Source organism: Bradyrhizobium ferriligni (genome assembly GCF_056837965.1).
Genome location: NZ_JBXEJO010000005.1, coordinates 1 through 172,716, shown reverse-complemented (window position 1 = coordinate 172,716; position 172,716 = coordinate 1). Strand labels below are relative to the sequence as shown.

General features: G+C 61.2%; 170 protein-coding genes and 5 pseudogenes. 70 read left to right on the top strand and 105 right to left on the bottom strand.

The genetic code is table 11. The annotated features are described in order from the left end of the window. Positions 1-1,025 precede the first annotated feature (1,025 nt). The 3 genes and pseudogenes from AC1VNY_RS04680 to AC1VNY_RS04670 all read left to right on the top strand — a co-directional run. Positions 1,026-1,211 (top strand): hypothetical protein, encoded by a 186-nt coding sequence (locus AC1VNY_RS04680; protein WP_482404283.1) that lies wholly within the window; start codon positions 1,026-1,028, stop codon positions 1,209-1,211. 404 nt (positions 1,212-1,615) lie between these two features. Then, on the top strand, positions 1,616-1,972 hold the full coding sequence (locus AC1VNY_RS04675; RefSeq protein ID WP_137482149.1) for a PRC-barrel domain-containing protein: 357 nt from the start codon (positions 1,616-1,618) through the stop codon (positions 1,970-1,972). 81 nt (positions 1,973-2,053) lie between these two features. Beyond that, positions 2,054-2,195: pseudogene (locus AC1VNY_RS04670) on the top strand (DUF892 family protein); the annotation flags it as partial. Positions 2,196-3,625: 1,430 nt separating this feature from the next. On the opposite strand, the gene AC1VNY_RS04665 reads toward AC1VNY_RS04670, so the two are convergent. The 5 genes from AC1VNY_RS04665 to AC1VNY_RS04645 form a co-directional block, all read right to left on the bottom strand. Continuing rightward, the gene (locus AC1VNY_RS04665; RefSeq protein ID WP_482404282.1) at positions 3,626-4,318 is read right to left on the bottom strand and encodes a hypothetical protein; all 693 of its coding nucleotides are present in this window, start codon (positions 4,316-4,318) and stop codon (positions 3,626-3,628) included. Further along, positions 4,315-4,731 carry a phage holin family protein gene (locus tag AC1VNY_RS04660; protein WP_482404281.1) on the bottom strand — a complete coding sequence of 139 codons (417 nt, stop codon included), beginning with the start codon at positions 4,729-4,731 and terminating at the stop codon, positions 4,315-4,317. The genes AC1VNY_RS04665 and AC1VNY_RS04660 overlap by 4 nt, the downstream gene beginning before the upstream one ends. A gap of 64 nt (positions 4,732-4,795) precedes the next feature. Further along, positions 4,796-5,374, bottom strand: coding sequence for a hypothetical protein (locus AC1VNY_RS04655; RefSeq protein WP_482404280.1), 579 nt, complete (start codon positions 5,372-5,374; stop codon positions 4,796-4,798). 24 nt (positions 5,375-5,398) lie between these two features. Beyond that, positions 5,399-6,406, bottom strand: coding sequence for a DUF3618 domain-containing protein (locus tag AC1VNY_RS04650; RefSeq protein WP_482404279.1), 1,008 nt, complete (start codon positions 6,404-6,406; stop codon positions 5,399-5,401). Positions 6,407-6,535: 129 nt separating this feature from the next. Beyond that, entirely contained in the window at positions 6,536-6,877 is a 342-nt protein-coding gene (locus AC1VNY_RS04645) for a low affinity iron permease family protein (RefSeq protein WP_482404278.1), read from the bottom strand. Positions 6,878-7,276: 399 nt separating this feature from the next. On the opposite strand from AC1VNY_RS04645, the gene AC1VNY_RS04640 reads away from it, so the two are divergent. Beyond that, complete coding sequence (locus tag AC1VNY_RS04640; RefSeq protein ID WP_482404277.1) at positions 7,277-7,933, top strand: formate dehydrogenase accessory sulfurtransferase FdhD; 657 nt, start codon at positions 7,277-7,279, stop codon at positions 7,931-7,933. 788 nt (positions 7,934-8,721) lie between these two features. Next, complete coding sequence (locus tag AC1VNY_RS04635; RefSeq protein ID WP_482404276.1) at positions 8,722-9,480, top strand: DUF72 domain-containing protein; 759 nt, start codon at positions 8,722-8,724, stop codon at positions 9,478-9,480. On the opposite strand, the gene AC1VNY_RS04630 is transcribed toward AC1VNY_RS04635, so the two are convergent. Together AC1VNY_RS04630 and AC1VNY_RS04625 are read right to left on the bottom strand one after the other, a co-directional pair. Continuing rightward, complete coding sequence (locus AC1VNY_RS04630) at positions 9,477-9,704, bottom strand: VOC family protein (RefSeq protein WP_482404275.1); 228 nt, start codon at positions 9,702-9,704, stop codon at positions 9,477-9,479. The two genes, AC1VNY_RS04635 and AC1VNY_RS04630, sit on opposite strands and share 4 nt — an antisense overlap. A gap of 205 nt (positions 9,705-9,909) precedes the next feature. Next, positions 9,910-10,695, bottom strand: a complete 786-nt coding sequence (locus AC1VNY_RS04625) for an SDR family NAD(P)-dependent oxidoreductase (protein WP_482404274.1) — start codon at positions 10,693-10,695, stop codon at positions 9,910-9,912. Positions 10,696-10,816: 121 nt separating this feature from the next. Between AC1VNY_RS04625 and AC1VNY_RS04620 the strand changes: the two genes are divergently transcribed. Together AC1VNY_RS04620 and AC1VNY_RS04615 are read left to right on the top strand one after the other, a co-directional pair. Further along, the gene (locus AC1VNY_RS04620) at positions 10,817-11,995 is read left to right on the top strand and encodes a zinc-dependent alcohol dehydrogenase (RefSeq protein ID WP_482404273.1); all 1,179 of its coding nucleotides are present in this window, start codon (positions 10,817-10,819) and stop codon (positions 11,993-11,995) included. A gap of 28 nt (positions 11,996-12,023) precedes the next feature. Beyond that, positions 12,024-13,301: a hypothetical protein gene (locus AC1VNY_RS04615; RefSeq protein ID WP_482404272.1), complete on the top strand. Its 1,278-nt coding sequence runs from the start codon at positions 12,024-12,026 to the stop codon at positions 13,299-13,301. 257 nt (positions 13,302-13,558) lie between these two features. Here AC1VNY_RS04615 and AC1VNY_RS04610 read toward each other — a convergent pair whose 3' ends face one another. The 3 genes from AC1VNY_RS04610 to AC1VNY_RS04600 all read right to left on the bottom strand — a co-directional run bounded on the left by AC1VNY_RS04610 (position 13,559) and on the right by AC1VNY_RS04600 (position 16,034). Further along, positions 13,559-13,855, bottom strand: a complete 297-nt coding sequence (locus AC1VNY_RS04610) for a hypothetical protein (RefSeq protein ID WP_482404271.1) — start codon at positions 13,853-13,855, stop codon at positions 13,559-13,561. Positions 13,856-13,916: 61 nt separating this feature from the next. Further along, a complete protein-coding gene (locus AC1VNY_RS04605; RefSeq protein WP_482404270.1) occupies positions 13,917-15,197 on the bottom strand; it encodes a DUF892 family protein in 1,281 nt (426 codons plus the stop codon). 537 nt (positions 15,198-15,734) lie between these two features. Next, the gene (locus AC1VNY_RS04600; RefSeq protein ID WP_482404269.1) at positions 15,735-16,034 is read right to left on the bottom strand and encodes a hypothetical protein; all 300 of its coding nucleotides are present in this window, start codon (positions 16,032-16,034) and stop codon (positions 15,735-15,737) included. On the opposite strand from AC1VNY_RS04600, the gene AC1VNY_RS04595 reads away from it, so the two are divergent. After that, positions 16,033-16,206 (top strand): hypothetical protein, encoded by a 174-nt coding sequence (locus AC1VNY_RS04595; RefSeq protein WP_482404268.1) that lies wholly within the window; start codon positions 16,033-16,035, stop codon positions 16,204-16,206. The genes AC1VNY_RS04600 and AC1VNY_RS04595 overlap by 2 nt on opposite strands. A gap of 13 nt (positions 16,207-16,219) precedes the next feature. Next, the gene (locus AC1VNY_RS04590; RefSeq protein WP_482404267.1) at positions 16,220-16,426 is read left to right on the top strand and encodes a hypothetical protein; all 207 of its coding nucleotides are present in this window, start codon (positions 16,220-16,222) and stop codon (positions 16,424-16,426) included. Between the two features lie 112 nt (positions 16,427-16,538). Here AC1VNY_RS04590 and AC1VNY_RS04585 read toward each other — a convergent pair whose 3' ends face one another. From AC1VNY_RS04585 to AC1VNY_RS04565, 5 genes are all read right to left on the bottom strand, one after another. Then, on the bottom strand, positions 16,539-18,044 hold the full coding sequence (locus AC1VNY_RS04585; protein WP_482404266.1) for an FAD-dependent oxidoreductase: 1,506 nt from the start codon (positions 18,042-18,044) through the stop codon (positions 16,539-16,541). A gap of 405 nt (positions 18,045-18,449) precedes the next feature. Then, positions 18,450-18,599, bottom strand: coding sequence for a pyridoxamine 5'-phosphate oxidase family protein (locus AC1VNY_RS04580; protein ID WP_482404265.1), 150 nt, complete (start codon positions 18,597-18,599; stop codon positions 18,450-18,452). A 187-nt stretch (positions 18,600-18,786) separates the two neighbouring features. Next, positions 18,787-18,999: a hypothetical protein gene (locus tag AC1VNY_RS04575; protein WP_482404264.1), complete on the bottom strand. Its 213-nt coding sequence runs from the start codon at positions 18,997-18,999 to the stop codon at positions 18,787-18,789. Positions 19,000-19,685: 686 nt separating this feature from the next. Next, on the bottom strand, positions 19,686-20,831 hold the full coding sequence (locus AC1VNY_RS04570; RefSeq protein WP_482404263.1) for an AI-2E family transporter: 1,146 nt from the start codon (positions 20,829-20,831) through the stop codon (positions 19,686-19,688). Positions 20,832-20,854: 23 nt separating this feature from the next. After that, positions 20,855-21,058: a hypothetical protein gene (locus tag AC1VNY_RS04565; RefSeq protein WP_482404262.1), complete on the bottom strand. Its 204-nt coding sequence runs from the start codon at positions 21,056-21,058 to the stop codon at positions 20,855-20,857. A 498-nt stretch (positions 21,059-21,556) separates the two neighbouring features. Here AC1VNY_RS04565 and ligD point away from each other — a divergent pair. Both ligD and AC1VNY_RS04555 read left to right on the top strand, forming a co-directional pair. Then, positions 21,557-22,498, top strand: a pseudogene (gene ligD / locus AC1VNY_RS04560) (non-homologous end-joining DNA ligase). Between the two features lie 94 nt (positions 22,499-22,592). Continuing rightward, positions 22,593-23,699, top strand: coding sequence for a DNA topoisomerase IB (locus tag AC1VNY_RS04555; RefSeq protein WP_482404261.1), 1,107 nt, complete (start codon positions 22,593-22,595; stop codon positions 23,697-23,699). Here AC1VNY_RS04555 and AC1VNY_RS04550 read toward each other — a convergent pair. Genes AC1VNY_RS04550 through AC1VNY_RS04540 form a run of 3 tightly spaced genes read right to left on the bottom strand, consistent with a single transcriptional unit; the run spans position 23,690 to position 25,189 of the window. Beyond that, positions 23,690-24,022 (bottom strand): hypothetical protein, encoded by a 333-nt coding sequence (locus tag AC1VNY_RS04550; RefSeq protein ID WP_482404260.1) that lies wholly within the window; start codon positions 24,020-24,022, stop codon positions 23,690-23,692. The genes AC1VNY_RS04555 and AC1VNY_RS04550 overlap by 10 nt on opposite strands. A gap of 1 nt (position 24,023) precedes the next feature. Then, positions 24,024-24,881: an SDR family oxidoreductase gene (locus AC1VNY_RS04545; RefSeq protein ID WP_482404259.1), complete on the bottom strand. Its 858-nt coding sequence runs from the start codon at positions 24,879-24,881 to the stop codon at positions 24,024-24,026. 11 nt (positions 24,882-24,892) lie between these two features. Beyond that, the gene (locus tag AC1VNY_RS04540) at positions 24,893-25,189 is read right to left on the bottom strand and encodes a hypothetical protein (RefSeq protein WP_482404258.1); all 297 of its coding nucleotides are present in this window, start codon (positions 25,187-25,189) and stop codon (positions 24,893-24,895) included. Between the two features lie 155 nt (positions 25,190-25,344). Here AC1VNY_RS04540 and AC1VNY_RS04535 point away from each other — a divergent pair. The 3 genes and pseudogenes from AC1VNY_RS04535 to AC1VNY_RS04525 all read left to right on the top strand — a co-directional run bounded on the left by AC1VNY_RS04535 (position 25,345) and on the right by AC1VNY_RS04525 (position 26,872). Then, positions 25,345-25,945, top strand: a pseudogene (locus tag AC1VNY_RS04535) (cysteine hydrolase family protein). 75 nt (positions 25,946-26,020) lie between these two features. After that, entirely contained in the window at positions 26,021-26,524 is a 504-nt protein-coding gene (locus AC1VNY_RS04530; RefSeq protein WP_482404257.1) for a YciE/YciF ferroxidase family protein, read from the top strand. Positions 26,525-26,614: 90 nt separating this feature from the next. Further along, positions 26,615-26,872 (top strand): SemiSWEET family sugar transporter, encoded by a 258-nt coding sequence (locus AC1VNY_RS04525; RefSeq protein WP_482404256.1) that lies wholly within the window; start codon positions 26,615-26,617, stop codon positions 26,870-26,872. A 193-nt stretch (positions 26,873-27,065) separates the two neighbouring features. Here the strand turns inward: AC1VNY_RS04525 and AC1VNY_RS04520 are convergent. After that, a pseudogene (locus AC1VNY_RS04520) lies at positions 27,066-27,176 on the bottom strand (hypothetical protein); the annotation flags it as partial. A gap of 65 nt (positions 27,177-27,241) precedes the next feature. Then, the gene (locus tag AC1VNY_RS04515; protein ID WP_482404255.1) at positions 27,242-29,761 is read right to left on the bottom strand and encodes an excinuclease ABC subunit UvrA; all 2,520 of its coding nucleotides are present in this window, start codon (positions 29,759-29,761) and stop codon (positions 27,242-27,244) included. Between the two features lie 321 nt (positions 29,762-30,082). Here AC1VNY_RS04515 and AC1VNY_RS04510 point away from each other — a divergent pair. Together AC1VNY_RS04510 and AC1VNY_RS04505 are read left to right on the top strand one after the other, a co-directional pair. Continuing rightward, positions 30,083-30,280, top strand: a pseudogene (locus tag AC1VNY_RS04510) (DNA polymerase/3'-5' exonuclease PolX); the annotation flags it as partial. Then, complete coding sequence (locus AC1VNY_RS04505; RefSeq protein ID WP_482404254.1) at positions 30,277-30,747, top strand: MOSC domain-containing protein; 471 nt, start codon at positions 30,277-30,279, stop codon at positions 30,745-30,747. The pseudogene AC1VNY_RS04510 and the gene AC1VNY_RS04505, both read left to right, overlap by 4 nt. Positions 30,748-30,847: 100 nt before the next feature. On the opposite strand, the gene AC1VNY_RS04500 is transcribed toward AC1VNY_RS04505, so the two are convergent. Next, positions 30,848-31,273, bottom strand: coding sequence for a metallophosphoesterase family protein (locus AC1VNY_RS04500; RefSeq protein WP_482404293.1), 426 nt, complete (start codon positions 31,271-31,273; stop codon positions 30,848-30,850). Positions 31,274-31,769: 496 nt separating this feature from the next. Here AC1VNY_RS04500 and AC1VNY_RS04495 point away from each other — a divergent pair, with 496 nt between their 5' ends. Further along, complete coding sequence (locus AC1VNY_RS04495; protein ID WP_212061785.1) at positions 31,770-32,285, top strand: YciE/YciF ferroxidase family protein; 516 nt, start codon at positions 31,770-31,772, stop codon at positions 32,283-32,285. Between the two features lie 71 nt (positions 32,286-32,356). Next, positions 32,357-32,872, top strand: coding sequence for an inorganic diphosphatase (locus tag AC1VNY_RS04490; RefSeq protein WP_212061783.1), 516 nt, complete (start codon positions 32,357-32,359; stop codon positions 32,870-32,872). 23 nt (positions 32,873-32,895) lie between these two features. Here AC1VNY_RS04490 and AC1VNY_RS04485 read toward each other — a convergent pair whose 3' ends face one another. Beyond that, positions 32,896-34,251 carry a carbohydrate porin gene (locus AC1VNY_RS04485; RefSeq protein ID WP_482404292.1) on the bottom strand — a complete coding sequence of 452 codons (1,356 nt, stop codon included), beginning with the start codon at positions 34,249-34,251 and terminating at the stop codon, positions 32,896-32,898. Between the two features lie 653 nt (positions 34,252-34,904). Here AC1VNY_RS04485 and AC1VNY_RS04480 point away from each other — a divergent pair. Continuing rightward, positions 34,905-36,200, top strand: a complete 1,296-nt coding sequence (locus AC1VNY_RS04480; protein ID WP_482404253.1) for an Nramp family divalent metal transporter — start codon at positions 34,905-34,907, stop codon at positions 36,198-36,200. A gap of 672 nt (positions 36,201-36,872) precedes the next feature. On the opposite strand, the gene AC1VNY_RS04475 is transcribed toward AC1VNY_RS04480, so the two are convergent. Continuing rightward, on the bottom strand, positions 36,873-37,262 hold the full coding sequence (locus AC1VNY_RS04475; RefSeq protein ID WP_482404252.1) for a PRC-barrel domain-containing protein: 390 nt from the start codon (positions 37,260-37,262) through the stop codon (positions 36,873-36,875). A 378-nt stretch (positions 37,263-37,640) separates the two neighbouring features. Continuing rightward, entirely contained in the window at positions 37,641-38,054 is a 414-nt protein-coding gene (locus tag AC1VNY_RS04470) for a TspO/MBR family protein (RefSeq protein WP_482404291.1), read from the bottom strand. A 612-nt stretch (positions 38,055-38,666) separates the two neighbouring features. Here AC1VNY_RS04470 and AC1VNY_RS04465 point away from each other — a divergent pair. Next, entirely contained in the window at positions 38,667-39,551 is an 885-nt protein-coding gene (locus AC1VNY_RS04465) for an NAD(P)/FAD-dependent oxidoreductase (protein WP_482404251.1), read from the top strand. A 194-nt stretch (positions 39,552-39,745) separates the two neighbouring features. Here AC1VNY_RS04465 and AC1VNY_RS04460 read toward each other — a convergent pair whose 3' ends face one another. From AC1VNY_RS04460 to AC1VNY_RS04445, 4 genes are all read right to left on the bottom strand, one after another. Then, the gene (locus tag AC1VNY_RS04460; protein WP_482404250.1) at positions 39,746-39,916 is read right to left on the bottom strand and encodes a hypothetical protein; all 171 of its coding nucleotides are present in this window, start codon (positions 39,914-39,916) and stop codon (positions 39,746-39,748) included. A gap of 163 nt (positions 39,917-40,079) precedes the next feature. Then, positions 40,080-41,423, bottom strand: a complete 1,344-nt coding sequence (locus AC1VNY_RS04455) for a PQQ-dependent sugar dehydrogenase (RefSeq protein ID WP_482404249.1) — start codon at positions 41,421-41,423, stop codon at positions 40,080-40,082. Next, positions 41,423-41,902 carry a DUF2231 domain-containing protein gene (locus AC1VNY_RS04450; protein ID WP_482404248.1) on the bottom strand — a complete coding sequence of 160 codons (480 nt, stop codon included), beginning with the start codon at positions 41,900-41,902 and terminating at the stop codon, positions 41,423-41,425. Before AC1VNY_RS04450 ends, AC1VNY_RS04455 begins: the two co-directional genes overlap by 1 nt. Before the next feature lie 312 nt (positions 41,903-42,214). Next, positions 42,215-42,805, bottom strand: a complete 591-nt coding sequence (locus AC1VNY_RS04445) for an SLC13 family permease (protein ID WP_482404247.1) — start codon at positions 42,803-42,805, stop codon at positions 42,215-42,217. A gap of 273 nt (positions 42,806-43,078) precedes the next feature. Between AC1VNY_RS04445 and AC1VNY_RS04440 the strand changes: the two genes are divergently transcribed. Next, positions 43,079-43,378, top strand: coding sequence for an MAPEG family protein (locus AC1VNY_RS04440; RefSeq protein WP_482404246.1), 300 nt, complete (start codon positions 43,079-43,081; stop codon positions 43,376-43,378). Positions 43,379-43,689: 311 nt separating this feature from the next. Here the strand turns inward: AC1VNY_RS04440 and AC1VNY_RS04435 are convergent, their stop codons facing one another. Continuing rightward, positions 43,690-44,394, bottom strand: coding sequence for a Crp/Fnr family transcriptional regulator (locus AC1VNY_RS04435; protein ID WP_482404245.1), 705 nt, complete (start codon positions 44,392-44,394; stop codon positions 43,690-43,692). 1,192 nt (positions 44,395-45,586) lie between these two features. Between AC1VNY_RS04435 and AC1VNY_RS04430 the strand changes: the two genes are divergently transcribed. The 13 genes from AC1VNY_RS04430 (at position 45,587) to AC1VNY_RS04370 (ending at position 58,150) form a co-directional block, all read left to right on the top strand. Continuing rightward, the gene (locus tag AC1VNY_RS04430) at positions 45,587-45,811 is read left to right on the top strand and encodes a hypothetical protein (protein ID WP_482404244.1); all 225 of its coding nucleotides are present in this window, start codon (positions 45,587-45,589) and stop codon (positions 45,809-45,811) included. A 284-nt stretch (positions 45,812-46,095) separates the two neighbouring features. Then, entirely contained in the window at positions 46,096-46,281 is a 186-nt protein-coding gene (locus AC1VNY_RS04425) for a hypothetical protein (protein WP_482404243.1), read from the top strand. Positions 46,282-46,846: 565 nt separating this feature from the next. Continuing rightward, positions 46,847-47,047, top strand: a complete 201-nt coding sequence (locus AC1VNY_RS04420) for a hypothetical protein (RefSeq protein ID WP_482404242.1) — start codon at positions 46,847-46,849, stop codon at positions 47,045-47,047. A gap of 2,451 nt (positions 47,048-49,498) precedes the next feature. Next, positions 49,499-49,954, top strand: coding sequence for an Hsp20 family protein (locus AC1VNY_RS04415; RefSeq protein ID WP_482404241.1), 456 nt, complete (start codon positions 49,499-49,501; stop codon positions 49,952-49,954). A 399-nt stretch (positions 49,955-50,353) separates the two neighbouring features. Then, the gene (locus AC1VNY_RS04410; protein ID WP_482404240.1) at positions 50,354-50,668 is read left to right on the top strand and encodes a hypothetical protein; all 315 of its coding nucleotides are present in this window, start codon (positions 50,354-50,356) and stop codon (positions 50,666-50,668) included. Continuing rightward, entirely contained in the window at positions 50,665-50,844 is a 180-nt protein-coding gene (locus tag AC1VNY_RS04405) for a hypothetical protein (RefSeq protein WP_482404239.1), read from the top strand. The genes AC1VNY_RS04410 and AC1VNY_RS04405 overlap by 4 nt, the downstream gene beginning before the upstream one ends. Continuing rightward, entirely contained in the window at positions 50,810-51,151 is a 342-nt protein-coding gene (locus tag AC1VNY_RS04400) for a hypothetical protein (RefSeq protein WP_482404238.1), read from the top strand. The genes AC1VNY_RS04405 and AC1VNY_RS04400 overlap by 35 nt, the downstream gene beginning before the upstream one ends. 1,859 nt (positions 51,152-53,010) lie before the next feature. Then, complete coding sequence (locus tag AC1VNY_RS04395; RefSeq protein ID WP_482404237.1) at positions 53,011-53,526, top strand: hypothetical protein; 516 nt, start codon at positions 53,011-53,013, stop codon at positions 53,524-53,526. A gap of 150 nt (positions 53,527-53,676) precedes the next feature. Further along, positions 53,677-53,853 (top strand): hypothetical protein, encoded by a 177-nt coding sequence (locus AC1VNY_RS04390; RefSeq protein ID WP_482404236.1) that lies wholly within the window; start codon positions 53,677-53,679, stop codon positions 53,851-53,853. Between the two features lie 8 nt (positions 53,854-53,861). Next, complete coding sequence (locus AC1VNY_RS04385) at positions 53,862-54,215, top strand: hypothetical protein (protein ID WP_482404235.1); 354 nt, start codon at positions 53,862-53,864, stop codon at positions 54,213-54,215. A gap of 680 nt (positions 54,216-54,895) precedes the next feature. Beyond that, complete coding sequence (locus AC1VNY_RS04380) at positions 54,896-55,102, top strand: hypothetical protein (protein WP_482404234.1); 207 nt, start codon at positions 54,896-54,898, stop codon at positions 55,100-55,102. 2,160 nt (positions 55,103-57,262) lie between these two features. Continuing rightward, positions 57,263-57,481, top strand: coding sequence for a hypothetical protein (locus tag AC1VNY_RS04375; RefSeq protein ID WP_482404233.1), 219 nt, complete (start codon positions 57,263-57,265; stop codon positions 57,479-57,481). A gap of 240 nt (positions 57,482-57,721) precedes the next feature. Beyond that, on the top strand, positions 57,722-58,150 hold the full coding sequence (locus tag AC1VNY_RS04370) for a hypothetical protein (protein ID WP_482404232.1): 429 nt from the start codon (positions 57,722-57,724) through the stop codon (positions 58,148-58,150). 869 nt (positions 58,151-59,019) lie between these two features. On the opposite strand, the gene AC1VNY_RS04365 is transcribed toward AC1VNY_RS04370, so the two are convergent. Next, a complete protein-coding gene (locus tag AC1VNY_RS04365) occupies positions 59,020-59,433 on the bottom strand; it encodes a hypothetical protein (RefSeq protein ID WP_482404231.1) in 414 nt (137 codons plus the stop codon). A gap of 267 nt (positions 59,434-59,700) precedes the next feature. Here AC1VNY_RS04365 and AC1VNY_RS04360 point away from each other — a divergent pair, with 267 nt between their 5' ends. Both AC1VNY_RS04360 and AC1VNY_RS04355 read left to right on the top strand, forming a co-directional pair. Further along, the gene (locus AC1VNY_RS04360; RefSeq protein ID WP_482404230.1) at positions 59,701-59,901 is read left to right on the top strand and encodes a hypothetical protein; all 201 of its coding nucleotides are present in this window, start codon (positions 59,701-59,703) and stop codon (positions 59,899-59,901) included. A 14-nt stretch (positions 59,902-59,915) separates the two neighbouring features. Beyond that, entirely contained in the window at positions 59,916-60,323 is a 408-nt protein-coding gene (locus tag AC1VNY_RS04355; protein WP_482404229.1) for a hypothetical protein, read from the top strand. A 274-nt stretch (positions 60,324-60,597) separates the two neighbouring features. Here AC1VNY_RS04355 and AC1VNY_RS04350 read toward each other — a convergent pair whose 3' ends face one another. Next, positions 60,598-61,545 (bottom strand): ABC transporter substrate-binding protein, encoded by a 948-nt coding sequence (locus tag AC1VNY_RS04350; RefSeq protein WP_482404228.1) that lies wholly within the window; start codon positions 61,543-61,545, stop codon positions 60,598-60,600. Between the two features lie 22 nt (positions 61,546-61,567). Beyond that, positions 61,568-62,545: a Bug family tripartite tricarboxylate transporter substrate binding protein gene (locus tag AC1VNY_RS04345; protein WP_482404227.1), complete on the bottom strand. Its 978-nt coding sequence runs from the start codon at positions 62,543-62,545 to the stop codon at positions 61,568-61,570. A 95-nt stretch (positions 62,546-62,640) separates the two neighbouring features. Here AC1VNY_RS04345 and AC1VNY_RS04340 point away from each other — a divergent pair, with 95 nt between their 5' ends. Then, positions 62,641-63,573 carry a LysR family transcriptional regulator gene (locus AC1VNY_RS04340; protein ID WP_482404226.1) on the top strand — a complete coding sequence of 311 codons (933 nt, stop codon included), beginning with the start codon at positions 62,641-62,643 and terminating at the stop codon, positions 63,571-63,573. 275 nt (positions 63,574-63,848) lie between these two features. On the opposite strand, the gene AC1VNY_RS04335 is transcribed toward AC1VNY_RS04340, so the two are convergent. From AC1VNY_RS04335 to AC1VNY_RS04325, 3 genes are all read right to left on the bottom strand, one after another. Continuing rightward, complete coding sequence (locus tag AC1VNY_RS04335) at positions 63,849-65,312, bottom strand: multicopper oxidase family protein (RefSeq protein ID WP_482404225.1); 1,464 nt, start codon at positions 65,310-65,312, stop codon at positions 63,849-63,851. A 5-nt stretch (positions 65,313-65,317) separates the two neighbouring features. Beyond that, positions 65,318-66,220 (bottom strand): c-type cytochrome, encoded by a 903-nt coding sequence (locus AC1VNY_RS04330; RefSeq protein ID WP_482404224.1) that lies wholly within the window; start codon positions 66,218-66,220, stop codon positions 65,318-65,320. A 173-nt stretch (positions 66,221-66,393) separates the two neighbouring features. After that, positions 66,394-66,699, bottom strand: a complete 306-nt coding sequence (locus tag AC1VNY_RS04325) for a hypothetical protein (protein ID WP_482404223.1) — start codon at positions 66,697-66,699, stop codon at positions 66,394-66,396. A gap of 324 nt (positions 66,700-67,023) precedes the next feature. Here AC1VNY_RS04325 and AC1VNY_RS04320 point away from each other — a divergent pair, with 324 nt between their 5' ends. Next, on the top strand, positions 67,024-69,081 hold the full coding sequence (locus AC1VNY_RS04320) for an AfsR/SARP family transcriptional regulator (protein WP_482404222.1): 2,058 nt from the start codon (positions 67,024-67,026) through the stop codon (positions 69,079-69,081). A 1,884-nt stretch (positions 69,082-70,965) separates the two neighbouring features. Here the strand turns inward: AC1VNY_RS04320 and AC1VNY_RS04315 are convergent. From AC1VNY_RS04315 to AC1VNY_RS04160, 32 genes are all read right to left on the bottom strand, one after another. Beyond that, on the bottom strand, positions 70,966-73,686 hold the full coding sequence (locus AC1VNY_RS04315; RefSeq protein ID WP_482404290.1) for an excinuclease ABC subunit UvrA: 2,721 nt from the start codon (positions 73,684-73,686) through the stop codon (positions 70,966-70,968). A 458-nt stretch (positions 73,687-74,144) separates the two neighbouring features. Beyond that, entirely contained in the window at positions 74,145-74,969 is an 825-nt protein-coding gene (locus tag AC1VNY_RS04310) for a family 1 encapsulin nanocompartment shell protein (protein WP_482404221.1), read from the bottom strand. Further along, positions 74,966-76,042, bottom strand: coding sequence for a Dyp-type peroxidase (locus tag AC1VNY_RS04305; protein WP_482404220.1), 1,077 nt, complete (start codon positions 76,040-76,042; stop codon positions 74,966-74,968). Before AC1VNY_RS04305 ends, AC1VNY_RS04310 begins: the two co-directional genes overlap by 4 nt. 223 nt (positions 76,043-76,265) lie before the next feature. Beyond that, positions 76,266-76,460 carry a hypothetical protein gene (locus AC1VNY_RS04300; protein ID WP_038387850.1) on the bottom strand — a complete coding sequence of 65 codons (195 nt, stop codon included), beginning with the start codon at positions 76,458-76,460 and terminating at the stop codon, positions 76,266-76,268. Between the two features lie 259 nt (positions 76,461-76,719). After that, positions 76,720-77,001: a DUF2171 domain-containing protein gene (locus AC1VNY_RS04295; RefSeq protein ID WP_482404219.1), complete on the bottom strand. Its 282-nt coding sequence runs from the start codon at positions 76,999-77,001 to the stop codon at positions 76,720-76,722. Between the two features lie 62 nt (positions 77,002-77,063). Next, positions 77,064-77,321 (bottom strand): DUF2171 domain-containing protein, encoded by a 258-nt coding sequence (locus AC1VNY_RS04290; RefSeq protein ID WP_482404218.1) that lies wholly within the window; start codon positions 77,319-77,321, stop codon positions 77,064-77,066. 42 nt (positions 77,322-77,363) lie between these two features. Then, a complete protein-coding gene (gene clpB, locus AC1VNY_RS04285) occupies positions 77,364-79,970 on the bottom strand; it encodes an ATP-dependent chaperone ClpB (protein ID WP_038387851.1) in 2,607 nt (868 codons plus the stop codon). A gap of 51 nt (positions 79,971-80,021) precedes the next feature. Next, positions 80,022-80,540 carry a DUF1269 domain-containing protein gene (locus AC1VNY_RS04280; protein WP_482404217.1) on the bottom strand — a complete coding sequence of 173 codons (519 nt, stop codon included), beginning with the start codon at positions 80,538-80,540 and terminating at the stop codon, positions 80,022-80,024. 65 nt (positions 80,541-80,605) lie between these two features. Then, on the bottom strand, positions 80,606-81,031 hold the full coding sequence (locus AC1VNY_RS04275) for a thioesterase family protein (protein WP_482404216.1): 426 nt from the start codon (positions 81,029-81,031) through the stop codon (positions 80,606-80,608). 3 nt (positions 81,032-81,034) lie between these two features. Next, positions 81,035-81,631, bottom strand: coding sequence for a superoxide dismutase (locus tag AC1VNY_RS04270; protein WP_482404289.1), 597 nt, complete (start codon positions 81,629-81,631; stop codon positions 81,035-81,037). 413 nt (positions 81,632-82,044) lie between these two features. Further along, on the bottom strand, positions 82,045-82,437 hold the full coding sequence (locus AC1VNY_RS04265) for a hypothetical protein (RefSeq protein WP_482404215.1): 393 nt from the start codon (positions 82,435-82,437) through the stop codon (positions 82,045-82,047). 78 nt (positions 82,438-82,515) lie between these two features. Beyond that, the gene (locus tag AC1VNY_RS04260; RefSeq protein ID WP_080583554.1) at positions 82,516-82,713 is read right to left on the bottom strand and encodes a hypothetical protein; all 198 of its coding nucleotides are present in this window, start codon (positions 82,711-82,713) and stop codon (positions 82,516-82,518) included. A gap of 191 nt (positions 82,714-82,904) precedes the next feature. Continuing rightward, positions 82,905-84,935, bottom strand: coding sequence for a sensor histidine kinase (locus AC1VNY_RS04255; RefSeq protein ID WP_482404214.1), 2,031 nt, complete (start codon positions 84,933-84,935; stop codon positions 82,905-82,907). Continuing rightward, positions 84,914-86,302 (bottom strand): sigma-54-dependent transcriptional regulator, encoded by a 1,389-nt coding sequence (locus tag AC1VNY_RS04250; protein WP_482404213.1) that lies wholly within the window; start codon positions 86,300-86,302, stop codon positions 84,914-84,916. Before AC1VNY_RS04250 ends, AC1VNY_RS04255 begins: the two co-directional genes overlap by 22 nt. 51 nt (positions 86,303-86,353) lie before the next feature. Further along, positions 86,354-86,785, bottom strand: coding sequence for a hypothetical protein (locus AC1VNY_RS04245; RefSeq protein ID WP_482404212.1), 432 nt, complete (start codon positions 86,783-86,785; stop codon positions 86,354-86,356). A 42-nt stretch (positions 86,786-86,827) separates the two neighbouring features. Continuing rightward, on the bottom strand, positions 86,828-87,115 hold the full coding sequence (locus AC1VNY_RS04240; protein ID WP_482404211.1) for a chaperone modulator CbpM: 288 nt from the start codon (positions 87,113-87,115) through the stop codon (positions 86,828-86,830). After that, positions 87,112-88,020 (bottom strand): DnaJ C-terminal domain-containing protein, encoded by a 909-nt coding sequence (locus tag AC1VNY_RS04235; protein ID WP_482404210.1) that lies wholly within the window; start codon positions 88,018-88,020, stop codon positions 87,112-87,114. The genes AC1VNY_RS04240 and AC1VNY_RS04235 overlap by 4 nt, the downstream gene beginning before the upstream one ends. Positions 88,021-88,105: 85 nt before the next feature. Beyond that, the gene (locus AC1VNY_RS04230) at positions 88,106-88,288 is read right to left on the bottom strand and encodes a hypothetical protein (RefSeq protein ID WP_482404209.1); all 183 of its coding nucleotides are present in this window, start codon (positions 88,286-88,288) and stop codon (positions 88,106-88,108) included. Between the two features lie 88 nt (positions 88,289-88,376). Then, positions 88,377-88,865 (bottom strand): DUF992 domain-containing protein, encoded by a 489-nt coding sequence (locus AC1VNY_RS04225; RefSeq protein ID WP_482404288.1) that lies wholly within the window; start codon positions 88,863-88,865, stop codon positions 88,377-88,379. 174 nt (positions 88,866-89,039) lie between these two features. Then, complete coding sequence (gene dnaK, locus AC1VNY_RS04220) at positions 89,040-90,965, bottom strand: molecular chaperone DnaK (RefSeq protein ID WP_482404287.1); 1,926 nt, start codon at positions 90,963-90,965, stop codon at positions 89,040-89,042. A gap of 269 nt (positions 90,966-91,234) precedes the next feature. Beyond that, complete coding sequence (locus tag AC1VNY_RS04215; RefSeq protein ID WP_482404208.1) at positions 91,235-92,164, bottom strand: DUF5996 family protein; 930 nt, start codon at positions 92,162-92,164, stop codon at positions 91,235-91,237. Between the two features lie 127 nt (positions 92,165-92,291). After that, the gene (grpE, locus tag AC1VNY_RS04210; protein ID WP_482404207.1) at positions 92,292-92,948 is read right to left on the bottom strand and encodes a nucleotide exchange factor GrpE; all 657 of its coding nucleotides are present in this window, start codon (positions 92,946-92,948) and stop codon (positions 92,292-92,294) included. Positions 92,949-93,030: 82 nt separating this feature from the next. Continuing rightward, positions 93,031-93,558 (bottom strand): HdeD family acid-resistance protein, encoded by a 528-nt coding sequence (locus AC1VNY_RS04205; protein ID WP_482404206.1) that lies wholly within the window; start codon positions 93,556-93,558, stop codon positions 93,031-93,033. Between the two features lie 297 nt (positions 93,559-93,855). Next, complete coding sequence (locus AC1VNY_RS04200) at positions 93,856-93,969, bottom strand: DUF2474 family protein (protein WP_038387860.1); 114 nt, start codon at positions 93,967-93,969, stop codon at positions 93,856-93,858. Next, positions 93,969-94,973 carry a cytochrome d ubiquinol oxidase subunit II gene (gene cydB / locus AC1VNY_RS04195; protein ID WP_482404205.1) on the bottom strand — a complete coding sequence of 335 codons (1,005 nt, stop codon included), beginning with the start codon at positions 94,971-94,973 and terminating at the stop codon, positions 93,969-93,971. Before cydB ends, AC1VNY_RS04200 begins: the two co-directional genes overlap by 1 nt. A gap of 5 nt (positions 94,974-94,978) precedes the next feature. Beyond that, the gene (locus AC1VNY_RS04190) at positions 94,979-96,391 is read right to left on the bottom strand and encodes a cytochrome ubiquinol oxidase subunit I (protein WP_482404204.1); all 1,413 of its coding nucleotides are present in this window, start codon (positions 96,389-96,391) and stop codon (positions 94,979-94,981) included. Between the two features lie 58 nt (positions 96,392-96,449). Beyond that, positions 96,450-98,717, bottom strand: a complete 2,268-nt coding sequence (locus tag AC1VNY_RS04185) for an FdhF/YdeP family oxidoreductase (protein ID WP_482404203.1) — start codon at positions 98,715-98,717, stop codon at positions 96,450-96,452. Positions 98,718-98,814: 97 nt separating this feature from the next. Beyond that, positions 98,815-99,024 (bottom strand): hypothetical protein, encoded by a 210-nt coding sequence (locus AC1VNY_RS04180; protein WP_482404202.1) that lies wholly within the window; start codon positions 99,022-99,024, stop codon positions 98,815-98,817. A 211-nt stretch (positions 99,025-99,235) separates the two neighbouring features. After that, positions 99,236-99,442 (bottom strand): CsbD family protein, encoded by a 207-nt coding sequence (locus AC1VNY_RS04175; RefSeq protein WP_163151966.1) that lies wholly within the window; start codon positions 99,440-99,442, stop codon positions 99,236-99,238. Between the two features lie 615 nt (positions 99,443-100,057). Beyond that, positions 100,058-100,954 carry a bestrophin family protein gene (locus AC1VNY_RS04170; RefSeq protein WP_482404201.1) on the bottom strand — a complete coding sequence of 299 codons (897 nt, stop codon included), beginning with the start codon at positions 100,952-100,954 and terminating at the stop codon, positions 100,058-100,060. Positions 100,955-101,230: 276 nt separating this feature from the next. Next, on the bottom strand, positions 101,231-101,503 hold the full coding sequence (locus AC1VNY_RS04165) for a DUF1488 family protein (protein ID WP_482404200.1): 273 nt from the start codon (positions 101,501-101,503) through the stop codon (positions 101,231-101,233). 286 nt (positions 101,504-101,789) lie between these two features. Then, the gene (locus AC1VNY_RS04160; protein WP_482404199.1) at positions 101,790-102,251 is read right to left on the bottom strand and encodes a GNAT family N-acetyltransferase; all 462 of its coding nucleotides are present in this window, start codon (positions 102,249-102,251) and stop codon (positions 101,790-101,792) included. Between the two features lie 339 nt (positions 102,252-102,590). Here AC1VNY_RS04160 and AC1VNY_RS04155 point away from each other — a divergent pair, with 339 nt between their 5' ends. Then, positions 102,591-102,956, top strand: coding sequence for a Dyp-type peroxidase domain-containing protein (locus tag AC1VNY_RS04155; protein ID WP_482404198.1), 366 nt, complete (start codon positions 102,591-102,593; stop codon positions 102,954-102,956). Continuing rightward, positions 102,940-103,149 (top strand): hypothetical protein, encoded by a 210-nt coding sequence (locus AC1VNY_RS04150; RefSeq protein WP_482404197.1) that lies wholly within the window; start codon positions 102,940-102,942, stop codon positions 103,147-103,149. The genes AC1VNY_RS04155 and AC1VNY_RS04150 overlap by 17 nt, the downstream gene beginning before the upstream one ends. Positions 103,150-103,201: 52 nt before the next feature. Here AC1VNY_RS04150 and AC1VNY_RS04145 read toward each other — a convergent pair whose 3' ends face one another. The 6 genes from AC1VNY_RS04145 to AC1VNY_RS04120 all read right to left on the bottom strand — a co-directional run bounded on the left by AC1VNY_RS04145 (position 103,202) and on the right by AC1VNY_RS04120 (position 107,484). Beyond that, complete coding sequence (locus AC1VNY_RS04145) at positions 103,202-103,366, bottom strand: hypothetical protein (protein WP_162832446.1); 165 nt, start codon at positions 103,364-103,366, stop codon at positions 103,202-103,204. Positions 103,367-104,412: 1,046 nt separating this feature from the next. Continuing rightward, entirely contained in the window at positions 104,413-104,652 is a 240-nt protein-coding gene (locus AC1VNY_RS04140) for a DUF2798 domain-containing protein (protein ID WP_212056057.1), read from the bottom strand. 92 nt (positions 104,653-104,744) lie between these two features. After that, positions 104,745-105,962 (bottom strand): MFS transporter, encoded by a 1,218-nt coding sequence (locus tag AC1VNY_RS04135; protein ID WP_482404196.1) that lies wholly within the window; start codon positions 105,960-105,962, stop codon positions 104,745-104,747. Between the two features lie 110 nt (positions 105,963-106,072). Further along, complete coding sequence (locus tag AC1VNY_RS04130) at positions 106,073-106,564, bottom strand: cupin domain-containing protein (protein WP_482404195.1); 492 nt, start codon at positions 106,562-106,564, stop codon at positions 106,073-106,075. A gap of 126 nt (positions 106,565-106,690) precedes the next feature. Then, a complete protein-coding gene (locus AC1VNY_RS04125; protein ID WP_482404286.1) occupies positions 106,691-106,873 on the bottom strand; it encodes a hypothetical protein in 183 nt (60 codons plus the stop codon). A 56-nt stretch (positions 106,874-106,929) separates the two neighbouring features. Continuing rightward, on the bottom strand, positions 106,930-107,484 hold the full coding sequence (locus tag AC1VNY_RS04120; RefSeq protein ID WP_482404194.1) for a DUF302 domain-containing protein: 555 nt from the start codon (positions 107,482-107,484) through the stop codon (positions 106,930-106,932). A gap of 138 nt (positions 107,485-107,622) precedes the next feature. Here AC1VNY_RS04120 and AC1VNY_RS04115 point away from each other — a divergent pair, with 138 nt between their 5' ends. Beyond that, positions 107,623-108,330, top strand: a complete 708-nt coding sequence (locus AC1VNY_RS04115; RefSeq protein ID WP_482404193.1) for a peroxiredoxin-like family protein — start codon at positions 107,623-107,625, stop codon at positions 108,328-108,330. Positions 108,331-108,363: 33 nt separating this feature from the next. On the opposite strand, the gene AC1VNY_RS04110 is transcribed toward AC1VNY_RS04115, so the two are convergent. Beyond that, positions 108,364-109,263, bottom strand: coding sequence for a LysR family transcriptional regulator (locus AC1VNY_RS04110; protein WP_482404192.1), 900 nt, complete (start codon positions 109,261-109,263; stop codon positions 108,364-108,366). A gap of 167 nt (positions 109,264-109,430) precedes the next feature. Between AC1VNY_RS04110 and AC1VNY_RS04105 the strand changes: the two genes are divergently transcribed. Further along, a complete protein-coding gene (locus tag AC1VNY_RS04105) occupies positions 109,431-110,255 on the top strand; it encodes a 3-hydroxybutyrate dehydrogenase (RefSeq protein ID WP_482404191.1) in 825 nt (274 codons plus the stop codon). Between the two features lie 66 nt (positions 110,256-110,321). After that, the gene (locus tag AC1VNY_RS04100) at positions 110,322-111,476 is read left to right on the top strand and encodes a patatin-like phospholipase family protein (protein WP_482404190.1); all 1,155 of its coding nucleotides are present in this window, start codon (positions 110,322-110,324) and stop codon (positions 111,474-111,476) included. A gap of 190 nt (positions 111,477-111,666) precedes the next feature. Here AC1VNY_RS04100 and AC1VNY_RS04095 read toward each other — a convergent pair whose 3' ends face one another. After that, on the bottom strand, positions 111,667-113,781 hold the full coding sequence (locus AC1VNY_RS04095; RefSeq protein WP_482404189.1) for an adenylate/guanylate cyclase domain-containing protein: 2,115 nt from the start codon (positions 113,779-113,781) through the stop codon (positions 111,667-111,669). Between the two features lie 331 nt (positions 113,782-114,112). Between AC1VNY_RS04095 and AC1VNY_RS04090 the strand changes: the two genes are divergently transcribed. The 4 genes from AC1VNY_RS04090 to AC1VNY_RS04075 are packed head-to-tail and all read left to right on the top strand — an operon-like array spanning position 114,113 to position 116,652. Further along, positions 114,113-114,412: a BufA1 family periplasmic bufferin-type metallophore gene (locus AC1VNY_RS04090; protein ID WP_038377692.1), complete on the top strand. Its 300-nt coding sequence runs from the start codon at positions 114,113-114,115 to the stop codon at positions 114,410-114,412. Positions 114,413-114,462: 50 nt separating this feature from the next. Then, positions 114,463-115,374 carry an MNIO family bufferin maturase gene (bufB, locus tag AC1VNY_RS04085; protein WP_482404188.1) on the top strand — a complete coding sequence of 304 codons (912 nt, stop codon included), beginning with the start codon at positions 114,463-114,465 and terminating at the stop codon, positions 115,372-115,374. Then, complete coding sequence (locus tag AC1VNY_RS04080; protein ID WP_482404187.1) at positions 115,361-116,146, top strand: HvfC/BufC N-terminal domain-containing protein; 786 nt, start codon at positions 115,361-115,363, stop codon at positions 116,144-116,146. The genes bufB and AC1VNY_RS04080 overlap by 14 nt, the downstream gene beginning before the upstream one ends. Further along, positions 116,146-116,652 carry a DoxX family protein gene (locus tag AC1VNY_RS04075; RefSeq protein ID WP_482404285.1) on the top strand — a complete coding sequence of 169 codons (507 nt, stop codon included), beginning with the start codon at positions 116,146-116,148 and terminating at the stop codon, positions 116,650-116,652. The genes AC1VNY_RS04080 and AC1VNY_RS04075 overlap by 1 nt, the downstream gene beginning before the upstream one ends. A 682-nt stretch (positions 116,653-117,334) precedes the next feature. On the opposite strand, the gene AC1VNY_RS04070 is transcribed toward AC1VNY_RS04075, so the two are convergent. Together AC1VNY_RS04070 and AC1VNY_RS04065 are read right to left on the bottom strand one after the other, a co-directional pair. Next, on the bottom strand, positions 117,335-118,708 hold the full coding sequence (locus AC1VNY_RS04070) for a SagB/ThcOx family dehydrogenase (protein ID WP_482404284.1): 1,374 nt from the start codon (positions 118,706-118,708) through the stop codon (positions 117,335-117,337). 92 nt (positions 118,709-118,800) lie between these two features. Then, the gene (locus tag AC1VNY_RS04065; protein ID WP_482404186.1) at positions 118,801-120,891 is read right to left on the bottom strand and encodes a TOMM precursor leader peptide-binding protein; all 2,091 of its coding nucleotides are present in this window, start codon (positions 120,889-120,891) and stop codon (positions 118,801-118,803) included. Between the two features lie 18 nt (positions 120,892-120,909). Here AC1VNY_RS04065 and AC1VNY_RS04060 point away from each other — a divergent pair, with 18 nt between their 5' ends. From AC1VNY_RS04060 to AC1VNY_RS04045, 4 genes are all read left to right on the top strand, one after another. Beyond that, positions 120,910-121,290: a hypothetical protein gene (locus AC1VNY_RS04060; RefSeq protein WP_482404185.1), complete on the top strand. Its 381-nt coding sequence runs from the start codon at positions 120,910-120,912 to the stop codon at positions 121,288-121,290. A gap of 716 nt (positions 121,291-122,006) precedes the next feature. Then, positions 122,007-122,876 carry a VOC family protein gene (locus AC1VNY_RS04055; RefSeq protein WP_482404184.1) on the top strand — a complete coding sequence of 290 codons (870 nt, stop codon included), beginning with the start codon at positions 122,007-122,009 and terminating at the stop codon, positions 122,874-122,876. 521 nt (positions 122,877-123,397) lie between these two features. After that, positions 123,398-123,778 carry a C40 family peptidase gene (locus AC1VNY_RS04050; protein WP_233475590.1) on the top strand — a complete coding sequence of 127 codons (381 nt, stop codon included), beginning with the start codon at positions 123,398-123,400 and terminating at the stop codon, positions 123,776-123,778. 292 nt (positions 123,779-124,070) lie between these two features. Then, the gene (locus AC1VNY_RS04045) at positions 124,071-124,220 is read left to right on the top strand and encodes a hypothetical protein (protein ID WP_411779325.1); all 150 of its coding nucleotides are present in this window, start codon (positions 124,071-124,073) and stop codon (positions 124,218-124,220) included. A gap of 3 nt (positions 124,221-124,223) precedes the next feature. Here the strand turns inward: AC1VNY_RS04045 and AC1VNY_RS04040 are convergent, their stop codons facing one another. After that, on the bottom strand, positions 124,224-124,856 hold the full coding sequence (locus AC1VNY_RS04040; protein ID WP_482404183.1) for a TetR/AcrR family transcriptional regulator: 633 nt from the start codon (positions 124,854-124,856) through the stop codon (positions 124,224-124,226). Positions 124,857-124,949: 93 nt separating this feature from the next. Here AC1VNY_RS04040 and AC1VNY_RS04035 point away from each other — a divergent pair, with 93 nt between their 5' ends. Continuing rightward, positions 124,950-125,615: an O-methyltransferase gene (locus AC1VNY_RS04035; protein WP_482404182.1), complete on the top strand. Its 666-nt coding sequence runs from the start codon at positions 124,950-124,952 to the stop codon at positions 125,613-125,615. A gap of 25 nt (positions 125,616-125,640) precedes the next feature. On the opposite strand, the gene AC1VNY_RS04030 is transcribed toward AC1VNY_RS04035, so the two are convergent. Continuing rightward, entirely contained in the window at positions 125,641-126,981 is a 1,341-nt protein-coding gene (locus AC1VNY_RS04030; protein ID WP_482404181.1) for a TRAFs-binding domain-containing protein, read from the bottom strand. Between the two features lie 12 nt (positions 126,982-126,993). Then, positions 126,994-127,221, bottom strand: a complete 228-nt coding sequence (locus tag AC1VNY_RS04025; protein ID WP_482404180.1) for a hypothetical protein — start codon at positions 127,219-127,221, stop codon at positions 126,994-126,996. Positions 127,222-127,224: 3 nt separating this feature from the next. On the opposite strand from AC1VNY_RS04025, the gene AC1VNY_RS04020 reads away from it, so the two are divergent. Beyond that, entirely contained in the window at positions 127,225-127,632 is a 408-nt protein-coding gene (locus tag AC1VNY_RS04020) for a hypothetical protein (protein ID WP_482404179.1), read from the top strand. 56 nt (positions 127,633-127,688) lie between these two features. Here AC1VNY_RS04020 and AC1VNY_RS04015 read toward each other — a convergent pair whose 3' ends face one another. After that, positions 127,689-128,828, bottom strand: a complete 1,140-nt coding sequence (locus AC1VNY_RS04015) for a patatin-like phospholipase family protein (protein ID WP_482404178.1) — start codon at positions 128,826-128,828, stop codon at positions 127,689-127,691. Between the two features lie 390 nt (positions 128,829-129,218). On the opposite strand from AC1VNY_RS04015, the gene AC1VNY_RS04010 reads away from it, so the two are divergent. Beyond that, the gene (locus AC1VNY_RS04010; protein ID WP_482404177.1) at positions 129,219-130,643 is read left to right on the top strand and encodes a toll/interleukin-1 receptor domain-containing protein; all 1,425 of its coding nucleotides are present in this window, start codon (positions 129,219-129,221) and stop codon (positions 130,641-130,643) included. 142 nt (positions 130,644-130,785) lie between these two features. Here the strand turns inward: AC1VNY_RS04010 and AC1VNY_RS04005 are convergent, their stop codons facing one another. The 3 genes from AC1VNY_RS04005 to AC1VNY_RS03995 form a co-directional block, all read right to left on the bottom strand. Further along, on the bottom strand, positions 130,786-131,517 hold the full coding sequence (locus AC1VNY_RS04005) for a hypothetical protein (protein ID WP_482404176.1): 732 nt from the start codon (positions 131,515-131,517) through the stop codon (positions 130,786-130,788). Positions 131,518-131,625: 108 nt separating this feature from the next. Further along, positions 131,626-131,868 carry a hypothetical protein gene (locus AC1VNY_RS04000; RefSeq protein WP_038386187.1) on the bottom strand — a complete coding sequence of 81 codons (243 nt, stop codon included), beginning with the start codon at positions 131,866-131,868 and terminating at the stop codon, positions 131,626-131,628. 126 nt (positions 131,869-131,994) lie between these two features. Continuing rightward, on the bottom strand, positions 131,995-132,993 hold the full coding sequence (locus AC1VNY_RS03995) for an NAD(P)H-dependent flavin oxidoreductase (protein ID WP_482404175.1): 999 nt from the start codon (positions 132,991-132,993) through the stop codon (positions 131,995-131,997). Between the two features lie 66 nt (positions 132,994-133,059). Here AC1VNY_RS03995 and AC1VNY_RS03990 point away from each other — a divergent pair, with 66 nt between their 5' ends. Then, entirely contained in the window at positions 133,060-134,622 is a 1,563-nt protein-coding gene (locus tag AC1VNY_RS03990) for an AMP-binding protein (RefSeq protein WP_482404174.1), read from the top strand. Positions 134,623-134,801: 179 nt separating this feature from the next. Here AC1VNY_RS03990 and AC1VNY_RS03985 read toward each other — a convergent pair whose 3' ends face one another. The 7 genes from AC1VNY_RS03985 to AC1VNY_RS03955 form a co-directional block, all read right to left on the bottom strand. Next, the gene (locus AC1VNY_RS03985) at positions 134,802-136,928 is read right to left on the bottom strand and encodes an ATP-binding protein (protein ID WP_482404173.1); all 2,127 of its coding nucleotides are present in this window, start codon (positions 136,926-136,928) and stop codon (positions 134,802-134,804) included. 233 nt (positions 136,929-137,161) lie between these two features. Then, a complete protein-coding gene (locus AC1VNY_RS03980) occupies positions 137,162-137,935 on the bottom strand; it encodes a thioesterase family protein (protein ID WP_482404172.1) in 774 nt (257 codons plus the stop codon). Then, the gene (locus tag AC1VNY_RS03975) at positions 137,935-138,906 is read right to left on the bottom strand and encodes an NAD(P)H-dependent flavin oxidoreductase (protein WP_482404171.1); all 972 of its coding nucleotides are present in this window, start codon (positions 138,904-138,906) and stop codon (positions 137,935-137,937) included. The genes AC1VNY_RS03980 and AC1VNY_RS03975 overlap by 1 nt, the downstream gene beginning before the upstream one ends. Before the next feature lie 182 nt (positions 138,907-139,088). Beyond that, complete coding sequence (locus AC1VNY_RS03970; protein WP_482404170.1) at positions 139,089-139,682, bottom strand: hypothetical protein; 594 nt, start codon at positions 139,680-139,682, stop codon at positions 139,089-139,091. Positions 139,683-139,736: 54 nt separating this feature from the next. Beyond that, entirely contained in the window at positions 139,737-140,318 is a 582-nt protein-coding gene (locus tag AC1VNY_RS03965; RefSeq protein WP_038386176.1) for a YqaA family protein, read from the bottom strand. A gap of 69 nt (positions 140,319-140,387) precedes the next feature. After that, complete coding sequence (hisE, locus tag AC1VNY_RS03960) at positions 140,388-140,783, bottom strand: phosphoribosyl-ATP diphosphatase (protein WP_028342591.1); 396 nt, start codon at positions 140,781-140,783, stop codon at positions 140,388-140,390. 118 nt (positions 140,784-140,901) lie between these two features. Then, a complete protein-coding gene (locus AC1VNY_RS03955; protein WP_482404169.1) occupies positions 140,902-141,336 on the bottom strand; it encodes a hypothetical protein in 435 nt (144 codons plus the stop codon). Positions 141,337-141,601: 265 nt separating this feature from the next. Between AC1VNY_RS03955 and AC1VNY_RS03950 the strand changes: the two genes are divergently transcribed. From AC1VNY_RS03950 to AC1VNY_RS03925, 6 genes are all read left to right on the top strand, one after another. Continuing rightward, on the top strand, positions 141,602-142,657 hold the full coding sequence (locus AC1VNY_RS03950) for an ABC transporter substrate-binding protein (protein WP_028342593.1): 1,056 nt from the start codon (positions 141,602-141,604) through the stop codon (positions 142,655-142,657). Between the two features lie 299 nt (positions 142,658-142,956). Next, positions 142,957-144,735: a glucan ABC transporter ATP-binding protein/ permease gene (locus tag AC1VNY_RS03945; protein ID WP_028342594.1), complete on the top strand. Its 1,779-nt coding sequence runs from the start codon at positions 142,957-142,959 to the stop codon at positions 144,733-144,735. Between the two features lie 203 nt (positions 144,736-144,938). Further along, on the top strand, positions 144,939-146,399 hold the full coding sequence (locus AC1VNY_RS03940; protein ID WP_482404168.1) for a D-alanyl-D-alanine carboxypeptidase family protein: 1,461 nt from the start codon (positions 144,939-144,941) through the stop codon (positions 146,397-146,399). Between the two features lie 163 nt (positions 146,400-146,562). Next, a complete protein-coding gene (locus AC1VNY_RS03935; RefSeq protein WP_482404167.1) occupies positions 146,563-148,245 on the top strand; it encodes a long-chain-fatty-acid--CoA ligase in 1,683 nt (560 codons plus the stop codon). Between the two features lie 22 nt (positions 148,246-148,267). Then, on the top strand, positions 148,268-148,825 hold the full coding sequence (locus AC1VNY_RS03930; protein WP_482404166.1) for a DUF924 family protein: 558 nt from the start codon (positions 148,268-148,270) through the stop codon (positions 148,823-148,825). Between the two features lie 108 nt (positions 148,826-148,933). Next, positions 148,934-149,419 carry a peroxiredoxin gene (locus tag AC1VNY_RS03925; protein ID WP_018269652.1) on the top strand — a complete coding sequence of 162 codons (486 nt, stop codon included), beginning with the start codon at positions 148,934-148,936 and terminating at the stop codon, positions 149,417-149,419. A gap of 276 nt (positions 149,420-149,695) precedes the next feature. Here AC1VNY_RS03925 and rnhA read toward each other — a convergent pair whose 3' ends face one another. The 3 genes from rnhA to ispH are packed head-to-tail and all read right to left on the bottom strand — an operon-like array spanning position 149,696 to position 152,105. After that, positions 149,696-150,157, bottom strand: coding sequence for a ribonuclease HI (gene rnhA, locus AC1VNY_RS03920; protein WP_482404165.1), 462 nt, complete (start codon positions 150,155-150,157; stop codon positions 149,696-149,698). Then, on the bottom strand, positions 150,145-151,125 hold the full coding sequence (locus AC1VNY_RS03915) for a homoserine kinase (RefSeq protein ID WP_482404164.1): 981 nt from the start codon (positions 151,123-151,125) through the stop codon (positions 150,145-150,147). The genes rnhA and AC1VNY_RS03915 overlap by 13 nt, the downstream gene beginning before the upstream one ends. Positions 151,126-151,130: 5 nt before the next feature. Next, a complete protein-coding gene (gene ispH / locus AC1VNY_RS03910; protein ID WP_482404163.1) occupies positions 151,131-152,105 on the bottom strand; it encodes a 4-hydroxy-3-methylbut-2-enyl diphosphate reductase in 975 nt (324 codons plus the stop codon). 252 nt (positions 152,106-152,357) lie between these two features. Between ispH and AC1VNY_RS03905 the strand changes: the two genes are divergently transcribed. Continuing rightward, complete coding sequence (locus tag AC1VNY_RS03905) at positions 152,358-153,056, top strand: DUF1013 domain-containing protein (RefSeq protein ID WP_018269648.1); 699 nt, start codon at positions 152,358-152,360, stop codon at positions 153,054-153,056. Positions 153,057-153,165: 109 nt separating this feature from the next. On the opposite strand, the gene AC1VNY_RS03900 is transcribed toward AC1VNY_RS03905, so the two are convergent. The 3 genes from AC1VNY_RS03900 to AC1VNY_RS03890 form a co-directional block, all read right to left on the bottom strand. Beyond that, positions 153,166-153,438: a hypothetical protein gene (locus tag AC1VNY_RS03900; protein WP_075969207.1), complete on the bottom strand. Its 273-nt coding sequence runs from the start codon at positions 153,436-153,438 to the stop codon at positions 153,166-153,168. A 365-nt stretch (positions 153,439-153,803) separates the two neighbouring features. Further along, the gene (locus AC1VNY_RS03895; protein ID WP_482404162.1) at positions 153,804-155,711 is read right to left on the bottom strand and encodes a propionyl-CoA synthetase; all 1,908 of its coding nucleotides are present in this window, start codon (positions 155,709-155,711) and stop codon (positions 153,804-153,806) included. Positions 155,712-155,909: 198 nt separating this feature from the next. Then, entirely contained in the window at positions 155,910-156,680 is a 771-nt protein-coding gene (locus AC1VNY_RS03890) for a tetratricopeptide repeat protein (RefSeq protein ID WP_482404161.1), read from the bottom strand. A 135-nt stretch (positions 156,681-156,815) separates the two neighbouring features. Between AC1VNY_RS03890 and AC1VNY_RS03885 the strand changes: the two genes are divergently transcribed. Both AC1VNY_RS03885 and AC1VNY_RS03880 read left to right on the top strand, forming a co-directional pair. Then, a complete protein-coding gene (locus AC1VNY_RS03885; RefSeq protein ID WP_482404160.1) occupies positions 156,816-158,360 on the top strand; it encodes a cation:proton antiporter in 1,545 nt (514 codons plus the stop codon). 53 nt (positions 158,361-158,413) lie between these two features. Further along, positions 158,414-159,184 carry a hypothetical protein gene (locus AC1VNY_RS03880; protein ID WP_482404159.1) on the top strand — a complete coding sequence of 257 codons (771 nt, stop codon included), beginning with the start codon at positions 158,414-158,416 and terminating at the stop codon, positions 159,182-159,184. Positions 159,185-159,287: 103 nt separating this feature from the next. Here the strand turns inward: AC1VNY_RS03880 and AC1VNY_RS03875 are convergent, their stop codons facing one another. The 4 genes from AC1VNY_RS03875 to AC1VNY_RS03860 form a co-directional block, all read right to left on the bottom strand. Continuing rightward, positions 159,288-160,094, bottom strand: coding sequence for an SDR family NAD(P)-dependent oxidoreductase (locus AC1VNY_RS03875; protein ID WP_482404158.1), 807 nt, complete (start codon positions 160,092-160,094; stop codon positions 159,288-159,290). Between the two features lie 110 nt (positions 160,095-160,204). After that, complete coding sequence (locus tag AC1VNY_RS03870; RefSeq protein ID WP_482404157.1) at positions 160,205-160,618, bottom strand: DUF1850 domain-containing protein; 414 nt, start codon at positions 160,616-160,618, stop codon at positions 160,205-160,207. Continuing rightward, positions 160,579-162,687: a TRAP transporter permease gene (locus AC1VNY_RS03865; protein WP_482404156.1), complete on the bottom strand. Its 2,109-nt coding sequence runs from the start codon at positions 162,685-162,687 to the stop codon at positions 160,579-160,581. The genes AC1VNY_RS03870 and AC1VNY_RS03865 overlap by 40 nt, the downstream gene beginning before the upstream one ends. Before the next feature lie 176 nt (positions 162,688-162,863). Beyond that, positions 162,864-163,811 (bottom strand): TAXI family TRAP transporter solute-binding subunit, encoded by a 948-nt coding sequence (locus tag AC1VNY_RS03860; RefSeq protein WP_482404155.1) that lies wholly within the window; start codon positions 163,809-163,811, stop codon positions 162,864-162,866. A gap of 147 nt (positions 163,812-163,958) precedes the next feature. Here AC1VNY_RS03860 and AC1VNY_RS03855 point away from each other — a divergent pair, with 147 nt between their 5' ends. After that, positions 163,959-165,245 (top strand): MFS transporter, encoded by a 1,287-nt coding sequence (locus AC1VNY_RS03855; RefSeq protein ID WP_482404154.1) that lies wholly within the window; start codon positions 163,959-163,961, stop codon positions 165,243-165,245. A 361-nt stretch (positions 165,246-165,606) separates the two neighbouring features. Continuing rightward, positions 165,607-166,821: an EAL domain-containing protein gene (locus AC1VNY_RS03850; protein WP_461192223.1), complete on the top strand. Its 1,215-nt coding sequence runs from the start codon at positions 165,607-165,609 to the stop codon at positions 166,819-166,821. A 12-nt stretch (positions 166,822-166,833) separates the two neighbouring features. Here the strand turns inward: AC1VNY_RS03850 and AC1VNY_RS03845 are convergent, their stop codons facing one another. Continuing rightward, on the bottom strand, positions 166,834-167,736 hold the full coding sequence (locus AC1VNY_RS03845; RefSeq protein WP_482404153.1) for an HpcH/HpaI aldolase/citrate lyase family protein: 903 nt from the start codon (positions 167,734-167,736) through the stop codon (positions 166,834-166,836). A gap of 19 nt (positions 167,737-167,755) precedes the next feature. Continuing rightward, the gene (locus AC1VNY_RS03840) at positions 167,756-168,235 is read right to left on the bottom strand and encodes a hypothetical protein (RefSeq protein ID WP_283064914.1); all 480 of its coding nucleotides are present in this window, start codon (positions 168,233-168,235) and stop codon (positions 167,756-167,758) included. A gap of 206 nt (positions 168,236-168,441) precedes the next feature. Between AC1VNY_RS03840 and AC1VNY_RS03835 the strand changes: the two genes are divergently transcribed. Further along, the gene (locus AC1VNY_RS03835) at positions 168,442-168,741 is read left to right on the top strand and encodes a hypothetical protein (protein ID WP_482404152.1); all 300 of its coding nucleotides are present in this window, start codon (positions 168,442-168,444) and stop codon (positions 168,739-168,741) included. A 16-nt stretch (positions 168,742-168,757) separates the two neighbouring features. Here AC1VNY_RS03835 and AC1VNY_RS03830 read toward each other — a convergent pair whose 3' ends face one another. Further along, complete coding sequence (locus AC1VNY_RS03830; RefSeq protein ID WP_482404151.1) at positions 168,758-169,954, bottom strand: hypothetical protein; 1,197 nt, start codon at positions 169,952-169,954, stop codon at positions 168,758-168,760. Positions 169,955-170,085: 131 nt separating this feature from the next. Here AC1VNY_RS03830 and AC1VNY_RS03825 point away from each other — a divergent pair, with 131 nt between their 5' ends. Continuing rightward, a complete protein-coding gene (locus AC1VNY_RS03825) occupies positions 170,086-170,307 on the top strand; it encodes a hypothetical protein (protein WP_244435874.1) in 222 nt (73 codons plus the stop codon). Positions 170,308-170,318: 11 nt separating this feature from the next. Here the strand turns inward: AC1VNY_RS03825 and AC1VNY_RS03820 are convergent, their stop codons facing one another. Further along, positions 170,319-170,948 carry an NUDIX hydrolase gene (locus AC1VNY_RS03820; protein WP_482404150.1) on the bottom strand — a complete coding sequence of 210 codons (630 nt, stop codon included), beginning with the start codon at positions 170,946-170,948 and terminating at the stop codon, positions 170,319-170,321. A 92-nt stretch (positions 170,949-171,040) separates the two neighbouring features. On the opposite strand from AC1VNY_RS03820, the gene AC1VNY_RS03815 reads away from it, so the two are divergent. Further along, the gene (locus AC1VNY_RS03815) at positions 171,041-171,466 is read left to right on the top strand and encodes a PaaI family thioesterase (protein WP_016845608.1); all 426 of its coding nucleotides are present in this window, start codon (positions 171,041-171,043) and stop codon (positions 171,464-171,466) included. Positions 171,467-171,568: 102 nt separating this feature from the next. Next, positions 171,569-172,579: an aldo/keto reductase gene (locus AC1VNY_RS03810; RefSeq protein ID WP_482404149.1), complete on the top strand. Its 1,011-nt coding sequence runs from the start codon at positions 171,569-171,571 to the stop codon at positions 172,577-172,579. The last annotated feature ends 137 nt before the right edge of the window (positions 172,580-172,716 follow it).

Genomic DNA, 172,716 nt, shown 5'->3' with positions numbered 1-172,716 from the left:
AGACCGCCAGTTCAACGGCCTGGCGCTTGTAGTCCTCTGTGAACGATCGACGTTGACGTTCTGGCATTCGACACCTCCGGGCTCCTTGAGCCTACTACAGGTGTCCACTCATTCGGAGGAGGTTCAAGGCCCTGCTGAAGAAGGCTCGCCAGGCTGATCTGGCAGGCCACACAAGCGAATGGCTGCGAACGCCCGGGCTCCAACCTCCGACTTAACAACGCTGAGCTACCGGTGTGTGTTGCAACTGCTTTCCGCCCTTCGTAATCGCAAAGAGGCAGTCCTGACGATTGGCTCACGCGCATTGGGGGAAAGTTTCACTCCGGAGATGCGCGCAACGGATCTGCTTCGCGAAGAGCGAAGTGGCGGCGGCGAAACGAAGCAATCGCCCCAGTTGGCGGCCTCCAGGCGAAAACGGCCCAACACCTCTGCCTAAAGCCGAGCCAGTTATTCCCTGCTTCATCGGCGCGCGACCCTCGGCCCTCTTCAGGCAGAGAATCCTACCGTACAATGAGAGGTTACGGAGACGCGCCAACCGGCGCCTCTTCTACGGATTCGCAATCCGGCCTGGATAAATAAGTGTCATCGGGAAAAGCGGCAAAGGATACCAGACTTCAAAAGGCCAGCATCCAAAAATGAGCGCGAGGTATGACTGGGTCAATCTGGCTGGGGGCGTCTGCGTGGCGCCGGTAATTATTGGTAGATCATGCTCCCCTGTAGCCAACCGCTCAAAGGCCAATCAAAAAGCGAATGGCGAAGTAAGCACTGACTCCAACAGCCGCGGTCACCGCAAATGAAAGCAGGACACGCCAAAGGTCACCCTGTTTCGGTTCGAAAGCCGGTTCGTTCGGCACGTTCCCCCTCGAAGGCCATATCGGATTGGAAATGGTACACGACGGAGGCCGCTTCGCGCGTTAACATGGGTGAAGGCGCTCTCTCATAGGAACATCCGACGCGCCAAAGCACTTGCAGATGCAAAAACCACTGGTTTCGGAGGAACGCTCCCGCGGTCGGCCGCATATAATGGAATGAGCGCAAATGATTATTTGGAAATGGCGAAACATTATCGCCACGCCAAGGAAGCAACACGTGACAGTTTCGCGCGACGCTACTTGGAGGACATGGAGCGCAGCTACCGGGTGCTGGCCGCCAGCGAGGCCGCGCTGGAGGCGTCCAAAAAGTCGCAAGCCGCGCTGGACGAAAGCAAGCCATGAAAGTATCGCTCTCAAGGTTGAAGAAGAATGGCCGTGTCAATTGAAGCGGCCCTGATTGCTAGGTCGGGGATTGAAGCGGGGCACGCTGCGATTCGGTCATGCTAGGGTCTGCTTGACCTAGCCGGGCTCGCTTTCGCACCGATACGAAAGAGGGCGCAGTATCCGGGTCGATGCATCGGGCCACGCGACGACCGCTCACAGGATGCTCCTCGTCCGATACCGTTCATGACGCTGCGCTGCATCTCTACGCCCAGCGCTTCGATTCCAGATTGAGCTCGCGGAGCGGGCGAGATGCTGAAATCCTGGCGGCACCAGCAGCCCTTGGGGAGTGAAGCATGACCGCGAGGAACAAGGCTGTTTTGATCGCGTTTGACGTTTTTAATGTCAACCCTCGGAGAACGTCCATGGCAGAACGCGAAACAGGTAACCTCATCGGCAGTGACAAGGTGGAAGGCACGGCCGTCTATGGCGCAGACCAGCAGAAGATCGGCAGCATCGAGCGCGTCATGATCGACAAGGTGTCGGGCAAGGTCGCCTACGCCGTGCTGGGTTATGGCGGCTTCCTTGGCATCGGCGACGACCATTATCCCACGCCTTGGTCGAGCCTGACCTATGACACCAACCTCGGCGGGTACCGCACCAACATCACCAAGGACCAACTGGATAAAGCGCCACGCTACACAAACGACAATGACTGGAGCTGGAATCGCGCAAACGATCAGCGCGTTTACGATTACTATCAGGCCTCGCCCTATTGGTGAGCGAACTCCATCGACGCTCTTCAGAAGCCCGGCGTCGTGCACACCGGGCTTTTGCTCTGAAACCACGCAAGGTTCTCCGGCTTGTCGTGTCGATTTGCCGACTGGAGATACACCAAGACCAAGACCCTGAACGACCTTTTTCACGACACGCTCAAAGACGTCTATTTCGCTGAGAAAAAGGATCCTGAACGCTCCACCTAAATTGGCCGAGGCCACGAGAGCGGCACGCTCGTTCACTTGAACGGAAAAGGATTGCATTGAGAAAGAGCCGTAAGCGCAAGAAGGGAATCCCGAGCCTCAGTGAGCGCGTCGCCCTCGAATCATCGCACCTTCGAGAGCTTGCCAGGGCCTTGGGCCATGCCGAGCCCGCTAAGCGGCGATGCGGAAAGCCCGACAGATGGAAGAGCGCCGCAAGCTAGCTGAATTTTAAGAGCGCCGGCCGCACGTGAGGAACCCGCAGTTTGGTCACTCCGATGCACGCGCCTTCTCTGTCCATTCGCCCTAGAACAGTCGCATCGTTCTGAAACGCACTTCTAGTCGGTAGCGTCATCGCTTTCTCAAGGCTCATGCTTTCTCAAAAAGCAATTGCCCCGATACATCGTTGTTCCTCGCCGCCCTCGGGGCGTTAGGCCGCTTGCGTCGCGCCCCGCGCACGTGAGCGGGCTTGCGAGCAGTTTGCGATACCGCGTGATGTTGCACCGGCGGGCGCGGAGGCACGCAAGCGTGACATCAGACATATCGGGGCCCCTCATGCTGCGGCCGCGTTTGATGCAATCGCCGAAGCATCGAGTGCTTAAGAAGCGCTGGAGCACTTTGCTGGTGACGGTCCGGGCCACCCGTCTCAACTTTCGCCGTGCAGCGCAGCTTATTGCCATCTTATTTGCCGAGGTAGAGAACGGATTTGCCTGCGTTCAACTATGTCGATCTCAGCTCATTCCCATGTGGAAGAGCAGATCAAAAAGCATAGAACGCCATCCGGTCCTGGGGCCCGGCAAGGCCCGCAGCTTGGATGACCATCCGTCCTCGACCACGACAATCTTGGCATCGCGTTCGATGTCAGGTCGTGACAAATAGGAGATAGCAGACTGCTATCACCAACAGCGCCCCCAGCACAGTCGAAGCGTTGGCCTTTCTCATCATCTAACCAACCCTTCCGACCGCCGCTAATGGGGTCATTGTGATTGCTCGCTTACCGGCCTGACCGTCATGTTCGTGTCACGGCCTTGATCACCTGCAGCATCTTGAGCTCCTGACCGCTGCCGCTCGTCGAAATTCGGAGATGCCCATTATCCCGCGAGAACTTTGGAGGCCGTCATCGAGCTAGCCGCTGGATCGCCTGAACAGCGCCTTTGCCACTCAGGTCTCCGTCTGACTGCGCCGACGCGGCAGACATCGTAAGGACCAGGACTGTGGATATGGCAAACAGCAGCTCCATCGATATTCTTGCATTGTTGCGCGGTGACAGTTTTGGCGGCGAGCTGCAAACAGCATCCGTCTGATCCGCGTTGCTATGGACGACCTCGCTCGCAGATGCCACGCTGGCGGTGGCGCCCGCGAAACGGCCGCACTCGAATATGCCAGGCCGCTTGCCACCGATTCAGGGCCGAGTAGTTGAGGAGAAGCGCAGCATCCATCGGCCCTGAGATATATCTCTTATGGTTTGACTGCTTCTCGCGCGGCGTCCACCGCATCCAGACCCACCTGTCTGGCGCGGTCCAGCGCCTCGGTACTGATGTCGGCAAATTCGGCCTTCACGGTGTCCGAGGCTTCGCGGAGGCTCTGTGCTACGGCCTCCGCGCGCCTGCCGAAGTCATTCTTCACATCGTCGCTCAGCTCTCCCATTGTCTCGGATTCAAGCGCTGTCACGCGCAATGCTCCGGCAACCGCAGCGCCGATCGCTACGCCAACGGCTCCAAGCAACAGAGGCTGCCGTTCCAGTGCAGCGGCCAGTGTCGATTCCGCCTTCTCGTAGGCTTGCTTCCCGGCCGATGGATCGACGATTCCACTCAATGTCTCCTTCGCGTAGGCAACGCCGTCGTTCAGACGCCCCTTCACCTTCTTCGCCGTGTCCGACACTACGTCGGATGCGGCGCCGGCGGCCTCGTCGTCCGGATCGGGCGCGGTCGGTGGAGATGTCTCAAAAACCGATGCGGCGGATTGTGCGGCCCTGGCGCCGAGGTCCTTGGCCGGCCCCATCGCGTTAGTGAACGATTTAGCAGCTGTCCGCATCTTCTCGTCACCGGTCATCAGCCAAAGCAAGCCGCCTCCGACCAACGCCGCCGCCACGGGATTATCCTTCGCGGCGGTCAATAGACTATCGACGAAACCGGGCTTTTCGCTCCTCATCGCGCCATTCCCTTCACGGTATCCTTGTCCTTCTCGAGCTGCCGCATCGTTTCACCGGGGATCAGCTTTCTCGAATCGAACCGGCTTATGCCGATCGCGACGAGAAGTCCTGCGATGCCCGCGGCCACCACGGCCGACGTCAAATAGGACAACGGCTGTGACCAGCCGGCGGAAATCAAAGCGGCCGAGAGCGCGAATAGTGCCATTACCAAAGCGGGGATAAGGAGGATGGCGCCGCCGACGAGAAGGCCGATTGCGCCGCCCATCGTCTGGGCCTTTTCGGTCAGTTCCGCCTTGGCAAGATCGACTTCGTTCTGGAAAAGCTTCGCGGCCTGTGAAAGCGCATCGCCGATAAGGGCCGATACCGCTCGCAGATCCTCTCGTCCGGTCTTGACGTCCTCTTGAATGGTCATGTCAACTCACCGCTCTCTTAATTGATTTGCCAGTGCGATGGCCTCGAACCGGCTTGCACGATTACTATTGGCTCGATCCGCCGGAACGCGCCTCGTCATTCCCTGACGCCGGTCGTTCGTCTCCCTGCGATGAAGAACCGCCGTCTGAGGCCCTCAGAAAACGCACAGCGGCAAAGCCGGCGAGAACCGAGAGACCGAGGAAGGCCGCCGGCTGACGCTTGGCAAAACCGGCAGCGTTGTCGACGAGATCTCGAAAGCTGCCGTTGCGGATCTTCTCGCCAGCGCCTTCAACGTAGTCCGCCGCCGAGTTAATCCCCTTTGCCGCGAGAGGTGCATCGTTCTCGAATGCGCGTGCGGCTTCCCGGATATTGCCGGCAAAACGCTCGATGAAAGCGGCGCCAGATTGCTGCTTGTCACGCTTCCGATCCTGGAACTGGTCCACGGCCCCGGACACCACATCTCTTGCTGCGCCCGCCGCTTCCGCGAATTTCTCCCGCGCTGTGTCGGTCGAAGCCCGAAGAGCGTCACCGGCGCGCTCCTTCATTTCGGCTGCCGCGTCGTGCATCTGATCCTTCAGTCGCTCCGACAGAGGGGCATCCGGCTCTTGGGCGGTATTTCGCTGGTTCAAGTCGAGATCGCTCATTGATGTCTCTTCAGGTCTTAGAGTTTAAAAATTGGAGGTCGAGGTATCGGAGTTCGAGGCATTAGAGTTTGAGGTGTTGGAATTGCGGTTCGGGTCGAAGGCGGCCGCAACGATGTCGTCCGCGGCCTCCTTAAGTCTCTCCGCAACGCCTTCCGTCATACGGCTGGCGTGTTCCCCGAAGTCCGCATCGGCGATACTGGAGGCCGCGGCATCTGCCGCCGACAACGCCGCGTCCTTTGCGGCCTCGAAGCCGGACGCAGTAGCGTCGCTCGCGGCCTGTCTGACGTTGCCACTCGTCGGTCCCATGACCTTGGCCTCGGCGTCGGTCGACGGGAGGGCCGCGGCCATGATCGCGCCGATGGCAATACCAAGTCCGCCGATCAATGCGGCGTTGTCTCCGATGACTTCACGTGCCTTGGCCGGGGCCTGTTGGGCGGTGTCCCTGGCCGCATCGGTTGTATCCTTCACGCCGCTGCGCAGTCGTTCGAACGCGTCCTTGGCCGCGTCGACGCCGTCCGATGCCTTGCAGGCGAGAGTGTCGAAGGTTTGGGTGGCCTTATCCCTGAGATCGCCGGCGGCGTCGGTGGCCGTATCGGCCAGTCCCGCGGCTCCGCCACGGACGGATGATGCAGTCTCCTGAGACACTCGCTCCGCCTCATCTTTCAAAGGGTCGACCGCATCCTGGACGCGGGCGCGCACCCTCTTCGAGCTAAGAGCGAGGCCAGCGCCGATCATGAGAAGAGGCAGGGGAACGCGGCGCGCCATCTGCACCAGCGGCAAAGCCACGGCCGCGCCGGCCGCAAGCGCCTGGATGGGGTTCTCAAGCGCCTTGTCCTTGAGATCGCCGACCCAGCTCTGGGTCTTCTGGCCGACGAAGTCGGAGACTTCGGACTTGATGTGCTCCGGGGAAACAACGTGGCGGATGTCTTGCGCCGTCTCGGTGATGCTATCTTTCAAGCGGTCGACCGTCGCCGCCAGCTCGGCACGGCTGCGCTCGGATTCGCGCCGGAGCTCCTCTACGGATCGTGTCATCGCATCGCCTCGCTCGATTTCCTGAATTGCTGCGAGACGAACCCACGCTAAATTGATTCGTTCCTACTTGCTTTCTTCGTACCACTGCGCTTCGGCGTATCAACACGAAGGATGTGGTCCAGTGCTTATTCAAGATGCCTGAACGTGCGCGCGCTCTTGCTCGACTTCCTCAGCATCCTTCTTGTCGACGTCCATGAGGTCGTCATCTGCATTCCCGACTGCCTTCAGAAGTTCGTCAAGCTTGGCATGAATGGCTTGAGTATCGCGATGTTCGGCGCGCTGGATCAGGAGTGTCATTCCCCAGGTCGCGAGGGTAGCGACCGAATGCCATTCTAGCCCGCTTCCCAAGACGAGCCAGCAAGCTCCGTAGGCCAGAAAGACAACGAACGCCGCTGGCCGCGACGTCGCGACGCCGATCTTGGTTAGCCAGCCTCTGAGATCGGCAGGTGACATGTCAGCCAACGTGAGCATGCCCGGCGTGTTCCACAGCCAATGACAGCGAGATTGCCGCGGGCAACCCTCGAATGGCGGATTTGAAGACATTCGTAACAGGGCCTCCCGTCTTTGGAAGCAGGCTGGCGAACCGGCATGAGCGATGGACACCTTCTGGTACAAAGCGGAAGCCGAGTTGTTGGCCGATGAGGTCCCCAAGGGATGACAGACAATCTGCCGGCTTGACGGCCCAGCTCTCGAACCACCTGCCGAGGGCCTAGCGCAATGGCAACCACTGACGGCATGGCGTTGGTTTAGGAACCATCACCTCAGTAGGGTGTCGCTTCCTCTTTCCGGAGGTCGCGCTGACTTGCGGCCCGCACGCTTGCCGAAGATACCCCAGAATCCTGGCGTAAGTGGAACGACCCTTGCGTCGTGATGGCGGCATCCGCCGATCTCACTGATCTTGCCTTCGGGTTCAGCTTGACTGGGGGAATCATTGCTCCGCCGATCCGAGATCGAGGACCTCGACATCGTCCGGCACGGGACAGCGTGCAGCGCGGATGTGGCTCACCTCCGACCGGAGCGACCGCCTTGCGGCACGGCGGCGGCGACCGGTCGGCCCGCTGCGGCCTCCGCGGAACCGAAAGCCTGGCCGACGCCAGTTCGCCCACCCCACATGTTACGAGTGACCTATCGCTCGCCGCCGAAGACATTTCCTCTGCCGTGCACAGGCTGACCGCGGCACAGGATATCAATCGTGCGACCCGGGCGACGCACGCCGCCGGGCTTTGTCGGCCCGGTTCAGGGTTATTGCTCCTACGCGAAGATGTCGGCCGGCAAAATGCCCACGACGAGCTCGCGCCAGCGATGGCCGCAGAGGGGGGTGTCGTCGGCTCTTTAGGCGCGCTGGTTCTCACTAGCCGCGTATCGATCGAGCTAGTGCAGAAGGCCGCGGTCATCGGCGTAGGCATTCTGATCGCGGTCTCTGCTCCGACCGCGCTCGCAGCCCGAGACGCAACCGTCTCGAGGGTCATGCTGGTCGGTATCGCGCGTGGTAGCGAGTTCAGATTCTTACATGGCCTGAGCGCGTAAGAAGAGGAATGAAGCCTCAGGACCTACGCAATTCCCTTGAGCTGACGGTCAGATGGTCGCACTTGCGCTTGCTTTGGCGGGCTGCCAGCGGGAGGAGCGATAATCGCGGCTCGATCCACCGACAGCTGATGCGTTCGAGACAATCGCGTTGATGCCGAACGGCATCGCCGGCGCACCTCCCCAGGTCTGTTTTCGCTAGGTAAGCCTATGAGGCCAACGCCTACAGTCTGAGCCAGGGCAAGCGGCTGCATGCGTGGTTCGGCTGTAAAAGTTGTCATGGCGACGGCCAGGTGGCAGCGGCCAGGGCTTCCTTGGTGGCTGATGGCATTTGGCGCCGAGATGGTCGTCTTTGCCTCGCACGCACACACGACGTTGCTCGTGATCGGGGAGACGCAGGACGATTTCCAAATGGGCGAACGCGGAGCGGAATATGGCGGCCCAGCCGGTCGAAGAGAACACGCGGCTTTGCAGGCTTGGCCTAGGAGCGGCACACACCATGAAGCCGGCAGACTTGTTTTGTTTCAGCAAGATCTCGCTGCCAAGAATTGCCACCTCTTTCCTGCGTGGAGGACGTGAGCCACTGCATTGAGTGCTCCCCAACCGCCGGCCGGGGCCTGTAGTTTTCAATCTTTGCCTTTTGCCGCATGCCGAACTCCTCAACGTCAAGTCGATCAAGAGAAAAACCAGGACTTGAGGATCAGGAACATTGCTCTGCTCAGGGCGTCGATACGTCGTCTTACGCGTCACGCCCGGCATTTTTGGCAATGCGACAAGATTGGACGACGTCGATGGCACGCATTCTTATCGGCACCTCGGGTTGGCACTACGCCTCCTGGCGAGGTCCGTTTTTTCCACGGGAGGTCCGAATAAAGGACCAGCTTAGCTACTATGCCGATCAGTTCGAGACCACGGAGCTGAACGGCGTGTTTTACCGCACGCCGACGCCGGAGGCTGTGATGGCCTGGCGGCAGCAAACTGGCCGCGATTTTGTCTTTGCCTGGAAGGCGTCGAAGTTCATCACGCACTGGAAGCGTCTTTCCGGTCGCTCCGAAAACAGCATCGAGCTGCTGGAGGACCGCATTTCGCTGTTGCGCGGCAAGGCAGGGCCGATCCTGTTTCAGCTTCCACCTCAATTCGAAGCGGACGCCGACCGGCTAGGCTCGTTCTTCAAACTGCTGTCGAGGAAACGCCGCTACAGTTTCGAATTCCGTCACCCGAGTTGGTATCAACCGCGTATCCTCAAAATGCTGTCTGATGAGAACATCTCACTTTGCGTATCCGACCATCACGATGCACCGGCGCCCTGGAAGCGCACGGCTGATTTCGTCTATGTCCGTGGCCATGGCCCAAGCGGCCGCTATCACGGCCATTACTCGCAGACAGCGCTTGCACAATGGGCCGATCGCCTCAAGTCCTGGAAGCGGCAAGGTTGTGACGTTTATGTCTATTTCGACAACGACCAGAAAAGCGCGGCGCCAGCAGACGCGCAGGCTTTGCGTAAGATGCTGAAGCGATTGAGCAGAGACCCCCGGAAGGCTCCGTATTAGTTGGCATTGTATTTTTCACGGATGCCTGGCGCCCCGTCGTCGCTTCCGCCGTTCGACACCGCCGTCGCATGGAAACGGCTCACGATCTTCCGGTGGGCGCCTGTAAGGCAACGTTGACGCCGGGCGCCGATCGTCTTCGACTGTCCGGCTGCCGTCGGCTCGCTTTGCATCTGACGCTGCGCGTCCTGTGACGATGTTGCGATATGCTCGCTGGCCTTGTTCATGGCCGATATCGGCGGATGCTCCGTGGCGGTCGGCGAGGCAGTGCCCGTGGTCTCACTCGCCTTGCCAATCGCGACCGATCCCGATCCGGCGTCCCGATTGGCGGTACCCCAAGGGCGCTGCAAGCGCGGTGGCAGAGCTAGCTGCCAGCAGAGCGCCGACTAGCATTCATTTCATAAGCATGACAATTTGCTCCTGTTTCGCCTGCTAATGCTTGGCGGAGCCGGGTTCCGCCATTTTCCGGTGTTGTTTCGCGAACCTCTCCGCTGGCATCACGTTTGCCACTGCGGACTGGAGCTTATTCTTGAAGCCGGTGACAATATCGCCCTCGCCTTTCATCATGGCGTCAAAGCCGTGGCGCGCGACCATGGCGGGATCGTCTTTTTCCTCTGATCCTATTTTGGTGTCGAGCATCTCGGCGCGCTTGAAAAACTCAGTTTCGGTTGCGCCCGGCATGAGGCAGGTTACGCTAACTTCGGTGCCGCGAAGCTCCTCACGAAGCGCAAATGACAGTGAATTCAGATACGCCTTCGACGCGTTGTAGACCGCCTGGAAGCTGCCGGGCATAAAGCCGACGATCGAGCCTGTGATCAGAATGCGCCCCTGATTGCGCCGACGCATGTCGTTGCCAACCTTATGCAGCAGGCAGGTCGTTCCGGTCACATTCGTGTCGACTACATCGCGAATCCGGGCGAGCTTCTGGTCGAGAAACGCATGGCCGAGTCCACGCCCGGCATTCGCCATCAGCACATCAATCGGACGGCCCTTGGTCGCCGCATGGAGTTGGTCGACGCCTTCTTGCGTTGCGAGGTCGACGTGAAGAGCCTCGACGGCGTCCGCGCCGGCCTCACTTCGCAAATCCGCTGCCGCTTTTTCGATTTCCACCTGATCCACGGCAATCAGCAAGTCAAATCCTTCGCGTGCGCAAATCCGCGCAAATTCGTAACCGATTCCCGTCGATGCGACGGTCACGATTGCAAATCGCCTGTCCATCTCTGCTGTCCGTTATCTCGAACTTGCCTATCAATCGCGCGAGGGATGGGCCGTTCCTAACATGTTAGGAACTTCGAGGCGCAATCCCGCTTAGCCGTCATCCCTCGCTTGGAGTTCCAGAATGAAAGCTCTCACATGGCACGGCAAAGGCGACATTCGGTGCGAGACCGTGGCGGATCCGAAGATCGAGCATGGGCGCGACGCCATCATCAAGGTGACCGCCTGCGCCATCTGCGGATCGGACCTGCATCTGCTCGACGGCGTCATGCCGAGCATGGAAAAAGGCGATGTGGTGGGCCATGAGACGATGGGCGAGGTCGTCGACGTCGGTAAAGACAATACCAAGCTCAAAGTCGGCGACCGGGTCGTGGTGCCCTTCACGATCTCCTGCGGGGAATGCTTCTTCTGTAAGAATGGGTTCTACTCCGGATGCGAGCGGTCAAATCCGAACGCCAAAATGGCGGAGAAGGTGTGGGGACACTCTCCGGCCGGCTTGTTCGGCTACTCGCATATGCTCGGCGGCTTTGCCGGCGGACAGGCGGAGTATTTGCGGGTGCCCTACGCCGATGTCGGACCTTACAAGGTTCTGGAAGGCCTCACTGACGAACGAGTGCTGTTCCTGTCGGACATCTTTCCAACCGGCTACATGGCTGCCGAGTTCTGCAACATTAAGGGCGGCGAGACAGTGGCCGTTTGGGGTTGCGGCCCTGTAGGGCAATTCGCAATCAAGAGCGCGTTTCTGCTGGGGGCGGAGCGCGTGCTGGCGATCGACACTATTCCGGAGCGTCTGGTGCTCGCCGCGCAGTCGGGCGCAACGGTGCTCGATTTCAAAAAGGACGATATCTTCGATCGCATCCAGGAGTTAACCGGCGGGCGCGGCGCCGACGCCTGCATCGATGCCGTTGGCACCGAGCCTGAAACGACGGCCAGCATTAGCTCCGTGATCGACCGGATCAAGGTCGCGACTTTCATGGGAACGGACCGGCCGCACGTCCTTCGTCAGGCGATCGAATGCTGCCGAAATTTCGGTACGGTCTCGATCGTCGGCGTCTATGGCGGTTATCTCGACAAGATTCCCATGGGCAGCGCGATTAATCGCGGCCTCACCTTCCGGATGGCCCAGACCCCAGTCCAGCATTACATGCCGAAGCTGATGGATCGCATTCAGAAGGGTGAGATTGATCCGTCTTTCGTCATCACTCATCGCGCAGCGCTCGAGGAGGGACCGGAGCTTTACAAGACTTTCCGGGACAAGAAGGATGGTTGTATCAAGGTCGTGATGAAGCCCTTCGGAGCCTGACGACGCGCGGCCATTCGAGCAGATTACAATGGAGAGCACAGACGCCTATTTTGATCGAAAATTCGAAGAACTGAAGCTTTTGAATAGCTGTCTGACCACACCATTATCTCTGGATCGTCCGGATTCGGTCGCTAATGTCATTCGCAGCAAGTTCGAGTTGACCGCGGCTCTTAGAGCCGCCCATGAAATCGAGGACTGGAACGCAACGGAGACGGCCTGGGCCGGCGGCGCCCGTGCAACCAGCGGGCCCTTCAAATTTCAATACGACTATCAACGCGCGGACCTCGCCGTAGAGGGACCGTCATTCTATGTGCTCGATGAGCGGCTTATTCGGCAATCGATTTATACGGCGTCCGGCATGGCCGCGATTGCTTCGCTCCTGTTCGCATTCTGCAAATCGATCGGAAGCGCGGAGGTCATTGCGCTAAAAGGATCCTACGGGGAAACGCTCGAGCTGATCGAAGGCTACGCTCGTCAATTGCAACTCGTGGTCGGATCGATCGATAGTTTTTGCACCAAGAGCGACTGCCGAAGGATGCTGCTGCTGGATTCGTGCATCGCATCCCGCGATTTCCGCGATGCCGTCAATTCGAAAACGCCGCTATTCGACCTCATGATCTTCGACACGACCTGCTTTGCCAGCAGTTCAGGGCGCATCGAGCAGGTCGTCCGGTGGTCGCGTCGCTGGGGCATTCCCCTAATTTTGGTCAGAAGTCACAACAAGCTGGATTCGCTGGGTGCGGAGTACGGGCGGCTCGGCTCTGTTACGTTCATCCGCAATGAATTCGCGACGGAGGGGCTTTCCCCGTCTTGCTTCGAAGGGCTCATCAATGAAACAAGCAACGCTATAAGGCTGTTGGGCAACGCGGCCGTGCCGGCACACTTTCCGCCTTATGTTGGTACATTGGCCTACCGCCTTTTGACAAGGAGGCGTACGGCATCAATCCTGTCAAACGGTCGCTTCGCCTCCCGGTATTTCGCGACGAAGCTGCGCGGCTTGGCGTCGCAGTTGCAGCCCGTCCACGGACTATACGTCACCTTGGGATCTCGCGTACCTCTCGATGAGGCAGCAGCACGCCAAGCGGCGGCAGGCATGAGCCAGGAGCTCGGGGAAATCGGATTTCCCATTCGTCATGCCGGAAGCTTCGGTTTCGATTTTGCGGCAACGGAGTGGTTTCGCGACTTAACGGTCGATCGCTATAGCGTCCGCGTAGCCGTTCCAGATCTCCCCTCGAGCCTTTGGAGCGATCTGACCCAAGCGATCGGCGATTGGTGGCTTGCTTCGATCGCCAACAATGCCTATTGAGGTCGGGAGTCGATCTGATCATCCCTTCAAGCGACAAAGAGCGCTATGCAGCGGCTCTCTCGCATCTTTGACCCGCCGCCCTCCCCCTACCGGCACTTCAACCCTCAGGCCATCTCTAACGGCAGCACGCCCGTCGGCTGTCCCAACTCCTAACACTGCCCTTTGTGATCGGGGAGCGTCGAAGGGTGGATGCTTCGAGAACGAGTTCCTCTCTTGCGATCGTCGATAAATCCATGACCCCTCCAGAATGAGCCCCCCTACGCGACCTGTTCGTTGGTCCCGATCCGGGGCGCGTCGTCGGTGGCTACGGAGGCGGAGGCGGTCACCGCTGCGGCGGGAAGCCTGGCGACCTTAGGCGGGAGGTACGCCTTCTGAGCGGCTACTTCCTTGCTAATACCGGCTATCGAATTGCCGATCCTGCCTACGATCTCACTAAGCTCTGCGTCCGAGACGCGGAGCTTCTTCTTGAGTATCCGGACCTGCGTGTGATCCGACAAGTCGAGCTTATTGCGAAAGGCACGCAGTTTTGAGCGGCGCATGGCGGTGACTTTCATGAAAATAGCATTTCGCCTGGTTGCATAGTTCTCCGGCCAAAGCTCTTCGCGGATCTGACGGCTAATCCGCCGGCTCGGCCTGCTCTATCGCAACCGGCATCTTGGCAACCGACATCAGCGAGCGAGCGACCTGGTTCAACAACTGGTCAGCATTCTCTTCCTCGGCCAAAGACTTGGCTAGCAAGCCGACGATCGCACTATAGCGCAGCTGCTGTGCAAGATTGCGAGCCGTGGTGTAACCCGCGATCTCGTAATGTTCCACGCGTTGAGCAGCACCGATGAGGGCCAGATCGGCGGCGGCGTCCTCCTTCTTCTCGCCCTCGGCGATGATGTCCTGGCTTTCCTCCACTAGGCCCATCATTCCCTTGCATGGTTTGGCGCGGCCATCCTTCCCCAGCAGCTCGAAACATTCGTTGATGCGCTCGATCTGACTTTCGGTCTCTGTCAGATGCTGCTCAAACAGTTCGCGCAGCTGGTCAAAGCGAGCCGCTTCTGCCATCTTGGGAAGCGCCTTGGTCAACTGCTTCTCAGCGTGCAAAATATCCCGCAGTTCTTCGATGAGCAGGCCGCCTAGCCCGGCTTCGTCTGTCGGCGGCGAGCTCTCTGTGACGATCGCGCTCGCTGGACCGGCGTCGCCACCTTGAATCGCAGGCGACTCAGTGAAGACCCAGTCCCCGCCCTCATTCCACGGACCGCGTGTATCGATCTCACCGTGGTCGCCAGCCCCGGTGGAATCGTTAAAGAATTGGTCGACGAGGCCAGGTGTCGGTGCGATGCGTCCAATGCTGAGGGAGGGCTTGCCCATACTTTCAAGCGCTAGCCCAAAAGCTTTCATGTGGGTAATCTCGCGGGTCATCAGGAACTGCAAGGCGTCCTTGGTGCCGGCATCATCGCAGAAATTAATCAGACGCTCGTAGACGATCTTGGCGCGAGCTTCGGCGGCGATGTTGCTCCTTAGATCGACATCCAGCTCACCTGTGATCTTCAAATAGTCGGCCGTCCAGGCGTTACCTTGCGAATTGAACAGGTTCACGCCGCCTCCACCCGCGATTGCGATCAAGGGGTCAGCCTCAGCGGCCTCCCGGTCGAACTTGGAGGGCTTGAGGTGCATGCGAGCCAAGGTTCCCACGACCTCGAGGTGGCTCAGCTCTTCCGTCCCGATATCCATCAGGAGATCCTTACGGTCCGGATCCTCGCAATTCAGCCCTTGAATCGAGTACTGCATGGCAGCAGCAAGTTCGCCATTAGCGCCTCCAAACTGTTCGAGGAGCATATTGCCGAACCGGGGATCCGGCTCATCGACGCGAACGGTGAACATCAGCTTCTTGACGTGGTGGTACATGGAGGCCACTCGACCTGAGAGGAAAGATCATCTCGAACCAGCAGACGACGGGAATCGTTCCTAACTGGCATCCCGCGCATGTTTTAGTGATTTGCCGAGGAGGCTAGAATGTCGCCTAAAGATACAGCTGTCTCGGCGCAGACTCGCTGCCCCACAGGACGTCACCTTCAATCAGCGACGGGCGGAGTATCGCCCGTTCAAACAAATTTGTGGTGATTTGAAGTACTAGCCCATGACTGGTTTGCCAGTGGATGTTGATGCTCCCGGTCTTCTTCTCTGCCCCGACTAGCTCTATCGGCACGCTTACAAACCCTCCCTGATGAAGGGGACAACGGCCGACCTTACCGTTTGATACCAGCCATCGTCACCACAAGACATGCGGTGGGGTCGGTCGACGTCCAGCAGTTCGCCGAATTTGCACAGGGCGCCCAAGGATTGAGCGACACGCCCTGATCTATAACCTGAGGCCGTCGCGCCTGAATTGCTTGGCGACTCCAAACCCGCGATCACCCACCTCGTTTTCTCGGCAGAAACTCTTCATCCAAGGAAGACCGAACCGAATACACGGCATTTTGACGCGTTGCTCAGGTATGGAAGAAGATGGTCGACGGCGACTAAAGCGATAGCAGCAAGGCCGAGACTGACAAGCAGCAGGGCAAGAATGCTTGGACCGGGTTCGGCTTGTTGCGCTTCCGTCGGAGTCTCCACGGTCAGCCCCTCGCGGGTAGTAGCCCTGAAATCCGCCATTTCGGAAGCAAATCGGCGCCTGGCTATTTGTTCCTGATGAGGAACGGCCGGATGCCTGACGCGTTCGTCGAACAGGAAGGATTTCACCATGACCGATAGATTCGATCCCGCGCCGATCGACAAGCATGCCGAAGACCCCAAGCGGAGCGTGCAACATGACAAAAGAAAGGATGAAGAGTTGGAGAGGGGCTTGAAAGACAGCTTCCCTGCATCCGATCCGGTAAGCAGCACGCAGGGTTCTAACTCCACGCCGGACGCTTGACCGGAGGAATGACATGGGTTTAGCAACTTACGATATTGTCGGCCGCGACGGCGCCTGGCATGTCGAGCATGATGGCGTCAGCCGAAACACATATGCGACGAAGGAAGCAGCCTTTGAAGCCGCCGTTGCCGCTGCCTCTTTGGCCATACGGCAGGGCCACGCCGTAAGGCTCACTGTTCCTGAGAGCGAGAACGCAGTCGGCGCGGCCAATTCGAGTTGAGCACTGACTTTCTACTCAGTGTTACGGAGATCCCTAATGAGCGATAAGGGCCGATTTGCGCAACCGAACGAGCCTCCATTGCCTCGATGGCGTGCGTCGTTTTTCAAGCAGCTTAGTCTTCGACACGAGCGAGAGGCCCGATGGCTGGAGCGTTGATTGGTTGGCCGTCGACATCGAACATCGACCCATGACACGGGCATTCCCAACACGTCTCAAAGCTATTCCAGTGCAGGTGACATCCCACATGGGTGCAGCTCGCTGATCTTAAGTGCAGGAAGCCTCCCTCGTCTCTAAAGGCAGCGAGCTTTTCCAGCCCACGCCGCACAATCGCGCCTTTGCCGGGCTTCAGATGGTCGAGTGAGCTGACCTCGCCAGGCGCCACATACTGTGCAAAGCTTTTTAGTGCGGTGATGTTCTCTGTGACGAAATTCTTCGCGCCCTTTAGAGGAACCCGGCCGGGCTCGTAGATTTTTTTCCAGGGGTGATCCTTGCCTAAAACAAGACTCGAATTCAGCATCGCGCCGGCTACACCATGTGTTAGGCCTTGCCCGGAATCGCCCATTGCAACGTATATGTTCTTGCCGCCGGGATCCCGTCCGATGAAGCCGGCATAATCGATTGTATCAAGCACCTGCCCGGACCAGCGGTGTGTCTCTTTGCCGAGGTCGGAGATCAGGCTGCGGCCCCAAGCTTCCAGCTTGGAAAAGCGTTCATCAGCATCGTCTGCCTCACCGCTTTTATGATCTTCGCCTCCGACGAGCACGTAGTCGGTATTGGCCGGCCCAGGTTGCAAGCGGACATAATGGTAGGGATCTTCGGTGTCCCAATAGAGAGCGTCAGGCAGCGCGCCGCGCTTGATCTCGAAGGTGATGACATAAGTCCGGTAGGGAGCCGTCTTGGTGTGGATGGCAAAACGGTCGGAGATCGAAGAGTTGGTTGCGACAACGGCATGTTTGGCTCGAATAGTGCCGCGCGTGGCTTTGACCGTAACGAGACCGTCGTCTTCAGTGACTTCCTCTACCGGACTGTCCCGGTAAAAGGTCACGCCCTTTTCGGTGCAGGCCTTTGCTACCCCGTCGAGATATTTGAGGGGATGAAACGTCGCCTGCCGGGGATAGCGCAGAGCATGACGGTTGTCGCACCCTTTGAGAGGCACGCCCATGAGCCGGTGGACGGGAGCGCCGACCTGGCGGACCGCATCCATTTCCTGGTCAATCGTATCTGACGGCATGTCCCGACCTTGAAAAAGATAGCCGTCAAGCCTCCGAAAGTCGCAGTCGATCTTCTCCTTCTTCTGGATTTCCTCGATACGGTCGACGGCAGCGGCTTGGCTGTCGCAGTAGAGCTTCGTCGCTTCATATCCCCTGATCGTCATCATCTCGCTAACGAGATCGTCGCACAACGGAGCTAGGTGAGCCGAGGTCCTCGATGTCATACCACCACAGATGCGGCCGCGGTCAATGACAATGACTGATTTGCCGCCTTGGCAAAGCTCATACGCCGTTGATATTCCTGCGATCCCCGAGCCTATCACGGCGACGTCGCACTCCTGCGCGCCGTCGAGTGCGTTCGCATCGGACGCAACGTCAACGTCCATCCAGAGCGATTTGCTGGTCATAAGACTCTCTCCAAACACGTGGAAACGTTTCCGTGAGCCGCATAGTTCCAAGCTGGAGCGTCGTTTAGAGGTACGTATGCACTCTATCCGCGCGGATCATCGAACGATTGGTCGAGAATTTGCTCGCTCACCAAAGAACCGTGGCGAGCTCGTAGCCATCCACCATCACTCCGAGGCACCGCCGCCATGGATTCACGCTCCGGGTGATTTCATCGACGGCCCACAGGAAGAGGCCTCCTTTGAAGGCGACCGTCAAAGCGCTGCCAGCTTTACCGGTCGGGGACCAGATCCAAAGGCCCCGTTACGACCCACAGGAGAACATTGGGCGGTTGCGCGACCGTGGAAAAGCAGCTCCAAGAGACGGCTCCTCCTCGTGACTTTGTGTTAGGAGCCAAGGTAGTCCGCTCAGAGTACGAGTTCGCTCTCTTCGCTCCCCTTCCAGTACGTTGCGCGCTTCGCCTTGACTTTGATCAGGACGATGCCGGGCGTGTCCACGCCGTTGGCGAACCACTTATCGCCGTGGGTCGAAAGAATGGCTATGTCAATGCCGGCCATTTCTTTGGCGATGTCGGCGAGCGACCTACTGGATATTCACTTCCTGCTGTTAAGGAGGAGCCCCTGGAACCTCGCGCCGTTCCCAACCGGATGGCATTACGAAACCTGCGGTGCTGGGGATTTTTTGCGGCGCGCATCTCGCGCTATCGGCCATGCCCGCGCGGACTGGAGGTGACTGCCGAGGATTTCACGATGTGACGCCGGCCTTTACGATGGACGCTGGGCGAGTTGCCAGGTTTCGGCGATGAAATCCGACGACGCGGATGTCGGCCCGTATCCGATCGCTCACGAATCGCACCGAGCGCTTCTTGCGCCACGAGCCGCGTTCCTTTTCGGGAACGGGGCAGCCCCGCTCTACGATTAAAAGACCGTTTCTTTCGTTCACGTAGACATCAAACATCAAGACTCTCCCGAGCCGCCGAACATAGGGGGACCGGTCGAATCCGTGGTGACCCGAACGTCACAATGATCGGGAATAGATACGCTGCCTGGTTCCGTGTGATTTTATGTATGGCCCGCCGCGCCACGGCTTCAGGCGCCCCAAGGGTTGTCTTCCCGCGCTGCGCTGCGCGAAGCAGCCGCATGGCGACGAACTTGCGGGTCTCGTGATCTCCGCCATTGTTCGGAAGTGCACGACGGCGTCGTCGAGCACAACGTCCAAATTTGCGGACGTCCGTTCGTTGAGGAAAGTCATAACATGGCCCCCCAGCAAAAAATTTACCTAATTCCGCCAGATAGATGATCGGCGAAGGACGAAGGTTTCCTCATTCGCTGCCTATCGCGATAACAAGTGTCGGCTTGGTCCGGAAGTAGCACTTATTTTCCCCGGTATCCCCGTTTTTTACTGGCCTAAAGCCAAGTGCCGCCCTTCCCAGCAGGTAGTCAAATCTGCGCAGCCTAATCGCTGTCGGGCCTCCGCCGAGGTGGCATGGGTGGGCACAATCTATGAAATTTAGAAGTTCGGTGTCCGCTCAACGATGGCTTCGGTCTCGGCCAAGCATCAGCGCCCGGACCTGATTATCGTAAAGCCGGAGTTCACAGCGAAACTGGACTTGCGCAACAGCGCTCGAAACTCGTGGTGGCCCTTCATACCGGTGTCGGTGGCCGGAATATCCATTCGCGCCACATCGCTAGAAACGCCGCCATGATGACCGGCCCAACGAACAATCCGATCAGGCCAAACGCAGCCAGCCCGCCGAAGATTCCGACGAACGCGAGCAGGAACGGAAGTCTTGCCGAACCGCCGACTAGGCTTGGCCAGAAGAAATGATCGCCTGCTAGCATGACGATCGAGCCCCATAGAAATACGGCGGCCGCGGCCATCCCGCTGCCGCCTCCTGATATCGTCACGATCGCCGCGGCTGTGAAGGCCAGCCAGGCACCGAACGGGATCATCGCAAAGGCTGTCGTGAAGATTAGGAATGTCAAAGCGTTGGGCACGCCGGCCAGGAAATAGGCGATGCCAATCGCGAGCCCCTCGCCTACGGCGACGAGCACCGTTCCGTTCACTGTCGCCCGCGTCGCGTCGACCATCTTTTCAACCAAGCCCTCGCCCGGTTCGCCGAATAGACGATCACACGTCTCGAGAACGCGGCCTGCGACCGCGCGACCGCTACGTAGCAAGGCATACAAGGCCAGCAGCGAGAAGAACAACAGGAACAGCCGGTGGATCAATTGGCCGCCGAAAGTCGTAAACAGATCGGATACGTTGTCGGCATTCAGTGTCTTCAGCCACGCCGTGGCAGCCTTCGGATCTGAAAGATTGGCGCGCCACCATTGCTCCATGCTTTCGGCTGCGATGGGCAGGCGCGCGACCCAGTCCGGCACCTCGATCCCGCCCTCGCGCGCTCTTTTCAGCCAATCCATGAGCATGTCGCTCTGCTGGGCGATCGTATAGACGGCTAGCGAGATCGGCGTGACCAGAACTAGCGCGACGAGCACCGTGAAGACGAATGCTGCGGATGCCGATGGGCCGGCCATGAACCCCGTCGCGAATTTCAAGTACAGGGGCCACAGCGCGATGGCCAGGACCGTGGCCCAGATGAGGGGCGGCAGAAAGCTCGCGGCTGTCCACACGGCCAGGGCCATCAGGACAAGCGCAAATACCACCCTGGCATTCATGCGGGCGCCCGGCCCCAATGGCAGCGGCTTTTGTTCGTCCGCGCGATGGGCCACCACACGCGGCCCATCAGCACCCAGTTTTTTGTCCCCTGCTTTCGCCGTATCTGACATTTGCGGCGCTTGCGTTAGCGTCGCTAGGCCGTCGTGACCGGGAGCGCGCGGTCTGCTGGCGGACCGGACAACGACGTCGGCCGCGCACGCCGGCGGATGCGGACGACAAGGATTTTGCCGGCTACGGAAACAGGTCGGCTACGCTTGATCCGCCAAGCCTCGACCTCGGCCTCCAGACTAAAGGATTCAGCCGCTTCTTGACCGGCCCGATCAATGGTTGCGCGCATATCGTCTCCTCTCAAACCTCACGCTTGCTTGAAACCAGCGGAGAGGCCGGATGTTCCTCCTCCGGAACATCCGGCTGTTGGTTAATCGCGACGGAGGCCCTCTAGCATGAGGCTGAGACGAACGATCGAGGGTCTTGGGCCCTATCCATCCCTACTCCTGCTGGCCTTGCCGACCGCCACGGTCGAGCCGCTGAAGCTCGCCGCGGTGGCCGTCGCGGGAAAAGGCCACTGGATCACCGGCACGGCGATGATTGTCGTCTGCTACGCGTTCAGCCTTCTGGTGCTGGAGCGGCTATTCGTGATCGTGAAGCCTAAGCTTATAACGATCCCTTGGTTCGCCAGCCTCTGGGAAGGGTTTGTTTCCGTCCGGTCGCGCGCATGGAGGATCCTCAGAGTTTCGACCGGCCTTCGCAGAGATCGAAAGCCGACCGTATCATCCTCATGGAGGCGCGCACCTCCGGCCGTCGAGCCGTCTCAAGGCCGGCGGTGTCTCCGGCGATGAGCCGCAAGTCCATGCTGCCGAAGCGTCTGCAGCCAATGCTGGCGACGCTGACCGACGCCCCGTTCGACGATTCCAATTAGGTTTTCGAGGATAAGTACGATGGCTTTCGGAGATCCGCAGCGGCAAGGTCGCGCTCTTCAGCCGCAACGGCAAGATCATCAGCCATTCGTACATCGAGGTCGCCAAGGCGCTCGAAGGCGTGAAGGACGACGCGGTGATCGACGGGGAGCTCGTCGCCATCGGAGAGGACGGCGTTTCGCACTTTCAACTTCTGCAGAATGCATTGCGTCATGAAGCGAAGCTCCTGTATTGCGCATTCGACCTGATGTTCATGGGAGGCGAGGACCTGCGCAAAATTGCCGCTGCTCGAACGCAAGAAGCGACTCAAGGCAATCCTTCCGCGCAACAAGCTGATCGCGTTTAGCAACCACCGCAAAGGCAGCGGAAAGAAGTTCTTCGCGGAGGCCGAACGTAAGCGCCTCGAAGGCATCATGGCCAAGCGCGCCGACAGTCCGTACGCATCCGGCAGCCGGACCGCCGATTGGCTGAAGGTGAAGACCGCGCAACGGCAGGAGGTCGTGATCGCAGGCTTCACAGCGCCGCGGCGGACACGGCCGTTCTTCGGCGCTCTCGTCCTTGCGGTGCAGGACGACGGCGGATGGCGGTACATCGGGCACGTCGGCACCGGCTTCAGCCACCAGACCCTGGAAGAGCTCCATGGAAAGCTCGTGAAGCTGAAGGCGGCAAAGTCGCCCTTCCCCGTCAAGGTCAAAGACGAGCACGTCACGACCTGGGTTCGGCCGTCTCTGGTCGCCGAGGTCAAATTTGCCGAGTGGACCAGCAAGGGCGAACTGCGCCAGCCGGTGTACCTCGGCCTTCGCTCCGACAAGAAGGCAACGGAAGTGACGCGCGAACGACCGCGGGCGCGAGCGCGGTGATGATGCGTTTCCGTAGGCGGCTGGGAACCAAAAAGACCGATCGGACCTTTCCTGTCGGAGGCCTCGGATTCTCGGCTAACGGCAAGGACGAACGATGCTGCGGGAAAGTAAGGACGAAGAGTTACTGGCCCGTACGGCCGATGTCGCCGCTGCCATTGCGGAGGAAGGCTTGCGATACGTGAGCGACGCGACGCCGGGATACCGGCGAAGGCGGATTGGGACTTCGTTCACTTACCACGACAAAGACGGCAAGCGAATCATCGACAAGGCGGTCATCCGCCGTATCAAATCGATCGGCATCCCTCCGGCGTATGAGTGCGTATGGATATGCCCGTCTCCCAACGGCCACATCCAGGCGACCGGAGTGGACGCGCGCGGGCGTAAGCAGTACCGGTACCACCCGAAATGGCGGGAGCTTCGGGAGCAGAACAAGTACGAGCACATCATGCAGTTCGCGGAGGCGCTGCCGCCCCTGCGTGCCCGTCTCGTATCGGACATGAAGCTGGACGGCCTTCCCCGCGATAAGATACTGGCGACTATCGTGAGTCTACTCGAAAAGACGCTCATCCGCGTCGGCAACGCCGAATACGCCGAGAAGAACAAATCGTACGGGCTCACCACAATGCGGCGCAAGCACGTGGCGATCGGCCCAGGCGTGCTGCGCTTCGACTTCACCGGCAAGTCGGGCAAGCAATGGAAGCTTCAGGTCGAGGACAGACGCATCGCTGCCATCGTGAAGCGTTGCGCGGATATACCGGGGCACGAACTCTTCAAGTATCTCGATGACGGCGGGACATCCCGAACGGTGGACTCTGGCGACGTCAACGGCTACATTAAGGAGATCACGGGACAGGATTTCAGCGCCAAGGACTTTCGGACCTGGGCCGGCACGGTGCTTGCGGCCCTCGCGCTGTCTGAGTTCAAGAAATACGACAGCCAGGCAGAGGCCAAGCGGAACGTCGTCGCAGCCATCGAGAAGGTGTCAAAGCAACTCGGCAATACGCCGGCCATTTGCCGCAAGAGCTATGTCCATCCGGAGATCCTGAGCGCCTACATGTCCGGCGACCTCGTTAAAATGATCGACGCCAAGATTGCGCAGAAGTTCAAGCGCCAATACAGCAAGCTCACTTCGGACGAGATCATGGTCCTCGCCTTCCTCCACAAGCGGCTTCGGACCCTCAAGTCCGCGGATCAGCCATAACGCTTGGTCCGGGCGTACCACGCGGCGTACGGGGTGTTCTTGACGGCGTATCGGTTGTAGTCGGGGGCGCCGTCGTCCCACCACACCGGCCCGCGCTCGCCCAAGCTGCGCTTCGCTTCGTCGACCCTGAGATGAGCTTCCAGTTCGGCGTCGCGATCTCCCGCGCTTTTCGAAACCTTGACGGCCCGCCGTGCATCCATGAGCGCCTTCACGAGACGCGCCTTCTCGCGCGGCTCGATGTCCGGATCGCTCAGGCGCCAGAGCTTTCCTTTCACGACGAAGTAGCGCCCATCCGGGGTGACGGGATGCTTGATGCCGGCCATCTCAAATGAAAGGCTTGCCCCCTGTGACCGCGACGGTCGTCCCCGACGTGTAGCTTGAGAGCGGGTCAGCCAGCATGACATAGGCCGTGGCAAGCTCCGCCGGTTGACCGGCGCGCTTCAGCGGCACCTGCTTGCCGAAGTTCTTCACCGCGTCGTCCGGCATCGTCGACGGGATGAGCGGCGTCCAGATCGGGCCCGGCGCCACGGCGTTCACGCGTATGCCTCTCTCGGCCAGCATCTGAGCCAGGCCGCCGTTGAAATTCTGAATGGCGCCCTTCGTCGTGGCGTAGGCCAGCAGAATGGGGTTCGGCATGTCGGAGTTGACCGAAGCCGTATTGATGATGGCGCCGCCTGGCTTCATGTGCGGCACAGCCGCCTTCGCAAGGAAGAACATCGCGTGGATGTTGATCTCGAAGGTCATGCGCCATTCCTCATCGCTGATGTCGCCGATGTCGGCGAAAGTCGCCTGGTGCGCGGCGTTGTTGACGAGGATGTCGACGCCGCCGAGGTCCCGTACGGCACGATCGACCACGGCGCGGCAATGGTCGGCCGAGCGCAAGTCGCCATCGACCAGGATGGCTTTGCGGCCCTCCTTCTCGACAAGCGCTGCGACTTCCTTGGCGTCATCGGTCTCGTCGAGGTAAGCGATCAGGACGTCGGCGCCCTCGCGGGCGAACGCGATTGCGATCGCGCGCCCGATGCCGCTATCGCCGCCAGTGATGATGGCACGTTTGCCTTGGAGTCGTCCCGATCCCTTATAGCTGGCTTCTCCGTGATCTGGACGCGGATCCATCTTCGCGGTCGTGCCCGGCATCGGCTGACGCTGATTGGGAAAGGGGGGCTTGGGATAATCTGGCATGGGCTGACGCCTTAGTTCGTCCGGACTAGCTTGGCGCCGGCGCCCTTCAGAGCGTCGGCAACGCGCATCAGGTCGCCCTCGTGAAAGTCGACCGACGCCTCGATCGGACCTTTGAGCATTCCGCCCTGCTTCGGCATCGGGGCCGCCTTCGCGTCGGCGCCGGCCGAACGGTCGCCGGTAGTGTTGGCAGCGCCTGCGGGTTGCACGAAGACATCTCCCCCCGGAACGCGGCACTCCCGCACGACGTGCTCGACCGCGAGCTCCGCCGCTCGCCGGGTATGGAGTTCTGCGATGACGGTGCTTTCCATTCGAACTTCTTTCGGCAGGCGGCTGCCGTCAACCGATCGCAGACGTGACAGTTCCTATATCCCGCCGCGTCCGCCGGCCCAGCAGCCAAGGAACGGCGCAGGGATCCGCTCGTTGCATTCGACAACTCCGCCCGAATGCCGAGACTGACCGAATAATGACGAAAAAAGATGTACTGTGGCTGGGACCGCCCGGGGACAACGCGATCCACCTCTGCGTCGACATGCAGCGAATGTTCGCCGAGGACACGGAGTGGAGGACGCCATGGTTCGAGAGGGTGCTGCCCAACATCGTGGCCGTCACGGCAAGACGGCCCGAGCGGACGGTTTTCACTCGCTTCGTCCCGGCCCGAACGGCCAGCCAACGTGCGGGCATGTGGCGGCGGTATTATGAGCGCTGGAGCTCGATGACGGTCGATCGCCTTGGCTCGGATATGGTGGATCTCGTCCCCGAGCTCGCGCACTTCGTTCCTCCTGCGCGGATCTGCGACAAGCGCGTCTACATTGGACCTCCATCTGCGGCTGCGGGAGAAATCGGTCGACACCATCGTGATCACGGGCGCCGAAACGGAGGTCTGCGTGCTCGCCACCGCACTCGGCGCGATCGACTGGGGTTTCCGCGTCATCCTTGTGACGGACGCCCTATGCAGTTCCGCGGACGAGACCCATGACGCGATGATGGCTGTCTACCTGAACCGGTTCGGCGAGCAGGTCGAGTGCGTGACGACCGAAACGTTGTTGGCTGCGTGGCTCGCTTAGCCATCGCCGGCCAGTTAGGAACGCTTCCTATTTGTCGTCGTTTGCCGTGCGGCAATTCAATAATGGGAGACATCCATGGGTTTCTTCACCAAGGACATCAAGACGCTGAACGACCTCTTCGTGCACACCCTGCAGGACATCTATTACGCCGAACAGCAGATCGCGAAGAATCTGCCGGATATGATCGAGAAGGCGAGCGACCAATCCTTGAAGAAGGGTTTCGAGACTCACCTCGCGGAGACCAAGAAGCAGATCACTCGGCTCGAAAAGGTCTTCAAGATGCACGGCGCCGAGGCCAAGGGCGTGGACTGCCCCGCGATTGACGGCATCCTCGAGGAAGCCAACGACGTAGCCGGCGACGTCGACGACACGACGGTTCTCGACGCCGCCCTCATCGCGGCCGCGCAGGCCGTCGAGCACTACGAGATCACGCGCTACGGCTCGCTAATCGCGTGGGCGAAGAAGCTCGGGCGCGACGACTGCGCCTCCGTTCTCCAGGAAAACCTCGACGAGGAGAAGGCAACGGACAAGAAGCTCAGCGACATGGCCGTCAACAGCGTGAACCAGCGCGCCGCATGATACTCGCTAATGCGAACGCCGGCTGCCGACAGAGGCGGCCGGCAGCCTTAGAGATCCAACGCCGGCGTACCGGAACGCCGGTACACCGTGATGGGTGAACTCGCATCGTACGTCGGCGGCATCGCAGCCGTCCTGGCGTCGCTGTCCTACCTTCCGCAGGTTCGGAAAGCCTGGCCGCGCGGATCGACGCAAGATCTCTCTCGGGGCATGCTCGCGGCGCTTACTCTCGGCCTCTCGCTGTGGGTGGTCTACGGCCTGCTACGCTACGACTGGGTCGTCGTCGGCGCGAATGCCATCGGGGCCACCCTAGCCGCCATCGTGCTGGGTTGCAAAATCCGTGACCTCTAACCTAAATCCGTGACCTCTAACCTAGATGCCTAGGCCGATCGACGGCATCTCCACCTTCGGAGACCGCTTTGCTCAACTTCGTCGCCGCGGAGAGACCGTGAGAGTCTCGGCACAGGCTACGCGCTGCGCAGCCAGTCCGACTGCCGCAATTCCGGGTCGCTCTCTCCGAAGGGCAGGCTTGCAAGAAGCGCTCTCAGATCGCGCGCCACGGCGAAAGAGCCGGCCAAAGCGGTACGGATAGTCCGTCAAGAACATGATGCGGTCGGTGCCGAGCACGTCGATGGCCCAACGCAGGTATCTCTTGCTTCCATGCCGCTCGGCGTCGCCTTGACGTTGCTTTGGAAGTATTCGGCGCTGGTCATCTCGAGGCTAAAGTGCCTTCGCCAAATAGGTCGCCGTGCGGCTTCCGGAGGCGGCAACCTGCTTCGGCGGCCCTGACGCCACGATATGGCCACCCTCATCGCCCGCTCCGGGCCCCACATCGAGGATCCAGTCGCTGTTCGCGGCGACCGACATGTCGTGTTCGACCAGGATCACGGTGTTGCCGGCGTCGACGAGGCCTTGAAGCTGCCTGCTCAACCTCCGAACGTCGGATGGGTGCAGGCCGGTCGTTGGTTCGTCGAGAACGTAGAGCGTCCCGCCGCGCTGCGCCCGCTGCAACTCGGTCGCAAGCTTGACGCGCTGCGCCTCACCTCCAGAGAGCTGGGTCGCCGACTGACCGAGCCTGATGTAGCCCAATCCCACCTCTCGAAGCACGCCCAGCGACCGGGAAAGCATTTCGTCTTCTCCGAAAAACGCGGATGCCGCGTCGACCGTCATCGCCAGTACCTCCGCGATCGATTTGTCGCGAATTTTGATCTCGAGCGTCTTCGCGTTATAGCGAGAGCCCTTGCAAGTCGGGCACGGCGTGTAGACGCTCGGAAGGAAAAGAAGTTCGACGCAAACGTATCCCTCACCCTCGCACGTCTCGCAGCGGCCTTTGGCGACGTTGAACGAGAACCGGCCGGCGTCGTATCGCCTGGCGCGAGCCTGCTTTGTCGCGGCGAATAGCTTGCGCACGTGATCGAGCAACCCGGTGTAGGTCGCCAGATTGGAGCGCGGCGTTCGTCCGATCGGCTTCTGGTCGACGACGACGAGTCGCTTGACCCTATCGAGACCTTCGGCGATCTCGCCGCCCAGCGTGCGCACCCGCGCCTCAAGTTCGCCTTCGTCCGGATCCGCCTCCCGGCGTTGACCAAGCCGCTCGGCAACGGCCTCGACGAGAAACTGGCTGACCAGAGTGGACTTGCCCGAGCCCGAGACGCCGGTCACGCAGGTGAGGACGCCGAGAGGGAGATCGGCATCCAGGCCGCCGAGGTTGTTGCGCGTGACTCCCCGCAGCTTCAGCCAGCCAATCGGGTCGCGAACCTTTCGTGGCGGCTCGGCGGTTTCGCCGAAAAGGAAGTGCCGCGTCTGCGATGATTTCACTTCGGCCAATCCCGCAAGTCGTCCGCTGTAGAGTATCTTACCGCCCTGCTCTCCCGCGGCGGGCCCGACATCAACGATCCAGTCGGCCTTGCGCACCACGTCGAGCTCGTGTTCGACGACGAAGAGCGAGTTGCCCGAGGCTTTCAGACGCTCCAGCGCCCGCAGCAACGCTTCGGTGTCCGTCGGGTGCAGGCCGGCCGATGGCTCGTCCAACACGTAGACGACGCCGAACAGGTTTGATCTGACCTGCGTCGCGAGACGAAGCCGCTGCAGTTCGCCCGGAGACAAGGTCGGCGTGCTTCGCTCGAGCGTGAGATACCCGAGGCCGAGATCCAGCAAAACCTCGAGGCGCCCCGCAAGGTCTTTGACGATCCTTTGCACGACGAGCGCCTTTTCGGGATGGGACTCGTTCGGCTCCGCTCGATCGATATACGGCTTGACAAGCGCGTCCAGCTTCTTCAACGGCAGGCGCGACATCTCAGCGATGTCCAGTCGGGCGAACTTGACGGAGAGAGCTTCCGGCTTGAGCCTCTTGCCCTTGCAGACCGGGCAGTCGTCGCTCGACAGGAATTGCGCCACGCGCCGCTTCATCATCGCACTCTGCGTAGTGGCGTACGTTTGAAGAACGTATTTGCGAGCCCCGGTGAAGGTGCCCATGTAGCTCGGTTCTTCCTTTTTCTTCAGGGCCCTGCGTGTTTCAGCGGGTGTGTATCCGGCGTAAACCGGAACGGTCGGCTGCTCCTCGGTGAAGAGAATCCAGTCGCGATCCTTCTTAGGGAGTTCGCGCCACGGCCTGTCGACGTCGTAACCGAGCGTGACCAAGATGTCTCTGAGGTTCTGCCCCTGCCAGGCCGACGGCCAGGCCGCGACCGCCCGCTCCCGAATGGTCAATGCGTCGTCGGGCACCAGCGTCCGTTCGTCGACCCGATGAACACGCCCGATGCCGTGGCAATTGGGACAGGCGCCCTCCGGCGTGTTGGGCGAGAAGGATTCCGCGTAAAGCAATGGTTGGCCGCGCGGATAGTCGCCGGCGCGTGAGTACAGCATCCTCAGCAAGTTGGACAACGTAGTGACGCTACCCACCGAGGACCTGGTCGTCGGCGATCCACGCTGCTGCTGCAGCGCGACAGCCGGCGGCAATCCTTCGACGACGTCGACGTCGGGCACCTGCATTTGGTGAAACAGCCGACGCGCGTATGGCGACACGGATTCGAGATACCGCCGCTGCGCCTCCGCGTATAAGGTTCCGAACGCCAGCGAGGACTTTCCGGATCCGGAGACCCCGGTGAAGACCACGAGCTCGTTGCGGGGAATGTCGAGCGAGACATCCTTGAGATTGTGCTCGCGCGCCCCTCTGACGCGAACGAAGCCGTCACGCGCCTCGGGCGGCGGTTCTTCTGGTCTTTTTGCTTTGGCATCCATCCGGAAAGAAGCTCTGTCGGGGCGCAGGGTTCCGTGCAGCGCTATCCTGCAATTACGGGCACCTCGGTTGTCGGAAGGCGCGCCATGACGTCCCCCGAGATTTTCAGATGCGCTTCGACAAGCCCACGCGGAGTGGACCCAAGCCACAGTGAGATAGCGCTTACGACAATCGGGCGCCGCTTTCTATAAGCGTTCCATAGGAACGTTTCCTCTCTCCTCGCCGTTGTGTCGCGGACGAGGACCATTCTGGGATCGATGGCCGGCAAACGTGAAACTTCACGACCGACTTCGCCAGACGCGATTGGCGCCTGGCCTCTCGCGGCGGCGGGCGCGTTCGGTTGCACCTTCAGCATCAATCCCGACGCACATTCCGTTCCGGAGCTCGACCGCATGCACTGGGGCGTAGAGATGGCCCGCAAAGGCGGCGTCCTCGCGGACCGCGTCCTGAACGCGATGCCTCTCACCGAAATCATGCGACACCTGAAGCGCAAGCGCCGCTTTGCGGCGCGCGCGGCATGACGCCGGTAGCGATGGCGCTCGAAAGAATAGTCTTCGCCGTCTCGATCGACAGCAAGCATCGGTTCAGCAAGATACTCCGACTGTCGGTGACGCTCGTCGCCGGTCATGGCATCGAGGGCGACGCGCACTATGGTCAATTCGTCAAGCATCGGTACTTGACCCGCCGCTATCCTCGATCACCCAATCTCCGTCAGGTCCACCTTATTTCGAGCGAAACGCTCAACGCTCTGCGCGTCGCAGGCTACGATGTCGGGCCCGGCGAAATCGGCGAGAAGATCACGACGACCGGCCTCGATCTCGAGACCTTTCCGCTCGACACCAGGCTCCGAATTGGCGCCTCGGCATGTATCCTTCTTACCGGCTTGCGGAGCCCATGCGTCCTGATCGATCGATTTCGACCCGGCTTGAAAAGCCGGCTGAGCGACGAGCCCGGGCAGCCTTTAGGGCCGGCGTCATGGCAATGGTGACCAAAAGCGGCGACGTCTCGCCCGGCGACGCTGTCCGGGTCATCCTTCCGGCGACGCCTCACAGGCTGCTTCCGCCGCTTTGACGCGGTGCCGCAGTGCGTCAGGCGGCTTCAAGATCGTGGATGAGAGGCGGGATCCCATCCGGTGTCACATCCAGCATCGCAAGGGTGATCGGCAGCTTAAAGCGGCGCCGGCCAGCGCTTCCTGGATTCACGTACAGAACCCCGCCGACCGTTTGGATTTTCGGCATATGGGAATGGCCCGATACGACGATGTCGATGCCCTTGGCGACGGGATCGATGGACATGGCCTTAAGGTCATGGAGCACGTAGACCGTCTTCCCGGCGAGGCTCGCTGTCTCGATTTCGGCGTAGTGGCGACCCCAGTCAGCGGTGTCCACGTTGCCGCGGATTGCGGAAATAGGCGCGATCCGACGCAACGCCGCGATGATGCCGGGATCGCCGATGTCGCCGGCGTGGATGATGTAGTCGGCGTCGGCCAGCGCCTGCAGCGCCTTTGTTCTCAGATGCCGATCCTAAAGGGCATTTTGCACCATGAGCGAGTTGCAAGAATATTCTAACCTCTGCAGCGCATCTCGTCTCTCCGCATGCGATCTACGGCGGCCTCGGGCTGGCTCTCGAACACCCTTCGCTCACGTGATCGTGCAATTTTCGTTCGGCGATAATTCGATGCAGCAGGAACTCAGTTTAGCTCCTCTACAGCGCAAGGCAGGCGGCGATTCCGAAGCCGACGACGGCCACATCGCAATGGTTCGCCCTAGAGCTGCCCCCCTCCAGCAATATCGCGATATCCACCCATAGCTAGAATGCTGACCATCCTAAACTCCGAGCAACAGCGCAAATGTCCGCAGGTGCCCTGGTTCCTCCTGCCGCGGGAAATGGCCCCCGCATACCGATGACCAAGGCGGCGACCCGATCTATGCGACCGAGCTGCGGCATCGGCGGCGAGGAACAAACTCCGATCGATGCCGTTCCATCGCTTTGAACTCGAGGAGTGACGTCATGGGACTATTCACAAAAGATATCAAAACCATGGATGATCTGCTGCTGCATGGGCTGCAGGACATCTATTATGCCGAGCAGCAGATCCTCAAGGCGTTGCCGAAAATGATCGACAAGGCCACCAACCGGGATCTGGTCACGGGGCTCAGGAACCATCTCGAAGAGACGAACAAGCAGGTCGAGCGCCTCGAAAAGGCCTTTGAGAAACTGGGCCAGTCGCCGAGCGGCACGCAATGCCCCGCCATCGACGGCATCATCAAGGAAGCGGATGAGACGGCCGGCGAAATCGAAGACAAGGCGGTGCTGGATGCGGCGATCGTCGCCAACGCTCAGGCCGTCGAACATTACGAGATCTGCCGATATGGCACGCTGATCGCCTGGGCCGAGGCGCTCGGCCACGACGACATCGTGCGTTTTCTGAACACGAACCTGAACGAAGAAAAGGCAGCGAACACCAAGCTCAACACTGTGGCGTTGCGTAAGGGCGTCAATAAAAAGGCTTCCACCGCCGCCTGATCGCCAACTCTGGCGAATGATTTCGCCAGACCGGCTCCCGCTCGATGCCTAATGAGTAGTTGACTGTCGCTATGACCAACCTGACAAAATTGCCGAGCTGGGCCGACAAAGACAATATCTTTACTGTTGTCGAAACGCCGCGCGGCAGTTCGTGCAAACTCGATTTCGATCCCAAGCTCGGCATTTTTGCCTTGGCAAAGCCCCTTATGGCGGGCCTGACCTATCCGTATGATTGGGGTTTCATTCCGTCAACCAAGGCCGAGGACGGCGATCCGCTGGATGTTCTGATCCTGCACGACGCACAGACTTATCCGGGCGTCGTGCTGCGCTGTCGTCCGGTTGGAATTCTCGAAGTCGAGCAGAAGAAAAAGGGCAAGACGGAACGAAACGACCGCATTTTTGCGGTTCCTGATCGGTCGCCGCTCGAAACGAATCTCAAGGATATCCGCGATCTTCCTTCCCATGCGCGCGACGATCTCGAACAGTTCTTTCGAGCGACCAACGCGCTGGAGGACAAGGAGCTGAAGTTTCTCGGATGGCATGGTCCCAATCGAGCGACTAAGGCCATCAAACGGCTGGCCCGCTGAGCCGAGCTTAATTCCGGACCGAACTAGAACTTCAGCGTCGTTCGTAGACCAAGCACCGTTGCATTATGAAGAACCCTGCCGGGCACATAACTTGACGGGCTGGTGGCACCTCCGCCTGGATGGATGATATATTGAAAATTGGGCTGCAATGTCCACCCATCCCTGATCTGGTATTGATACACGGCGGTCAGAAGTCCTTCGAAACTTCGCATCGGCCAAATCGGATTAACAAGGGCACGATAATCGGCATCCAGCGCTTGTGCGCGTTTCGACACATGCGCGTAGCCGGCCGCAATGCCGAACTTGTCGTCGGGACGCTGGTCGCTGAGCCCAATGAATTCGATGCCGCTGTCCGCATAGAGATCGATGAGATTGCGGTCGGCGGGCGCGCCCGAGACGCGCGTAAAAATCCCGATGCCTCGATCATCGCTCTTCGGGACGCGATAGATCTTCTGCTCGAAGACCATCCAGCCGCCGATATCGCCGGACAGGAGCAAGGGTTCGCCGCTGCTGGTTGGCGACGCGAGCGAAACACCATTGGAGTCTAGTCTCTGATCGGCGAAAAACCCAAAATGCCGCCAGCCGCCCAACTTGATTTGGCCAGCAGGGTTCGGATCGCCCTTCTTGTTGTTCCAGGCATATTGGATCTGCGCGAGCAGTAAGGGCGGATCATTGACGCGAAAGTTGACGCCATAGCGGTTGCGCTCTTGCGGGTCCCCTGGGCCGGGGCCGGCCTGGTCGCCGTCGAATACGCCGCCAAGAACAGATAACCGCTCGGTGACGTTGACAAGAAGCCGGGCGCCCATCGCAGCCAAGGGGGGCGATGGTCCGCCGCTCGGCAGATCAAGTGAGGTGATCGCGGGCCAGCCCATTGAGGCGTTTGTCAGCACGTCAGTGTATCTGGTGTTGAAGAACTCGCTGTCAGCGGCGAGCTGACCGGCCTTCAGCGAGATTTTCTTATCGCCCCACTGTTTTTCGAAATAGGCCTCATAGAGACGCGTGGATGGTAAAGCCTCGATGCCGCTGACCACGAAATAATTCTGCAGACTGCCGCGCGATAATCCGCCGCCATGGATCTGGAACATGTTGGCGTGAAATGTCAGTTGATCGAGACCGGCGAGCTTCTGCAGGTCCAAATCAACGGCGAGATTGAGGCGCCCTTCATAGGCAGATCCTTGTTTCAGTCCGCCAGAGGGATTGCCCAGCACTTCGCCGATATAGGTGGCCGCTAATTTGGCGCCGTATTTTTGTAGGGGATTGGGAAGGAGACCGAGCGTTTTTTCCTCTACGGTGCTTTCGCCCGTGTCGGGATCGGCTGGTTTGTCGTCGTCAGTCTTCTTATCCTCCTGGGCGACCGCTGTCCCGGCCGCAAGCAGCATGGCAGCGAAAAGCAAACGACTAAGGCGCTTTTTGGCATGGCTCACAGTTTTCGATCCCGCTCGGCGTGATGCAAGCATATCGGGCCATGTGATTGCTCGGAATTCAAGCCCGTTGATGGAGTTCGCCTTGCAGAGGCTAACGTGTGTTAATCTAGACTGCGGAACGCGCGTGCGCTCGGTCACCCACCGACTAACTTGCCAGCATAAGGGCAACGGGCGCCACCTCGATCTGCAGGCTGAACCGTTTAGTGTGGAGGTCGATCAAAGCATCAGGACTTTCATCGAACGAACTGCAGAGCGCGTCTTCGGCGAGGATCACGCGGTAACCGATAGAGCCACCCCGTCTCCAATCGATCGCCTCGAAAACCGTTCCCGGTGAGGAACTGCGCGCCGGCCGGACGGGTTGGAAGCCGAGACAGACGATGGAGGAGAAGCGCCATGGGCTTTGGACGAGGTGCCTTGTTGTGGCTGCTGGGCGTGCCGCTGCCGATCATTCTGCTGCTGGCGATTTTCTGGCACCATTAGGGCGGCGAGCCGCGGCTCGCGCGGTGCGGCTGCCGCATCGCGCTTTGAACACTGGCCGTTGAAGCCCTCATGGCATCCTAACGCGGCAAGCGGGACGCTCGGCGGACAGTCCCCATCCCGAGGAGCACATGGCTACGGCCAAAGCCAAAAGGCGAAATCGAGGTACGGGCCCCCTCAAACGCCTTGGACCGGGCCTCATCACCGGCGCGTCGGACGATGATCCTTCCGGTATCGGCACTTATAGCCAGGCGGGCGCTCAGCTTGGTTTTGGCATCGGCTGGACGATGCTCTTGAGCTATCCTCTGATGGTGGCGATCCAGGAGATTTCGGGCCGGATCGGCCGGGTGACCGGCCACGGCATCGCAGGCAATGTCTGTCGCAATTATCCCGGCTGGGTCATCTGGTCGCTGATAAGTCTTCTCTTTATCGCCAACACGATCAATGTCGCGGCCGATCTTGGAGCCATGGCGGATGCGGCAAAACTGGTGATCAGCGGATCGGCAATCGTCTACGTCGTTGCCTTTGCAGTCATCTCGGTCTTGGCGCAGATTTTCATTGCCTACAAACGGTATGTGGCGCTCCTCAAATGGCTCACTTTAGTGCTATTTGCCTATGTCATCGCTCTGGCGGTTGTCAAAGTACCCTGGGCTGAAGCGCTCAAGGGATTGTTCGTACCGAAGATCGAATGGAGCGGCACCTTTCTGACGACGCTTGTTGCCATTCTCGGAACCACCATCTCGCCTTACCTTTTCATCTGGCAATCCTCGCAAGAGGCGGAGGAGCAGCGCATTCATCCTGACAAGAAGCCGCTCAAGGAGGACACGAGTCCCCACGAGCGCGAATTCTGGCGCATTCGCATCGATACGATGATCGGCATGGCCTTTTCGAACCTTTTTGCGATCGCCGTCATCATTACGACGGCGGCCACCTTGCACCAGCAGGGGATGACCGATGTGCAATCATCGGCGCAGGCCGCTGCGGCGTTGAAGCCGATTGCGGGCCCGCTTGCTGAACTTGTTTTTGCGCTCGGCATCATAGGCACGGGCTTGCTCGCCGTTCCGGTACTGGCCGGATCGACGGCTTATGCCATAGGCGAAGGCCGCAAATGGCCGGTCGGTCTTGCCCGCAAGCCGAAGCAGGCGGTCGCCTTCTATGCGGTGCTCGCCCTCTCCGTTGGCCTCGGCGTGGCGCTCAATTTCACGCCGATCGATCCGATCAAGGCGCTTTACTGGAGCGCGGTCATCAACGGGGTTCTGGCGGCACCGGTGATGACCATGCTTATGCTGCTCGTCAAACGGCGCGATGTGATGGGTAGGCTCGTTGTCGAAGGCTGGCTGTACTGGCTCGGCTGGGCATCGACGGCCGCGATGGGCCTCTGCATCGTCGGCATGGCGGTCAGTATGCTGATGCCCGGATCATCCTAGGAATGGCGGGAGGCGTGGTGAATACGCATTGCGCTTTCTGATTGAGGGCTTGGTCTCTCCTTGTTCGCTAACCTCGGTGACATGCTGCGATCCAAGAGTTTAGCTGGAATGTTTGGCGCTACGCCCTCGGTCGCGCTCGCAACGCTCGGCCTCGCTTTCTACAAGCATGGCGGCGACTGCGTTGCAAGCGAGAAGGACGCTCGATGATCCTCGGCTCGATCGCGCTCGCGGCCTACAGTGTTGTTGTCCGCAGTTTCTGATGCGGGCCGACTGGTCGGCGCTGAGGGCCGCCCCCGCCGCTCTTGCAATCTGGCTTTCGATGGCTGCGGGCCTCAAGCAAGTATTGATCGGGCGACCGTCATGGTCGTGCACGTCAAGCTGTTAGCACTCAAGCAGGGACGCGCCTGCGAATATGTCGGGTTTTGCGCTCGGCGGATTGGCGACCGTCGTGGCCGGCCTGGTCGCGGACTGGGGAAGCCTGCGGCCGATGGGCTGATGCGGGCCTTTCCGGCGATCTTCTGCGCCAGTGCGACCTTGATCGTCAAAGGCCCGCTCGGCATCCCGAGCGGGCCTTTTTTGCGGAGCGTTCGCCAAGACGAGGCGCGAATCCGCCCCCGCCTTTCCAGTTTAAGAAATCACAGACTGGTCGGCCGGATGCTAGATTGCTTCTCGTTACTTCTCGGGAACCCAGGTCGTGCTGGCCTTATCGTATTTGAAGCCCGGTGCGGCTTTCAAACCATCCTTCGTTTCGTCCAACGTGAGCCACCACTTGTCGTCCTTCTTTTCGGTCCTGACCGCAGTGAACGGCACGATCACATCCTTCTCGCCGGCCCCCAAGAATCCACCGACGCCGATGACAAGCCCGGTCACCTTGCCGGATTTATCGACCAACACGTCGTCGATCGTGCCGATCTTGGACTCCTTAGGATCGTAAACGCTCTGCTTGTAGTAGTTGGTCACGGTCCAACTTTCAGGCGGGGCAGCCGTCATCGTGTCCGCGGCGAAAGCGGCTGAACAAGATGCGATAATCGCGGATGCTGCCAGGATAGTCGTTAGCTTCATGTTCTCTTCTCCGATAAGCCCTGAGACGGGCTCCGGAAACGACAACCAGCCCTCATTGTTCCAAAACGCACGATAGGCATTTGCAGGACCGGGCTGAGCAAGACTTCGTTCGCTCATCAACGGTGACGAGAGGTCAGCCGGATAGCTTAAACGCAGCCGGGAGCATCCTTATTAAGACGGCTCAGCTTCGGCCTCCGTCACCTTGGATTCAATCTGGAGCATTTTGGGTGCTAACCACCCGACGCTTACCCGCGCTCTGCTCGGTATCATCAATTTCGACCGTCCGATCTGCGGCGGCCTCGGCTGGTCTCAAAAACCATCGCGCCCGGCGTGGTACGTGCACTTTTCGTCTGGCGATGGTCTGACTGCACCAGGAGCTCAGTTAAGGCGGTACAAAGCAAAGTTTAAAAGCGATGCGAACGCCACCCACCCCGCGTACGGGATAAATAAGAGAGCCGCTGGCCGATTGGCTTGCCATTGCAGGCCTATAAAAAAAAGAATCAAACCCAGCATCAGAAGGATGACCGAAAGGCCCATAGCCAAGTTGTGCAATCGGAAAACGATGGGAGACCAAAGAAAATTAAGCACCATCTGTCCGAGCCACACTTGCAAGGCCAGGCCATTGATCTCCTGTAGGTACGTTCGCCATCCAGCGATTGCGATCAGTACATACAGGACCGTCCAGGTTGGCGCGAAAACCCAGTTTGGGGGATTGAATGACGGCTTCTGCAATGCGGCGTACCATTTACCGGGCAAGTTGATTACGCCGATCAGCCAACCAATACCCACCACAGCAATAAGAAAGATTAGCAGACTTCGATTTCTGGTTTTCATGATCTGACATTGGGTGTTAAGCGAGAGCAAGGAAGAAGCAATAAAGGCATCAAGCAATCAACTGACTTGGGTGATGCCACCCGTGGCCTCCTGCCCGATAAGAAATCAAGTTAGGGCCGGGCGCAGATTACACTAGGAACCATCGATTCCGATGTCTGTTTTGCTCCCATGAGCGAGCCGTTGCCGATCCTCGTGGAGAAGTTGATCCATATGTCTTGGTTGGGACTTCCCGAGCGCTTTGGCTAGATCACAGATCCTGGCGATGCGAGCGACTTCCTTCCGAGAAGCATCGACGACATGGCACAGGCCGGTGAACATCGACAACTCATGTTAGCGAACTGTGCCATTGACGCACATCTTCTCCGCCCGCCCGATCTTGCTTTCGCGCTGCTTCTCCCGGCAACCGCTTTCGCTCGCGCCGCTCTTCCGGCGTTAAATCCGTTTTCTTCAGCGTGGGGATTTTTCACTTTCCGGAATCCTTAACGCGGGGACGGCCAGTGAAGGTTCCCTGTTGCCAGAGGTACATTCGGTCATGCTAGAGTTGCACCATGGTTGTTGACGTCCTTGTAAATGGGGGGCGGCCCCGCCGGATTAAACGCTGCTTTGATCTTAGGGAGGTGCCGCCGGCACGTTTTGCTTTGCGACAACCAGCAGCAACGCAACCGCGCCTCGCCAAAGATTCACGGGTTAATCGGATCTAACGGCCGTTCGCCCGCGCAATTCCTGCATGACGCTCGGGGGGAGCTAGCCGGCCATCAGACGGTCTTGATCCGCCGGACCCGTGTAACAGAAATCGATCCGTCCGACAGCGGATTCAGATTTGTCTGCGCCGATGGGATCAGCGGCGTTGCTGCAAAAGTTCTGCTGGCGACAGGGCTTATTGACGAGCTCCCCGAGCTTACCGGGATAGAGGCCTTTTACGGCATCTCGGCCCATCACTGTCTCTATTGCGATGGCTACGAATACGCCGGCAAACGGGTTGTTGCTTACGGCAAAGGTGATAAGGGTGCGGATCTTGCTGTGATGATGAAGCACTGGGTCAACGACATCGTATGCTGCAGCGATGGCACAGAAGTCAGCGAGCAGGCGGTTAACCGGCTCGAGCAGCACGGGATCACGCTGCGCAAGGAGCGCATCCGATCGCTCGAGGGCCCGGGGGCGCTCTTGCAAAGATCAACTTTAAGAGCGGATCCTGCCTTGCGTGCTCGGGCCTGTTTTTCTCGACTGGTTGCCGCCAAGCGTCCCATCTTTCGCAGTATCTCGGCTGCAAGCGGGACGATAAAGGGAGGCGCAATCACCGACCCGATGACGGAGGAGACCAGCGTACCAAGTGTCTATGTCGCGGGCGACGTGTCGCGCGACGTTCTGCTCGTAGCGGTCGCCATTGGCGAAGGCGCGAAGGCCGCGGTCGCCATCAACAAAGCCTTTCTCAGGCGCGACGGGCTCTGCGACTAGGGGGCGCCTCACCGCCCTTTAATCTCTGTTGCAAGCGTTCCCAGTGCTCGCCTTTCAGTGGCGATAGAAAGGTCGTAGAAATCGGGCATGCCGATAAATACCAATCTAATGCGAACTCTGTTGGCTCCGCCAGCCTAGCGCGTCTCCTTCTCGGCCCGGAGCCAGCATCGTCTTTCCGATGCCGCCAGGTCCCCTCACGGCCCACCCGCGACTGAGCCCGCGATCACCATCACCAGCGCATCGAGATCGATGCTGCCGTGCACGGCAAGATCTTCTGCATCATGCACGCGCAGCAACTCCGGACGGTTGGCGGCTTGTCGATTCAACTCGCCGATGATCGCTTCCCTCAGCTTTTCCTCGAGCATATTCGGCACCGTAACCTCCAGGATCGAATCTCGTTGTGGCCATGAACCTGCGCCAGAGGCGCTGTGGATCCAACGGGTGTGAACGGTTCCAGAATGCGACAACTGTGCCCTCCGGCACCAGCCCCTGCGCGCTTGCGCAGTCGCCTCACGACCAAGCGGGACGTCAGAGCCTGCCCGAGGCGGTCACGCGCCACACGGTGTTGCCGACATCGTCGGCAATGAGCAGGCCGCCGGACTTGTCGATCGCCAATCCCACCGGCCGGCCGCGGGATTTTTCATCCTCGCTCAGGAAGCCGGTCACGACATCCTGCGCCGGTCCGCTCGGATGGCCGTCGGCAAACGGCACGTACACAACCTTGTAGCCGTTGAGCTGCGGTCGATTCCAGCTACCGTGCTCGCCGATGAAAGCACCGCCCCGATAGGACGACGGCAAGTTTTCCCCGGAGTAGAATGCGAGCCCCAGCGGCGCGACATGAGAGCTCAGCGCGAAGTCCGGAACGGTGGCCTTCGCGACAAGGTCCGGCCGTTGCGGCTGCACCCGTGGATCGACATTCTGACCGATATAGCTGTACGGCCAGCCGTAGAAGCCGCCCTCCTTCACCGACGTCAGATAGTCGGGCACGAGATTCGGGCCAATCTCGTCGCGTTCATTGACGACGGTCCATAGCGCGCGGGTCTGCGGTTCGAAGGTCAGGCCGTTGGGATTGCGCAGGCCGCTGGCAAAAATCCGCCAGCGGCCGGTTGAACGCTCGACCTCGAGGATTGCCGCCCGATTCTTCTCCGCCTCCATCCCGTTCTCGGTGATGTTGCTGTTGGAGCCGACACCGACATAGAGCAACGCGCCGTCCGGGCTTGCCACAAGGCTCTTGGTCCAGTGATGATCGATCGGCCCGCCCGGAAGCTGTGTCAGGGTCTGACCCGGCTCGGTGATCTTGGTATCGCCTTCGTGATACGGATATCGGACGATCGCATCGGTGTTCGCGACGTACAGGTCGTTGCCGACCAGCGCGACGCCGAATGGCGAATGAAGGTGGTCGAGGAAGACGCTTTGCATCTCCGGCTTGCCATCGGCTTTGGCGCCGCGCAGCAACGTGATGCGATTGCTTTCGCCCGTATTGCCGCCGGAGGTCGCCCACGACTCCACCCATTTCATGATGAAGTCCTTTGGCCGCTTGATCGGCTCGGTCCCCGGCGCCTTGGACTCGACGACCAGGATGTCGCCGTTCGGAAGCACATAAAGCGAGCGCGGGTGCTGCAGTCCGGTCGCGAGCGCATTGATCTGCAAGGTATCCGGCACCTTGGGCTTCTCGCCCTGCTTCCAACCGACAACAGAGGCGACGTGCATTGGCGGCAGCAGATATTGCTCTAGCGCCGGCAAGTCAGGACGTGCACCGATCTGGGTCTTCGGGTCGGGCGCCGTCTCCCTGCTGCAGCCACCAAGGCCCAACCCGGCTATCAGCGCTGCCGTCAGTGCAATTTGAGGAGTGTTTGTCAGATCGAACCGCATCAGCCCGCCACTCCGACCCGATGATGATAGACCATGGCCCAACCGAGCCAAAGCGTGAACAGCATCACGAGGACGGTCAGCGCTGACAGCACCAGCCCGGTCGGCACCACCGAGGTCCAGGCGTCACGGCTGTGGACGAACGCGTTGAACAGCGCGAGCAGCATCACAATCACGTTTCCGATCATGTGAAGCCAGGCATAGGCCAGTCGGCGAATCAAGCGGTTGCCCAGGAAGTCGATCAAGCCGGCGATCGCGGCAAGGCCCCCCATGATAAGCCCCGCGAACAACAGCCAAGCCGAAAAGTTCGCCCACTGCATTTCAGCTGTTTGCCAGTAGGCAATGTCGGTCACCAGCGTGCCCACAAAGCAGACGATCGGATATGGCACCAGCATCGGATGGATTGGGTGCGTGCCTACCCTTGCCGTCGAGGCCGGAATGACCGAACGTGTGGTGATTGGCGTGACCGTGGCCTCTTGCATTTGCGCCGCTCCGAAAGAGGTCCAACGGCACGTTTGGAACGAGGTTCCTAAGTACGCCGCACCGTAGGGCGGTCTTTGGCCGCCGTCGCGATGCCGGCCAGTCGATTTTCCGGTCCGGCCGGCGATCTCGCCTCCCGAATTTTCCCGCGAACCATCGGGTTACCCTGGTAGCGTCTATGGAGACGATTGGCCGTGCCGAGCGATGTCCACGTACCTGCATCTCCAAACGAGTACCATGCCACCGGATGAAGCTAGCTGGATCAAAAAGGCTTATGAGAACGCCTAGTCCGAGGGCAAACATAAGGCTCCGCTCTAAGGGCGGCGTGGTGGACACCTGCTGTGCAGCGAGGGGTACACAAAGGGTCGCCCCATTAGTCCGACCGTGACGATGCAAAGCGGCAGGAGTAGATTGACCACGGATGCCGCGAAGAGCGCCTCCACGATCCCGGTGGCGGTCACCTGCCCCCCGATCCACAGCATGGTGGTCGCGACATCACCATCGGCGACCATGCTCGGCTGGCATTTGCCGCGATCACGATCATCCCTGCGAAGAAGAGCCGGTCCTTTTTTCTTATCGAGCGGCTTCTGGAGCAACGACACCATTGCAATGGTGGTGGTGAGAATATCGAGGATTGCACTTAGAAAGAATGTAATCCAGACAATCAGCCACAGTAGCGTGGCGAACTTCCTGGTCCGGATTTGCGCCGTAACGATCTCAAATCCGTCATGGGCATCGATCACCTCGACGATCGTCATGGCTCCCATCAGGAAAAATACGATTTTGGCCGTCGTTCCAATAGTTTCCGTCACCTCCTCGCCGAGGCGGACTTGTTGATCTTGAGCGGATGTTCCAGCGCGATCGCCGCGTAGCAGATTGCGGCGAGATGCAGCGCGCCGCTCCATAGAAGCTTCGATAGCGAAACCTCAACCGTTGGGTCGCCTATGGTTCGTTAATAGTTGATCTTTTCTGAAGGGACGCTACGGGCTACTTTGCGGCAAGCGTGAAGAACCTCGCATTGGAAGGCTGAGATAAGCTAACTTGATCGCAATCCCCGTACTCACACCAAACTGCTTTCGCCATCTGGATAACAAAAACGGCGTTTGGATGGATCGCTTTGTAGCGAGCGTTCGTCGAAAAGGGGTTAATGTTGATGCGATCATGTTGGGAAGCGATCTATGTCTAGCACTGCCTGCGCACTAACCGGATTTATTGCGTGGACACTCCTTCTTCTAGTTTTGATGGAGACAATTCGGACCTACCTTGTGCTAACGGGATCGATTGCGGCAAACGGCTTTACTCCAGACAACGCCGGGCTATCGCCGTTCATGAGACGTCTCGCGCGAGCGCACGCAAACTGCATTGAAGGTCTCCCGCTATTTGGTGGATTGCTGGCGGTCATGGTCATGACGTCAAGAACGTCAGTCACGACACGATGGCGCTTTGGTTGCTTGGCGCCCGTATCGGACAATCGATAATTCATCTTATCTCGACGAGCCCTATGGCGGTTAGCTTGCGCTTCACCGCTTTCGCCGTCAGGTAGTGATCGCAGTATACTGGTGCTGGCGATTGCTTAGCAGCTTAGCCCGCGGCGGCGCGATCAGAAGGCTAACCGGCGCGGAATGGGATCGGACCGATGATTGGGCGGTAAGGCGCAAGCCGATTTGGGCGGTCTCACCGATAAACCTATGCAACTCGGGCGCAGCGTCGTCGGGGACCGCGCGCTTCCACCATCCGCGTTGAATTATCGTAGACCTGCCCGGTGACGGTCGGCAAAGCACGTGCCTGATTATTTGTCATCAAGACTGTCAAACCCGCCTAGTTCGACAATCTTCTCGATGTCCTTAAGCGTTACGACCTTACGCTTGAGATCAAGGATGCCTTCGGTTCGGAATGATTGGAGCACTCGATTGACGTGGACGATGCTCAGGCCAAGCGCATCGGCCAGCTTAGATTGGGTAATCGGGAACTCAAACTGCTCATTGACGACCAGTCCCATTGCCGCCAACCGCTGCCGCAGTTCACCAATCAAATAAGCCATCCGCCCCGAGGCCGATCGCGTTCCGAGATTCACGATCCACTGGCGAAACAGCATCGCGTCAACGAGCGTTTCGCGCCAGAGTGCTCGCGTCAGGGCCGGCCGCGTTTCTAGGACGCGTTCGAGCGCGTCGTGATTTATGAAGCCCACCCGCGTTTCCGAAAGCGCCGTCAGATCATGGTCCATTCGTTTTAGCGGCAGGCCTTGCAGATCGGGTATGTCGCCCGCTATGTGGAACGAGAGGATCTGCCGCTTGCCGTTTTCCGCAGTCTTGGACCGGTAAGCGAAGCCGCTCAGGATCACGCAGCATTGCGTGCTGAGGTCTCCTTCGCGCACAATGATAGAATCTTCCGGCAAAGTCTTGACGGGCGCCATGATCGACCGCAGCGCCTCGATATTTTCATCAGGCAACTCGGAGTGCAGTCGCAACTTGCGGACCATCATCTCGATCGGCATCTGAAGTTCCTTGAGGTTGCGTACTCAACCTTGGACGGCCCTGACCGGCAACCCGGAGGATAGAGCTGATTCCACCAGCTTAAGCGCAACCTCTGAGTCTCAACGACGCGCATGTCTCGATATTTTTTTTCCATATCCAGCATGGCTTGCCAGTCCGGTGAGACCGGCGTGGACCTTCCCGCAAGGCTTGGGAAAGAGGCCGCTCTTACCGCCGGCCAATCTATTCAAAACCTCGATGGTGCGCTGCAACATGATCAGGAATAGCGATGAAGTGATCAATGAGCGGCACCTCCTGCCCCCTGAACGCTTGAACCACCTCGCCAGTTCCGAGTAGGAACGCGGCGACTGGGCTCCCGTTAAAAAAAGGACGCTGCCTGCCGAGTTAGAATGCTCGGACCATGAGCTTGGTATTCGAAAGAGGAAATTTGCAAGCCCATCGAAAGCATCGGCAACTCTGCGGCAGCGGTCCGAAAAGAGCGGAGACCGAGTTATGACTAGAGAACAGGAAGTCAGCGCAGAATGCGCAAGAGAAGCTCGCAAGCAAGCCGAGCTCCTCCCTCCAGGTCCGGTTCGAGATGCGCTGTTGGAGAAGGCTCGCCAATACGAGTTGCTCCTTCAGGTTCACAATGTGGGTACCCAGGCCGAGTAGGGCGTGGCACATCAAAGCGATGCCAAGCCAGTCTGCTGCTAGAGAGACGCTTTGGCCCGAAGTATTGCTTCCAACACCACGCCCAGCACCAAATTTCTAGCTTCTTCTAGCCCGGCTGCGCTCGATCGACCCGCGGCCCGGCCGCGACGTTCGACGAGGCACGCTCTGGGTTCGAGGCGGCATGGGGCGAGTTGCTGCCGACCCTGACCGAGGCGGACTTCCAGGCCTGGCGCGATCAGCGCGACTGGATCGCTCGCAAACTGGGACCGCGGCGAAAAGGTGCATTCTCAACAGCCGTCGACGCCGATGCGCTGTCCCTGCGGCGACGACACTTGATAGCCGCCGTCCGGCCGAAAGCCCGATTCACACCCCTCACATCTATGCTGCGCAAAGGCGCAATGGAATTCGACGATGAAGACAAAGGAGGACCGCCGCGGTGGCGGCCACGAAGAAACCGCGCCGGGGGATCCTAAGAAGATGCGGCTAAAGGGCGGTTCGGCCGATCTGAGGAACGCTGACCGAGCTTGATTGTTAAGAGGCATTATGGCGCCTCTCGTCACCGTTTATTTCACCTGTATCGGCTGCGGCATCGTCTATTCGGCGATCCAAGAACGCAGCTCAACCCATACGAATACTTCCGGGGCCTTCGATTGCCGGCAATGCGGAAAGCTTGTTCATCACTGGGCCGGGATCTACGACTTTAACGAGTGGAGAATCGCCTACGTGCTGTCCAAGCAACCCAAGGTGAGAAATGAGATACGTACGTGACCGCCCCAACTCCGACCCCGAGAAAGCCGCCCGCAGGCTCGTGGAGCACGCCTGCGCCTTTGAGCCGATCCAGGATGGCAGGATCTACATCGAAACGTTCAACTACCCGATGATTACCAGGACAAGGCGACACCGGCTGAGTATTGGGCCGGCTTGCAGTACGCGATCGGCCATGAGTGGCTCGAGTACCACGAAAGCGGAACCTTCGTGAGGATGCTGCGGCCGGGCAAAGACCTGTTCGCCTAGCCGACATGATCTGGTAGGGTCACCTTAGGGTCCCGCCCATGAGTTCGGACGATTACGCCGCTGAGGCGGCCAGACACCGACACGTAGCAGAAGAATATCGCACGCTATCGTCCTACGCGATGGACGACGGGATACGTCGGGCCTATCTCAAGCTGGCACATGATTATGAGCTGCTGGCGAACAACGAGGATCGGGTGGCCAGCCATCTAAAAATTACGCACTGAGGCACTGCCCTAGCAGGCTAGATCGATTATCATCACCGCGACTGCGATGCTCAGAAACCCGATGATGAGGGTCAATCTCGACGCTCGTCCGTCATACTGCACCTCAGAGAACCGGCCCCAGCAACCCGGAGAGAATGCTGAAGCCGATGGTCGTCCCACTCCTCAACCCGACCGACGTTTGCAACGCCAAGAATTGCCACTTGTTCCCGAAAAGAAACGGCCCCAGCACGAGGAGAGCACCGAGGCCGTGTCGGGTGCTACCGACGTTGAAGCACCAAGACTTGTGCTCAATCGGGCCCCGTGGAGAAACGTTCCTATTTGCCTAATGCTTAAGCCGACGACAAGTCGCAGAGCGTATCGCACCCTGCCGTCATCCGCGAACGGCCGCTGCAGGTGTCCCAATCAGAACATTTTTTTCGAAGAGTTCCTGACATTTAACCGGTGTTATAGAATCACAGCTTCCGCTAGACCAACGTGAATTCGTCACCGCGCGGCCCTCGGTATCTACCGGTGATGAGAACGCTGTCACCGCGCTCCCGCCTAACCTAACTAGGGAGCAGCGCCAATGCAGAAGCGGCGTCGTTTCAAGCAAGTGCACTCACTGGAAGAGCGCTTGGCGGAAGAGGCCAAGAGCCTTCGCGAGGAAGCAAAAACACTCGGTCCAGGTATCGAGAAAGAAATCCTTCTGAAGAAGGCCCGGCAGGCCGATGCGGCTGCTCACATGAGTGAATGGTTGCGTTGTCCCGGCTTGCAGCCTCCAAAATAGACGAGCTGATGAGCCTGCTTCACGCTATCGTGCGACATCACCGGCCAAGGCTCTGTCCGTAGGCGTCGGTGGCTGAGAGACCGATTTGCGCTCCCGCCTGCATGAGCAAGGGAGCGCGGCCCATGGCCGATCAGCGCGACTTTACCCCAGAAGCATGGTTCGAGGAGATTAAGTCCACCCTGCGCAAGTGGCCTTGCATGGTATCCATTCCTACAGTGTGACAATTTCCCGTAGCATCCCGGTGCAAGGACCCCACATCGATTTGCTATCCCCTGGGTATGCCAAGCACCTTCACCCACAGAGGCGTCACGTTCGACGTAAAACGCCTATACGACGATCAGTTCGAGGTCGTCATTGAGATCGGCGGAGAAACTACCCGCCATACCGTGCGCACACGGTTGGCAGAACTAGCAAAGAGCCGGGCCCAGATGTTGATCGATCGTAAGCTGAAAACGAAAATTAGGCCTGTGTAGGCCGCCCCAGTTGGCGGCCTCATAACAGAAATCGGCCCCAGCACCTCTGGGGGGCTAAGGGCCGGAGCCGGGGCCCGTCGTCCTATGCCGAGTCGGGACGTGACCCGAGGCTTTAAAGCTAACACCAGTGTCAGAAATTGCTACTCCTTCCCGATGCGGTCGGATGTCTTAGTTTGTCGCGGCAAGTGTCCTAACTGGACGGCGTAAAAGGGCCCCAGCTGTGAAGCTGGGGCCAGTGTTTAGCTGGGTGTCTCGTGCCGGTAGCGGTGCGGCACCGGGCGACCAATGCCCCTGCCCTGCGCTTCGTTCCTACTCATAAAAAAGACCCCAGCATCCGGATCATGCTGGGGCCAATCTGGATCGAACCGCTGTCACCGAGTAGCAGCGACCGTCGTAACTGGGGCTGAAAAAATTGGAGATGAAAATCACCCGCCCGTTGTTGTTCGGATCATCCCAAACGACGCGCCGATCCGAAAATAACCCGTGTGAATCCTGAAACAATTTCCCCTTTTTCCCCATACGGACGCCGCCGTCGAAGGAAGCTTGAATCCAGTCCTCGGCTCTCTCCAGGCCGAGAACCCCTAACGCATAAGGCTAGGCCCCCCGAACGCGCCACGTCGGGGCCTCTGCTGCGGATTAGCATTCCGGCAACCCGACGAACTGCTTAAGATTGTCAGCGCGGACCGGACACGGAGGATCGATCGGCGCCTAGAAAACCAAAGTTAGTTTGGTGCATTATATCCTCACCACCGGCCAAAGGCTCTGCCCGAGAGCGTCGGTGGCTGAGCGACCAAGAGTGCTCCCGCCTGCATTGAGTGAGGGAGCGCGGCCATAGCCGATCAGCGGCACGTCATCAATCGCATTTATAGCGACCAACGGCGAGGCGGGCACATCATTGATGCGCCCCTCCGGGTCTCGGCTGAATCTGTCCGGTTGCTGAAAGACAACCCGCCGCCGGATACATTCATCGGCCGCAAAACGTACGAACCTTTCCCGCAAGGGGAAAGCGGGTATGGCGAAGAAAAGGACCGTGGGCGAGCGACCGAATACCCCAGCGAAGCGGGCACGAGCCAGGTTGCGCCGATTGAGCGCTAATCTAAGGCTGCTCAAACTGGAGATGATAAAGTCCGACAACTGGCTCGGTCCGCAGAACGACGACACGACAGGGCAAACGCCAAAGAAACGGCCCCAGCGACAGGGTTGCCCGCTGAGGCCAAGTCGTCATGTCATCCCATGAGGGATCAGCTTACTTGAGGAAAAGAAGGCCAACGCCGACGACGAGGGCCACGGATGAAATTGCAGCGAAGCTGAGAAGCCCCCACACCACTCGGTCCATACGGTCGTGTCCGAACATGCTCGGGGGATGGGCGAAAGAAACTCTCTCCGCATTTGGATAGGCAAGTCAGTGAGCGTGTCCAAATTCGGCCCATGCCGCAGCAGCCGGGCTTAACGCATAGGGTTCAATTTCTCGACAGTCCGCCGTCTGATGTGAGCCAGGCGGAGATTGACCGCGGCCTCGGTGCGCCTCGTTTTCTGCGCGATCTCGCGTTGAGTGAGAGCTGTTTCCCGGACCAATTGCAATAGTCGCTGTTCGTCCTCTGCGGACCACGCCGCGGCATTGGAACTCCCAAAATCGTTCCCTTCTGCAATGCCCGCGAGGATTGCAGATATCGTCCAGCCTGTTTGTCCGGTCTCCCCCGGGTTATCCTGGTTCGTCGCAGCCCTAAGCAAGACCGACGCATCCGGCGCTGAACCATGTGACGGACGCACCGTCCCTGAACGGCGCGAAGGCGATTATCCGCTGTGCATTTTTTTTGCTTGGTGTTCTTGACACCGCCAAATCGCGTTCTAATTCCATCTGCGCGCAGGTCATCCGTTAAGGGTGCCGGCGCCCTGGACGCCAAATGGGTCCGGGCAAACGGGCACCGGTCGCGTCCGGTGCTTCTCATACCCATCTTGCTCTCTGGAGGATTTGGCTATGCGCACATACGACTTCTCTCCCCTGTTCCGGTCGACAATTGGATTCGATCGCCTCTTCGACCTGGCCGAAACGGCGCAGCGAGCCACCGAAGACAACTACCCGCCCTACAATATCGAACGACTTTCCGAAGACCGCTACCAGATCGCGCTCGCGGTCGCAGGCTTCTCGCCGGACGAGATCTCGGTTACCGCCGAGCAGAACGTCCTGACGGTCGAAGGCAACAAGGTCGAAAAGGCTGACCGGGATTACCTCTATCAAGGCATCTCGACCCGCCGATTCAGACGGCAATTTAGCCTGGCCGACCATGTTCTTGTGAAGGATGCCGCGTTCGACAACGGTCTGCTCAAGATCGAGCTGGCGCGCGAAATTCCGGAAGCCATGAAGCCTCGGCGGATCGCAATCAACGGGACGCAGCCGAGCCGGCCGCAACAGCTCGAGTCCGCTGCAGCCTGACAGCCGCGAAGCCGCGTCCGGATCTGCCGCACGCGGCTTCAATCATTCAATTCTCGTCTTGGAACGGAGGCAAACATGCGGCCGACGACCGCGAACGTCATTTCCTTGAACACATCTGACCGCAATGAGGCGCGGTTTAATCATCCCCGAGATGTCCTGGCGGATCGATCCCTGACCACGGAAGAAAAACGCGCTCTCCTGGCGTCATGGGCCTCTGATGCTGCCGCGATTCCGTGCCGCCCAGGCTTACGGGCACCTCGGGATCTACGGTCACCGGTCAGGATCGAGGCTATTCTCGACGCCCTATGCCGTCTCGACAGCGATCCTCATCATCCGCCGGGAGGTAGACCCCGTCGTCTTTGCTCAACCGCGCGTCCGCTCGCCGCTTAGGAGGGTGACATGAAAGACATCAACCTTCCGAAACACATCGTGGACAGGATCGAAGCACGCTGGGGCGCCCGCCAGGTATCGACAAAAGAAAAGCGCGAGATCGTCGACCGCCGGCTCGAACAGCTTCGGGCGCATCGCAATAACATCCAGCGGTATCGATGGCTGCTCAGCACACAGCTGAGCGACCTCGAGCGCAACTTTATCGAACGACGTCTGTCCGAGGAATCGTCGGCGATGGAAAATCTGGCGGCTGACTTTCCCCTTCTCGTTCATGAGAGGCCACCATCTGGCACCGCCAGTCGATCGGAAGGTGCCTCACCATGACCACGACGCAATTTCTGATACATGGAGGCCAGAAGGTGATTAGTCACTATCAGTTTTTGTTGGACACGGCCCAATCGGAACAGGAGCGGGACACGTTCGCGAAACGGATCGAAGAAGAGAAGCGCAACCTGGAACGGCTGCTTGCTGATCTCGCTCGGCCAGGCCAAGCGGCCTGATCCAGTTACCGATCAAGGCATGGCGGCAAGGCTTAGATGGCATGAGAACGCCAATATCGATGAAGGACCTGGAGTTGATCGGGCTGCGCGAAACTCGCAGTTTTCCCGGCATGAATATGTGTGCCATGTGGAAGTTATTCCAGCGAACGCGAATTGGACACTTCATGCGACGGTCGGGGACGGCGCCGATCTCAACCGAATCCAGCACGCCGCAAGCCACGACGTTCACATTGAAGCATCGGTATCAACTAAGAACCGATTGGTGACGAAAACAACTGTGGGGGCGACATCCCCTCACTTCACCTGAAGAAGTGGCCCCAGCATGCGGATCATGCTGGGGCCAAGTCGGGTCGCCGAACCGCTGTCCACCGAGTAGCAGCGATCGTCGTTCTAGAGCAGAAAAACACGAAATGAACATTACGCACCCTGTTGCCGGATCATCCCCACGACGTCCGGTTCCGGAAATAACTGCGCCCGCGGTCAAGAACGGAGTGAACTTGTCGTCTGAGTGCGACCGCGATGCGGTTCGCACTAGCCCGAGCGGCGATTATGGCTTTAAGTCGTTCAATTTCTTCGGGGGTCCACCCTTCGATAGGGCATATTCTACCGTGGTTTTTTTGGAACATACGTTCCTCGGTGACAACGGCTCCAAACTGTCGCTGCTCCTTAAGGGAGGTCGCCATGCGTAACAGGCCAATAGGAATCCATTAGATGAGCACTCGAATGCCCCGGTTATTCGACTAGTGACAATGTTGGCGGAAGGCATAGACCTCCGAGACTGAAGATGAAAGTTGGAGAAGTACGCCGACATTTGGTGTCCTGATCCTCGAAGGGGTCAGCTCTTCGTAGAACGGCTTCGGCGCGATCCACTAGGGACAGACGGTCGGCCGGATCAGGCTGGCCGGGGAAACGAAAGCCGGCTCTCTGGACGCACGGCATCACTTGCCGCTTCCGGTCCATCCTTGGTGCAACGGCAGGCGGCCGATCTGGAGGGCGCTAAGGCCCGACTGCTTTGAGCGGTTCGACGCCGGCCTGAGCCCGAAGAGCATCGAGTTCTGGCACCAGACCCAGGACGCTAAAGGGCGCTTTGGACGTCCTGTTTTATACCTCACTTGAGCTACGTGTATCGTGTATCTGCCATAAATTACGCTTTCAGCGAAAGGCGCCCAGATTAAGCTGTGACAGATGCTGCACTGTCGGGGTGTGCCACGAGCCGAAACATTCGTCCGCGTAGGCATCGTCCTCTTCGGAGCTATGCCCTTTCGAAATCTTCGCAATTGCTCTGCTCGCAGCGACCGCCTCTTGGCCCCCAAATGTCGCTGGGGCCGTTTCTAATTCTCTAGAGTGATGAGCAGTAAAATACGTGGGTGAGCGCCCCTATTTCGACTCTGAGAAAGCCGCGCGCCGGATCATGGAGTACGCCCGCGCTCCAGAAAATGCGGCGCTTCATATATGCCTCCTATGAAATTTGCAGCCAATGACAGCGATCAGATGCTGATTTTCGTGTCGAGCTATCGGACGACGTAAACGTAGTGCTAGCAACGCACTTACCACTCGCTGGCGTCGAGTATGAGAAAGGGGGCCGCTTGTGGAAAGCTATAGATGTCAGTTCAGCGTCAAAAGGCGTCAATGGCGGCCAGAACAGGCAAGGTCCGCTTCGCACAATTGAGCCATGGTCATACGGACCGTCAGCGAAGGCCACAAGGCGACATTCTGTCCGGGCCCAACTTCAAAAGCATTTTAAGAGATGGGCCGCGTCTCCGAAAACACATCAACAATCTTGTTGGTCATGCCGTTCACGATCAGCACTCGGTCCTTCATCTTCACGTACATGTAGTCGCGCAATTGCGGCATTTGCGACAGAACCGATGTTGGAGCGATTGAGCCTTGATGCCTTTCGGAAGGGTCTCGCCAATGGCAGGAGTAAAGTCTTTTGCCGACCTGGCGGCCTTTAGCTGGAACTGGACCTCATTGTGTTCAGGCAGCGCAGTCTTGCGAATCTGTTCGCGCTGCGCGTTAGTGCGGTTGAGTTTCGGCAGCGACGGGTTCTGCGGCACCCCTGTGCCACAGCTCAGTTCAACCGCGCCTCGGGCATTCGGTTGCGCCTTCGAAAATTGCTGACATGCCGAGCATGACCGCGAACACGGTTGCGTGGTGGAGGCCTTCATGGCCTTTGTCTTCTCCGGACATCTTACCCTAAAGGCCAACGAACGGTTTGTTGGTCTGTTCCGCAAAGCAAATCGAACTCCGTTGCGGGGTCTTGGCCGTGTAAAAACGGCCTTGCAGTGCAGTCTTGAAGCCAAAACTCGGCCAGCGTCAGGCCGCAATCGCGGCGATCGGCCTGATCCCCAGGATATTCATTGCTCGGGTCAGATTATCGGCAAGGACCAAGAGGGTCATCTCGACGGCTACCTTTGGGAAAATTTTGGTCAGGAAGTGCGCGCTCCCATGCGTGCCTTCATCGTGCCGGACGGATGCTCGACAGTCTCGCGAGGAAGGCGCATAGCAAGCGGGTTCGCATCGAGCCGCTGCCGCAAAGTGTCGAGCAGACTTTCCCATCGCGTGATCCGTCGCTCTGCCCCGGGCGCGCACTGGGGTTTGATCGCGCTGCAGCGCATTGTCGGCTTCTTCGTTTGTGTAGCGATACGCCAATCGCAGTGCCTTGCGCGGGAGCAGCGGTGAGGCGATACCCAAAGTGCAATCCTCAGACAGAAGCGCTGACCTTTCCCTCTCGGTTGAAATAAAATTTGATGGGATAAGTCTAACAGACGACTTGATCCTTCGCCTTTCTATGACCTCGCGATCCTCCACCAGTCGAATGGGTAAGAAGTGATGACCGATCAACAACTTGCTCTTCAGGCCGTCAGCGAGGCCCAACGCATACTGAACGAATACCTTCAGCCCCGTCCCCACGATAATGAGCGCATTCTCGACAAGTTGGTCGAGCTTTTTGAGCGGCCCGATCTGGTCGTTGCTGTGAGCCGATTGCAGCAACGAAGTAGTCTCTGAGTGCTCAGATGACGAAACAATTTCCATTAGTTCTTTCGGCTTCCATCACGTCGTTTTTATTAATTGGACTGCCAAGCGCGCAGGCGAAACAACAATGCAATGCCGCTATGCCACCAAATCCGCGCGAGCATTGGTCTTGGCGCCTCATCGACGGACGAAAATGCTGGTACGAAGGCAGGCCCACGCTCTCAAAATCACTACTGGAATGGCCCGTGCGGGTTTCGACGCAGCCTCGTCCTATCGAAGAGCTTGCAAGCGCACTCATAGAGAAGCCCAGCAATCCGACCGGTTCAGAAGAATGGACGCTGTCTCGTCAGAATACTTTCGATGCTCTGTGGCGAATTAGGGTTGAACAGCGGTAGGCTTTAACATTCAAATTAAGCGAGGCTGAGTTTCTCGTCATCGCTAACAAGGGCCGTCAAACCCAAAGGCGGAGCGCTGTCTTAGGGAACATCTAGGCCAATACTGTAAGGCCGGTTCAAAAAGAACTCCCGATTACCCAGTGCGGCTTCAGCGTATTGATCGATAGCGACCTAGATCGCCTGAACATGGTGATAGCGCCAGCCCTTCACTTTGTGACCCGAAGAGGACGTTTGATCTTCTCGTCCCGGTAGCTACGATCACCTTCAGCGGCCAGCTCCCGACGAAGGCAAGACAGAATGACGGAAAGCGAAAAGACGTGTTGGTTGCTCTGGCCCGTATAATCGATCAATACCTCGATAGAAGGCTCCGTTGACCCGCAGGCGATGTCTGCCGCAGAACATGCGGTATCTATAAATGTTCAGGATTGGCTTGCACGCAGGCTTGCATCTTCTTCCTGGTGAGATTGTAGGTCATTTGACCGATACAAAGCTCGTTTCGGAGAATATGGTTGATGGTCGTAACTGCGCTGTCCCTGCGGCGCGAATTTGATAGCCACCGACCGGCCGAAAGCCAGATTCACACCCCTCACATCTACGCTGCGCAAAGGCGCGATGGATTTCGACGATGAAAATGACGGAAGACCGCCGCTGGGCGACCCAGAGAAGCCGCACGCCGGATCATGGAGCATGCCCGCGAGTTTGAGTCGACCCAGGATGGCCGGATCTACATCGAAAAGATCAACTATCCGATGATCTACCCGGACAAGGCGACGCCGGCCGAATACTGGGCCGGTCTGGAATACGCCAAGGATCAAGGCTGGCTCGAGTGCCACGAGAGCGGGACGTTCGTGAGGATGCTGCAGCCGGGAAAAGACCTGTTCGCGTAGCCCGTTCGACCTACTCCTCCATTGATGTGCTCGACTTACATAGTGAAATGCCCGGCGGCCACATCCCCACGAGGATGCTCAATGAGCCAGCAGGCCGGGAAAATGTCGATGAACGATGTATTTCTACGAGAGCAGAGATTTGAACGTCGCCACATCGAGCGATCCCGAATCAACCGGTATGCACTGCTTTCCTTCTGGGCGCGAATGAAGCCAATGTCATGCGTAGTCCGCGATGCTACAAATAGCGGCGCAAGTCTTCGCATACCGGGGCTTACCGTCATCCCGACGAGCTTTCGTATCTCCTTCGATGATTTCATCACGTCCCGAGCGTGTCAGCTCGTCTGGCGACTGGGCGACTTCCTAGGAATTCGGCTTCTTCCCTCTGGGGACTGACTGGCGCCAATTTGTGGACATCCCAGCGTGGTCAGCATAGACGAGGCGGGACACGCCTCCGTTCTCATGGCGGGCTACCCCTTCAGGGATATTAAACTTTTTAATCCTTTGTGCAGACTTAGCTTAGCCAGGATTTTGCAGGTCCTTCCTGGGGCTAGAACCGACGCCGTCCGCATGCATTTTAAGCGGGCGGCGTTCGTACATTCTGAGCCTGCACAAGCAGCAAGAAGTCCCGACGGGGGCTAGCGGCGTCAGGGCTTCTTTCCGGATGCGGTCCTCTCCCGGACCGCATCCTCAGCGCGCGACCGGCTAAGCGCGCCGTCAAGTCTACCGGGAAGCCTCAGCAATTAAGACCGCTCTACCGGATTACCTCGACTTGACAGGTGTCTAATATGGCCGGGGGGCCGCGCGACGCAGGACATGCGCCTCGGACGGTACCATTTCGCGATTTTGAGCAGGTTGTCACGGCGGCCTGCGGTGTGTGCCACCATCGCTAGCTGCTCGGCCTCATCAGCCAGGGCACACTTTCGCCGTCGATTTTTTCGAAGAACTGCGGAAGAGGCCAAAAGCGTTCGCGAGGAAGCAAAGCACTCGCCCCAGGTATCGAGAAAGAAATCCTTCTGAAGAAGGCCCGGCACGCCGATGCGGCTGCTCACATGAGTGAATGGTTGCGCTCTCCCGGCTTGCAGCCTCCAAAATAGACATGCTGGGGGCTTCGCGCTACCGCGCCGACATCACCGTTCAAGGCTCTGCCATTTGCAAAGGCAAGTCAGCGAGCGTGTCCTAAATTCGCCCCGGCGCGGGGGAACTGCTTGCGTTTTTGCATCGTTGAGCGTCCACGGAAAACGACCACCTTCTCCAGCTCGCCGACCATGCACGCGAAACCGCGAGACAGCTTGTCAAAGAGTCGCGTGAGCAAATAGCGCGCTCGCAACTCAATCGATCGCCGCGACGCTTAGATCAACCGCTTTTGTGGTTCAGCACCGAGCCTGAGAAAGAGTAAGCCGCCTGCTGGCGGCCTCTTCGCGAAAAGGCCCCAGCGCGGTGGACGCGCCGAGGCCGAGTTGCCATGATTTCCTTCCCGCAAAAACCAGCGCTCCGCCGTTTGGTTCCTATTTCCCGGTCGTCCTTCGAGAGGACGAATTGCCTCCTTGAGCAGCCACGCCGCGGGTGCGTCTTGCTTTGGCGCCGGCAACCGGCTCCCGCTTTCTGATGATCGTAAGCCGACTGCTTACCGCAGCCTCCGTGCGTCCCAGCTTCCAGGCGATCTCCAACTGCGTCAAGATTGTCTCTCGCATCAACTTTAGCAACTGCTGTTCGTCCTCTTCGGAGCATGGCTTGGCGGGCAAAACTCTCTCCGGCATCAACTCAACGATCACGGCGCGTGATTGCAGCGCTATGCATCGGATGGAAATATCCTAGGTTAATTAGGCCAGTCGTCAAAGATTGGCCGGGTGCGATCCGACGGCGCCGTTGCTAGTACGCAACTGTTCAATTGCCACCTTTTCCCGAATATGCGCGTGAGGCATCATCGAGAGGAGATCAGCGTCTAATCGGCGCTTCTGGTCAGCCAAGGTGCCCTCGACTGCCAGAGGAAAACCCGTATCGTTCGGGTTGGCGGCCCCCGGCTGGGGCCGTTTTCAGTTCGCCGCGAAAGCCAAGTGGTGCTCTTCCAAAGTTGATCGTCACGATTCACATAGTTCAATGCCGAGCGCTCCATCCTTCGAGCTAATCGACGAGCTCGTATTTCGCAGATGGTGGTTGCAGATGGAATTTATTGGACGCCCGATGCGGGGACGTTTCCTCGTTCGGCAGGGTGGCAACGGATGGATGGTCTACGATAGCGAACTGAAAGGACCGGCCCAGATAGAAAAGAACGGCGCGTTCGCCGAGAAGCTGACAAAAGAGCAGGCTGAGATTTTGGCGAAGCTGTTTACGACTCGCGAAAACCGGCCCCTGACAAAGAAGGCCCCAGCTCCCCGCTAGAGTGCTGAGGCTGGCAAGTAGTCCCACGTGACGACCCAACGCCGTGGACTGCTGCTCGTTCTGCGAAGCGAAACGGCCCCAGCGAGAGGATATGCTGAGGCCGATTCGGTGCTCCAGCGACGTGCCAGCCAGGGCCGCTTGCCACTTCCGCTCTGCCGCGAGCGGCGCGTTGCTAACGACACTTCGAAGGTGCTTCTAGAAACGCTCTAACCTCACCTCTTTACGGCCCGTAGGTGAGGAATGGGCATATTCAACTCACAGTGCAACCCTGTTCCGATCCATCCAGACAACGCAAAGACGAGAGATTGGCTTATTTTATTGGAAGCGGCGACAATCGTTGGTCAGCAGCGGGAAAGGCTCAGAATTGCGCTTACTACGCAGGAGCGCAAGCTCGTCAAGAGGCGAAGGCCTGTTGGCAAGACGGAGTACTATCTCGTCGTCGATGGCTATGATCCGCGAATCCACGCGCTCTATTTCTTCCCCCAGCTTTATAGGAACGAAGGTGGCACCCTCGTTCCTCTAACTGGAGCGGAGATTGGGCAGTTAATGGCGCAAGCCCTTGAAGGAGGAGCAATAGAAAAATCGCCTTGGTATGAGCCGGCCGATGGCCTACCAAACGAGCCGATTATAAAAGGACGCGCGAAATGGAATTTGACAGCTTGGTTATAGATAATCCTGTCGCGCAAACCAAGCCTATGCGACGGTCTGTGCCTCTCGCCGAGAGCGAGCGCGAATGAAAATCAATTGCTTTAACTGTGGTGATAGCGGGCTATGCCTTAAGTCGATTTGGCCGGCACGACGGCGTACGCCTTAGTCGGTCCAAGTGCGGTCCCCGCACCGCTCGCATTCAAACGTATGAACGACAACTCCACTTTCAGATTCCATGATCGTTCTGACCAGGGTGAGCCTCTTTCCGCAAAAGCGGCAATCATGATGTGATCGATCCGCGACCGTGGCGATCTTCTCAGCTCGAAATAGATCCACAGCAGCCGCGCCTTCGGTTTTGGAAGTGGTAACTGCTCGCGCATTCGCGATACCGGCATGCATTGCATTTGCAATTGTCCGGCGGAGCTCGATCCGCACCCGGCCGCCTATTTAAGCCATTGCATGAAAGCCCGTCATTCGCGACGCGCTCGAAGGCAAAGAGTAACTTGACTGAAGATTACGGCGATTCACGGTCGCGCGGTGTGGCGCAATCCACACTGTGGAAAACAATGCGGTATCCTCGGAACGCGCGCTTAGTCGTGGTGAGCAAAGCAATTTCATGCGCCGCCTCGTTGATGGGCAATTCAACGACCGCCGCTCGCGAACAGGGTGACGTCGTGTCCGAGTTAGATCAGGCGATCCACCAGCGAGGCGCACCTCTCCGCTGCATCCCGTCCTCAGCCGAAGGCGCTCAGCAAAGCTGTCGAAGAGAGCACTTGAGCGGCAGCTCGCCTTCGAGCGGCACGACTCATCCACCAGTGGATTGTGGCGAGCGGTAAGGAAAAGGCCGCGCCCTGCACAGCGCGGCCACGGTCGCGTCCGGTCGGCCGGTCTCACCAGTGGTGGTGACGATGCCAGCGATGCCGCACGACCGGATAGGATCCGCCGTAATAGGCGTAGGCGGGACGCACGACCCGGCGATAGCGATAGCCGTAAGAGACGGGCGCCGTGTAGTATGTCGTGGTGTAGCCGTACGGCTCGTCGTAGCCGTAGTCGTGGGCATAAGGACCACCATAATAACCCGCACCGTAGTAGCCGGGACCGTCGTAGTAGCCGTTGCCTGGTCCCCAGCCGTACGCCGAGGAGGCAAGCCCGCCGATCACGGCACCTGCCACCAGGCCGCCGGCGATGCCCGGCCCCCAGCCTCCCCGGCCACCTCTCCAGTGAGCTTCGGCAGGAGACGTCGTGGCCACCGATGCCAGGCCGAGGGCGCCGACCATCAGCGCCGACATTGCAATTTTCTTCATAAAAACTCCTTTCATATTGCGCATGCCCCTGCCGATAACGGGAAAAATAGGCAATGGTTGCTGACCTGGCGACGAGGGGCAACGGGAGCTCGGCCGTCGGACCCGCGTAGAGCGTCGAGCTGGAGCAGCGACACCCATCACGCAGCGAATTCGGACCGGAATGCTGCGGCGCGAGAAAAGCTGTGTGACGTGGCGACGTTAACAATGTTGAATTCGCCAGTGCACGTGTGTGCGCTAGGCTTCCCCTCTCGTTTTTCGGGGGGTCCGATGTTCGATCCGGCTACGACCGCGCTTTTGCGCGCCGTACTTGACGATGTCTGCGCAGACGTCTCGCGCTTCGAAACCGGTGCTCGTGCGCACGTCGCTTCGAGAATTCTGGAAGCTGCAGCCAAGGGAGACGTCGCGCCGGAAAACCTCAAGAAGGTCGATCGCGAGGCGCTTAACGACGCGCCGACGATGTGGCGATAGCAGAAATAGGGAACGTGAACTTCCAGGTCACGGTGCTCAAGATCCTGGTGGGCTATCCCGATGGCTTCGCCGTCATGGCGGACCTCAAGCGCGACATTGCCATCCTGGCCACCAGCGGGCGCGACTGGGCCGAGCGGACCAAACGCCTCGCCGCACGCGCCCCCTATCTCGACCTCTTCTCGCAAGCGCTCATCGAGCGCCTGAACGGCGGATGGCGGATCACCGAGAGGGGCCGGAAGGTGCTCGACTTCATGGAAGCCAAGCCTTCCGAGCCGCAAGCAGAGCGGGAGGACGCTCCCGTCGAGCGCCTCGCGGCCACAGGGCCCGCGCCGAGACTTCTCGCCTCCACTAGAGCTGCCCGAAGCCAGCGCTTGCAACGCCGCCGGGCGGCCCGTGGACGAGCACGGGCAAGGGCGTCGTGATACGTCCTTCGCCTAGGATCGGGAAAAATCGACCGTCGTATGAGCCCGGTTCGTACCTAGCCTTTCTTGAACCGCTGACGGCCAGCAAAGGCCCGAAGACGCCGGCATACAATGACGGCGAGGCCTGTGAGCGAGTGTCTCCGGCGAGCGACACATGATCTTGCACGAGCTGGGGTAATCCGATCCCCAGCCTTCGCTACCCTGGTCTGGGACTGATTCGGCTCAGCGGGGCCCAATGTACGTCTCTTTCTGGCTCAGAAGCAGACATTGGCCACTAAGCCGCAGATGGCCGCGATGGGCCATGAGCAGACCGCACGGTCCCTCCAAGCCACTGAATAACTCGGCCCGCGCACCGCAACAGTTCAGGCGGGATCGTTAGGCCCAGGCGGCCCGCAGCGCGCATGTCCACGACAAGGTCCGGGCAACGTAGTGTCTCGATCGGTAACTCGGTTGCGGCACGGCCCTCAAGGAGCTGGCTGGCTTGCCGCGCCATGCGGTGAGCGGCTTGCCCAAGCGCGGTTCCGTAGCTCAGAAGGCCGCCGGTGCCGGCCTGCTCCAGCGCAAGTAGGGCCGGTAGATTCTGCAACAGGGCACGCTCGGCAATCTGGGCGGCATGAACGCCGATGATCGGGTTTCCCAGCGCCACAAGCGCCTGCGTGCCATCTTCCCGCATTCTGGCGAAGGCCATCTGCAGATCGGGCTCAGGCCCGGCGACACGCACGTCGATTGCGTGCAGACCGGCTTCTAGCGCGGCGCGCATGCTGGCGTTGCGAAGGCAATCGGAGACAGCTGCGTCGGATAGATAGGCGACCCTCGCAAGGTCAGGCTTGATCGCGCGGAGTAGCGCGATCTGGGCCGCTGCCTGGCCATCGTCAAAGGTCGTAACGCCAGTCATGTTCGGGAAAGGATCGCCCGAAGAACCAGCAAGCTCGTCACCGGCCGGCTGTACGACCACCGAATAGACAATCGGAATCGCGGTCGTGGCAGCTCTCGCTGCGCGGGCGGTCACTGCGCCGACCGCTGCAATCAGATCGACACGGAGCCGAACCATGTCCTGCGCGTATCCAACGAGTCTCGTCGAGTCACCATGAGTGATCCGTTCGTGGAATGCGACATTTTCGTCCTCGACCAGGCCGTGCTCGCGCATGCCATCCTTGAACCGCGGCACCGATGAGGCCCCACCGGCTGCGATGATGCCGACAACAGGCACACGATCACGCATGACGATATCCTCCGCTGAGCAGTCAGTTTGCCTTGATGCCAGCCTCGCGGATAACCTTGGACCATTTGGCACTTTCGGCGCGAAACAGCGCCGCGGAGTCCTCCGGAGTGGAACCGACGACTGTGAACCCAAGCGCTGCCATTTTCTCCTTGATGTCGGGGAGAGCCATGGCGCGAATGATCTCGCGGTTGAGCAGCGCGATGACCTCCCTGGGCGTTCCGGCCGGAACGACGAACGCAAACCAACCCTCGCATTGAATCTCCGGATATCCGGCTTCGGCGGTGTCCGGCACCTCGGACAGCGCTGGCGATCGCGTCTTGCTGGTGACGGCAAGCGCACGGAGCTTTCCTTCTTGGATTTGCGGCACTGCGGGCGGTAACGACGTGAACGCGATCGGAGTGTGACCCGCCAACGTCGAGGCGACTGCCTGGCCCGCGCTGTTGAAAGGGACATGCACGAGGTCGAGCCCCAACGACAGGCGAAACAGTTCGCCGATAAGATGTGGCGGCGTGCCGGTGCCGGGTGAGGCGAAGCTGTATTTCGCGCCGCCCGCCTTGATAACCGCGACCAGCTCGCTCAGATTCGTGGCCGCCAGCGAAGGGTGAACTGTCACCACCGTGGGCGCACTCACCGCCACCGTCACCGGCTCAAAATCCGTGTAGGGATCGTACGGCACCTTGTCGTACATCGCCGGGTTGACGACGATGTTCGGCGGCACGACGAGGACGGTGTAACCATCGGCCACGGCTCTCGCGCCTTGACCCATTCCGATATTGCCCCCGGCGCCGCCGACATTGTCGACATAGAACTGGTTTCCGAGTTGCTCGGAGAGCTTCTGAGCGGCAAGGCGGGCGAGGATGTCAGCTGGGCCGGCGGGCGCGTATGGCACCAGCAGGCGCACTGGCCGGGCTGGGTAACCCTGCGCCGAAGCTGATAACGGCAGAGCTGCTGCAACCGAAGCTGCCGCCAGCATCAGTAATTCGCGTCGCAAAAGCACCATGTGAGACCTCCGTCAAGAGGGATAGGAGATATCATCCGGCGCGACCGTGCGGTATTATATGCATTCGATAGAATTGATATCGCTGGAGATATGTCGTGGAATTGCGCCACCTCCGTCACTTCGTGGCTGTCGCAGAGGAAGGACACATCACGCGCGCCGCCGAGCGGCTCGGCATGCAGCAGCCGCCGCTCAGCCAGCGGATCAAGGCGATCGAGGACGAGCTCAATGTGCAGCTGTTTCGCCGCAAACCGCGCGGCGTCGAGCTAACCGAGGCCGGACGCATCTTTCTCGATCGCGCACGTGCGACGCTCGCGCACTATGATGGCGCATTCGAAGCGACACGCAGCGCGGCGCGGGGCGAGCAAGGACGCCTCTGTATTGGCGTCCTGCCCACAACACTCTTTCATCCCTTCGTACCGTTTGTCATCCGAGCGTTCCGGACGGCTTACCCGCAGGTGTCAGTGACCCTGGACGAATGTCTCCGCACAGAAGCAATCACTGGCCTGCGGAATCAGCAGCTGGACATTGCCTTTCTCCGTAGTGCGATGGATGAGGAGAAGGACTTCCTCGCTTATCCGCTGCTTAACGAGCCGATGGTCGCGGCATTGCCGAGCGATCACCCCCTCGCGCGGAGCGGGCGCCGCGCCATGTCGCTTTCTCTGAAGGACTTAGCTGACGAGCAATTCATTATCTATGCGCGTCAGCTCGGACCCGCATTCTACGAGGCGACAATGGCAGCCTGCCTAAGGGCGGGGTTCACTCCGCGCCTTGGTCAGGAAGCCCCGCGCATCACTTCGGCCCTCAGCCTGGTGGCAGTAGGGCTCGGTGTGTCGCTTGTGCCGGCGTGCCTGCAGAACATGACAATGAATGGTGTCGTTTACCGCAGGCTCAAAGGTGCAGTTCAGCCAAAGGCCGTGCTGATGATCGGCTTGCGGCGGGGGGATACATCCCCCGTTGTTCGCAACTACGTGAGCCTTGTTCGGAAGACTGCGAAGACATTTCGCCCGCCCGAGGAAGAGGCAACGTAGTGCAAATGTCTGCTTAGGGTCAAAGCGAGACCTAGGCCTTTGACGGCTAAGTGGTCGTTCTACCCCAAGAGGAGACATGGAGAGCCCGAAAAGGCTTCGAAGCCGCACGGCCGAGACGCTACGCGGCTTGGTTCATATGTGGACGGCCCCCGATTTATAAGGAATGGATCGGTCAGCATTCTCGGATCGCTTGCGCTCATATGTCCGGTCTATTTTCCGATCTTACGACCATGGCCAAGATGGGCTTCGCGGAAAGTGAAGTGGAAACGTATGACTTACACAACGCAAAAATAACCCATCATGCCGCTCTCCTGATGTTCGATGACGTGGCAGTGGAGCATCCAAACGCCGGGATTGTCGGCAACGAAGGCAACTTCCGCTTTTTCCTGGGGCAGCAGAAGCAGCGTATCGGTGTGATGTGCCGGTCTGCAATGCTTGTTTGATCGAATAAAGCTGAACGTATGGCCGTGGATGTGAATGGGATGCACGAACGAGGATTTGTTTTCCAATTCGAAAACATAGGAGTGGCCTCGCTTGAGCACCGCGAGCGGAGGGGGCAGCCGGGAATGGTCGCGCTCTGGCCAAGCCCGGCCGTTGATGGTCCAGAAGATTTTTTGGCTGAGGCAAAGCGAACCTAGCGTGGCGCCGGTTGCGTCATCGAGCGCGGCTGCAAGCAACTGTGCCGCTTCGCCTGCGTTGAAGACAAAACGCAATCTTACCGCGTTGTTAAGATCTGGCTCTGGGATGCAGGATGCACGCAACGGAGCGGGATCGAATGGACCGGTACGTCGAGTGCTTCCGGAGGCCACGAAATGCGCGAGCTCCACGGGCGTGTCACTCGCTCGATCGATGAGGCGTGCCACGCGACCTTCGCCCGGCGCTCGCACCGCCAGATCGATGCGCGTCGCCGGCCCCATGTACGCCACGGATAATGCAAAGGGCTGAACTGCGATTCCGTCGATCGCAATGACAGCTGCGTCGGCTCCGTCGAGCGCGATCTGCATGATACGCGTCGGATCGGAGTTGATCAGGCGCAGGCGACAATCTCCCGCCGACGGGAGCGGGATTTCGGGATTGATCGCGCCGTTGACGCTGCGAATTCGCCCATAGGTGCCGGCGCGTCCGGCTCCGCGCAGCGTATAGAAGGGCATGAACTCGCCGGCGTCGAGATCGATCATCCAGTCGCGGAGCAGAAGGATCGTGTCCGCGTCGTAAGGCTCCGTCGTATCGCCATCGATGATCAGGATGCCTTCCAACCCTCGCCCCAGTTGTTCCACGGTGTTGCAATGCGTGTGGAAGAAGTAGGTGCCGGCGTCGGGGGGCGTGAAGACATAGCAGAAGCGTTCGCCGGGTTGCACGGGCGGCTGAACCAGATAAGGGACGCCGTCCTGGTCGTTTGGTAGCCTTATCCCGTGCCAATGAATCGAGGTCGATTGGCCGCCGGGCAGCAGATTATCGAGCGTCGCCTCCAACCGGTCGCCCACTTTGAGTCGGATGACGGACGGCCACGCGCCATCGGCAAACGTCCACAGCGGCAGAGCCTGGCCCGCAAAGCAGGGCAGTGACGTTGGCCGTTGCGCCGCGATTAACGGAACGGCGATCGTCTTGTCACCGGCCATGCTGACGGCGGGCCCGAGCCGGCGGACATAGGCCGGCGACTCGCTTGCACCTGTAAATGCGAGCGCCGCGGTGGAGCTCGCGGCGGCCGCGACGAATTGCCTGCGTGTAAGCACGTTCATGGCGCCTATTTCAAGTAGGACTCCAGGGAAGCATTGGGAACGACTTCGTTGCTGATCGCCGGCAGGGTGCGGATATAGGCGACCACGGCGTCAAGATCCTCGGGTGTCATGTTCTTGAAATAGGGGTACGGCATCAGCGGGATCAGCCGCCTGCCATCCCTGTCGATACCCTCGGTGATCGCTCGTTTGACCTCGGCATCGGACCAGCTGCCAATGCCCGTCTCCTTGTCCGACGTGATATTGGCGCTGCGAACCAGTTTATCGGCGATCGGGTGGAAAGACCGGCCGCCCGCACCCTTGAGATGGTCGTAATTCGGCGCGCCGTTCGCTCCCGGCGGCGTATGACACCCGAGGCAATGCGCGAGGCCCGCCACGTAGGCGCCGTATGCGACCTTGTCGGTCGTCGGCGGGGCCGGAAGGCCTTTCGCGGGTGGTTCTGCGTGGAGCTGAATCTCGTACTTCGATTCCCTCACCTCGTTACGGATCGGTTTGACCGTCCGCAGATAGGCCACAATGGCCTTCACGTCGTCATCCGACATCTTGTTGAAGTAGCTGATCGGCATGGGCGGGCCGAGGAGATTGCCTTCGCGCGTGACGCCCTCGCGGATGGCGCGGATGATCTGCTCGTCCGTCCACGACCCGATGCCGGTGTCGTTGTCGGGCGTGATGTTCTTGGAAAATGCGAGGCCAGGCACGTCTTCGATTCTATTGCCGCCTGCCAGGTACTTGCTCTGATCAGCGAAGAAATCTGCAGCGCGCTGCGTATGGCAGTTGCCGCATGCGGCGGGGCCGTTCACCAAATATTCGCCGCGAGCCCTCAAGGCTTGCTGATCCTGAGCGCTGGCCGACTGGGACGAATGACCTAGGAATGCGACGCTCACGATGAAAGTCACGACGAAGGTTTTCATGTTTCCTCCATTCAGACGCGTCGCGCGGCCCGCTCAGCTTCGTTTGACGATCCGAACGTCGGCTTGTCGAGCAATAGCGGAAGTCCCTTAGCTCGACCGCTACTGATCGCCGTCGGATCAACAACGGTCGATGACGTCGGACTATTCGACGCCCGCGCAATCTCAGGGAATTGTCAGAGGATACCCGCTTCCGCGGCGCGGTCCCGGTCAGCTTGCTTGTGCCGGATAATTGCCAACTGCTCGCTGCACGCACGAAACTCGCCGGTCCCACCGCGCATTCCGAAGATCTCGCAAAATACGCGGTTCTCGTCAGCAATCTCTTGAGCGAGTTGCTGTTGAGCCACCGCGCGCTCCGCCGGTGCGACTGTCAACGCAGCATACAGTCCGAACCCTGTCAGGACCGCGATCAGCGCCAAATATCCGAAGGTAAAAGCGCTACCGGAATTGCTAGTGAGAGAAGTCGTATCGGCTTTAACCATCGTATCATCCTCCTTTAAATCGATAGCTAAAATTCGTATTTCGCTTCTGTTTACAATCGTGCACAGGGTATTCTCGAGAAGTTGGGGTGCCCCCGCCGACTACATCGTTGGAAGGAAGAGGCTCGGCACGCCATTCCTAAGCGAAACATACTAGAAACCTCCGCCGGGCCCGCGTGAAATCAGCGTTAAAACTGACCGGCTGGGCTGCGAGCCGTCCGCCGCGAATGGTGAGGTTAAACAATCACCCTTGGCAGCCAGCACGTGGTATTCTTGCGAGGACGGTCTTGAGACCGCTTAGATTGACGTTTGAGCCGGGGTCCGCTGATGGTCGTTCGTTTGAACCTGCTGGGTGATTTTCGGATCGTCGGCTCCGACGGTGAGCCAGTCTTACTCAGCAGCGTCAAAGGACGAATACTTCTTGCCTTTCTTGCTCTCGACGAACAAGCGGCATCGCCTCGCGACGAGCTAACAGAGCTCCTTTGGGAAGACAGGCGGATAGAGCAGGCCCAACTTAGTCTCAGGCAGGAGCTTGCCAGGCTGAGATCGGTCCTGAAAATACCCGATGTTTCCGAGTGGAATGAGAAGCAGCTGGTGCGGTTACCTCGCTGTATAAGCACGGATATCGCGGACTTTCTAGCATCTGTTAGAGCGGGCGATTGTGCAGCAGCGTCTCTCTCCTATGGAGGAGAGCTGCTTGCGAATGTCGCGGTGAAGGCACCGAAGCTATCAGCTTGGCTGGGTCAGAAACGCAACGAATTGCGCAACTACGCACTGTCGAGCTGCCTGTCGGTGCTCCTGAACGCGAATGAAGATGCGCCAGGCGAACTGCTCGAAAAGACCGCAGGCCTCGCCGTCCAACTCGACCCATTCTGTGAACTCGCACATCAATGGCTGATCCGCATCTACGCACTTCGCGGAAATACCATTTTGGGTCTGGAACAGTTCCGGACCCTCAACGCCGCGCTGGAGAGAGATGGTGGCAGACAGCCCGCTGAGGAAACGATGTCGATCGTGCGGTGCATGCTGAGGCGCTCTCGAAGCGCTACCTCCGCAAAGCAGCAGGAACAGACGGCAACTGGCGTTGACTGGATAAGCGAAATAAACCGCCAGCATGGTATGGCCGCAGCCCCAGATCCTATTCCTATCATCCCGGCGTCAAGCGAGCCTTCGCTAGTCGTGCTGCCGTTTGTCGATCTTGCGGCGGATGGGAGGCCGAACTGGGCGATCTCGGATGGTTTGACCGAGGAGGTAACCACCGCGCTCTCGCGAATGCCGGGCCTATTCGTGACGGCTCGGCAGTCAAGCATGGTCTACAAGGGAGTGCTTAGCGACGCACGAAGAATCGCGATCGAGCTTGGTGTTCGTTATCTGGTCGAGGGAAGCGTCGAATTGTCTGGCCGCGATATGCGCGTGAACGCTCGCCTGATAGCCGGAGCAACGGGCTTGAGCATCTGGGCCGACGCGTTCGAGGGAAAGTTGTCCGATTTTCGCTTGATCAGAAACTCGATCGTATCTGAAATCGTTGGCAGGCTCATGCCGACGTTGATGAGAAGTGAAGTTGAGAGAGCTTTTGGCACCCCCCTGGCTCAAGTCGATGCGTGGACGCGTCTACAGAAGGCCAGTGGCCATGTCTTGTTCATGCGCAGCCGCGAATGGCTCGACAAGGCGGCATCCGAATTGAAGGCGGCGCTCAAGTTGGACCCACAATATGCCATGGCCCGATCGCTGCTTGCGGCCATTTACACCTGGAAATCGTTGTGGAGTCAGTCGCGACAGGCCAAGATGGAGCGCGCCGCCGCGCTAAGGCACCTCGAACGGGCGTTGCAAGACGGGCCCGATAATTCTTTCGTTCAAATCAATTGCGCGGATGTCATGCTTTATTCCGCGGGCGATATTGACCGCTCTCTGTTGCTGCTGCAAGCGGCAACAGACCAGATTGGAGCAGACCCGCACGGTTTGGCGCTCCTTGCCAACGTAAAGCGCTGCTCCGGGGGAGATCCGGGTCAAAGCATTGAGCTGATATCCCAGGCAATGAGAAGGAGCCCCCGCGATCCGCGAACTCACCGCTGGAGTCACTATGCAGCCTGGTCACACTGGAAGACGGGTGATTTGAAGCGAATGGAGCAGGCTGCCAAGAACGCCATTTCGCTTTACAGCGATGCACCCCAGCAGTGGATTGCCCTGATTTGTGCGCTGGGTTTGCAATCCCGACAGAGCGAAGCCAGGGAAGCGGCTCGTATACTACATGGGCTTCTTCCGACGTTCACGGCCGTCGGCTTTTTTAACACCGCGAGAATATTTTATGGCCGGAGATTCGAAGGACAAGTCGTAGACGACTACACAGGCCTGTGCGAAGTTCTTGAAAGAAGCCTGCCACCGTAATGATAGCACCATGCAGATGCAATTGTTGAACAGCGGGAACGGCTCTGAGAACGTCATAGCCGCGGAAAACCGACGTTGACCGAGCTCCAACGCCTTCGGCATCAACGCCCGCTGATGCGGCGTAACTCATAAGCCCAGTCTCCTACAGGGGCCGGCCGCGAAAACGCATTGAAAGCGGTTTATCGCCCGCATAAACGGCTTGCCGGGCCGAGGCTTGGTCCGGGTGCGCAAAACGTCAGCTTCTTGCGGCCATGCGGAGACGATCTGCGAGGGCACTTCTCCTCGTCAAGGATGCAGGGATGGATGTCGGCTGCAGCAAGAATATTTCCCTACGACGCCGAGGAGGCGGCGAGGGCATTGCGTGTCTCGGTCAAAACGTCAGTTCCTCGTCTGAGTCACGAGACGCACAAGCCACCGTCCATCAATAGGGCTTGAGCCGACTGGGAGTGGATTAGTCCCGACGGCCACTCACGGACCGATAGGAGACAACCCCTTCGAGATCGGATAGATGCTCAAAGAAACTCACGATCTTTTTCGCGCGGTTTGCTTACCCATGACGTCTTTGGCTCGCTGCCCATTGCGCATCGCGAGCCGGCCGAACCCTGGCCTTACCGCAGCCGCGACCAGCCGGCACGACAGTGAAGGGAATTCGCTTGCCTCTGTCGCCGGGACTTACTTATCACATCGCCAATCGCGCAACCTGGGAGCAATTCATTAGGTTGAGTGATGTTGCAAATAGCACTCGAATCCTCCCTACGAACGACTGCTTTTAGAATCAGACCGCGTTTCCGTCGCCGTGGTAGCTATTTGGTAGCTAACGGCCATTTGCAGCGCGCGAAGGTTAGAATAAGCCATGGATTTCGTTGATACAGTTGGGTGGGCTCGAACCACAGACCTCCTGTTCCACAGTCTGCAGGTCAGCTTCTCAGGCCAAAAGCACTAGCTGGCAAAAGGACGTCCGCGCCCCGGACGTCAGCTCCCGTGCCTGTCCGATTTGCACGCTACAGCACTCTGAACTTGGCGGCGGCATTAGGGCACCTTTATTTGGCCCTCGTAGGCAATTTAGGTCAATGCATCGCGCAATTGGGTTGTGCGAAAATAGCGTAGCAACGGGTCAGCAGGAACCTTGTCAGCCACACCAACGGCAGCACCTTCTGACGAACCCTAATCGGTATCATCGCGCCATAGACATGCGCATCTCACTCAACGGGCTTGATCCGATCGTGAGGAGATCATCGAAATGCAGGAGCTCATGGTTGACAATGATAGCAACAATCGGCGCCGACTCGTCGAGTTTAAGGACGGTTGCCGATATGGCAAATTCGGAAAGACTAAGGCTTATGAGCTGATCGCCCACGACATGATCAGGGCATCCAAGATGGGGGGAAGACCATGATCGACCTGGACAGCGTGGACGAATATCACGCTTCGCTGCCAAGGGTCGAAACGAGAGCCAGCTAGGCCGCCGATCTGTGCAGCGAGACGGCCGACCCACATTGCGTTGGCTGTCGAACCGGCCGGACTAACTCTACATTAGACGCACGCGTTCGGCCCAATAGCCGCATGTTTGATAAGGCTACAAATCCTGTTCTTGTCGCCGTCGCCAAGCTGGCACCGCGCCACCTCGTCGCGCCGCCTCCAGCAATCATATGCGCAATGATGAGGGACACCCATAATGCGCCCGGGTCAGGCCGCCATTCTCGATGACCTAGTCAATTTTGCCGACGATCCTTGATTTTGGGAGCCGGGTTTCGGGGTCTGGCAGACCGAGATCTGCGAAGACGTTGTCCGATGGCGGTTTGGCGAAGCTTATTTCGGTTTGAGTCCATCTTTCGATGCAGCTCTTGGCCTTCAACGCCGAGGTGTTCCGCCCGCAAGTCGTCGTCAATGCTTATGTCTGTCACTTCCGTTAGGCCGCGCACGGGCCACCTCTCGCTTCCGCCCCCTCTCTAACAACGGCCTCAGGTAAGCCGCCGTCCGACTATCTGCCACGTTGACAACCTCCTGAGGCGTACCATTTGCGATGACGCGACCACCGTCGTCCCCTGCCCCGGGGCCAAGATCGATGACCCAATCCACCTGCACGATGACCCGCATGTCATGCTCGACGACGACGACGGTGTTGCCGGCATCGACAAGCCCCTGCAGTTGGCGCATCAACCGGTCAACGTCGGCCGGATGGAGGCCGGCGGTCGGCTCATCGAGCACATAGAGCGTATTGCCGTGCTGCGCACGCTGTAGTTCGGTCGCCAGCTTGATGCGCTGCGCCTCACCGCCCGAGAGTTCCGTCGCCGGTTGCCCGAGCCGCAGGTAGCCAAGCCCAATCTCGCGCAACACGTTGAGCGGTCGCAACACTTGCGCTTCGTCGGCGAAGAACTGGCAAGCTTCGTCGACGGTCATCCGCAGCACTTGCGCGATGTTGCGGCCACGCCATTCGATCTCGAGCGTCTGTGGATTGTACCGGCTGCCGTTGCAGGTCGAGCATGGCGCATACACGCTGGGCAGAAACAGCAACTCGACCATGACAAAGCCTTCGCCCTCACAGGTCGGACAACGACCCTGTGCGACGTTGAACGAGAATCTGCTTGCGCTGTAGTGGCGCCTTCTCGCCATGGGCGTGTCGGCGAAAAGTTGGCGTACTTGATCGAAGAGACCACTATAGGTCGCCAAATTCGAACGCGGCGTACGCCCGATTGGCTTCTGATCAACCTGAACAAGACGGCGGATGAGATCCATGCCGCTCACGATGCGTCCTGCAGCGGCTTGCTGTGCCACCGCGAGCAACGGGTCGACCTCGTCCTCCTCCGAGACGGCAAGCGGCCGCCCAAGGTGCTCGCTCACGAGTTCGGGAAGCGCCTGGCTGACAAGACTGGATTTACCCGAGCCTGAGAGTCCCGTGACCGCCGTAAAAACGCCTAGCGGAAACGCGGCATCGAGACCATGGAGGTTATTGCGCGTGATACCTTCCAGCCGTAACCATCCCTTGGGATTTCGTGACACCCGGTCAGCCGCAGCTGGTCTATCGAACAGATAGCGGCGAGTGATCGAAGCCTCGACATCGGCCAGTCCTGCGAGCGGCCCGCTGTAAATCACCTGGCCGCCCTGCTCGCCGGCACCCGGCCCCACATCCACTAGCCACTCGCCATGGCGTATCAGATCCAGATCGTGTTCGACGACGAACAGGGAATTTCCGGCGGACTTAAGGCGCTGCAGGATCGTAAGCAACGCCTCTCCGTCCGCAGGATGCAACCCCGCGGACGGCTCGTCCAGCACGTAAACCACACCGAATAGGTGCGAAGACAATTGCGTTGCGAGCCGTAAGCGCTGCAGTTCGCCTGATGACAGCGTTGGCGTGCTACGATCAAGGGAGATGTATCCGAGCCCAAGATCGATGAGCGGTAGAAGCCGTTCTAGCAATTCGGATGCGAGACGTTGTGCGGCGACACGCTTCTCTTCGGAAAGGTTGGGCGTGCGGCGCACATCCGGGGCGCTCTTGTGTGCCGATCCGCCGGCCGCCACCCGTCTCTCGACCGCCGCGACGCGAGCCCTTTTGTCGAGTACGCCGCCTCTTGAAGCGAATTCGGTACCACCGAACTCACCATGCGCAACGGACGTTAGCAAATCTCTGAGCTTAAGGAATGACAGATCGCCGAACTCGGCTATGTCGAGTTGCGCGAATTTCACCGACAGCGCTTCCCGCTTCAACCGCTTGCCATGACAGGTCGGGCAGTCGCGGCCGATGATGAATCGTGAAACGCGCTTCTTCATCAGCGCACTCTTCGTATTGGCGAACGTGTCCAGTACATAACGGCGAGCGCCCGTGAACGTGCCCTGATAGCTTGGCTCCATTCCGCGCTTGAGCGCCGTATGGGTTTGCTGTGGGGTAAAGCCCGCATATACGGGCACGGTTGGCTGTTCGTCGGTGAAAAGAATCCAGTCACGATCCTTTTTCGACAATTCTCGCCAGGGCGTATCGATGTCATAGCCGAGCGAAACGAGAATATCGCGAAGATTTTGGCCGTGCCAAGCTGGCGGCCAGGCGGCGATCGCGCGCTCGCGAATTGTCAGCGATGGGTCCGGTACCATCGTTTTCTCGGTGGCGTCATAAACGCGCCCGAGCCCATGACATGTCGGGCAGGCGCCCTCCACGGTGTTGGGCGAAAAATCCTCAGCATAGAGCATATGTTGATTGCGCGGGTAATCGCCGGCGCGTGAATAGAGCATGCGCACCAAGCTGGACAGCGTAGTCAAACTACCGACGGAGGAACGAGCGTTTGGTGAGCTCCGCTGCTGCTGGAGAGCAACTGCCGGCGGCAATCCGTCGATCGAGTCAACCTCTGGAACCCCCGCCTGGTTGATTAACCGGCGTGCATAGGGAGCTACCGATTCCAGGTAACGACGCTGCGCCTCGGCATAGAGGGTGCCGAAGGCGAGCGACGACTTACCGGATCCGGATATGCCCGTGAACACCACGAAGGCGTCGCGCGGGATATCGACATCAACATTCTTCAGATTGTTTTCACGCGCGCCGCGCACCCGCACACAGCCGGATCGTTCCGCTGGGCCGTCACTAGCGAAGGGCGATGTCGAGCGTGGATTTCTCATCATCATACCAATCTTGCCAGCAGTGGACAAATTGTCGAATCACAGCGCTTGGTCAACACAATATGAAGCCGGTGGTGTTCGTGGTCGAAGGAAATTTCTCGGCAACTTACCAGAAGCGCCGGTCGCAATAATGCGAGATCCATCGACGACCCCGGACAGATGCTAAGCCAGGACACCAAATCGCGTCGTAAGCTCGATCGTCTGATCACGATGCACCGTGTCGGCAGGGACCAGCACTTGCCACGAACGTCCACAAGCAGACCATCCGTCGAAACACCAACGATAGCGACTACGACCACTGAAGCGAACAAGCCGGCCCTTCGGGCAGCAATTGAAGCGACGATCCTTTGGTGGCGAAGAACCAGAATTTGCATACCCTCCGCGGCCATTTTGGATAGGTCGTCGTACCTTGTACGCAGGAGGTCGGAATTACGTTCGACACCGGAAATGGGGTTGATTTACGATTTCTTCGTCTCGAGGACGTCGGCCCGACGCAGCACAACGGATGCTTCCGCCGTCAAAACACGGAAGGTGAATGTCTCCTGAAAATAGAGTTCGACGGTCGTGCTGGTATGGCTGAGATATCCGATCGAGAGATCCTGACCGATATCGAGCTCGAAGTCGCCGCCGCGCGTCGTTAGGACAAAAGCGCCGCTGATGGCAGGCGCCCAGACAACGCCGCCGTCGACAATCCGTTCGAGGTGGTGAAAAACGGGGTATCCTTCATCGCTTCCGCCGCTCGCGGCCGTGTACGCCTCCGCCCCAAGGACGAGGGCATATGGCCCATTGCAGCCGGCAAGTCTGAGTTCACTGACTGCTTGCGCGACGGCACCTGGATAGGCTTTCGCATTTGTCGGAAGAATGAGCCCTGCATTGCTGCTGGCCTGGCGAATGCCCTCGATCCCCGCAGCCGCGTATCCATCAAAAATCGCACCGTCCTCAGCAAAAGCAATTCTGCGGGCGGCGTCCTTGATCGGCGTCCAGTCGGCATCCAGGGCACCACGCTCGACATCATCGATCTGTTGGCGCGAGAGTTGGAATGGAACGCGCAGTTCGACGAGCGCCTTCACCTCGCGCTGTTGGGCCGTCATTCCCTCGCCTGGATCCGGGAGCTGTTTGACATGGCCAGTGCCCACCGCCGAGAAGCCACTCCCCTTGGCTTCGGGGACGTCGACGACGCGCCGGCCGGCAAGGTGTCGCTTCAGGGTACGGGAAGCTTCCTCCTCGATTTGAGCCCAGGCCGCGTCGGATATGGGCGCGAGTTGGCGGTGAAGATTATTCATGATTTGCCTTCTTGTTTTAAAGACCCAATTCCAAGCGACCCGTCGTTGACGGGCGGATGTTTACGAGCGGTATCTGGCGAGCCTGCGCCACGCTGCTCAGCGTCGACCGGTGCTTCCCCGCCGGATGCCGTGGCGCCATCGTCTTCAGGCGAAACGTTGTCGAGAAATGTCGCTGACGGCACGAAGAACAGCGATCCCGTAACGGCGCGGCTGACATCCAATAGCCGGTCGTAGTTGCCGGGCGGCCGACCAACAAACATGTTCTCGAGCATCTGCTCGATCCGGTGCGGCGAGCGCGCGTAGCCTATGAAGTACGTGCCAAATTCACCCTTGCCGATCTCACCGAAAGGCATGTTGTCGCGCACGATCTCAAGCTGCTCGCCGTCTTCGATGATCGTCGTCAGAACATTGTGCGCGTAGGGCGCCTTGGCCGCATCGTCCTGCTCGATGTCCGACAGTTTGTGGCGACCGATGATATTCTCCTGCTCCGAGGTGGATATCGCGTTCCAGCGCTGCAGATCGTGCAGATACTTCTGGGTGATGACGTAGCTTCCGCCGGCGAATGCAGGATCCTCTTGTCCGATGGTCGTCGCGTCAACCGCGTCCTGATCAGACGGGTTCTCGGTTCCATCAACAAATCCAAGCAGATCGCGATCGTCAAAGTATTTGAACCCATGAATCTCGTCGATCGTCGTCACGGCTTTGCCCAGTCGGGACATGATCTGTGAGGCGAGCTCGAAGCATAGGTCCATGCGGACTGACCGAATATGAAAAAGGATGTCGCCCGGGGTGGAGACTGCGTGATGCACCCCATGGATCTCCCTGAAGGGATGAAGATCCTTGGGCCGCGGATCACCGAACAGTCGGTCCCAGGCATCGGAGCCGAGGGCCATCACGCATGATAGCCGCGCTTCCAGATCGCGAAATCCGACGGCTCGCAGCAGTGCCGACAGACCGGCACATAGACGGCGCACCACAACTTCGCTGTCCTTTCCGGGATTGATTCGGACGACGAGAAATATCGCGGCTCGCGTCAGTTTTGCGACGACGGGTTGTGGAACGACAGCTGGCACAATCACTCCTTGGCGGCCTGTTCGGCGTCCTTGATGCTGCGGGCTGGCCGGCCCGGCTGAACACCGGCCGCGCGGTCGGTGCAGCCCGCGGTCGTTGGCATCGACGAGCTTCCCGAACCAGGCGGCGTGCGGAAATCACCGGCAGTGCGATCGGGATAACGAACACACAAGGCCGCTGCCATCCCTTGAGATGTTCACCCCGACCAATCAGACCGAGACCTGGTCAATCCATATCCCGAAAGGCATGGCCATCGGCCTTGACACCTTCGATCACGCTCGGCGGCAAAAGATCTTGAGCGGAGGTCCCGTCAAAAACCCAGTCGCCCTTGTCCGCGAGGTCCGGGAGCTGCGCGCCCTTGCGGACGTAGATCCCGATCGCCGGCTTCTTCACATTGATGTAGAGATCGTATTCTTCCATCGCGTCTGTGCTTTCCCTCTTGCTCTATCGAGCCATTCATCGGCTACGGAGCAACCGCCATGCCAATTTGAGTGCATCGAGATATCAAGAGCTTACGCCGACCTGACGGACCGGATCTGACAAACTGTCCGATCGAGCACGGACAAATTGTCCACGCTGCGGGCGTGGCTCGCGCGGCGTCGAGCCCGATGTCGCTGCCGAAATCGAAACGTCTTGCCCCAGACAACAGCGGGCGCAGGGATCCCGCCGCACTTCCCGGTTATCCAAGAAAGACAGGACGTCCTGATGGCTCTTCTTCCAGTGTCACCGCAATATCTGCGTTGGCGGACAAGCGCACCTTGTTGCCCTCGACGCCGGCGACGAATCCCAGCTCGATATAGTGCTGATGTCCTTTGTGGTGCGCGAAACTGTTGCTCTTCTTGAGCTTGATACGATTACCTTCGATCTGATCGACCGTGCCGACATGCACTCCGTCAGCGCCGATTACTTCCATACCGCCGGTGATCTTGTTCATGGCCGTACCTTTTTCCTTGGAATCCATTGCAGCACATCACAGGAGCGATGATCCACATCGACTGCGTGACCGCGAACCACTCACACCAATCACTTGACCGGGCGGCCCGACTTTTCTTCCTCAAAGAGTTCGACGATATCGGCCTCAGAGCAGAGCCGCACCTTGTGATCCGTGACGCTGTCGACGAAATCCATGCCGATATAGTGGTGATGTCGTTTGTGCCCTCTGCCGCCAGTTTCGCTTTTCTTTAGCCTGATACGGTCGGCCTCGATGCTATCGACGACACCGATCTGCACACCGTCAAACCCGACGACCTCCATGCCTTCCTTGATCTGATGCTTCTTCATGAATTGCACCTGCTCGTTCCATGTCTTTCTCAAGCCTGACGCTCAGATCGCTTCGTCCTCATCCGGAGGCTTCACTGTCTTCCCGTTGAACGTCAGACCGTCTTTCCCGGAGGAGATCTGCACGGTCGAGCCGTCGCGGACATCGCCCGCGAGCAGCATTTCGGCCAGCGGATCCTGTACATATCGCTGGATGACCCGCTTTAATGGCCTGGCGCCATAGGCGGGGTCCCAGCCCTTCTCGGCGAGCCAGGCCTGGGCCTTGGCGTCGAGCGACAGTGTAATTTTGCGATCGTCGAGGAGTTTGCGGAGACGCGCAAACTGAATGTCGACGATTCGGCCCATATCGTTCTTCTGCAGCCGCTGGAACAGGATAATCGCGTCGACGCGGTTGAGAAATTCCGGCCGGAAATGCGCGCGGACCATCTCCATGACCTTGTCGCGAACGGCACTCGTCTTTTCGCCTTCCCCCTGATTGACGAGGTATTCCGCCCCGAGGTTTGAGGTCATGATGATAAGCGTGTTGCGGAAGTCCACCGTCCGCCCCTGACCGTCGGTCAGGCGCCCGTCATCCAGCACCTGCAGCAGCACGTTGAAGACGTCCGGATGCGCCTTCTCGATCTCGTCGAACAGTACGACCTGATACGGCCGTCGCCGCACTGCTTCCGTGATCACGCCACCCTCGTCATAACCGACATAGCCTGGAGGCGCGCCGATGAGCCGCGCGACCGAGTGCTTCTCCATGAACTCCGACATGTCGATGCGAAGGATGGCGTGTTCATCGTCGAACAGGAATTCCGCAAGGGCCTTGGCCAGTTCCGTCTTGCCGACGCCGGTCGGACCAAGGAACATGAACGAGCCCATCGGGCGGTTCGGGTCCTGCAGTCCCGCGCGAGCCCGTCGCACGGCCGTCGACACCGCGCGAACGGCTTGTGTCTGCCCGACCACGCGTTTGGCGATCATCTCCTCCATCTGAAGCAGCTTTTCCCGCTCGCCCTCCAGCATCTTGTCGACCGGGACGCCGGTCCAGCGCGAAACAACCTGAGCTATGTTGTCGGCCGTGACCGTCTCGCTGATCGAGCTGCTCTCGCTGGCCTCGACGGCAGCCAGTTTTTTCTCGAGTTCGGGAATCGTGCTGTAAGACAGCTCGCCTGCCCGCTGATATTCGCCCTTGCGTTGCGCGTTCGCCAACTCGGTGCGCAGCTGCTCGAGTTGCGCCTTCATCTTCTGGGCGTCCGAGAGCTTGCTCTTCTCGGCCTGCCATTTCGTCGTCATGTCGGCGGAGCGCTTCTCGAGATCGACCAGATCGCCGTCGAGCGTCTTCAGACGGCTCTTCGACCCGGCATCACTTTCCTTCTTGAGCGCCTCCTGCTCGATCTTGAGACGCACGATTTCGCGGTCAAGCGAATCCAACTCCTCCGGCTTGGAGTCGACCTGCATCTTGAGCCGTGCAGCAGCCTCGTCGACGAGATCTATCGCCTTGTCGGGAAGAAACCGGTCGGTGATGTAGCGGTTGGATAACATTGCGGCAGCGACCAGCGCTGCGTCCGAGATCCGCACGCCATGATGCTGCTCATACTTGTCCTTGAGGCCGCGCAGGATCGAGATCGTGTCCTCCACCGTGGGCTGCGACACGAATACCGGCTGGAAGCGGCGGGCAAGTGCGGCATCTTTCTCGACATGCTTGCGGTATTCGTCGAGCGTAGTCGCACCCACACAGTGCAACTCGCCGCGAGCCAGCGCGGGTTTGAGGAGATTGGAAGCATCCATCGCGCCATCGGTCTTGCCCGCACCAATAAGTGTATGCATCTCATCGATGAAGAGGATGATTCCGCCGTCCGCCGACGTCACCTCGGAAAGCACCGCCTTCAGTCGTTCCTCGAACTCGCCGCGGTACTTGGCGCCCGCGATCAGAGCGCCCATGTCGAGCGCGAGCAGCTTCTTGTCTTGCAAACTCTCGGGTACGTCACCGTTGACGATCCGCAGAGCGAGGCCTTCGACGATGGCGGTCTTGCCGACACCCGGTTCGCCGATCAGGACCGGATTGTTCTTGGTCCGGCGTGAGAGAACCTGGATTGTACGACGGATCTCCTCGTCGCGACCGATCACCGGGTCGAGTTTGCCTTCGCGCGCGGCCTGCGTCAGATCGCGGGCGTACTTCTTCAGTGCGTCGTATGCATTCTCGGCCGACGCGCTGTCTGCGGTGCGGCCCTTGCGGAGCAAATCGATCGCGGTGCCGAGAGCCTGGGCATTGACGCCGCCCTGCGCCAGGATCTTCGACGCTTCGCTGCTCTTGTCCGTGGACAAGGCCTGCAGCAGGCGTTCGACGGTGACGAAGCTGTCACCCGCCTTTTCCGCCAGCTCCTCGGCAGCGGTAAACAGGCGCGCAGTATCGGACGCCATATAGACCTGCCCTGCACCCGAGCCAGACACCTTCGGCAGTTTTGCCAAAGCCGCTTCCGTGGCGTGCAGGATCGCCCGCGAGTTTCCACCCGCCCGATCAATCAGACCGGCGGCCAGCCCCTCGTTGTCGTCGAGCAACACCTTGAGCACATGGAGAGGCGTGAACTGCTGGTTACCCTCTCTTGTTGCCAGAGACTGCGCCGACTGGATAAAGCCCCTCGCGCGGTCGGTGAATTGTTCAGCATTCATAACGCCACCTTTCAGACTCGCGGTCTGTCGTCAGAATTTTTCGAAGCGGAGTTACGAGCGGACTTCGCCCGGCGCAGCAGGCGGTGGCGTCGCCGCCAAGGCGTCCCGCAGAGCTTGCTCCTTGGTGTGGTCGAGCGAGGTCTTGAGCACCGTGCCGCCCGTGCCTTTAAGTGCATCAAGTACCTTGTCCGTGGTCATTCGACGAATGAGCACGAAAAGAGCGGCGTTGCCGGGCTTCAGATTTACCGACAAGTGCTTCATGAACTCGTCGTTGACGCCAACGTCGGTCAATGCACCCATGAGCGCACCGGAGGCCGCCCCGAGAGAAGCCCCGAGAAGCGGCGAGAGAAAGATCGCGCCGATCAGCAGGCCCCAGAAACCGCCGGAAACGGCGCCAGCAGCCGTGGTGTTCATAAGCTGAATGAGCTTGACCCTACCGTTGTCCTGCTTGACGGCGATCACGGCGTCGGAAAGCTCGATCAGGTATTCCTGCTGCATACCCAGAAGCTTCTGTCTGATCTCTTCAGCCTTGGCTTCGGTGGGATAGACGATGACAACGAGATCGGACATGGCGATTACTCCCTGCTTGATTCTCGATCCTTATTCCAACACGTGACGAGCGAATTGACGCCGTTTCAGCGCCGCGCCGTTCGGATCGCCTCCGATCGTGCAATCTTTGCATCGAGGCGCTGCTGTAGCCTAGTGAGGCTGACAACCATCCGTTCGTGGGTCCCTTTGCCGATTTCCTCGATCTCATCGGAGGCGCTGATGGCAAACACGATCCGGCGCCCCTCAACTGCGGTGACCTCGGCCGTGGCGGTGACCGTCTGCCCGATTGCGGTCGCAGCAAGATGCCGCACATTGACCATGGTGCCGACCACACTCTCGCCTGGCTCGAGATAGCTGCGAACGGCATTCAAGGCAGCATTCTCCATCGCCATGATCATGACCGGTGTCGCCAACACCGGCGGCAGGATGCTGTCTTTGAACCGGTTGGCCAGATGTTCGGGTTTCACGACAAGCGTGAAGCGTCCGGTTGTGCCGGTCGATATGAGCTTCATCGGTCACGCCGCCTTCTTGAAGAGATCCTCGACATATTCCCAGTTCACCAGGAATTCGAGAAACGCCTTGATGTAGTCGGCCCTTCGATTGCGATAATCGATGTAGTAGGAATGTTCCCAAACGTCGCAACCCAGTATTGGCTTTGCGCCATGGACGAGCGGGTTCTCGCCGTTCGGCGTTTTCATGACGATTGTCTTGCCGTTCTTGACCGCCAGCCAACACCAGCCAGAGCCAAACTGTCCGACCCCGGCGGCAACGAACTCTTCTTTCATCTTCTCGATCGAGCCGAAGTCGGCCTTGATTTGCCGCTCCAGGATTCCGGGCAGCGTGCTTCCGGCGTGCGGCTTCATCCATTTCCAGAAGTAGGTGTGGTTCAGGTCCTGGCTCGCATTGTTGAAAACAGGAACGTTCTTCCCGAACGAGCCGATCACGACCTCTTCCAGGCTCCTTCCCTCCCATTCGGTGCCTTTGATCAGGGCATTGAGGGCATTCACGTAGGCGGCGTGGTGCTTGTCGTGGTGATATTCCAGCGTCTCCGTGGACATGTACGGAGCGAGCGCATCATGCGCGTACGGCAGGTCGGGAAGTTTGAACGACATGGACATCTCCTCTGGAGGTGCGTCGCCGCGGATGGCGTGGTTCAGATGCCGCCGTTACACACCCGCGGCTGGCGGCCCCGGCGACCATCGCTTCAGTTCGCACAACTCATCACTCCCTCAGGGCCACAACGCTCTGGCTAAACTTCTGAGCAACTCATGTGCCACACGGGAAACATTGCGATATCAATCAGTTGGATCGCGAGAAGGAGCCGGCTTTGGACAATTTGTCGAAAGCAACGCGGACAAAATGTCCCACGCGACTCCTGAGTGTCGCCAGGTCGAGAACGAACGGATCGCTTGCAACACTCGGAGCCAGGTCGAAGCCGCATGAGGGCGACCGACGGAGATGATGCTCACCGTCAAAGTCGGCTTTCGCAGGTAGCGCTTCTGCAAGCAGTTCGCCTTTTGCGGCCCTAATTCTCCTGATCATACATGACCGCAAGGGCGGCAAGGGCGAGCAGGATGTAGCCGCCATCGTAGTCTGCGTCGTCATCAGTCGAAAGATCGAATTGCTGCCACACCCCGTCCAGCTTTCCCGCATCACGTTCGGCGATGACTTTGACGGCGACCTCGCGGATGGCATCGAACTGGGAAAAGTCGAAGTGCAGCCCTTCGTCGTCCATGAAAAGCCCGTGGCTTTTCAGGAAGGCCGCCATCGGCATCGTCGTCTCACTGATGTAGAAGAGCAGGTCCTCGGCTTGCAATGGCCGATCCTGCGCCTGCGGCACGAGACCGACCTGATTGATGAGCAGATGCCCCTTGGCCTGCATATCCTTCGAGAGCTGCTGCGTGGACACAACGGTCATCTCTGAAGCTCCTCGCCCTCACACATCCGTTGATGCCCGGCCGTCAGAACCGGCCGAGACCTATCGCTCGACCTGGCGTCACTTAGCGCGGCGCCCCTGAAAGTAACCCGCGTTGGTCGTGTTCTCGCGAATGTTTGCTGTATCGCCTTGCTCCGCGTAGTTTTCTTCGCGCTTCTTCGACGACGTATCCTTGCTAACCTCGGGGTCGCCGCCGGTGCCCTTGGGGCTACGATTGGCAGGCGGAACAGGAGGCATCTTCCCATGATGACGTGGCATTGCTGCGGCTCCTATGTCTGAGGCTCAACGTTTCCACTCGGTTGAAGCTCCAACCGCTGTTCGCGATTCCAGCAACGGTCGTGCCAAGCCGAGCATAGCACGATATCAATCGCTTAGCGGGCGCGACGAAGAGCCGGCGGACAATTTGTCCTTCTGGCAAGACGAAATGTCGCCGGCTCTTCGGGCCGCCATCAGTCCTCAGCGGGTAACCAGATCGTAAACGTCGTGCCCTTGCCGGGTTCACTTTCGACGGAAATCTTGCCACCTTGGCGCGTCACAAGCATCTGGCTAATGGACAGCCCCAGACCTGTGCCTTCCCGCCTCTTGGTGGTGAAGAATGGATCGAAAATCCGCTGCATCACGTCCGTTGTCATCCCGCCACCTGTGTCCGTCACATCGATCACAACACCAGGTCGCCGTCCCTCGTCTCGATCGAAGGTTCGAAGCGTCAAACGTCCACCTCCGGTCGTTGCATGGATCGCGTTGACGAGGAGATTGACAAGCACCTGCTGCAATTCGGTGCGATTCATCGAGATGAGACGTGAGGCGTGATATTCCGTCTCGACACTTATCGTTGTCTTGTTCAGCAGATGTTGAACCAGCGGCAGCGTATCTGTGACGACGGCGGCGGCATTGTACTGATCGGTAAAGCCGGCATACTCCTGCGGCTTGGCAAATTGCAGGAGCCTCGTCACAATCTCGTTCACTCGATGCAACTGTTCGTCGATGAGTCTAAACTCCGTTTTTGCTTCATCGGCCCTGGAGCCCATCACGTCCTTGATGATCTCCAGATTGCCTTGCATCACCGCGATGGGGTTATTGATCTCGTGAGCTACGCCGGCGGTGATCTCGCCGATAGCGGCGAGCTTTTCGGACATGATGAGTTGCTTTGTGGCTGCCTCCAGCTGCTCGTTCGCGTGTACGAGCTTGCTCGTTCGTTCCTCGACGCGCTGGTTGAGCTCCTCGTTCCATTGTCGCAGCTGAGCGTCGCGCTCGTGAATCTGATCCAGCAGTCGATCCAGGTGAGTTGCGACCTGTTCGATCTCGTCACGACCATCAACGGGTCCGGTGCGTGCTTCCAATTCGCCCCTTTCAACTTTCGCAATCGTGGTCGTCATCCGCTCGAGTGGCTTGAAAATGCCCGCAGCCCACCTCAGAAAGAGCGGCACGGTGGCTGCGACCGCGATGAGAAAGGCCAGCGCGATTTGTAGAAGCGTATCCCGCTTGGCTTCGGTGAACGGCTTCTGCAGATAGCCGGCATAGAGCATGCCGACGCGGCGGTCATAGCTGTCATTGAGCGGCTCGTAGGCCGAAATATACCAATCGTCGACGACGAACGCGCTATCCAGCCAAGTCCGGCCACGATCGAGAACCGCATTGCGAACGTCCGCTGAGACGCGCGTGCCGATCGCTCGCTGTCCTTCGAACATCCGCACGTTGGTACTGATGCGGACATCATCGAGGAAAAGCGTAACGGTCCCACGACTGCCTTCCGGCAAGCCCGACCCATGGAAAATCAGATCGTTGATCGTGTCGACAAAGGCAAGATTCTGGTTGAGCAGTATCCCCCCCACCAGAGCCGCGCGGTGCCCATTCGGCAATGAAACCGGCGTCGCTGAGTGCAGCACCAACCCTCGATTCTCTTGCCTTCGCGTGGTGGGCGTGCTTCCGGGCGTCGCGATGATGTCGATTTGCGCGCGTTTCGGAAGGTCCGCGGAAATCGCAGCAAGTTCCGCGGATTCAAACACATCAATCGCCGTTCGCGCGCGCCCCTCAAGCGCGGCGCTGATGACCGGCCAATTTCGGCGTGGAGTGGACGCCATTTGGGATTCGCTCGCGACGACCGCGCCGTCGTCGGCGACAATATAGAGAAAATCGAAGCCCCGCGCCTGCGCGATATCCCTGAGGTAGACATTCAGCGCCCCGACCTCAACGCCTCGCGTTTGCACAATCGACTGAAAGCGCGCGGAGCTGACTGACGATGCCAGCTCTCCCTCTGTGTTCTCCAGAATGCGTGCGAGGTATTGTCGGGCGATCGTCAGGTCATCATGCACCTTGGACGTCAACGCCGCGTCGAACTTCGCGTTCCAGCGATAGATGGTGATCCCGAGAAGCAGCGGGAGGATGACGAGCATTGGCAGGAGCGCCATCGCCAGCAGCCGATAGCGCACCGAGATCTTATCGAGAGCAAGAGCCGATATCAGAGGTGCCAGCTTGCGCATTTGCGGTCGATGGTTTTACGCGAGATGCCGAGCCGGCGCGCCGCCTCCTCGCGGTCGCCGCCCGTCTCGCGCAGCACAAAAAGGATATGTCGTCGTTCCACATCCTCGAGCGTGACATCACCCGTCGAGCTATCAATACGTGGCGGCAGATAGTCCTCGCGAAATTCGCCGAGGATTACGGTTCGCTCGATCAGGTTGCGCAGCTCTCGAATGTTACCCGGCCAGTCGTACCGCGCCAGAAACGTACGCATCCTGGCATCGATCGGTACACGTGGCATGCCAAGCTGCTCGGAAATCTCGTTCATGAAGACCTCGGCGAGCTCGAGCACATCCTGATCCCGATCCCGAAGAGCCGGAAGATTGATCTGCATGATGTTGATGCGGAAGTAGAGGTCCGCCCGAAAGGTACCCGCCGCAACCCGCTTCTGCAAATCGGCGTTGGTCGCGAAGACAAAGCGAGCGTCGACCGGCACTTCTCGTTCTGAGCCGACGGGGCGCACCCGTTTGTCCTCCAGCACGCGCAGCAGCTTACTCTGCAGGTGATGCGGGAGTTCACCGATCTCGTCCAGGAAGAGTGTGCCGCCCTGGGCGAACATGAATAGCCCCTCTCGCGCTTTCCCTGCGCCGGTAAACGCACCCTTCACATGACCAAAGAGTTCGCTTTCGATCATCTCCGCAGGAATTGCTCCGCAGTTAACCGGCACAAAAAGCTTGTCCGCCCGACTTGACAGCGAATGGAGCGATCGGGCGGCAACCTCCTTGCCGGTTCCGGATTCGCCGGTAAACAGAATTGGCGTCGGCAAGGGCGCCACCCGGGCGATGGTGTCGCGCGCTTTTTGAACCGCCGCCGATGCCCCAAGCAGTTTGCTACGCAGATACAAGGGACGCGACGACGACTTCAGCTCATGGTGCAGCACAAAATTCTCACGCTGCAGGCGCGCCCGATCAAGGCAACGTGCCACGGCGTTTAGCAGTTGATTGGATCGGAAGGGCTTGATGACAAAGTCGATGACGCCGATGCGCAATGCACCGATGGCTGTGTCGAGATCGGCATAGGCGGTCATAAGGATGACGTCGGTAAAGAAGCCGATCGCCCGCTGTTCCGCAAGCCAGTCGAGGCCGCTCCTGCCGGGCATGACATTGTCGAGAATCACGACATCGAAATGTTGCCCGTCGAGTTTGCGCGACGCATCCTTGGTGTCCGCGGATTCTTCAATCAGTTTGCAGCGCGGTCGCAGTAGCTTTACGAGGAAGTTGCGTATCCCCGGTTCGTCGTCGACGACAAGGATCGAGGCTTGCGCAAGCCAGGGGCCAAATTCCGGGTCGATCACCGGCTCGGCGACTTCAGGGCGGGTCTCCTCGGACATACAGGTCTCTCCCGACTCCGGCTCTGGCGGCGATTATCTCAAAGCAGAGCGCTAACTTTCTCCAGCGCGATGCAAAGACCGAGGCTGACCGGAATGTCTGCCGTGAGCCAACCCAGACCCGTGATCCCGGCAACCGCCCAGGCGCTGTTCAGGGCGCCATCGGTGACGCCTGCCGTCTGTGTCCCGATCATATTTGCAAGATAGGCCGGAACGGCCGCAATCGTCCAGAATATCGCGCAGCACACATTCTGAAGGGGCCGGATGACTACCGGGAAAGGCCGGGTGCCGATCTTCGTCGACGATGATTTTCGCCACCTGCGGCGTTTGCGGGCCGCCTTCTATGTCGAGCCTTGTCGCCGCATCGAATAGAATCGCTTTTACGTCATCGACCGTCTGAACGTTCCTTGCGACGAGCTTGCGGACCGGGGCCTGCAGGATAAGCGCATTGATCGATCCATCTCCGGGCGATGTCGTACCTGCCATCAAAGTGCTCCTTATGGCCCATTCCAAACGACGTAGGTTCGATCAGACGTTCCCCGACATGTCGTTGAACGTGGCACGCAGCAGCGCAAAAGCCTGCCGAACGCCGTGGAGCTGATCGATCAGATGCAAGATCACGTCGATTCCCTCGTCGTTGACTCCGAAGTCGCCTTTGAGGTCCTGTATCAAGCGCGCACGCGCCACGTCTCCATCAGAGAACAGAGCACCCGAAGCGGACTCAGTCGGAACGAGCCACCGTTGCTCCAGCCATAGCTCGAGCGTCCGCACGCGCAGTCCGGCCGAGGTCAGGAACTCCTGCTTGTTTAAGGTCATTTCGAACTACCTTCGCGCGGATTGAAATCCTTGCCCTTGCTCCAGCTCTCGACAAATGCCTGCAACTCCGGATCCGGCGATTGCGGCAACGTCACCTTCAGTTTCACAAATTCATCACCGCTGCCGCCACCGGCGCGCGGCGCCCCCTTGCCCTTGAGGCGCAGCGTGGTGCCCGTGTTCGATCCCTTCGGCACGGCCATTGTCACGTCACCGGTTGGCGTCGGAACGCGGATGTGACCTCCCAGCACGGCTTCGGTCAGCGAGATCGGAAGTTCGAGAAGAATGTTGTCGCCGTCGCGCGTGAACCGCCGATCCGGCGTCACCTCGACCTCGATGAGAGCGTCGCCCGCGGCGCCCTTGCCAGCCCCGGGTGCTCCCTTTCCCTTCAAGCGCAGGACCTGTCCGTCAACCATTCCCGGAGGAAACTTCACGTCGAGCGTGCCACCGCCGGGCAGAGTGATTCGCTTGCTCGCGCCATTAATCGATTCGACGAATTCGATCGGGAGACGGAAATGCAGATCTTCCCCGCGTCGGTTCGCGCGCGCGCGCTGGCTGCGTCTCAGCAGGTCCGCGAACGCGCCGTCCGAATCCATGAAGTCGGCAAAGCCGGCGCCGCTGGTGTAGACATCAGGATCGCCGGCATCGGCGTAGTCGCGATAGAAATGATGTTGCGGACGCTCGGTACCCGTCGCATCGATCTCGCCGCTATCGAAGCGCTTGCGCTTGTCGGCATCGCCGAGGAGGTCGTAGGCGGCGGCAACCTCCTTGAATTTTTCCTCGGCCGCCCTGTCCCCGGGATTGAGGTCGGGATGCAGCTTCTTCGCGAGCTTCCGGTAGGCCTTCTGTATGTCGCCTGCCGAAGCCGAGGACGCCACTCCCAATATGTCATACGGATTCCTGGCCACTCACCGCTCCCGACGACGAACATGCTTGCACATCGCAGAAACCGCGCCTGTCATTGGCAAGCAACAACCAAGCTGCAACTCCGAATTATTCAACATGCCCGGGATCCACATATTTTGGGTAGTTCTTCAGTTGTTGAGGCGTCATTCGTGCGGGATCCGGCGCTCCCGGAACACCGCGCGGACCGAGTTTGGCCCGCGTAATGTCGTCTTCCGTCAATCTCGGCTTGCCGTCGTCGAGTTGCCCATCGCCACCGAGACTTGCTGTCATGGTCTTCCGATCTCCACATGCCGTTCTGAACGAAGCAGCAAGAGCCACTTGCCGAACAAGGATGCGAACGATTGTCAGTTCGGCGTCTCTATCGACCCGGCTGAAGGGTCATACTCTCCAATCCTGCGGCGACGATCAGGCCGGTTTCCGCTTGTACGCTCAGGGGTTGCAGCGCGATGCTGTTGTTTGAACCACCCAGAAGTACATTGCCGCCGACACCGACGATGGCCGCAGCCATGGCATCGACGCCGACATAGGTCCCTGCGATATCGCCACGGCCGGGCTGGGCGATCGGCGCGAACACCGACCAGGCAAGCGCGGTGCTCTCGGTGATGCCGATGTCGAGACCGATCTTTTGGATCGTCGCGATGTAGTAGTCTTCGGGCAGCCCGTTGACCCGCAGGACACACGCCAGATTGGTTACCGCGCCCACGATAAAGCCGATGCTCGGGCCGCCCTTGCATTCAAGGACGCCTACCTGCACCTTTTGGACCGGCTGCTGGGCTTGCGTGGTGGATACCAGGGCGGCCAGCATTGCTCCGGCAAAGGCAGTGAGCACCGTCGAACGTCGTCGCATAAGAAAGCTCCTACAAAATGAAAGCGGAATGCCTTCAAGACTTCTGACTGATGTTTGTGCAAAAAGAAGCAGTCGGGATTTCATTCCAGCACGTGAGAGCCGGCGTTTCGTCCCGACAGCGGTGCAAAGCCAGATCGGCAGTCGCAGGCTCGCGCCTGCGCTGGCGGATGCGCGCTATTTCGAGTTCTTCTTGTCGTCGTCGATTTCGGTGAATTCGGCGTCAACCACATTGTCGCCACCCGAACTCGGCGCAGAACCAGGAGCGGCCTGCGCCGCGCTCTGCATGGCTTCCGCAAGCTTCATTGTATGCTGCTGCAAGGCGTTCACTTTCGTGTTGATCGCAGCGGCATCGTCGCCCTTCAACGCCTCGCGCAAGTCAGACATTGCGCTTTCGATCGCGCTGCGATCTGGTGCCGCAAGCTTCGATCCGTGTTCTGCGACAGTCTTCTCCGTCGCGTGCAGAAGTGCCTCCGCGGCGTTCTTCGCCTCGACTGCTTCCTTTCGCTTCTTGTCCTCAGCGGCATGAGCCTCCGCATCCTTGACCATGCGCTCGATATCGGCCTCCGAAAGGCCGCCCGAAGCCTGGATCTGAATGTTCTGTTCCTTGCCCGTGCCCTTGTCCTTGGCCGAGACGTTGACGATACCGTTTGCGTCGATGTCGAAGGTCACCTCGATCTGCGGCATGCCGCGCGGTGCCGGGGCGATGCCGACGAGATCGAACTGACCGAGAAACTTGTTGTCGGCTGCCATCTCGCGCTCACCCTGGAAGACCCGGATCGTCACGGCATTCTGGTTGTCCTCTGCGGTCGAGAAGACCTGGCTCTTCTTCGCCGGAACCGTCGTGTTCCGCTCGATCAGCCTCGTGAAGACGCCGCCCAACGTCTCAAGTCCGAGCGAAAGCGGCGTCACGTCGAGCAGCAGCACGTCCTTGACGTCACCCTGCAGCACCCCGGCCTGGATGGCCGCACCGACGGCGACGACTTCGTCGGGATTGACGCCCTTGTGCGGCTCCTTGCCGAAGATCTTCTGAACAACCTCCTGGATCTTCGGCATGCGGGTCTGGCCGCCGACGAGTACGACTTCGTCAATGTCCTTGGCTGTGAGCCCGGCGTCCTTGAGGGCGTTGAGGCACGGCTCGATCGTCCGCTGAACGAGGTCCTCGACCAGCGACTCGAATTTGGCGCGCGTGATCTTGACCTGAAGATGCTTTGGGCCGGAGGCGTCCGCCGTGATGAACGGCAGGTTGACTTCCGTCTGAGTGACCGTGGAAAGCTCGATCTTCGCCTTCTCGGCCGCTTCCTTCAGGCGCTGCAGGGCGAGCTTATCCTTGCGCAGATCAATACCCTGCTGCTTCTGAAACTCGTCGGCGAGGTAGTTGACCAGCCGCATGTCGAAGTCTTCGCCGCCGAGGAAGGTATCGCCGTTGGTCGCCTTCACCTCGAACACACCGTCGCCGATATCGAGAATGGAGATGTCAAAGGTGCCGCCGCCGAGATCGTAGACGGCGATCTTGGCCTGCTTCTTCTTGTCGAGACCATAGGCAAGCGCAGCGGCAGTCGGCTCGTTGATAATCCGCAGAACTTCGAGCCCGGCGATTTTGCCGGCGTCTTTGGTGGCTTGGCGCTGTGCGTCGTTGAAATAGGCGGGAACGGTGATGACGGCCTGGCTGATCTTCTCACCGAGATTGGCTTCGGCCGTTTCCTTCATCTTCTGCAGGATGAAAGCCGAGATCTGCGAGGGCGAATACGGCTTGCCCTCGGCCTCGACCCAGGCGTCGCCATTGGACGCCTTGATGATCTTGTAGGGAACGAGCGCCTTGTCCTTCTCGACCGTGGGATCATCGTAGCGGCGACCGATCAGGCGTTTCACCGCAAAGATGGTGTTGGTCGGGTTTGTCACCGCCTGCCGCCGGGCCGGCTGCCCGACCAGACGTTCGCCATCGGACGTGAACGCCACGACGGAAGGTGTCGTGCGCGCACCTTCTGCATTCTCGATGATGCGCGTGTTCTTGCCGTCCATGACAGCGACGCATGAATTGGTCGTCCCGAGGTCGATTCCGATCACTTTTGCCACGTCGCGCTCCTCTGCTTCTTCGTTGATCGACGATGTTCGGTTTGCGTCCCTGCGCCACTCCTGTTGAGCAACACATGTGCCAAATCACGACCCGCGGGATTTCAACGACTTAAGCTGCGCTGTCACGACTGGTCGGACATTTTGTCCGAAGCACTCCGGACAAAGTGTCTATTGGTTTGAGCGCGTATGATGCGTCAGCCTGTCCGGCCATTGCCGGCGACTGCGGAAGGCTTGTCCATTGTCGCCGGACAGCTGTCCGTCGCAGGTCGGGCCAGGTTGGAGCGGCACGCCGGAAGTTACCCCGGACGTCCGCCACCCAGCAAGGCGGAATCCCAGCCCGCTGCGGTCGCGCCAGCAACGTAGGCTGATTCCAGGAAGGCGAGCAGGTCACCGTCAGGATTGCCGGACTGGCGCAGGTCGTCGTAGTCGAGAAGGAACTCGCCCATGCCGGCGTCCCATCGTGCGGCGCTCGGGCCGATCTTCGCCTGTTCGATACCCGGCGGTTGGGGATAGGTGAAGGAGTAGAATGCGGGCCTGGGATACGAGGGATCGCCCGACCACCACCCCACCTCCACCAACTCCGCATTCATCGCATTGCGCCGGACGTAACCGACATTCGGCGCCGGCGAAGCAGGCTTGCCGTTGTAGAAGGGCACGCGAATATCGAACGTCCCCCACATCAGGCCGATCGGTTGCGTCTTGCCCGTGAACCGTCCCTGGAAGACCCGCAGGACGCGTTGAGTACTAAGGAGAATGCGCCACCAGGCGTTGACCATGTCGCGGTCGTACGGGCGCAGTTGCTTGTCCTCGTCGAACAGGATCGGGTTGGACACTTCCTGCGGCATGAGGGTGATCGAAGCGTTTATCCCCGCACGGCCAAGCTGGCCGAGGAACGTCTCGACCAAGGTCGCGACGGATGTCGGGCCCAGGGGCAATTGTCCCGATCCGCCCGAACTCGTGAGCCACTGCAACTCGTGCGAGACGAAGTCGGTGCGGACCTCGTAGGCTCCGCCGGCGTAGGGGATCGGGCCAGTGGTCAAGCCTCTCGCGCCGAGCCAAAGCGGGACCCCGGCCCATTGCGCCTGGAAAGGCTCCGCCAGCTTGAGCTTGCCGACGGCCTGCAACGCCATGTGGAGAAGATACCGCGTCGGCTCGAAGGCCTGGCAGGACAGAGCCGGCCAAAGATCGCCAGACGAGGGATTGGAAGATGACTTGCCGGTACTCATGGCCTGTCCTCGTACAAACATCGCATAAGAAGAACTCGCACCGCTATTCCAAGAGAGAATCTGGTCATGGCGAGCCCGATTCGGACAATTGAGATTCCAGAACGGGGCTCCTGTCGACTATAGCAGTTCAGCTTGCGACGCCGACCTTCGCCGGCCTCAACGAGCGCGAGCCGATCGAATAGCCGGGCTGCACCACAGTCGTAACCGTACCGCTTCGCACTGACGGATCCTGAACTTGGAACATCGCCTCGTGAAAGCGAGGATCAAACGGGCTTCCCGTCGGGTCAAGCTTCTTGACGCCATGCGCTTCCAGCGATCGGAGCAACTCCTTTTCGGTCAGCTCCACACCTTCCACAAAGGTCTTGAACGGTCCGGCGTCGTTGCGCAACTCGGCGGGCAGGCTGGACATGGCACGCTCCAGATTATCCGCGACATTGACCATATCGCCCGCGAACCTGGTCACGGCGTACTGCCGCACATCGTTCAGATCACGCTCCGCGCGGCGGCGTACATTCTCGGCATCCGCGAGTGCACGCAGGAGCCGGTCCTTGAGATCGGCATTTTCCGCGACGAGCCGCGCAATCGCGTCGTGCGTCTCTTGCGCGGATACGTTTGACGTCGGTTCAGCGCTCACAGCGGCCGGCGATCCGGAACCACACTCCCTTGAAGGATCCTCGGGCGTCGCCTTCTCTACGTCCTTCCCCTGATGCGGCTCTTCCTGAGACTGCTGAAGGTAACCCTGCCTGTTGGCGTAAGGATTCCTGGGTGGGACGTTGTTGGACATGGCAGCTCTCTTATGTCTCGCTATGGTATGTCGCTCGAACCGCATCGGGTCGAGCCGTTTTCCAGGCCACGAAGCCGGCCATCTACCGTGTACTGCGAAGCTGCAAGCCGAGGCCAATCAGCGCACAGCCCTGGAAGACGAGGTCGACCGACAACAGCAAGCCAAGCAGCCAAAGACTGTTGAGTGGCCATCCCAAAAGAAACGCCAATCCCGCGACCGCTGTGAGCAAGCCGGAAGCAAATAGCCAGCCCCAGCCACGGTCGTCCCTCGCTCTGAAGCCGAGCAGCAGGCGCATCAGACCGGATGCGATCGTGAAAACGGCCAGCATCAGAGTCAGAACAAGCGAGGCGATCACTGGATCCAGAATGATTGTCGTGCCGGCCACGGCGTAAAATAAGCCACCCAAGCCCCAGAGGAAGCGCCCGCGCCAACTCTCGACGCCAAACGCATGGATGATCTGGAAAACGCCCGCGACGATCATCAGAGCGCCGATGTAGAAGATCGTCGCGACGGTCGCCAACAGCAGATTGCTGACAGCACCGAAGCCCAGCAGGACAAAGAGAATGCCGGGGGCGACGAACCAGCCCCACTTCGCGCGCGCCTCGCTCAATATCCCCGTGAACGCTCCCCGCGGCTCTGACGGTGCAGTTGTGTGCGTCATAAGTGAAATGCCCAGAGATTGTTGGTGGCCGTACATCCTGTTACTGCCGAGCCCAGGCTGGCCCTGCGTTGCAGACGACGACGTTCCTGCAACCGACGACAACGCAATCGACGTGCCAGACTGCAAATGTCGCGATTTCAACGAGTTAATGACGGCCCACGTTGCTTGAAGGTCATTTTGTCCGGAATCGTTCGGACAAAATGACCTCAGCGCTGTGGGGCCGGCTCACCGGATACGAGAGATGAATTAACGTAGCCACAGTCTGATCACGCCCGCGACGAAGCCAAGCGCCGCAACGCTTGCGATCCAGATCGCAGCCATCCACATGAGCCGGCGCCATAGCGGAAGCCGCGCCTGCATCAATGATAGCCCACGATGCCTGCCTTGCCGCGAAACACCCAATAGGCCCAACCGGTGTAGGCAAGGATCAGTGGAATGATGACGCAGGCGCCCACCAGCATGAACAGTTGGCTTTCGACTGGTGCCGCGGCATCCCAGATCGTAATCGCGCGTGGAACAGCGTAAGGATAGATGCTGATTCCGAGCCCGATGAAGCTTAGCAGGAAGAGTGCCAGCGCCATGAGGAACGGCAGCCGCTCGAACTCTCGCTTCAGACTCCAGAAGAAAGTTACCGCGCTGATCAGCACCAACAGCGGCACCTGGGCCGTCAACAAGACGCCGGGCATTGCGAACCATCGCCGCCAGTAGTCATAATCGAGAAACGGCGTCACCGCGCTGATGGCCCCCAGCGCCAGAAGCGTACCGGCGCCGAGCCAGAAGGCGGCACGGCGCGCGTGACGTTGGCTCGTCCCCTCCGTCTTCCAGATCAGCCAGGTTGCGCCGAGCAGCGCATAGCCGATCACAACCGCGACGCCGGTCAGGATGCTGAATGGGCTTAGCCAGTCGAGCGAGCCGCCGGCATAGGCATCGTTGACAACGTGGATACCCTGCAGAATTGCCCCGAGAGTCACGCCTTGCGCAAAGGCGGCCACCAGGGAGCCCAACCAGAACGCAATGTCCCATAATGGTCGATGCCCTGGATCGCGCCAGCGGAACTCAAAGGCGACGCCACGGAAGACGAGCCCAAGCAGCATGGCGATCATCAACGGATAGGTGGCCGGAAGGATGATCGCATAGGCGAGCGGAAACGCCGCCAGTAGACCGCCGCCACCCATCACCAGCCACGTCTCGTTGCCATCCCAGACCGGCGCGATCGAATTCATGGCCTGGTCGCGCTCGTCGCCGACCGCAAAGCTCGGGAACAGAATTCCGATGCCGAGGTCGAACCCGTCCATGACGACGTAAGCCATCACCGCAAAGCCGATAATGGCAGCCCAGAAGGTGGTAAGGTCGATGCTGTACATAGGCCTCACTCCGCCGCGGTCAGAGGCACGCCGACGCTGCCCGCCGGGGTAATACCTGCGGCGCGCTGCGGTACCTTGGGCGGCTCTTTCTCGCCCGGAGCGGGCGGCTTCGCCATCAGGCGCAGGAGATAATAGGTGCCGGCGCCGAAGGCTGCGAAGTACACCAGCACGAAAGCGACAAGCGAGGCTGCCACAGCCGGCGCCGCCAGCGGCGAGTGCGATTCCGCCGTTCGCAACAGCCCGTAGACGGTGAACGGCTGCCGACCGACCTCCGTCGTCACCCATCCAGCGATCACAGCGACAAAGCCGGCCGGTCCGAGCGCGACACAGGCGCGATGCAACCAGGCCCAGTCGTAGAGCATTCCCCGGAAGCGCGCGAGCAGGCTCCAGAGACCGACAGCGAGCATCGCAAATCCAAGGCCGACCATGATCCGGAACGACCAGAACACGATCGGCACCGGCGGCCATTGATCCCTGGGGAAGTCGCTGAGCCCCGGCAGGGGTGCATCCGGATCGTGCTTGAGGATCAGCGATCCCAGGCGCGGCACCGCGAGCTTGTAACGGACCTGCGCTGCCTCGTTGCTGGGGAAGCCGAAGAGGATCAGCGACGCGCCATCGGGGCTGGGTTCGTAGTGCCCTTCCATAGCAAGAACCTTGGCGGGCTGGTGTTCCAGCGTGTTGAGGCCATGGGCATCACCCGCGAGAATTTGGATCGGGGTCACGATCGCGGCCATCCACATCGCCATCGAAAACATCTTGCGCGCGCCTGCATTGGCGCGGTCTCGCAGCAGATGCCAGGCGCCCACACCGCCAACCACGAACGCCGTCGTCAGATAGGCCGCGATCACGGTGTGGACGAGGCGATACGGAAAACTGGCGGTGAAGATGATCGGGATCCAGGATCCGGCGGGCACGAACTGGTCCTTCGCATTGATCGCGAATCCCGCCGGCGTCTGCATCCAGCTGTTCACGGCAATGATCCAGGTCGCCGAGATCAGTGTGCCAAGCGCGACCATGCACGTTGCGAAGAAATGAAGGCCTTTCCCGACCTTGCTCATGCCGAACAGCATGACGCCGAGGAAGCCCGCCTCCAGAAAGAAGGCCGTCATCACCTCATAAGCCATGAGCGGCCCGATGATCGGTCCCGCCCGCGTGGAGAATACCGACCAATTCGTACCGAACTGATATGAGAGCACCACCCCCGAGACGACGCCCATGCCGAACACAACGGCGAAGATCTTGAGCCAGTAGCGGAACAAGTTGGCATAGACGCCTTGCCCCGTCCTCAGCCACAACGCCTCGAGCACCATCAGATAGCTCGCAAGCCCGATCGAGAAAGATGGAAATATGAAATGGAACGAGACGGTGAACGCAAACTGGGCACGCGCCAGAATCACCGCATTGAGATTGTCCAGCAATGTCCCCTCCTTGCTTCAGGATATGAGTCCCGGCACTTCGTCACCGGCATCCGGCCGATTAAGCGGCAACAACACGTACCGGAATGGACTTGGCTGCGGGCGTCCCGCTGATCTTGTCGTAGTAGTCGAGAGGCAGCAGCGGATTGAGCTCGGGGTAATATCCCGCAACCGATCCGCGCGGCATCGGATAATCCAGCACCTTCAATCCGCTCACGCGCCGCTGTATGCCATCATCGCTGATCGTCTCGAGCGCAATGCTGGAGCCGTCCTCGAGCCCTCGCGCCGCTCGATCCTCGGCGTTCATGAAGAGAACCATTCGATCATTGTAGACACCGCGGTAGCGGTCGTTGTTGCTGTAGATCGTCGTGTTGAATTGATCGTGCGAGCGAATGGTTGCCAGTCGCAGCATGTCGGGATCCGAAACGGATGCGTTCACTTCCAGCCCCGGCAGAAGCAGAAAGTTCGCCTTGCCATTCGGCGTCGGCCACACCAGTTCGCGCGGCGGCACGTCGAGGTGAAAACCTCTCGGGCTTTCGATGCGCTCGGAGAAGTCGCTGTAGATCTCCGGATAGACCTCCGCGATCTTGTCGCGGATCAAGCCGTAATCCTCGCTATACCTCTTCCAGTCGACCTTGCTGTTCGGCAACGTCGCCTGCGCGATGCGGCAGACGATTTCCACCTCGGGCAGAAGATGCGGGCTCGCCGGCGACAACACGCCGCGAGACGCCGTGACATTCGACATCGAGTCCTCGATCGTCACGAACTGCTCGCCGGCTGCCGTCTGGATGATTTCCGAGCGCGCGATGACAGGCAGCATCAAGGCGTCACGACCGTGAACCAGATGGCCACGATTCAGCTTGGTCGTGATTGCGACCGTCAGCGCAAGCTTTCGCATCGCTGCGTATGATCGTTCGGTATCGGGTACCGCGCGCACAAAATTGCCACCGAGACCGATGAAAACCTTCGCTGTCCCCGCCTGCATCGCGGCGACCGATTCAATGGTATGATGACCATGTTCGCGCGGAGGTTCGAACCCAAAAACGTCGCGAACACGATCGAGATAGTCCTGGCTCGGCTGTTCGTCGATACCGACAGTGCGATCTCCCTGCACGTTGGAATGACCCCGAATGGGTGAAATTCCGGCGCCCGGCTTGCCGAAATTGCCTTTGAGCAGGAGCAGATTGACCAACTGCTGCACCAGCCGCGATCCCTCCTGATGCTGTGTAATGCCCATCCCGTAGCAAATGATCGTCGCGCGCGAGCGAATATAGATTTCGGCGCAGCGGCGGATTTGCGATTGCTCAAGTCCTGAGACTCGCTCCAATTCCGACCATGTCTGCGCCAGCGCGTCGCCCCGGACCGCATCCAGACCGACGGTATGCTCACGAATGAACTCCCAGTCGATGATCTTTTCGCCACGTTCCTCTCGTTCGAACATGACTTTCATGATGCCCTTCAGGAGGGCAAGATCGCCTCCGATGCGGACATGAACGAACTCGCTGGCAATCTTGGTCGAGCCAAAGGTCGCCATCTGGATGATATCTTGCGGATCAGCGAAGCGCACCAACGCACGTTCGGGCATCGGATTGACGGCGACGATCGGAACCCCGCGCTTGCTCGCTTCGACCAGATTGCTCATCATCCGAGGCGAGTTCGTGCCCGTGTTCTGCCCGATGACGAATATCGCTTCAGCGTGCTCGAAATCATCCAGGACAACGGTGCCCTTTCCGACACCGATGGAGGGTGGCAAGCCCCGGCTCGTCGGCTCATGGCACATGTTCGAGCAGTCGGGAAAATTGTTCGTCCCGAACTCCCGGACGAATATCGAATAGAGAAACGCCGCTTCGTTGGGCGTACGGCCGGACGTGTAGAATTCCGCTTCGTGGGGAGTGTCGAGAGACCGCAGATGCTGACCGATCAGCGCGAACGCGTCGTCCCAGTTGCACGGCACATAGCGATCCGACGATGAGTCATAGCGCATCGGCTCCGTCAAGCGTCCTTGCATCTCGAGCCAATAGTCGGACCGCTCCATGAGTTCGGAGACGGTGTGCCGTTCAAAGAACTCCCGTGTGACTCGAAACTTTGTTGCCTCAAACGCCAGTGCCTTGGCGCCGTTCTCGCAGAAGTCGAGCGTCTTCTTGCATTCCGCGTCGGGAAACGCACAACTTGAGCACTTGAACCCGCCGGGTTGATTCATTGACAAAAGCGCGCGGGATCCCTTCGTCACCACACTCTGCTCGAGAAGAATCTTTGCGGTCGCTGCGGCGGCACCCCAACCGCCAGCGGGATGATGATACGTCTTAAAGCGCGGCTTACCGTCCAACATAAATCAACTCCGCAATTGTCAGATCTTCCGTAGGGTCTTCAGCGGGGTGACCTGAATAAGATCACCCGCAACACGCTGGACCGTGCTACCAGCTGCTTTATCGATCCTGGTCGAGGCTAGCGACGATCACCTTGTCGATCATGCCTTCGTTGTGCCGGATGAAGTCATCACGCGTCATGCCGGATGCGCGCCACGCATCCTTGAGGCCGGCGTCTCTGTGAAGCCACTCGTTGCGCGTTTGATGATCGATCTTGTGACGTCGCGCGTCCTGCGATCCGTGTGACGCCTTGTCGTGATCCTTGGACATTGTATCTCCTTGTGTATCCTGTCCTGGCTGGTGCTCTCGCCGGGGCGCAAATCGCAGCAGTCCAGGAGACTCTTGAGGCCGGGCTTCGCCGACCCAGGCTCTGCGCAGCTTTGCGATCCGCTGTGATCGTCCGGCGCAGACGATGAATGTAAATCGGGAGTCGATGCTGCCTCGCAGCAGCCGTCGATCCGCCGGGATCACTCAATCAGGATCAATCCCAATTTGCTTCCCTGGCCCACTTGTCGACCTCTTTGCGGACCTGGTTCTTGTCAATGCCGTAGAGATCTTGCAGCTTGCCCTCCAGCCGCTCCCTGTCGCCATTGATGATGTCAATGTCGTTGTCGGTCAGCTTGCCCCATGTTGCCTTGAGTGCGCCCTTTGCAGCCTTCCAGTTTCCTTCGATGCGATCCCAGTTCATTTCTATCTCCTTCTTTTGCCTAACCGTGAAACGTGCATCGAGGAGAGGTTAGCAACAGGCGTGCCAGCCTGAGTGCATCGTCATATCAATGAGTTAGGCGGCGCGGGCCATCGGCGATGGACAATTTGTCACGACAGATTTGGCCAAGTTGTCCGCCGCGGCAGATTGCGGCATGCGCTTCCGGCCGCGGCTTGATCTCCATGATGCAACGCCTGGGGCGGCGGCCTCGACACCATTGCCGCATCGACTCGCCGTCGACGTCGGAATGCATTCGACGGCACGGACGTTTGGTTGGCACAAGGGACGGCGTGACGAACGCGATGGCGAATGACTTCACCAACGCCTTCGTTTACTTTCCCGAACGTTGAGGCACCGTGTTCATGCGCAAGGACGCTTCGTAGATTATTCATGCTACTGGGGAGATCAGATGAAGCGCGATCCGAGAGGCCGACGACCGATTCATCACTCGCCCATCTTCTGGGTTGGCATCGCCTTGTGCCTGGCAGCCATAGCCATCTATGTTTGGTCCAACGATCTTTCCTGGCGACCCGCTGCAACCCCGCACTGAGCCGTTGACACGGCCAGGGTCCGCTCCCTCTCGGCAGCCTACGGGAGTTACATCAGCACATTCTGGCGAGGCTTTATCGGAGCCGGCAAATCACGCTCTCCGAGCAGAGCAAGCATCTCGCGTTCGATCGCTCGCCGCATTGCGTCAAGCGGAAGGGCATTTGGCTCCAACCCAAACGGAGACTCAAGCTGATGGCCGAGCGCATCGAGGCCGAAAAACGTGTAGGCGACGAGCAGAACGGGCAGCAGCGTCCACCAATCGAGCGATCCGGCAAGCGCGAACGGCAACGTCACACAGAAGATCAGCGCGGTCCTATGCAGCAGCAACGAATAAGCGAATGGCACCGGAGTTGACGCGATGCGCTCGCACCCGCCTTGCACGTCGGAGAGAGCGGTGAGCTGACCTTCCAGGACCGCATAGTGAATTGGTTCGATCCGGTTGCGTTTCATCAGCATCAAGCAGTGCAGCCCGATCTGGCTAAGCATGGCATTGGTCGGGTTGGGGCTACCTGAACCGGCGCCGATCTCGTTCCATGGCTTGATCGCCGCCACCTCGTCCTCACCCCGCAGGCGCGCCGTTAGTCCGGAGCAAAAGCCGCACAAGCCGCGGAGCAGGACACGCCGGTCGTCGTCTTCGAGGGTGGAAGTCTGACGTGCGAACGAGCGGCAGGCGATAATCAGCTTGCCCCAGAGTTCGCGTCCCTCCCACCAGCGGGCGTAACACGTGCTGTTTCGGAAGCTCATGAAGACCGACAGCGCGATGCCGATCAACGTAAACGGAACTGCACTGATGCGTGCGAAAATCCCCGGATGCTCCATGGCAGCAAAGATCGCCAACACACTGATCAGTGCAATCGCCACCAGATGCGGCGCAATCCGCGGCAAGATCGAGCCGTTGACGGCAAACGCGACGTCCCAAAAGCCGGGCTTGGAGCGTACGATCATTGCAATCTCCCCGGTATCCGGGGTTGATTGCCGTACCCGTCTTGCAATGCCGCGCCGGTCTCAACTTCGCTGCCGCACGCAAGCCACAGCAGATATTTTGCCGATCGGGAAGTTGGATTGGCTCTGAAAGCGCCCGAGAGCACTCCGAACGACGACCAGCTGGAACTGGTCACCGTGGACATAGACGCTTCGGAGCCGTGAGAATTTTCCTGTGACGGAGCAGAGAATGCGGCCGCTGTGTCGGGTTGCAACATCATTTATAAGACTAAGTTTGGCTCAAAAATCCACGTCGAACCGATCGAGCGAGACCACGCGGGTGACGCTGGACTGACGATTTTCAAACTTGTCGCTGGCGGCACGTTCGATACACGATCGGCGCATGAGGAAGAGTTCTTCGGCGCTCGGAATGGGATGAAATCGCACGCGCATCACGTTGAGCGCTCTGCGCGCGATCATGCACGTGACCTCGGCACTATCATGGTACATCACGAAATAGATTCCATGACGGTGAACCTCATATTGACCATCGGGATCTCGAGCGAGCGCCATCTAACGGTCCTCAAACGATGGTCGCTCCGGATCAACCCGGACCGAGCGGCCATACGATCATTGACTCTGTTGCTCCCAGAGCAAGGAGCAGGCCAAATCCCAAGACGACGCAAATTCAATGAATTAGAGCGCGATCACCGCCCTTAACGCAGACATTTTGTCCCCAGCGACGGACAAGTTGGGATCGGAGGCTTGTCCAAGACACCTAACCATCGGTGAATCGTCGATGCCCAGGGAGGAAGGGCGGCGCAACAGCCGAGGCCGGGAGCGACTTCATAACATCGCTTCATAGATCCCGAACCATGAGCGTTGCATCGACGCCCCTCCAGTTGGTGCGATCAACGATTGACCATCCGAGCCGCGCATAGAAGCCGGTTGCCTCTGATGTATACAGGTTTAACCGCGAGAATCCGCGCTGGCGCGCTTGATCCTCAATCGCCCGCACCAAGATGGAGCCCACTCCTTCGTTGCGATGTTCGGGGACAACGAACAGACCTGCGAGCCATGGTGCGACATCGTGGTTCGGCTCGAACTCGGACTCAACCAAAAGGCAGGCGCCCATCGGCGCACCATCTGCTTTCGCGACGAGCAGCACGCCAAGGCTCCGATCGGCAGCAAATTGCTGCAATGATCTTAGCTCTTCCTCGAAGGAAGTACGAAGCATTGAAAATGAATTGACGCGCCAACGCGCGCAGATAGCCAATTCGATCGCTCCTGGCTCCGCGGTGAGTATTCGAATATCTGTCATCGCGACACAATCAACTTCGTGACGTGATCGAAAGCGTTCCGGGCAATAGATGTACCATTTCCGGTGTGCAACAATGCCGGCAGCTCCAGAAGGAGCATCGAACGACAGCGGACAATCTGTGTTGTTATGGACAATTTGTCTATCACCTTTGCGTGGAGCACCCCGCTAGCCGCACTCAGTGAGTCAAGGCACGACTGCGCCACATGAGATGTTCCGCCAGATTGGAGCAAGCGGCTGATCTGCCGACGAAGTCCGGACAGATACTGCGCCCAAGCAACACGTTGCTTATGCAACGGACTTGAAGGACGATCCTGGTTCGACGAGGGAGGCGCAATCACCGTGTCCAGCACAACACAGACTTCGGAGTCGCGGCATCGCGCGGTCGACTCCGAGCCCCAGTACATCGATGCGCCCATGACCGCGTCGGCGGCCTTTCTCGTGCTAGCGATCAATCCTGGCGATCAGGCTCTTGAGGCGGTTCGCGCCGCCGTCGGTTCCACCACCGATCTCATCAAGGATATCCGAGGGCGGGCCAACAGTGAGGCGTTCACCGCCAATGTTGGAATCGGTCACCGCGTCTGGCTGACTCTCACCGGCAAACCGGAGCCAAAGGAGCTCACTACGTTCAGGGAGATCAAGGGAGCCAGGCACACCGCGATATCGACGCCGGGAGGCCTTCGGCGACGCAGTGACCGCCGTGGATGATGTCGCTGGCTTCCGGTATTTCGACGGCCGGGACTTGCTGGAGTTCGTGGACGGCACGGCGAACCGCGATGGTCTCGATCTTCCGGCCGCGACTCTTGTTGGCGACGAAGACCCGGACTATGCCGGCGGCAGCTATGTGGTTGTCCAGAAGTACCTCCACAATCTAGCTACCTGGCGGGCTCAAACTACCTGAAGCGGTCGCGATCCGCGTCGAAACAGATACTGGGGAAGGCGTCGCCAAATGATCAGTATCTTGAGGGTTTCGGTTGAGTCTCGCTCACAGGATCAGAGGCCGGAAAAGTCTCTTCGAGACCTTCCTCGAGCTTGGTTTGCTTCATGTCTGCCTCGATTGCCTTCTTGGGATCGACCGCGAGCTTGTCGACGGGAGCAGGATCGAATTTTTTCTTCATGGGCGTTTCTCAATGGTGGACTGGTCCGCGCGGAACAATGAACCTCATGAACGAGCGGTAGCCAAGATCGTTCAAGGCAATTCAGCGAGAGCGCGCTCCGCCTTCAGGCGGATGCACCAAACGGGATGGGCGGCGCTGGTTGCCGAGGAGCCCGTATTTTTATTCTGCCAGCTAATACCTAGCGTCGCCCTGTTGGTATTTCCGTTGGTATCGGCAGCAATTCACGACAAAAACTAATAACAATAACTTACGCCATTGGCTCGATTCTTGATTTTTCGCGGTTCATTGGAAACACACGTAGAAATTCGCGGCGGCCGTCCGTTTTGTTGGTATTTTTGTTGGTATCGGGGGAGCAAACGTTCACGACGAATTTCGCTATGCCCGAACAAGGGAATTGAGCGGATGGCCCGCATGAACGGTAGCGCGAGCGCCAATCCCAACACGTCGACTGCCGCGCCGCCCGACCGAAATTCGGCAAGGGTGCGTGGAGCCCCGCCAAGACTTCCGACGTGACCGGCGGCGGCCTCTATCTCCTCGTCACGCCGGACGTGAGCAGGGCCGGCAACGCTGCCGCCAAGCTCTGGCGGATGGACATCTCGTACCGGGAGCGGATCCAACTCACAGTGAGTTTGCAAGGCGTAGCGCGTGTCAGTAGGAGATAGACGCGGGGACGCGCACGTACGCTGCGGCTAATAAAATCATCTGCGCGCTTGACGGCCGTCCTGCGAAGGCAAAGGCTACACGTTCGAATCGTGTCGGGTCCGCGTTGTCTTGCAGTGCGATGTGCGTGTCCGAACCGATATTCCGGTTCTGGCTCATTCGAGCGAGTAAGCAATCTGAAAAAGATCATCGTTGCAGGCAGGTTGGCGACTGACGATCTCGGGCAGAATCTCGCCAAACAAGATGCGTAGCTCCTTGAGCTCTGGACGTGCACCTTGTGCCTCTCGGCCTGACGTCGGGGATAGCGTGCGCTCGATGATAGCGCGTGAGTCCAGGTGGCGGAGCTTCGTAGGTGACGGCCCTCAAGAGGCGTACCCTCGTGAACTCTAGTTTGCCCGCTCGTCTCGCGTGAGGACAAAAGCAAGCGTTCTAATCGCTGGCGCGGCCAGAACCACGATCGGCAACATTGTCGCCCAGGCAATCAGCCAAGATGACAGCCAATTGTGCAAGAAGTTGCCAAGCACGAGAGATGGAAAACTAGCGATTCCGGCCGCGACGAGGCAGGTCAATCCGGACTGAATGACCGCAAAAACGAAATGGCTGTAGCGACGCGGAATGCCGAGCATTGGAGGACCTTTGGCAAGACGGAAGCAAAGGTCATGCCGACCTCGAGCCGACGCTAGGCAGGCAGGGTTATATTTCGCGAGGAAGCCTCGTCTTATCGACCAGACACCGGGATCCGGAGGCTTGCAGTCAAAATACACCCTAATGCCAACGCCACACCCACGCCTGCGACACAGGCGACCCATCCGAAATGATCGAACAATTGACCAAGCACGGCGCTGCCGACCAGGCCGCCGAGGAAATAGCAGGCAAGGTAGGTGCCGCTGGCAACCCCGCGGTTTGTTTGCGCCGCTTGCCCGACGAAGCCGGTGGCGCAGGCTTGCGCAAAGAAGGTGCCGACCCCGACCAGCACCATCCCTGCGAGCACGTCCGCAAGGTGCGATGAGAGCATCAGTGGCAAGCCTAGCGCAGCAATTGCGAGACCGCCCCAAAGTGATAGGCGCATGCCGAAGAGTGCCACCGCCTTGCCCGCCAGCAGCGTCGTAACTACGGAGGGGAGAAATACGAAATAGACAAGACCCACCCCCATCATACCGAGCGACAGCGGGGCACGAACCAGGATGAAGTTGACGTAGGTAAAGGTGCCGATGAAGGCGAACAGGATGCAGAAGCCAAGGCCGAAGGCCGCGCGCAGGGCCGGATCGCGCCAATGCCCTATCATTGCCGAAAATGGCGATTGTGCTGGGCCAATGGAGTGCATGGGCTGGACCCGCTTGATCGTGAAGTAGACCAGCAGCGCGCCTGCGAGATTGAGCAGGGCAAAGAAATAGAAATTCGTCGCCAGGCCCAGATTGTCGGACACAGACGCCGAGATGAGACGTCCGATAAGATTGCTTGCGACGTTCCCGGTGATATAGGCCGCGAAGGCGCCGCCGGCATCCATCGCGCTGCACTGTTCGCCCAGATAGGCAAGGGTGAGCGTAAAGGCTGAAGCCATGCAGAGGCCCTGCATGATGCGAAGAATCGTGAAGACGGTAAGGTTCGGCGCGACGGCAAGCAAGCTCGTCGGAATCGCGAGCAGAAGCAGGCTTGCCAGAATGCCCGTCCTGCGATCGATGTGCGGGCTGAAGGATCCGACCACCAGTCCTGCGACTGCCATGCCGATCGTGCTGGCGTTGACGGCGAAACCCATCGCACCAGGCGTTACGCCGTAGTGCCGTGTCAGAGTTGGTAGAATTGCCTGAGTTGCGAACAGGTCGACGACGGTCAGGAATGCGGTGAGGCCTATCACCAGAGATCGCAACGCCACGTCCGGCAAATGACCGTGCTCTTGCATTGGTCTTGCTGTGACTTCCATCGGCATATCAGTCATCGCCGCAGCTCCTGTGATCGAAGGGTGGATGTGACACCCAGGCGTGCGGGGCCGGCACGTGGCTCCCGGGTCGTCACATCCGGTAACGAGGCGTGGGGCTGGAGCACTCGTTACATGTTGTGGTCAGTCGGATCCTTGCGAACGTCGCCGACATAGAGAATGACGGTCTCTTTGCCGAGGTTCTTCCACCAATGCGAGGTGTCGTAGATCTCCGGTCGCAAGTCACCTGCCTTGTGCACGATCGGATCGATGCAGTTGCTGGCGTATTCGACGACCTCGCCCTGCTGGACAAAGATCAGCGCCGGCCGATCGTCATGGCTGTGCCAGGGCACAATGCCACCGGGCTCGATGGTCAGCTTGCGGAAACGCAGTTCGCGGCCCTCGATATGCGCGGGTTGCTTGCCGAGATCGATGGAGCCAAGCGTCACGTCGGTAACACCGACCGGCTTGTAGTCCACCATCGAGCGGGCGTTGGCCTTCATCTTGTCGGCGGGACATTCGCCGGCGAAAGCCGCAGATGCTGCCGCGAGGGAAATGGTAATGGCGCTCGCGACGCCGAGAGCTTGCCAGATCTTGCGCGAGGTTGCGATGTCATTGAACATGTCGTTATCTCCTTGCTTGATGTCGCGGCCCCGAAAGGCTGGCCGGCATGTCAAGAGCATCACGCAAAGCTTTTGCTTCGGGAAATGCCGGTTCGCTGTTGAGTCGATAGCGGCGGGCTATGCGCCTCAAGCGTGGCCGAGGATATGCTCCATTTCAGAAGCGAACGCCGGATAGGCGTAGACGTGTTCCCTCAGCGCGCTAGCGCCGATGCCGAATTTCATTGCAAGGCCGAAGATATTTGCAAGCTCATGACTGGCATGGCCGACGAAGTGAGCGCCAAGAATACGGTCGCGGCCACGATCGACGATGATCTTCGATCAGGCGACTGTTTCGGCGTAGGTCCGCACCGAAAACCCGTCGTGCATCACTTGCTAACGATAGCAGAGGTGATCGATTTGACGACCATCGTGGCCATGTTGAACTGAGCGTCGCGATCCCGGATGTTGTGGCGCCGCGCGATCCAGGCGAAGTCCGTCCACACCGCCCAGACGTCGCCATTGCCGTCCTGCGTCAGCAGCAGGCGGACGGGCCAGTCCAGTCCCGCATTGGGATTGGACGTGATGAACTGCGTGCCGAGCGGCGGATTGCCGAACACGAGCAGGATCGACGGCCGCAGCTTGATGCCAGCATCCGCCGCAAGCTTCGATTGGTCGATCTCATCGAAGAACTTGATCCCCTTGGCAGCAATATCAGCCTTGATACGGACGACCGCCTCGGACATCGGAACGGCGCTCTTGACCCGGACGATGCCATTATCGCGGCCGATCCGGGCATCGATCGGCGCCGCTGACGCCAAAAGGAGCATCAGGAAGAGAAAGGTAGCGAATTTGCCAATTCGCAGTACGTTATGGTGGGACATAGAAAGCTCCTGTCGGGTGACGGCTGTCCGCGACAGAATCGCCGCTCGGGCGTCCAACATGAAATGCGGGCCTGCTCTGATATCGATAGCCCACTGCTATCGTACTTTGTGCAATGCTCCTGGCAGAGACAAGGCGCCTCTTTTGGGCGGTCCGTGCAGGAAATTACCATCTGAAGGTCAAACATGCGGGAGCAAGGGATGACATCGCTTTCCCCAGCGGACGCCGAGCGGCTCAAGCTCGCATTTCAGCGCTGCCGGGAGATGGAAGGCACTCTCAACGAGCAGCTCCAGGCCTATGCGGCAGCCGGCCGGGAAATCTTTCCGGCCTATGGCGAAGCCGTCGATCGCCTCGTTATCAGGGTCAACGAAAATGGCGGCGGGGAAAACGCGCCGCGTCCGGGCGAGCCCATGCCACCCTTCATACTACCCGACGAACGCGGCCGACTAGTTAGTCTGCTGTCTCTGCTCGAGCGGGGTCCGGTGGCCGTGATGTTTTTCCGCGGCCATTGGTGCCCCTATTGCCGGCTCAACGTCAGGGCCGTGATCAAGGCCTATGACCGTATCAAGGCCCTGGGCGCGGACGTTGTGGCCATCATGCCCGAAACACAGGAATATGCAGCAGAATTCAAGTCCGAAGCCGAAGCACCGTTTCCAGTGCTGACCGATCTCGACAATGGCTATGCGCTCTCGCTTAACCTGGCGATCTGGCTTGGCGCAGAGATAGAGCGGCTCCTCTCGTATCTCGACATGCCGACCTTTCACGGCAACGACGGTTGGGTGCTGCCAATTCCTGCGGCCTTTGTGATCGGAAGCGATGGCATCGTCAAAACGCGTTTTGTTGATCCCGACTTCCGGCGCCGCATCGCGATCGAGGATCTACTCGCAGCTCTGAAGGATGCGCGATAGCTTCAGCCAGGCGACCCGCGTGCATTGGCACTCTCACGCCGCCCGGCCCTTCTCCAGAAACTGCCGCCAATCCGTGCCGCGCAGCATGCGCATGACGGCAGACGCGACCGCGGTTCGCTCGCGGCCGGCGACGCCGTAGAGATTGACCGTGCGTCGGGCATCGAGCCCTTCGACTGACGTACGTTTGAGCGTCTGCGGCATCCGTGAAGTGTCAGGGACCACGGCGATGCCGATACCGGCCTCAAGCAGCTCAACGAGATCGCGCTCGCTCGAGATTTCGTGGCAATGATCGACGTCTACGCCGCGCTCCCGCAAGGCGGCGTTCAAACGCGAGCCATGCTCGCAGTACCCGCGCGACAAAAGCTGTTCGGAACGCAGATCATCGAGGTCGATGCTGTCCTGTCCGGCAAGCCGATGGTCAGCATTGACGACGAGCTGAAAGTCCTCGGTAAACAGCGGCCAGGTGTCGAGCCGCTCCCAATTCGGGTCGAGCTCAGCCGCAATTCCGAGTTCGGCCTCGCCTTTCTTCAGCATGTCCCCGACTTCGCGGCCGTTGCCACGGAGAAAGCGGAATTCCAACCGATTGAACTGGCGCTTGATCTGATCGAGGAAGGGGATCAGCAGGGACAGATCGATCGAGTGGGTGAGCGCAATCCTCAGCGCACCAATTTCGCCACTCTTGAATGACGAGGCGAGCGAACGCGCGCCGACGGCGGCCTCATAGCATTGCTTCAGCAAGGGGTGCATGCGCTGACCGAGCTCGGTCAATCCGGCTGGACGCTCGCGGCGAAACAGGTCGCCGCCAAGCTCAGCCTCGAGCTGCTTGATCGCTCGCGTCAGCGACGGCTGGGTGACATTGCACTCATCAGCGGCACGCGTGAAATTGAGCGTCCGCGCGACCGCGAGGAAATACCGAACCTGATGCATTTCCATCGTCGAACTCCCCTGATCCGGCCAGCAGTCTAGCCGATTGAGGGCCACGTCGGCCATAGCACGCACCTATGGTTTTGGAAGCTAAAGGGTATTTCCGCAGATCCGTTTTGCGGTGCAGATTTTGGCGATCGTGGGATACCGCCGACGACGCAAACGGGATTGAGAAGATGAATCTCCAAATCAAATCGCATGCCGACATGGACGCAAGAATGCTCGATGGCAGGGCAGCCCTGGTGACGGGCTCAACCAGCGGGATCGGGCTTGGCATCGCCCGCGCGCTTGCTGCGGCGGGCGCAAACGTGATGCTGAATGGCTTCGGAGCCGCAGCCGAGATCGCGAGAACAAAGGGCTCGATAGAAGCCGATCATGGCGTCAAGGCAGGTTATTCAGCGGCCGATATGACTTCGCCTGATGCGATCGCCGAGATGATGGCGGTGACACTGGCTGACCTTGGTCGGCTCGACATTCTCATCAACAATGCCGGCATTCAGCACGTCGCACCGCTCGACCAGTTTCCGGTCGACAAATGGGATCAGATCCTTGCGATCAACCTGTCGTCCGCGTTCCACACCACGCGGCTGGCACTGCCGGCGATGCGCAAACAAAGATTCGGTCGCATCATCAATGTGGCTTCTGCACACGGGCTGGTCGCCTCGCCTTTCAAGGCGGCCTATGTCACCGCCAAACACGGCATCGTCGGCCTGACAAAGGTAGCGGCGCTCGAGACCGCCGAGGACGGGATTACGTGCAACGCCATCTGCCCCGGCTATGTCTATACCCCGCTGGTCGAAGCTCAGATCGATGGACAGGCCACGGCGCATGGGATCTCCCGGGATCAGGTGATCCGCGACGTGCTGCTGGCTCAGCAACCGAATAAACGCTTTGCCACCGTCGAGGAAATCGGCGCCCTGACCGTATTTCTCGCCAGTGACGCGGCCGCCTCAATCACCGGAACTGCATTGCCGGTCGATGGCGGTTGGACAGCACATTGAGACGACGCTCGTAACAGAGCCGGGTGCGCTTGCGAATATCAGACCAGGCCGGAATGGGAGCCGAACATGCAGGACAGAACTTCGTCGCGAAATATCAAATCGCTGGCCAAGGATCTCCCCGGCCAGGTCGTTCTGGTGTTGCAAGGCGGCGGCGCCTTGGGCTCGTACCAGGCCGGTGTCTATCAAGCCTTGCACGACGCAGGTATCGAGCCCGACTGGATCATCGGCACATCGATCGGCGCCATCAATGCCAGCCTCATCGCCGGCAATCCGGTCGAGAACCGGCTGTCACGCCTTAGGGAGTTCTGGAAGCGGATGGAGCAAAATCCCGTCTGGAATATCCGCACCGCGTTTCCCGGCTTCAATGAGCGGCTATCCTACTGGGCGACTATCACCCACGGAATTCCCGGTTTTTTCCGTCCAAATGCCCTGGCGCATGCGGGTGACGGCTATCCTCTGGGTGCCGAACGGGCCGGCTATTACTCGACCGCGCCGCTCGAGCAGACCTTGGGCGAACTCGTCGATGTCAACCTGCTCAATAGCTGTTCGCCCCGCCTGACGGTCGGGGCCGCCCATGTGCGGACCAGCCAGATGCGCTATTTCGATAGCCGCGATGGCGAGCTCACCATCAGGCATATTATGGCTTCCGGTGCCTTGCCGCCGGCGTTTCCCGCCGTCCGCATCGACGGCGAGCTCTATTGGGACGGTGGTATTCTGTCCAACACGCCAACTGAAGTCGTATTCGATGACAATCCCCGCAAGAACTCGCTGATCTTCGCCGTCCATCTGTGGAATCCGGCGGGTCTCGAGCCGACGACGATGGCGGAGGTGCTGAATCGGCACAAGGATGTCCAATATTCCAGCCGCATCATGAGCCACATCGCACGCCAGCAGCAGGCGCATCGGTTGCGCCACATCATCAACCAACTGGCAAAACGGCTGCCCGACAGCGAACGCAACACGCCCGAGGTGCGCGAATTGGTCGGTTACGGCTGTCAGACACGCATGCACGTCGTGCGTCTGCTTGCGCCGCAGCTGGATCGTGAAACCCACACCAAGGACATCGATTTCAGCCCGCGCGGCATCATGCAGCGGTGGGACGCTGGTTACTCGCACACGAGAGCAGCCCTTGAACAAGCGCCGTGGGTCGGCGAGTTTGATCAGCTGTCCGGCGTGATCCTGCATGAGCAGATGGAGCTGATGCCGGTGGCGGCAGAGTAAGAGGCCAGAGACAGGATTTGCGGGATTGGCGCGTTCATTCATCCGCCCCTCAAATATCCTCCGCAGACAGGTTTTTGACTGCCAGAGGGACGTCACCAGCCATGACGCCCTCATCGCCACGTGCACGAGTGCGCCGATACCCGAGCTGGTGCATCTCCATTCGTTCTGTCTGCTGGATGTCGGAGGGCAACTATTTCGATTGGAGCGCGACGATGGGCGACCACCCGTCGTCAACACCCGACTTCTCGAGGAGCCTGCACCGATCAAGCATCAGCTCAGAAGGGCGGTCATGAGGACGCTGGCGCAAGACAACCTCGAAGCAGCAGATTGCGCCCTGGAAATCGCGCATGCGATATTTCTGCAACCCCTCTTCGTAGTCGGCAATCCAAGCTGAGCCAGCGTCCCTATCTGTCTGCTGCGCCGAATCGATCAATTCGTATACCGCGAGGCCCTCGGTCTTGCCGTAGACGGCTATGCGATCGATCTCGCGTGTGATCATACCGCGCTCAACGAGGCGCTTGGTCTCGGCGCCAATCAGAATTTGCGTCTCATAGTGCTTGTTGGCGCCCTCCAGACGGCTTGCCACGTTCACAGCGTCGCCAATCACGGTGTAGTTCAACCGCAATTCCGAGCCGACATTGCCAACCAGCATGCGGCCAGAATTGATGCCGATCCGGATCTGCAGGGGATGGCCCTGGTCGTCCCTGACGCCGGCGGCCTCGATGGCCTCTCGGCAGGCGAGCGCTGCGCGACAACAGAGCATGGCATGTTCGGCCTGCGCGGTTGGCGCGCCCCAGAACGCCATCACGGCGTCGCCGATGAATTTGTCGATGGTTCCGCGGTGGGCGACGATGACTTCAGAGGCGACGTCGAGATACCGCGATAGCAGCGGCACAACGCGATCGCCCATGCGCTCGGAAAGTCCGGTGAATCCGGCCACGTCGATGAACATCACCGTCAGCTCCTGGATCGAGCCGCCGGGCTTTGCCTCAACGCCCTGGCGCAGGAGCGACCGGACCAGATCGGCCGGGATGAATTTGCGGAACGCGGACAAGCCCTGCGCCATCTCGGCGATCGCGCCCGAAAGGCTCGAAATCTCGGCGAGCCGCGACGGGTGGCGGCGCACCTGGTCCAGCGCAAAACTTTCCACGTGCCGGATTTCTCCAACCACGCGAGCAAGCGGTGCTGCGATCACCGAGCGCACCAGCATCGCAGAGAATAGGGCCGCGAGCAGCGCACCGACGGCAAGACCGATGATGAGCCGCCGCAATGTGGTTTCGACCGGGCCAAGAAACTCAGCCTCAGGGATCACGGTCGCCAGGGACCAGCCGGTAAATGGCAAGGGCGTCAGCGCGACCTCGTAGGCTGCGCCATCGAGGGTAAGCCGCCGCCGCCAAGCCTCCTTGCGACCGTCGTCGCCGGCCAGTGTCAGCGCCATACGCGCCAGCGGCAGCAGATCGATCCGGCTGTGCGCGGGATGCAGCTCGTCGGCGTCCTTGTCGGGAGCCGCGATCAATTCGTCACTCGCACCGAGGATGAAAGCCGTTCCGGTGCGGCCCACCTCGAGTTGGGCGAGGAAACGGGAGAGCCTTGTGTACTCGATGATGATGGCAAGGACGCCCTGACGCTCCTGATAGACATCGATCGGCCCCGCAAAGGCGATCGATGGGCGCGGGCCGATCGGATGGTCGACGACCCCGAACCACTGCGGGCCCTTGGCCTCCATGCCGCTCTTGAACCAGTCCTGCTTGGTGACGCTAAAGTCCGTGGGTTCGAAACGGCGGGTTTCAAATTCGATGTCGCCGGGGATGACCTGATATTCGTCGATGCGGCGTTGGCCGACGTGATCCGTCTTCGATATCTCCATCATCTCCAGACGGCCGTCGCCGAGCTTATGGGCGGCGAAGAAAGAGCCGTCGGGCCAGCCGAAGGCGACCCAGGAGATCGTTGCCTGCGACTGCAATTGTGACAGGAACACGAACTCGCGCTTGTCGGCCTCGCGGGTGTCGAGCACGTTCTGCAGGAACAGCGTGCGCACGGCAGTGTGGGCGGCACGCGCTTCACCGATGATCGCGGACACCTCCTTGCGAACGGCAGCGACGATCTGCTCGTTGATCGTCGAGGCGAGCTGACGGCTGATCGATTCGGCCGTGCGCCACCAGAGCAGGCTCGAGGCTGCGGCGGTGAGCAGGATCGCAGTAAGGACCAGCGCAGAGACGGCAAGACGAATGCTGATCGTCAGCGTCCTCGCCGAAGACGGTGACCGCAGTCGTTCGAGGGCGCTCGGGCGTTCAACGGCGTTCATGTTGACCTTCGCCGGCGGTCGGAGGGCTTGATGGCGGTACGCTTGCGTCCGGCAGATTGTTACGTCTCGGAATCATGACAGGCGCAGCGTCGCCATCGCCAATGCTCAACCGGCCCGGTTTCCATAGCGACAAGGCATTGGAGGCTCCGGCCGATGCCAGCGTATTTGACCAGCACGCGGACGGCACAACAGCCATTTGCGTGACAAACTTGCAGCGACATCACGGATTCGTGAGCTGCCAAACCGTAATGGCGGCAGCGAACGGAACGAACGAGTCAATGCGCCCCCGACGCCTCAGGAGGCGACGCAAAATAACGATGTGGAGAGACCTATGAAGAATGTCATCAGCTCGCTTGTGCTTGCCGGCGCCGTTTCGACCGCGCTTGCGACCCTTGCCACCGCCGCTCCCCTCACCAAGGCAGAGGCGGATGCAGCGACCGCGGCGCACAAGGAGAAGTGCTTCGGCGTCGCGCTGAAGGGCCAGAACGATTGTGCCGCCGGCCCCGGCACGACCTGCCAGGGTACCTCGACGGTCGACTTCCAGGGCAATGCGTGGAAGTTCGTGCAGGGTGGCACCTGCACCAGCATCCAGCTTCCGAACGGCAAGACCGGTTCGCTCAAGCCGGTCTAAGCGCGCCGGACGGCAGGCGTTCACGATCGTAGGGAAAGCGGAGAGACAACATGAATGTGGCGATCTCGTCCCCGTTGCCCGCGGCCGAGCCTCCCCGCTTTCCCGCGCTTGCCATACATGGTCTGGCCGGTACCAGCTTCAAGCCCCAGCACCTCGCTGCGATCCTTGGCGCAGGCCGGCAGCGTGGCTTCTTCGAAGTTCATGCCGAGAACTACATGGGCGCGGGCGGACCGACGCATCGCGCGCTGGAAGCCGTGCGTCGCGACCATCCGGTATCACTGCATGGCGTGTGCATGTCGATCGGTGGCGAACGGCCGCTCGACAAGGCGCATCTGAAGCGCTTCCGCGATCTCGTCGAGCGCTACGAGCCCGCGCTGGTGTCGGAGCATCTCGCCTGGTCGACGCACGACACCACCTACTTCAACGACCTGTTGCCGCTGCCCTATACCGAGGCGACGCTCGGTCGGGTCTGCCATCATATCGATCAGGTGCAGGATGCCATCTGGCGGCCGCTGCTGCTGGAAAATCCGTCGACCTATCTCGCATTCACCGAATCGACAATGAGCGAGACCGAGTTCATCCGCCGCATCGCGGAGCGCACCGGATGCGGACTGCTGCTCGACATCAACAATGTGTTTGTCTCGGCTACCAATCACGGCTTCTCTGCGCTCGATTATCTCTCCGACTTTCCGTTGTCGCGCGTCGGCGAAATCCATCTCGCCGGTCATGCCGAGCAGTTCGACGATGAAGGCGACCTGCTCCTGATCGATAGCCATGACGGACCGGTCACGGACGCGGTGTGGAAGCTGTTCGAGATCGTCGTCTCGCGCTGTGGTCCCGTCCCGACGCTGGTCGAATGGGACAGCAAAATTCCGGATTGGCCAGTGCTGAAGGCCGAGGCGGCCGCGGCGCAGGCAATCCTCGACCGCCGCCAGCGGGAGATGCGTCATGCTGCCGCTTGAGGAGGAGTTGTCGTCCTACGCGGCGCACTTCGCGGCCGCGCTGATCGACCCCGGGCGCGAGACGCCCTCGCTCGTCACCGGGCCGAACGGAAAGGCCGCGGTCCGGCGTTACAATGTCTATCGCAACAACGTCACGGTCAGCCTGATCGATGCGCTTGCCGCGGTCTACCCTGCGGTCGAGCGCATCACGGGCGTCGAGTTCTTCCGTGCCATGGCGCGGTTTCATGTCCGAGCCTCGCCGCCAACATCGCCACTCCTGTTCGACTATGGCCGCGACTTTCCGGCGTTCATCGAAACCTACGAATATGCTCGTGCCATGCCCTGGCTGGCGGATGTCGCGCGGATCGAGCGGGCCTGGCTCAATGCCTATCATGCCGCCGATGCCGCGCCACTGTCACGGGATGCGCTCACCCTGGTTCCGCCGGAGCGGCTGGCCGATGTGGTCTTCACCGCACATCCCGCCGCCGGAATCGTCCGCTCGCCTTTCGCGGCAGTGACGATCTTCGCCGCCAATCGCGGCGGAGAGATGCCAGGTCCGATCGATGCGGGAACGCCGGAGGATGCGCTGATCACCCGGCCGGAGATGGACGTCGTCGTGCGCCATATGCCCGAGGGCGGCGCGGTATTTCTGACAAACCTGATGTCGGGACGGCCGCTTGGCGTCGCCGCTGCGTCGGCACTTCAGTCCTCGCCCAGCTTCGACATCGCGGCGAACATTGCCGGCATGATCGAGGCGGGCACTTTCACATCAATGAATTTCGGAGAACCATGATGGTCATCGATCAGCACTATGGCGCAGGTGAGCGCTTCCGGCTGAGCCACCTCGTGGACAAGGCCGAGCACCTGATCCAGACGATGGCCCTGCCGTCGCTGGTTCAATTCGTGATGCGCGTGGCGCTGGCGGTGCCGTTCTGGAAATCCGGCATCCTGAAATGGACCGGCTTCCTCACGCTCAGCGACACCGCGGTGACGCTGTTCACCGACGAGTTCGTGCTGCACCTGCCGGGCGGGCCCTATCACTATCCGGCGCCCGCGGTGATGGCGTTCCTGTCCGGATGCGGCGAGATCACCTTTCCGGTGCTGCTGGTGCTCGGCCTTGGCACCCGCTTTGCCGCACTCGGGCTGTTGTTCATGACCATCATCGTTGAACTCACCGTGCCCGACGGCTGGCCGATCCACCTTACCTGGGCGGCGATGGCGCTCGGGATCATGGCTTGGGGACCGGGACGCATCTCGGCGGATCATTTGATCCGCGGGTTCGTTCGGCCGGAGAGCTGAGCACATCACGCTTCTGCCCTGAGGCAAGTGGACGATGCGAGGCTTGATGCGTGACGCGTCGGCGGCATATGCGTCCAAATGACGTCTGACCCGTCCGGAGATTTGGCTTGTTGGGCTTGTGCTCGGGCCCGAGGCTATCAAGCCTTAAAAGCGGCACTCTGTCGACGAGCCCAATTGCCTGTTCGAGCATGACGGTCTGTGCAAGGTTCACGGATGCGCGATAGCTGCGCCCCTCTGCTGCGCGGCGGTCTGTCGCTAGCGCCGCCGACCGGACCCCGGAATCGTCCAGCACGAGGTAAGTGGCGCTTTCGGCGTTGTGGGCGCTGTGGATGGCGTACGCGTGACAAGATCCGCCCCTGGACCTCGCGACATTAGGTCGGGGCGATTGTGGAGACCGATGCAGCATGGGGCGTGCCAGTTGCCGGGAAGCCCGATATTTTTCTCAGCTTGTTGGTAGTTCTGTTGGTATCTGCAGCGCTCAGCGGCGAAAATTGTTTCAAATTCAACTGCTTATGGCATTAAGCGATTGTCGGCCAGGGGCACCATTCAGCGCAGCCGTAGCCGACAAGCCATCCGCACGAAGGCTCGTCCCGGCGTAGCCCGAAGGGCGATGCCGAATCCCGCCCCTGGGCGCCATTCGCATGCGATCCAGGCCGTAAACATTCGAAAGATCTCCCTCCGGCTAGAGGGGGGCCGGTTTCCTGCCGCGCCCGAGCGCGAATTGACCGACCGGGCTCTCCACGTGGAATTCAAGCCCCGTCATTTTTGCAAACAGATCGATGTTGCAGGTGCCGATTGCGCAGCCACCAAGGCCCATGTCGGTCGCCGTCAGATAGAACGTCTGGATCAGGTTGCCGACGTCCTTCAGGATCAGCGAATATGCGATTGAGCTGTATTTCCAGGAGATCCGCCCAAAGCGCGCGGCGATCGTGATCAAGACCTGCGGTGGACCGGATGCGTCCATGGCAAACTCGGCCGCCGCAGAAAGCGCTTGGAGTTGTTGGGCGGAGGTGTCGATCGCGACAAGCGCGTGGCTGCCCGCGTCATAGTGGTAAAGTCCGCGTGCAAGCCCCCCGCAGTTCAAGACCGCCAAGTATAGTTCCAGCTCGTACGCGCCGCCTGCCGACGGATAGGGTCTTGCGCTGTAGGTGACCTCGGGATCGCCGTCAAAATCTGCGCCGATCTTCCATTCCGACAGCACGCGGGCTGTCGTGTCGAGAAACTGCGCGAGCTCGGCGAGCGTGACCGGATGCTGGTCGTCGAAATCTCGTATTGAATGGCGTTCGCGCAACAGCTTCGCGAAGTGCGAGACCGACCCCGACGTGGAGAATTTGCCGAGGTCGATCTTCTTGCCGGGCCAAGGCGGACGCACCGCGGGTAGCGGTGGAACGACGCCCGCATGGGTGAACGCGCCGCCAACTGGATTGGTGTGCCGGCCCTCCGTGCTCCTCGTATGAAACACGAGATCGTGGAAGTCCCAGAGAACGAGATTGCCGTCGCCTTCATTCACCCGAAGGCCGTCGCCGTCTTTCGCATTGAGCTTGATCAGCATCTTGCTGTCGATCAGCAATCCGAGCAGATCGAGGTTCGCGGAGGCCGCATGGCGGCGAAGGTTGCTGATCTTCTGAGGCCGCGACAGGGCAGCGAGGGTGGCAGCGATGGCGGGATCGAAAATCCGAAACAGCGCGCCGGCGCGCGGCGATTCCAACACCATCTCGCTGTCGCGCCGGCGCAGATAGGCGAAGCGCGACAGCACAATGGTATCACCGTTCCCCAGCTTTGCGCGTTGTGGCCAGTATTCGGCGACCTGCGGCTCGATGACCACGAGGTCTTGCTCGTCACGCGGAGAGTATAAGCGGTATTCGAGAAATCCATGCCCTGCCAGTCGCCGCACGAGGGCATGAACCTGCCTCGCGAGGACGCCTTTGCCCGCAAAGGAGGCGAGCGGCAGGCCGCCGGTGAGACGTCCCGCACGGTCGACCGCTGCCGCACTGAATTGTCCCAGATTGATCGAGTAGCCGCCCAAGCCTGCAGCGATGCTTCCGTCCGCCTGCATGTGAAGGGAGCAACGACCGTTCAATCGGGCGACGATGACGGGTGCGATCTTCCTGAGCTTCGTTTTCCGGAAGTTGCGCAACGAGCCAGCCTTCAGGTGTGTGGAAGGAATGGCGTGAGCTCGCTTTCCAGTCGCGGACGATTCAGCAACCCGAGCTTCATCGGAACATCGTAAAGTCGGCCGGGCGCGAAGCGGCGATAGAAATGTCGCAACCCCGGAACGAGCACTCTGACGACGGGCACCTGGACATCGGGCCGCGTCTGGTCGAGCACGAGGAAATCAAATCCCGCGCCGGTGGCAATCTCGATGCAGGCATTGACCTGGTCGCGCGCGTTGTCGTGAACCTTGAGGCTCGGCGCCGATGGCACGATCGGATTGTCGCTGGGAATCAGGAACGGATAATCGTCCAGTCGCAGCGGCGTGACACCGTCCAGCGTCGGCTTCTCGCCACTTCCGCCGCCCATCATGCCAATCGACATGAACTGGGTCAGCTCGGTGAGGGAACGCAGCAGGGCTATGCGGCGATCGAAATGCGAGCCGGAACCGAATTCGATATTTTCGTGCCCGTTCTGCGTCCAATGGATGATCGCCACGTAAGAGGGAATGCCGAGATCGCTGGTGATGTCGAGCACCCAAAGCCTGCGCCCTGCATCGGCAAGCTGGGCTTGCAGATCCCGCACATAGGGATCTTCGAATTGCGCGAGGTCGACTTCTGCACGTTGCAGCCGGTTGTACCACCAGATCGCGTAGGCGTCGCGTTCGACCAGTTCGAGGAAGCCTTGAACGATGGCTTCCTCCCGGGTGTTGCCGGCCGCGCATCCGTTGGAATCCGTGTGGAAGCCACCATAGAAGAAGTACAAGAGGCCCGTTGGAAGATGTTTGAAACGCTTGTCGCGTAACGACCAGACCGGCGACCACTCCGTCTTGGTCGAGGGATCGAGCGGCTCAGGCACCAGATGTGAATCGTCCGGCTGCGAGGTATGTCTGCCTTGAAACTGCGCGTCGCTGAAAAGCTGTACTTCGTTGGGAAGAAGAGCGTCGCCGGGAGCGAAATCGACAAAGCGGCGCTTCGTCCTGATCTCGTCCCCCTGGAAAATACCCGAATAGCGCTCGATCGCCTCCATCAACGCGCTTGCCTCGCCCTGCTCGGCTGTGGAGCCCTTGCCGAAGCTGCCGCCGCTTAATCCGGATCTGAGTTGGTCGACGTTCCAGGCCGGCGCCGAGAAATTGTGGTAGGCGAAGAAATTCGTGTTCATCGGCAGATCGGCCTCGATCCGCTCGAGCCGCGAGACGACGCCGGTCAGCGGACTGACGTGCTTGCGGAACCGTGCAACGGTGGCTCGCGACGTCACGGCGCGGTAACCGCCGCTGGTCATGACGAGCTTTCCGCCCTCCGCGATCTCGATCGGCGCTGCCGCTCGGCGCGGACTCTGCAGCTTCCTGCTGCCACAGGTAGGACACTGCGGGCGTCGCGCGACGTAATGCTTGGCAATGACGGCACCGGTCAGGTCGAAGCTTGCGATGTGATCGCGCAGATCGGTACGAAATCCCGAGGCAATCGCTTTTGCGATTTCAACAGCAGCGAAGTGGATGCCGATCTGTCCGACGGCGTCGCCGACCAGGGGCGATACCGCGACCACCTGCGCCGCTCTGCGATCGAGAAATCCCTTGATCTCCCGATTGCGTATCATGCGATCGAACAGGCAAGTCCAGCAGGCGCTCTCGCCCGGCTTGAACACGGGTCCCACCAGCGGAAACACGCCGGACGGCTGCGCCAGCAGCCAGGGCGTCCCATCGCCAAAGCGCTTTCCGTTCAATTCGACGAGCCGCCGGTCAAGATAGTCGTTCGCCAGTGTGATCGTGAGCTTGGGCGACCGCTTGGTGATCCGAACACCGAGCTTGCTCAAGGCCGCGGCAAGTTCGTTGGCGCCTTTGACATCGATCGCTTCGACCCGCACGGGGCAATCGCGGAGATTCTGTTCTGCGACCTCGGGGGGGAGGCCGAGACTCGCCCAATATCCATCGACGACGCCTGCGAACGCGTGCGGCGCTCCGCTTACGACATATCGGCGCTCTAGCAGCCGCCTGATCGCTTCCTCGATCTTGTCGGCGGGAAAACTCTTTGAGAGCTGGCGAACGATCTCTGGTGCAGCCTTACCATTTTTGCCGATCGCCGCGGCCACCGCACAATAGAGATCACCGTGCAGGAAGAATTTGCGGTTCTCGGAATAGAGGCAGACCACATCGGGAGGAATCACATAGGCGGTGAAGTTCGGCGCGAATCGCAAAATGCCCTTGCGGCTCTGCTTCGCGGTGCGGCTCTTGCCATTGACTGTCATCGGGGCGGCACGCTGATCCTGTTGCTGTCATTTCCGATCGCCGGCGCGCGGCCGACAATTGGCATCGCGCGGCTTGTGCGCCGCGTTCGGCCACCGGCATTCTGCGAGCAATTTGGATCACACTCGCCCACCATCGGCAAGCTGATCAGCCAGGCGCGGCGAATGCATAACGAAGCAAAAGTTTGGCCGGGTCGTTCGGGCGCCCGGCCAATAAAATCGCGACGTGTCGACGCCCAGCGCTAGCACCAGCGGCAGCGGCCCCAGGATGCACAGCAGCCTGCGCATGAGACCAATGGCACGCCTACGCCGATCCAACCAACGCCGCAGCCGCCACATCCACCGCAACCGACACCGCAGCGGCAGCCTCTGCAGGCCCTGCATCCTCCGCAACCCCTGCAGCCTCCGCAAGCTCTGGCGCCTCCGCAGCCACGGCAACCACCGCATCCCCGCGCGAGCAGCACGCGGCCTCCGACGCTTTCATCGTCGATGAGATTGAGGTGGAAGGTGGCGAGACTGACGTCGGCGAGTTCTTCCTCACTGAGCGTCGTCATATGGCCCGGCGCGAAGTTCGGCTTGTGTTGAACGTCGCCGGAGGGCACGGCGGAGGCATATGCGCTGCCCGCGAGCGAAAAAGTCAGACCCGCTAATCCCAGCGCCGGTACCGCGGCGTTGGTCGTTCGCTTCTTTCTCGAAGCTTGCTTCGCTCGCTGCATGGCCGCATCCTCCCAGTTTGGAAGAAAGGACTTCCGAAGCACGATCTTACGCCGAGCGAACGAGGCAGACAAGAATTACGGTATACACAAAATGTAATAGAGCTCGTTCTGATTGCATTCATCTTCATGAACGATATCGCGCAATTTGGTCGATTAAATCGAGAATCCGCGCCCGTGGAGCGGATTGCAACGGGTGCAATTTGATGCAGTGCGCAATCGTCGGCCCGCTTGAACGGGGAAATTAGCTTGGTCGATCAACTCGGACGCTTCGCCTGGTATGAGTTGCTGACGACGAACATGTCGGCAGCAGCCGCATTTTATGGCAAGGTCATCGGCTGGGCGGTGGAAGATGCGTCAACGCCGGAGTTCGCCTACACGCTGCTTACTGCAGGCGACGCCCCGGCAGTTGGACTCATGCATCTCCCGGAAGAAGGGCTGCGATTGGGAGCGAGGCCGAGATGGGTCGGCTATATCGCCGTCGATGACGTGGATGCGAAAGCCGTGCAGATCCGCCGTCGCGGGGGCGCGATTCTGGTAACGCCGACCACCAGCAATATTGGCCGAATTTCGGTGGTCGCCGATCCGCAAGGAGCGACGTTCGCACTGGTTTCCGGGCTGACATATGGCCAACGGCAGTCCAGCGGATTGGACGAGCCTGGACGCGTAGGCTGGCACGAGTTGCTGGCTGAAGACCGGAACAAGATCTTCCCGTTTTACGGCGAGATTCTTGGCTGGCAGAAGGCTCACGCTGGGACCGGGCCGGCCGACCTGTATGAATTGTTTTCGGCGGCCGGCCAGACGATCGGCGGAATGCTCACCAAACTTCCGAGCGTATCGCAACCCTGCTGGCTCTATTACTTCAATGTCGACGACATCGGCGCGGCTGCCAAGCGCGTTGATGCTGGCGGGGGCCGGGTCCTCCAAGGTCCAATCGAGTTGCCCGATGGTTGCTGGATCTTGCGATGTGCCGATCCCCAAGGCGCTCTATTTGCGCTGCAGGGAGCCTGGGATCAGAAAGGCACCGGGCGACCTTCCGCCTCGGAAGTCAATTGGTCCGCCAAGTGGGGCGACGTCGCGTCACATGGCAAATTGGTCCTTCACAAGACGAAGCGCTAGGTCGGGAACGCTTCGACCTTGTCGACAGCGGAATTATATCGGTATTTCAATTAGGTAGAGGTTCGCAATTGCATTCTGAATGGTGCACCACGCTTCGCCCTTGCGGGCTTCGCGTGGCGCGGCCACGCGAAGGCTGCAAGGGCGAAGCGTGTCCGGCGAAGCTTGAGCAACGCGAAGACGTACTGTTTGCAATCACCACACCTCACTGATTCAAGTTCGGTAGCCGATCCCAGGCTAGCCGGCTCGGCAGCGCGTCGTTGTCCAACAGCACATCCGCGATAATCAAATTAACCACCATCGCGCGGACCACGCCTGAGGTCTTCGGCAGTGTCGCGGCCGCCGGACGAGACGTACCGGCCATATTTTGGCCATAGCCCGTTTCTTAAACGCCTGCGCGGGCCATGCCCCGCCTTCGTTTTGCGTCGCCTGACCGATGCGGTCGCTTCGCGAGCCAATCGCAGATCATCGCTGCGCTTCCCCCACAACATGGATGGTCTGCCAACAGCAAGAAGGACTTTGTAATGCGTAAACTTCTAGCCGCTGTGGCGGTTCTTTTGGCGTTCGCTTCAACTGCCGAAGCCCGCGGCCGTCACCATCATCACCGGCACTATGCACATTCCGGTCGCCCGGCCGCGTGGTGCGGCTGGTTCATGCGGACCCAGGTCGGCAGCGATCCCGGTCCGCAATTCAATCTGGCCCGATCCTGGGCGCGCTACGGCAGCAATGCCGGCGGCCCCTCGGTCGGCACCATCGTGGTTTGGCGTCACCACGTCGGCAAGATCGTGGGTCAGGAGAACGGCCAGTGGATCGTGCAGAGCGGCAACGACGGGCATGCCGTGCGCACGCGGCCGCGCTCGCTGGCGGGCGCCATCGCATTTCGAAATGCCTACGCTTCGTTCTAAAGCGCGATGAGATTGGGTCGAATCGTCATCGCGCTTTAGCCTCTTGTTTGAGCATGATCTCCGCGCAAATGCTGCGCGTTTGTCGCGAGGGAAAACCGCTGCGCACTTTTCCGGATCATGCTTGGGGAACCTCGACGCTTCAGCTGACATGCGAGCTTGCGACATCCGGCGGTATACGAACCGTTCATGATCGCGGCTTACGCTGAAGCGGGGTTTCGCCCTGAAGCCCTCAGACGGGCGCCGTCATCTGTGTTGACCAGATGGCGGCGCCTTTTTTCAGGAGCGAATTGGCTTGCCCCAGAAATCGAAAAAAGTCGCGACGCCCTCCCAGACGGCTTCTTACTGGTCGGCCGCTTACGTGAGTTTCCGCAACGGCGTGACGGTTTTCGCCGTGACCGGTGGCGTGCTCGGGTTTCTGCTGGTCGCCAAGCACTATCTGTGAACTTCAGCGCTTTCCGAGGCTCTTCAGATACGCGCAGAACATGTCAGCCATGGCGTCGGCATAGGCTTTGATCTCCGCGGGCGCTCGCGGGCTCTCCGAAAAATCCTTGCCCACCGTGCTTAGCGTCGTCGTGATCAGATCGCCGGCCATCGCGCGCACCGCGTCGGACGCTTGCGGCAATGCCTCGCGCATGAAGGCTTCGACGATGCGCTCGCCCGATGCCCGCGCTTCGCGCGCCTCGGGCGCATCGCGATAGAGCGGCGCGGCGTCGCTGAGCGCGACGCGCACCGCGGCCTCCTCGCATTCGGAGCGGATGAAGGCGTGCACCAACGAACGCAGCCGATCCAATGGCGGCCGCTTGGCATCCTCGAGGATGTCACGCAGCAGGCGCGTGGTCTGCCGCCACTCGTCACTCTGCAACCGGAACAGGATCGAGGCCTTGTTCGGGAAATACTGGTACAGCGAGCCGACGCTGACGCCGGCCTTCTCGGCCACCCGCGCCGTGGTGAAGCGCTGCGCGCCCTGCTTCGTCAAAACCTGAACAGCCGCATCGAGAATCGCCGCGACGAGCTCGGTCGAGCGGGCCTGTTGCGGCTGTTTTCGCGAGGAAATTGAGGAGCTTCGCCGTTCGGTCATGGACGCCCTGGGGAATGCGATTAGCGAATGCGAATAATTATTCGTATTTCTGGCGAGGCGCAAGGACGCGCCGTTTTCACACCGGAGACCGACATGACCACCCTCATTTCACCCACGCTTGCGGGCCTGCTCGAGCGCCTGTTTGCGCAAGCCTCCGCTGCGGTCGAGGAAACCCGGCTCGCGGTGGCCGACCTTTCCGACACCGAACAGGCGCGCCTGATGCGGAGCAAGACCGACTACCGCGCGCTGTACGGCCGGCTGAACAATGTGCCGCTCGCGGTCTCGCGCGAGACCGGCGCGCTGCTCTACATGCTGGCGCGCGGCAGCCGTGCCCGGAACATCGTCGAGTTCGGCACGTCATTCGGCATCTCGACGCTGCACCTTGCTGCCGCGCTGCGCGACAATGGCGGCGGGCGCCTGATCACCAGCGAGTTCGAATCGTCCAAGGTGGTGCGTGCGCGGGACAATCTCGTCGCCGGCGGGCTCGATGACCTCGTCGAGATCCGCGAGGGCGACGCACTCCAGACGCTGCGCACGGGCATGCCCGATACGATCGACCTCGTGCTGCTCGACGGCGCCAAGGCGCTCTATCCCGATATCCTCGATCTCGTGGAGAGCCGTCTGAAGCCCGGCGCCTTCGTCGTCGCCGACAACGCCGACGACAGCCCCGACTATCTGGCGCGCGTGCGCTCGCCGGCGAACGGCTACATGTCTGTACCGTTCGGCGACGACGTCGAGCTGTCGATGCGGCTCGGCTGAGGCGGATGACGAGAAAAGCGCGCGGTCAGGCCGCCTTGATCCTGTCGATGATGGCAGACAGCCGCGCGCGCTTTGCTGGGTCGGTGACGTATTGGAGACTGGCTTCGAGGTCGCGAAGGACACTGCTGACTTTCCATTTCGCTTGCCCCTCGGCAACCACCTGCATTGCCAGTTCCTCGGCCTTGTCGGGATCGCCAAGGTCGAAGGCCGCGGCAAGCTGCGTCGGGCGCAGCCATTCGTCGGCAAGTTGCAATCGTCTTGCCCGTTCGCAGGCGGCAATCGCGACCCGCACAGTGGCCTGCGCAAGATCCTCGTCGCCCGGGTTCCCCCGGGCGCGATAGAGACGGGGCAGGTTGCTGGAGCAATAATAGGCGTTGAGATCGAGCTCCATACCCTGCTGATAACAGTCGATCGCCTTCTCGAGCTCCTCCTTGCGGCGAGGAGAGTCGGCTGGTGCGCCTCTGGCGAGGCGTTTGTGGCGGCCACCCATCAAGCCGAGCCGTTCCGGCGTCAGCCCCGCGAAATCAATCAATGTCTGTATCTCGGCAATGGCCTGGATGTCGTCGCCGGCCTGGGCCGCGGCAAATGCACGATTTTCCTGCACTTCAGGCTCGTTGGCGAAGCGGTCGGGAAGCTTGCCGATGAAATCCAGCACGATGTTCCAGTCGGCGGCATCATTGACGCAGTCGCGCAGCATCAGCAACAAAGCGAGCGCCTTTGCATAAGTGGCGGGCGGACTTCCCTCGGTCGCGATCAGCGCTTGGGCCCGCGCCATGCGCTGATCCGCGGGCGCCGCGCGCACCGCGCGTATCTTGGTCTGAAACGCGGCTTGCTCGGCGAGCTGACTCCGCATCGTCATCGCCTTGCGCGGGTCGACATTGTCCGGATAGCCCGGGATCGACTGGTGCATCGGCGAAATCCCGTCAGCAAGCGCCTTGATGGGATCCTTGATCGCGGCCTGCATGGCTGCCGCGGTCGCCTCGGTGATCTCGCCCTCGGGCAGCGGATAGCGGACGGTTCGCATCTGCACGACATCGAACAATTGTTTGGACCAGTCGGCCGCCAGCAACACGCACCCGGTCTTTTGCGATGCGTGGCGGATACCGACCTCGTAATAGACATTGCCGTTCGGAATCGTCATGTCGGCGAGCACGAGATCGGCGAAGTAGATCCGCTCCAGCATTTCACTGACGATCAATGCGCTGGTGTCCTGGTCGGCACGCACCGGCTGATAACCGAGCGCCTTGATGGCGGGTACGTAGGCGCGATCCCACAATGCGTTGAAATCGATCTCGGCTGGACCAAACTTGGGATCGGCCTGGGTCGGCTTGCGGCCATAGGGCATGATCATGAAACACGACGGCATATCGCAATTCCTTCAGTCCCATAATTTCTTCGTATCCAGCCAGTAAATCCACGTTGTCTTGCGCCCGGCCTCATCCATCAGGTGCTTGGCGCCGCCGGGACCATCGCCGCCTTCGCCATTCCACAGGCAGACGAAGGCGAGCTTCCTGTCGCCAAATCGGGCGGCCCGCTCCAGCATCCATTGATTGTCGCGCTCATAGGCGTTTTCACCGGCCGGCAGCGGCCCCAGTTCGTCGGGCATGACATGGAACGTGGCTCGCGATTTCGCCGCGAGATAGCGCGCGCGCCAGTTGCCGCCAGCGAAATCGACCGAGCCGGCAAGGAACGTCGGTTCGTCGAATGGAATATAGATTTCAAGCTGCATGCCCTTCGCGAGGGCAGCTTCCGCAAACAACAGATCGCCGCCGCAGGCGCCGCCGCAAATGGCGAGATCACCCTTGGTGACACCGATCTTCGCAAGCACGTCGGCGATCGCAGCGGCCGCAACAGGCTCCTTGTCCGGCGGAAAGCGTGGCGTTTTTCGATCTGGCGCATCGATCATGTGACCGCTGAAGAGAACCACTGTGTTTGGCGATCCGGCGCTTTGCTCTGTGGTCATCGTGACACCCAGCTCGTGATGGGATCATTGTGTCTCGATGACGAACTTATCTGAAGGCGAATTCCTTGTCGAAACCGGGATCCGGGTGGCGGGACGCCGCGCGTGCGGCATCACGTGAGATCGAAGGCCGGCGGGAAGTGTTCCGGCTTGACCTGCCTGACGGCTGCGAGGCGTCCGATCTCGGCAAGCTCGTGCATGTTGTTCGGGTCATCCATCGCGGCGATCTTCGCCAGCGCGTCCGGCGTCCGGTCGATCGCGACCGTCTTCTTCAACCAGGTGGTTTCCAGCAGCACGTTGTAGCGCGCATAGGTCGCGAGTTGCGGTCCGACCCGACTGTCCGCCACCATATCTTCCACCGCGCGATCGATCGACCAGGGCGTCAGGCAGTTGGTCAGCCATTGCAGCATGCCGTGATTATGCCGTCCGCAATCGTCCATGAGCGATTGCAGCGAGCGCAGGCCCTGCTCGGCCGCCGGCATGTGAACGATTTCTTCCGTCGAGAAGGTCGACTTGAACACGCCGGTGCCGGCCGAGATCAGCAGGAGATTGTCCCTGCCGGTTGGCCAGCGAAAGCCATGGCCATGGAGCGACGCCAGCATCAGGAGCTGCAGCGCAGGATCGTTGAACGGGCTGACGCCGCCATCGACGAAGGCGCCGCTGACCGTGTTGCCGGAGCGCGACGAGATCGTGATCTCCTGGGGACTGAAATAGGTCGGCGCCGCGGTGCTGGCGCGCACCACTTGCGTCAGCCGCAGCCCGCCGTCCTGCTTGGCAAAGGGCGCGTCCGGGTGGTTGTGCAGCGGCCAGGGACTACCGGTATCGAGCCGCTTGGTCATGATCATCAGGCCGGTACGGATGCGATCGCCGCCGAGCGAGGTGTCGGCGCCGAGCTGCGCGTCGAGAGCGTGCTGCAGGGCATCCGACTTGAATTTCGGCGCCAGCAGCCCGCGCCGCCAGAACGAGCCCTGGAAGACGTCGGTGCCGATGCCGCGATAGAGCTGCTTCAACGCGTCGGCCGTCATTCCGCAGGCCAATCCGGCAGCGATGATCGATCCGGTCGAGGTGCCGCCGATCAGATCGAAATAATCGCAAAGCAGCAAATCGCTGTTGCCGAACCGCTTGCGCAACATTGCCTCGATGGCGCTGACATATTCGAGCGTCAGGATGCCGCGGATGCCGCCGCCGTCGAGCGCCAGTATCCGCTTCGGCCCGAATGCGCGATCGAGATGCTGCTGCTTGGTTTTCGGCATAACTGCCCCCGACTATGACTTTTGCTGATCTCGGTACGGCCGACCGATCACGGCCGAAGGCTCAATTGGTCGCGCGCCCGCGCGAACCGCGCCAAGGCATAAAATGAAGCGATGCGTTCGACACATCAGCTGAGTTTCGAAAAATTTTAGCCAGTCCATTCCGGAGCCCGACAAGCGTCGCGCGCCGGGTCCCTAGGTATCTTGCACATGGCACACCCTAAGGTATAGTGAGATAAATCACTGGCAGGCGGTTTTTCTTTTTCGCGCCCGGCGATCGCAGATTTCAGAGACGAGCTATCATTGAGCTCGCGGCAGGATGTGCAGCCGCGGCATTCGGCCGATGAGACACGGCCAGCCGTCGCATAAGATTCATGCAGATCGGGTTTTGCCATGCCAAATGATTTCTCGGTCTTTATCAGCCATCGCGCCGAAGACAGGTTTCTCGCGCGCCTGCTCAAGGCGCGGCTCGAATATCTCAGCAGCCTGGACGGCCAGCGTCCGGTGGAATGCTTCGTCTGCGAGGAAATTCCCGGCGGCTCGGAATGGCGGCAATGGATGATCGACAACACGGCGAAGGCCGATTGCCTGATCTTCATCCACACCAATGCCGAGCACAATTGGACCTGGTGCGCATCCGAGATTGCCCAGTTCGACGGTTACAAGCGCGCGCTGAAGCTCATCTCCAAGGTGCTGTGGTTCTCGGTCGACTCTTCGCCTTCGTTTCCGATGCTGGCGGAGAACGAGTTCTACGGAATCGGCGAGGACGACGTCCGGCGATTCCTCGAAGACCTGTTCGTGAAGCCGACCTTCGGTCCTGCGCCGCTGCGGCCGCGACTGAACGCCAACTACGCGCCCAAGTTCAACGAGGCGGCGAAGGACATTCACGCGCAGTTCCTGCAGATCACCCGGCCGGAAGAGCTGTTTCGCCTGCGGCTTCGCATCGTGTTCAGCGACGAATTGTCGTTCCGGCAAAAGGCCGAAACGCTCAGGCCATTGCCCCCAGCCGATCGCGCGCGCGGCTTCCTGAAGGATGCCGTGCTGGAGGCGGATGCCGGCACCACCACGCTGTTGTCCGGCCCCGATACGGCGGAGCTCGACTGGGAGGATCTGCTCCGCGCGCAAAACCGCTACGACAGCGGGGCCTGGCTCGACGAGCTGACGAGCTATGTCGCGAACTCGTTCGCCGACGTGGATATCGCCAGCCGGCGCAGCCGCGAGCAGGTCCTCAGTCCGATCTTCCGCGATCTGAAGCTGTATCAGCCGGTCATCGCCCGGCTCGAATATCTCGACAGCACGCCGTTCTCGATCGTCATCATCTTCGTGCCGATGCCGCCATTCAGCGAGGATCCCCGCCTGATGGTCGCGCAGAACATGCCGAAGGACATCGTCTTCCTGTCGATCCTGCTGCGGCTGGCGCGGCGCTTCCGCTGGTCGTTCCTCGAGCCGCTATACAACGCCGTCGAGGGCCTGGACGATGACTTCAGCGCCAAGCGATGGGACGATCTGCTGGAGCGCTACCACGAATGCCTGGAAAACCTCGATTCCATCCTGCGACAGGGCAATATGCGCGAGCTCGAAACCGTCGGCGACATCAAGTCGGCGATCAACATCTCCGACGATGCGCTGCTCAAGGAGATGTTCAAGGATTGGGGGACGTTTCAGACCCGGCTGGCGCAGGCCATCGAGAAGAAGTCGCCAAGCGACGTCAGGCAGACGCTCGAGCCCTGGCTGAAGCGCAACAAGGACTTCATGAAACAGCTGCTCGTCGAAACCCAGGGCAAGGTGGAGAAGCTGCGGCCGCTGGAGGCCCGCTAGAGCGTTTTCGAGCGAAGTGGATACCGGTTCGCGTGAAGAAAACGCGTCAAAACAAGAATCTAGAGCCCCGTTCCGATTCCATCGGAACGGGAAAAGCTCTAGAGCACACGGAGCGCAGAACCGGCTCGGCCGGACCCTGCGCTCAGATCATCGCAGCGACGCGTTCCAGGCCGATCAGGCGCGCCAGCGAACGGACCTCGTTCTTCTGATCCTCGCGGAGCTGGAACAGCAGCGGCATCGCCGCCGACTTCAGCTGCTGGACCTCCTCGGAGTCCGGATCGATCGGTATGTTGCCCACGGCGGGATCGCCCTGGCGCTTGGCGTGGATCTTGCGGGCGACGGCGCGCAATGCGGTCTCGACCGCCGGCCAGTAATATTCCTGCGACGACGACAGCTTCAGCCGATCCTTGATGCCGGCGATCTGGGCGTCGCTCAGCAGCGCATAGGTTTTCTGCGGCGCCGGCTTGACCGCAGCCTTGGGCTTCGGCGGCGCGGGGGCGACCGGCGCGGGTGCGGGCTCGGCGATCTTCGGCTGCGCCGCATCGATGGGGTCGGTGATCTTCGGCAGGCCGATATCGGCGGGCTCGACGGAGGCATAGGCCTGCCGCACCGTATCGGTCGCGCCCGGAATCGCGGCTTGCGCCCGCAACAGGAGCGGAGACGGGTTGGCGGAAGGCTCAATCGGCTGGGGCGCCTCAAACGAGGCCGCGGCAAGCGTCGTGACCGCGAGCTTGTCCTGCTTGCTGGCACGGTTGGCGACCGGGCCAATGTCGGCCTGCGCCGCCGGCAGGCTGTCACGGCCCAAAATGGCTGTTATCGCGACGCCGGCGAGGAGGAAGCATGTCAGCGCGGCGAGGGTGATGGCTCTGGTCAAAAACTACTCCATTGCCGGCCGGTGTCACTGCAAACTGCGCGTGAAATGCGGCGGTACCGTGCCGTGACGACGCCAAATAGGTGAAATTGTCCCGAAACGGCCGGAAAATCAGGCCGCGGCATCAAGCTCATAGGCCTCCTGGATATCGGCGACGATCTCGTGCGCCGTCCAGAGCGCGCCGGGCTGGACCGTGTGCAGGCTGACCGTCCAGTTGGTGCGGCGTGTGCGCGGCGTGCTGACAATGTCGAATTCGACCTGACGGCACAGCGGATGCCGCTGCAGGGCGTAAAACACCCGGGTCCGGAGCTCGTCGAGCGTTGCCGGGGTCTTGGAGAGCGCCTCAAGGGCCATGTCGCATTCCCACAAACTGCCGGGCGGCCAGCCGTGGCGGCCCGTGACACTATTGTTGGGACTGGCATGGTTAATGCCGCGTTAAGCGGGCGAGCGGGATTTGAGCGGCTGCTGTTTCGCGGCGGATCAGGCGAGCCGCACCCGTCCGCTCGCCGCCTCATACTCCGCGATCGTCTGCGCCACGAGCTCGTCGACGCCAAGCACCCCGGTGACCCCGGAGGTGGAATGACCGCCGCTCCAGATATCGCGCCAGCGCTTCGGTCGGCTTTCGCGGGCGCCGATGTCGATGTCTTTGCCGATGTCGATCGCGCCGCGTGCCGGCAGGTCGTCGGGATCGAGACCGGCGGCCTCGATCGAGGGCCGCAGCATGTTGGTCTGCAGGCCGGTGAACGCCGTCGTGAGCAGGATGTCGTCGGCGGTGGAGTCGACCAGCATCTGCTTGTACCTGCCGTCCGCCATGCTCTCGCGCGTCGCGATGAACTTGGTGCCCATATAGGCGAGGTCGCAGCCGAGCGCCTCCGCGGCGCGGAGCGCGTGGCCGTCGCCGATGCCGCCGGCAAGCACGATCGGTCCATCGAAGAAGCCGCGTACCGCCCGGACGAACACGAACGGATTGAGCCAGCCGGTCTGCCCGCCGGCACCCGCAGTGAGCAGCACGAGCCCATCGGCGCCGACTGCTGCCGCGCGCTCGGCATGGCGGATCGAGGCGACGTCGGCGAAAACCAGCGCGCCGGCATCGTGCAGAGGACCAAGCACCGGCGCGGGCGAGCCGACCGAAGTGATCACAAGCTCCGGCTGGTGCCGCAGCAGCACGGCGAGATCCTCGGCCAGCCGTGTGTTGGAGCGATGCACGATCAGGTTCGGGCAGATCGGCGCCGCGACTCTGCCGCTGGCATCGGCATGCGCCTGCAGGCGGCGCGCGATGTCGCCGAGCCAGGCATCGAGCTGTTCCGTCTCACGGCAATTCACCGTCGGAAACGAACCGATCACGCCGTTGCGGCAGGCGGCTACCACCAGCTCGACACCGGAGACCAAGAACATTGGTGCTGCAATCAGCGGCAGCCGCAGGCGATCGCGAAAACGCGCGAGAAGATCGGCGGACAAGTTGTTTCTTCCCATCATCATTGTGTTAGCGTTGCCGCCAACATTGGCACGACAAAAGCCAAAGACAAAGGCGGGAGGGACAACGAGATGAGCAATCCGCTCTATGCATTTCCGGCAGTGTGCGAACAGACCTTGCGGGCGCTGGCGCGCTATCCGTCGCGCACCGCCTTCGCATGGCCGGGCGGCTCGCTCAGCTATCAGGGCGCGACCGACCTGATCGGACGAATGCAGGGCGTGTTCATGCGGCTCGGCTTTGCGCCTGGCACCCGCGTCGCGCTGCTCACCGCCAACCGCGCCGACAGCTGGTGCGCAGGCGTCGCCGCGCAATTGTCGCGGCTCGCGATCACCTGGCTGCATCCGCTGGGCTCGCTCGACGACCAGCTGTTCCAGATCGAGGATTCCGAAGCGCAGATGCTGGTCGTCGACGGCATCACGTTTCGCGATCGCGGCGGCGAGCTCGCGACGAAGGCACAGGGCCTCAAGACCGTGTTCACGCTCGGCCCGGCGGATTACGGCGCCGACCTGTTGCAGGTGGCCGAGGATGCCGGCAGCGCGAGCGCGAAGAGCTTCGCCCGCGAGGACGACATCTCGACCTTGAACTACACCGGCGGCACGACAGGCAAATCCAAGGGCGCGCTGCGCTATCACCGCGAATATGGCGGCTTCGCCGCCGCCATCCTCGCCGATTTCGAGATCCCGGAGACGCCACGCTATCTCACGGTGGCGCCGATCAGCCATGTCGCCGGCACCAAGGTGCTGCCGACCCTGATGCGCGGCGGCACCGTGCACATGCTGAAAGGGTTCGATCCGGAGGCCGTGTTCACGACCATCGCGCGCGAGAAGATCAACTTCACGCTGTTCGTGCCGACCATGATCTATGTGATGCTGGATCATCCCGCGCTCGACAAGACCGACCTCTCCTCGCTCGAACTCCTGCTCTACGGCGCGTCCGCGATGTCGCCGAGCCGGCTGGTCGAAGGCATCGAGCGGATCGGCCCGGTGTTCTCCCAGCTCTACGGCCAGACCGAGTGCTATCCGGTCTCGGTGCTGCGCAAGGCGGATCATGATCCGAAAACGCCGGACCTGTTTTTGTCCTGCGGCTTCCCGATCACCGCCTGCCAGGTCAAGATCCTCGATCAGGACGACCAGGAGGTCGCGGCCGGCGAGGCCGGCGAGATCTGCGTGCGCGCCACGCATGTGATGGCCGAATACTGGAAGCGGCCGGACATCACGGCGGAGACGCTGAAGAGCGGCTGGCTGCACACCGGCGACATCGCTCGCAAGGACGAGCGCGGCTACATGTTCATCCTCGACCGCAAGAAGGACATGATCGTCTCCGGCGGCTTCAACATTTTTCCGCGCGAAGTCGAAGATGTCTTGTCGCAACACGCCGACGTCGCGATGGTCGCCGTGGTCGGCGTGCCCGACGACAAATGGGGTGAGGCCGTCACCGCCGTCGTGGTCGCGCGCGAGGGCGCTGTGCCCGACGCCGACGAGCTGATCGGACTGGTGAAGGCGAAGAAGGGCTCGGCGCACGCGCCGAAGCAGATCCAGTTCGTCAAGGAGCTGCCGATGACCGGCGTCGGCAAGGTCGACAAGAAGGTGCTGAAGGCGCGCTTCTGGACCGGCCGCGACCGCATGGTGGGGTAGGATGCTCGCACGACCATTGCTGGTCCCGTCATCCCCGCGCAAAGGCTTCGCCTTTGTCGCTCGAGGTGCGCGCTCTCGCGCGCCTCGAAGGATGCACGGCCCCGATGTTTCTGCGCGCGCTATCTCCGCCTGCGGCACCAGCCGGGCCGGCGCCCTTCGAGGCTCGCTCCGCTCGCACCTCAGGGTGACGGAGAGAGAGTGGAAGGTGCGGCAAGATCGTCAGTGCCGGTCGCGGACGCACGCTGCTGCATCCCCTGCCCGAGCAACCGATCGAGCCGGTCGCGCAGCTGATCCTGGTGGTAGGGCTTGGCCAGCCGCGGCAGGTCGACCTGGGTGCCGTCGGGCAGTTCGGCATAGCCGGTGGCGAGCAGGACCAGGAGCTGCGGCCGCACCTTGCGCGAAGCCGCGGCGAGTTCGATGCCGGTCATGCCGGGCATCACGTGATCGGTCATCATCAGGTCGATCTCCTGGTCGCTCCTGAGGATCTCGAGCGCCTGCGGTCCGGAATTGACGCCGATCACGCGGTGACCGAGGTCCTCCAGCATTTCCATGGTGGACATCGCGATCAACGGATCATCGTCAACCAGCAGGATCACCGCCGAGCGCTTGACCGCCTGCGCCGCAGGCGCCGGGCTCTCGACTTCCGGCACCGCCGTTGCAACCGGCAGCACCAGCGCAGCCGTGGTGCCCTGGCCGACCGCGCTCGACAGCTGCAACTCGCCGCCGAGCTGCACGGCGAGCCCGTGCACCATCGACAGGCCGAGCCCGGTGCCCTTGCCCACCGGCTTCGACGAGAAGAACGGCTCGATCGCGCGCTTCAGCACATCCGGCGACATGCCGGTGCCGCTGTCGACTACCGAGAGCTTCAAATAGTCGCCAGGCTGCAGCGTCGGATCATTCTTCGCCTGCCAGGCCGCGAGGCGGATCTCGATCACGCCGCCATCCGGCATCGCGTCGCGCGCATTGATCGCAAGGTTGAGGACCGCAAGCTCGAGCTGGTTGCTGTCGACGCAGGCCAGCGGCAGCCCCTCGGGAATGTCGAGCCGCAGCATGATGCGCGGTCCGAGCGAGCGCTCGAGCAGATTGCTCATATCGCGCACCAGCGCGCCGAGATCGACCGGCACCGCGCGCAGATCCTGCTGCCGCGCGAATGCCAGCAGCCGCTGCGTCAACGACGCGCCGCGCTCGGCGCCCTGCAATGCGCCGTCGACCAGGCGACGCAGGCGCGGATCCTCCGGCATGCGCTTGCGCAGCAGATCGAGATTGCCCATCACCGCCATCAGCAGATTGTTGAAGTCGTGCGCGACGCCGCCGGTGAGCTGGCCGATCGCCTCCATCTTCTGCGCATGGCGTAGCTGTTCCTGCGCCCGCTCGCGCGCGGCGACCTCCTTCATCAGGTCGGCGGTGCGTTGCTCGACCCGCTGCTCCAGCGTCGCGGTGAGTTCGGCGAGTGCAGTGCGCTCGGCGGCAAGCTGCGCCAGCAACGCCTCGCGTTCGATCTCCGCGGTCTTGCGCGCGGTGATGTCGGAGCAGACGCCGACCAGCGAGCGGAGGACGCCGTCGGGCCGCCGCACCGCACGGGCGCGGACGTCGACCCAGTGCTCGGTGCCGTCGGGCCAGATGTTGCGGTATTCGATCCGATAATCCGAGCCGGTGCGCAACGTTTGTTCGACGATCTCGCTCCGGCGGGCGCGGTCGTCGGGATGCACCGCGTCCAAGAGATCCTGATAGGTGAAGGGATCGCCCGGCCTGCGCCCGAAATAGGTCTTGCAGGTCGGCGACGCCTCGAGCTCGAAATCCGGCAGATGAAGCTCGAGCGCGCCGAGATGACCGGCATTGAGCGCAGTCTGCAGCAGACCTTCGCTCTCGGTCAGATCCTCGAGGATCTGACGGGTCTGGTATTGGCGGCGGCGGCCGCGCACCGTCGCGGCGACCAGGCTTACCAGCGTGGTCGGATGAAACGGCCGCTCGATGAAGGTGACATTGCCGAGCGCCCGGCCGAGCCGCGCGGCTTCGGGATTGCGCTCGGATCCCCCCTTCTCGCTGATCAGCACGATAGGAAAGTCCGACCATGACGGCTGCTCGTTCAGCCAGTGCGTCAGGCCGGCGAGGTCGGCGGCCCTGATCACCTCGTCGGCAATGATGGCGAGGCCCGCCCCGTTTGCGATCTGGCGTTCGAGCTCGGCGAGGTCACCGCAGATGTTGGCGTAATAGCCGGCTTCCTTGATCAGGTGGGCAGTCTTGACGGCGTCCCGCTCGCTCGCGGCGAGGATGACCGCGCGTTCCGAGGACGGACCAGGCTTCATCGCGTCTGTCCCTGCGGCGGCCGGCCGTCGACACCGGCCGGCACATCACACAACCGCCGGACGGCCATGGCCACGATGCCGGCGGCGGGATCAATACGCATCATGGGACCCCCTAACGGGAGCGAAACTCGCACGTGCCGCTAACCGTTCCCGGGACGCGGAGTTATTTTTGCCGCAGGGGCAGTCGCTTGGGACTGCTCCTCGGCCGTGGCCGCAGGATCAACGAGCGCGTCCTAGCGCCGTTCGATGACCAGGCTCTGGACCGCCTGGCCGAAATAGCCGCGCTGATCGGCGAGCCGCGACATCGCAAGCCCGGCGCCGTCGGACCCGATCCAGGACTGGCCATCGAGCAGGATCCAGTCGCCGACCGGCTCGCGCGCGAGACTCACCGAGAGATCGGCGTTGATGAAGGTCCATTGGTCGAAATCGAGCGCCGGCGAGGTGCCGTTGGAGAAATCCGAGGCAACCACTGCCCGCATCGCCTGCGAGACGGCGGCGCCCGCAATCAGCGGGCGGTCGACGCGGAACCAGATCGCGCCGGGTCCTACCACGCCGAAGCGACCGCGCGCGGCCCGCATCGAGATGCATTTCACGAACGGACTGTTCGCAAGGTTGCCCGGCTCGATCATACTTTCGTCGGGGCCCGGCAGATCGACCGCAAGCGCGGCGACGTCAGGCGGCAATTCGGCCACCTGCTGCTTGATCTTCAGCACGCTGGCCGAAACGACCACGACACCGTCGGCGAGCAGCCTGACGCCGCAGAGCTGGATCTTGCGGCCGTCGCGCAGGATCTCGCTCGAGACCGTCAGCGGCGCCACCGGCACCGGGCGCATCAGATCGATGGTGACGCGCGCGATCCGCATCGGCACCGGCGTCGGAAGGGCCTCGGCCGCCCACACCACCAGCGCCGCCGGCGCGGAGCCATGCTGCATCCGCGGGTCCCAAGGACCCGCAGCGTCAGGACTAGTGACGACGCGGTCGCCGTCGACGCGAAAGATCGGCTCCATCAGGCAAGCGCCGGATCGATCGCGTCCTCATACTCTTTCCTGAACCGGGCGATCAGCTCGGCTGCAGGCACCACCTTGGAGATGCTGCCGACGCCCTGGCCCGAGCCCCAGATCTCCTTCCAGGCCTTCGGCTTGGCGCGCTCGCCGGATGCATCGGTGCCGAAGCTCATCTTCGAGGGATCGGAGGTCGGCAGGTTTTCCGGATCCATGCCGGCCGCGACGATCGACGGCTTCAAATAATTGCCGTGCACGCCGGTGAACAGGTTGGAGTAGACGATGTCCTCGGCGGACGAATTGGTGATCATGCTCTTGTAGCCCTCGACCGCGTTCGCCTCCTTGGTCGCGATGAAGGCCGAGCCGATATAGGCGAAGTCGGCACCGATGATGCGGGCCGCGCGGATGGCGCGGCCGTTGGAGATGGTGCCCGACAGCGCGATCGGCCCGTCGAACCACTGCCGCGTCTCCGACACGAACGGGAACGGCGACAGCGTGCCGGCATGACCGCCAGCGCCGGCCGCGACCAGGATCAGGCCGTCGGCGCCCTTCTCGATCGCCTTGTGCGCGAACTTCTGGTTGATCACGTCGTGGAAGACGATGCCGCCCCAGCCATGGACCGCCTGGTTGAGCTCCTCGCGCGCGCCGAGCGAGGAGATGATCATCGGCACCTTGTGCTTCTCGCAAAGCGCCATGTCGTGATCGAGCCGGTTGTTCGATTTGTGCACGATCTGGTTCACCGCGAACGGCGCCGACGGCCGCTCCGGATGCGCCTTGTCATAGGCGGCGAGCTCTTCCTTGATCCGGTACAGCCATTCGTCGAGCAGCTCCGGCGGCCGCGCGTTCAACGCCGGAAACGAGCCGACCACGCCGGCCTTGCACTGCGCGATAACGAGGTCGGGCACGGAGATGATGAACAGCGGCGCCCCGATCACGGGAAGAGACAGGCGGCCCTTGAACAGAGCAGGCATGGACATTGGAAGCGGATCCTCAAGTGTTTGGTCGTTGGTTGGTCTCGAATGCTGATCGTCATACCAACAAGGCAATCTTTCCAGTGTCAAGGATTGCGTTTTGGCGCTGCAAAAAGGATGACAATTCCTCATCCTGAAACCGTGTTTTTGCAGACGCCTGGCATCCCAGACGCAAAGCCTGGCTGCCGCTATTGGCAGACGGCCCGTGTCACGAAATTTTCCGTCCTGCAGTCGTTCGGGCCGCGCTTGTGGCCCGGCAGATAGACCAGAGGCGAGCATTTCTCGGAGGCGTCGGTGTCGATGCCCTTGCCTTCCCGAAACCCCTTGCTCTGGCACAGCCGGTCGGCGCCGATCTTGCAGTCCGGCGCACCGTTCGAGGCCACCACGCAGGCCGCGCGTCCGGTCACCACCGTCGAGGGGCGCGCGATGTTCGACAGGTCGTTGATGGTCTCGCCGGGGCTCTTCAGCGGCGGCAACGCCGATTTCGACTTCTCGAACAGCTTTCCGATTTCGTTGATCAGCCCGGGATTCTCGCGCTCGACCGGCGCCGGCGGCAGCTCGATCTGTTGCTGCTGAGGCGGGACCGGCTGCTGCGCCGGCGACTGCACGCCAAGCGCCGGTGGCGCTGTCTGAGCCCAGCTGCTGTCGAGGGTCATCAGTGTCATCGACAGCGCAAGACCCGAAAGCACAAGACCCGCCAGCGCAATGCGCGCCTTTGCGCGCGTCAGCCTGACGAGCGTGAGCCCGGCAGGATCGAGCAGGTCCGCGATTCCATCAGCCATCGCGGCAAGCGTAACCCGAAGCCGCGCGCAGGCAAAGCCGCAAGCGGTCCGTCGCTAGATCAGCTTGAATGCGACAACAAAGCCCAGCACCAGCACGATCGCGCCGATCGCGACCCACAGGCCGAGCCGCTTCTCGAGCTCGGCGCGGATGAAATCGCCATAGCGGTTGAGCAGCACCGCGACGAAGAAGAAGCGGCCGCCGCGCGCGACGATCGAGCACAGGATGAACAGCCAGATGTTGTAGCCGGCAAAGCCCGAGGTGATCGTCACGAGCTTGTAGGGGATCGGCGTCAGTCCCTTCAGCAGGATGATCACGGCGCCCCATTCGGCGTAGGAGGCGCGGAACGCGTCGACCTTGTCGGAGAGGCCGTAGAGATGGATCAGCCACTGCCCGAGCGAGTCGTAGAGCAGCGCGCCGATCGCATAGCCGAGCACGCCGCCGGCAACCGACGCTGCCGTGCAGACCGCGGCGAACCACCACGCCCGCTTCGGCCGCGCCAGCGACATCGGCAGCAGCATGATGTCGGGAGGAATCGGAAAGAAGGAGCTCTCGGCGAAGGCGACCGCCGCGAGAATCCACAGTGCATAGGGCTTGTCGGCCGCCTCGACGCACCAGTCGTAAGTCCGTTTCAACATGGGCGCGATGAACCATCATGGAGCGGATTTGTCCATGCCGGGATTGAGCTGAATTTGGTTGATTTACGGCTACCGTTTGCGCAGCCGGTTCTCCAGCGCAACAATTCGGCGCCGAACCACCGGGACCGGCGCCGGTTTGGGCAACTTGACCGGCGACTTCGGCAGCTTCTCGGCGATCCCGAGCAGCCGTTCGCGCCGCTCCATCTCGCGCCAGACATCCTCCGGCTTCACGCCGGCCGACGCCCAGAGAACGGCGAGGTTGTAGAACAGGTCGGCGCTTTCGCGAATGACGGCATCCGACTTGCCGCTGACGGCGTCGATCACGACTTCGATCGCTTCCTCGGCGAGCTTCTTGGCCATCTTGGCCGGGCCGCGCTGGAACAGCCGTGCCGTGCGCGACGTAGCCGGATCAAGATCCTTGGCCGCGATCACCGCCTGGTAAAGCCGCTCGATCGAATCACTCATGCTTCGAGCCTAGTCGAAACGCGTCGCCAGCGTGTTAACGGCGACGACGAAAAAATCCACCGGCCGGCGGCCGGTGGATCGGATGCTTTGTGACAGTTCCGAGAACCGCCGACGGCGGTCAGTACGGCTGATACGGCAGTTGCGACCGCCGCCCGTAATAGCCGCGGTAACCATAGTACGGTCCGCCGCCATAATAGACCGGGCCGCCACCATAGTAGGCGGGACCACCGTAGTAGCCCGGGCCACCATAGTAGCCGTAGGAGTCGTAATAGTCGCGGCGGCTCTGGGCAGCGGCGATCGCGAGGCCCGTGCCGACGATCCCGGCGAACGCAGCCGCAGCCGCTGCGCCACCGCCGCCATAGTAGCGACGGCGGGCACTGATGTCGGTTGCGCCGCTCGTGCCTTGTGACGTCGTCACAGCGGTCACCTTGCCTGTCTGAGCAGAGCCTGCGAACGCCATCGTCGGCTCGACGGCCGTCAACGCCACCGCGGCAACCGTTGCCAATGTGGCTGCGCGGCCAATGGACGAAAAAACACCTTTTCGCGCAAACATTGCAGTCATCCTTTGTGGAAGCCGGCCCGACGGGCCTTGGTTAGCTAACCCACTGCCTCCAGATTAGGTTCCCCAAACCGAATGCAAGCTGAACGACCTGGGGTGAAAACATGGCAAGCCGAAGCCTGGCAGTCATCGACCGTTCACCTTGCCTGGGGCAAAATGCCTGCAAATAACGCTTGAAATTGACGCTTGCTCTGGCGCATTCGATGTCATGAAGCAGGCGCGCCGGCGCGGCACTTTGTCTCGCCTCCCGGATGTCATGATGCAGGTAAGTCGGACCACCGTTCTCCGCTGGATACTGGCCGGCATGATCGGCCTTTCGGGCGGCGTGTGGCCGGCGTTGACGCCGCTGCGCGCCAGCGATCTGCCGCCGCCGCTCACCATCCAGTTCACGCTCGACCGTCCGCTTGATGCCGCCGCAGCGCCATTCGTGATGGCGTCGACCGGCGGCCTGTTCAGCGCCGAGGGCCTTGCGGTCGGCACCAACGTCGCGACCAGCTCGGCGGATGCCATCGCGCGCGTCGCCGACGGCTCGAGCGATTTCGCCCTCGTCGACATCAACTCGCTGATCCGCTTTCGCGACAAGCCTGGTGCTGCGCCCGTCAAAGCGGTGTTCGTGCTGTTCAACCAGGCGCCTTATGCGATCATCGCGCGCAAGAGCCGTGGCATCCGGACATTGACCGACATGCAGGGCAAGAGCCTCGGCGTCGCCGACGGCGACCTCTCGATCCGGCTGTGGCCCGCGGTCGCGAAGCAGAACGGCATCAAGCTGTCGAGCGTGAAGCAGAGCACGATCAGCGCCGCGGTGCGCGAGCCGATGCTCTCCGCCGGCCAGGTCGATGCCGTCACCGGCTTCTCCTATCTCTCGGCGATCAACCTGCGCGATCGCGGCGTGCCCGCCGACGATCTCGCGGTGCTGCGCTTCGCCGACTATGGCTGCGAGGCCTACGGCTTTGCCGTGATCGTCAGCCCGCACCTTGCCGCCGCGAAGCCGGATGCGGTGAAAGGGTTCGTGCGCGCGGCGATCGGCGGCACCAACCTCGCGGTCAAGGATCCGGCCCGCGCCGCCGGCGAGGTCGCGAGCCGGATGGATGGCGGCTCGCGCGATCTGGAGCTGGAGCGGCTGAACGCCATCATCCGCGACAACATCCTGACCAGCGAGGTGAAGCGCGACGGCATCGGCGGCATCGAGGCGGAGCGCTTCGAGCGCTCGGTCGACCAGCTCGCGGAGGACTTCAAATTCCAGAAGCGGCCGCACGCCGCCGACATCTTCGACGAGGCTTTCCTGCCGCCGATCGACAGCCGCCTGGTGAATTGAGAGCATGCGAATGCATGACTGACGAGCGGCACCAAATGTTCAGCGTCGTCCTGGCGAAAGCCAGGACTCATTACCCCAGCCGTTTGTTGTTGCGCGACGCTGGGGCCACTATCCCGCTCCCAATCAAATTCGGTGGCTATGGGTCCTGGCTTTCGCCAGGACGACGGCGTAGGGAGCCGCTCGCCACAATCACCCTCACCCTGAGCATGACGCGCTGTCACCGCTGGCCCTGCATCGCGAACCCTGATTAAATTGTATCCCGCCTGATCGGGCGCCCACCGATTGCGAGTCCTGCCGGCATGTCCATGCTTCGCCTCTATACCCGCGTCCTCGAACTGCTCGGCAAGGAGGCGCGGCTCGGCTGGATCCTGGCCATTGCCAACGTGCTGCTCGCCGGCGCGCAATTCGCCGAGCCGGTGCTGTTCGGCAAGATCGTCGACGTGCTGTCGGGCCGGCCGGTCACCGGACTGTTCGCGACCTCCTCGGCATGGCCGCTGCTCGTCGCCTGGGCGGCGTTCGGCCTGTTCACGATCGGCTGCAGTGCGATCGTGGCGCTGCAGGCAGACCGGCTGGCGCACCGCCAGCGCCAGGCGGTGCTGACCGATTATTTCGAGCACATCCTGCAGCTGCCGCTGACCTTCCATTCCGGCACCCATTCCGGGCGGCTGATGAAGGTGATGCTGAACGGCACCGACGCGCTGTGGCGGCTCTGGCTCGGCTTCTTCCGCGAGCATTTCGCCGCGATCATGTCGCTGATCGTGCTGCTGCCGCTTTCGCTCTACATCAACTGGCGGCTGGCGCTCCTGCTGTTCGGGCTCTGCGTCGTGTTCACCGTGCTGACCACGCTGGTGGTGCGCAAGACCTACGGCATGCAGAGCGAGGTCGAGGCCTATTACAGCGACCTCTCGGCGCGCGCCTCGGACGCGCTCGGCAATGTCGCGCTGGTGCAGAGCTTCGTGCGGATCGATTCCGAGGTGCAGGGCCTGCGCTACGTCGCCGACAAGCTACTCGCGGTGCAGATGCCGGTGCTGTCATGGTGGGCGCTGGTCACCGTGATCACGCGCGCCTCAACCACGATCACGGTGCTCGCGATCTTCACCGTCGGCATCGCGCTACATAACCAGGACCTCACCACGGTCGGCGAGATCGTGATGTTCGTCTCGTTCGCCACCATGCTGATCCAGAAGCTCGAGCAGGTGGTGAGCTTCATCAACAACGTGTTCATGGAAGCGCCGCGCTTGCAGGAGTTCTTCGACGTGCTCGATGCGGTGCCGGCGGTGCGCGACCGGCCCGGCGCGGTCGATCCCGGACGGCTGTCCGGCCTCGTCGAGTTCGACGACGTCTCGTTCTCCTATGACGGCAAGCGGCCGGCGATCGAGGATCTCAGCTTCACCGCCTTGCCGGGCCAGACCATCGCGCTGGTCGGCTCGACCGGCGCCGGCAAATCCACGGCGATCGCGCTGCTGCATCGCGCGTTCGATCCGCAATCGGGCATCATCAGGATCGACGGTATGGACATACGCGCGCTGAAGCTGACGGCGCTGCGGCGAAACATCGGCGTGGTGTTCCAGGAGGCGCTGCTGTTCAACCGCTCGCTCGCCGACAATCTGCGCGTCGGCAAGCCCGACGCGACCGATGAGGAGCTGCGCACCGCCGCGGCGCGCGCACAGGCGCTGGATTTCATCGAGCGCAGCGAAAAGAAATTCGATACCCATGCCGGCGAGCGCGGCCGCATGCTGTCCGGCGGCGAACGCCAGCGGCTGTCGATCGCGCGTGCGCTGCTGAAGGATCCGCCGATCCTGATCCTCGACGAGGCCACCAGCGCACTCGACGCCGTCACCGAGGCCAAGGTGAATGCCGCTCTCGATGAAGTGATGAAGGGCCGTACCACCTTCGTGATCGCGCACCGCCTCTCCACCATCCGCCACGCCACCCGCATCCTGCTGTTCGACCAGGGGCGGGTGATCGAAAGCGGAACTTTCGATGAACTGGTGGCGAAAGGCGGGCGTTTTGCCGAGCTCGCGCGGGCCCAGTTCATGGTCCAGGAACAGGCGCGCGCCGGCATCGAGACACCATAATTCTCGCCTTTCCAATTGAGGCGGCTGCCGAAATTCAGCCGATTTCGTCCACGATATAATTCACCGGCCTCTGTTCTCTGCTGGCAAGCCGGTATAGGGTTTGCATTGCCGCAATGCGGCGCCGGACACGCTTGAAACCCGTACGTCACAATCGCAAGACCTCCTTTTTTCAAGGCGGGTCTCAAAGGACCGGAACCGGATTCGTGCACCTTCCTCGCCCGTCATTGAAATGGATTCTGGCCGTCGCGATGCTCGCCGTCGCCACGCCCCAAATGGCGCAAGCCGAGGCGCTGCTTGTCGTCGAGGCCGATTCCGGAAAGGTGCTGCAGGCCGATAATGCGACGATGCCGTGGTACCCGGCCTCGCTCAGCAAGATGATGACGGCCTATGTGACGTTGAAGGCGGTCAAGGATGGCCGCGTCTCGCTCGACACGCTGCTCACGGTGTCGCCGACCGCGTCGTCGCAGTCGCCATCGAAGATGGGCTTCCGGCCCGGCACCCAGGTCACCGTCGACAACGCCCTGAAGATGATGCTGGTGAAGTCGGCCAACGACATGGCCGTGGTGCTGGCCGAGGGCCTCGGCGGTTCGATCGACGGCTTTGCCGGGATGATGAACCAGACCGCGCAAAAGCTCGGCATGACGCAAACCAGCTACGTCAATCCGAACGGCCTGCCGGCCGACGGCCAGATCACCTCGGCGCGCGACATGGCGATCCTCGCCCGCGCGATCATCCGCGACCTGCCGGAATACGAGTATTTCGTCCACATCCCCTCGATCCGCTTCGGCCGCCGCATCACCCAGAACTTCAACAAGCTGATCGGCCGCTATCCCGGCGCCGATGGCTTCAAGACCGGCTTCATCTGCGCCTCCGGCTACAATCTCGTGGCATCGGCGACGCGCGACGGCAAACGGCTGATCGCCGTGGTGCTCGGCGCCTCGTCGGGCCGCATGCGCGCGATCCGCGCCGCGCAGCTCCTGGATCGCGGCTTTGCCAATAACGGGCTGGCGTGGCTGCGGCCCTCGCTCGGCACCGTCGACAATCTGGTGCCGATCGATTCCACGCCGCCGAACCTGCGCGAGGAGATGTGCGGCCCCAAGCACAAGCGGCCCGCCAGCGACGAGGACGCAGAAGACACCGTCGCCAGTGCCGGAAGCTCCAGCACCAACGGCGACGGCGGCGTCAGCTTCTTCGCCTCGGGCCTGCAGGCCGCGATGCCGACCAAGCCGGCCGACATGCTGGCGCAGCCCGCTGCGGCCTCCGAACCGGTCGTGGTTTATACGGGGCCGACCAAGACCGGGGCTGCGTTGATCGCTGCGGTCGAGGCCGACACCGAGAAGATGCAGCCGGTCAAGCGGGCCAAGGGCAAGCACGGCCGCGTCGCGGGCAAGAAGCCCGATGCGACCGATGACGCGAAGGCCGACACCAAAAGCGCCTCCAAGTCGGACAACAAGCCGGCAGCCAAGCCCGTGCGTCACGCCAACGCCAAGCCGGATGCCGCAGCTGCGAAGACGGCCGCGGACAAGCCCGCCGCCGCAAAGCCTGCCGCCACAAAGCCTGCCGGCAAGCCGGCGGCGGCAAAGCCGGCTGCCAAGCCCAAGACTGCGGCCGACAAACCCAAGGCTGGCGACAAGCCGAAAGCCGACGCCAAGCCGGCCGGCTAGCAGGGCGCTCGCCCGTCATTTCCTCTAATGCGTCGATAACGCGCAGCGGCTTGCCATTGGCCGCGGCATCGCTCAATACTGCCTGAAATAATGCGGCCAAAGGTCGGAAAACCCGGAAGCAATCCGGGACATCAGCCAAATTTGAGAGAGGGGATTGACCATCATGGAGCGCATCTGGCTCAAGCATTATCCGGCCGGCGTGCCCGCCGATATCGACGTCACGCAATATTCGTCGCTGGTCGAACTGCTCGAAGAGAGCTTCAAGAAATTCGCCGATCGCAAGGCGTTCATCTGCATGGACAAGGCGATCACCTATCGCGAGCTCGACGAGATGTCGGCGGCGCTCGGCGCCTACCTGCAGAGCAAGGGCCTGCAGAGGGGCGCGCGGGTCGCGCTGATGATGCCGAACGTGCTGCAATACCCGGTCGCGACCGCGGCCGTGCTGCGCGCCGGCTTTGCCGTGGTCAACGTCAATCCGCTCTACACCCCGCGCGAGCTCGAGCACCAGCTGAAGGATTCCGGCGCGGAGGCGATCATCGTGCTGGAGAACTTTGCCACCACCGTACAGAAGGTGCTTCCCAATTCCGCGGTCAAGCACGTCATCGTCGGCAGCATGGGCGACCTGCTCGGCCTCAAGGGCGTGATCGTCAATCTGGTGGTGCGCCGGGTGAAGAAGATGGTGCCGGCCTGGTCGATCCCCGGCGCCGTCGGCTTCAACGAGGCGCTGTCAGCCGGCCGCGGCCTGAAGCTCAACAAGCCCGCGCTGACGCTCGATGACGTCGCCTTCCTGCAATATACCGGCGGCACCACCGGCGTCTCCAAGGGCGCCACCCTGCTCCACCGCAACATCCTGGCCAATGTGCTGCAGAACGACGCCTGGCTGCAGCCGGCGCTGGCGAAACCGCCGATCGTCGAACAGATGGTCATCGTCTGCGCGCTGCCGCTCTATCACGTCTTCGCGCTCACCGCCTGCTATCTGCTGGGCATGCGGGCCGGCGGCACCAATCTGCTGATTCCGAATCCGCGCGACATGGCGGGCTTCGTCAAGGAACTGTCGAAGTACCAGGTCAGCTTCTTCCCGGCGGTCAACACCCTCTACAATGGCCTGCTGAACACGCCCGGATTCGACAAGCTCGACTTCTCCAAGCTGAAGATCGCCAACGGCGGCGGCATGGCGACGCAAAGGCCGGTCGCCGAGAAATGGTTGAAGGTCACGGGCATCTCGTTGTCGGAAGGCTATGGCCTGTCGGAGACGTCGCCGACCCTGACATGCAATCCTGCAACGATCGAGGAGTTCTCCGGGACGATCGGCCTTCCCGTCCCCTCGACCTGGCTCTCGATCCGCGACGATGACGGCAATGAGTTGCCGATCGGCGAGGCCGGCGAAATCTGCGCCAAGGGCCCGCAGGTGATGGCGGGCTACTGGAACAGGCCGGACGAGACCGCGCGCGTGATGACCGCGGACGGCTATTTCCGCACCGGCGACATCGGCGTGATGGACGAGAAGGGCTACACCAAGATCGTCGATCGCAAGAAGGACATGATCCTGGTCTCCGGCTTCAACGTCTATCCGAACGAGATCGAGGAAGTGATCGCAAGCCATCCGGGCGTGCTCGAATGCGCCGTGATCGGCGTGCCCGATGCGAAGTCCGGCGAAGCGGTGAAGGCCTTCGTGGTCAAGAAGGACCCGAACCTCACCGCCGAGGACATCATCAAGTTCAGCGCCACCCAGCTCACCGCCTACAAGGTGCCGAAGCAGATCGAGTTCAGGACCGACCTGCCGAAGACCAATGTCGGCAAGATCCTGCGCCGCGAGTTGCGCGACGAGAAGAAGGCCGCGGCTTAAGGCGTGAGTGGACTGACGTTCGATGTCTGACGCAAGCCTCGCGACGCCGGCTGACGTGCTTGGTTTCTGGCGGAATGCCGGCCGCGACCGCTGGTACAAGCACGACGACGCCTTCGATGCCGAGATCCGCAGCCGCTTCCTCGCCACCTGGCAGAAGGCGGCTGCCGGCGAATTGTCGTCATGGGAGGCGAGCGATCAGGGCGCGCTGGCGCTGACCATCGTGCTCGACCAGTTTCCGCGAAACCTGTTTCGCAACGACAGCAAGACCTTCTCCACCGACAAGCTGGCGCGCGAGGTTGCAAGCCGCGCCATCGACCGCGGCGTCGATGCGCGGACAGACCCCGTGCTGCGCGAATTCCTCTATCTGCCGTTCGAGCATTCGGAGGACCTCGCCGACCAGCAGCGCTGCGTGGCGCTGTTCCGGCAATATGACTGCCATCCCGACAACCTGAAATATGCCGAGGACCACGCCGACATCATCCGCCGGTTCGGCCGCTTCCCGCACCGGAATCGCGTGCTGGGCCGGCAGACCACGGCCGAGGAGAAAGCCTTTCTCGACGCCGGCGGGTTTTCCGGCTGATGACGGAACGGTGACGATGGTCGGGCATTGCCGTTCTTCGGCGAGCCCGTATTGTGCCGTGCTGTAGCCAGGTTTAAGACAGTTCCGCTTCACCGAGGGAGAACAACGATGACGATCAATGTTGGCGACAAGCTGCCGGAAGCCAAGTTTCGCGTGATGACCGCCGAGGGTCCGCAGGTCAAAACCACCGACGATATTTTCAAGGGCAAGAAGGTCGCCCTGTTCGCCGTGCCCGGCGCCTACACCGGCACCTGCCACAAGATGCATCTGCCGAGCATCTTCCTCAACGCCTATGCCATGAAGAACAAGGGCGTCGACACCATCGCGATCGTCTCGGTCAACGACGCCTTCGTGATGAACGCGTGGAAGCGCGACACCGACCAGCGCGACGAAGCAGTATTCCTCGCCGACGGCAATGCCGACTTCGCCAAGGCGATCGGCATGGAGCTCGACGCCTCCGGCAACGGCCTCGGCATCCGCTCGAAGCGCTACTCGATGCTGGTCGAGGACGGCGTGGTGAAGAAGCTCAACCTCGAGCCCGCCCCGGGCAAGGTCGAGGTCTCCGGCGGCGACACGCTGCTCGGGCAGCTCTGAGCCGACGCTTCTTCCCTTCTCCCCTTGTGGGAGAAGGTGGCGCGGATGCAATCCGCGCCGGATGAGGGGTCTCTATCCGCGGAGACAGACCCCTCACCCGTCCGCGATGCTGCGCATCGCGTCCACCCTCTCCCACAAGGGGAGAGGGAAAGATCGCCGAAATATCGGGAATCGTAGGATGGGTAGAGCGCAGCGAAACCCATCGCCTTGGTGCTGCGGAGCGGATGATGGGTTTCGCTGCGCTCTACCCATCCTACGCAGCCAACAAGCGGCACCCTAACTCTTCAACTTCGCCATCGCCACGCCCTCACGCGCCAGCTCGTCGGCGCGTTCGTTCTCGGCGTGGCCGGCGTGGCCCTTGATCCAGTGCCAGCGCACCTCATGCGGCTTCAGCGCGGCATCGAGACGCTGCCACAGCTCGACATTCTTGACCGGCTTCTTGTCGGCGGTGCGCCAGCCGTTGCGCTTCCAGCCATGGATCCAGCCGGTGATGCCCTGGCGGACATACTGGCTGTCGGTGGTGAGATCGACCACACAGGGCTTCTTCAGGGCTTCCAGCGCCGAGATCGCCGCCATCAGCTCCATGCGGTTGTTGGTGGTGTGCGGCTCGCCGCCCTTCAATTCCTTCTCGACCTCGCCGAACCGGAGGATCGCGCCCCAGCCGCCCGGCCCCGGATTTCCGGAGCAGGCACCATCAGTGAAGACAATCACATGCGGCTTGTCGCTCACGCCGCGCATCCGGCCGGCGTGATGCCGTAATCGCGCAGGCTCGCGACGTTCTGCTGGAAGCGCAGCTTGCGGACATATTCCAGCGGGTCCTTCGGCTGCACCAGCGCGCCTTCGGGCACGTTGAGGAAATCGACCAGCCGCGTCAGCAGGAAGCGCATCGCGGCACCGCGCGCGAGCAACGGCAGCGCGGCCTCTTCCGCCGCCGACAGCGGGCGCTCGCGGCCATAGGCATTGAGCAATGCGCGCGCCTTGGTGACGTTGAAGGAATGGTCCGGCTCGAAGCACCAGGCGTTGAGGCAGATCGCGACGTCGTAGGCCAGGATGTCGTTGCAGGCGAACGGGAAGTCGATCAGGCCCGAGAGCTTGTCGCCCAGAAAAAAAACGTTGTCGGGAAACAGGTCGGCATGGATCACGCCGACCGGCAGATCCGCCGGCCAGGAGGCTTCGAGATGATCGAGTTCGCGCGCGATGAAGTCGTGCAAGCCGGCCTGCACGCTGTCGGCCCGCGCGGCGGCGAGATCGAACAGCGGCCGCCAGCCGGCGACCGACAGCGGATTGTTGCGGACCAGCGGGAAATCGCGGCCGGCAACGTGCATTTTGGCCAGCGCCTCGCCGACGCCGGAGCAATGCGCCACGTTCGGCCGCCGCGGCCACACGCCCTCGAGGAAATTGATGATCGCCGCGGGCCGGCCGACGAGCCGGCTAGTGACCTCGCCCTTGCGGTTGCGCGCCGGCTGCGGGCACGACACGCCGCGCTCGGCGAGATGCGCCATCAGCGACAGGAAATACGGCAGGTCGTCCTCCGCCACGCGCTTCTCATAGAGCGTGAGGATGTATGCGCCCTGGCTGGTGTGCAGCAGGAAGTTCGAATTCTCGACGCCCTCGGCGATGCCCTTGTAGGAGAGCAGTTCGCCGATGTCGTAGCTTTTGAGGAATTCCGCGAGGTCTTCGGCGGCAACGTCGGTGTAGACCGCCATATGGTCTATTCCGCCGCGGCAGCGTCGGGCCGCAGCGAACGCGGCAGCGGGAAGAACTCGTTCTCTTCCGCGGCCGAGACCGTCTCAACGTGCAGTTCGTAACGCTCGGCGAAGGCGCCCATGATCTCCTCGACGATCACCTCCGGCGCCGATGCGCCCGCGGTGATGCCGAGGCTCGTGATGCCTTCGAACCTGCTCCAGTCGATGTCGCTGGCCCGCTGGGCGAGCACGGCGATCGGGCAGCCCTCGCGCTCGGCGACTTCACGCAGGCGCTGCGAGTTCGACGAGTTCGGCGCGCCGACCACGATCAGGGCGTCGACCACCGGCGCCACCTTCTTCACCGCGAGCTGGCGGTTGGTGGTGGCGTAGCAGATGTCTTCCTTGTGCGGACCGTTGACGTTCGGGAAGCGCTGCTTCAGCAGCGCCACGATCTCCGCGGTGTCGTCGATCGACAGCGTGGTCTGGGTCACGAAGGCGAGGTTGTCGGGGTCCTTCGGGACGAAGGTCTTGGCGTCCTCGGCGGTTTCGATCAGGGTCACGGCGCCGGCCGGCAGCTGGCCCAAGGTGCCAACCACCTCGGGGTGGTGGGAATGCCCGATCAGCAGGATCTCGCGGCCGCGCTTGAAATGGATCGCCGCCTCGCGGTGGACCTTGGTCACCAGAGGGCAGGTCGCGTCCAGCGAGAAGAAATTGCGGGATTTGGCCTCGGCGGGAACCGACTTCGGAACGCCGTGGGCGGAAAACACCACCGGCGCGTCGGTATCGTCGGGGATTTCGGCCAATTCCTCGACGAAAATGGCGCCTTTGGTCTTCAGGCTGTCCACCACATACTTGTTATGGACGATTTCGTGCCGGACATAGACCGGCGCGCCATAAATGGTGAGGGCACGTTCGACCGTGTCGATGGCGCGGACCACCCCGGCACAGAAGCCGCGGGGGGAACAAAGCACGATTCTAAGGTCGGGTTTTTTCGCTGACATGGGGGCTGTCTTGGGGCTGTCTTGGGGCTGTCTCGGAGCAATCTCGGGACCGAATCACCCCTCGCCGGCGGGCGGGGAACGGCCAGTTACGGTAAGGACTTGGGACTGCTTTCGGGCGCTGTCAAGGCGATTTTGCTGGCCCATTGCGCCATTCCCCCCGGAGGGCTTATATAGCGCCTATAATTCCCGTCATCGCCGATGACTACCAGCTTCGCCTCGACAGAGGTGGGCGAAGCACAAAGGAGATTTGCCATGAGCAACGCACCGCTGATGCCGAAGGCGACTGCCGTGTGGTTGGTCGACAATACCGCCCTGACCTTCGATCAGGTGGCCGATTTTACCAAAATGCACCCCCTCGAGGTCCGCGCCATCGCCGACGGCGACGCCGCCCAGGGCATCAAGGGCATGGACCCGATTTCCAACGGCCAGCTGACCCGCGAGGAGATCGAGCGCGGCGAGCGCGACCAGAACTACCGCCTCAAGCTGCAGGAGAGCAAGGTGGTGCTGCCCTCCGCCGCCAAGAAGAAGGGCCCGCGCTACACCCCGGTGTCGCGCCGCCATGAGCGGCCGAGCGCGATCCTCTGGCTGGTGCGCAACCATCCCGAGCTGAAGGACGCCCAGATCATGCGTCTGGTCGGCACCACCAAGACCACGATCGCCAGCGTGCGCGACCGCACCCACTGGAACGCCTCGACCCTGACCCCGATGGACCCGGTGACGCTCGGCCTGTGCTCGCAGATCGAGCTCGATTTCGAGGTGCAGCGCGCCGCCAAGGAGAAGCCGACCACCACCGTCTACGGCGGCGCCACGCTGCTGCCGGCCTCCGAGACCACGCGCAAGGACGAGCTGGACGACCAGCCGATCGAGCGCCACGACGATCTCAACGTCGACGCGGTGTTCGCCAAGCTGAAGACGATCGGCGGCAAGAAGCCCGACGACGAGGAAGAGTAAGCGCCGATCTCGCACCTCGAAGCGCAGAACACGAAACGCGGCAGGGCAACCTGCCGCGTTTTTGCTTGGAAGCGCATGCGATGGGCGTGACGGCGACCGTCGGCGCGGCTCAGTGCCGGTCCGGATTGTTCATCATGTATTCGCCGAGATCGCGCTGCCTTCGATCGGTGCGGGCTTCGGCGTTCTGGCGCTGCACGTCGCGGTTCTTGCGGCAGGCGACATAATCAGGCGAGCCGACCGCCACCTTGCCGCCGGCCTGGCAGTACTGATCGTCGTCGCCCATGCTCTCCGCGATCGGCGATCGGCCGCGCTCGAGACAGCCTGCAAGCAGCGGCAGGGCGAGCAGCAAGGCGAGTGGCGCGCGTGCGGAAATGGATCGCATCCGTGGGTCCGTATCTCGTGGCATATGACAGGGAAGGCCGGGATGACCCGGCAATCCATCAAAATCAAGGCCGTTTTGCTTCCGATGGGTTTCGAGGGTGCGCGGCCGGATTGCGCTATGGTGCCCTCATCGTCCATCGCGCCCGGGGCCACCCTCTCCCCAGCCCTCCCCCGCAAGGGGGGAGGGAGCCTGACGAGCGTGCTCACCTCACGTAACGCAGCGCAAACTGCTTGCCAGCCAGGTCGTCTTACGTGATGGAGCCACCGGCGGACGGGTTCCCTCCCCCCTTGCGGGGGAGGGTTAGGGAGAGGGGTGCCACACGACATGCTGTCTCAACAGCGAGCCAGCAACACGACGACGAGCTACTACGCCTTCCCCTTCAGCGCCTCGCCGATTTCGTCGAGCACCTTGGGGTCCTCGATCGTCGCCGGCATGGTCCAGGGCTCGCCGTCGGCGATCTTCTTGATGGTGCCGCGCAGGATCTTGCCGGAGCGGGTCTTCGGCAGCCGCGCCACCGTGATCGCCAGCTTGAACGCGGCGACCGGACCGAGCTTGTCGCGCACCAGCGCCACGACGTCCTTCTCGACCTCGGCGGGCGGCTTGGTCACGCCGGCCTTCAGCACCAGGAAGCCGCACGGCACCTCGCCCTTGATCGCGTCCTTGACGCCGAGCACGGCGCATTCGGCGACGTCGGGATGCGAGGCGAGGATCTCCTCCATACCGCCGGTGGAGAGCCGGTGGCCGGCGACATTGATGATGTCGTCGGTACGGCCCATCACCCAGACATAGCCGTCCGCATCCTTGTAGCCGGCATCCGAGGTCTTGTAGTAGCCGGGGAATTCCGAGAGATAGGCGTCCCTGAAGCGATCGTCCTGCTGCCACAGCGTCGGCAGGCAGCCGGGCGGCATCGGCAGCTTGATGACGATCGAGCCCATCGTGCCGGCCACCACCGGCTTTGCCGCCTCGTCGACGATGTCGACCTGATAGCCCGGCATCGGCAGCGTGGGCGAGCCGTGCTTGACCGGCAGCTGGCCGAGCCCGACCGGATTGCCGGCGATGCACCAGCCGGTCTCGGTCTGCCACCAGTGGTCGATGACCGGCACCTTCAGCTGCTGCTCGGCCCACTCCACCGTCGGCGGATCGGCGCGCTCGCCGGCGAGGAACAGGGTGCGGAAGCTCGAGAGATCGTAATTCCGGATGAACTTGCCCTCGGGGTCTTCCTTCTTGATCGCGCGGAACGCGGTCGGCGCGGTGAAGAAGGCGACCGCCTTGTGCTCGCTGATCACGCGCCAGAACGCGCCGGCATCCGGCGTGCCGACCGGCTTGCCCTCATACATGATGGTGGTCGCGCCGTGGATCAGCGGGCCATAGACGATGTAGGAATGGCCGACCACCCAGCCGATGTCGGAGCCGCACCACCAGATCTCGCCGGGCTTCACGCCGTAGAGATTGTGCATCGACCATTTCAGCGCGACGAGATGACCGCCATTGTCGCGCACCACGCCCTTCGGGATTCCGGTCGTACCCGATGTGTAGAGGATGTAGAGCGGATCGGTGGCGGCTACCGGCACGCACGCCGCGGCCTTGCCGGCATCGAACGCGGCCTGGCGCAGCGTCGCCCAATCATGATCGCGGCCCGCGGTGAGCTCGCAAGCCTGCTGCGGCCGCTGCAGGATGATGCAGGTCTCGGGCTTGCTGCCGGCGAGGCGGATCGCCTCGTCGAGCAGCGGCTTGTATTGCACGATGCGCCCGGGCTCGATGCCGCAGCTCGCCGAGAAGATCAGCTTCGGCTTGGCGTCGTCGATGCGGGTCGCAAGCTCCTTGGCCGCGAAGCCGCCGAACACCACGCTGTGCACCGCGCCGATCCGTGCGCAGGCGAGCATCGCGACGACGGCCTGCGGCACCATCGGCATATAGAGGATGACGCGATCGCCCTTCGCCACGCCGAAATCCTGCATCACCGCGGCCAGCGTCCGCACCTCCTCCAACAATTCGGAATAGGTGAATTTTGTGGTCGTGTTGGTGAGCGGCGAATCGTGGATCAGCGCGACCTGGCTGGCGCGTGCGCCTGCGACATGGCGATCCAGCGCGTTGTAGCAGGTGTTGACCACGGCGCCGGCGAACCAGCGCCCATAGGCGCCCACGGAGGGATCGAAGATCTTCTTGGCCGGCTCGATCCAGTCGATCTCGCGCGCCGCTTCCGCCCAAAAGCCCTCGGGGTCCCGGAGCGAGCGGGCATACACCTCATGATACCGGCTCTGCTGGATGTTCATCGCGTTTCTCCCTCGCGCGGTCGCGCGTCATTTGCCGACCATTGTCACGGGAAGTGGCGCCGTTTCAAGCCGAAATGACCGCGACCTTCGGCCGGGTCGGAGCAAGCGTTTTCGAGCGAAGCGGGTACCGGTTCGCGTGAAGAAAACGCGTCAAAACAAGAATCTAGAGCTCCGTTGCCCTTCGATCGGAACGGAGCACTAGTAGCCGTCGACCCCATTGATCCGCTGCAGCCGCTCGCGCATCGCCTTTTGCAGGTCGTAGCCCGGCTTGCCAAAGTCGGCATTGCGGCGGGCGATGAACTGATCCTGCGCGCGCTGCAGTTCGCGCGCCTGGCGCGGGTTCTGCGCTTCGCGCACCGCGCGAAAGGTCGACGCGCCGATCTCGCGATCGAGGTCGGCGAGCTCGGGATTGGCGCAGATCGCCTTCTCCACGGCGCGGCGCGCCTTGCGGCAATCGAAGCTCGGCTTGCCGGCAACCGCCATCATGGCGCCGATCCGCTCCAGCTCCAGCGACAACGATTTGTAGTTGGCCTTGGCGGCGGCGTGATTGGGGTCGAGCTTGACGGCGGCGCCGAAATCCACGATCGCCTTCGGCCGGTCGCCCTTGCGGCGCCACAGCTCGCCGCGCGCATTATGCGCATCGGCGAGCTGCGGATCGAGCTTTAGCGCGGTGTCGTAGTCCGCCATCGCGCGGTCGATCATCTGCTTGCGGTCATAGGCGCCCGCCCGCGCCATCAGCGCCTTGACGCGATCGGGCCTCGTCGCCTTCTCATTGTCGATCAGCGCGCCGCAGACGTCGATGATCTTGTCGTCATCGGCCGCCACTGCCGCCGCGATGCAGGGGCCGGCATTGGCCTGCACATCCTCGCCCGGCTCGCTGCCGGTGGCGCGCGCAACGCCCGACATCAGCCCGCCCGACAGGCCAACGCAGACCAGCATCACGGCCAGATTTGCGCGTTTGTGTCGCATCCCGGTCGCCGACAAGTCGTCCCTCTCTTGCGCCCGAACCACAGGCCCCTGATGCCCGGCAGCGCGCCATTTGCCGCAAAACCACACGCTGGATTATACGTCAATTGCGACGATCGGCTGCATCGGGGGTTCGGCTTGCTCACATTCGAATGGATCATCGGCCTGTTGCTCGCAGCGGTGGCGCTGTCGGCGCTGGCGCGGCGGATCAAGGTGCCCTATCCGACCTTCCTGGCGCTCGGCGGCGTGCTGCTGACGCTGCTGCCGTGGGCCCCGACCTGGGCGCTGGAACCGAAACTGGCGCTGGCGCTGTTCGTCGCGCCGGTGCTGCTCGATGCCGCGTTCGACACCTCGCTGCGCGATCTCCGCAACAACTGGCTGCCGGTTTCGACGCTGGTGGTGGTCGCGGTCGGCGTCACCACGGCGGCGGTCGCCGTGGTCGCGCATTGGCTGCGCCCGGACATGCCGTGGGCGGTTGCGATCGCGCTCGGCGCCATCGTGGCGCCGCCGGATGCGGCCGCGGCCACCGCGATCCTGCGCCAGGTCAACCTGCCCTACCGGATCCAGAAGATCCTCGAAGGCGAAAGCCTGCTCAACGATGCCAGCGCGCTGCTGATCTATCGCGTCGCGGTCGGCCTCGTCGCCGCCGAGCATATGAAGATCCGCGAGTTCGTGCCGTCCATCACGATTGCGCTGGTCGGCAGCCTCGCGGCCGGCTTCCTGTTCGCGCAAGTCTGGATGATGATCACGCGTCGCATCACCGAGGCGCCGAGCGCGATCATCACGCAGTTCGGCGGCACCTTCATGGTGTGGATCATTGCCGAGCATCTCGGGCTGTCCGGCATCCTCACCATCATCGCCTATGCGATCACCATCTCGCGCACCGCGCCGGCCCGCACCTCGGCGCGGCTGCGCGTGTCGTCCTACGCGGTGTGGGAAACCGTGGTGTTCGTGCTCAACGTGCTCGCCTTCATGCTGATCGGCCTGCAGTTGCGCCCGATCTGGTCCGGCCTCGACGACGAGGTGCGGTGGAAATATTGCAGCTTTGCCGCCGCGATCCTCGCCGTCGTGATCCTCGCCCGCATCCTCTGGGTGATGCCTTACGGCGCGCTGCTGCGCACGCTGAAGGCGCGCAACCTGCTGCCCGACCACGTGGTGGACGCCGTGCCGACCTTGAAGCGCGGCTTCATCGTGTCCTGGTGCGGAATGCGCGGCATCGTCACGCTGGCGGCGGCGTTTGCGTTGCCTGAATGGTTTCCGTATCGCGATCTGATCCTGCTGACGGCGTTTGCCGTGGTGCTCGGTTCGCTCGTGATCCAGGGGCTGACGCTGCGGCCGTTGATCCTGGCGTTGAATTTCGCCGACGACGATCCGGTCGGACGCGAGGCGGCCCATGCCCGCGGCGTGGTGTTTCGCGCCGCGCTCGACGAGATCGACGCCGACCCGTCGGAAGAGGCCGAGATCCTCCGGCTCGAATATCGCGCCGTGCTGCTGCGCGCCGAGAATGATCCCGACGGCGGCCTGACCTCGCGCGAGCTGCCGTCGGATCCGCTGCGCCGCCGCGCCATCGCCGCGGCGCGTCAGGCATTGCTCAATCTGCGCCGCACCGAGGCGATCGGCGACGACGCATTCCATCTGGTCGAGGAGGAGCTCGACCGCGCCGAGCTCAGCGTGGAGGCGTAGCGCCGGGCCGCAATATCCTTTGAACCATCACGGGGTTTGTCAGACCTAACATCATGACAATCCTCATTGATCGCAATTCCCCCCGCGCCTCGGCGAAAGTCGAGGCGAAGTTCTTCTATTTCTATATGGCGCTGTCCTGCATGGCGGTCGCCTTTCTCGGCTTTGCCCCGACCTACTGGATGCCGATGGCGAGAGGCTCGCTGTCATCGCCTCCCGTGGTGCATCTGCATGGGCTGCTGTTCTTCGCCTGGATGCTCTATTTCGTGTTCCAGAGCTGGCTCGCCGCCTCGGGGCGGATTGCACGGCATCGCAGCGTCGGATTGATCGGCATCTCGCTGGCGACCGCGATGACCATGATGGGCATCGTGGCCTCGATCAGCGTCATGAAGCGTTCGGCGGCGATCGGACAGCTCAATGAGGGCCTCGCCTTCGCCATCGTTCCGCTCAGCGGCATCCTGTTCTTTGCCGTCGTGTTCGCGCTCGCGATCATCTACCTGCGCGACCGCGAAACCCACAAGCGGCTGATGCTGCTTGCGTCGATCTCGATCCTCGATGCGGCGGTCGCACGCTGGTTCCTGACCTTCCTCGCGCCGCCGGGACCGCCCGGCCCACCGCCGGTCCCGGTCACGATCGCACCGGCGTTCGTGGCCTATCTGCTGCTGGTCGTCGCGATCGTGTTCGACTGGCGCACCCGCGGCCGCCCGCACCCGGTCTACGTCTATGGCGGGCTGGCTCTGGTCGCGGTGAAGCTGTTGAACTGGCCGATCAGCACCTCGGCGGCCTGGCATTCACTGGCCGGCGGCATCCTGGCGCTGGCGCAATAGAGCATGATCCGGAAAAGCGGGAACCGGTTTTCCGAAGAGATCATGCTCAATCAAGAGTGTGAGATCATGATGCGGTCCCATCCGATCGCATCATGGTCGCCCTTCACGCACCGGATTTGGAGGTGATGCCGCCGTCGACCACGAGCTCGATGCCGGTGACATACTTCGATTCATCCGACGCCAGGAACAGCGCGGCATTGGCGACGTCCCAGGCGTCGCCCATATGCCCCATCGGCACCTGCGCGTCGCGGGCGCGCCACATCGCCTCGACGTCGCCCTTGGCGTAGCTCTGCGCCAGCCCGGCCGAATGCGCGACCATCGGCGTCTTCATCAGTCCGGGCAGGATCGCGTTGACGCGGACATGCTTGGAGGCGAACTCGACCGCAGTCGAGCGTGTCATCTGGTTCATCGCCGCCTTGCTCGCGTTGTAGCTGACATAGGAAATGCCGACATGGCGGATCGAGGCGATCGAGGAGATGTTGATGATCGAGCCGCCGCCCTGTTTGATCATGACGGGAATGACGTGCTTCATCGACAAGTAGGCGCTCTTGAGGTTGACCGCGAAAACGCGGTCCCATTCGGTTTCCGCCACCTCGACGACGCTGCCGACCTCGGCGATGCCGACATTGTTGTCGAGCACGTCGATGCGGCCATAGGCCTTCAGGCAGGCCGCGACCATCGCCTCGACCTCGCCGGCGCGCGAGACATCGGCGGTGAATGCGGCCGCCTTGCCGCCCTCGCCGGTGATGATGCCGACGGTCTCTTCCGCCGCGGCGCCGTTGCGATCGACGCAGAAAACGCTGGCGCCCTCGCGCGCAAAGGTGACGGCGGTCGCCTTGCCATTGCCCCAGCCGGGCCCGATCGAGCCCGCGCCGACCACCATCGCAACCTTGCCCTTGAGCCGATCCATCGATCTTTCTCCCTTTTTGTTCTTGCTGCCGGACCGTAAGCCCGGATGAGCGAAGCGATATCCGGGGCACTATCCCCGCATATCGCTTCGCTCATGCGGGCTACGGATCCCTACGGATTCTCGCAAACACTCATCGTCGTGACATTAGCACCGATCGGATGGCCGAAAATCTCCGATAGCGTCTGGCAGTGTCCCTCCTGGCACAGGTGCCATTCACCCGCGGCGCCGGAATTGCCGAGCACGACTTCCGGCCTTGGCACCGGCGGCGGCGACCATTGAAACCAGCCATCGACAAGGCGCGCCGCCGGCGGCGGCTCCATGCCGGCGCCCGTGCCCTTGACGCGCGCTTGTTGCAGCGTGAGCCCGGCCGGCGTGACCAGCCAGTCCTCCTGCCAGGCGCTCTTCTCGATCGAATGCGTCCAGGCGAGCGTGAAGGCCGCGATCGACAGCACCTTCACGATACCCGCGGATGCGAGGCAGAGGCTCAAGCCGCCGCCACCGCATTGCGCGGACGCTGCCGCCATTGCCACAGCACGACAGCAGCGGCGAGCGTGAAGCCCGCCGTATCCGAGAACGGGAAATCGCCGAGCAGGCAGAGCGCGGCACCGAACGCGACCAGGATCTCGATGAAGGTCAGCCGCGTGAACAGGAATCCGATCGCGACGACGCCGAACAATCCGATCGCCACCAGCGCCTTGAAGGTCGCCAGCGCCACCGCGCCGTAGAAGCCGAGCTGCGCCTGCATCGGATCCCCGGTCTGCAGCATCAGCGCCGGCGAATAGACGAAGATGAACGGAATGACGTAGCCGGCCAGCGCGATCCGCATCGCCTCCCAGCCGATCTTGTCCGGGTTCTCCTTGGCGATCGGCGCCGCCGCCAGGGCGGCGAGCGCGACCGGCGGCGAGAGGTCGGCCATGATGCCGTAGTAGAACGCAAACATGTGGCTTGCGATCAGCGGCACGCCGAGCTTGGCGAGCGCCGGCGCAGCGAGCGCCGCGGTGATGATGTAGGTCGGGATCGTCGGGATGCCGGTGCCGAGCAGGATCGACAGCAGCATGGTCATGATCAGCGCCAGGAACAGGCTCTTGGCGCCGAGCCCGATGATCCAGCTGCCGAAGATGGTGCCAACGCCGGTCTGCGTCATCATGCCAATGATGGTGCCGACGATGGCGCAGGCCATGCCGACCGTCAGCGCCGACTTGGCGCTGTCGGCGAGCGAATCGCGGCAGGCTTTCAGCGTGGCGCGGCCGCCGCGGGTGATCGCCGCGATGACGATCAAACCGGCAACGACGCTCGCGACCGGAACGATCTCGATGCCGTGGCGCGAGACCGCGGCAACCACCAGCGCAAGGCCGATCCAGAAGATGTAGCGCACGACGGTGTTGGAGAAGCCGAGCGTGATGCTGGCGCCGAGGATCAACGCGACCGTGAGCGCAAGTCCCATGCTGCCGGCATAGAGCGGCGTGAAGCCCTCGAACAGCATGTAGACCAGCGCCGCGAGCGGCAGCACGAGATACCAGCGCGCCACCAGCGCCTTCCAGGCGCTCGGGATCTCCGAGCGCTTCATGCCGACGAGGCCGTGCTTGCCGGCCTCCAGATGCACCATCCAGAACGCCGAGGCGAAGTAGAGGATCGCCGGGATCACCGCGGCCTTGACGATCTCCGAATAGGGCACGCCGAGCGTCTCGGCCATGATGAAGGCGACCGCGCCCATGACGGGCGGCATGATCTGGCCGCCCATCGAAGCGGTGGCCTCGACGCCCGCGGCAAAGGCGCGGCGATAGCCGAACTTGATCATCAAGGGGATCGTGAACTGGCCGACGGTGACGACGTTGGCGACGCCCGAACCCGAGATCGTACCCATCATGCCCGAAGCGAACACCGCGACCTTGGCGGGGCCGCCGCGGGTGCGGCCGAACAGGCCGAGCGAGACGTCGGTGAACAGCTGGATCATGCCGGCGCGTTCCAGGAACGAGCCGAACAGGATGAACAGGAAGATGTAGGTCGCCGAGACGTAGATCGGCACGCCGTAGAAGCCTTCGGTGCCGAACGAGAGATGGGTGACGATCTGGTCGAAGTCATAGCCGCGGTGATTGAACGGCGACGGCAGATATTGCCCGAAGAACCAGTAGAGCAGACAGGCGCCGCACATCAGCGGCAGCGCCGCCCCCATCAGCCGCCGCGTGCCCTCGAAGATCAGGACCGCGAGCAGTGTGCCGACCGCGAGGTCCATATGGGTCGGATCGCCGTCGCGGGCGATCAGGTCGGCATAGAAGATCCACTGATAGAGCCCGCAGAGGAAGCCGGCCGCGCCGACGATCCAGCTCACCGCGCGGCCGAAGTCGGTCTTGGCGGTGAAATTGCCGATCAGGCCGAAGGTCAGGAGAATCAGGAAGCCGACATGGACGCCGCGCACCACCTGGCTCGGCAGGTAGTTGAAGGCCGCGACATAGAGCTGGAACACCGCAAAGGCGAGACCGATGGCATAGGCCAGATGCCCCCAAGCGCCCGGGCCGAAGCCTTCCGGAAAGCCATGCTCGAAATTGTCGAATTCAACCTTGATGGGCTGTTCGCCCTCAACCTGCTGCTGCATCGAATTAAGTCCCCCGCCGTGCCCGCGACGCTTATAGCGCCCCACCGCACGTCATGCGCGGGCTCAACCCGCGCATCCATCGAAAAATCAACGTCTTTAGAAAGATGGATGGCCGAGTCATCCCCGTTCAAGTCGGGGACGGGCGCCCGGCCATAACATCCTCGAAGCAACCGGCCTTACTTGATCAGGCCCTTCTCCTTGTAATAGCGGATCGCACCGGGATGCAGCGGCACCGGGCTGCCGGTCGCGGCGGCCTCGAGCTTGATCTCCTTGCCCGCGGCGTGGGCATTGGCGAGTTCCGGCAGCGATTCGTAGACCAGCTTGGTCATCTGATAGGCCAGCTCATCCGACACCGCGCTCGAGGTCACGAGGTAGTTCACGACCGCGGCGGTCGGCACGTCCTTGTCCTGGCCGGTATAGGTGTTGGCCGGGATGATCACGGAGACGAAGGGCGGGCCGATCTTGTCGACGGTCTCCTTCGGCACGGCGACCACGGTGATCTCGCTCGAGGTCGAGAGGTCCTTCAGCGAGGCGACGCCGAGGCCGGCGGACTGCAGCGTGGCGTTCAGCTGGCGGTTCTTCATCAGATCCACCGATTCGGCGAACGGCAGGTACTCGACCTTGCCGAGATCCTTGTAGCTCATGCCGGCGGCCGCGAGGATCGCGCGCGAGTTGAGTTCGGTGCCGGACTTCGGCGCGCCGACCGACAGGCTCTTGCCCTTGAGATCGGCCAGCGTCTTGATGCCGCTCTCGCCGGTTGCCACGATCTGGATGTAGTTCGGATAGATCGCGCCGATGGTGCGCAGCTTGTCGAGCTTGCTCTTGAAGCCAGCCTCAGTGTCGCCTTCCCAGGCCGCCTTCAGCGAATCGCCAAGCGTGAAGGCGATCTCGCCGCGGCCCTGCTGCAGCAGCACCAGGTTCTCGACCGAGGCCTTGGTCGCCTGCACCTGGGTTTTCACGCCGGGGATCTTGTCGCCGTAAATCTTCCCCATCGCGACGCCGAGCGGGTAGTAGACACCGGAAGTACCGCCGGTGAGCACGTTAATGAACTGCTCGGCCTGTGCGACAGGCGCGGACAAAACGCTGGCTGCCACGATCGCAGCAGCCATCAACTTGGAATTCATGAGTATTATTCTCCCCTTAAGCCGGCCGGAAATTGGCCGGACACCCCCGCCGGGTCAACCCATCCAAGTGACGCATGCGCGGTGGAAATCCCTGATCGCAACACCACTTTACCTGCGCGGGAACTCTCCGCCTGCGGGCGGGTTGAGATGCGCAATCCCGCCGCGAGGTATGACTTGCAGCCGTCCGGGACGACGACCGTTGAGCGCGCGCTTGATGCGTTGAACTTCTTCCTCGCCGACGTGCGGGACGGGCTCGGCCCCTATCTGGCGATCTACCTCCTGACCGAACGGAAGTGGGACGAGGCCTCGATCGGCTCGGTGATGTCGATCGCGGCCATCGCCGGGATCCTCGCCCAGACCCCGGCCGGCGCGCTCATCGACCGCAGCCCCGCCAAGCGCGGATTGATGATCGCCGCCGCGATTGCCGTGACCGCCGCGTGCCTCCTGCTGCCGCTGCTCGACCGGTTCGAACTGGTTGCCGCCACCCAGGCGCTGGCGTCCGCTAGCGGCTCGGTGTTCGCGCCGGCGATCGCCGCGGTGACACTCGGCATTGTCGGGCCCAAGGCCTTCGCGGCGCGAACCGGCCGCAACGAAGCGTTCAATCACGCCGGCAATGCCGTAGCCGCCGCGATCGCCGGCGGCACTGCCTACTGGTTCGGTCCCGTGGTCGTGTTCTGGCTGCTCGCGGCGATGGCGCTCGCCAGCATCGCCGCGACGCTGTCGATCCCACCCGCCGCCATCGATCACCAGGTCGCGCGCGGGCTCGACGATATGGAGGGGCACGGCACGTCGCAGGACCGGCCATCCGGCTTTCGCGTGCTGCTGACCTGCAGGCCGCTGCTGATCTTCGCGGTCTCGACCGTGATCTTTCATTTCGCCAATGCGGCGATGCTGCCGCTGGTCGGACAGAAGCTCGCATTGGTCAACCGCAACCTCGGGACCTCGCTGATGTCGGTCTGCATCATCGCGGCGCAGATGGTGATGGTGCCGGTCGCGATGCTGGTCGGACGCAAGGCCGACGTCTGGGGCCGCAAGCCGATCTTCGCGACCGCGCTCGCGGTGCTGGCGATCCGCGGCGCACTCTATCCGTTGTCGGACAACCCATACTGGCTGGTGTCGGTGCAATTGCTCGACGGCATCGGCGCCGGGATATTCGGCGCGCTGTTCCCGCTCGTGGTTGCCGATCTCACGCACGGCACCGGGCATTTCAACATCAGCCAGGGCGCGATCGCCACTGCGACCGGCCTCGGCGCCGCGCTGAGCACGGCTGTCGCCGGATTCATTGTTGTCCATGCCGGTTACAGCGCCGCATTTCTGTTCCTGGCAGCCGTCGCTTGTGCCGGGCTGATCGGCTACTGCGCGTTGATGCCGGAGACGTTGCGAGCGGCAACGACGACGTCACGCACAACTGCATTGGCATCGCTAAGCGAGTGATCTGATTCGCCATCGGCGCTCTGCGCAGCACTCCGTATGATGCGATCCGATGTCCGACAATGACGCAGTTCCGCATCTGCATCGACGCGGCAACACAGTCATTAACGCCGTCTCTCGATGACACACGCGCACAATGTTTCTGCCGATGTGCAAAGTCGGACGCGATCGCGCTCATGAATGTCAGATGACGCATTTGTTGCACGTGTAACAGCGGTGAGACGCCGCGATTCCAGCGCCATTTGAATCGAATTGAATCCTTTAAGGTTAGCGGGGCAATCAATGTATGATCCAGAAATTTCCATGATTGCCGCCGCTCTAGGATGTACGAGTCAAGCCGGGGTAACTACGGACAAGGCGGGGCATGAATCACATCAGTCACATCGAACGCACGCGAGCCGGCTGGTTCGGACATCGCAAGCTGACCCCACGCGCATGCATTGCGGACAGCAAAAAACACCTTCGGACCTTCCTCGCCGAGGCGCTGGAAGACCTCGGCTTCATCACCAGTGAATGCAGCCAGGCTTTGGAACTCGACACCGTTCTGGACGCGGAACGGCCCGATCTTTTGGTGCTCGGCGTGTCCGTGGACGGCATCGAAGTCAGTAAAATTCTCGAGACTTTGGTGAGAAAGGACTATGACGGCAAGGTCCTCGTCATCGGTCAGCCGGACTCGATCATCGTCAAGGCGGTCCGGCAAATCGGCGATGAGTACGGCATCGCCATGCTGCCGGCGCTGTCGACGCCGTTCAGCGCCGGAACCCTTCGCGACAGTCTTGCGTCATTGATGCCGCTCGAACCCGCGCCGAGCCCGGCGGTGGACGTGCCCGAAGCGCTGAAGGCCGGCTGGCTCGAGCTGTGGTATCAGCAGAAAATTCATCTCCGGACGCTGGTGCCAAGCGGCGCCGAGGCGCTGATCCGGATGCGCCATCCGGCCTGGGGCGTCGTGCCGCCGGCCTACTTCATCCCGGACGAAAGCGATCCGCATTTTCATGCGCTGTCCGAGTTCGTGATCGAGCGCGCAATCGAGGACTGGCGTTATCTCCTCGAGCAGACCGGGCCGGTCAATCTCTCGATCAACCTGCCGATCTCCTTCCTCGCCGACGATCATGCCGTGCGCGAGCTCTGTTACCGGATGCCGGATCATGCGGCCTTTGCGGGCCTGCTGATCGAGATCGACAGCACCGAGGTGGTCGATAATCTGGATCTGGCGATCGATGTCGCCCGGCGCGTTCGGCTGCACAATATCGGCATCTCGATCGACAATGTCGGCGCGAACTGGCCGTCTTTGCTGGGATTGCCGAACTTTCCGTTCGTCCAGCTCAAGGTCGACCATCAATTCGTCACCGGCTGCGCGGATCAGCGCCTGAAGCAGACGGTATGCCGGCGTGTCGTGGAGCTGGCCCACGACAATGGCGCGCAGGTCGTGGCCCAGGGGGTCGAGACGCGCGCGGACTTTCTCGCCGCGCACGAAATGGATTTCGATCAGGTCCAGGGCTACCTGTTCGGCAAGCCGATGGGCGTCAAGAAGTTCGCCCGCTCACGCATGCACTTCTCGGAGAAAGAGCCGGCCTCCTGAGGCGCGGCATCGTTAGGCTCGAACGTCGCGATCGATCGCGCGCAGCGCTTCGCCGCGCGCGATCAGGCGTTTTGCATTGGAATAGGTCGGGACCTCCAGCAACGAGCCGTCAAGTTCGACGCGCCCAAAGCCCTGCGTCCGCGCCGCTTCGAACGCCGCGACGATCCTGCCCGCCCGGCGCATCTCCTCCTCGCTCGGCGTCAGGACGCCGTTGACGATCGAGGCATGCGCGGGATCGACCAGGCTCTTTGCGGTGTAACCCAGCCGTCGCGCCCAGATCGTGTCGCGTTCGACGCCTTCAGCGTCGCTCCAGGTGTAGGGACAATCGACCGCGACGACGCCCGCGGCGCGACATTCGACGATGAAGCGCTGCCGCGCGTAAGCCAGCTCCAGGCCATCGCTGCCGCGCTCTGCACCAAGATCGGCGGCGAGGTCTTCGGAGGCCATCAGGCAACCGATGGTCCGCCGGCTCGCCATGGCGATCGCACCGGTCTGCACCAGACCGCGCGCGAACTCGATATTCGGCAGCAGCGACGTCGATCCCTCGGCGATACCGTAGTCGCGCTCGAACCGCGTCACCGCCTCGTCAAGCCTGACGACATGGTGCGGTTCGGCGACCTTCGGCAGCGCGACGATATCCGGACGTCCGCGCATCACGGCGGCGAGATCGTCCATGCCGTCCTGGTCCAGCGGATTGACGCGGACCGCGACCACCACGCCTCGGCCGCGCCAGGCTGCGTAGAGCTCGGCCGCCAGGGTCCGCGCCTTCGAGCGCAGCGGCGGCGGGGTAAAATCCTCGAGCTCGTGGATCAGCACGTCGGCGCCGCTGGCGGCCGCGTGCTGCAGCACGTCCTCGTTGGCGCCTTCGAGAAACAGCCAGGAGCGGCACAGCGGGGCCGGACGCAGCTTGCGCATCACGCGACCCGCGCCGCCGTCACTGGAACGTCATGTCGAGGCATTTCGAGATGTCGGAGCCGAGGCCGGACGAGATGGTGATGCAGCCGCGGATCTTCTGGGTGTTGACGTCGCTCGCCCAGATCGCATAGCCGCCCGGACCGAAGAACGAGTTGGTGTTCGGCGGCTCGGTCTCGGTGGCGTCGAACGTGTAATTGCCGTCGGCCTCGAAGATGCGCGGCTTCTTGGTGCAGCCGCCGTCGGCCTGCACGTTGATGACCTCCTTGTTGTCCCGCGTCAGTGCCAGCGAGACCTGGCAGCGGAAGTATTCCGAGGTCTTGGCATTGAACAGATAGGCGTAGGACTTGCAGGTCGCGGTGTTGAGCTTGCCGGCGGACAGGCCGCGGCTGCAGGAGATCCGCTGATTGTTGGAGAGCCTGAACTCGTCCGCCTGCGCGACTGACGCCAGCGTCATGAACGACAGAGCGACACCGATTCCGATCTTCATGACGTGGTTCATCCTGATCATCCCAAGGTCGTGTTTCCGGCAATCCAAGCGTTTGTAAACGGTAACGCGAAAATAGTCGCCAAGCTTGATGCGGGAATTCACAAAGTCGCCGATCCGCGCGAGCGGTCGCGCCGATTGTCGTATTGACGCGTGAACATCGTTCGTGATTTGTTCAAAAACGTGGGGACGACGCCGTTTTTCTCGGCCGGAGGTGGATCATGACGCATTCTTTGACCAAGACTTTTATTGCGACTGCGGCGTTTGCCGCGATGACGACCTGCGCATTCGCGCAGGAGGCGGCGCCCTGGGAGCTGAAGCCCGACATGGGCTACGCCTATGACAAGGACGGCAAGACCTGGTCCTACAAGATGGGCACCAACAACGCCGGCACGCTGCTGAAGGGCGCCAAGAAAGTGCCGAAGGGGACGCTGTTCTTCATTGGCCAGAACGGCCAGCTCTACATGCGCTCCGGTCCCTATCTCGAGGGCGACGGCAAGTTCAAGTTCGGCTCGAACTGACGTTGCTCGGCAGACCTCAGAACGCGGCGGCCAATTCCCGGGCGCCCGGCTTGTTGCTGTTGAAGTCCATCCGCTCGTTGGTGACGGCAAGCAGCCTGGCCACCGTGTTGTGGCGGATGGCGACCGGGTTGCGCTCGTAGCCGGAGCGCTGGAAGAAATTCGAGGTTGGCACCTGCTCGCGCATCGCCTGGGGCATGGTCACCATGTCGAGCCCGGTGCCGTCGCCGGTCAGGTTCATCATCTCGAGCTCGGCCGCGGTCAGCGGCCGGCTGTAGCCCTTGTTGCGGGCGAAGATCACCGAGGTCAGCAGCTTGTGGGTCTGCAGCATCGGGCCGACATCGATGTCGAGCACCATGGCATGGCACGCCCAGCCCTGCGGCGTGTCGGCGAGGCGCTGATGCGCCGACCAATCGTCGGGCACGGTGCGCGTGAACGCGACCATCTTCTTCAGCACCGCGAGCTTGTGCTCCATCGCCTTGCGCGCGGGCCCCTGCGTCCTCGCAACCCGCTCGGTCAGATCCCGCACGAATTCATGGCCCTGCTCGGCCAATAGCTCGACGGTGTTGGTGGTGAGCAGCTGGTTGTAGCCCATCGCGGTGGAGATGGCGCGCTTGCCGCCGTGCTCGATGCCCGCCTGCACGTCGTAGGAGCCGGTGCCGCCGGTCTCGAACGAATAGACCCGCACCGCCTGCTCCGGTGTCAGCCCCGCCGCGCGCGCGTAGCGGGCATAGGCGCGCTTGAACTCGACCTCGCTGGCCGGCCGCTGCGGCGTGAACTGGAATTGCTCGGCCGCCGCCCTGACCAGATCGGAGGCCACCGGAAGCGTCTTGGGCGGACGCGGCGGCTTGCCTTCCTCCTCTTCCGGAGCCGGATTGACCGGCCGCTTCGGACCCTCATAGACCGGCGGCTGCTGCAGCACGTAATCGTCCAGCGATATCTGCACGCGGTCGCGGCGCTTGGCGTTGCGGCCGCGCCTCTTCTCGGCGACCGCATTCCAATAGGCGCTCGCGTCCTGCTCGAACGCGGCGCGCGCCTCCTGATATTCCTGCAGCTTGCGGCGATATTCCATGATCGCCTGCGGCGATGCCTGCGCCATCGCATTGGCGACGGAAGGCGGCAACGCGCCGGCCTCGCCGGCAAAGACAGACGGCGCGCCGGCGGCGAGCGCGAGCGCGACAAATCCAGGGCACAGGCGAATCAATTGCGGGCGCATGGCCTCGTTGTAGCAAGCACGGCTGCGAAGTCAGCCCGGAATTGTCCGGATCGCAGCGGCCGGATGCCGCGATCAATGCAGAATATTCGCCACAATGCGGTGTTTTCCGAACGAAGCGTGGAGAGACTGCCATGAGGATGACCGTCTGGCTGGTTGCCGCCTGCGCGCTGACGCTCGCCGCACCGGCGCGCGCCGAGCGTCCGGATTGCGGATCGTTTCCGGATACGCGTTCACGCTTCACCTGTTACGAGAATGTGTCGCGGGCGCCTCCGGAACCCGAGGCCGCGGCGCATTCGCCTGGTGCGCAGGGGAAATCAATGAAGATGAACGCCCGCAAGCGGCGTCACAAATAGCGTCACCGTCGCTACTTCCATGCGAATACCGGCTGCTCCAGTTCGGCGACGCGGGTGCTGCGGCCGGCCAGCACCTCGCGAAATTGATAGATCAGCGCCGCGGTCGGCGCATGGATCTGTTGGCCGCCGAGCCGGAAGCGGATCACGCGCCGCGAGCTCTCCGGGATCGTGACGAAGCTGAATGCGTCCTCGAGCTCGATCGTATCGAGGCCGATGCGATGGACGGACGCGACCTCGTCCGGGTTCGGGATGATCGCCGCATGCGCGCCGGCCCAGACCACGACCGGCGTGATCAGATAGCCGGACCGCGTCGGATAATCGTCGAGCATGCCGAGCACGTCGCGTTCGGACAGTGCGAGCCCGAGCTCCTCATGCAGTTCGCGCAGCGCGGCTTCGGCCTGCGTCTCGCCGGCATCGCAGCGCCCGCCCGGCAGCGCCCATTGCGCGCTGTGGGCGCGCAGGCGCGCGCTGCGGCGGGTCAGCAGGAAGGCCGTGCCGTTGCCGTCGTCGCCTTCGGTCAGCGCGATCGCGACCGCCGCGCGCTTCAGCGTCGACGCGGCATCCGCCGGCGCCAGGCGCGCGAATTCGGCACAGAGCTCTGCGATATTCCGCCGGGTGGCATCGTCAAATGTGCGGGCCATTGACCTTGACTACAACACAACAGCGTTTGATGAAATGACTGCTAGCACATGCCTCCTGCGATCAATCATCAGCAAGCAACGGACCCCACCTCATGACGGCCAAGGCCGCGGACAAACTCAAATCCGACGGCTGGAAGATCGCCGAAACCACGGGATTCCTGACGCTGATCGGCCCGTTGTGGGAACGGTTGAAGGACGGCGCGCTTGAACTCGCGCTGATCACCGAGGACAAGCACCACAATCGCCGCGGCCTCGTGCAGGGCGGCGTGATCATGACCTTCGCCGATCGCGCCTGCGGCATGGCCGCACGCTTCGTCTCGGGCAAGCCGACGCTTGCGACCGTGCAGCTCGACACCCATTTCGTCGAGGCCGGCAAGATCGGCGAGATCCTGACGACGCGGCCGCGCGTGGTACGCTCGACCCGCAGCCTGATCTTCATCACGGCCGAGGTGACCGTCGACAAGCGCTGTATCGCGATGGCCAACGGCGTGTTCAAGATCCTGAAGAACGAGAGTTGATCCCGTCATTCCGGGACATCGCGCAGCGATGAACCCGGAATCTCGAGATTCCGGGTTCGATGCCAGCGCATCGCCCCGGAATGACACCGGAGGGAGTGCCCGATGCAATATCGCCAGCTTGGCCGCAGCGGCCTGAAGGTTTCGCCGATCTGCCTCGGCACCATGATGTTCGGCGGACCGACCGACGAGGCGACCGCGGCGCGGATCGTGGCGAAGGCGCGCGAGGCCGGCATCAACTTCATCGACAGCGCCGACGCCTATAATGGCGGCAAGTCCGAGGAGGTCGTCGGACGCGCGATCTCGAACAGAAGGTCGAACTGGGTGCTTGCCACCAAGCTCGCCAATCCGATCGGCGACGATCCCAACCATGGCGGGCTGTCGCGGCGCTGGGTGTTCCAGGCCGCCGACGCGAGCCTGAAGCGGCTCGGCACCGACTACATCGACGTCTATTATCTGCACAAGGAAGATCACACGACGCCGCTCGACGAGACGGTGCGCGCGATGGGCGACCTGATCCGCGCCGGCAAGGTGCGCTATTTCGGCGTCTCCAACTACCGCGCGTGGCGCGTCGCCGAGATCTGCAACATCTGCGACCGGCTCGGCATCGACCGTCCGGTCGCGAGCCAGCCCTATTACAATGCGATGAACCGGATGCCCGAAGTCGAGCATTTTCCGGCCTGCGCCCATTACGGGCTCGGCATCGTGCCCTATAGCCCGCTGGCGCGCGGCGTGCTCACCGGCAAATACGCCCCCGACGCGGCGCCGCCCGCTGATACCCGCGCCGGCCGCAACGACAAGCGCATGATGCAGACCGAGTGGCGGCCGGAATCGCTCGAGCTCGCACAGGAGATCAAGCGCCACGCCGAGAGCCGCGGCATCACCGCCGGGCAGTTCGCGGTGGCCTGGGTGCTGAACTCGTCGTTCGTCAGCGCGGTCATCGCGGGGCCGCGCACCGAAGCGCAATGGGACGACTACATCCGCGCGCTCGATTATCGCTTCACCGCCGAGGACGAAGCCCTGATCGACCGCCTCGTCGTCACCGGCCATCCCTCGACGCCGGGCTTCAACGACCCCGCCTATCCGATCGAGGGGCGCCGGGCGCGGACCGGATAGATCCACCAGCGGCGACGAAGTTAGCCTGCATCGCTTCAACGGCAGCCTCACTGCACCTCTCCCGCTTGCGGGGGAGGTCGCATCGCATTTCATGCGATGCGGGTGGGGGCTCTTTCCGCGATGCGACTCGCGGAGAG

Coding starts and splice junctions, on each gene's coding strand:
- AC1VNY_RS04680 (WP_482404283.1), top strand. CDS start 1,026: ATGAGCGCAAATGATTATTTGGAAATGGCGAAACATTATCGCCACGCC.
- AC1VNY_RS04675 (WP_137482149.1), top strand. CDS start 1,616: ATGGCAGAACGCGAAACAGGTAACCTCATCGGCAGTGACAAGGTGGAA.
- AC1VNY_RS04665 (WP_482404282.1), bottom strand. CDS start 4,318: ATGAGGAGCGAAAAGCCCGGTTTCGTCGATAGTCTATTGACCGCCGCG.
- AC1VNY_RS04660 (WP_482404281.1), bottom strand. CDS start 4,731: ATGACCATTCAAGAGGACGTCAAGACCGGACGAGAGGATCTGCGAGCG.
- AC1VNY_RS04655 (WP_482404280.1), bottom strand. CDS start 5,374: ATGAGCGATCTCGACTTGAACCAGCGAAATACCGCCCAAGAGCCGGAT.
- AC1VNY_RS04650 (WP_482404279.1), bottom strand. CDS start 6,406: ATGACACGATCCGTAGAGGAGCTCCGGCGCGAATCCGAGCGCAGCCGT.
- AC1VNY_RS04645 (WP_482404278.1), bottom strand. CDS start 6,877: ATGCTCACGTTGGCTGACATGTCACCTGCCGATCTCAGAGGCTGGCTA.
- AC1VNY_RS04640 (WP_482404277.1), top strand. CDS start 7,277: ATGGCGGCATCCGCCGATCTCACTGATCTTGCCTTCGGGTTCAGCTTG.
- AC1VNY_RS04635 (WP_482404276.1), top strand. CDS start 8,722: ATGGCACGCATTCTTATCGGCACCTCGGGTTGGCACTACGCCTCCTGG.
- AC1VNY_RS04630 (WP_482404275.1), bottom strand. CDS start 9,704: ATGAACAAGGCCAGCGAGCATATCGCAACATCGTCACAGGACGCGCAG.
- AC1VNY_RS04625 (WP_482404274.1), bottom strand. CDS start 10,695: ATGGACAGGCGATTTGCAATCGTGACCGTCGCATCGACGGGAATCGGT.
- AC1VNY_RS04620 (WP_482404273.1), top strand. CDS start 10,817: ATGAAAGCTCTCACATGGCACGGCAAAGGCGACATTCGGTGCGAGACC.
- AC1VNY_RS04615 (WP_482404272.1), top strand. CDS start 12,024: ATGGAGAGCACAGACGCCTATTTTGATCGAAAATTCGAAGAACTGAAG.
- AC1VNY_RS04610 (WP_482404271.1), bottom strand. CDS start 13,855: ATGAAAGTCACCGCCATGCGCCGCTCAAAACTGCGTGCCTTTCGCAAT.
- AC1VNY_RS04605 (WP_482404270.1), bottom strand. CDS start 15,197: ATGTACCACCACGTCAAGAAGCTGATGTTCACCGTTCGCGTCGATGAG.
- AC1VNY_RS04595 (WP_482404268.1), top strand. CDS start 16,033: ATGACCGATAGATTCGATCCCGCGCCGATCGACAAGCATGCCGAAGAC.
- AC1VNY_RS04600 (WP_482404269.1), bottom strand. CDS start 16,034: ATGGTGAAATCCTTCCTGTTCGACGAACGCGTCAGGCATCCGGCCGTT.
- AC1VNY_RS04590 (WP_482404267.1), top strand. CDS start 16,220: ATGGGTTTAGCAACTTACGATATTGTCGGCCGCGACGGCGCCTGGCAT.
- AC1VNY_RS04585 (WP_482404266.1), bottom strand. CDS start 18,044: ATGACCAGCAAATCGCTCTGGATGGACGTTGACGTTGCGTCCGATGCG.
- AC1VNY_RS04580 (WP_482404265.1), bottom strand. CDS start 18,599: ATGGCCGGCATTGACATAGCCATTCTTTCGACCCACGGCGATAAGTGG.
- AC1VNY_RS04575 (WP_482404264.1), bottom strand. CDS start 18,999: ATGTTTGATGTCTACGTGAACGAAAGAAACGGTCTTTTAATCGTAGAG.
- AC1VNY_RS04570 (WP_482404263.1), bottom strand. CDS start 20,831: ATGTCAGATACGGCGAAAGCAGGGGACAAAAAACTGGGTGCTGATGGG.
- AC1VNY_RS04565 (WP_482404262.1), bottom strand. CDS start 21,058: ATGCGCGCAACCATTGATCGGGCCGGTCAAGAAGCGGCTGAATCCTTT.
- AC1VNY_RS04555 (WP_482404261.1), top strand. CDS start 22,593: ATGCTGCGGGAAAGTAAGGACGAAGAGTTACTGGCCCGTACGGCCGAT.
- AC1VNY_RS04550 (WP_482404260.1), bottom strand. CDS start 24,022: ATGGCCGGCATCAAGCATCCCGTCACCCCGGATGGGCGCTACTTCGTC.
- AC1VNY_RS04545 (WP_482404259.1), bottom strand. CDS start 24,881: ATGCCAGATTATCCCAAGCCCCCCTTTCCCAATCAGCGTCAGCCGATG.
- AC1VNY_RS04540 (WP_482404258.1), bottom strand. CDS start 25,189: ATGGAAAGCACCGTCATCGCAGAACTCCATACCCGGCGAGCGGCGGAG.
- AC1VNY_RS04530 (WP_482404257.1), top strand. CDS start 26,021: ATGGGTTTCTTCACCAAGGACATCAAGACGCTGAACGACCTCTTCGTG.
- AC1VNY_RS04525 (WP_482404256.1), top strand. CDS start 26,615: ATGGGTGAACTCGCATCGTACGTCGGCGGCATCGCAGCCGTCCTGGCG.
- AC1VNY_RS04515 (WP_482404255.1), bottom strand. CDS start 29,761: ATGGATGCCAAAGCAAAAAGACCAGAAGAACCGCCGCCCGAGGCGCGT.
- AC1VNY_RS04505 (WP_482404254.1), top strand. CDS start 30,277: ATGACGCCGGTAGCGATGGCGCTCGAAAGAATAGTCTTCGCCGTCTCG.
- AC1VNY_RS04495 (WP_212061785.1), top strand. CDS start 31,770: ATGGGACTATTCACAAAAGATATCAAAACCATGGATGATCTGCTGCTG.
- AC1VNY_RS04490 (WP_212061783.1), top strand. CDS start 32,357: ATGACCAACCTGACAAAATTGCCGAGCTGGGCCGACAAAGACAATATC.
- AC1VNY_RS04485 (WP_482404292.1), bottom strand. CDS start 34,251: ATGCTGCTTGCGGCCGGGACAGCGGTCGCCCAGGAGGATAAGAAGACT.
- AC1VNY_RS04480 (WP_482404253.1), top strand. CDS start 34,905: ATGGCTACGGCCAAAGCCAAAAGGCGAAATCGAGGTACGGGCCCCCTC.
- AC1VNY_RS04475 (WP_482404252.1), bottom strand. CDS start 37,262: ATGAAGCTAACGACTATCCTGGCAGCATCCGCGATTATCGCATCTTGT.
- AC1VNY_RS04465 (WP_482404251.1), top strand. CDS start 38,667: ATGGGGGGCGGCCCCGCCGGATTAAACGCTGCTTTGATCTTAGGGAGG.
- AC1VNY_RS04460 (WP_482404250.1), bottom strand. CDS start 39,916: ATGCTCGAGGAAAAGCTGAGGGAAGCGATCATCGGCGAGTTGAATCGA.
- AC1VNY_RS04455 (WP_482404249.1), bottom strand. CDS start 41,423: ATGCGGTTCGATCTGACAAACACTCCTCAAATTGCACTGACGGCAGCG.
- AC1VNY_RS04450 (WP_482404248.1), bottom strand. CDS start 41,902: ATGCAAGAGGCCACGGTCACGCCAATCACCACACGTTCGGTCATTCCG.
- AC1VNY_RS04445 (WP_482404247.1), bottom strand. CDS start 42,805: ATGGAGCGGCGCGCTGCATCTCGCCGCAATCTGCTACGCGGCGATCGC.
- AC1VNY_RS04440 (WP_482404246.1), top strand. CDS start 43,079: ATGTCTAGCACTGCCTGCGCACTAACCGGATTTATTGCGTGGACACTC.
- AC1VNY_RS04435 (WP_482404245.1), bottom strand. CDS start 44,394: ATGCCGATCGAGATGATGGTCCGCAAGTTGCGACTGCACTCCGAGTTG.
- AC1VNY_RS04430 (WP_482404244.1), top strand. CDS start 45,587: ATGGCGCCTCTCGTCACCGTTTATTTCACCTGTATCGGCTGCGGCATC.
- AC1VNY_RS04425 (WP_482404243.1), top strand. CDS start 46,096: ATGAGTTCGGACGATTACGCCGCTGAGGCGGCCAGACACCGACACGTA.
- AC1VNY_RS04420 (WP_482404242.1), top strand. CDS start 46,847: ATGCAGAAGCGGCGTCGTTTCAAGCAAGTGCACTCACTGGAAGAGCGC.
- AC1VNY_RS04415 (WP_482404241.1), top strand. CDS start 49,499: ATGCGCACATACGACTTCTCTCCCCTGTTCCGGTCGACAATTGGATTC.
- AC1VNY_RS04410 (WP_482404240.1), top strand. CDS start 50,354: ATGAAAGACATCAACCTTCCGAAACACATCGTGGACAGGATCGAAGCA.
- AC1VNY_RS04405 (WP_482404239.1), top strand. CDS start 50,665: ATGACCACGACGCAATTTCTGATACATGGAGGCCAGAAGGTGATTAGT.
- AC1VNY_RS04395 (WP_482404237.1), top strand. CDS start 53,011: ATGGCCTTTGTCTTCTCCGGACATCTTACCCTAAAGGCCAACGAACGG.
- AC1VNY_RS04390 (WP_482404236.1), top strand. CDS start 53,677: ATGACCGATCAACAACTTGCTCTTCAGGCCGTCAGCGAGGCCCAACGC.
- AC1VNY_RS04385 (WP_482404235.1), top strand. CDS start 53,862: ATGACGAAACAATTTCCATTAGTTCTTTCGGCTTCCATCACGTCGTTT.
- AC1VNY_RS04380 (WP_482404234.1), top strand. CDS start 54,896: ATGGAGCATGCCCGCGAGTTTGAGTCGACCCAGGATGGCCGGATCTAC.
- AC1VNY_RS04375 (WP_482404233.1), top strand. CDS start 57,263: ATGGAATTTATTGGACGCCCGATGCGGGGACGTTTCCTCGTTCGGCAG.
- AC1VNY_RS04370 (WP_482404232.1), top strand. CDS start 57,722: ATGGGCATATTCAACTCACAGTGCAACCCTGTTCCGATCCATCCAGAC.
- AC1VNY_RS04365 (WP_482404231.1), bottom strand. CDS start 59,433: ATGAAGAAAATTGCAATGTCGGCGCTGATGGTCGGCGCCCTCGGCCTG.
- AC1VNY_RS04360 (WP_482404230.1), top strand. CDS start 59,701: ATGTTCGATCCGGCTACGACCGCGCTTTTGCGCGCCGTACTTGACGAT.
- AC1VNY_RS04350 (WP_482404228.1), bottom strand. CDS start 61,545: ATGCGTGATCGTGTGCCTGTTGTCGGCATCATCGCAGCCGGTGGGGCC.
- AC1VNY_RS04345 (WP_482404227.1), bottom strand. CDS start 62,545: ATGGTGCTTTTGCGACGCGAATTACTGATGCTGGCGGCAGCTTCGGTT.
- AC1VNY_RS04335 (WP_482404225.1), bottom strand. CDS start 65,312: ATGAACGTGCTTACACGCAGGCAATTCGTCGCGGCCGCCGCGAGCTCC.
- AC1VNY_RS04330 (WP_482404224.1), bottom strand. CDS start 66,220: ATGAAAACCTTCGTCGTGACTTTCATCGTGAGCGTCGCATTCCTAGGT.
- AC1VNY_RS04325 (WP_482404223.1), bottom strand. CDS start 66,699: ATGGTTAAAGCCGATACGACTTCTCTCACTAGCAATTCCGGTAGCGCT.
- AC1VNY_RS04320 (WP_482404222.1), top strand. CDS start 67,024: ATGGTCGTTCGTTTGAACCTGCTGGGTGATTTTCGGATCGTCGGCTCC.
- AC1VNY_RS04315 (WP_482404290.1), bottom strand. CDS start 73,686: ATGAGAAATCCACGCTCGACATCGCCCTTCGCTAGTGACGGCCCAGCG.
- AC1VNY_RS04310 (WP_482404221.1), bottom strand. CDS start 74,969: ATGAATAATCTTCACCGCCAACTCGCGCCCATATCCGACGCGGCCTGG.
- AC1VNY_RS04300 (WP_038387850.1), bottom strand. CDS start 76,460: ATGGAAGAATACGATCTCTACATCAATGTGAAGAAGCCGGCGATCGGG.
- AC1VNY_RS04295 (WP_482404219.1), bottom strand. CDS start 77,001: ATGGATTCCAAGGAAAAAGGTACGGCCATGAACAAGATCACCGGCGGT.
- AC1VNY_RS04290 (WP_482404218.1), bottom strand. CDS start 77,321: ATGAAGAAGCATCAGATCAAGGAAGGCATGGAGGTCGTCGGGTTTGAC.
- clpB (WP_038387851.1), bottom strand. CDS start 79,970: ATGAATGCTGAACAATTCACCGACCGCGCGAGGGGCTTTATCCAGTCG.
- AC1VNY_RS04280 (WP_482404217.1), bottom strand. CDS start 80,540: ATGTCCGATCTCGTTGTCATCGTCTATCCCACCGAAGCCAAGGCTGAA.
- AC1VNY_RS04275 (WP_482404216.1), bottom strand. CDS start 81,031: ATGAAGCTCATATCGACCGGCACAACCGGACGCTTCACGCTTGTCGTG.
- AC1VNY_RS04270 (WP_482404289.1), bottom strand. CDS start 81,631: ATGTCGTTCAAACTTCCCGACCTGCCGTACGCGCATGATGCGCTCGCT.
- AC1VNY_RS04265 (WP_482404215.1), bottom strand. CDS start 82,437: ATGACCGTTGTGTCCACGCAGCAGCTCTCGAAGGATATGCAGGCCAAG.
- AC1VNY_RS04260 (WP_080583554.1), bottom strand. CDS start 82,713: ATGCCACGTCATCATGGGAAGATGCCTCCTGTTCCGCCTGCCAATCGT.
- AC1VNY_RS04255 (WP_482404214.1), bottom strand. CDS start 84,935: ATGCGCAAGCTGGCACCTCTGATATCGGCTCTTGCTCTCGATAAGATC.
- AC1VNY_RS04250 (WP_482404213.1), bottom strand. CDS start 86,302: ATGTCCGAGGAGACCCGCCCTGAAGTCGCCGAGCCGGTGATCGACCCG.
- AC1VNY_RS04245 (WP_482404212.1), bottom strand. CDS start 86,785: ATGGCAGGTACGACATCGCCCGGAGATGGATCGATCAATGCGCTTATC.
- AC1VNY_RS04240 (WP_482404211.1), bottom strand. CDS start 87,115: ATGACCTTAAACAAGCAGGAGTTCCTGACCTCGGCCGGACTGCGCGTG.
- AC1VNY_RS04230 (WP_482404209.1), bottom strand. CDS start 88,288: ATGACAGCAAGTCTCGGTGGCGATGGGCAACTCGACGACGGCAAGCCG.
- AC1VNY_RS04225 (WP_482404288.1), bottom strand. CDS start 88,865: ATGCGACGACGTTCGACGGTGCTCACTGCCTTTGCCGGAGCAATGCTG.
- AC1VNY_RS04215 (WP_482404208.1), bottom strand. CDS start 92,164: ATGAGTACCGGCAAGTCATCTTCCAATCCCTCGTCTGGCGATCTTTGG.
- grpE (WP_482404207.1), bottom strand. CDS start 92,948: ATGTCCAACAACGTCCCACCCAGGAATCCTTACGCCAACAGGCAGGGT.
- AC1VNY_RS04200 (WP_038387860.1), bottom strand. CDS start 93,969: ATGCAGGCGCGGCTTCCGCTATGGCGCCGGCTCATGTGGATGGCTGCG.
- cydB (WP_482404205.1), bottom strand. CDS start 94,973: ATGTACAGCATCGACCTTACCACCTTCTGGGCTGCCATTATCGGCTTT.
- AC1VNY_RS04185 (WP_482404203.1), bottom strand. CDS start 98,717: ATGTTGGACGGTAAGCCGCGCTTTAAGACGTATCATCATCCCGCTGGC.
- AC1VNY_RS04180 (WP_482404202.1), bottom strand. CDS start 99,024: ATGTCCAAGGATCACGACAAGGCGTCACACGGATCGCAGGACGCGCGA.
- AC1VNY_RS04175 (WP_163151966.1), bottom strand. CDS start 99,442: ATGAACTGGGATCGCATCGAAGGAAACTGGAAGGCTGCAAAGGGCGCA.
- AC1VNY_RS04170 (WP_482404201.1), bottom strand. CDS start 100,954: ATGATCGTACGCTCCAAGCCCGGCTTTTGGGACGTCGCGTTTGCCGTC.
- AC1VNY_RS04165 (WP_482404200.1), bottom strand. CDS start 101,503: ATGGCGCTCGCTCGAGATCCCGATGGTCAATATGAGGTTCACCGTCAT.
- AC1VNY_RS04160 (WP_482404199.1), bottom strand. CDS start 102,251: ATGACAGATATTCGAATACTCACCGCGGAGCCAGGAGCGATCGAATTG.
- AC1VNY_RS04145 (WP_162832446.1), bottom strand. CDS start 103,366: ATGAAGAAAAAATTCGATCCTGCTCCCGTCGACAAGCTCGCGGTCGAT.
- AC1VNY_RS04140 (WP_212056057.1), bottom strand. CDS start 104,652: ATGCTCGGCATTCCGCGTCGCTACAGCCATTTCGTTTTTGCGGTCATT.
- AC1VNY_RS04135 (WP_482404196.1), bottom strand. CDS start 105,962: ATGACTGATATGCCGATGGAAGTCACAGCAAGACCAATGCAAGAGCAC.
- AC1VNY_RS04130 (WP_482404195.1), bottom strand. CDS start 106,564: ATGTTCAATGACATCGCAACCTCGCGCAAGATCTGGCAAGCTCTCGGC.
- AC1VNY_RS04120 (WP_482404194.1), bottom strand. CDS start 107,484: ATGTTGGACGCCCGAGCGGCGATTCTGTCGCGGACAGCCGTCACCCGA.
- AC1VNY_RS04115 (WP_482404193.1), top strand. CDS start 107,623: ATGACATCGCTTTCCCCAGCGGACGCCGAGCGGCTCAAGCTCGCATTT.
- AC1VNY_RS04110 (WP_482404192.1), bottom strand. CDS start 109,263: ATGGAAATGCATCAGGTTCGGTATTTCCTCGCGGTCGCGCGGACGCTC.
- AC1VNY_RS04105 (WP_482404191.1), top strand. CDS start 109,431: ATGAATCTCCAAATCAAATCGCATGCCGACATGGACGCAAGAATGCTC.
- AC1VNY_RS04100 (WP_482404190.1), top strand. CDS start 110,322: ATGCAGGACAGAACTTCGTCGCGAAATATCAAATCGCTGGCCAAGGAT.
- AC1VNY_RS04095 (WP_482404189.1), bottom strand. CDS start 113,781: ATGAACGCCGTTGAACGCCCGAGCGCCCTCGAACGACTGCGGTCACCG.
- AC1VNY_RS04090 (WP_038377692.1), top strand. CDS start 114,113: ATGAAGAATGTCATCAGCTCGCTTGTGCTTGCCGGCGCCGTTTCGACC.
- bufB (WP_482404188.1), top strand. CDS start 114,463: ATGAATGTGGCGATCTCGTCCCCGTTGCCCGCGGCCGAGCCTCCCCGC.
- AC1VNY_RS04080 (WP_482404187.1), top strand. CDS start 115,361: ATGCTGCCGCTTGAGGAGGAGTTGTCGTCCTACGCGGCGCACTTCGCG.
- AC1VNY_RS04075 (WP_482404285.1), top strand. CDS start 116,146: ATGGTCATCGATCAGCACTATGGCGCAGGTGAGCGCTTCCGGCTGAGC.
- AC1VNY_RS04070 (WP_482404284.1), bottom strand. CDS start 118,708: ATGCAGGCGGACGGAAGCATCGCTGCAGGCTTGGGCGGCTACTCGATC.
- AC1VNY_RS04050 (WP_233475590.1), top strand. CDS start 123,398: ATGCGTAAACTTCTAGCCGCTGTGGCGGTTCTTTTGGCGTTCGCTTCA.
- AC1VNY_RS04040 (WP_482404183.1), bottom strand. CDS start 124,856: ATGACCGAACGGCGAAGCTCCTCAATTTCCTCGCGAAAACAGCCGCAA.
- AC1VNY_RS04035 (WP_482404182.1), top strand. CDS start 124,950: ATGACCACCCTCATTTCACCCACGCTTGCGGGCCTGCTCGAGCGCCTG.
- AC1VNY_RS04030 (WP_482404181.1), bottom strand. CDS start 126,981: ATGCCGTCGTGTTTCATGATCATGCCCTATGGCCGCAAGCCGACCCAG.
- AC1VNY_RS04025 (WP_482404180.1), bottom strand. CDS start 127,221: ATGCCCGACGAACTGGGGCCGCTGCCGGCCGGTGAAAACGCCTATGAG.
- AC1VNY_RS04020 (WP_482404179.1), top strand. CDS start 127,225: ATGGAACGTGGCTCGCGATTTCGCCGCGAGATAGCGCGCGCGCCAGTT.
- AC1VNY_RS04015 (WP_482404178.1), bottom strand. CDS start 128,828: ATGCCGAAAACCAAGCAGCAGCATCTCGATCGCGCATTCGGGCCGAAG.
- AC1VNY_RS04010 (WP_482404177.1), top strand. CDS start 129,219: ATGCCAAATGATTTCTCGGTCTTTATCAGCCATCGCGCCGAAGACAGG.
- AC1VNY_RS04000 (WP_038386187.1), bottom strand. CDS start 131,868: ATGGCCCTTGAGGCGCTCTCCAAGACCCCGGCAACGCTCGACGAGCTC.
- AC1VNY_RS03995 (WP_482404175.1), bottom strand. CDS start 132,993: ATGATGATGGGAAGAAACAACTTGTCCGCCGATCTTCTCGCGCGTTTT.
- AC1VNY_RS03990 (WP_482404174.1), top strand. CDS start 133,060: ATGAGCAATCCGCTCTATGCATTTCCGGCAGTGTGCGAACAGACCTTG.
- AC1VNY_RS03985 (WP_482404173.1), bottom strand. CDS start 136,928: ATGAAGCCTGGTCCGTCCTCGGAACGCGCGGTCATCCTCGCCGCGAGC.
- AC1VNY_RS03980 (WP_482404172.1), bottom strand. CDS start 137,935: ATGGAGCCGATCTTTCGCGTCGACGGCGACCGCGTCGTCACTAGTCCT.
- AC1VNY_RS03975 (WP_482404171.1), bottom strand. CDS start 138,906: ATGTCCATGCCTGCTCTGTTCAAGGGCCGCCTGTCTCTTCCCGTGATC.
- AC1VNY_RS03970 (WP_482404170.1), bottom strand. CDS start 139,682: ATGGCTGATGGAATCGCGGACCTGCTCGATCCTGCCGGGCTCACGCTC.
- AC1VNY_RS03965 (WP_038386176.1), bottom strand. CDS start 140,318: ATGTTGAAACGGACTTACGACTGGTGCGTCGAGGCGGCCGACAAGCCC.
- hisE (WP_028342591.1), bottom strand. CDS start 140,783: ATGAGTGATTCGATCGAGCGGCTTTACCAGGCGGTGATCGCGGCCAAG.
- AC1VNY_RS03955 (WP_482404169.1), bottom strand. CDS start 141,336: ATGTTTGCGCGAAAAGGTGTTTTTTCGTCCATTGGCCGCGCAGCCACA.
- AC1VNY_RS03950 (WP_028342593.1), top strand. CDS start 141,602: ATGCAGGTAAGTCGGACCACCGTTCTCCGCTGGATACTGGCCGGCATG.
- AC1VNY_RS03945 (WP_028342594.1), top strand. CDS start 142,957: ATGTCCATGCTTCGCCTCTATACCCGCGTCCTCGAACTGCTCGGCAAG.
- AC1VNY_RS03935 (WP_482404167.1), top strand. CDS start 146,563: ATGGAGCGCATCTGGCTCAAGCATTATCCGGCCGGCGTGCCCGCCGAT.
- AC1VNY_RS03930 (WP_482404166.1), top strand. CDS start 148,268: ATGTCTGACGCAAGCCTCGCGACGCCGGCTGACGTGCTTGGTTTCTGG.
- AC1VNY_RS03925 (WP_018269652.1), top strand. CDS start 148,934: ATGACGATCAATGTTGGCGACAAGCTGCCGGAAGCCAAGTTTCGCGTG.
- rnhA (WP_482404165.1), bottom strand. CDS start 150,157: ATGCGCGGCGTGAGCGACAAGCCGCATGTGATTGTCTTCACTGATGGT.
- AC1VNY_RS03915 (WP_482404164.1), bottom strand. CDS start 151,125: ATGGCGGTCTACACCGACGTTGCCGCCGAAGACCTCGCGGAATTCCTC.
- ispH (WP_482404163.1), bottom strand. CDS start 152,105: ATGTCAGCGAAAAAACCCGACCTTAGAATCGTGCTTTGTTCCCCCCGC.
- AC1VNY_RS03905 (WP_018269648.1), top strand. CDS start 152,358: ATGAGCAACGCACCGCTGATGCCGAAGGCGACTGCCGTGTGGTTGGTC.
- AC1VNY_RS03900 (WP_075969207.1), bottom strand. CDS start 153,438: ATGCGATCCATTTCCGCACGCGCGCCACTCGCCTTGCTGCTCGCCCTG.
- AC1VNY_RS03895 (WP_482404162.1), bottom strand. CDS start 155,711: ATGAACATCCAGCAGAGCCGGTATCATGAGGTGTATGCCCGCTCGCTC.
- AC1VNY_RS03890 (WP_482404161.1), bottom strand. CDS start 156,680: ATGCGACACAAACGCGCAAATCTGGCCGTGATGCTGGTCTGCGTTGGC.
- AC1VNY_RS03880 (WP_482404159.1), top strand. CDS start 158,414: ATGACAATCCTCATTGATCGCAATTCCCCCCGCGCCTCGGCGAAAGTC.
- AC1VNY_RS03875 (WP_482404158.1), bottom strand. CDS start 160,094: ATGGATCGGCTCAAGGGCAAGGTTGCGATGGTGGTCGGCGCGGGCTCG.
- AC1VNY_RS03870 (WP_482404157.1), bottom strand. CDS start 160,618: ATGGCGGCAGCGTCCGCGCAATGCGGTGGCGGCGGCTTGAGCCTCTGC.
- AC1VNY_RS03865 (WP_482404156.1), bottom strand. CDS start 162,687: ATGCAGCAGCAGGTTGAGGGCGAACAGCCCATCAAGGTTGAATTCGAC.
- AC1VNY_RS03860 (WP_482404155.1), bottom strand. CDS start 163,811: ATGAATTCCAAGTTGATGGCTGCTGCGATCGTGGCAGCCAGCGTTTTG.
- AC1VNY_RS03855 (WP_482404154.1), top strand. CDS start 163,959: ATGCGCAATCCCGCCGCGAGGTATGACTTGCAGCCGTCCGGGACGACG.
- AC1VNY_RS03850 (WP_461192223.1), top strand. CDS start 165,607: ATGAATCACATCAGTCACATCGAACGCACGCGAGCCGGCTGGTTCGGA.
- AC1VNY_RS03845 (WP_482404153.1), bottom strand. CDS start 167,736: ATGCGCAAGCTGCGTCCGGCCCCGCTGTGCCGCTCCTGGCTGTTTCTC.
- AC1VNY_RS03840 (WP_283064914.1), bottom strand. CDS start 168,235: ATGAACCACGTCATGAAGATCGGAATCGGTGTCGCTCTGTCGTTCATG.
- AC1VNY_RS03835 (WP_482404152.1), top strand. CDS start 168,442: ATGACGCATTCTTTGACCAAGACTTTTATTGCGACTGCGGCGTTTGCC.
- AC1VNY_RS03830 (WP_482404151.1), bottom strand. CDS start 169,954: ATGCGCCCGCAATTGATTCGCCTGTGCCCTGGATTTGTCGCGCTCGCG.
- AC1VNY_RS03825 (WP_244435874.1), top strand. CDS start 170,086: ATGAGGATGACCGTCTGGCTGGTTGCCGCCTGCGCGCTGACGCTCGCC.
- AC1VNY_RS03820 (WP_482404150.1), bottom strand. CDS start 170,948: ATGGCCCGCACATTTGACGATGCCACCCGGCGGAATATCGCAGAGCTC.
- AC1VNY_RS03815 (WP_016845608.1), top strand. CDS start 171,041: ATGACGGCCAAGGCCGCGGACAAACTCAAATCCGACGGCTGGAAGATC.
- AC1VNY_RS03810 (WP_482404149.1), top strand. CDS start 171,569: ATGCAATATCGCCAGCTTGGCCGCAGCGGCCTGAAGGTTTCGCCGATC.